This window comes from Kribbella yunnanensis (genome assembly GCF_039529655.1).
GTDB classification, from domain to species: domain Bacteria; phylum Actinomycetota; class Actinomycetes; order Propionibacteriales; family Kribbellaceae; genus Kribbella; species Kribbella yunnanensis.
Map to the genome: position 1 here is coordinate 169,864 of NZ_BAAANF010000022.1, position 226,057 is coordinate 395,920.

Consider the following 226,057-nt stretch of genomic DNA (forward strand, 5'->3'; position numbering starts at 1 on the left):
CCCCGTAGATACGGGCCTATAGCTCAGTTGGTTAGAGCGCTGCCCTGATAAGGCAGAGGTCACTGGTTCAAATCCAGTTAGGCCCACCAGATCGTGAAACCCCCGATCCGAGGAGTCCCGGTGCTGAGAAAGATCCTGCTGGTGCTGCTGGCCGGCATCGGTGGATACTTCGCTTACAAGAAGACCCAGCAGTCCCGCGCCGACAAGGACCTCTGGGCCGAGGCCGTCGACCCGGTCACCCCGGGCCGCTGACCACCCCACCACGGGGGCGTAGCTCAACTGGCAGAGCACTGCCTTTGCAAGGCAGGGGTTAGGGGTTCAAGTCCCCTCGTCTCCACGAAGTCGATAGGCGACCCGTGTCCGCGGAAAGCGCGGACCGGGTCGCCTTCGTCGTGTTGTGCGGCTGCGCTTCGCTTGCCGCAGGCGGGGGCTTCGCCACCCGCACCCCCTACGGGTCTCGCTTCGCTCGCCCTGCTGGGGCTGGGCGCCGCGGTTGGGATCTTCCCTAGCGGCAGCTACGCCCACTCCTTCGTCGCGTGCTACGCAGCCGCCCCACCCACCCCGAGTGCCTGCGCGCTATCGCGCGCGTTGCGGGCTGCCGCCCGCGGGTGACTGCGGGTGGTCGGCGGCTGATGCGGGCGGGACGTGACAGTCGGCGAGTCAGGCGAGCACGGGGGGTGGGGGAATCATCATGAAGCTCATGCTCATGCTCGTGGCGGGCGGCGAGCCGACTCTTGACGTGCGCCGCGCATTCGTCGTGGGCGGGGCGTGAGAGGCTTCTGGCCGTGGACGCAGATGCCTGGCGGCGAACACTGCAGGCTGCTGCCGACGGCTTGGAGCTGCGGCCGCCCGCCGATGCTGGCGAGATCGCGGCCGTCGAGCTTCGACTGGGTATCGGGCTTCCAGCCGAGCTGCGCGGACTGTATGAGGCGACGGACGGCATCTTGGACAAGCCGGGCGAGTGGTTCGTGATGTGGCGACTTGGCGATGTTGCGCGCTGGAACCTTGAGGCCTGGAACGGATGGGAGTCCGGGGATCGGCGGAGGCTTCTCGGCTTCGGTGACGACGGCACGGGAGCTCCCTTCTGTGTCGCACTGGACGGGGAACCCACCATCTTCATTTGGTCGCCGATCGAGCAGGAAGCCCGAGCACTCGCACCGAACCTTCGCGAGTTCTGGTTGGGTTGGCTATCTGGGCAGATCACGACCTGAGGTGCCGTCCCGCTTCGGTCCGCCTGGTCGAGCTCCGAGATCCGGCTGTGGCGCGCCGAAGGCCTTGTGGGGTGGCGCCCGCGGTGACTGTTCGTGGGTGCGGCTAGCCGGTTGCGCGTTGGATGGCGTTCTGGAGGTCTGACAGGCTCTCTGGGTGGGCCATCTTCAGGTTCGCGAGATCGCTGGGGCGGAACCAGCGAAGGTCGTCGTGCTCGTCGGGTGCGGCGTTGACAGGTTCTCCGTTCCAGCGCGTGATGAGGAACGCGTGCACGGCGAGGGTCGGATCGCTGACTGTCATCGGGATGGGTAGCGGGTCGTGGATGTGGATACCGAGTTCTTCGAGGCATTCGCGACTGACGGCTTGGTGAGGCAGTTCGCCCGACTCGACATGTCCGCCGGCGGAGAAGCTCCAGGAATCGGGATACCACCGACGCGATGGATGGCGATGCACGAGGAGTACGAGACCGTCGCGCACAAGGACAGCGACTGAGATCGGGATCCGGGCAACCATGGCGGCACTCTAAGCGCGAGCGCACTCTCGTGCTGACGGGAAGATGCGGGTGAGCGCTCGCGGCGTCGCCGTACGATGGCGCGATGGGTTTTGCTGCTGGGCGGTCGATTGCTCGTCGGGATGTGCACCTCAACGGGATGATTGCGGCGGTGCAGACTACGCGGGTCGTGCGGGATGACGCGGAGGCGTTGCTGACCTGGACTGCGGCCGGGTCGGACTGCATGCTGCGGGGCACTCGGGACGGCGCGTTGATTCGGAAGATGTCGCTGGCGGAGCGGGACCGTACGCCGTCCATGCTTTGGCCGCGGCTGTGGGAAGGTCGGCACGTGTTGATCCGCACCGAACCCGGGGCTGACCATTCGGTGTGGTGGTTCTTCGACCTGGAGATGCGGTTCGAAGGCTGGTACGTGAACCTGGAGTCGCCAGTACGTCGTTGGTCGGCCGGGATCGACGTCCTCGATCACGCGCTCGACATCCTGGTCGCGCCCGATCGCAACTGGTCGCTGAAGGACGAGGACGAACTGGCCGAGCGTGTCGACCATCCGGCGTACTGGACGGCAGCCGAGGCGGATCGCATTCGCGCCGCCGGCGAGCGCATTACCGGCGACATCGAGGCCGGCCGCTTCCCGTTCGACGGCCGGTACACGGACTTCCGTCCCGACCCGTCGTGGCGACCCGCCGACCTGCCGCCGTACTGGGACACCGAGGTGGCGTTCGGCTGACCTTCGCTTTCAGGTTGGCTGGTTCAGGGTGTGGCGGTGGAGGGTTAGTCCTGGTGGGGCTAGCTGGATTAGGTCTTGGACGGTTAGGACTTGGTGGGGGCTTAGCCATTCTTGGCTTGGTTTGTGGAGGGCCCAGCCGGCTCCGAGGGTTACGGCTGGTGGGTGTTGTTGCCTTGGGGGTTGCGCCAGACGAGGACGGTTCCTGGGAGGTCGTCGTGGCCTTCGGGGGGTGGCGAAGCAAGAGGTTGCGCTTCCGTTGGCTGAGGGGTTTCCTCTGCTGCCTTTGGCGAAGGTTCCGCTGAGGGGTTGGGCTTGGGGGAGGATGGCTGAGGCGGCGTGCCAGATCTCGTTGGGTACGGACAGGCGTTGGCAAGGGTGTTGCCATTCGCTGACGACTCGTTTGAGGACGGCTTCTCGGTGAGGCTCGACGAGGGTTGGCCACCAGACGAAATGGTGTCCGTCGGCCTGGTCGCGTAGTACCTGGGCGTCGAGGAGGTCCGCCCAATCGGTGATGGTGGGTACTGCTCCTCGGCCGTGTCTTGCCTGGGCTCGGATGAGCTCGGCGCGTACGTCGCGCGGCTGAGCGTGGAACGCGTCTTCGTCGAGCCAGACGACTTCTAGGTCATTGGCGAGGTTCCAGAGCTCGTAGGTGTCGCGGAGCTCGGGTGACAGGGCGGGGCTTTCGGGTATGAGCTTGAGTTCGGCCGCTTCGGTGGGGGTTAGGAAGAAGGGCTGACGGGGCGGCGCGAGCCAGCCGGCCCAGCGTTGAAGCAGTGACGGGTCGACCTCGATGCCTAGCACGTCCACCGCTCCCACAGTACAAGTCGGGGCGACAGGTGATCAGGAAAGCGTTGGTGGACCGAGTAGGTCGGTCAGTGGGGATCGGATGTCGGCGGGGTAGAGACCCAGGTCGTCGAACTTGTCGGGTCCGACCCACATCAGTTCGGAGATGTTGTTGGGGGTCTGGGCTTCGGCTTCGTCGCCGGACAGGGCTGGGGTGCCGGTGACTTCGGTCATCAGGAAGTACGACGCGGGTCTGCCGTTGTGTTGGCCGGTCCACAGGAGGCGGTCGACTCGGGCGATGAGGGTGGTTTCCTCGGTCAGCTCTCGTAGGGCTGCTGTCTCGGGGGTCTCGCCTGGTTCGACGTGGCCGCCGGGTAGTACGGCGTAGTGGTGGCCGGGGCAGTCGGGAGTGTTGTGGGCGCTGGCCTCGCACATGACGCAGGCGCCGGCTGACTGGTGTCGCAGGTAGCGCTTGATCACGAGGGCGCGGGGACCGTCGACGACAACGGCGGCTGCTCTTGGAATCGGCATGGAGTGGAGACTGCCAGGGCGGTCCGACAGAACGGACCGCCGTACGGCGTGGATTCGTTCTATGCCTGGGGTGGGCCGTGGGGGTGGAGTCGTTTGTCCAGCCAGCGGGGCCATTTGGGCCAACGGGTGTCCCATTCGAGTTGCCAGGCGCGGTTGGCGAAGTCGATGGGGTCGAGGTCGGTGTCTGGTTGGCCGGCTTCGGCGCTGTGTTGTCTCAGGAGTTGGCGCAGCTTGGTGGGGTTGGTTTCGTCGGTGAGTTCGAGGACGACCTCGTGGTTGGCTGTCGTCGTCATCCTGATGACCTGGCCGGTGTCTGTCAGGGCGGCGATGTATTCGCCGTCGACGACGTCGGCTGCTTCCATCCAGCCTTCGGCAGCGGCGAGGGACTGGAAGATGTGCACCTCGGAGTCGTCGAACAGGAACACGAGTCGCGGATCGTTGCTCACGACCACATCATCGCGGTGATGCGGAAGGTTGGCTATGTACGAAGAGTTGGTGGCGGAACTTGTTGCCGAGGCGCAGCGGGACGAGGAGGTGGTGGGCGTCCTGCTGACGGGGTCGGTGGCTCGGGGGGATGCGTTGGCGGGGACTGATGTCGATCTGCGGGTGATTCTTGGGGACGGGGTGAGTCGGCCGGCGTTGCATGAGGTGCGGGGTGGGGTGCCGGTTGAGTGGGGGTACGCCGATGAGCGGGGCGCTCGGGAGGCGTTGGAGAAGGCTCCGATGCACGTGTATGCGTACTTGGATGGGCGGATCCTCCACGACCCGGCTGGAGTTCTGTCGCGGTTGCGGCAGCAGGCTGTGCAGCGGTTCGAGGGGTACCGGGTCTCCGAGGTGGAGCGAGCCGAGCTGGAGAGGAATCTTCGGTATCCGGCGGAGAAGATCCGGGTCGCTGTCGCGGGCGGAGACTTGTTGAAGGCCGCGTTTGTTGCGTCGACTACGTCTTGGTTTCTGATCGAAGGCCTGTGGGCGGCGAACGACCGGCCGTTGCCGCCGAACAGCTCGGTGCGGCCGCATCTTCGGGATCTGGCGGGACCTCCGGACGTCGAGAGCCTGTACGGCGAACTGTTCCTGGCGGACGCGGAGCGGCGGGTCGAGGTGGCGCTGTTCTTATGTGACTGGGTTCTCGGCGAGCTCGGGGAGGGACGGCCAGCGGTGTGAGGCCCAGGCTGACCAGGTGGGGTGGTCCGGTGGGGCGGGCGCGAGGTGGGTGCCGTCTAGTTCGGCTTGGTCCGGGGGTTCGAAGACGGTTCGCCACTCGGCCAGTTCGGCATCGCTGATGGTGAAGGTCTGGTCGGGGGTCGTGGTGAACCGGTGCATGATGCGTTGGCGTTGTTCCTCGGCGTCGATGGGGAGGTAGACGACTTGGCATCGGGCGCCCACGGCGGCGGCGATCCAGCGCAGGGCTGTACGTTCGTCCTTGCTCCAGAAGCCGAAGTCGAGGATGACGTTGGTACCGAGCTGGGCGGTGCGCATGCCGATCTCGATCAACTTGCCTTCGACGAGGTCGCGCCGGTCCTCCGGATTCTCGTAGTCGAATAACAAGATCTGCCACTCGTCGGTGGTGAGGCGGAGGGCCGGGGCCTCGAGCTCCAATTGTTTGGCGTGCGTGGTTTTGCCCGCGCCGGGCAGGCCGACGATCAAGTAGACAGTGGCGCGCATACGAGCGTTCACTCCTCGTCGAGTGGGTGTAGGTCGGTGGGGGTCAACACCCAGTGGAAGCCGTACTTCGGGGTGGCGGACCGGTCGATGCGGTCCGGGGCGAAGTACTCGGCGATCAGGTCTTGGAGGCGTTGGTTGAACTCGACGGCGCGGGCGTATGGGACTCGGCCGCCGTGTTCGCCGGAGGCTTGGACGAAGGTGGGGCCGAACATGCCGGCTTGCGAGTCCGCGAACGCCTGTTGGTAGTCGTAGGTCGTGCGCCCCGGGAGCACGGTGACGTCGTCGGTGGCTGGTTGCGGCGTACCGAGGTAGTCGACGCCCAGCGGCGTTCGCACCCAGAGATGGTCCGTTTGCGCGACAAGACCGGCCGCCGCCAGCTTCTCGACGTACCAGAGCACTCGCGCATCCGTGACCTGCAGATCGTCGGCGAGCTGGCTCACTGAGCGGGGTGAATCGAGCTGACGGACGATGTCCCGCGGGAGCGCGGAGTCCAAAGAGTCCAAGGCAGGTGGCTGGAGTAGTTGTTTGCGGAGGAGGGTGATCGTGGTTTCGTAGCGGGCCAGCCCGTCGGGGGTGTCGATGTCCCACGCGCCGAGTTCGCTGCCGCTGACGGTGTAGCCGAGGCGTTCATACAGGGCTTGCGGGCGAGGGCTCGCGTCGTCGATGCCCAGTTCGGCGAAGGTGATGCCTCGGGCGCGGATGTTGTGTTCGAGCGCTCTGATGAGGATCGTGCCGATACCGCAGGACTGGAACGGGCCCAGGACTGTGAGTTGGTAGATCGTCGCTCCGCCGGCCGGCTTCGTGTAGTCAACGGCTCCGTAGCCCAGCGGTTGGCCGGACGGTCCGCAGACGGCCAGGTAGTCGACCTCGCCGACCTGGGCGCGGGCCAGTTCCTTGACCATCGCCGTGAGCTTTGATGGAGACTCCCCCAAGGTCGGCAGATCCTCGAGCGTCAGGTCGCGAACGGTCACTGGCACGACAACCTTGGACATGCATCGCACGCTATGGGTTGCCGCTCGTCCTCGCCACGCGTTTATCGGTCGGTCTGAATCCAGCGGTGGTGGTCGGGTGGGTTCACGTTGCTGCCGCAGATGATGGTGGCTACTCGGCGGCCGGCGAAGCGGGTGGGGTTTTCGAGGAGGGCGGCCAGGCCTAGGGCGGCGGAGGGTTCGGCGACGAGGCCGGCGTGGGTGTGGAGCAGTCGGACGCCGGCGATGATCGACGACTCTTCGACTAGTACGGCGTCATCGGCGACCTGCAGGAGGTCGGCCAGTACTTCGGGGATCGGGCGCCGGCCGGCGACGCCGTCCGCGATGGTGTTGGCGGACTCGGTGGTGACGACGCGCTGCTCGCGGAAGGACAACGTCATCGCCGGAGCGCCCGCCGGTTGGACGCAGACGACCTCGATGCCGGGGGCAAGGTCCTTCAGGACGTGACCGATGCCGGTCGCCATCGCGCCGCCGCCGAGGGCAATGAGGACGGTGTCGAAGGGTATGTCGACCAACTCCAGGCCGATTGTGGCTGCGCCTTCGCAGGTTTCGAGGTCGAGGCTGTCCTCGACGAGTCGGATGCCGGTCGAGCGAGCGATCTCGGCGGCGCGGTCCCGGGCCAGCTCGTGGTCGCCGTCGACCAATTCGAGGGTCGCGCCGAGGGCGCGGATGCGGTCGAGTTTGGCGGGGGTCGCGAACCGGGACGCGACGACGGTGATGTCGAGACCGCGTTTGCGGGCGGACCAGGCGAGGGCCTGGCCGAGGTTGCCGGCGCTGGCGCAGACCGCGGCGTCGCCGGTCAGTTGAGCGGCGACGAGTTCGGTACCGCGGCCCTTGAAGCTGCGGACCGGGTTCGCGGTCTCGAGCTTGATGCTGACCGAGCAGCCGAGTTCCGGTTCGAGCGCTTCGCATTCGTAGAGCGGCGTATCGAGGAAGACCGGGTCGATGACCTCGCGGGCAGCACGGATCCGGGCGGTGTCCAGGCGGGTCGGCACGGCCTCAGAATCTCACGCGAAAGTCGCAGTAATTGCGGAAGCAAGCCCGCCGCAATTGTTCCTACCGTTGGGGACATGACGACAAACACGGAGATCCAGCCCTTCACCATCGAGATCCCGCAGACCGAGGTCGACGACCTGCGGGCCCGGCTGCGGTCGGCGCGCTGGCCGGTCACGCCGGCGGTCGACGACTGGAGCCGCGGGGTTCCGGTCGGCTACCTGCGGGAGCTCGCGGCGTACTGGGCCGACGACTACGACTGGCGCGCCGCCGAGGCCGCGCTGAACTCGATCCCGCAGTTCACCACCGAGATCGCCGGGCAGCGGATCCACTTCTTCCACCAGAAGTCGGCCGAGCCGAACGCCCTGCCGCTGATCCTGACGCACGGCTGGCCGGGGTCGCCGGTCGAGTTCCAGGCGATGATCGGCCGGCTGACCGACCCGGTCGCGTACGGCGGCAATGCGGCCGACGCCTTCGATGTCGTCGTACCGTCGCTGCCCGGGTATGGGTTCTCGACCCCGCTCGGCCCGGCCGGGTTCAACCTGTTCGGGGTCGCGCAGATGTGGGCCGAGCTGATGAGCCGGCTTGGCTATGACCGGTACGCCGCGCATGGCACCGACGCCGGATCCGGCGTGACCGGGATGTTGACGATGATCGATGCCGCGCACGTGGTTGGGGCGCATCTGGCCGGTGTGATCGCGGCGGCGCCGTTCGGTGGGCCGGTGTCGACCGAGGGGTTGTCGGAGTCGGACAAGACTCGAGCTGAGGCCTTCAATCGGTATCTCGAGGATGGGCTCGGGTACCTGACTCTGCAGTCGACGCGGCCGCAGACGCTGGCGTATGGGCTGAATGATTCGCCGATCGGGCAGCTTGCCTGGATCGTGGAGAAGTTCGCCGAGTGGACCGACCCCGCGCACAAACTGCCGGAAGAGGCGGTCGACCGCGACCAGTTGCTGACCAACGTGAGCCTGTACTGGTTCACCGGCTCAGGTGCCTCGTCAGCCCATGCCGTGTACGACGGCATGCAGGCGTGGAAGGCGATGCTCGCCCAGCAGTCCGGCGGCGACTGGGGTTCCGATGAAGCCGGTGCTGCCTGGGGAACGGCGACCCCGCCACCTACCGGTGTCGCGGTGTTCGGTGCGGAGACGGCGATCAAGAGCCTGGTCGACCCGGCCGGCGCGATGACGCACTGGACCGAGTACGACCGCGGCGGCCACTTCGCCGCAATGGAGGTCCCCGACCTGCTCGCCGGCGACCTGCAGAACTTCTTCCGCCGGCTGCGGTAGAGGGGGCGGACCGCCCACACTCACCAAGCGCCTTCGGCGGCGGTTATCGGCCGCCAGTTGAGCGTGGCGGCGGGGGTGCCACCGGGGTTGATGAGTGGTGGCGGTCCGCGATCACCGGGCACCCGGGGCGCGGCCTCCTGGTTCGAGAGGGCGCGCGGCGGATTGACCCTGGGTGTGGCGTGGGCCGGGTGGTTCGGGAGGGTGCGGCGGAGTGGCCGGGTGTGGTGGGTGGGCCGGGAGGGTGCGGCGGAGTGGTTGGGCGTGGTGGTGGGTCGGGTGGTTCAAGGGGGTGTGGCTGAGTGGTCCGGTTGACTCGGGAGGGGCGGGGGTGGGCCGGTTGGGGTTTGAAGGTGGGGTGGATTGGATCTGGGCGGGACTGCCGGAGGCGGGCAGGGTGGGGTGTTGGTCGAGGGTGGGAGTTTGGATGTATGTGCCTGCGCATTTTGGTGCTGGGGATGACGAGGTTGAGGAGTTGTTGGGTCGGCGTGGGGCGGCTGATCTGGTGACGATGACGGATGGCGGGTTGTTGGCGACGATGTTGCCGTTTGTGTATGACGCTGAGCGGAAGGTGCTGCGGGGGCATCTTGCTCGGAACAACGAGCAGTGGCAGCGGCCGGTGATTGGTGAGGCGCTGGTGATCATGCGCGGGGTGGACTCGTACGTCTCCCCCAGTTGGTACGCCGCCAAGCGGGAGCACGGGCGCGTCGTCCCGACCTGGAACTACGTGACCGCGCACGTGTACGGCGTACTGACCGTGCACGACGATCCGGTCTGGGTCGTCGACCTCGTACGGCGGTTGACGGATCTGCATGAGGGGGCGCGCGCTGAGCCGTGGTCGGTGGATGATGCGCCGGAGAAGTTCGTGAACGGGCAGTTGCGAGCGATCGTCGGGGTCGAGGTCGCGATCACGCGGGTCGAGGCGAAGGTGAAGTTGTCGCAGAACCGGTCGGCCGCGGATGTGGACGGGGTGATCGCTGGATTGCGGGCGGACGGGAAAGAGCAAGCGGCGTCTGCGGTCGAGGAGCATCGGACGTAACGTCGGGCAGCGCTCGGGCCAAGTACTTCCGACTGCGACGGAAGGACGGACGTGACTCAGATTGCCGAGATCGGGCGGGACCCGGATGCGTTCGAGGCGTTCTACACCGAGCACATCGAGCGGATCCAGCGGTTCGTGGCGCGGCGGGTGGATGATCCGTACCTGGCTGCGGATCTGACCGCGGATGTGTTCCTGGCGGCGATCGACGCGGCGGCCGGGTACCGGGCGAACCTCGGGACGCCGGTCGGGTGGCTGTACGGGATCGCCCGGAACGTGGTGTCCGCGGAGAAGCGACGGCATGCTCGCGAGCTGCGCGCAAACCAGCGGATCTCGGGCCGGCGGCTGCTCACCGCGGACGACGTCACCCGGCTGGAGGAGCGGATCGACGCCGAGGCGTCGGCGCGGGCGCTGCTGCGGGCGATGGACGAGTTACCGGACGGTGAACGCGCGGCGCTGGAGTTGGTCGCGCTCGACGGCCTCTCCCCGGCCGACGCTGCCCAGGTGCTCGGCATCCGGCTCACCGCGTTCCGCGTCCGCTTGCACCGGGCGCGTGGCCGGCTCAGGTCGCAGTCACTCCATCTGGCACCGACTCCCACGGAGATGACCTCATGAACACCTTCGAAGACAAACTGCTGGCTGAGCTCCGCACGGTCGTCGCCGAGCGGCCGGTCGACATCCGCCGCAAGCGCCCGAAGCGGCTGCTGGCCGGGGTCGCCGCTTGCCTGACACTCGCGGCCGGTACGGCGGTCGCCGTACCGATGCTCGGTGGTGAGCAGACGACCTCACCGGCCTACGCCGTGACGACGGAGGCGGACGGCAAGGTCCGGGTACGGATCTACAACTTCACCGATGCCGCAGGGCTCGAGAAGCGGATCCGAGCCGCTGGTGTCCGGGCGGAGGTGACGATCCTGCCGCCGGGCAAGAAGTGTCGCAGGACTCCGGCACCCGTCATCCACGAGGTGCGAGGCGCGGTGCTGAACTCGGCTCAGGTAGCCACGTCCAAGCCCGGCGACGTCCGACTGAGCTTGATCCTCGATCCAGCGAAGTTTCGTGATCACACGCTGCTGCTCGAGCTGATCGACGACGGCAGGTTCAGCGGTACCACCGGGCCGAAACGTGCGCAGACCGGGAGTTTCGGCCCCTGCGTGCTGGTGGACCGCTAGACACACCAGCGCAAAAGATCGTTGCCCTCGGCACCTTCATGGCGTGACAGTTTGTGCTCGGATTGTCACGGGTTGTTTGCGGGTGCGTGCAGATGTCCGGACAAGGGTGGCGGGTGGTGCACGCGACGGCAGATCGTCGAGGGGAGGAAGAGATCGGGTCTGGCGGTCGACCACGGGAGGGTCCGGCGAGTGCTCGAGACATATCGCGGCATCCCGCATCTACTGGATACCTGGCTCGTGCTGACCGGCATGGCACTGCCGGTCGCACTCTCGTCGCTGCGGCGGCCGGGGGCGTTGCCCCCGCGCCTCGCAGCCTTCGGGATGCCGGCGGCGTTCGCGCTGGTGCTGGCGGCGACGCTCAGTCCGACGCCGCACCGGTTCAGCACGGTGGTCGGTCAGTGCGGTACCCATCTCGCCACGACCGGTGGACTGACCTCGGTCCAGGGTCTGCTCAATGTCCTGTTGTTCGTCCCGGCCGCCGGGGCGCTGGCGCTGGCGAGCGGTCGGCCGGGTGACGGGATCGCCGCTGGGATCGGGCTGTCGGCCTCGGTCGAGGCGGTCCAGGCGTTGATCCCGCAGCTCGGGCGCTCCTGCCAGCTGCACGATCTGATCGCGAACACGGCCGGTGCGTTCTGCGGGGTCGGGCTCGTCGCTGGAGTACAGTCCATCGTTCGACGCCGTCAGCTGGTCACCAGCACGTACGTCGTCGAGCACGCGGCCATGGTCGTCGTACGGCCTCGACCGCCGGCGCGACACCGGCGCCGGGACCACATCACGCTCCGGCCGGTACCGGTCCAGGTGGTCGCCAAACCGGCGAACGGACTCCGGCCGGTGGTGAGGACGCGCTGAGCGATCGCTGTTCGAGCAGAGAGTTATCCGGAAGGTTATCCACAAGTTGTGGGTAACCCGGGGGATGACGACTCAGCTACGTAAAGTTATCCACAGGCTAGGGCCGTACATCGAGCCCCAGAGCGGTCGCCACGACCATCGCCTGGGTTAAGTCGATCCGCGCGTCCCGCAGGCCGACGGTGAGTGGGTCGAGGGTCGACAGGTCCGAACCGCGCAGATCGGCCTTGGCGAAATCGGCTCGCTGGAGCGATGCACCGGAGAGGTCGACGTCCCGCAGTACGGCCTTCTCGGCCCGGATGCCGGTCAGGTCGGCCTCGCGGAGCTTCACTCCGTTGAACTCCGCGCCGCGCAGATCCGCGCCGGGGAGACCGGTGAACGACCAGTCGCCGCCGGAGACCTTGAGCAGGTTGTAGGTGCAGTCGTCGAAGAAGCTGCCGACCAGCTTGCACCCGGTGAAGGTGGTGTCGAACAGCGAGCACCGGACGAAGGTGCAGTTCACGAAGGCGGCGTCGGTGTGCGTCGACGCGTTGAACCGGACCCCGCGGAACGTGCACTCCTCGAACACCCCGCCGCGGTTGTCCACCTCGGTCAGATCGGTGTCGATGTACAACACCCGCCGATATGTCTCACCGGACGGCTCGGGATCCTCCCACTCACGCACCGTCGACTCCGTAGGTACCGCGCTGTGTCCACCCTGTCGGCTCGCCATCGCCCCACCATGTCACCCGCATCCGACAGGCAGTTGTAATCCTTACGAGTCAGGTTGTGATGGTGCCTTCAGCGGACCGACAACTACGGGCCGCACGATGGAGGAGTGAGCGGATCAGAGCGGGTGATGGTGTTCGGCGCGAGTGGATTCCTCGGCGGCCGGATCTGTGCGCTGCTCGCCGATCGGGGCGTCGAGTACCGCGGACTGAGCCGGAATCGGGGTGAGCCACACCTGCGCTGCGACCTGGCGGCGATGCATTCGTACGCGCTGGAGACCCAGATCGGCCTCTACAAACCAACAGTGGTGATCAATGCGGTCGGCGCGACCTCCGGTGACCCGGCCGACCTGGTCGCCGCGAATGTCACCGCGGTCGAGGCGCTGCTGGGCGCGACCCGCGACAGCGCCGGGCATGCGCGGTTCGTCCAGCTCGGTGCATCGGCCGAGTACGGCGGTGGTCCGCATGGCGCGAGTCAGTCCGAGGGGTCCGCGCTGCGGCCGGCCGGTCCGTATGGGCTGACCAAGTTGGCCGGCTCCGAGCTCGCCGTCCGCGCCCAGCGCAACGGCGCCGATGCCGTCGTACTGCGGATCTTCGACGTACTCGGGCCAGGGGCGCCGGTGACGACGGTGACCGGCCGAGTGATCGCGGATCTCCGGGAGCAGCAGCAGATCCATGTCGGATCGCTGGATGTCTGGCGCGACTTCGTGGATGTCCGGGATGTCGCCGAGGCGGTGGTCGCGGTCGCCTTGACCGACGCCAAGCTGCCCGCGGTGCTGAATGTCGGCAGCGGCCGGGCGACGCTGGCCCGTGACGTGGCCGGTCAGTTGTTCGAGCTGAGCGGTCAGCCGGCCCGGATCGTCGACGACCCGACGCAGGACGGCGCACTGGGTGATCCCTGGCAGCAGGCCGATATCGGACTGATCGGTGAGCGGATCGGATGGTCGCCCAAGATCGCCCTCGAGCAGTCACTCGCCGACAGCTGGGCCGCTCCGCGGGCAGACTGACCACGTGGAGATTCGCTCGAGCTGTCAGCCCGCACCGGATCGCCAACCGCCCGCAGTGAACGAAGACCTCGTTCTGACCGGCCCTGACTTCGCAGTGGTGTTCGACGGCGCCACTCCATTCCCGGGCATCGACTCCGGCTGCCGACACACGGTGGCCTGGCTGGTCGGTCGATTAGCCAGGTACGTCGCCCCGCCCCTGCTGACCGCGTCCACGGCGCCACTGGCCGACGTACTGGCGGAGTCGATCGCTGCGGTCGGCGCGGAGCACACGCACACCTGCGACCTCACCAACCGGGACAGTCCGTCGTCCACAGTCGCCATGGTGCGAGTCCGCCCGGACTGCGTCGAGCATCTGGTGCTGGCTGACTCACCAGTCGTCTACCGCGCACCTGAACACGCCGTGACTGTCCACAGTGACGATCGGCTCGAGCAGTTACCCGAGCGAACAGTGGAGAGCGTCCGCCGGCTCCGAAACGCCCCGGACGGCTTCTGGGTGGCGAGCACTGACCCGTCGGCGGCCTACGAGGCAGTCACCGGTGCGACGGATCGCGGCGAGGTCGCGGCGATCGGCGTACTGAGTGATGGCGCCTCCCGGTACGCCGAGCACTACGGCCGGAGCTGGGACGACCTGATGACCGTGCTCACGACCGAGGGACCCGCAGCGCTCATCCGGCGAGTCCGCGCGTACGACGAGGCCGCGGAAACGATCCGGTGGAAGCGGTACGACGATGCGACCGCCGTCGTGCTCTACGACAGCGGCCGGTACGACGGGAATCCCGGCGGCCGGTAGTCCTGAACCGGCGGCATCGGCGGCGGGGTGGCGCGCTGCTGCTGCCACTGGTTGACCTGGTACATGAGCAGCGTCATGGACACAGTCGCGACAATCAGCAGCAGTGCGGCGACCGAGAAGCCGATGTCGACCCAGAGAGCGATCTTGACCATGACGTCCTGGAAGCCGTAGAACTCGTCGGTCCGGTCGCGGTTGTCGGCGGACTCGACCACCTGGACGAAGAAGGCGAACGTGCCGATGGTCGCGGTGAGCAGTCCGGCGAGGATGATCACCCAGTAGCCGACCCAGGCCGCCCACCAGCTGTAGAGCAGTGCGCGGATCTGCTGGCTGTTGGATGCCCCCGGCTGCTCGAGCGGTTCGCTGGCTCGCACGATGTCCTGGACGAGCTGGAGCGGGTACCAGAACTGGACGCCCGGGCAGAACCACGCTCCGATCACCCAGCCCGCACTCCGCCGGTGCAGACCCTGGCCGGGTGGCAGGGGGTTGGCCGGCGGGCGTGGTGCCAGTGCGGAGTTCAGGAAGTCGCTGTTCTCGCGGGCGTACCAGAGCCAGAGCAGGTAAGCGATGGCCGTCCCGAGCAGCAGGTAGGCGAGGATGTTGACCAGCCAGCTGCTGCCGGCGATGGTGCGCGTCGCGCTCTCGAACTCCTCCTCGGTGAGGTTCAGGAAGATGAAGTTCTTGACCTCGTCGTACGAGCGCCACATCAGTACCGACTGCAGCACGGTGATCAGCGCGGTCAGCACCATCAGCGCGATGGCGACCAGCGCGAACGTGCGCAGCTGCCGGTAGCGCGGCGGCAGCACCTGGTACGGCCCGTGCCGCGGCACCGGATAGTACGGCTGAGTCATCGTCATCCTCCCCGGCAGCAACGGTATCCCGGGAAAGGATCGATCAGACGGCCGCAAACGCCTCCCGGACCGCAGGCAGCGCCAGCTCCCGGTCGGTGGCGGACAGTCCGATCCGGGTCCGCCGGTCTAGTACGTCGTTCTCGTCGAGCGCACCCTCGTGCCGCACCGCGAACAGCAGTTCCGCGTACGTCGTCCTGAGCCCCGGCGCGACCGGGTCGAGCGCTGCGCCGGGTGCGGAGATCACCTGGGGCGCCTCGACGCCGTACCGCTGGACGAACCGCGCCGGAGCGGCCACCGATGCCAGCCGGACCCGGTCGGCCGCACCGACCAGTGGAATCCGGTGCGTCACGCAGGGGCGGCGGGTGCTGAGTGTGGACTGCGCGAGCGCGGTGTCGAGTGCGTCCTGCGCCATCCGGCGGTAGGTGGTCAGCTTGCCACCGACGATGGTCACCAACCCGTCCGGTCCGGTGATCACGGCATGCCGGCGCGAGATGTCAGCGGTCTTGTTGCCGTGCCCGGTGTCGAGCAGTGGACGCAGTCCGGCGTACGTGCCGAGCAGGTCGGCGCGGGTGAGCGGCGTCTGCACCGCACGGTTGATGGTGTCGAGGAGGAAGTCGATCTCACCGTCGGTCGCCCGCGGTACGTCGCTCACCGGACCAGGCGCGTCCTCATCGGTCAGCCCGACGTACACGCGATCATCCGGCGCGGGAATCGCCATCACCACCCGGCGCAGCTCCCCCGGCACCGGCACGGTCAGCACCGCGGACAGTCCGCCGAAGGCAGCCTGCGGAAGAACCAGATGCGTACCGCGACTGGGCCTGAGCTTGATGCCGTCGGTGATCTGGCCGGCCCAGATGCCAGCTGCGTTGATCACCACCGTCGCGTCCACGTTGATCCGGTTGCCGGTCAGCTGGTCGACCAGTACGGCGCCTTGCCCGGTCACCTCGGTTGCGGCAACTCGGGTCAGCACGCGAGCGCCGTACTGCGCGGCCGTCCGGGCGATGGCGACCACCAGGCGAGCGTCGTCGTACAGCTGGCCGTCCCAGGTGACGAAGCCGCCGCGCAGTCCCTCCGGCCGCAGTGTCGGCGCGTAGCGCATGACCTCGGCCGAGCTGACGCGACGCGAGCGCGGCAGGTAGTCGTCGCTGGTCCGCGCGAACGTGCGCAGGATGTCGCCACCGAGGAACGCGCCGCGCAACAGCGCCGCCTGCGAAGTCTTTGCCTGCGGCAACCAAGGCGCGAGCTGTGGAACCGGATGGACGAGATGCGGCGCGGTCGTCTTCATCAGGATCCCGCGCTCGACCGCACTCTCGTACGCGATGCCCACATGGCCGGAGGCCAGATAGCGCAGGCCGCCGTGCACGAGCTTCGAGCTCCATCGGCTGGTCCCGAAGGCGAGGTCGTGCTTCTCCACCAGGGCAACGGTCAGACCGCGAGCAGCCGCGTCCAGCGCGACGCCGGCACCGGTCACGCCACCGCCGACGACCAGTACGTCGACCTTGCCGGTTGTCGCCAGCCAGTCGAGCTCACGGATCCGGCGAGCCGCATTCAGGCTCGCGTTGCCGATCGAGGCGATCATGGCGTCAGGTACTTGGTGAGCATGTCGCGGAGCTGCTCGTCGAGCTTCGGGTACTCCTCCTTCGACGCCATCACCGGACCGGACACGGCCGACGCGAGCGCGACCAGGATGATCTGACGAGCCAGCCAGACCGGGTCACTGCCCTGGATCGAACCGTCCGCCTGCCCGGCCTTGATGCCCTCTTCGACCAGCGCCAGGTGCGCGACCGTGCTGCTGCCACGGCGCTCGAGCAGGTATGGCGTGAGGAACTCGGGGTCCAGTTCGATGATCTTGCGCATCAGTGGGTGCGTGCGGGTGTGCGCGACGACCTCCACCACGCCCTCGACCAGGCGGGTGCGACCGTCGGCGGCATCCGGCTGGAAGGCCGACATCAGCGCGGTCGTCCACTCGCGGGTCATCAAGGCGGCGACCACGGCCTGCACATTCGGCCAGCGGCGATAGAGGGTGGCGCGGGAGACCTCCGCGTGCCGGGCAATATCGGCCATCGTCATCCGGCGCATCCCGATCGCGAGCAGCAGTTCGTACGCCGCGTCCAGGATCCGCTCCTCGCCGATCGCGTTCGCGGGCGTGGGACGGCTACTGGTCTCGGACCCTGATTCGCTGCTACGCTGAGACATCACGCGTCATAGTGTATCAGCGACTTTGACGCCGAGGAACCGTCGTGGGCAGGTGGGATCAGGGGTTTCATCTGCTCACGACGCTACCCCGCCGAACCACTCATGGGGAGCCTGCAATGACCGAATCAGACTTGCCGGTGGTGCAACTCACGCCAGGGCGCTGGGGTGATCCGGAGGTCTCGGTCGAGGTGCCGGCTCCGGCGCTCGCCGCGCTGCACCACCTCGGCGTACGGCGACCTGAGTCCGGGCCGGTGGATCCGGCGGACCGCCCGGGGCTGACGCCTCAGCAGGTGGCTGTCCTGACCGAGGTTGTCGGCGCAGAGCACGTCGCGACCGACCTGACCGCGCGCTGGGCGCACACCCGTGGGTACTCGACACCTGACCTGCTGCGGCATCGCGCCGGTGACACTTCAGACATGCCGGACGCAGTCATCTTCCCGGCTGACCATGACCAGGTCCTGGCGTTGCTGGCCGCTTGCGCCGAGCACGACCTCGCTGTCGTGCCCTACTCGGGCGGTACGTCGGTGGTCGGCGGGCTCGCGGCGTCCCGGCGGTTCGTGACCGTGGACCTGCGCCGGCTGGATCAACTGCTCGAGGTCGACGACATCTCGCGGACAGCGACGCTGCAGGCCGGCGTGCGTGGTCCGGCGGCCGAGGCGCTGCTCGCGAAGCACGGCTACACGCTCGGGCACTTCCCGCAGTCCTACGAAGGCGCGAGCATCGGTGGGTACGCCGCCGCTCGGTCGAGCGGGCAGTCGTCCGCGGGCTACGGCCGGTTCGACCAGATGGTGGTCGGGCTGACGCTGGCGACTCCGCGCGGCACGGTCGAGCTCGGCCGGGCGCCGATGTCGGCAGCCGGTCCGGATCTTCGCCAACTGGTGCTCGGATCCGAAGGAGCCTTCGGCATCATCACCTCGGTCGTCGTGCGGATCCGCCCGCGGCCGCAGGAGCGGCACTTCGAGGGCTGGCGATTCGACACCTTCGAGGCCGGACTGACCGCCGTACGGCGACTGGCGCAGGACGGGCCGTTGCCGACCGTGCTCCGGTTGTCGGACGAGGCCGAGACCGCGGTCAACCATCCGGATGGACCAGGCGGCGTACTGGCGATTGTCGGTTTCGACGGGCCGTACAAGCCGGCGACTGCTGACGTGCTGACCGCAGCAGGTGGTCAGAACCTTGGTGCGGAATCAGGCGAGGCCTGGCGGGTCGGGCGGTACAAGGCGCCGTACCTGCGGGATCCGTTGCTTGATGAAGGCGCACTGGTCGAAACACTCGAGACTGCTGGGTTCTGGTCGCGCATCCCCGCACTGAAGGCCGCTGTGACCGAGGCACTGGTCAAGTCGCTCAGTGCGCAAGGCACTCCGCCGCTGGTGCTCTGTCATGTGTCGCATGTGTACGAGACCGGTGCATCGCTCTACTTCACCGTCATCTGCGCGCAGACTCCTGAGCCGATCGACCAGTGGCGGCAGGCGAAACTCGCTGCGAACGCTGCGATCGCTGAAGCGGGCGGCACGATCAGCCACCACCATGGCGTCGGCACGGATCACCGCGAGGCGTATGCGGCCGAGATCGGCCCGTTGGCGGTCGAGCTGTTGCAGGCGGTCAAGGGCGTGCTGGATCCGGCGGGCGTCCTGAATCCGGGGATCCTCTTGACCTCAAGTTAACTTGAAGTTGGACAGTTGCGGGCATGACTCCTGAACCCGCCAACCGTCCTGTCGCTCTCATCACCGGTGCCTCGGCCGGCCTCGGACTCGCGCTGGCCCACGGGCTGGCCGATCGGGGCTGGGCGCTGGTGATCGACGCCCGCGGTGCCGACGCACTCAAGGACGCCGCCGACGCGCTGGCCGATCGCACCGACGTCGTACCGCTGGCCGGTGACGTGACCGATCCACAGCACCGCGCCGATCTGGCCGACGTCATCGGCGAGCTCGGCCGCCTCGACCTGCTGATCAACAACGCGAGCTACCTCGGGCCCAGTCCGCTGCAGGCGTTGGGCTCTGCGGACCTCGACGAGCTCCGTCGCGTCTACGAGGTCGATGTGATCGCACCTGTCGCTCTGACCCAGGCTCTGCTTCCCGCGCTCACTGCGGCGAGCGGTGTGGTCGTCAACATCAGTTCCGATGCCGCAGTCGAGCCCTACGAAACCTGGGGCGGCTATGGCTCGGCCAAGGCAGCACTCGACCACGCGTCCCGAGTACTCGGGGCAGAGCACCCGTCGCTGGCCGTGTACGCCGTTGACCCGGGTGACCTCCGTACGGCGATGCACCAGGCCGCATTCCCCGGTGAGGACATCTCGGACCGGCCAGAGCCCGCGACCGTCGTACCGGCGTTTCTGGCGTTGCTGGACCAGCGGCCGACGAGTGGTCGCTACCGGGCCGCGGAGTTCGCGCCGGCGGTGACACCGTGACGGTCCATCCACACACGAGATTCGTCCTGCCTGATTCACTCAACGCCAGCGAGCCACCAGAGGCCAGAGGGCTGTCGCGGGATCAGGTGAAGCTGCTGGTCGCGGAGGGGTCGACCGTCACGCACACCCGCTTCGATCGGATCGGTGATCACCTGCGACCCGGCGATCTGTTGCTGGTGAACACTTCCGCGACGCTGCCGGCCGCAGTGGACGGCAACTGGATCACAGGTGCCGGAGTCGCCCCGGTGGTCGTGCACTTCTCCACCGCGCTCGACGACGGCAACTGGGTGGTCGAGCTACGCAACGGGGGTACCCCGATGTTCGGCGGTTCGGCCGGTGACCAGGTGGAGCTGCCACGCGGCATCCTCACGCTGCTGGCTCCGCATCAGTCCGAGTCCAACCGCCTGTGGCGAGCCAAGCCGCCGGTGACGGACATGGTCGGTTACCTGCATCGGCATGGCCGCCCGATCACCTATAGCTACGTGAACAAGCGGTGGCCGATCGCGTCGTACCAGACTGTCTTCGCCCGCGACCCGGGCAGCGCCGAGATGCCCAGTGCGGCACGACCGTTCAGTTTCGAGCTGGTGAGCCGGCTGGCGGCTCAGGGCGTGTTGATCGCGCCGATCACGCTGCACTGTGGCGTCTCCTCGCTGGAGAGCCACGAACCGCCGTTGCCCGAGCGGTACGACGTACCCGAGCACACCGCACGATTGGTGAACTGGGTGAAGGGCAACGGCGGTCGCATCGTGGCAGTGGGAACCACTGCGGTCCGGGCGATCGAGTCAGCGGTCGCGGCCGACGGTTCAGTCGTCGCCGCGCATGGCTGGACCGACCTCGTCCTCGGACCCGACCACCCCGCGGTCGTCGTCGACGGCCTCATCACCGGGATGCACGCTCCCGAGGCCTCGCACCTTCTCCTCCTGGAGGCTGTTGCGGGAGGTGGCACCGTGCAGCAGGCCTACGACGCGGCTCTGCATGAGCGATACCTCTGGCACGAATTCGGGGACAGCTGCCTGATCCTCCGCTGATGATTCACCGGGCTCGTTGCCCGGCCTGGCGCGCTTGTCCACAGCACGTGGGCTCATCGAACAGTCCTAACCGCCTGGGTCCCCCGTCGGGACGTGCCTCCATTGGACGCACTCTCGGCGGAACGTGTCACGCTCTTTGACACAACCGAGCGCAAATTGTGGCCTAGCCCGTTTGTCGGTGCGGCTGGGGCAGTGCAGAGGCTCGGCTCAGTTCTCCAGCGGTGTCAGGGCGCGTGCCCCGTCTAGAGCAAGGTGAGTTGAGGAGAGCCGTTCGAGGGGAGATGGAGGAGATAAGCGTCAAGTTCCTGGCGACTCTTGATCGGTATGGCTCCTCGCGCTTGGAGCATCCGATTACCTGCCGGAGCTCCGAACAGTTCGAGAGTGAGGACGGGCTGGCCTCGGTCCAGAGCATGCATTCCGGCGGCGAGTGTCCCACCGGTTTCGCCTGCTTCGACGACGACCAGACCTTGGCTGAGTCCGGCGATGATGGCGTTCCGTCCCATGGCACCACCTGCGCTCCACGGCTTGCGTGGTGAAAATTGCGAGATCACAACTGTCCGTGCTGGATCCCACAGGGACTCAAGATCTCCACGCTTGATCCTGAAATTCAAGATGCCTTCAGGGAGGACTATCACTGTGGTGCCGCCGGCCGCCAGCGCGCCGACATGGCAGGTCATGTCGACACCGCGAGCATAGCCAGACACAACGGTGAAGTCGTGGATCGCGATCGACTCGCTGCAGGCGCGCGCAGCTCTGAGGCTCTCATCTGTAGCGTTGCGCGACCCACAAACCCCAAAGCCGCGATGCTCCAGCAGGTCCTGTTGGCCCTTCACGAACAAGGCGGGTGCAGCGACTCCGGCGTTGGCAAGCGTTGAGGGGTAACCAGCCTCGCCGAGGAGCAGCGCATCAACTCCAGCCGTCTGGAGGTCTTCCACCGACCGAAGCACCTCATCGAGTTGGGCTCCGGTCAGACCTGCATGGATAGATTCAAAGGCATCGAGGCCCTGACGCCGAATCAGGCGCACGGCGTTCGTCTGGCCGCCACCAAAGCGAGTGACAGCGCTGGCGTACTCCAGTCGTTGTTGCGCATCAAGCATCGGTGCTGTCACCTCCTGGTCTACGCAGGGGTAGAGAGACTCTTATGATCGAACACATGTTCGATCAAGTCAATCGATGTCATCTCGTAGTCACGGCGTGTCAGTGCCGGACCTCTCAGTGCTTGCGAGCGACGATATAAGACCCGGTTCAGTGACTGTAGGTCGCCCATGAGTGCCATTCCACCGCAACGCCTAATGAGCAATCGAGGCGGTGGTTGCGTCGAAGAGGTTCAGATCGTTTCGGCGCCACCCAACGAGCATGTGTTGCGGGTGCGTGCACCCGTAGGAGTGGCCGATCAGATCCTGCTGCTCGATCCGAGCTATGCAGGCACGATCCTGCAGACTGGCCGGCTTGTGCTTCGTGGCAAGGGACTATCGGTGGGGACTCCGATCAATGAGCTGCTCGGGACGCTCCAGGGAGTGCTGACGGTGCCTGCGGCCGGCGGTGTCGACTACGCGCTGGCCCTGGATTGGACGAAGCAGCCAGTGGATGGACAGGCTCCGCACTCGTGGCCGAATACGCGGATCGGAGATCTCGTTCACAGAGGCAAGTACTGGTACAAAGGCTCGGAATCGAGCAGTCAACTGCGCCAGGTTGGCCGCGCCTTGACGGATGAACTTGTGACACTGATCAACCAACATCCTCTGCTCAGGCACGCGAATGTCGTTGCTGCACCGCCTGGGCATGATGCCAAGGTCTTGAGTTTCGGTGCCCGCCTGGCGGCGTCGGTTGCAAGTCGGCGGGAAGTTCACTTCGAGGCAGTCCGAAGCCTGTCTGCGTTCCGAACGCAGGCCAAGGAGCTGGAGTTGGCCGACCGAGCCGGCGTCATCCACGGGCAGTTCGCTTGTGACGGCGATCTGCGAGGTGCGGACGTCGTCATCGTCGATGACCTGTACAGCAGCGGTACCACGGTGGGCGAGACGGCGCGCGTACTCAGGCTGGCAGGTGCGCGCCGCGTGGCCGTGTTGTGCGCAGTCAGAACGCTGAAGTCACGCTAGAACCGCCAGTCGCCGGAGCTGGGATCCGGCAGGCCAGGAACGCTGACCTGGTCCAACAGCTGTGCGACATCGGCGGCTACCGACTTCACGAGCGTGATCTCCTCATCAAGACCACGTGCGGTCAGGACATCGAGCCGCTCGGCCAATTGAGTGATCGAGTTGTCATGCCAACGGGTGCCGAGCTCATCAAAGCGCGCCGATGCGGAACCCAAGGTTGCAGCCCAGTCCTCGACCAGAATCTGGTCTCCGAGAAACGACTCCAGTACGTCCCGAACCTGCAGTGTGGGACCGAACAGTGCTGTGGCCTCTTGCATGATGACCTCGCTAAAATCAATCTGACTACACAGGCACTCTATATCACCTAAATACAAAGCTCGGATCAACGCGCTGAACAGAGGTGGTGTAAGCGGTGGCGGACCAACAGGGCATTCTGCTGGATGCGAACTCGGTTGCGTGCACGACTCCCACCAAGCCCGCGGCGATGGCATGGCCGTTTCCGGTGGATCGACGCCTCGATCAGCTCGTCGAACTTGCCAACGCGGCCGGTGCGAACACACGGCGGCACGAACTTGCCGCGGCTCTGATTGCTGCGACCCAGCCGAATGGTGACGCGTTGCTCGAGTTGGTTGTGGCTTGGCGGAGGATGCGTGTGCGCCAGGTCGTTCTTGGCATCGACCATGCTGCCCAGGTCGTGGATCTACCCCGCTATCCACCTGGCCGGAGGCGCCGCTCGAGTTGACTGTCCCACATTGGTTCGTGTTCGGTTGGTGCGCATCGCCAGGCCATCACATCTGGAGGTGTGCGCGACCGTCGATTCGGTCGGGGTCGAGCGCGTCCTCGGTGATGAAGTCCTGCGGGAAGCCGATCGCGAAGCCGGTGGCGGCCTCGAGCCGTCGTACGGCGTCGTCCGGCAGCGCGAGCTCGAGCGCGCCGAGGTTGTCGGTGAGCTGGTCGGGTGAGCTTGCGCCGACGAGCGGGTGGACAGCGCGCGAATGGGTCCGGGTCCAAGCGAGGGCGACCTGGGCGGGGGTGGCGGCGAGTTCAGCAGCGGTCTCATGGACAGCGGTGACCACGGCGTCGCCGGCCGCGGGCTCGGTGAGGCGGCCGTGGGCGAGTGGGGCCCAGGCGGCGACCGTCATGCCGAAGGCCTCCGCCATCGGCAGCAGTTCGCGCTCGATGTCGCGCTGCAGCAGGCTGTACGGCACCTGCAGACCGGCGAACGGCGACCAGTCCCGCCACTCGGCCAACGTGTTGCCGCGGGCCACGAGCCAGGCCGGCGCGTCCGAGATCCCGGCGTACAGGATCTTGCCGGCGCGGACGGCGTCGTCGAGGGCGCGCATCGTCTCCTCGATCGGGGTGTGCCGCTCCCAGTAGTGCACCCAGTAGATGTCGAGGTAGTCGGTGCCGAGCCGGCGCAGGCTGGACTCGAGCGCGAGCCGGAGATTCTTCCGATGGTTGCCGGTGGCATTGACGTCGTGTGGGTCGCGCGGCAGCGAGTACTTCGAGGCCAGCACGAACTGGTCCCGGCGTCCCGCGAGGACCTCGCCGACGATGTCCTCGCTCGCTCCGTACGCGTCGGCGGTGTCGATCACGTTGCCACCGGATTCGGCGTACAGGTCGATGATCGGGCGGGCCTGTTCGGCCGAGCCGAAACGCATGGCGCCGAGGAACAGTTCGGAGACGCGGAGTCCGGTGCGACCGAACAAGCGGTAGCGCATCAGCCGGCGTAGCCGTGGAGGAAGGCGTGGACGCCGGTGCGGACGGTGTCGGCGAGGTCGGGCGTGGGGCCTCCGCGGTAGGACGGGTTGGATCCGGAGATGAGTTGTGAGAAGTGCAGGGCCGCAACCATCGGGTCGTCGATTGTGAGCAGGCCGTCGGCGGCGAAGGCTGCGAAGCGGTCGGCGATCGCGCGCCGGACCGCGAGCGGACCGGCCTCTTGCCAGGCGTCGATGGCGTCCTGCGGGATGTGGCCGGCCTCGGCGTTGACCTGCCGGACCAGGGCCGAGTGCTCGGCGAAGTCGGGGATCGGCGTTCGCCAGGCGATGCCGAACGCGACCAGGTCGGACTCGAGGTCGGTGATCTCGGTCAGGTGAGTCTCGACGATGGCCAGTTGTGCGGCGGCGACACTGGTCGCGCTCGCTTGGATCACCGCCTGGAACAGGCCGGCCTTGTCCCCGAAGTGGTTGTACAGGGTGCGCGTCGAGACGCCGGCTGCGGCCGCGATCACGTCGATACTCGCCCGCGCATAGCCGTCCCGCGCGAACACACTCAACGCCCCGGTCAGCACATCCTGCCGCTTGCTGCTACGAACCACGGAATCCCTCTGGTCTAGGTACAACGCTCGTTGTATTTTAGCGGGTATGGCATTCACTGAGGAAGAGCTGAACTACCTGAAGACCCAGCCGCTCGCCCGGCTGGCCACCGTCGGAGCGGACGGGCAGCCGGACGTGGTGCCGGTGGGGTTCGAGTACGACGGGACGTACTTCTACATCGGCGGTGCGATGGAGCCGGGGCGGACGCGCAAGGTGCGCAATGTCGCGGCGGGGCAGCAGCAGGTGGCGTTCGTGATTGACGACCTGGTCTCGGTCGACCCGTGGTCGCCGCGGTTCCTGCGGGTGTACGGGACGGCCGAGGTGGTGACGCGCGCGGGGCGGTTCGGTGCGGGGCCGTACTTGCGGATCACGCCGACGACGAGTTGGAGTTGGCACCTTGACGGGCAGGCGCTCGACCACGACGACCTGTTCGGGCCGCGGCGGACGGAGCACGCTGTGAGTTAGAGGCGGGCTTTGCTGCGGCGGCGTTTGGTGTCCTGGAGGAAGAGCCAGGCGACTGCGGCGCCGGTGACGAAGCCGCCGAGGTGGCCTTCCCAGGAGATGTTCGGGATCAGGAAGGACAGGACGGCGGTGATGGCGACGTAGCCGAGGATCCAGGTGACGTCGAGGTTGCGGGCCCGGCTGACCACGAGCAGGGCGCCGACCAGGCCGAGTACGGCGCCGGACGCGCCGAGGGTCGCCGAACCGGGGGCGCTGATGAGCCAGACCGCGATACCGCCGCCGAGGGCGGACAGCAGGTACAGGATCGTGAAGCGCAGCCGGCCGAGCATCTGCTCCAGCGGCGGTCCGATCTGCCAGAGCATGAACAGGTTCGAGAAGATGTGGAAGATCTGCACGTGGGTGAACGCCGACGTGAGCAGCCGCCACGGCTCGGACTCGACCAGGATCGGGAACAGCACCAGATCGTTGAGGACCTGCGGGCTGCCGACGCGAACCGCGATGAATACGAGCACGTTGAGCGCGAGCACGGTCATCGTGATGACTTGGGGATTACCGCGCTGGATGCCGCCGAGCGACGTACGGGTCCTCGGGATCGACTTCACGCCCTCGTTGAAGCAGCTCGGGCACTGGAAGCCGACGGCCGCGCTGTTCATGCAGTCCGGGCAGATCGGGCGGTCACAGCGCTGGCAGCGGACACCGGCGGGCCGGTCCGGGTGCCGGTAGCAGACGGAAGCGGTCGTCACGGCGGGTCCTCCGGGGGAAGCCGACGGGACCGGTCCCTCGACCGGTCCCGCGGGGGTGGATCAGGCGTTCTTGCGCTCGATGACCACGTGGTTGATGACGACCGGGTCGATCGGCCGGTCGGCGGCGGCGGTCGGAACCACCGCGATCTCGTCGATCACCTTGCGCGACGCGTCGTCGGCGACCTCGCCGAAGATCGTGTGCTTGCGGTTCAGGTGCGGGGTCGGGGTCACGGTCACGAAGAACTGCGAGCCGTTGGTGCCCTTGCCGAACTGGATCCCGGCGTTCGCCATCGCGAGCAGGTAGGGACGGTCGAACTGGAGCTCCGGGTGGATCTCGTCGTCGAACGAGTAGCCCGGGGTTCCGGTGCCGGTGCCGAGCGGGCAGCCGCCCTGGATCATGAAGCCCTGGATGACGCGGTGGAAGCCCAGGCCGTCGTAGAACTTCTCGTGGCTCGGCTGCCCGGTCTGGGCGTCCGTCCACTCCTTGGTGCCCTCGGCCAGGCCGACGAAGTTCTCCACGGTCTTCGGTGCGTGGTTGGGGAACAACCGGATGACGACGTCACCCATCGTCGTCTGCAGGGTCGCGTACAGCTCTTCGGCCACGGGAGTCACTCCTCGGTAGTTACATCTGACGCCATCGATCCTGTCACGTCCGGGCAAGAATCCGTGGGACCGGGGGTTTGACAGGTGGGTACGCGTACGATGCAGATGAGACCGGATTTGTCCAGAGCGGTATCAGTTGCGTCCATGGAGGGAACTGTGGGTTTGAGGAAGTCCAAGGGCCGGATCGACATCGCGAAGGACCGCGTCCGGCCGTTCGCCGAAACGGCATCGGAGAAGCTCGGCCCGGCCGTGGGCACCGCACGGGAGAAGGTGTCGCCGTACGCCGAGAAGGCTGTCGAGCGTGGCGCGCACCTGGCCCACGTCGCGGTCGAGAAGGCCGGACCGCGGATCGACGATGCCCTGGCCAAGGTCGGACCGGCCACCGAGCACGCCGCCGAGAAGGCGCGCGAGCGGTTCAACGACGACGTGCTGCCGAAGGTTTCGGCCGCGCTGGCGTCACTGGCGGCCGCCGCCGAGCCGGTGGTCGAGGAGACCTCGCGTCGTGGCAAGGCCACCAAGGCCGCGCTGCGCGGTGAGATCGACGTACCGAAGAAGAGCCACAAGCTCCGTACGGCGGTGCTGCTGCTCGGCCTCGGTGCCCTCGCTGCCGCGGCTGTGAAGAAGCTGCTGACCCCGCCGGAGCCGGCCTGGCAGTCGACGCCGACCAGCGGCCGTGACTACAGCTCTGCCGCGGCTCCGCGTTCCCAGAGCTCGGAGACTCAGAGCGCAAACGGGCACACGGCGGCAGCGAAGACCGAGACCCCGAAGCCGGAGGCTCCCAAGGCGGAGACCCCCAAGGCCGACGAGACCAAGGTCGAGGACGCCAAGCCTGAGGTGAAGGCGTCGTCCAACGGCACCGCGAAGAAGACCACCACCACCAGGAAGTCGACGGACACCAAGCCCTCGGATTCCTGAACCGAAGTACCGCAACGGCGAAGGCCGCGATCCCCGGTGGGGGTCGCGGCCTTCGTGGTTGATGCCTGCAGTCAGATCGGCTGCGGCTCGGCGTCGGGCTCCCCGTGCGTCGCGGCCATCGTGTAGCGGCCGGCCGACAGGAGCTGGGTGGCATAGCGGTGGGTGATACACGGATAGGTGCCGCCGCAGTGGGTGCAGAGCGCGTGGTTGCGATGCATCCAGGGGACGATGCCGAAGCGTTTGGTGCGGGTGAGTGGCTCGCGGTCCGGCGCGTGCATCTGGAGGGCGGTGCGCGCGGCGTCCTGGATTTCGGGAGCTGACCACTCCTCGGCGCTCTTGTTCATGAGCTCGCCGAGATCGGGGTGCGGGTGGGGGGTGGAGCGAGTCTTCGTCATGTGGGCGTCTTCCGAGGCAGGTGGGAGGACGGCCGGTCGAGCACTGGCTGAATCGTTTGATTCTTCGGTGATCGATCGATCGCTGATAGCAACGGTAGTCCTGCCAAGTCCAACGAGGCGCGCCGCGCGGGGCTATGTCGGTGTCAGATCTTCGTCAGGTTTCGCTGCGTGCTCGGTCAGGACCACAGGGTCTCGAAACTGACCCGCGCCTCGAGCTCCAGCAGATGCCGTTTGGTCGGGATGCCGCCACCGAAGCCGACCATCTTCCCGCCGGCCCCGACGACCCGGTGACAGGGCACCACGATCGGCAGTGGATTGCGGTTGCACGCCGTCCCGACCGCGCGGGAGGCGCCCACGTCGTTCGACACGATCTTCGCGACATCGCCGTAGGTCTGCATCTCGCCGTACGGGATCGTGGACAGGTGCTGCCAGACCGCCCGCTCGAAGGACGTCCCGCTGGTGACGGACAAGGGTAGGTCGAAATCCTGCAGGTCGCCGGCGAAGTACGCCGTGAGTTGCTCGGCGGCGCGGCTCAGCAGCGGGTCGGACTGCTCGGGATGGTCCAGCCGCTGGAAGCTGACGCGGCACAGACCAGTGGTGTCCACGGCGAGCGAGAGCTCACCGATCGGTGAATCGATGACGGACCAGCGCATGTGTCCTATCTTCTCGGGCGGCACCGACACTTTGGGCGACTCCTGTCCTACATTTGGTCCATGCCGAGCCCCCGGCCGCAGCAACCGCCGCTGGATCGATGGTTCAGTTCTGAGCGGGCGATGGGGTTGGCTTCGTCGGTGCTGATCGGGGTGGTGACGATCACCACCTGGGCGACCACGTGGTCGGACTGGTACTCGTACCGGACGGTCGAGCGGTACGGCGATGATCCGGATCGGCTCGCCGAGGCGGACCTGTTCTCGGGGTCGCTGGGGATCATCTCGGCGCTCGCGCTGTTCGCGGCGGCCGCGGTGTTCATCGTCTGGCTGTGGCGGGTGCGCTGGAACGCGGAGATGTTCTGCCGGGGTGAGCACCGGTTCACCCGCGGGTGGGTGATGGGGAGCTGGATCTGCCCGGTGGTCAACCTCTGGTACCCCAAGCAGGTTGTCGACGACATCGTCGCGGCCAGCGATCCGCGGACGCCGCCGCAGACCGAGTCGCTGCGCGACCTGCCCGGTACCCGGCTGGTCTGGGCCTGGTGGCTGACCTGGGTGGTCGGTCTGGTCTCCGGCAACATCGTGCAGCGCGGCGTCCTCGGTGGCGCGAACACGGTCGGGGATCTGCGGACCAACGTGATCCTGTCGACGATCTCCGCGCTGGCCACGTCGGCGGCCGCCGTACTGGCTGTTCAGTTGATCGCCCGGATCGACGACCTGCAGGCGAACCGGCCCTGGGTGCCCTGGTGGGCGGTCGATCAGTACCAACCGCCTGCGCGGTAAACGAAACCGTTACACACTGTCGGATCTGTCGTTACAAGTGGTGATGGCCGTACGAAAAGAACACGTTAAGTCGATACCCTCCGTGCTGGGACCGGCTCCCTTGGCGTACCTACTTCGTGGTATCAATGTGGCTCGGTCATGCGGGGGCAGGTTCTGGCCGAACCGACTAACAGACGGAGTTCCGGCAACGCGAGGGACGCACGACGTGAGCCACCCGCAACCTGCAGTGCTGTCTGCTGTACAGCACACCGACGAAGAGTGGCAGTCGCACGCAACTGAGGAGTTCCAGCAGGTAGGTACGGTCGGCAAGATCGCGATCGGACTGCTGGGCGCGTCGACTGTCACCCACCTGCTGTCCACCTGGTCCGACTGGAACACGTATTCCGTGGTCCATCGCTACCTCGGTGGGATGCCGAACGTCGACGACGCGGATCTCAATCGTGCCGACGCGATCGCGAAGGTCACCGCGATCCCGAACGTGATCATCTCCGTCGCCGCGGCCGTGGTCTTCGTGATCTGGCTGTGGCGCGCGCGGGTCAACTCCGAGGTGTTCTGCCAGGCCGACCACCGCCGCAGCCACGGCTGGGTGCTGGCCAGCTGGTTCGTCCCCGGCCCCAACCTCTGGTACCCGAAGCAGATCGTCGACGACGTCTGGCTCGCCAGCGACCCGAAGACCCCGGTCTATACCGATGACCTCCGCCGGTTCCGGACGCCGACCCTCACCTCCATGTGGTGGGTCGCCTGGATCGGCGCTCTCACGTTCGACGTGGTCGTTCGCCGGTTCCTGATGTGGATGGAAGCGACCGTCGGCTCGCTGCGCGGCATCGCCTTCGCCGGTACGGCGTCGCTCGTGCTGACCGGAGTGTCCGCCGTCGCCGCCACCCTGGTGATCCGCAAGATCACCGCGATGCAGACCGAGCGCGAGTGGACCCCGTGGTGGGACCAGCGCGAGCCGAAGCTGACCGCGGTCCCGACGTACGCGAACGACGACACCGACGAGCAGCCCGCCATCGCCGAGCCGATCGCGAGCTCGGCGCAGGTCGGCCTCGCGTCATCGCCCACCCGCCGCCTCGAGCGCCAGCCGGAGCTGCAGTTGGCCGGCGGCGGCGCCGCACCGGCCGCGGGCAGCCCGTTCGCCGGTGGGAGCCCGTTCGGGGCGGAGGAGCCTGCGGAGGAGGCGCCCAAGTGGAGCCCGTTCGCGCCGGTGGCCGAGAACTGGCAGAGCGAGCAGTCGGTCGACGCCGGTCCCTCCACCGAGCAGTTCGACGCGGTGTCGACCTGGCAGGACGAGAGCAGCAGCACCAACGAGCAGACGGCGTACCAGCCGCTCAAGCCGTCCTGGAGTGAGTACCTGGGCTCATCGGCCGAGGAGGACCCGCTGGCCGCGGCCAAGAGCCGGTGGATGAGCGACGAGCCGTCCCGGACCAGCGTCCAGCCCGACCCGTACGCGTACCAGCCCGAGCAGGCTGACCCGGAGCCGTCGTGGGCCAGCAGCTACTCCGAGCCTTACACGTCGTACGAGAGCACTTCGGACTATCTGACTTCGACGGCATCCCCGTCGTACGAGCCCGCACCCGAGCCTGAGCCCGCGCCCGTTGCGCGCGCTGGTCGCAGGGCCGCTCGGGTCGCGGTGGACAGCCCGTCGGTGATCCAGGAGACGCACAGCGTCTACCCGCCGTCGCACGAGCCCGCCTCGACCGGGTACTACGAGCCCGCGCCGGTGCAGGCACCGCAGGACGACTTCCTGACGCCGTCGAAGCCGCTCCCGTCGGTCCCCGAGTACGGTCCGGAGCCGTCGTACGGCTCGGAGACCCCCTCGTACGGTTCGGACTACAGCAGCTCGTCGTACGAGCCCTCCAGCTACCAGTCCTACGAGACGCCGGCGACGGACTACACGTCGTCGTACACCTCGGAGTACACGAGCACCAGCAGCTACGACTCGACGCAGTACGGGTACAACTCGGACTACACGAGCAGCGCCTACGAGCCGTCGACCCCGTCGTACGACACGTACAGCCCGACCTCGTACAGCGGCTCGGAGTACACGAGCACCACCGAGTCGACGCCGTCGTACGACAACTACAGCTACGGCAACGAGTCGTCGTACGGGCAGCAGCCGGCCGAGGAGTACCCGTCGTACACGCCGGAGGAGCCGAGCCAGCCCGAGCAGCCGACCGGCCCGCGGACCCACCCGCGTCGTCGCTGGACCTGATCGTGTCGTTCGCGTTCTCCACCCTCGGGTGCCACGGTGCACCCCTGGACGAAGTGCTGAAGCTTGCCCTGAGCAACCAAATCACCGGACTCGAGCTGCGGACCGCGCCCGACGAGTTCACCCACATCGGCCTGTCGGCGGCCGAGCGCCGCGAGCTCCGCAGCCGGATCGAGGACGCTGGTCTGGAGATCCTCGCCGTCAGCAGCTACGTCAAGCTGTGCGCGGTCGAGGAGCAGCCGCTGGAGGCGCACCTCGAGCTCGCGGCCGATCTCGGTGCCCGTGGTGTCCGCGTGTTCCCGGGTGACGACCCCGCCGATGAGACCGGTGCCGGCGAGTTCCGGGCGTTGGACCGAGTGGCGACCGCGCCCAAGGAATCGCGGATCCTGCTGGAGACCCACGACTCGCACTCCGCCGGCCGCAAGATGGCAGCCCTGCTGAGCCTGATCGACTCGAACGTCGCGGGCCACAACGTGCAGGTGATCTGGGACAGCGCGCACACCTGGTCGCACGGCGAGACGCCGGCCGAGGCGTTCGCGCACCTGCGGCCGTGGCTGGAGTTCGTCCAGATCAAGCAGAGCGACTCGACCCAGAGCTACCGGCCGGTGGCGATCGAGGACGGCGACTTCCCGATCCAGGATCTGCTCAAGGCGCTCGAAGGCACCGACTACCCGCTCTCCCTCGAGTGGGAGACGAAGTGGCACCCGCATCTGCCGTCGCTCGAGGAGACGCTCCCCGCGGTTGCGCGCTGGCTCACTCCCCGCTGAGCGGCGGGAACAGCACTCCGGCAGCACGGACCTTGTCAACGCAATGCGAACGCATTACATTCGATAGGTGTTCCTGGAAGTCAAAGACAGCGAGTGGTCTACGGCGCACATCGCCCGACACGATGTAACGATCGCCGAAGTCCGCGAAGCCATCCTCGAACGTCCCTACTACCAAAGAGCAGGAAGAGACGGATCTCTGCTCTGTTACGGCCGGACATATGCGGGGCGATTTCTTCTCGTGGTCGCGGTCGCGGATTCACCAGGGACAGCTTTCATTATCACCGCCCGCGACATGACCAGAGCCGAGAAGAAGTCCTTCCAGAGGGAGGCACGTTGATATGAACAAGATGAACGAGGAGTTGCCGCGGCCCGAGGCCGAGCTTGAGTCGCTCGCCGACTACTACGACACGCATGACACCGGTTCGGAGATGGCCGACGGCGAGTGGGTCGAGCCGCCTATGGTCACCACGTCCCTGCGGCTGCCCAAACCTTTGGTGGATGCACTCAAGGTGGAAGCCGGCCAGCAGCACATCCGGCACACAGCCTTGATGCGGAAAGTGCTCGCAGCCTACGTCTCTGGAGACGCGATCCAGCCGGCTGAGATCATCGACCGGCTGGAACGGATCGAGCGCCTCCTCGACCGCAATGCCAGCTGAACCCTGTCGGTACGCCGGCTGGCTCACTCCGCGCTGAGCGGCGCCGTCAGGTAGCGCGTGACGGTCGGCGCGAGGAAGGCGACGACCTCGTCCTCCGTCAGCGCGGTCACCGGCGGGAATCGCAGGATGTAGCGGCATAGCGCGAAGCCCATGGCCTGCGTGGCGACCAACCCGGCACGCATGGCCGGCTGGTCGACAGCAAGCCGCCCCAGCACCGGGGCGAGCTGGGTGGCGAAGACCTGCCGCATTCGCTCGGCCGCGCCCTCGTTGGTGGCCGCGGTCCGCAGCAGCACCCGGAAGGTGTCTTCCTCCTCCCAGCGTCTGAACAGATGCCGGACCAGCACCGTGCCCACCTCAGCGGCCGGTACGTCGCTCAGATCGGGGAGCCGGACGTCGAACTCGGCCGCCTCCGCGAACAGCTTCTCCTTGCTGCCGAAGTACCGCATCACCATCGCCGGGTCGATCGCCGCGTCGGCCGCGATCGCCCGGATGGTCGCCCGCTCGTATCCGTCGGCACCGAACCGCTCCCGGGCCGCGGTGAGGATCGCCGCGCGCGTTCGGTCCGACTTCCGTTGCACCATCGGGCCAGCATATGCCAACAGCCGTTGACTTCTACTGGACTGCTACTTACAGTAAAAGTCAACAGGCGTTGACAAATGCTCGGGGAGGCAGCGATGAACGTCGAGGTCGTAGTGGTGGGTGCAGGACCGGTTGGTCTCGCGACGGCGGTGGCGCTCCGGCAGAACGGGCACGAGGTGGCGGTGGTGGACAAGCTCGCCGCAGGCGCGAACACCTCGCGGGCGGCGGTGATTCACGCCGGGACGATGGACGTGCTGGAGTCGATCGGCGTCACCAAGAGCCTGCTCGCCACCGGACTTCCGCTGCCGCAGTTCGCGATTCGCGACGGCGACAAACTGCTGGCGGGCTTCGGCTTCCGGAGCCTGCGAACCAATCACCCCTACACGCTGACCATCCCGCAGACGGTGACCGAGGCGGTCCTGCTGGAGCGGCTGGAGGAGCTGGGTGGCTCGGTGCTGCGACCGCGGTCGGCGGTCGGGCTGACCCAGGACGCCAATGGCGCTCAGGTGACCCTGGACACCGGTGACGTGATCAACGCGCAGTACGTCGTCGCTGCCGACGGCGTCCGCAGCACGATCCGGGAGCTGGTCGGGATCGCCATGCCGATCGGGACCCCGATGCTTTCGGCCAGCCTGATCGATGTCCGGATCGACGGTGGACTGCGGACGGACGAGGTGACTCTGTACTTCGCCCAGGCGGGCGTGCTCGTGGTCGCGCCCTTCGCGGACGGTTCGTTCCGGCTGGTCGCCGCGACACCTGATGCGCCCGAGCACCCGGATGTCGCGTACGCGCAGCAGTTGGTGGACGTGCGTGGGCCGAAGTCCGAGCGGCCGATCGTGACCGACATCGTGTGGGGTTCGCGGTTCCGCGTCTACGAGCGCGTCGCGGATCGCTACCGGGAGGGCCGCGTCCTGCTGGCCGGCGATGCTGCGCACACGCACAGCCCGGTCGGCGGACAAGGCATGAACCTCGGTCTGCGTGATGCCGTCCGACTGGGCGGCGCGCTGTCCACCGCGCTCACCAGTGGCGACGAGTCCGAGCTCGACGCGTACGTCGTACAGGGCCGGGCGGAGGCGGTTGAGGTCGTGGCGCTGGCGCACCGGTTGACGCGCGTGGCGAACGCACCCCGACTGCTGCGGCCGCTACGCAACCTGATCCTCGGTCGGGTCGGCCGGTCGGAGTCGGCGAAGCAGCGGGTGGCTCAGCGCATCGCGGGGCTCGCGGGGTCGCGCGACGAAGGTTAGCCCTCGCCGCGCGGAGAATCGCTTCCCCGGGACCGGTGCGACCTCTACCCTCCAGTTACCGCATGCAATGCCTCAACTACTGGAGGTCATCGTGTTCCGTCCCGCCCGATGGACTCGACTCGTTCCCCTCGCACTGGCGGCCGTCCTCGCCGTCGGTGCCGGGAGCCAACTGCCTGCCGCCGTGCAGGCCTCGGCGCCACCGGACCGCAAGGCCGTGGCAGAGCAGAACGACGAGCTGATCCAACTGCTCCGGGTGCACACCCCGACGCAGTCCGACCGTCAGCGGCTGACCAGCCTGGATCTCGACCTGGCCGAGTCAGCCGGACCGACGTACACCGATGTTGTTGCCTATGGCAAGAGTGATCTCCGGCTGCTGAAGCTGGCCGGATTCACCTGGTCGGTCCTGGAGGACGACCTCGAAGGCGCTGATCGGGAGCGCGAGAAGGCCGATGTCGAGTACGCGAAAGCCGTGCGGAACAAGGCGGTTCTGGCCACCTTGCCGAGCGGGCGGACGGCGTACCGGCAGCTTGCCGACTTCAACAACAACCTCGCGAGTCTGGCCCAGCAGTACCCGACCAAGGCCAAGCTGATCAGCCTCAAGGAGAAGTCGCTCGAGGGCCGGACGGTGCAAGGTCTGGAGATCTCGCACGATGTCGCGACCAGCAGCGGCAAGCCGGTGTTCCTGATGATGGGTCTGCACCACGCGCGGGAATGGCCGTCGGGTGAGCTGACCATCGAGTTCGCCTACGACCTGCTGCAGAACGACGGCACCGACACCCGGATCACGAACATCCTGGAGAAGTCCAAGGTGATCATCGTGCCGGTGGTGAACCCGGACGGCTTCAACCTGAGCCGGACCCTCGGCTACGAGATGAAGCGGAAGAACTGCCGGATCACCAACGGCCAGCTGCCGACCGCGGGCCAGTGCGCGCAGTCGTCGAACCAGTCCCGCGGTGTCGACCCGAACCGGAACTACTCGGGCTTCTGGGGTGGTCCGGGTGCGTCGACCAGCCTGACCTCGGAGACCTACCGCGGTCCGAGCGCCTTCAGTGAGCCGGAGACCCGCAACATCCAGTCGCTGGTGTCCGCGCACCAGGTGACCACGCTGATCACCAACCACACCTACTCCAACCTGGTACTGCGTGAGCCGGGCTACGCGAGTGCGCAGAACACTCCGGACGAGACGGTGTACAAGTCGCTCGGTGACCAGATGGCCGCGCAGAACGGCTACACCAGCCAGAAGGCGTACCAGCTGTACGACACCACCGGCACCACCGAGGACTGGTCGTACTACGCGACCGGTGGTCTCGGGTTCACCTTCGAGCACGGTGCGAGCAGCTTCCACCCGGCGTTCTCGAACGTCGTGAACTACTACTACGGATCCGGCAGTACGGCGGGCAAGGGGAACCGTGCGGCGTACCTGCTCGCGGCCGAGTCCACCATCAACCCGGCCCGGCACTCCGTCGTCACCGGGACCGGCCCGGCCGGCGCCGTACTGCGGTTGAAGAAGTCCTTCACCACCAAGACGTGGAACGGCACGCTGCTGCCCGACGTGCTCGAGACCACGATGACGGTGCCGGCGGGTGGCACGTACACGTACCACGCCAACCCGTCCACGCGGCCGATCACCATCCAGAACGGTGGCGGCACCGAGTCGTGGACGCTGACCTGTGAACGCCCGACCGGTCAGGTGCTCGAGACCCGCTCGATCACCGTCGCCCGCGGCGGCAGCGTCACCGCCAACCTGACGGCCTGCTCCGCAGCTTTCTAGCCGGCGGTCGACTCCCGGATCTCCAACGTGTACGGGACGGTGAGGTTGCGACGCGCAGCCTCACCGCTCCCCGCGATCCGCTCGAGCAGCAGTGCGACCGTTTGATCGGCCAGCCAGTCCTTGTCCGCGGAGATCGTGGTCAGTGATGGCGAGTGGTAGCGACCGTCCTCGATGTCGTCGAAGCCCACGACGGCCACATCGTCCGGCACCGACAGGCCCGCGTCGGCGAGCGTGCGGAGCGCGCCGAGGGCCAGCAGGTCGTTGAAGCAGAAGACCGCGTCCGGAGGCTCGGGCAGCTCCAGCAGCGCGCGCATCGAGGCCGCGCCGTCCAGCCGGTGATACCCCGTCCCGGCCAGCTCAAGCGCCGGATCGTGCGGCAGCCCGGCCGCCTTCAACGCCTTCCGATACCCACGACGCCGTACGGCGCCTGTCCCCGACGCGCCGCCGCCACCGACACCGATGGCCGCGATCCGCCGGCGTCCGAGTGATACGAGATGAGTGGTCGCGTCGTACGCCGCCTGGACGGAATCGACCGCGACATGGTCGAAGGTGCCACCCGTCGTCCGCTCGCCGAGCAGGACGATCGGCTTCCCACTGCCGACCGCCGCGCTGATCTTCGCCTGTGAACTGGTGATCGGGGAGAAGACGATGCCGTCGATCAGCTGACCGCGCATCCCGTCCAGCACCATCTGCTCGGCGGCCGGCTCGCCCTCGGTCTGCTCGATCAGCACGGTGATCCCGCGCCGCTTGGCAGCCCGCGAGAACGCGGCCCCGAGCTCGGCGAAGTACGCCGAGGCCATCTCCGGGATCGCCAGCGCGATGAAGTCGGAGCGGCCCTTGCGCAGCGAGCGGGCGCTCACGTTCGGCCGGTAGTCCAGGTCGGCGATCGCGGCCTCGACCTTGGCCCGGGTGTGCGCGGTGATGTGCGGATAGTCGTTGATCACGTTCGAGACCGTCTTCACGGACACCCCGGCGCGCGCCGCCACATCGCTCAGCCTGGTCGCCATCCGTACCTCCTGTTGCAGACCTGTCGACCGAGTGTGCCACGGTCGCGAGCGGTGAACCCTTTACCGCGGATGTCAATCGTTGTAAGAATCCGCGGTAAACGTTGTAATGCTCTGATTGGTGGAGGTTTCATGGCACGGCTCGTAGTGGATCCGGCGTTCGTCGTCGGAGCGGTGGACCGGCGGTTGTTCGGATCGTTCGTCGAACACATGGGGCGCTGTGTCTACACCGGCATCTACGAGCCCGGGCATCCGACGGCCGATGCGGACGGTTTCCGGACCGATGTCCTCGAGCTGGTCCGCGAACTCGGCGTGACCGCCGTCCGCTATCCCGGCGGCAACTTCGTCTCGAACTACGACTGGGAGGACGGGGTCGGGCCCAAGGACCAGCGGCCGCGTCGGCTCGACCTGGCCTGGCGGGCGATCGAGCCGAACCAGTTCGGCACCGACGAGTTCGTCGCCTGGGCCGGCAAGGCCGAGGTCGAGCCGGTCTGGGCGGTCAATCTCGGGACCCGCGGGATCAAGGAAGCGGTCGAGCTGCTCTCGTACACCAACCTGCCGGCCGGCACCGAGCTCCCCGATCGCCGCGTCGCGAACGGACATGAGGCGCCGTACGGGATCAAGGTCTGGTGCCTTGGCAACGAGATGGACGGGCCCTGGCAGATCGGTCACAAGACCGCCGAGGAGTACGCGCGGCTGGCAGAGGAGACCGCGAACGCGATGCGCCGCGTCGACCCCGAGCTCGAGTTCGTCGCCTGCGGATCGAGCAACGCCGGGATGCCGACGTTCGGCGAATGGGAGCGGGTCGTCCTCGAGCGCACCTACGAGCTGGTGGACCACGTCAGCCTGCATGCGTACTACGAACCTCGCGACGACCCGGCGAGTTTCCTGGCCTCGGCCGAGGACATGGACCGGATGATCTCGTCGGTGATCGCGACCGCCGACCACGTCAAGGCACTCAAGCGCAGCTCGAAAGAGATCACCCTCTCGTTCGACGAATGGAACGTCTGGCGCCAGTCCGACTTCCCCGGTGAGCTCGGCCTCGGCATCCGCGAGGTGAGCCCGCTGATCGAGGACACGTACACCGTCGACGACGCGGTCGTGGTCGGCAGCCTGCTGATCACGCTGCTGCGGCACGCCGATCGGGTGAAGATCGCTTGCCTCGCCCAACTGGTCAACGTGATCGGCCCGATCAAGACCGAGCCGGGCGGACGGGCGTGGCGGCAGTCGATCTTCCACCCGTTCGCCCTGACCGCTCGGTACGCCGGTCCGACTGTCCTGCAGACCGCGATCAGTGACGGGCCCGAGATCGACACGGCCGCGTTCGGCCGCGTCCCCGCGCTGTGGAGCACGGCGACGTACGACGAGAAGACCGGCGAGATCGCGATCTTCGTGGTCAACCGGAGCGAGACCGACAAGATCGATCTGGAAATTCCGGCCGGTGGGCTGCGCGCGGTTACGCGGCACCTGGCCCTGTACGACGACGACCGTGCGGCCGTGAACACGGCTGACGATCCGGACCGGGTGGTACCCCGGGTGATCGAGGGGACCGCGATCGTCGACGGCGTCTGCACGGCCACGCTGCCACCGGCTTCGTGGCATCTGATTCAGCTCACCGTGTAATCCGAGAGGGGACCCCTGCCCGTGCCTCCCAAACGATTCCTCGCCGCAGCGCTCGCTGTGGCCGCCGTCGCCGCCGGTACGTCGGCCGCTACCGCAGCGCCCGCGCCGACCACCACCAACGCGATCTCGTCGAGCTTCGCCGACACGTTCGCCGACCCGTCGATCATCCAGGGCCGGGACGGCTACTGGTACGCGTACGCCACGTCCGATCCCCTCGTTGCGAACGGTCCGTTCGGCCTGATGCACATGGCCCGGACCAAGGACTTCAGCTCCTGGGAGTACCTGGGCACGGTCTTCAACGAGCAGACCAAGCCGTCCTGGGCCGCGCCGGGATCGTTCTTCTGGGCGCCGGACATCCGGTACTTCGACGGCAAGTACGTCATGTACTTCACCGTCACCGACACGCTGGCCAACCCTGGCAGCGACTTCGCGATCGGCGCCGCGACCGCACCGACCCCGACCGGGCCGTGGACCGTCAGCGACGGGCCGGTCGTGACGCCGAAGTCCGATGGGAACGGTGGCTGGTACAACACCATCGACCCCGCGCTGCTGACTGCGGCCGACGGCAAGCGGTACATGTACTACGGCGGTTTCTACGGCGGCATCTCGGTCACCGAGCTGACCCCGGACGGCCTGCACGCGGTCGGCGAACCGACCCAGGTGACGATCGGCGACCGCTACGAAGGTTCGTACGTCGTCTATCGCGACGGCTACTACTACCTGACCGCGTCGTCGATGAACTGCTGCGCCGGCCCGACCACCGGCTACTCGGTCTTCGCCGGGCGTTCTCGCTCTCCCAAGGGCCCGTTCCTGGATGCCGACGGGGTCGCGATGACCGAGTCGCGCGTCGGCGGAACGACGGTCATCACGCAGAACGGCAACAAGTGGATCGGACCGGGACACCACGCGTTCATGACGGACGCGGCCGGTCAGGACCACATCGTCTACCACGCGATCGACCGCAACGCGGCCTGGCTGACCGACCCGTTCGGGATCAACCGCCGGCCGATGCTGATCGACCGCATCGACTGGATCGACGGCTGGCCGCGGACCCGCGCCGGTTCCGGTCCGTCCGAGGGTCCGGTGCCCGCGCCGGTCACCGGGTCCGGTCTGGGTATTGATGCATCCGATCCGGCTGGTGGTCTTGCCGGTGCATCCAGGCGCCCTGGTGATGCGCTGGGTGGGCCGACGGCCGCGATCTCGGGTGCCGCGCAGACCCGCAAGTCCGCTGCACCTGGTTCGCTTCGGGTCGAGGCCGACGTTCGGCTCGGGTCGTCGTTCACCACGGTGCTTGGCGGTCACCAGGTCTTCGCGAAGGTTGCGGATGGCAAGGTGACGGTCGCGGCAGGGCGTCGTACGGCGTCTGCTTCGTTGCCGGCCGATTTTGACCGGGCGCAATGGAACAAGTTGATCGTCGAGGTGTCGGGCTCCACGGTGAGTGCGCGGGTCAACGACGCCGGGCTTGGCGATGTGTACGCCGAGGCGAAGGTCGACGTACCGGGGTTGAAGCTGGCTGCGGCGCCGGTGCGGTGGGTCGGGTCGGCCGAGGTGGACAACCTGACCGTGCGGCCGGTGGCAACGCCGGTACGACGGTTGGCCGCCGTACCGAAGCCTGGGAAGCTGCTCGCGGGTGACGACTTCTCCGGTGAGCTTGGTGCGGACTGGTCCTGGGTGCGTCCCGATGCCAAGGCAGTAGTTGCTGATGGCAAGTTGTCGTGGCCGTTGCAGAACGCGGACCTCGTTGGTGGCGGGAACAACGCGGGGCTGCTGTTCCACAACACGCCCGCCGGGGACAGTTGGATCGCGGAGACCAAGCTGCACCTGGACACCGGGTCGGGCGATATCCGCAACTACCAGCAGGCCGGGATGATCGCGTACCTGAACGACAGCGACTTCGCGCGACTAGGCAACGTCGCGATCTGGAAGACGCGACAGATCGAGTACGGGCGGGAGTTGGTGGCGCGGCCGTCAGACGGCGCGACGAGCTATGGCGTGGCCGCGATCGGTCGCTCGGCACCGACGCAGTGGATGCGGCTGGCGTACCACAAGAACGCGGCCGGAGAGCATGTATACCGGGCCGCATCCAGCGTGGACGGCAAGAACTGGACCTGGGGTGCGTCGTGGGTCCTGTCGGCCCCGGCAAAGCTCGGTCTCTTCGCCCACGGCGAGTTCACCGGCGCGAACCCCGCACCGGTCGCCACCTTCGACTACCTGCGGTTCTACGAGAGCAAGTGACATGGAGGTCTACGCCGGCAACTTCGCCGACCCGTTCGTCCTGGCCGTGAACGACACGTTCTGCGCCTACGCGACGAACGGCCCCCTCGGCAACGTACAAACCCTCAGGTCCCGTGACCTGAGGACCTGGGAGCCCGTCGGCGACGCGCTCCCCACGTTGCCGGCGTGGACCACCCCAGGCCGCGTCTGGGCTCCCGAAGTAGTTGCCCACGGCCCCGATCGCTACCTCATGTACTACACCTCCGCCGACCCGACCACCGGCCACCAAGCGGTCGGCGTCGCGGTCGCCACGAACCCGCTAGGTCCATATGTCGACAAATCGCCTTCGCCACTTCTGAGCCAGGCCGACGAAGGCGGTTCCATCGACGCCTCGCCGTACCGAGACTGGCTCTACTGGAAAAACGACGGCAACGCGATCGGCGTCGACACCTGGATCTACGCCCAGCAGTTGTCCGACGACGGGCTCACCCTCGTGGGCCCGTCACACCGCCTCATCAAACAAACCCTCCCCTGGGAAGGCACTTTGGTAGAGGCCCCCTACGTCCTGGAACGCAACGGCCTCTTCCACCTCTTCTACTCAGCCAACGCCTTCGACAAACCGCAGTACGCCGTAGGCCACGCAGTCGGCCCAACCCCCACCGGTCCCTTCACCAAGTCCGGCGCCCCGATCCTCTCCGGCCCCGGCGGCCCCGGCCACAACATGGTCCTCTCAACCCCGGACCGCGACTACTTCGTCTACCACGCCTGGGACCCCACCCAAGTAGGCACCGACCCCCGAGGCCGCACCGTGCACATCACCGAACTCACCTGGAACGGCGACCACCCGATCGTCGGTGGATGACAGTTCCGCCCACTCATTCAGCCACCCATATGACTTGCGAGTCATATGGCACCGATGTCATAGTGCGGCGTGAGTCTCTACGACCGCGCAACCACCCGCACCCCACCACTTCGCGCCCAAAGGTAGGTCCGCTGCTCTTTGTGCACAGACACCCACTTTGAGAACCCACCAACCATTTCGGCGGGCTCTGCGTGGTTGGCAGCTACCCAAAGACGCGATCCGTGCACAAAGGTGGGGTGGCTGCTCTTTGGGGGCGGGGAGGGTGGGGCACGGTGGTCGTCGCGGTGACAAGGCCCGGATCGGCGACGTGTTCTACAACTCCGTCGGGGCGCGGGCTGACGGGCTCATCGACCAGTGGAAACGAGAGAAGATGAGGGGACAGGCATGACCGACAACGACACTGCCCCGGCCGGCTTCGAGCGTGGCAACGCGTATCTGGACAAGTTGCTCGCCGATCCGGAGCGGGCGGCACGCGTCGCTGAGCTCCGGGCCGAGATGGCTGAGATGGATCGGCTGTATGCCGAGAACCTCGCGATGATCCGGCGCGCCGGGGACCTGACGCAGGTTCAGCTGGCGCAGAAGCTTGGCGTCGGCCAGGCGGTGGTCTCCCGGGTCGAGCGTCACCACGACATGCTGTTGTCGACGCTGGCCGACTACCTGCATGCGACCGGGGCCAGGCAGCCCCGGATTGTGGCTGTCCTCAATGGGATGGAGGTCGAGCTCGACCTCGACCGGTTCCGGGGCGCTCGGTCGGCCTAGCGGTCAGCTGCAGTTCCAGCGGACGGGCTGGTTGGTGTAGCCGTCGGTGCCGTAGAGCTGGCGGGTGTTGGTGATGGCGGCGGGGGCGATGCCGGAGGCGCCGCCGGGGTCCTTCTGTTCGAGGGGGCGGAGGCCTTGGCCGGTGATGGCGGCGTTGGTGTCGATGAGGACGTCGCCGCGGTCGTTCAGGGCGGTGGCTTTGCCGGGGGCGATTGGGGTGGCGGGCGCGCCGGTGGTGAGGTCCCAGCGGACGGCTTGGCCGGCGTCGGTGCCTACCGCGATGCCGTTGCGGACGGCGGCTGCTTCTGGGTAGGAACCTGACTTGGGGAGGAGGGCGACTGTGCCGTCGGGTCGCCAGATGACGGCTTCCTGGGCGCGGACGCCGGCGTTCTCCCAGTCCCAGTCCTGGATGATGCCGACCACGGTGCCGTCGTCGTCGATGTCGTTGGCGATCGCATGGTTGAAGCCGGCCGGGACCGGGAGGACACGGGGCTGGTTGGTCGCGCTCCAGACCACACCGTGACCGTTCTGGCCGTTCGCGTCCGTCGCGTAGCCGACGGCCAAGCCGTGGGCGTTGTCGATCGCGCTCAGCCGGGCGTCGGCGTACCCGGCGGGTGTTGGGAGCTGCTCGGCCGATCCGTCGCGGTAGCGCAGGTTCGCCGCGTTGGTGGTGATGAGGATCTGTCCGTCGTCGCTGGCATCGATTGCGAGCGCCCAGTCGCCGGTCACGCCGAGCTGCGTTGGTACGCCGTCGTGCCAGCGGACCACACTGCGCTGGCCGTCAGTGCGCTCACCGGTTCCGACCACGAACCGTCCCGCCGGTGCGGCGCCGGATGCGCCCACGCTCGTCAGGCCGGGTACGGCGGTCAGCGGGTGCTGCAGGCACTTCTCTGCCGGTGCGGCGTGGGCGAGCTGCGGCGCCAGTAGCGGGAGGGCAAGGGCGAGGAGTGCCAGACCGGCTCGTTGATGCATGGGTCGAGCGTGGCAGGTGGCCGGTCCAGTGCGTCAGCCTTTCGAGTCAGCCTAAAACATCACTTCGGTCAGGATCGTGAGAGCTCGGTGCAGGTCGTCGGTGGTGGGGGTGGCGTAGCCGATGACGAGGCCGGGTGGGCCCGGGATGGAACGGCGGTAGTCCGAGAGCGGAGCTACCGCGACGCCGGCTTCGCGGGCTCGGGCGGAGACCTCGCGGTCGTCGAGGTGGTCGGGCAGGAGGAGCGTGATGTGGAGGCCCGCGTCCTGACCGATGATGCGGCCGTAGGGGGCGAGGACGGAACACGTGTGGGTACGGCGTTCGGCGTACCGGCGGCGGTGTTTGCGGATGACTTGGTCGAGGTAGCCGTCGCGGAGCATGGAGAGGAGGGCGGCCTGCATCGGCCAGCCGGGCCAGTCGCCGGAGTTGGCGCGGAAGGTGGCCAGGCGGTCGACAGTCGCGTCGGAGGCGACCAGCCACCCCAGGCGTAGCGCCGGGCTGAGGGTCTTGGACAACGTGCCCAGGTGGACGACCCGGTCCAGGTCGAGCTGGGCGAGCGCCGGCAGCGGCGCCACGTCGAAGCGGAACTCGCTGTCGTAGTCATCCTCGATCAACATCGCCCCGGTACGGCGTGCCCACCGGATCAGCTCGTTGCGCCGGGCAACCGGGAGCCGACCACCGAGCGGGTACTGATGCGAAGGCGTCACATAAACCGCAGGCAGGTCATCGGTGAGAGCCGACACCTGCAGCCCGTCCCGATCCACCGGTACGTCGACAATCGCGAGCCCGTGGTCATGCGCAGCAGCCACCGCGTTCAGGTAGCCAGGGTCCTCGATCGCGATCCGGTCCCCCGGCTTCCGCGTCACCGCGAGCAGCAACCGCAGTCCGTGCACGGTTCCATTGGTGACCAGGATGTTCTCCGGCCCACACGCGATCCCGCGCACCCGCCCGACGTGCTCGGCCAGCGCAACGCGAAGCGCCGGCAACCCCGCGGCATCGTCGTACCCCCGAGGCGGTGACTGCGCAGACACCTCCCGCCATGCCCGACGCCACCCAGGATCAGGCGTCGGATCAATGAACGGGATCCCAGGCCGCAGCGTCAGCAGATGTCTCTCCGGCGGCGGATGAAACGTCGTACGCCGCCGCTCAGCCGGCCGCAGCGGAGCCACATCAGTGACAAACGTCCCCGCCCCGGTCCGCCCCTCGATCCACCCCTCAGCCTGCAACTGGTCATACGCCGACTGAGCCACCGCCCGCGACACCCCGAGCTGCCGCGCCAAATCCCGTGTAGAAGGCAACCGATGCCCAGCCTGCAGCCGCCCATCCACCACCGCCGCCCGAAACTGCTCAGCCACCTGCAAATGCAGCGGCATGCCGACAGACCGGTTCACCACCAGCGGCAGTGAACTGTCCATCGGCATGCCGTCATCGTAGGTGGGTCAGCTGTTCCCGTCGTTCTTCGTCCAGGCGCAGTTGAAGCCGTGGCCGGAGATCTCGGCGCAGGCCTGGAGCTCGGTCGGGCTACCGCCCCAGAAGAAAGTGGTCAGGGCGGAGCCGAGAAATCCGCTGGTCCTGGCGCGAGCCAACTCGCCACCGCCGCGGTACCGAATGATCGCTACGTCAGTGGAGAAGGTGTCGTAGATGTACGCGCGGTAGGCGATCCGGCCGTTCGCGCCGGGCGCGTTGATGCACTGCCAGAGTTCGATCTTGGTCCCCGCGACGCCGCGGTAGTTGATGTCGGTGCAGGTCTCCTGCACCGAGGCGCTGGCCTGGCTGGGGGCGATGACGGCGGCCGCGGCGAGGGCGGCGAGGGTGGCGGCGGAAGCCAGTAGGCGGTTCATTGATCTCCTTGGGCGTGAGGTAAAGCGGTCTATGCCGCAATAACAGCAGTGGAGATCAGGCCCGACAACCGAACTGGTACGTAGGCGACTACGTAGCGTGCGGTAAGTGGACTACCTGATTCGACGGCAAGTGGACCGTGGCAGCAGGCCACTCGTCGCCGACGCTGGACACATGACGACGACGCCCATGCAACCGACCGCTCGGACTTCGCTTCGCCGGGAGAAGCAGCGCGCCGCTACTGAGCGGGCGGCGCTGTACGACGTACTGGCCGAGGGGATGTTCTGCCATCTGGGGGTGGTGATGGACGGGGTGCCGGTGGTTTTGCCGACGGCGTACGGGGTGGATCTGGATCGGGGGCCGGACGGGACGTTGTATCTGCATGGGTCGGTGGCGGCTCGGAGTGTGGTGGCGGCTCCGGAGCAGACGGTGTGTGTGACGGTGACGCATGCGGATGGGCTGGTGCTGGCGAGGTCGGCGTTTCATCACTCGGTCAACTACCGGTCGGCGGTGATCTTCGGCGTACCGCGGCTTGTCACGGATGCGGAGGAGAAGCTGCAGGGGCTGAACCGGATCGTCGACCATCTGGTTCCAGGCCGCTCGTCCGGCACGAGGGCGCCGAATCGCAAGGAGCTGGCCAAGACGTCGGTGCTCGCGCTCGCGCTCACCGAGGCGTCGGTGAAGACGCGTACCGGTGAGGCGAACGACGAACCCGACGACCTGGACCTTCCGCACTGGACCGGCGTGGTTCCGCTCCGGGTGGTTGCCGACGAGCCGATCACGAACTCGGACTGCGACCTGCTGGTGCCGGCTCACGTCCGGACCCGCGCCAGCCAGCTCGGAGCTCCTTCTTAAGCCGCAGTGCCCTTGTTGTAGCTCTTCTGGGCCCAGAAGTAGCCGACGATGGTGATCGCGACACACCAGGCGATGGCCAGCCAGCCGGAGCCGGACTCCATCGGCGAACCGAGGAGCAAGTGCCGGAGCGTGTCGATGATCGGGGTGAACGGCTGGTATTCGGCGAACCAGCGGATGCCGCTCGGCATTGCTTCCAGCGGCAGGAAGGTGTTGCTGAGGAAGGGCAGCACGAAGCTGATCGGCAGCACGATGTTGCTCGCGCCCTCGGCTGTCTTGCTGATCAGGCCGAGTGCAATCGCGAACCAGGTGAGCGCGATCGTGACCAGGATTAGCAGCCCGGCCGCGAATAGCCAGTCCACGATCGACGCGTTCGGGCGGAACCCGATCAGGACGGCGAAGCCGACCACGAGGGTCAGGCTGACGATGGTCAGGATCACGTTGCCGAGCACGTGCCCGGTCAGGACCGACGGCCGGTAGATCGCCATCGTCCGGAAGCGGGCGACGATGCCCTCGGTCATGTCCACGGCCGCGCCGATCGCGGGTGACATCGTGCCGGAGGCGATCGACATCAGCAGCAGTCCGGGCGTGAGGAAGTCCAGGTAGTCGAATCCGCCGCCGTTGATTCCGGCCGAGAAGGTGTCGCCGAAGACGAGACCGAACAGCAGCAGCATGATGATCGGCATACCGATGGCGCCCGCCGCGAGGGACGGATAGCGCAGGGAGTGCCGCAGGTTGCGGCGCAACATGGTGGCGGTGTCGGCCACGGCGTACGACGTGGTGCTCATCAGCTGGCAACTTTCTGGTCGGAGTGGTCGGTGACGGCGAAGAAGACGTCGTCGAGGTCGGGGGTGTGGACGGTGAGTTCGCTGACCTCGAGGGAGGCGTCCTCGATCCGGGCCAGCAGGTCGCGCAGGGCATGCACGCTGCCGTCGTTCGGCACCTGCAGCGTCAGCGCTTCGGTGTTGGGGAGAGCGGTCGGCAGCACCTGACCGGCGAGCGTGAACTCCTCCGGCGAGTTGAACCGCAGCTGCACATGACCGCCGGGCACGAGCCGCTTGAGCTCCTCCGGCGTCCCTTCCGCGACGAACCGGCCATGGTCCAGTACGGCGATCCTGTCGGCCAGTTGATCGGCCTCTTCCAGGTACTGCGTCGTGAGCAGCACCGTGACTCCGCCTGCGACGAGCTCCCGGATCATCGTCCACATGCTGTGCCGGCTGCGCGGGTCGAGACCCGTCGTCGGCTCGTCGAGGAAGATGATCTGCGGGCTGCCGACCAGCGTCATCGCCAGGTCGAGCCGGCGCTTCATACCGCCGGAGTACGTCATCGCGAGCTTGCTGCCCGCCTCGACCAGGTCGAACTGCGCCAGCAACTGGTCGGCCCGTTCCCGCCCGGCCCGGCGGCCGAGGTGGTACAGGTCGGCCATCATGATCAGGTTCTCGCGGCCGGTCAGTAGCCCGTCGACCGCCGAGAACTGCCCGGTGACGCCAATCGCGGCCCGGACCGCGTCAGGATCGGCGTACAGGTCGTGTCCGGCCACCCGGATCTGGCCGGCGTCCGCGGTGATCAGCGTGGACAGGATCTGTACGGCGGTGGTCTTGCCGGCGCCGTTCGGCCCGAGCAGGGCGAAGATGGTGCCTTGGGCAACAGTCAGGTCGATCCCGTCGAGGACGAGTTTGTCGCCGTAGGACTTGTGCAGTCCGAGGGCTTCGATCGCTGCAGACATGAGAGATTCCTGTTTCCGGGCAGGCTGCCGCCGCCCTGGGGTGTGGTGTGGGGTGAAAAAGGGTGTGCAGGACCAGCCGGCCGACCTGAAGGGGCGCCGGGAGGTTTGGTTGTGGGGACGAGCTAGATGTCTAGGTCCTCCACCGCGGGCTGGTCGGCGGCCATCTCGACCAGGTCGTAGAGGTCGTTCGGGATCAGGTCACGCAGTTCCTCGACGGTGTCGACCACGTCGAGGGTCGCTTCGCCCTGCGCCATGCTCCAGGACTGATCGGTGCTCCAGTTGCCGACCCAGGACCGCCAGCCGGACAGGTACTTCTCGTCGTCGGCGCCCTGGGTGAATTGCGCGCTCCGGTCGGCGTGCAACACGAACTTCCCGCTCCGGGTGCGGTACACCTTGAACGCCTCGTAGCCGGAACTGCTCGATCGGCCGCCCTCGGCGAGCAGGACCCCGGAGAACCGCTGTTTACGTCCGGATCCGCGCCCGACCCGGACGGTGATCTCGTCGTACCCTTCGAGCTTGCCTTCCTCCAGCTCGACGTACTTGCGCAGGGCGATCGAGATCGCCGAGGACAGGTTGCCGGCCAGCTCCTGGGCACGCTTGTACAGCGGCAGGTCGTCGTCCGACACGTAGATCGTCTTGTTCGGCATAAGTACAACTATACGCATAGCTGTACGTAGAGCGCCAGCCTGAGATGAACGGTGTGGAAACAGTCGTCGGCAAAACCTGATTTATCCACAGATTTGGCCCAGTTTGCGGTGGAAACGGTGGAAAAGCTGGGGTCAACCTGGGGATAAGTCGGCCGAAACGGTGTGCACAGCTGGGGATACGGGTGTGGATAACTCCGAACCCAGGCCGTGATCTAAGGTAAGGCTTGCCTTACTCGATCACCCGTGAAGGAGCTCCGCGATGCTGTCCCGGCGAAGTCTGTTGCTCGGAGCGGGAGCCGCCGTCGTGCTCTCCGCCTGCTCGAACTCCGAAGATCCGCAGGATCTGGGCGGTGCCGCGACCGGCCCGTGGGACTTCACCGACGATCGCGGGGTGAAGATCACCCGGCCGTCCCGGCCCACTACGCTGGTCGCGCAGATCCAGTCCGCCGCCGCACTGTGGGATCTCGGCCTGCGCCCGGTCGGCACCTTCGGCAAGGCCAAGAAGGCGGACGGTACGGCGGACATCCTGGCCGGCAGCGTGGATCTGAGCAAGGTCACCTCGTTCTCGGAGACCTGGGGCGAGTTCTCGGTGGAGAAGTTCGCCGCACTGAAGCCGGACCTGCTGATCGCGCCGATCCACATCCCGAACGAACTCTGGTACGTCCCGAAGGAGTCCGTCACCGCGATCGAGGCGATCTCACCGACGCTCGGCGTCGACTATCGGGAGCGCTCGGTGGATACGGTCATCGACCGGTACGCCGAGCTCGCGGCCGCGCTCGGCGCCGACCTCAAGGCCGAGCCGGTCCTCAAGGCCAAGGCGGATTTCGCGACCGCCTCGAAGGCGCTCAGCGACTTGGCCGGCCGACAGAAGGGACTCAAGGTCCTCTTCGTCTCAGGCGCCAAGGACGGTCTGTACTTCGGCAATCCGGCCGCGTTCTCCGACCTGTCCCTGCTGAAGAAGCTCGGGGTCGGTTTCGTCACGCCGGACTTCGACCCGAAGGAGCCGCACTGGGAGAACGTCTCCTGGGAGCTCGCCGACAAGTACCCGGCCGACGTCATCCTGTACGACGCGCGCAACGCCGAAGCGTTCACCGTGGACAGGGCGAAGTACCCGACGTTCGCCCGGCTGCCCGCCGTACGGGCGAATCAGGTGTTCGCCTGGAACCCGGAGACGCCGACCAGCTGGGCGCAGTTCGCGCCCGCACTGCGTCAGCTGACCGCAGACCTCGGCAAGGTGCGCCCGATCACCGGCTGAGGCCCGCGGGTCAGAAGTTGGGTCAGACCCACTGCGTGGAGACGACGAAGCCCAGCGCGATCAGGCCCATGCCGACCAGCAGGTTCCAGTTGCCGAGGTCCTTCATCACCGGGATGTCCTGGCCGGCGACGTAGAAGACGACCAGCCAGGCGAGCCCGAGCAGCCAGGACGCCAGCATCAGCGGGGCCACCCAAACCCGACTCTGGGTCCGCGGCTGCTTCGGCGTCTTCTCGGCCTTGACCTTCTCGGTCTTCTTCTTGTTACGACTGCTCGACTCGGGCACGGCTGAACTCCTTGTAAGGACGCATAAGCTGACCTCTTGAGGGCCAGGAGGCTCGGACCTGTCGGTCCGGTCCCGGGTTAGCGTAGTGCAGAGAGCGATCTGGAGGTGACTGGTGCGTAGGTTGAAGCGGATTTCACTGTGGCGCGCGGGCGTGCCGCTGGCGCTGCTGTGCGCCGGTCTGCTCTTCGCGACCAGCGCCACCAGTGCCCGCGGGACCGACCTGCGACCCAGCCGGAACACGACGCTGGCCGGGCTGGTGGAGGAGCAGAGCCGCCGCAGCGCCGCCCTGGTCCGCCAGCACGCGACGCTCACCCAGGAGATCGAGCAGCTGCAGGCGCAGCAGGGATCGATCGACCCGAAGCTGGCCAAGCGGCTGAAGAGCCTGTCCGATGCGGTCGGCATCACTCCGGTGACCGGTCCTGGACTCACCGTGACGCTCAAGGACGCCCCGAAGGAAGTGGTCCGGGACAACCCGGATGTGGACGCCGACTGGCTGGTGATCCACCAGCAGGACATCCAGGCCGTGGTGAACGCGCTCTGGGCCGGTGGCGCGGAGGCGCTCTCGATCCAGAACCACCGGGTCATCTCGACGACCGGGATCAAGTGCGTCGGCAACTCCGTCGTCCTGCACGGCGTTCCGTACCTGCCGCCGTACAAGATCACCGCGATCGGCGACCGGCGGAAGCTGCAGAAGGCGCTCGACGACTCGAAGTACATCGAGAACCTGCAGGACTACGTGGTGAAGTTCCAGCTGGGGTACGACGTGAAGACCGAGTCGTCGATCGCGATGCCCGCCTACGAGGGCACCCTGGACCTGCAGAGCGCGACCGTGCCCGGGTTCGACCGGACGCCGACGGTCAGCCCGACCGCAACCGGCGGGCGTTAACTCGGCCCGCCTGTCAGAATGGGCCGCATGCCGCGGATCCTCGTCGTCGACAACTACGACTCCTTCGTCTACAACCTGGTGCAGTACCTGCAGCAGTTGCAGGCCGAGACCACCGTGCTGCGCAACGACGAGGTCACCCCTGACCAGGTCACGGCGTACGACGGTGTCCTGCTCTCCCCCGGTCCCGGGACCCCGGAAGAGGCCGGTGCCTGCGTGGACATCGTCAAGGAGGCGGGTGGCCAGGTGCCGATCTTCGGCGTCTGCCTCGGTCTGCAGGCGATCGGCGTCGCGTACGGCGGCGTGGTCGGCCGGGCCGATGAGCTGCTGCACGGCAAGACCAGCCAGGTGTTCCACGAGGGCGCCGGCGTCCTGAGCGGCCTGCCGTCGCCGTTCACCGCGACCCGGTACCACTCGCTGGCCATCGCGCAGGACACCGTCCCGGACGAACTGCAGGTGACCGCCCGCACCGAGGCCGGTGTGATCATGGCGGCCCGGCACCGGGACCTGGCGGTCGAGGGCGTCCAGTTCCACCCCGAGTCCGTGCTCACCGAAGGCGGCCACCGGATGCTGGCCAACTGGCTGGAGATGTGCGGTGACGCCGGCGCCGTCGAGCGCTCCGCCGGGATGGCCCCGCTCGTCAGCTGACTCCGGCCAAACGAAAGCCCCCGCCGAGGCGGGGGCTTCGTCGTACCGGGCTGTGGTCAGCCGCCGATGATCGGCGTGGTCGTCGGGTTGCTGGGGTCGCCGGACGGGTCCCCCGACGGGTCGCCGCTCGGGTCACCGTCGGGCAGCCGGTTGATGGTGATCGTGATCGTGCTGCCCTTCTGGGCCTTCGTGCCGCCCTCGACGCTCTGCGCGATCACGGTGCCGTCGACCGCGTTCGGGTCCTCGCCGTACTTCTGGCCGACCAGGAAGCCCTTCGCCTTCAGCTGAGCGATGGCGTCGTCCGCCGGCACGGTGAGCAGCTGCGGCACCTCGACCATCACCTTGCCGCTGGAGACGGTCAGCGTGAAGGTCGTCCCGGAGCCGTACTTCTTACCCGGGTCCGGGCTGATGGCCAGCACGGTACCGGCGTCCTTGTCGGAGTCCTTCTCGATGTTCTTGTCTGCGACCTTGAAGCCACCCGGGGCGTTCTCGATCTTCGATCGGGCCTGGTCCTCGGGCAGCCCGATCAACCCCTCCGGTACCGAGAAGGACTGCTGGCCGGAGGAGAACGTCACGGTGACGGTTGAGCCCTCTTCGGCCTCGGTGCCGGCGGCCGGCGTCGACGAGATCGCCTTGCCCTTGTCGACGGTCTGGCTCGGCACCGAGTCGCCCTGGGCGAAGACCAGTTTCACCTCGGCCAGCTTCGCGGTCGCCTGCGAGGTGGTGAGCCCGCTGACATCCGGTACGGCGACCTTCTGCACGACCGGGGTCGTCGAGCCACCCCCGCCGCCGTTGTTGTTGTTCTTGCCCATGTTGTTGATCAGCGCGTAGCCACCGATCGCGACCGCGACGATGGCCAGGCCGAGCAGGAAGTAGGCCAGGCCGCGGTTCCGGCGGGCGCGGGTGTCCTCGAGGTCGTCGTCGCCACCGCCGGGCGGGAGCAGGTCGTCGCTGGTCCGCCGGAACGTCTGGGTGGCGGCCGGTGCGACGGCGGTCGGGGCCATCGCCCGGGTCTCGGCGACCGCGTGCATCGGTGCGGTCACCTGCTGACCGGCCAGCACCCGGTGCAGGTCCTGACGCATCTCGGTCGCGCTCTGGTAGCGCTCGTCGCGGTTCTTCACCAGGGCCTTGAGGACGACGGCGTCGACCTCCGGCGGGATGTCCGGGTCGAACGACGACGGCGGCAGCGGCTGCTCCCGGACGTGCTGGTAGGCGACCGACACCGGCGACTCACCGACGAACGGCGGCCGGCCGACGAGCAGTTCGTACAGCAGGCAGCCGGTCGAGTACAGGTCCGAGCGGGCGTCCACGGTCTCGCCGCGGGCCTGCTCGGGCGACAGGTACTGCGCGGTGCCGATCACGGCCGCGGTCTGGGTCATGTCCGAGGTGGTGTCGGCGACCGCACGGGCGATCCCGAAGTCCATCACCTTGACCTGACCCTGCGGGGTCAGCATCACGTTGCCGGGCTTGATGTCGCGGTGCACGATGCCGGCCCGGTGGCTGTAGTCCAGCGCCTCGAGCACGCCGGAGGTGATCTCCAGGGCGCGCTCGGGCATGATCTTGCGGCCCTCGCGGATCAGGTCCCGCAGGGTCTTCCCGGTGACAAGTTCCATCACGATGTACGGGATGGTGATGCCGGAACCGTTCGGGTCCGGCTCCTCGCCGGTGTCGTAGACCGACACGATGGTCGGGTGGTTCAGCGAGGCCGCCGACTGGGCCTCCCGCCGGAATCTCGCCTGGAAGGTCGAGTCACTGGCCAGGTCGACCCGCAGCCGCTTGATCGCGACCGCCCGGCCGAGCCGGTTGTCGATCCCCCGGCGCACTTCGGCCATGCCGCCGCGGCCGAGCGGTTCGCCTTCTTCGTACCGGCCGCCGACGAGACGTGCCTGCGATGTCATGACCTCAGCCTTCCAACCTGTCCGGAAACACACTCAATTTGCCCACGGTAGCGACTGCGCCTCGTGGATCCCCGTTGGAAAGACGCTCTGTGAACGCATCATTCCGTATGGTGCTCATCGTTGGAGCACCGCCTCCATCACCGCTTTGGAGATCGGCGCGGCCAGTGCGCCACCGGCGATGTCGTTGCGGGCGACGTCCGCCGATTCGATCATCACCGCGACCGCGATCTGCGGGTCGTTGGCCGGTGCGAACGCGGTGAACCAGGCGAACGGCGGGCGTTCCGGCGACGTCTGCGCCGTACCGGTCTTGCCGGCCACCTCGATACCGTCGATCTGGCCCTTCTTGCCGGTGCCGTTCTTGACGACGTCGACCATCATGCCGGTCAGCTGCGCGGCCACCTCGGGAGTGACGGCCTGGTGCAGCGACTCCGGCTTGGTCTCGGACACCGTCTTCAGGTTCGCGGTCTTCACGTTCTGGACCAGGTAGGGCTTCATCACCTCGCCCTTGTTCGCGATCCCGGCGGCCACCATCGCCATCTGCAGCGGGGTCGCGCGGACGTCGAACTGGCCGATCGCGGACTGCGCGGTCTGCGGCTGGTTCGGGTCGCCGGGGAACGCGCTGGCCACACCGGACAGCTCCGGGAGGTGGCGCTCGCCGAAGCCGAACTTGGCTGCCTGGTCGCGCAGCGCATCCGGTCCGATGTCCAGACCGACGCTGCCGAAGGCGGTGTTGCACGAGTAGCGCAGGGCGATCGTCAGAGTCGCGTTGTTGCTGCCACCGCAGTTTTTGCGGTCCTCGTTCACCAGCGGGGTGGTGGTCTGCGGGAGCGGCAGCTCGGCCGGCGAGTTGGTCTTGCTCTCCGGCGTGTACTTGCCGCTCGAGAGCGCGGCCGCGGCGGTGACGAGCTTGAAGGTCGAGCCGGGCGGGTAGGTCTCGCGCGCCGCGCGGTTCAGCGTCGGCTTGTCCGGGTCCGCGTCGAGCTTCTTCCACGCGGCCGACACCTTGCTCAGGTCGTGGCTCGCGAGCTGGTTCGGGTCGTACGACGGGGTGGTCGCGAGGGCCAGGATCTTGCCGGTCTTCGGTTCGATCGCGACCACTGCGCCCTTCTTGTCGCCCAGACCCTTGTACGCCGCCTGCTGGGCCGCCGCGTTCAGCGTCAGGGTGACACTCGCGCCCTGCTGCGGACGGTTGCTGATCACGTCGATGATCCGGCGGAACGCCAGCGACGGGTCGGAACCGTTCAGCTCCGAGTTCTGGTTCAGCTCGATCCCGGCCCGGCCGAACAGGTAGGAGTAGTAGCCGGTCACCGGTGCGTAGACCGGCCCGTTGGGGTAGCTGCGCTGGTACTTGAACCGGTCGTTGGACGCATCGCTCTTCGCGATCGGGGTGTTGGTGCCGATCAGGATCGCGCCGCGGTCGACCGAGAACTGCGAGTCCCGGACCCGCTTGTTGTCGTTGCGGCCGTTGAGCTCGTTGGACCGGAAGGCCTGCAGGTACGTCGAATTCGCCATCAGCGCGAGCATCAGCACCATCGCCGCCACGGCCAGTCGTCGGATCGCCGAGTTCATGCCTTCTGCACCGCCATCGCGATCGTTTCGTCGGACACCGGGGCGGCCGGCGTCTGTGGTCGGCGGGCCTGGTCGCTGATCCGCAGCAGCAGCCCGATGATCGCCCAGTTCGCGACCAGCGACGTACCGCCGAGCGCCATGAACGGGGTGGCCAGACCGGTCAGCGGGATCAGGCCGGTGACACCACCGACGATCACGAAGACCTGCAGCGAGAACGACATCGCCAGACCGGTCGCGATCAGCTTGCCGAAGATGTCCCGGCAGGCCAGCGCCGTCCGCAGACCGCGCTCGATGATCAGCGTGTAGACCAGCAGGATCGCGATCAGCCCGGTCAGGCCGAGCTCCTCGGCGAACGAGGAGATGATCATGTCGCTGTTCGCGTACAGGGTCAGGTGCGGCTGGCCCTGGCCGAGGCCACGACCGAGGATGCCGCCCCAGGCCTGGCCCATCAGGCCGACGGCGATCTGGCCGCCGTCGATCGAGAACGGGTCCAGCCAGTCGTTGATCCGCTTCGTGACGTGCCCGAAGGTCTGGTAGGCGAAGTACGCACCGGCGACGAACAGCAGGCCACCGATGATCAGCCAGCCGGCCCGCTCGGTGGCGACGTACAGCAGGAACAGGAACAGCCCGAAGAACAGCAGCGACGAGCCGAGATCGCTCTCGAAGACCAGGACGCCCAAGCTGACCAGCCAGGCGACCAGGATCGGGCCGAGGTCGCGGGCGCGCGGCAGATCGAGGCCGAGGAACCGGCGGCCGGCCAGTGTCAGCACGTCCCGCTTCACGACCAGGTAGCCGGCGAAGAAGATGACCAGGCAGACCTTGGCGAACTCACCGGGCTGGAAGGACATCCCGGCCACCCGGATCCAGATCGACGCGCCGTTGATGTTCACGCCGAGGCCTGGGACGAGCGGCAGCACCAGCAGCACGAGACCGACCAGGCCGAGCGTGTAGGTGAAGGCCTGCAGCCGCCGGTGGTCGCGGATCACGATCACCACGGCGAGGAACAGGACGACGCCGACCGCGGTCCAGGTGATCTGCTGCGGTGCGAACGGGACACCCTTGGTCCGGCCGATCGAGGTCAGCCCGAGGTCGATCCGGTGGATCATCGCGACGCCGAGACCGTTCAGCAGCACCGCACACGGGAGAATGACCGGATCCGCGTACGGCGCCCGGAAGCGCAGCGCGAGGTGGGCGATCAACGCCAGCAGGCCGATCCCCGCGGCGTACAGGCCGGTGCTGGCCGGGACGCCGCCCTGGGCGGTGATCCCGATGTTGACATAGGCGCCGACCGAGATACCGACGGCGATCAGGAGCAGGAACAACTCCACCCCGCGCCGGGTGCGCGGAATGATCTGGATGACTGACGTGGAAGCAATACTCATTTGACGCCGTCGCAGTCGTCCGGGTTGGCCGTGCCGCCCGGGGTGCTCGTCGGAGTCCCGGACGGGGTCCCCGACGGGGCCTTCGTCGGCGCGCTGGCCGGCGGCTTCGACGACGCCGGCGGCTTGGACGGTGTCGTGCTGGGCTTCGGCGTCGGCGGGGTGAGCTTCTTCGCGCACTCCTCGGCCGTCGCCTGCAGCTCGCTGACGATCGCACGGGCTCCGGGCAGGTCGTCGGCCTCGATATTGCTCTCCACTTGCTGGCGGTTGTACGTCGGAAGCTTGTCCACCTGCAACTGCTGCTTCTCGTAGACCTTGGTCAGGGTGATACCGGGAATGTCCGCGTCCACACCCTGGAAGATCGCCACGAAGTCACCGTCTGTGCCGACGTAGTACTGGTCCTGGGTCCAGCGGTAGCCGTACCAGCCGGCTCCGCCGATCAGGCCGAGGATGATCACCACCGCGAGGATCCGCCGTACCCACGGGAAGCGCTTCGGCGGGCGGGGCGCGTAGCGCAGCTCCTCGGGGTCGAGGGTTCCGCCGCGGCCACCGCTGCCACCACTGTTGCTGCCGCCGGGGACCAGCGTGGTCGCCTCACCGCGGCCGGTGCCGCCCTGGGCGAGCTCGGCCGCGGCCCCGACCAGTTGCGGGGTGGTCCCGCTGGCCGGCGGGGTCTCGACCACATCGGCCACCACACAGGTGATGTTGTCGTTGGAGCCTGCCTCGAGCGCGTGCGTGATCAGCTCGACGACGACCGAGTCCGGCGTACCGTCGGCCATCGAGGCGGCGATCACCTCGGCGGCGACGTAGTCGGGCAGGCCGTCGCTGCACAGCATCAGCCGGTCGCCGGCCTGGACGTCGAGGATCTGCAGGTCCGGATCGGAGTCGGGCCGGCCGTCCAGCACTCGCAGGATCAGGTTGCGGTGCGGGTGGGTGAAGGCCTCCTCCTGGGAGATCCGGCCCTCGTCGACCAACGACTGCACGAAGGTGTGGTCGTGACTGAGTTGATAGAGCAGGCCGTCCCGCATCCGGTAGGCGCGGGAGTCGCCGAGGTGTGCGAGGCCGAGTTGCTGGCCGTCGAACATCAGCGCGGTGACGGTGGAGCCCATGCCCTCGCGCTCGGGGTCCTCCTCGACCAGCTCGGACAGCCGCTCGTTGGCGCGGTGCACGGCACCGGCCAGCGCCTCGATCATGTCCTCGCCGCCGATGGTGGCGGTGTCGAGCCGCCGGATCACCTGGACCGCCGCCGCGCTGGCCACCTCACCGGCTGCCGCGCCACCCATTCCGTCGGCGAGCAGCAGCAGGTGCGGACCGGCGTACGCCGAGTCCTCGTTGTTGCGGCGCACCCGTCCGACATCGGACAGTGCGGCGTAGTCGAGCGACAGGGTCATCGAGGCAGGCCTACTTCGCGATGTTCAGCGTCGTCCGGCCGATCCGGATCGAGCCACCGATCTCGGCCGGCACCGGGCGGGTCACCCGCTGGCCGTCCAAATACGTCCCGTTGGTCGAGCCGAGGTCCTCGACCCACCACTGACCCTCGGACAGGAACAGTCGCGAGTGCCGGGTGGAGGAGTAGTCGTCGTCGAGCCGGATCTGGCAGTCCGAACCGCGGCCGATCACCACCGGCTCCTCGACCAGGGTCGCACCGACCCCGGCCTGCGGGCCGTCGGCGATCGTCACCGATCCGGGCAGACCCTTGCGCTTCTTCACCGGTTTGGCCGGCTTCGGCGTCCGGGCCGCGGCCGGTACGGCGGCTGCCGCGGCCCGGCTGTCCACCTTCGCCCCGAACAGGTCGGAGCGAATCACCGAGAGCACGGCCAGCACGAACATCCACAACAGGGCCAGGAACCCCAGTTTGATCAGGGTCAGCGTCAGTTCCGACATGGTCCCGCGGTCACCACCCGCTGCTCGGCGGCTGAGCCATCGGCTCGTCCGCCAGCCGCAATGTCATCGTGGTGTTGCCGATCCGCACCGTCGAGCCGTCCACCAGTTCCTGCTCGGTGGCGCGCCGGCCGTTGACCAGCGTGCCGTTGGTCGAGCCGAGGTCGACCAGCACCACCCGGATCCCGCCGTTGCCCTCGGGCATCAGCCGGATCTCCGCGTGCCGCCGGGAGACCCCGGGGTCGTTGATCTGGATGTCCGCGTCGGTACCGCGGCCGAGCACGACACCCGGCGGGTTGACCGGGCGGCGGCGCCCGTTGACCTCGAGCATCACCTGCGGGTGGCCGCTGCGACGTGGCTGCGGGGCGGGCGGTGGGGTGACCGGGGCGCTCTGCAGCACCGTCTGGCCGTCGTTCGGCGGCACGTAGGGCTCCTGCTGGTAGGGCTGCTCATAGGACGGGCTGCGTCGTTGGGGCGTCCCGACGGTCGCACTGACCACCCGGAACTTACCGGTCGGGAGGTCGTCCTGCTGGGTCAGCTCGATCTCGATCGGCCCGGAGAACGTGTACCGCTGGATGTCGGCATGGTCCCGCAGCTCGTTGGACAGCTCGTGGTTGAGGGTCCGGCCGTACGCGTTCAGGCGCTCGAAATCGCCCGGGCCCAGTTCGATGGTGAAGTGGTTCGGCACCAGCCGCCGGTCCCGGGACAGGATCCGGGCGGTGTTGTCGATCTCACGCTTGAGCGCCGCAGCCAGCTCGATCGGCTCGACATCGCCCTTGAATGCGCGCGCGAAGACACCGCTCACGATGCCCTCCAGACGTCGCTCGAAGCGCTGCAGCGGTCGCACGCCTCCTCCTCCAGGTCGGTCCACGGTCCGTGTCCACCGGTCATGGCGGACACACCGGGTACGACGATCGATCGTAACGGGAGGTTCGACCGAACCCGCAATGTGAAGCACCGGGGAATCCCGTGCTAATGTTCCTTCTCGTCGTCAGGACATCGTCCGAGCGGCAGCGCGCGGGTGGCGGAATAGGCAGACGCGCACGGTTCAGGTCCGTGTGCCCGAAAGGGCGTGGGGGTTCAACTCCCCCCTCGCGCACAGCGAATGCCAGCAGGAATCCCGGTCGAGAGACCGGGATTTTTTGTTTGTCGGGACGTGTGGTGGCTCACAGCGCCGTCCGGTTGGTGGAGCGTGGGTCGGTGACCGCGCGGGAGCGGTAGATCTCGCCCTTGTTGGCGATCGCTCGCCAGGGGCGGGCGGCGCGGAGCGGGAAGTTCACGGTGGGGTCGTCGCGGTCGATGGTGGCGATGGCGAGCTCGGACTGGCCGACCACCTGGGTGGTGTAGAGGCCGGCCGGGGTGATCAGGCCGGACGGGGTCGGGTCGTCGGGCAGTGCGGGCAGTGAGGTCGAGACCCAGTAGCAGTTGATCGCGGCATGAGCGGCGGCCTTGGTCTCGAAGGGCTCGTTGGCGCCGTACGACGAGAGCAGCAGGCACTCGACGCCGAGTCGCTCGTACTGCGCGAACAGGTGCGGGAAGTTGATCTCGATGCAGATCAGGGCGCCGAAGCGGTAGCCGTCGACGTCGAAGACGACGGGGTCGAAACCGGGTGTGTAGAAGTGCGTGATCTCGGTGTGCGAGCAGTACCGCTTGTCGTAGCGGTCGACCAAGGCGCCGGTGTCGGAGATCACGTACAGGCTGTTGTGCGGGCGGTGCGGCGGGGTCAGCGGATGCGCCGAACCGAGCACGACCCAGATCTCCAGCTCGGCGGCCAGGGCCATGATCTTCTCGAGCTCGGTGCGGACGGCCGCCCAGTCGACCTGGGACCAGTCGGCGATCTGCGCCTTCGCGTAACCGCTCAGCATGCCTTCGGGAAACTGCACGAGCCGAGCCCGCCCGGCCGCTGCCTTCCGCATCAGCGAACGAACCGTTTTCCCGTTCGCCGCCGCGTCCGCAGTGATGGTCGGCTGAGCGATGGCAATGCGAATCCCCGTCATCGCCCTACCGTCTCAGCCCGCGCCGACAGATGTGGGGACCGGCGCGGGGAATCCGTTCGCTGCAACGACTGGTCAGGAACCTTGGTAGGCGGAATCTCTGCGGGACATGTGCTCTCCTTCGTTCTTCCGTACCATCGCGCACGAGGTTTGACCGCAACCTTGTGTCAGCCTTGAATCCGCAGGTCAGCGCGCTGGAGGGACCATGGAGTACGGCGTACTCGGGGAGGTCGTGCCGACGGAACTGGGGCATTTGCGGCAGCGTTCGGTGCTGGCCGTGCTGCTCCTCGAAGCCGGTCGCCCGGTCACCGCGGACCAGCTCGTCGACCGGGTCTGGGGCGACAGTGCACCGCAGCGCGCACGCGAGACGCTATACGCCTACCTGTCCCGACTGCGCACTGTTCTCGACGCAGAGCTCGTCCGTCAGTCCGGTGGCTATGTTCTGCAGGTCGACCCGGACCAGGTCGACGTCCACCGCTTCCGTCGTCTGGTGGTGGCGGCCGGTGCCGAGCAGTCCGTAGCTCTCTTCGAGGAGGCACTGGGCCTCTGGCGCGGTGAGGCTCTCGCCGACCTCGACACGCCTTGGTTCGTCGAGCAACGCGAGCGCCTGCACGCGGAACGCTTCGCGGCCGAGCTCGACCTGACCGACCTGCAGCTGGCCCAAAACGAGTACGGCGATCTTCTGCCCGTGCTGCGGAGTCGCAGCCAGGCGCATCCGCTCGACGAGCGCGTGGCCGGTCAGCTCATGCTGGCCTTGCAGCGAGCCGATCGTGCTGCTGACGCACTGCTGGAGTACGACCGCATCCGGCGCGCACTGGTGGACGAGCTGGCGATCGAACCATCCGCCCGGCTCCAGCAACTACAGCAGCAGCTCCTCGGCACCACCCAGGTCGACCGCGTGGTGCCACAGCAACTACCCGCGGCACCGGCCACCCTCATCGGACGCGATCCGGCGCTCAAGCAACTCACTACTGCTCTGGCCGGGGACCACCAGCAGGCGACGGTTGCGGTGTCGGCTGTCGGTGGCGCTGGTGGAATCGGCAAGACCTCACTGGTTCTGCACTGGGCGCATCGCAACCTGGCGCGGTTCCCGGATGGCCAGCTCTTCATCGACCTGCGCGGTTTCGACCCGGTGGAACCACCGCTGCCGGTCGAGACAGCCATGAGCGGTCTACTCCAGGCACTCGGTGCCGGGCGGCTCCCACCTGATCCACAAGCCCGGGCAGGTCTGTACCGGACCATGCTGGCGGGCAAGCGGCTGCTACTCGTCCTGGACAACGCCAAGGAGAGCTCTCAGGTCGCACCACTGCTGCCCGGTACGGCGGGGTGCACGGTGATCGTGACCAGCCGCAATCGCCTCGGTGGACTGCTCACGCGACACGGCGCCGTACCGGTCGACCTTGATGTCCTCGATCCCGCCGACGCGAGGGATCTGCTGCAGCGACAGATCGGTGCGGACCGAGCGAGCGCGGAGCCGACAGCGTTCGACGAGCTACTGACGCACTGTGCCGGTCTGCCGTTGGCACTGGCGATCGTGGCCGCCCGGATCGCCGGCCGGCCCGACTTCCCGTTGTCAGCCTTTGCAGCTGAGCTTCGAGACACCGAGGCTCGGCTGGACGCGTTCGAGGCCGGTGAGCTCGACGCGGGGCTACGCAGTGTCTTCGACTGCTCGTACCGAGCACTCGACCCAGATGTCGCCGCCCTGCTCGCGTTGCTGGCTCGCGTCCCCGGACAAGACATCAGTACGGCGTCAGTGGCGGCGCTCGTGGACGGGAGTCCGCGGCGCAGTCTCGCCCGGCTGGAGAGCGCGCACCTGGTTCGCCAACATGCTCCCGGCCGCTACAGCCTGCACGATCTGATCCGCCTGTACGCCCGTGAGCAGAAGGTCGACGACAGTCAGGCTCTGTGGCGATTGGCCGACCACTACCGCCGGGGCGCAGTCGAGGCGGACCGGGTGATCGCTCCGGGGCGCTCGCCGGTGAACGGCGACCAGATCGGTCCGTTGGGTTTGAAGGACCGCGACGAGGCCAGTGCGTGGGTCGATGCCGAGGCCGACAACTTGCTGGCCACTCAGCGGCTGGCCATGGAACGCGGCTGGCACGACATCGTCTGGCACCTTGCCTACGGGTTGGTGGTGTTCCAGAGCTGGCGTGGGCAGGACACGTTGACTGCGGAGATGTGGGCGAACGCACTGACCGTCGTACCGGAGTTGGATGACGCGGCGGATCAGGCGATGGTTCACCGCTACTACGGTCGTAGCCGAGGACTGTTGGGTGAGCGCGACGAGGCGTTGTCGCATTTGGAGCAGGCACTTGTCTACGCAGCACGCAGCGGTCGGCCGACCGAGCATGCGGCCTGTCTGCAGATGCTCGCCGGCGCACTGTGCAACCAGGACGACTACGAGGCCGCTCTGCCCTATGGGCTTGCTCAGCTGGAGCTGTACAAGACGTTCGGCAAACAGCGCTGGCTTGCTGACTCCTACAACATCGTCGGCTGGATCCACGCCAAGCTCGGCCACTACGAAGAGGCGCGGGCAGCCTGCCTGGCGTCACTCGAGATCTTCGAGCAGACCGGTGACCACGACAGCCGGGGTGATGTGCTGGACTCGCTCGGCACGGCAGCGCTGGCGGCCGGGCGGTTCGACGAAGCGCTGGTCGCGTTCGCGGATGCGCTCACGTCGTACGAGCAGGTCGGCAACGTGCGTCAGATAGCCGAGACCCGGGACCACATCGGCGACGTGCACCACGCCCGCGGCGACCTGGCCGAGGCACGCAAAGCGTGGCAGGACGCCCTGACGGCGTACAGCGATCAGGGTCGTGACCAGCAGGCCGAGAGTGTGCGACTGAAGCTGACCACCCTCGACGCCGAGCGCTAGACGCGATTGCGGCGGTGCCGGCCGGTGGGTGCGTTCGGGCGCAGGTCGGGTGCACCGAGGAGCATCCACAGGGCTAGCAGGGCCGCGCTGATGAGACCGGCGATGCCGGCCAGGTCGGTCAGGCTCATGTGCTTCTCTTTCCAAGGGCGGGCGACTCGGGCGGCGGCGAGGTCCGCTGACAACTGACCGGAAGTGACGTGGGCTCACATCAGTCGTGATGGCATAGGAGTGCCGTGGCTGATCAGTGTCAGCAAAGATTTGATCAAAGCCGCGCGGAAAACGGTCGCCGTGGGCGCGGCCGGACTGGTTAGCTGGGAGCTGCGGAGGTGAATCGATGCAGGACGGCTTGTTGCTCGACGCCCGGGAGGAACGGGCTTACCGGCTGCTCGTCGGCTTGTCGGCCGCGCGTTCCACCGAGCTGGCGGAGGTGGCCGAGCTGTCGCCGCAGGAGGCCGTCGAGGTGCTGCAGCGGTTGCAGGCGAAGGGGCTGGTCGCGGTCAGCCAGTCCGCCGACGAACCGGTGTTTCGCGCGCTGCCGCCGGATGTCGCGCTCGGGACCACGCTGTTGCGTCGCCAGGAGTCCCTCGAAGCGGCCCGTAAGACAGTCGCCGTGCTGAGCGAGGAGTTCCGGGCCAGCGCCAGCCGTCGCGACGCACACCATCTGGTCGAGGTCGTCGTCGGTGCCGCGGCACTGCGCGAGCGGCTCCGGGACCTGCAGGAGTCGGCCCGCGAGGAGATCCTCTGGTTCTGCCGAGCGAACCCACTGGCCATGCAGGGCGCCGAGAACACCGAGGAGTACGGCGCTCTGTCCCGCGGCGTGCGCTATCGCGCCATCTACGAGCGTGCGCTGCTCGAGACACCCGGTGAGCTCGACACGATCGCCGAGGGCATCAGCTGGGGTGAGGAGGCCAGGACACTGCCCACTTTGCCGGTCCGGCTCGCGATTGTGGACCGCGCGACCGCAGTCTGTCCGCTGGTCCGAGACGACGAGCTAGGCATCGGCGAACCCACCGCGGCGGTGATCAGTCGCGGCCAGCTGCTCGACGCAGTCCTGGCGCTCTTCGAGAGTCACTGGGAGATGGCCACTCCGGTGACGATGCACACGGCCGAGCAGACTGGCGTTCTCGACGACCACGAGCGCTTCCTGCTCTCACTCCTCGTCGCCGGCGTCCCCGACAAGTCGATCGCCTCGCAGCTCGGGATCAGTCGCCGTACCGTCCAGCGCCGCCTGGATCGACTGATGTCGCTCGCCGGTGTGGACACCCGCACCGGCCTGGCCTACCAAGCCGCCAAACGCGACTGGCTGTGACCCAGGCCGGTGCGAGCCGGACCTACTTGACGCCGTACGCCTTGATGACGGTCTGAGTGATCTTGGTGCCGTTAGCACCAGTTGCTTGGACCTTCAGGGACACCGTGTTGCGGGCGCCGGTGACGACGGCGAGGTACTGGCCGAAGGCGCCCACCACGGGGAGCCGCTGCCAGGACTTGCCTTCGTCGTACGACGCCCACGCCTGCAGGCCCTTCGTCTTGGGCGCATCGAAGCCCAGGACATGTGTGCGCGATGCACGGCCGCTCAGGTCGGTCGGCGCCTTGTAGCCGACCTGCAGCAGCGATAGCGGGGTTGCCCTGTCCTCTGCCGTCTTGGCGGACCGGAACTCCCAGCTGGTCTGAGTACGCGTACCCCAGAGCCATTCACCCTCCGGATCGTCCCGCTCGGTGCTGAGGTCCAGCCGGTACGACGCGTCGCCGCTGGAGGTGATCACGTCCTGCCACGCATCAGGCAGGTCGGCGATCTTCGTACCGTTCCGCGACAGCGTTGCGGAGGCCGCAGTGGTCTCGCCGACCGTGTAGTGCCCGTCCGAGTCCACGAAGGACGGGATGCGCAGCGAGAGCCGGTCACCTGTCCTTGTGGAGACCACACCGGGTGCAGCGGCCGGCCGGACGACCGGACCGAACCACGTCTCGTTCGACGTACCGGTGCGGTAGCTCTTGGGCCGTTCGGTCATGCCGCCGCGGAGCGGGTTCATGTTGTCCCAGGTCCAGAGGTGGTGGACCCGGTGCTGCCAGAGCGAGTCACCGGAGGTCACCCACTCCTCACGGACCTTCGGCGTCTGGACGAACCGCTGGTAGTCGTTCCACGAGTAGTCCTGCCAGGGACGCCAGCCGAACCGCTGCTCCTTGGCCCAGCCGAAGCCGCCGTTGTCGTTGTAGCGCGTGGTGACGCGAGCGGAGTTCTGCGGGGTCACCTGGTAGGTGATCTTGCTGGGGATCGCTCCGGTCGACACCTGCTGTACGTCGTACAGATACGGGCTCGACGTGGTCAGCGTGACGTCGATGCTCGCGTGGCCGCGCCGGGCACGGTCGATCAGCTTCTGACCGTTGCCGGCCGTGGTCACCATCGCCGGGATCGGCTCCCGGTCACCCAGCGGTCGCCAGACCGTCCACGCGCCCTGTCCGGCCGGCCGGACCAGGATGATCGCAGCGGCTCCAGCCGCAGCCGCTGCTGCGATCTGGTCCTGCTCACTCACGTCGTCCCGAGTGGGCTCGACCACCAGCGCACCCTTGGCTGCCTTGAGCACGAGCGGGAACCGACGCTTGCCTTCGTACGACGGCGACTGGTGCAGCAGGTTGATGTCGACCCCGGGCAGCGAGGTCTGAACCATCGGCGCGACCAGTTGCCAGCGCGAGGAGAACTCGAACTTGCCGTCGGCGACCGGCTTGGTCGGCGTCACGTTCACCTGCTGCACCGTGCTGAAGTGCATCACCCCGTGGCTGATCGAGCGGCCGTTCGGGTACTCGCGGTGCACGTAGTAGCTCAGGATCGACTGCTGCTCGGACGGCTTCGGCGTCTCGATGGTGATCGGTACCGCCTTGCGCGCGTCGATGACGATCTCCCGGTCCTTGTCGACCAGCACGTTCGGATCGGTGAACAGGCTGACCTGCTCGCGCTCCGGGTCGTAGTTCTCGACCAGCGAGTGCAGCAGGTACGTGCCCTCTTCGATCTCAGCCTGGTAGGTCTGGCCGTCGCCGATCCACGCCAGTACGTCGGAACGCGAGTTGCTGCCGTAGAGCGAGATGACGGGGACTCCGGTCGGCTTGCCGTCCAGTCCGACCGCCCGCAGGGTCACTGTGTGCTTCGGTCCCTGCTTGAACGCGCCAACCGCAGTGTGGGTGAGCACTCCGCCCGGTCCGGTCGCTGTGACCCAGCCGCTGTGCAGACCGCGCTCGAGCTTCGCGGTGTCCAGGTTCAGCGAGACGTCGGTGCTTCCGTGCGCCGGAACGGTCACAGTGGCGGGGAGGCCGAACGCATCGGTCTCGGCCTTGCCGTTGTCGAGGTTGGTGACGGTTGTGGACAACGCCAGCGTGATCGGTGCTGCGCTGTCGTTCCGGTAGGTGATCTGCTTGCTGGTTCCGGTCAGGCCGAAGTCGGCCACACCGGTGGCGAACACCTGCTGGACAACCGCACGCGTCAGGTCGACCCGCCCAGCACCTTGCTGGTAGGCGGTCTGGTTCGACTGCGTCTTCGCGGTGCTGACCAGCGCGTTCTTGAGCTGGTCCGCCTTCCAGTCCGGGTGCTGCTGCGCGAGGAGCGCCGCAGCGCCGGCCACGTGCGGCGTGGCCATCGACGTACCGGAGGCGGCTGTGTAGAGGTTGTCGACCGGGTTGCCCATGGCAGTGCCGGCCGCGCGGGCCGCGACGATCTCCACACCCGGTGCGGTGATCTCCGGCTTCAGTCCGCCGTCAACGATCCGCGGTCCGCGGCTGGAGAAGTCGGCCAGCTTGTCGGTGCGGTCGACGGCTCCGACAGTGAGGGCCGAGGCAGCTGAGCCCGGCGTACCGACTGTCTCCTCACTCGGGCCGTCGTTGCCGGCCGCTACGACGAACAGCGTGCCGGTGCGGGCTGAGATGTCGTTGACGGCCTGGCTCATCGGGTCGGTCCCGTCGGTGGGTCCGCCGCCGAGGCTCATGTTGACCACCTTGGCGCCCTTCGCGGCTGCCCACTCCATGCCGGCGATGATCCACGAGTCGTACCCGATGCCGTCGTCGTTGAGCACCTTGCCGATCAGCAGGTCAGCCTGCGGTGCGACGCCCTTCCGGGTACCGCCTGCGCCCGCACCGGTGCCGGCGATCGTCGCAGCGACGTGCGTGCCGTGACCGAAGTGGTCGACCGGTCCGGTCGCGCTGTTGGAGAAGTCCTCGGACTCCTTCACCTTCCCGGCCAGATCGGGGTGCTGCGCATCCACACCAGTGTCCAGTACGGCGACCTGTACGCCGGAGCCCTGGTAACCCGCCTTCCACGCATCCGGCGCACCGATCTGCGGAACGCTCTTGTCGAGCGTCGGACGCACCTTGCCGTCCAACCACACCTTGCTCACCCCGCTGCTGAGCGACCGTGCACCAGCAAGTGACTTCCACAGCTGCGGGAGCTCACCCTTGGCCGCAGACACCGCAGCGCCGCCGATCGAGTCGAGCTGCCGAGTGGTCGTCGTACCGGCGAGTGCGGAGGAGGCGCGGGCTCCCCCGGCGTACTTGACGATCAACGGGAGCTGCGGTGCGGCCGAGTCGCCGTACCCGTCCCGGATCAGCTCGTCGACGTCGAACAGGTCGACGTCGAGAACGCCGGTGGAGATGTACGGGACGGCGTCACTCGGCAGCACGCGCAGTCCGCCGTCCGCCTCGACGGTGTGGAAGGCCACGCGTTCGCGGCCCGGTCCGGGCTGGACACTGGCCGCCTTCTTGCCGTTACCGGCGTCGGTGACCGAGACGACGTCCCCGGTGATCAGGGTGACGGAGCTGGTGGTGGGCTGGACACTCTCGCGCTGGGGTGGTGACCCCGCGCTGGCAGGCGCCACCGTGACCGCGCCGAGGGTCAGCACCGCGGCGAGGGTGACCGCAGGGATCCGTGGTGAGGGCATGGGCAGGTCTCCTCGTTCGGAGTTCAGTAGTTCACAGGCGTGGGGACGGCCTGTTCCGTTTGAGTTTGCAATCTCGTCACGGTGATCCGCTCTGTCCATCACTGCCGCCTGTGCGACATGGCGCAAGGACGCCAGCAACCGGCACCATCAGCACATGAGTGCGATTGCGGTCCGCAAGTGGGCATGGTTGGGGACTCTGCTGGTCGGGGCGGCGCTGTACTTCGCCGTCCTCGCAGTGCTTGCCGACACCAACAACCCGAACCTGTTCCCGACGATGATCCTGCTCGGGGCACTGGTGGTCCCGCTGACGTTCGTGACGTTCGCGGCGGGCCGGTCCGGGCGGTGGCTGATCGACGGGCCGACGCTGGGCGGGTGTCTGCTGTTCGGCGGGGTGGTGGGCGTAGTGGTCGCCGGACTGCTCGAGTACGACGCCATGCGCCGCCTGGGCACGTTGCCGATGCTCGGGGTCGGGCTGATCGAGGAGGCGGCCAAGCTGGTCGTCCCGGCGATCCTGGTGGTGTTCTTCGGGCACCGCTACCGCAACTCGATCGGGCGCGGCATCGTCATCGGAGTCGCGGTCGGCACCGGGTTCGCCGTACTGGAGACGATGGGCTACGCCTTCGTCGCTCTGCTGCAGTCCGGTGGGAACGTCGGCGCTGCCGAGCAGACCCTGTTCGTCCGCGGCCTCCTGTCGCCGGCCGGCCACGCCGCCTGGACCGGTCTGAGCTGCTGGGGCCTCTGGCGCTTCGTGAGCGCCCCGAGCGGCAAACACCTCGCCGGATTCGCCGGCATGTACGCCCTGGCGGTCGCCCTGCACACCGCCTGGGACGGCATCGGCGGCGTCGTCACCTACGCCGTGGTCGGCGTCATCTCCATCGGCCTCCTCCTCTTCGGCCTCCGCCGAGCCCAGCGAGCAGACGTCATCGCCTAGACAGTTTGTCCGTGATGGACATATCGTCCAGGTGTGACGCCTGAGCAGATTGCGCCTGTTGGTGAGGTGCTGGCGCGGTTGTTGTCGCCGCATGCCGAGGTGGTGCTGCACGACTCGGTGACGGATCGGATCGCGATGATCTGGAATCCGCTGTCGGGGCGGGAGCCTGGGGATCCGTCGTTGCTCGGCGAGCTCGATGAGCTGGCCGAGAGCGGGCGTGATGCGTATGGGCCGTATCCGAAGGTGCTGCCGGATGGGCGTCGGCTGTCGAGTGTGAGCGCCGTACTGCGGGACGAGGACGGTACGGCGGCGTACGTGCTGTGTGTGAACGTGGATCGGACCGCGTTCGAGACTGCGAGTCGGTTGCTGGCCGCGTTTGCCGCACCGGCGTCCGGACAGCCGCGGGTGTTCTTTGAGCATGACTGGACCGAGAAGCTGAACGAACTCGTGGCCGGCTACGTGCAGGAGCGCGGTGTGCCGGTGGAGCGGCTGAGTCGGGCAGATCGGGTGGAGCTGCTCGGTCGGCTGGATGTGGCTGGTGTGCTCAGTCAGCGGCGGTCGGTGCCGACGGTGGCGCGGGCGCTGCAGGTGTCGCGGTCTGCGCTCTACCAACTACTTGCTGAGGCCCGGAAGGAGCCGCATGCCGACCCTGCCTGATTTCCGGCTGGAGACCCATTTCGCGCGCTGGGAGTTCACCGCGCGGTACCACCTGACCGCATCGGATGCGCAGACGCTTCCGATGTCCGAGCTGCTTGCACTGGCCGATGACGACGGTCGCGAGCGGTGGGAATCGCTGGCGCTCGGGTACACCGAGGTGCGCGGAATGCCTGCGCTGCGGGAGGCGATCGCGTCGATGTACGACGTAGCGCAACCTGAGGACATCCTGTGCTTCGCGGGTGCGGAGGAAGGGATCTACCTCGCCATGCGCACGCTGCTCGAGCCGGATGACCACCTGGTTGTGCTGACGCCGAACTACCAGGCGGCCGAGACTGTGCCGTCGTCGGTCGCGGAGGTGACCGGTGTCGCGCTGCGGCCTGAGGATGGGTGGGCGCTGGATGTTGATGCGATCGAGCGTGCGCTGCGGCCGAATACGCGGATGGTCTCGGTCAACTTCCCGAACAACCCGACTGGCGCGGTTGCTTCGCCTGAGGCCTGGCAGCGGCTCGTGGAGCTGTGTGCGGAGCGCGGCATCCTGTTGTTCTCCGACGAGGTCTACCGCGGGCTCGAGCTCTCGCGTGATCCGTTGCCTCAGGCAACAGACTTGTCGGGTACGGCGATCTCGCTGAATGTGATGTCGAAGGCGTACGGGTTGCCCGGGTTGCGGATCGGGTGGATCGCGTGCCGGGATCACGCCGTACTGGACCGGCTCGAACGTGCCAAGCACTACACGACGATCTGCAACTCGGCACCCAGTGAGGTGCTCGCGCTGATCGCTTTGCGGGCTCGCGATCAGTTACTCACGCGGAACCGCGGGATTGTTGCTGCGAACCTTCCGGTCTTCACGGAGTTCTTTGACCGCTACCCCGACCTGTTCGAGTTCACCGCGCCGGACGGTGGGTGCGTGACCTATCCGCGCTACCTCGGGGCGGATGGCGTAGAGGCGATGTGCGAGGCGCTGGTGGAACAGGCCGGCGTACTGCTGCTGCCCGCGAGCATCTACAGCTCCACGCTGACCGAGACACCTCCTGACCGGTTCCGGGTCGGTGTGGGTCGACAGAATCCCGAACCGGCATTGGCTGTCTGGGCGGACTGGTTGGAAAGCCGGTGACGCTGCCGGTGTTTGGGCTCGACGCGATCAGCCAGGTCGCGAAGCCGGCGGTGGTGTTCGACGCAGTGCGGTCGGCGCTGATCGCGCATGCGGAGGGACGGACGTCGGTACCGGCGCCGATGGTGCTCGAGTTCCCGCAGTACGCCGGGGACACGCACGTGAAGGCCGGTCACGTGGCCGGTACGCCGTACTTCGTGGTGAAGGTGGCGAGCACGTTCGGCTCGGTCAACAACGGGCTGGTGCTCGCGGTCGACGCAACCAACGGTCAGCCGGCCGCTGTGCTCGCCGACGAAGGCAAGCTCACCGCATGGCGTACGGCGGCCGCCGGTGCGCTGATCACTCACGCGATGACGCCAGTCGGAGTCGACGAGGTCGCCGTACTAGGCACAGGTGAGCAGGCGCTCCTCCAGATCCTGTGGCTACACGAGCTACGCCCGCTCCGTCGAGTGAAGGTCTGGGGCCGCCGCCCAGAAGCCGTCGACCGCCTCTGCACCCAACTGCAGTCAGCCGGCCTGCACGCCACACCCGACGGCCTAACCGGCGCGCCCTGTGTAATCACCACAACAGCCGCCCGCGAGCCGCTACCGCTGGACGCCTTCCGAGAAGCCATCCACATCACCGGCATCGGAACCGACATGCCAGGCAAAGGCGAACTCCCACCCGCCCTGTTCGCCAACGCCTTCGTGGCCACCGACGACCACGCCCAATGCCTCCACCACGGCGACCTCGCCAACGCAGTCCAAGCCGGCGTGATCGGCGCAGAGGACGACGTCGCCGCAGGAGTAATCCTCCGCGACGGAATGCCCAGCCGGGCCGCGCCGCCAGCCCCGGCCCCGACGCCTGGTGCGCGTCCCCTCTCCACCACCTTCCCCCGCAACCACCGTTCGATTGCGGATCTCACCGGGGTGGGAGCAACTGATGCCGCCGTTGCGGGAGCGATCCTCGGTCAACTGGTTCGTTAATTGGCATCAGCAGGTTCGTAAGTGGACTGGTTGCATCATGTGCAACCAATGCTGCGTGATTTGACCGGTTTAGGCCTCCAAGTCCGCACATTCCACCGCGTACACGCTCTCACGGAATAGTAACGGACGCTTCTGAACTATTGACCCGTCAGTCACGCCTGGGGAATTCTCGGGGCCTCTGCAGGAACAGGTTCATACCAGGGGTGATCCATGAAGTTCCGTTCGCTTGCCGTGGCCGCAGTCGCGGCCCTGTCGCTCACCGCTCTCGCGGCGTGTGGGTCCGGCGACAAGAACGCAGCAAGTTCCGGGCCGAAGACCATCGACGTGTGGCTGATGAAGGGGAGCGTCTCGGACGACTTCCTGAAGCGGTTCACCGATGATTTCGCCGCCAAGCACACCGACGTCAAGCTGAACGTTCAGATCCAGGAGTGGAACGGGATCGGCCCGAAGATCATCGGTGCGCTGGCCAGCAAGGACGCGCCGGACGTGATCGAGGTCGGGAACACGCAGGTCGCGCAGTACTCGGCCTCCGGTGGCGTCCGCGACCTGACCGACAAGAAGGCCGACCTGCAGGGCGACGACTGGATCGAAGGTCTGGCCGGCCCGGGCAACTACGAGGGCAAGCAGTTCGGCATTCCGTACTACGCGGCGAACCGCGTCGTCGTCTACCGCAAGGACCTGTTCGCGGCGGCCGGGATCAAGACCCCGCCGAAGACCCGCGAGGAGTGGCTGGCGGCGACCGCCAAGCTGAACACCGGCGGCAACCAGGGCATCTACCTGCCCGGCCAGAACTTCTACGTGCTGTCCGGCTTCATCTGGGACGAGGGCGGCGACCTCGCGGTCCAGGAGGGCGACAAGTGGAAGGGCGCGCTCGGCTCTCCCGAAGCGCTCAAGGGCATGGAGTTCTACAAGCAGATCCAGGCGCTCGGCAAGGGCCCGAAGGATTCCGACGAGGCCAAGCCGACCCAGACCGACGTGTTCGCGCAAGGCAAGGTCGCGCAGATGATCGCCGTACCGGGTGCGGCCGAGCTGATCGCGCAGGCGAACCCGGCGCTCAAGGACAAGCTGGGCTTCTTCCCGATCCCGGGCAAGACCGCCGACAAGCCGGGTGCGGTCTTCACCGGCGGCTCGGACCTGATCGTGCCGGAGGCGTCGGACGCCCCGGACGCGGCCTTCACCTTCATCAAGGAGCTGGCCGGCGAGAAGTGGCAGGTCGACCTGGCCAAGTCGATGAAGTACGTGCCGAACCGCAAGGCGCTCGCGTCCCAGGTCACCGGTGACGAGGGCACCAGCGCGATGGCGGCCGGTGCGGCCAACGGGAAGGCGACGCCGAACTCGCCGAACTGGGCCGCGGTCGAGGCCAAGAACCCGATCAAGGAGTACCAGACCAAGGTGCTCACCGGCGGTGACCCGGCCGCGGCGGCCCAGGCGGCCGACGCGATCATCACCGAGGCCCTGAACAGCGGAAAGTAGACCGTGGCTGTCGCTCTCGCCGAGCGGACCGCCCCCGCCCCCGAGCCGGAACCCCCGGCCCGGGCCCGGCGGGGGCGCCCGCGGGTTCTCCCCTATCTGCTCATCGCGCCGACCGTGCTCGGGATGGCGTACCTGCTGATCTACCCGCTGATCCGCAACCTGGTCATCTCGTTCCAGAAGTTCGGGATCGCGCAGCTGATCCGCGGCGGCGCCGAGTTCGTCGGCATCGACAACTACCGGGAGATCTTCACCGACGACAAGTTCTGGTCAGTGGTCGGCCGGACCTTCGCGTTCACCGCGATCAACGTCGTACTGATCATGGTGCTGGCCACCCTGGTCGCGCTGCTGATCGATGCCCTGGGCAAGTGGATGCGCTTCCTCGTGATGGGCGGCCTGGTGCTGGCCTGGGCGATTCCGGTGCTGGCGGCAACGACTGTGTTCCAGTGGTTGTTCCAGTCCCAGCTCGGGGTGGTCAACTGGGTGCTCGTCCAGCTCGGGTTCACCCAGTACGACGGCTATGCGTGGTTCGCGGACGGTACGTCGACGTTCGCGATCATCGTGATCATGATCGTCTGGCAGTCGGTGCCGTTCGCGGCGCTGACCCTGTATGCCGCGATCACCACAGTGCCGAAGGAGATCTACGAGTCGGCGTCGATGGACGGCGCGGGCCCGATCCGGATGTTCGGGCTGATCACGTTCCCGATCCTGCGGCCGATGTTCGGGCTGATCCTGTGCCTGGAGGTGATCTGGGTCTTCAAGAGTTTCGTGCAGATCTGGGTGATCAGCCAGGGCGGACCGGGTGACGCGACCCTGACACTGCCGGTGTTCGCCTACCAGATCGCGCAGTCGCTGAACCGGTACGACCTCGGTGCCGCGATCTCGATGGTCACCGTGCTGCTGCTGACCGTCGTACTGCTCGCCTACTTCCGGCAGCTGTTCAAGGAAGAGGGCGAACTGTGAAGCCGAAGCGGATCGTCCTCAACGTGATCGCGCTGGGAGTCTTCGCGTTCGCGGTCTTCCCGGTCTACTGGATGGTGCTGACGGCGTTCAAGCCGACCAAGGACATCCAGGCCGAGACACCGTCGTTCTTCCCGACGAACGTCACCTTCAGCCACTTCAGTACGGCGGTCAACGCCGACGGCTTCTGGTTGTTCTGGCGGAACTCGGCGTTCGTCGCGATCACCGGCGTACTGCTCGCTCTGGTGGTCGCGTGCCTGGCCGCGTTCGCGGTCGCGCGGCTGAAGTGGAAGGGCCGGCAGGCGTTCATCGTGATGGTGTTCGTCGCGCAGATGACGCCGTGGGAGGCGTTGCTGATCCCGATGTACGTGATCGCGCGCGACACCGACATGCTGGACAAGCTGCCGATGCTGACGCTGATCTACTTCATGATGACGTTGCCGTTCACGATCGTGACACTGCGCGGATTCCTGAACGCGATCCCGGCCGATCTCGAGGAGGCCGCGCAGGTCGACGGGTGCAACCAGTTCCAGGCGTTCCGGCGGATCGTGTTCCCGCTGCTCGCGCCGGGACTGCTGTCCACGTCGCTGTTCGGTTTCATCACCGCGTGGAACGAGTTCGCGTTCGCGAACCTGCTGATCATCAAGGAGCAGGACCAGCGCACGCTGCCGGTCTGGCTCTCGTCGTTCAGCAACACCTTCGGCACCGACTGGGGCGCGACGATGGCCGCGGCCACGTTGTTCATGCTCCCGGTCCTGCTGATCTTCCTGGTCCTCCAGGGCCGCGTCACCTCTGGTGTGGCGGCCGGAGCAGTGAAGGGCTAGTCAAACGTCAGCCGCGTCGTGATCCGGTACCGGTCTCCGCGATAGATGGAGCGCGTGTACTCGATCACGGCGTGGTCTGCGTTCCGCGTCGTGCGCTCGAAGAGCAGAGCCGGGGAGTGCACCGGTACGCCGAGCAGTTCGGCTTCGTCAGCGTCCGTCACGGTCGGCTCCGCAGTCTGTACGGCATCCTTCGGCGCAACGTGGTACCGCGAGCGCAGCAGCCCGTAGAACGAACCGAGCTCGAAATCGCGACCGGTGATCCCGGGAACGAACACGGCCGGGATGCGGATCCGCTCGATGCACATCGGCGTACCTTCGACGAGCCGCAGCCGCAGCGCGGTGACCAGGTCGTCGACCGGTGACATCTCCAGCTTGTGGCCGAGCCGTGCACCGGCCGGACCGACCTCGAAGCTGAGCAGTCGACTTGGCCACGGCGACCCCTCCGCCAACGGTGCCTGGTAGTCGCCGGACGCGGTCGGCTCGAGCGCCTGCTGGATCTTGCGGGCGCTGGTGAAGGTGCCGCGACCGTGCTCGCGGATGACCAGACCGTCGCGCGCCAGGTCGTCGAGAGCCGCCCGCAACGTCGGCCGGGAGACGCCGAGCACCTCGCTCAGTGACCGCTCCGACGGCAGCGGCTCACCGGGGTTGCGCTCCTCGATCAGCCGCAGCAGCTGGTCCCGCGCCTCGGTCCGTCTCATGACGAAACCTTACCAGTGGTTAACCGCGTCCCGGCATTTCCGAACCTGCTTTACGCATTGACTTTACCAATTGGATAGACCAACCTACGGAAAGATCACCCCGCCCCGAGAAGGAGGTCCACTCCGATGACTCGATCACGTACGAAGCGAACGACCGCCGCCCTCGTCGTACTGGCTGCTCTGGCCGCTGGAACCACCGCCACCACCGCAAGCGCCGGTACGACGGCCTGTGGTGCGCTCTTCGACGACTTCAACTATTCGTCGCGGACCGACCCGAACTTCACCGGTCACGACTGGAGTGTCCGGACCGGCGCCGGCGGCCCCGGCATCCCGGACACCTGGACCGCCGCGAACGTCAGCTTCCCGACCGTCGACGGCCAGAAGTCGCTGCAGCTCAAGGCCACCACCAATGGCACGACGGGCGGCACCACGCAGGCGCAGGTCCAGCAGAACCGGTTGCGATTCTTCGAGGGCACGTACGCGACCCGGTTCAAGTTCAGCGACACTCCGGTCAGCGGTAACGACGGCGACCACGTCAACCAGACCTTCTACACGATCTCCCCGCTCGACTACGACTGGGAGCCGACGTACTCGGAGCTCGACATCTCGGAGTACCTGCCGAACGGTGGTTGGGGAGAGACCGGACCGGTCAACTTCATCACCAGCTGGAACACGTACCAGGCGGATCCGTTCGACGGCTGGCGCAAGACCACCGTGCGCAACTGGAGCCACGCAGGCTGGCACACGCTGGTCACCGTGGTCGCTGGCGGGCACGTGAAGTACTACATCGACGGTGCGCTGGCTGCGGACCACACCACGGACGACGCCGGTCGCAACGTCTACCCGCGGCGGCCGATGACGCTGAACTACAACCAGTGGTTCATCGACCTGGACGGCCACACCGGAAGCACCAGCTCGTATGTGCAGTCGGCCGACTGGGTCTACTACGCGAAGAACGAAACTTTGACGCCTGCCCAGATCACCACTCGCGTCAACAACTTCCGCTCTGCAGGCACAACGCACCAGGACAACATCAGCTGCTGAGTCAGCAACCGGGTCATTGTGTGAGATGGCTGCTTTGGGCATGGACAACCTGTGCCGGACTGAGTACGGTCCGTAAACGGCGTCCGCACCACGCCACGACGGAGGACGCCTCCGTACTTGATCGGTGAGGTACCGCCCGCCAGTGGCACCTCACTGGTGGATGGGCAAGCAGCCCGCGGTGAGAGCCGTGGCCTGATGGGGGCCCACCCACCTAGGTGGGGCGGCGAACGACACTCACTCGTTCACCGCCCCACCGACTCAAACGCGGGCCCAGACCGGGCCTTCCGGCGTGTCGGTGACCTGAACGCCGAGCCTCTTCAGCTCATCCCGTACGGCGTCCGCCCGGGCGAAGTCCTTCGCCGCCCGAGCGAGCTCCCGCTCCGCCACCAGTTTGTCCACCGCGGCCGTGTCGACGTCCGCCGTACTGGTGAAGTCGAGGTCGCCGGATGGCAGGCCCAGGACCGCGTGGCTCGCAGCGACGATCAGGGCCTGACTCGCCGTCGATAGAGCCGAGTCCCGCAAGGCGTCCTGCAGTACGGCGAGCACCCGCGGCGTGTTCAGGTCCGTGCTGATCGCTTCGTCGATCTGGGCGAGTACGGCGCGAGTCGCGTCGTCGCCCGCTGCGGCGTACGCCTGCTCGGCGGTCTCGACCTCCGGCAGCGGTCCAAGGGCTTTGACTCGGCGAACCAACTTCCGCAGGGTGGCTTGGGCGCTGTCGAGCGCAGGCAGCGTGAAGTCGAGCTGGGTGCGGTAGTGGCCGCCGAGCAGGAGCAACCGGAAAGCCTGAGGGTGATAGCCCTGATCCCGCAGCTCACTGATCGTCAGCGCCTTGCCGGCCGACTTGGCCATCTTGGCCTCACCGAGCCGCAGGAACTCGTTGTGCATCCACAGCGGTACCCACGGCTTGCCGTCGCCGAGGTAGGCCTCGCTCTGCGCGATCTCGTTGACGTGATGCAGCTGCCGGTGGTCGACACCGCCGGTGTGGATGTCGAAGTGCTCACCGAGCAGCTCCATGCTCATCACCGAGCACTCGAGGTGCCACCCTGGTGCGCCCCAGCCCCACGGCGAATTCCACCGCATCGCACGGATCTGACCCGGCGCCTCGGCCCGCCACAGCGCGAAGTCGGTCTTCGCTCGCCGGCCCGGAACCTGTTCGACCCGGGCCCCTTCGAGTTGACCACTCGCGTCGACGAGACCCAACGCGCCGTACCCGGGGTCCTTGGACGTGTCGAAGTACAGACCGGAAGGGATCTCGTAGGTGAAGCCGCGGTCGACGAGCCGCTCGGCGAAGGCGATCATCTCGCTCACGTAGTGCGTGGCCCGCGGGTAGTGCTGGGCGGGCAGGATGTTCAACGCGGCCAGATCGGCGAAGAACGCCTGGGTGTACGTCTCGGCGAGCTCCTCGACCGTACGGCGTTCCCGTTCCGCGGCTACCTCGAGCTTGTCCTCGCCCAGCTCCGCCTCGGCCACTGCATGACCGACGTCGGTGATGTTGATGACGTGCTCGACCTGCCAGCCCTTCCACAGCAGGGCTCGGCGCAGTGTGTCGGCGAAGGTGTAGGCGCGCAGGTTGCCGATATGCGCGTAGCTGTACACGGTCGGCCCACAGCTGTAGAGGCGAACCAGGCCCTGATCAGCTGGTGTGAAGGTCTCGGTCCGGCGCCCTAGGGAGTTGTACAGCTTCATCCGCGGATTTTAGTGCCCCCAACGGTCAGGCACTCTGGATCGTCTTGGTCTTCGAAAGCTGAACCGAGAGAACGGGTGCGGATGGCTGACTGGGAACGAGCCTTCGAAGAACTGCTGGCCGGTCGGGGCGGCGCTCTGCGCGCGTACGCCTACCTGCTCACCGGTGAGTCGGCCGCCGCCGCGGATCTGGTCCAGGACGCCTTGCTGAAGGTCTTCGGCCGGCTGCGCGTCGGGAGCGACGTCGTCCAACTCGAGGGCTATGTACGGCGGGCGATGCTGAACCAGTTCGTCGATGGCCGCCGGCGGGCCGGACTGTGGAGAGCCAAGCAGCACCTGCTGGTCCACCCGGCTGAGCACCATGACGAGGACCGGCTGCTGACCGACGTCGTACGGCAGGCCCTGGCCACGCTGTCGCCCAAGCAGCGGGCGTGTGTGGTGCTGCGGTACTACGAGGACCTGACCGTCCCCGACATCGCGGAACAGCTCGGCTGCGCACAAGGCACGGTCAAGCGACACCTGGCCGATGCCCACGCCAAGCTCGCCACCCGGCTCGCCGTACCCGAGGAGACGATGAAATGACCGACCTGCCTGCGTTGAATGATCTGAAGGGGCTACTCCGTACTGCGGCCGCCGAGGCTGAGAACGTGAGTGTCGACGGTAGTGCACTGCTCCCCCACATCCGTCGCCGTCGGCGCGTCCGCTCGGCCGCTGTCGGCGTGGGCGGCGTCGCGGTGGCGACCACGCTCGCTATCGGTGCGTACGCCGTACTGCCTGGACCTGCGGTTGTGGAGCAGCCGCCGGTGAGCGGGGGACCCACCAAGCCGGCGGGCGGCCCGACGTCCGCGAAGAGTGGTGACGGGCTGCGGTGTGGCAGCAGTGTCGTGGTGACGGGTCGGTCCGGTACGTCCGAGCTGTTGGTCTCGCAGAGCATGATGCAGGAGACGATGAAGCGGGAGGGTGACGGCTGGCGCGGAACCCTGTCGGTCAAGGTGACCAACACGGCCAAGGTGACGCTCTACGGAGGGAACCCGCCGCAGGACTACCTGGTCGCGCAGGAGAAGGGCAAGGCCGGCACTGTGCTCGGGCGGGCGAAGGTGACGCTCGCTCGGGATAGCACCGTGTTGCAGCCCGGTCAGTCCAAGTGGAAGGACGACGTACCGTTCCTGGTCACGAGCTGTGACGGGAAACGGATGCCGGGCGGGTGGTACCTCGTCTACCTCGAGGGGAAGTCGACGGTGGCGGTCGGGCGCGTGCACCTGAGCTGACCCCGGCGGTTTGCCGGATCGTCCGGCAATCTTCAGGCGCTGAGACGTTTCGCGGCAGTAGCCGGGCGGGCAGGATGACAGGCGACCGATCCCATCCGCCCTGGGAGTCGCTGTGCAACGCTCGCTCCGCCCGGTCCTGATCCTCACCGCCGTCCTCGCGCTCCTCGGCTTCGGTATCACGCCGTCGACCGCCGCGACCCCGATCACCGTTGCGACGGCGATCGGCAGACAGGACGGCTCCACCGCCTCCGTCACCGGGTACGTGGTCGGCCAGCCGACCGCCACCAGCACGGTGGTCCGCAGCAACTTCCCGAACGACTACGCCCTCGCCCTCGCGGACTCCGCGAGTCAGACGAGCACCGGGTCGATGCTGTACGTGCAGATCCCGGCCACGTTCCGCGCGTCGTACGGACTGCAGAGCAACCCCGGGCTGATGGGGAAGCAGATCACCGTCACCGGCACCCTGGCGGCGTACTTCTCGCACGCCGGCCTGAAGGACGCGACCGCCTTCACCGGCGGCGGCGGGTCGACGGATCCCGGTGACCCGTCGGACTACTACGCCCCCGCCGCAGGCAAGACCGGCGCCGCCCTGAAGGCCGCCCTGCACACGATCATCTCCGACCAGACCAAGCTGTCCTACGACCAGGTCTGGAACGCCCTCAAGGACACCGACCAGGACCCGGCGAACGCCAACAACGTCATCCTGCTCTACTCCGGCCGCTCCCAGAGCAAGTCCACCAACGGCGGCGGCGTCAACGACTGGAACCGCGAACACGTCTGGGCCAAGTCCCACGGCGACTTCGGTACGGCGACCGGCCCCGGCACCGACATCCACCACCTCCGCCCCGAGGACGTCTCGGTCAACTCAGCCCGCGGCAACCTCGACTTCGACAACGGCGGAACCACCGTCACCGAATGCCCCGGCTGCACCGCCGACGGCGACTCCTTCGCCCCGCGAGCGGCAGTCCGCGGCGACGTAGCCCGAATGATCCTCTACATGGCCGTCCGCTACGAAGGCGGCGACGGCTGGCCGAACCTCGAGCCCAACAACTCCGTCAACAACGGCAGCGCCCCCTACATAGGCAAACTCACAGTCCTCAAAGCCTGGTCCGCCGCCGACCCACCCGACGCCTTCGAAAAGCGCCGCAACGAAGTCATCTACACCACCTACCAACACAACCGAAACCCCTTCATCGACCACCCCGAATGGATCACCTCCATCTGGCCGTAGGCCCATCTGCCCCTGGATGCCCCGGATTTCGTCGAAATCGGCCCGGATCGAGCCCCGATCCGGGCCGATCGCTGCATCATCTGCCCCGAGATGCCCCGCCATCTGCCCTCCCCAGCCATCGCTCAGAGCCGTCACAGTGGGTTCAGACACAAATTGTGGCTAGTATCAAAGGAGGAAAAGTGGCCACGCCAGCAGTAGAAATGGATGATCTGATGGACATCGGCATCAAGGAGCTCCGCGACGGACTCAGTCGCCACCTCGCCTACGTGCGCGAGGGACACACCATCACCGTCACCGACCACGGCAAGCCGATCGCTCAGATCAGCCCCGTCGGCGGACCGAGCAGGTTGCAGCAGTTGATCGCTGAAGGCTTGGTTCGCCCGCCGCTCAGGCCCAAGCGTCGGGCGCGCATCCCGAGCGAGGCCGGCGGGATCGTGAGCGACCTGGTATCGGAGCAGCGCGGATGATCTGCTACTTCGACACCGCCGCGCTCGTTCCGTTACTGATTCCCGAGCCGAGCTCCCCTGTTTGCCGTCAGTTGTGGGACGACGCTGACGACGTGCTGACCACGGAGGTGACCTTCGTCGAGGCCGCGGGCGCGCTGGCACAGGCGGTTCGATCTGGACGGATCACCGAGTCCAGAGCGACCGAGGCGCTCGGTGAGCTCGACGCCTACTGGCGGGAACTCAACACCATTGAAATCACCGGCAGTCTGGTGCGCAGGGCCGCAGGGCTGACCTCGCTGCAGGCTTTGCGGCCGTATGACGCGTTGCAGTGCGCGTCGGCAGAGAGTGCCCGTCAGCCGGACCTGATCTTCGTGTCGGGCGATCGGCGGCTGCTCAAGGCCGGAGCGAATCTCGGGATGCACCTTGCGGACGTGAATGCCCCGATGCCAACCCATTAGTCGGATCAGCGATTGAGCTTTAGTGAGCGGTCGCCTCGCTCGGGGATTCTCGGGGTGGGGCGACCGTTTGCTGTTGTTAGCTGGTTGGTGGGTTGTGGGGCGGCGTGGGTGAGGCGGGTTTGGAGGTAGGTGCGGAGGCCGGGGTCGGCGAGGGTCAGGTGGGTGGGGGTGGCTCGGAGGAGGCCTTGGGTCAGGGGGCGGGTGGCGGCGGATTCGACCGGCCAGCGGGAGGTTGTTGCTGGGGGCAAGGGGATGCCGGTGGTGGTTTGGGCGGCTTGGGCCAGGAGGGATTTTTCGGCGGGGGTGCAGTTGTGCCAGGCCGCTTCGTAGAGGGGGCGGGAGGACTCGTTGTGGCGGGTGGTGGCCTGGTGGGCTCCTGGGGTGGTGAGGCCGGTGGTGGGGTCGGCTAGGTCCAGGGCGGTGGTGGCGAGGGCGCGGAGGCGGGCGGGGTTGCCGTTGGCGGCTTGGACCAGGTGGTCTACGGCTTCGGGAGTGTGCGGTACGGCGGCCTGGCGGAGAGGCTCGGCGAGGGCGGGGCGGAGTTCGGCGTCGGTGAAGGGTTCCAGCTTGCGGATGTCGAAGCGGGTGACGACGTCGGTTTCGATGCCGGCTTGTCCACCGGAGGCTTCGAGGAGGCGGCTGGTGGTTTGGTTGCTGCCGGCGGCGATCAGGAAGACGGGCTGACGGTTCTGTTCCAGGCGGGCGGACAGTTCGGTCAGGGCGACCAGGTCGCGGTCGGAGGCGTTGTCGAGGTTGTCGACCATGAGCAGGAGCGGTTCGCCTTTGGCGGCTGAGATGGCGCCGAGGCGGTCGGCGAGTTCGTTCAGATTGCTGCCGACCTCGTCTGGTTCCTCGGACTCGTGCTGTTCTTTCGCGACAACCTGGAACGCGCCGGGCACACCCACCCGCACCTCGTTCCCCGCCTGCGGCCGTCTCGTCCGGCCGGCCAACTGGTCGAGATCCTTCTTCAGCGTGCGCGCTGCGCTGGCACCGAAGTGTTCCCGCACCGTGTCGAGGTCCTGACTGATCGCCCGAATCAACCGGTTCTCCAGCGGCTCCCGCGACGACGCCTCCACCCGCACGGCAATCCACCCTTCGCGAGCCGCCAGCCCCTGCGCCCGATCCAGCTCGCGACTCTTCCCCATCCCCGGTTCTCCCGTGAACAGCACGGTCGTCCCGCCCGGCACCCGCTGATCCAGCGAGATCGGCCGGCCCTCCCCGTCCTTGCGATCCACCGTGTACGACGGCGCCCGCGTCGTACCGAGGACTCGTCCCGCCGTCCAACCGGGTCCGGCTGCGCCGGCCTTCAGGGAGGAGGTGCTCGCGAGGGAGGCGGTCCTCGCGGGAGAAGGAGGGGCTGCGGGGGAAACGGTGCTCACGGGGGAAGCGGAGCTTGTGAGGGCTGGGGTGCTCGCGGCGGAAGTGATGCTGGCGGCTGGAGCCAGCGAGGGGTGGTGGGGGAGGTGGGGTGCTGGTTGGGTGAGGGTTTTTTTGAGCCAGGAGTGCATTCCGGGGTCGGTGATGGTTGGTTGGTCTGTGGTTTCGCGGATTAGGCCTCGGGCGACCAGTTCTTGGCGGGCTTCGTCTAGTTGTTGCCATTGGCCCGGAATGTCGGCGAGCGGCGAACCAGCGGCGACCGCCGCCAGCACCGCCTTCTGGGGGTTGGTGCTTTTGTCCCAGCGGGCTTGGTAGAGAACGGCGGAACGACTGTGCACCCGCTCGATCGCCGCCGCGGCACCTCCAGCCGTGATGCCATCCGCCGAGAGGGCCGTATCGGCGAGCGTGCGCAGTCGGCCAGGATCACCGTTGGCTGAGCGCACCAACGAAGACACACCGGCTTGCTCATAAGGAATACCGGCTCGATCCAACGGCACAGTGAGAAGAGACGTCAGCTCGGGGTCGGACAGGGGAGCGAGCTCGCGGAGTTCGAAGGGCATTCGTTGGGAGGCGGCCAACAACCTGCTGGTGGTCATCGTGCCGCCGGCTGCGACCAGCCAGACCGGGCGTCCGCTGTTCTCTAAATGCTCGGCGAGCTCGCTCAACCCGGCCAGGTCGTACGGCGACGCCGCGTCGACGTTGTCGACCATGAGCAGCACCGGCCGATCCGGCGAGAGTTCACCGAGTCGGTCGGCGACGTCGTGCAGTGTCGTTCCGAGGTTGTCCAACGGCGTCGCGTCCCACTGCTTCTTGGTGACGAACTGCACCGGCCCGCCACCGATCCGCACCTCGGCCCCGTGCTGGACCTTCCGCTGCCGCTGAGTCAGGTCCCGGACCGCGCGACGCAGCTTCCGGACCCGGAACCCACCGAACTCCCGCCGCAGCTTCCCAAGATCCGCACCGATCGCCCGAGTAAACCGGTGCTCCAGCGGTTCCCGCGCCGACGCCTCGACGCGGATCGCCGTCCAGCCGTGCCGCTCAGCCAACTCGGCCGCGTGGTCGAGTTCGCGGGTCTTCCCCGCCCCAGGCGGTCCCGTGAACAGGATCGCCCGCCGTTCGGGCAGCACCGGCGCGAGCGTGACCGCCCGCCCGAGCCGGTCGGTCCGCGCGACCGCGTGCGCCGGAAGCCGCGGCGTACCGAAGACCTGGCTCATGCCGCCCAGCCTGCGGACCGGACCCGGTCGCCGCATGACCACCGGGTGAACACCGACCCCGGATCGCCCGAACAGCACCTGTCGACAGCCCACGGAGCACGAGTACTGGTCTACTCGCCGACACCATCGCGCAGACCTGGCCTAATTCTCTTGGTATGTCGCCAGTGAGACCCGCACTGTCGATGTCATGGCAACCAAACGAGTAATGGCGGCGCTCCTCGCAGCGCCCCTGGGGGCGCTGTTGCTCGGCGCACTTCCCGCAAACGCGAGCCCGGACCCGAAGCTGAGCGTCAGCGACGTTCAGCTCAGCAAGACGGCAGTGTCCGTCTCCGGCTTGGCCGTGACGAAGGTCGATGTGACCGTCAAGGCCGGCTACAACTCCGACGACCCACAGGACGAGAACACCGTCCTGACCGTCTACCTCGACCGCATCGCCGGTTCGGGGATCATCGACGACATCGGCACGGTCGCGCTGAAGCGCACCGCCGGCACGCTGAAGAACGGCACCTGGACCGGCGTCCTGAACGTCGGCTCCGCCGCGAACGGCACCTTCAAGGTGACCGGCGTCGGTGACGGCGTGTACGGCGACATGGGCGGCGGCATGCCCGATGACCCGACCGCGTTCGATGGGCCGAGTATCGCGGTGACCGGTACGCACATCCCGAAGGTCAGCCACGTGCAGACGCCGGCCGTCGTACCGGCCGGCAAGCCGTACTCGATCAAGTGGATGGTGACCGACTCCGCGACCGGAAAGCCGTATGGCACCCCGGTTCCGCTGGAGCTGGGCAACGGCTTCTCCTGCCAGGAGACTGCCACCCACGGCGTCACGGTGAAGACCGATGCGGCCGGCAACTACATCGAGAAGTTCACGGCGGCCGAGCAGGGCGACGACATCTGCGGCTCGATCCGGGTCGACCCCTACCCGACTACCACCGACCGGTTCTACGCGAAGCGGTCCGGAGTGCTGTCGGCGGTGCCGTCGAAGACGAGCGCCAAGGTCGGCACGAACGTTCCGGTCAACGGCACGCTCACCGGCTATGCCACCGGTTGCCGCGTGTACCTGCAGAAGCTGAGGGGTGCGAGCCAGTGGCGCGATGTCGGCAGCGCCTTGGTGCGCAGCAGCGGCCGCTTCACGTTGACGGCGACTCCGGCGGTCAAGGGCAAGATCTACTACCGGGCGCATCTCCCCGAGGGCTGCGGCGGCTACATCGAACTCATCAGCAAGACCTTCACCATCACGGGCCTCTGACCCGTTGTCCGAACGGCCGCCCCGGGTGCTCCCCACCCGGGGCGGCTGCATTCTGGTCTAGTGGGTGTTCCGGGATGGCCGCACGCTGTACCCATGACCAACCGAAGACTCCTCGCCGCCCTGGCCGCGGTTCCGCTCGCTACCGCGGTGATCGGGACAGCACCGGCGTACGCCGATCCTGATCCGGACCTGACCGTGAAGAGCGTCGAGATCGACGCGAAGAACGTGTCGGTGCACGGGGTCGCGATCGCCCACGTCCCGGTGACGGTGCGGGCCGGTTTCGCGAACCATCCGGAGAGCTCGCAGGTGCGGCTGAACGTCTTCCTCGAGCGGACCAGTGGGCCCGGCCCGCTGACCACCATCGTGTCGACCAGCTTGAAGCGGACGGCCGGCACGATCAAGGACGGCACCTGGACCGGAACTCTCAACATCGTCTCGACCGCGAATGGCACCTTCAAGGTCAGCAAGGTCTACACGGACTGGTGGGTCGAGCCGGGCGCGGCCTGGGAGCCGACGCCGGTCGTCAACGGCCCGAGCGTGGACGTCGAGGGCGGGCACTACCCCAAGGTCACCGCCACGGTGACCCCGAAGGTGGTGCCGGTCGGCAAGCCGTACTCGATCAAGTGGGCAGTGACCGACAACTTCACCGGCAAGCCGTTCAACGGCATCTCGATCACGGCCGATGTCGACAGCGAGTGCGGTCCGGACAAGACCACGCTGGTCAAGACGAACACGGCCGGTATCTACACCAAGTCGTACAAGGCAACTGACGCGAGCAGGGCCAACTGCTTCGACGTGTACGCCGACCCGTACGCGACCAGCGGCCTGCACTTCAAGGTTCCGCGGCTGTCCGGTATCTCGGCGATTCCTTCGCGGACCAGCGCCAAGGTCGGGTCTATCGTGCCGGTCAACGGCTCGGTCACCGGTCCGCCGGTCGGCTGCAAGGCGAACCTGCAGCGGCTGTACGGCGCCAGCCAGTGGCGCACCGTCGGTACGGCGACCGTCCGGGCCAGCGGCCGATTCACGCTGAACGCCCAGCCGGCGTACCGGGGGAAGATCCCCTACCGCGTCCTGATGCCGTCCTGCCTCAACTACGTCACAGCCTCCAGCAAGTCGTTCACCATCACAGGAGTCTGAATGAAGAGACAGTTGGTAGCCACACTGCTCGCGGTCCCGTTGGCCGGAGCGGTTCTGACAGCTGCACCGGCGAACGCGGAGCCGCCGGACATCACGGTCGACTCGGTCCTGATCAATCGCCCGAGCGTCGCGGTCGCCGGTCTGAACACGGTGCCGGTGACGATCACGGTCAAGGGGTCGATCACCGATGGTGACCCGGCCCGCACGGACACTCCCCTGTACGCCGACCTGAAGCGGAGCGGCAGTGTCCCGGCGAATATCGACTACCTGTGGTCGGACTCGCTGAAGATGGTGTCGGGGAACGAGACGAACGCCGTCTGGGAGGGCAAGGTGAACGTGCCGTCGACCGCGAACGGCTCGTTGAAGATCACCGGCCTCAACATCGGCACCTTCGACCCGGCGTCGGGCAGCAACATCCCGCCGACGCCGGTGAACGGGCCGGCGATCCAGGTCACCGGGGTGCACCAGCCGAAGTTCACCGCGGCCCCGACACCGTCGATCGCGAAGCCGGGGACGGCGGTCACGATCCGCTGGCAGGTCACCGACTCGGACACGAAGAAGCCGTACGGCACCAGGCTCCGCGTCATCGTTGCCGATGACAACGGGTGTGTCGAGCGGGTCGGCGGGGCGGGCAGCGTGCTGACCGACACCAACGGCGTCATCCTGAACAAGACGGTCTCCGACGACGCCATCCACTGCCTGCTGATCCCGGGCAGCCAGGCGCCGATCGGCGGTACGTCGATCCTGCTCCGGCACCCCGGTGTGGTCACCGCGGTCCCGTCGCGGACCAGCGCGCCGGTCGGCACGATCGTGCCGGTGAACGGCGTCGTGAAGGTCGCTCCGCTGTACTGCCCGGTCAACCTGCAACGACTGTACGGCGCGACTGCGTGGCGGACCGTAGGCACCGTGAAGACCGATTCGCGCAAGCGCTACACCCTGAAGGCGCAACCGGCGTACAAGGGCAGGATTCCCTACCGTGTGCAGTTCCCCACATGTTCGAACTATGTGACCGCGGTGAGCCCGACATTTTGGATCATTGGTACATGAAGACTCGTAACATTTTGACGACTCTGGGCGCTGTGACCCTCGCGGGCACGGCGCTCAGCGCCGTACCGGCTCAGGCCGAGCCGCTCGACCTGCAGGTCGAGTCCGTGAAGTTCGACCGTGCGTCGGTCGCCGTCTCCAGCCTGAACACGGTCCCGGTGACGATCACCGTGAAGGCCACCTACAAGCTCGGCGTGGCGAACCAGTCGATGTACGTCGAGCTGAACAGCCACGACTCCAAGCGCACCGACGGCACCCAGGTGTTCTCGGAGCCGCTGAAGCTGATCTCGGGAACGGGCAAGGACGGCACCTGGGAAGGCAAGGTGAACGTCCCGTCCACGGCTGACGGCCGCCTCGACGTCGACGGCGTGTACGCCGGTGTCCTGAACCGGTCGCTGAAGGCCAAGACCCCGGACAACGACCCGGTGACCGGAGTGTCGCTCGCCGTCAACGGTCTGAACATCCCGAAGATCACCCGGAAGCTCAGTGTCAGCCCGGTGCCGTTCGGCAAGTCGTACTCGATCACCTGGCAGGTGCTGAACTCGACGACCGGCAAGCCGTACGGGTCCCGCCTCAAGGTGCTGCACCCCAAGGGTGACGCGTGCCTGGAGGCCAAGGGTTCCGCAGGTGCGCTGCTCACCAACGCCGCCGGCGTGATCGTCACGCAGCACGCGCCGGCCGAGGCCGACAAGCTGAACTGCCTGCTGATCCCGGGCACACAGGCCCCGATCGACCACCACATCCAGCTCGTGCCGCGGCCGGGTGTCGTGGCCGCGACGCCGGACAAAACCAGCGCCAAGGTCGGTACGACGGTCTCGGTCAAGGGCAATGTCGCCGGCATCACCTACGGCTGCACGGTCAACCTGCAGAAGCTGTCGGGTGCCACCGCCTGGCGCACGCTGCGTAGCGCCAAGCTCTCGGTGAGCAGCCGCTACACGCTGCCGGCCGCGATCACGGCCAAGGGCAAGGGCACCTACCGGGTGCAGTTCCCCAAGTGTGACAACACGCTGGCCGGTGTCAGCCGGAGCTTCACCATCACCGGAGTCTGAGTTCTGGTCCACCCGCTCCGCCCGATAGCGCACTTGTTGGGCGCGCATGTAGGCGGAGTGGGTGGTCCGGCAGCACTCTGAGGTATGCGGATAAGACGAGTGGTTGCGGCGCTCCTCACGGCGCCGTTGGTGGGCCTGGTGCTGGGCGCCCCCACCGCGCAGGCAGATCCGGACCCGAACCTGACAGTGACGGCGGCCCGGATCATCAGGACGACACCGGTCGCGGTGTCGTCGCTCAACACCGTGCCGGTGACCGTCGAGGTCGACGCGAAGTACACCTGGCCCGACGCCGACCCGAACACGACACTGTTCGGGATCCTCGAGCGCTCCGCCGGTTCGGGCCAGCTGAGCTACCTCTTCACGACCCCGCTCAAGCGGTACGCGGGAACCACAGCGAACGGCAAGTGGCGTGGCATCGTCAACGTGCCCTCGACGGCGAACGGCAAGTTCGAGCTCACCGGCGTGATGGTCGGGCAGTACTGGCCGGGCAGCGGTGACATGACCGACCCGACGCCGGTCCCGGGTGTGCCTCCGACGCTGACGGTGGTCGGCACCAACCAGCCGAAGATCACCGCACGGGTGATTCCCGACCCGGTGCCGTTCGGCAAGGGTTACTCGATCCGGTGGTCGGTTATCAACGGCCAGACCGGAAAGCCCTACGGCACCCGGCTGAAGGTAGCGCTGGAGAACGACAACAATTGTGTGGAGGCCTTCGGCGGTCCGAACGCACTGACCGACACCAACGGCTACGTCACCAAGTCCTACCCCGCCAGCTTGGCCGATTACCTGAACTGCCTGCAGCTCCCGAGCAACCCGTCCCCGCTGGGCTGGCTGTCGATCGGCATCAACCGCCCCGGCATCGTCACGGCGACCCCGTCGAAGACGAGTGCTCCGGTCGGCTCGATCGTGCCCGTGAACGGTGTCGTGATGGGCGCGCCGACCAACTGCCCGGTCTACCTGCAACGCCTGTACGGCGCGACCGCCTGGCGCAACGTCGGTACGGCGAAGGTCCGGCAGGGCAGCGGCAAGTTCGTGCTGAACGCACAACCGGCGTACAAGGGTCTGATCTATTACCGGGTGTCGTTCCCGGCCTGCTACAACTACCGGGCCGGCGTGAGCAAGACCTTCACGATTCGCGGGACCTGAGTACTGGTCTAGTGGGGCGCGCCCCAGCCCCCATCCTGGACCCATGAAGAACCGACGCTTGCTGGCGGCGCTGGTCGCGACGCCGTTGACGTTTATGACACTGGGGACCGCGCCGGTTGCGCAGGCCTCGGAGGTCAAGGTGGTTGCGGCGAAGGTGACCTTGAGTCGTACGACGGTCGCCGTGGCCTCGCTCAACACCGTGCCGGTCACCGTCACGGTCGAGGGCTCCGGCCATGGTGAGTCCGTCTACGTGCGGTTCAAGCGCGTGAGCGGTAGCGGTCCGGAGGACGAGTTCTTCTCGATGCCGCTGAAGCTTGTCGACGGCAACGGAAATCCCGGTCTCTGGCGGGGGACACTCAACGTGCCGTCCACCGCCAACGGCACCATCGAGCCGGACGGCGTCTACTCGGGCGAGTACATCTACGGCGCCGAACCAGGCGAGCCGGACCCGGTCACCAGCCCGCCAGTCCTGACGGTGAACGGCACCCATGTGCCGAAGCTGACCGCGCTGATCACGCCGAAGGTGGTGCCGTACAACCAGCCGTGGACGATCCGGTACACGGTCACCGACTCGCAGACCGGCAAGCCCTACGGCACCAAGCTGAAGCTCTGGGTCCGCGAGGACAACCGCTGCGTCGAGAGCCTTGGCAACGAGACCAGCCTGACCGATGCCAACGGCAACATCACCCTCAAGTACGGCGCCTCCCCGAACGGCGACTGGCTGCACTGCATGATGCTCCCGGGCAAGCCCGCCCCGGTCGGCGGAATCGCCGCCCTGGTCAAGCGCCCGGCCGCCATCTCGGCCACCCCGTCGAGGACGAGCGCCCCGGTCGGAACCATCGTGCCCGTCAACGGCACCGTCACCCACGGCGGCGGCTGCCCGGTCAACCTCCAACGCCTGTACGGCGCCAGCGCGTGGCGCACGGTCGGCACCGCCAAGGTCCGTGCCAGCGGCCGGTTCACGCTCAACGCGCAGCCGGCGTACAAGGGCAACATCCCGTACCGGGCTCAGCTCCCCGCCTGCTACAACAAGGTCGCCGGAGTCAGCAAGACGTTCACGATCAGAGGAGTCTGACGATGAAGAAGTTGCTCACGGCAATGGCTGTGTTGCCGCTCGCCGGGGCGGTGCTGGCGCCGACGACGGCATCCGCCTCGCCGGATCCGGATCTGACGATCACCAGCATGACGATGAACAAGACGAGTGTCGCGGTCAACGGCCTCGCTACCGTTCCGGTCACCATCACGCTGACCGGTAGCTTCAAGGAGGATCCGAATCAGGTCCTCACCGCGGTTCTCAAGCCGCAGGGCAAGCCGGGTGGCAATCTCTACGCGGAGCTGCAGCGGGTCTCCGGCACCGATGAGCACACCACCTGGCGTGGTGTGGTGAACGTGCCGTCGATGGCGAACGGGACGCTGAAGCTGATCGGAGCGGTCCCGCAGAGCTACTCCGGCTGGCGCTTCGTCCCGTGGGTGACCGAGACGCCGTACGACGGTGCGGAGCTGGCCGTGCAGGGGACGCACATCCCGAAGGTCACCGGCGCTCAGGTGCCGGACCCGGCGCCGTACGGCAAGCCATTCAAGATCAAGTGGACGGTGACCGACACCGCCACCGGCAAGCCGTACGGGACCAGGGTCCGGATGGCCTTCGGTGGCGGCGAGGCCGGCTGCTACCTGGGCGACCCGATCCTGACCGGCACCGACGGCGTGCTCTACACGGGCGGCGACGGCGAGTACACCTGCCTGCACTTCCCGGTCGCCCCGGCGCAGTACTACGGCATGGTCGTCCAGACGAGTTACGCCCGGTCGGTCTCGGCGACACCGTCGAAGACGAGCGCGCGGGTCGGAACCATCGTCCCGGTCAACGGCACCTCAGCCCCGCAGGGCAACTGCACGGTCAACCTGCAGCGTTTGTACGGCGCCAGCCAGTGGCGGACCGTCAGTTCCGCGAAGATCCGGACCAGCGGGCGATTCACGCTCAACGCGCAACCGTCGTACCGGGGGAAGATTCCGTATCGCGTCCTGGTCCCGTCCTGCTGGGTCTTCGTGGCCGCCTCGACCAAACCGTTCTACATCCAAGGAGTGTGATGAAGGCAGTCCGTGCAGTACTCACTGTGTCGCTCGCAGGTGCGGCCCTCGGCGCCGCCCCGGCCGCGCATGCCGAACCGGGTGACGTGGTCACCGACGTCCGGCTGAGCAGGACCAGCGTGGCGGTCTCGTCGCTGAACACGGTGCCGGTCACCGTCGAGGTCGACGCCAAGTTCCCGGGGGAGAGCCCCAGTCAGACCCTGCACGCGATCCTCGACCGGGTAGGTGGCACCGGGCATCTCGACGACCTGTACTCCGCCGAGCTGACCCGGTACGAGGGCACGACCGACAACGGCAAGTGGCGCGGTGTGCTGAAGGTACCGTCGACCGCCAACGGCACCTTCCAGGTCCGCTATGTCATGACCACCGGCGATCTCTACTTCGAGACGGGCGATGAGCCGGCGGATGTGGTGAACGGTCCCAAGCTCACCGTGACCGGCACCAACCAGCCGCGGATCACGGTCAAGCAGCTCAACGCACCGAGCCCGGTCAGCAAGCCGTACACCTTCCGCTGGTCGGTGATCAACGACCAGACCGGCAAGCCGTACGGCACCCGGATCAAGGTCACCCTCGATCAGGACACCGGGTGCAAGTTCGGCGGCCCGACGACGGTCCTCACCGACACCGCGGGCTACGTGACCAGGACGTACGCGGCCGAGCGGACCAGCGTCCCACTGACCTGCTTGACCATCCCGGGCAGTGACCCGTTCCCGATCGCCAAGGGCTGGGCCAACTCCCCACGGCGGATTCCGACCGTTGCGGCGAGCCCGGCTCGGACCAGCGCTCCGGTCGGCACTAAGGTCGCGGTCAACGGCAATGTCGCCGGCAGTTCGAACCGGTGCCCGGTGCATCTGCAGCGGCTGTACGGCGCGAGCCAGTGGCGAACGGTCAACTCCGGGCAGGTTCGCGACGTCAGCTACCGCTACACGCTCACCGCCCAGCCGGCGTACAAGGGCAACATCCCGTACCGGGTGCTGTTCCCGGCGTGCCACAGCTTGACGGCCGCCACCAGCAAGAGTTTCACCATCCGCGGAACCTGAGTTTGTCTGCGGTTGGGGTGCGTGGGCTAGCCTGAGTTAGGTAGACCTAACTTTTCGCTGCGAGAGGATCACAGTGGCCAGCCCCGCACCCCGCCGTAACCGCACGTGTAAGCGGGCCGTGGTCCGTCGTACCGAGCGGATCACTCCCCACATGATCAGGGTCGTGTTCACCGCCGACGACTTCGTCGACAACGGCACCAGCGACCACTACGTGAAGCTGTTGTTCGGCAAGCCCGGCGTCGAGTACGCCGAGCCGCTCGACATGGGCGTTGTCCGGGAGACGCTCCCGTCCGACCAGTGGCCGACGATGCGGACCTACACGGTGCGCACCTTCGACGAGGCCACCAAGGAGCTCACGATCGACTTCGTCCACCACGGTGACGAGGGCATCGCCGGTCCGTGGGCCGCGGCCGCCCAGCCGGGTGACGTCGTTTGGTACAACGGCCCGGGCGGTGCCTACGCACCGGACGCGGCGGCCGACTGGCACCTGCTGGTTGGCGACGAGAGCGCGCTGCCGGCCATCGGCGCGGCCATCGAGCAGCTGCCGACGGGCGCCAAGGCGGTCGTGTTCGTCGAGGTGGAGGACGAGACCGAAGAGCAGAAGTTCAGCGATGTCGACGTGACCTGGTTCCACCGCGCTGGGGGTGCCGCCCGCGGTGACGCCCTGGTCGCCGCGGTCGAGGGGCTCACGTTCCTCGAGGGTGACGTGCAGGCGTTCGTGCACGGCGAGGCCGGGTTCGTCTTCCGGATCCGCAAGCACCTGTTCACCGACCGCGGCCTGAAGCGTGACCGCGTCTCGGTGTCCGGCTACTGGCGTGTCGGCAAGAACGAAGACGGCTGGCAGGCCGAGAAGGCCGAGACCGCCGCCAAGGAACGCGCGGCGGCCGGCAACTAGGCCGTCGTACGGCGGCGGTCCAGCAGCTCGATCAGGATCGCCGCCTGGTTCGTCGGCAACACCCAGTCGTCCCCGGACGCCTGCAGGATCACGGCCGGCCCGGGCGTACCCACGACCGTCAACGCGATCGGGAACTTCAGCCGCTCCGCACCACTCAGCGTCGCGTCGAACGTCCCGGTGATCGCACTCAGCGGATACCGCCGAATCTGCTCCTCACCCCGCGCAGTCGGCGAACTCCGGATCTCGACACTGTCCGCGCCGAGCAGGACGGTCGCGAGCGGCGTGCCGCGCAACTGAAAGACCAGCTCGTACGGCGATTCCGCCAGCTCAGGCACCACCGGAACCAGCAGCGCCAGGTTCGCCCGCCTCGCGAGCAGCAGCCCGATGAGCAGCCCCACGATCGCGGCCGGAAGCGCGAGAATCGCCGGCCACCACACCCCGATCACCAGCGGGTACAGCGACGCGACCAACCCGGTCAGCGCACCGAACATCCCGCCGACCCCGGCCCACCACCGCGGCAGATACCGATGCTTCGGCAGCAGAAACAGTCCCAGCCCAAGCATCGCCACCGGCACAACACACCCGATCCACGCCGCGGCCGGCCCGCGCGAACTCACCCACGCCACGATCGCCAGCAGCACCACCGGGATCCCGACGTACACGATCCCCACAACCCGCTGCACCCGCCGATGCCTCAGCTCCACCTCAGTCACGTGAAGAGCCAAGCACATCCGGACCGCCAACACTCACCAACTCCCGCAGCACCCGCCCCGCCACGCTCAATCGCCGGCCGAATAGGTCCCTCCGAGGCACTTAGTGAGTGGGGGCGGTCCGTAAACCCCGAGCACCTGAACGCCTCACCGCCTACTGTGCCGAGGGTGATCGTGATTCCTCCGCAGCTGATCGAGTCTCACCACGACGAGTCCCCTGAGTGGCTGGCTGCGCTGCCGGCGCAGCTTGACGAGTACCTGGATCGCTGGAAGCTCACTCGCACCGGCGATTTCCTGAACGGCGCCGCCTCACTCATCGTCCCGGTGGTTCGAGTGGACGGAACACCGGCAATGCTCAAGTTGCAGCCGCAGAACGAGGAGAGCGAAGCCGAGGCGCTCGCGCTGCGCACCTGGTCGCCCGATGACGTGGTCACCGTCCTCGAGGACGATCCGGCGACCGCCACCCTGCTGCTCGAACGCCTGCACGACCGCACACTGAACGCCGTACCGGATCACGTCGAGGCCACCCGCATCCTCGCCGAGCTGATGGCCCGCCTGAACCTGATCCCGGCGCCACCCGAGGTCCGCACGCTCGCCGACATCGCGGCCGAGATGATCGAGGACGCGGCCGACCTCAAGCTCTCCGACCCGGAGGAGCAGCGACTCCTCCACCGGTACGCCGATCAGGTCCGCGAAGTGATGAGTGAGCCCGGCGACCGCCTGCTGCACTGGGATCTGCACTACGGCAATGTGATGGCGTCGGATCGGCAGCCGTGGCTCGTGATCGACCCGAAGCCGCTGGCCGGCGATCCGGCGTTCGAGCTGTTTCAGGCGTTGCACAACCGCTGGGACGACCTGGTGGCGACCGGCAACCTCGACCAGGCGATCCGCGACCGCTTCGACCTGATGATCGAGATCACCGGTATCGACCGAGATCGGGCCCTCGCCTGGACCGCCGGGCGCGTCCTGCAGAACACGATCTGGGACGAAGAGTTCGACCCGACCCAACTCGTCATCGCCACGGCCCTCAAGCTGTGATTACATAATTACATGACGACTCCGACGCTCTACGAATGGGCCGGCGGCCACGAAGCGCTGCGCCGCCTGACCGAGGTGTTCTACGACCGCGTCCTCGACGATCCGATCCTCGCCCCGGTCTTCGCGCACATGAGCGACCAGCACCGTGAGCACGTGGCGCTCTGGCTCGGTGAGGTGTTCCGCGGCCACAACCGCTACACCGAGGAGCTCGGCGGCTACCCCGCGATGCTGTCGCACCACATCGGCCTCCAGCTCACCGAAGAGCAGCGCTCCCGCTGGGCCGCACTGATCGCCGCGAGCGCGGATCCGGCCGGGCTTCCCGACGATCCCGAGTTCCGCTCAGCCTTCGTCGCGTACGTCGAGTGGGGCACCCGGATCGCACTGGCCAACTCACAGCCCGGCGCCACCCCACCGCCGAAGGCGCCCGTCCCCCACTGGGGTTGGGGCGAAGCGCCGCCGTACCAGCCTTAAGTAACGCCGTAGCTGACGAGACAAACACCCCAGGAGGACACCTCGGGACTGGTCGTTGGATACAGTCGCGGTTCACGACAAATCTCGGGAGGGACCCGTGACCGCTCAGCTCGAGTATCCCGAGATCGACGATGACAACGCGCTGCTGTCGATCCAAGGCCTCTGGAAGGTGTTCGGCCCCAAGGCCCAGCGCGTACCCCGGCGGCCGGAGCTCGCCTCGCTGGACCGCGCCGCACTGGCCGCGAAGACCGGCTGTACGGCGGCGGTCCGCGACTTGAGTTTCAACGTGGCACCCGGCGAGGTGTTCGTGGTGATGGGCTTGTCCGGCTCGGGCAAGTCCACGCTGGTCCGCTGCCTGACCCGGTTGATCGAGCCGACCGCGGGCAGCCTGATCTTCGAGGGCGAGGATCTGCGTGCGGCCGACGAGAAGCGGTTGCGGGCGCTGCGCCGGAGCAAGTTCTCAATGGTCTTCCAGCACTTCGGGCTGCTGCCGCACCGCAAGGTGATCGACAACGTCTCGTACGGGCTCGAGGTTCGCGGTGAGAGCAAACCCGACCGCCGCCGCCGCGCCCAGGAGGTCATCGACCTGGTCGGCCTGGCCGGCAACGAGCACAAGTACCCCGAGCAGCTTTCCGGCGGCATGCAGCAGCGCGTCGGCCTGGCCCGCGCGCTCGCCAACGACCCCGACGTACTGCTCTTCGACGAACCCTTCTCCGCGCTCGACCCGCTGATCCGCCGCGAGATGCAGAACGAGGTCGTCCGCCTGCACCGCGAAGTCGGCAAGACGATGGTCTTCGTCACCCACGACCTGTCCGAGGCCCTCAAGCTAGGCGACCGCATCCTCCTGATGCGAGACGGCGCCGCGATCCAGCTCGGCACCGGCGACGAACTGGTCGGCGCCCCCGCCGACGACTACGTCCGCGACTTCGTCCGCGACGTACCGAGAGCCGACGTACTGACCCTCCGCTGGATCGCCCGCGCCCCCCGCGACGGCGAACCCCTCGACGGCCCCGAACTAGGCCCGGACACCCTCGTCCGCGAAGCAACCCGCCTGGTCCTGGAATCCGACCGCCCCGTGAAGGTGGTTTCGGAAGGGCAGCTGCTCGGTGTCATCAGCGACGAGGAAATCCTCGCTGTAGTCGCCGACCCAGCCGACAAGCACTGGTCCGCGCGCCCAGCGGACTCCCGCCGGGGTGACTCGCGCTCGGCCGACCGCCCGGGCGGCTCCTCTCCCACCAGCTCCGCTTCCTGATGGCGGCGATTACCAGCGACGTGCAGGTGGAGGTACGTCGCCCTCGGCGCAGCGTGGTCATCGGCGTCCTCCTCGTCATCTGGGTGGCGGCGTACTTCCTGCTCAGTGGGATCGACACGCTGCCCCTCGGCGGTCAGGAGACGACCGGGTTCCACCGCTGGCTGACCGAGAACCGCGACTTCGTCGGCCAAGGCAACGTCTTCTTCGACGCGATCCGGACCGCCGTCGGCCAACTCGTCGTACTGCTCCAAGACCTCGTCTCGCAACCGTCGTTCGGCCGACCGGTACCGGTCGTCGGCTGGCTCGGGGTCGTGGCGATCTCGGCGTACCTGGCCTGGGCCTTCGGGAACTGGAAGGTCGCACTGCTGACCGCCGCCGGGCTCGCGTTCGTCGGGCTGCAGGGGCTGTGGCAGGAGAGCATGGACACGCTCGCCCTGACCATCGCCGCCGTCCTCCTCTCCCTCCTCGTCGCGATTCCGCTCGGCATCTGGGCCGGTCTCTCCAACCGAGCGTTCAAAGTCGCGACCCTCATCCTCGACCTGATGCAGACGCTGCCGACGTTCGTCTACCTCGCGCCGCTGACCCTGTTCTTCGCGATCGGCCCAGCCGCGGCCACAATCGCGACCCTGATCTACGCCGCACCGCCAGCCGTCCGGCTCACCGCGCACGCGATCCGCTCGGTACCACCCGAGAGCGTCGAGGCTTCCCGCTCACTCGGCTCGACCCGCGGTCAGACGCTCACCAAGGTGCTGCTGCCGATGTCCCGCAGTACGGTCGTCGTCGGCATCAACCAGACCATCATGGCCGCGCTGTCGATGGTCACGGTCGCCGCGCTGATCGACGCGCCCGGCCTCGGCCAGACCGTCCTCAAAGCACTGCAGACGCTGGACGTCGGTGTCGCCTTCAACGCCGGCCTCGCGATCGTCGTGATCGCCATCGTCCTCGACCGGGTCACAACCGCAGCCGGCGACCGCCCCTGGCGGACCGCGAGCGTACGCCGCAAGATCCTGCTCGGCGCGGGTGGAGTCGGCGTACTGGTCGCGATCTGGTTCTCCCGCACCTACGTCTGGGCCGCAGAATTCCCGTCCGAGGTCGGCATCGGTTCGCGGATCGCGGTCGTCACCGCCGACGTGACCACCTGGGTGCAGGACGTCTTCGGCGGTTTCACGTACGGCGTTCGCGACGCGGTCACCAAGGGTGTGCTGAATCCGCTCGAGGCGCTGCTCACCGGATCCCCGTGGTGGTTGGTCGGTGCGGTCGTCGTCACACTGGCCGCGGTTCTCGGTCGCTGGAAGGCCGCCGTACCGGCTGTCGTCTGCATCGGTCTCCTGGTCGCGACCGGGGTCTGGCAGGACAGCATGATCACGCTGGCCTCGACCCTGCTCGCCACGGTCGTCGTGGTCGCCGTCGGTCTTGCGCTCGGCGTCTGGGCCGGCCGCAACCGCCGGGTCGACCTGGTCATCCGGCCGATCCTCGACGCCGGTCAGACGATGCCGCCGTTCGTGTACCTGGTTCCGTTCCTGGCGCTGTTCGGCACCAGCCGGTTCACCGCGATCGCGGCCGCCGTCGTGTACGCCGTACCGGTCACCACCAAGATCGTTGCTGACGGCATCAAAGCGGTCCCGGTCGCGACCGTCGAGGCGGCCAACTCGGTAGGCTCCAGCAACTGGCAGGTGATCAGCAAGGTGCAACTCCCGGTCGCCCGCCGGGCGATCACCCTGGCCGTCAACCAGGGCCTCATCTACGTGCTCGCGATGGTCGTCGTCGGCGGCCTGGTCGGCGCAGGCGCCCTCGGGTACGACGTCGCGGCCGGCTTCGCGCAGAGCGAGTTGTACGGCAAGGGCCTCGCGGCCGGTCTCGCGATCGTCCTGCTCGGCGTACTGCTCGACCGCATCACGCAAGCGGCAGCTCCCAAGTCGCACGGAAAAGGAGACAAGCAGTGAAGAAACTCCGGTACGCCGGTGTATTGACTGCCGCGGCACTGGCCCTGGCCGGCTGCGGCGGCGCGAAGGTCGGTGAGGATCCGAAGCCGTCCGCCGGTGCCAAGGAGTGCGGCAGCTTCAACCTGACCGTCAGCCCCTGGGTCGGCTACGAAGCGAACGCCGCCGTGGTCGCCTACGTCGCTACCAAGGACCTCGGCTGCAAGGTGGTGAAGAAGAACCTCAAGGAAGAAATCGCCTGGCAGGGCTTCGGCACCGGCGAGGTCGACGTGAACCTGGAAAACTGGGGCCACGAGGACCTGAAGAAGAAGTACATCACCGACGACAAGGTCGCCGTCGAGGCCGGCTCCACCGGCGTCAAAGGCATCATCGGCTGGTACGTCCCGCCGTGGATGGCCGCGCAGTACCCGGACATCACCGACTCGAAGAACCTGAACAAGTACGCCGACCTGTTCAAGACCTCGGAGTCCGGCGGCAAGGGTCAGTTGCTGGATGGGGACCCGTCGTACGTGACGAACGACGAGGCCTTGGTGAAGAACCTTTCGCTGAACTACAAGGTCGTGCAGAGCGGTAGTGAGACGGCGCTGATCCAGGCTTTCCGTGATGCGGAGAAGACGAAGAAGCCGCTGCTCGCGTACTTCTACGAGCCGCAGTGGTTCTTCAACGAACTGAAGCTGGTGAAGGTCAACCTCCCGGCGTACAAGCCCGGCTGCGACGCGGTCCCCGCGAAGATCGCCTGCGACTACCCGCCGTACGACCTCGACAAGATCGTCTCCAAGAAGTTCGCCGACTCCGGCAGCCCGGCGTACGACCTGGTCAAGAACTTCAAGTGGACCAACGAAGACCAGAACGCGGTCGCCCGCATGATCGCCGTCGACAAACTGTCCCCGGACGCAGCCGCCGAGAGGTGGGTCAACGCCAACCGAGCCAAAGTAGACACCTGGCTAGGCAAGTAGCAGCCACCCCCGGAGCGAGGCGGTCATCCCCTCGCTCCGGTCCACACCCGCCCGTCGTCCACTCCCGCCCCTCGTCCACACCCGCCCCTCGTCCACACCCGCCCCTCGTCCACCCCTGCCCCTCGTCCCCCGTCGTCCATCCCGCCCAAAGGTGGGTCGCCTTCTCTTTGTGCACGAGATCCAGCTTTGGGCACCCACCAGTCATTTTCGGGCGCCCAGAATGGTTGGTGGGTTCCCAAAGATGAGCATCGTGCACAAAGAGCAGCGGGGGTGTTGGGGAGCCGGCCGCTGGTCTTTGGCGGCGAGGTGAGGGGTGGCGGGCGAGGGTTAGAAGCTGCCTGGGCCTGGGGTTAGAAGATGCCTGGGCCTGGGGTCAGGATGGTGGCCGGGTCGTGTTTGCGTTTGAGGGTGCGTAGGTGCGGCCAGCGGTCGCCGTAGTGCTGTTGCCAGTCGGCCTTCGTAAACGGAGTCGACTCGATCGGGTACCGCGTGCCACCAAGCGCCCGCGCTCGCTCGAACAACCGCTGGTTCCGCTTGAGCATCTCAGCCGCAAACTCCGGCCCCGCACCCTTCGCCCCCGCCGTCATCAGCGTGAACAAATAGACCCAGTCACTCCTATCAGCAACCGGCAGACGCAGCGACGGCCGAGTGAGCTTGCTCCGACGGTGTGCGTACAGCAGCACGAATCCGCCAGCCCCGACATCCTTCGGCGTCAGGTTGCCGACCACCTCGGTGACGTACTGCTCGACCGACCGCTCAGGCAACCAAAGAGTCATCCACGGCTTCCCGAGGTTGTCCCAATCCAGCGCCTCGCGGAGCTGCTCGACGGCGTCGTCGATCCGAGTCACATGCGGGAGGAAATCGTTCGTGCTGACGACGGCGTCGGACGGGGGCCTGGTCAGGCCGCGCAGGAGGTGAGCGTCAAGAGGCGGCTTGGCCGTGGGGTGGAAGGTGAAGGCGTTCAGGTGGCTGGTTTCGCCGTGCTCTCCTGGGCGCCACCAGTCGCCGTAGATCTCGCTGATCTCCGCGCGTTTGATCAGAGTCTTGAAGTCTTTGAAGAAGTCCTTCGAGCTGGTGTACGCGAGTTCATGACCGCGCACCTTCTCCGGCGCCGGACCGAGCCGAACAGTGGCCTTGGTGATGATCGCGAACTGACCGAGCCCACCCAGGACCGCCTCGAACAACTCCCGCTCCGCAGTCTTGGAGCAGCGCTTCAGCTCACCCGTACCAGTGACCACCTCGAGTTCGAGCACGCTGTCGATCTGCCCACCAGACTGGATCGCCGGCGGGATCCCACCGAGCGACAGCGTCCCGCCGAAGGTCAGCCCGAGGAACCCGGTCAGCGCCGGCGGTGTCAGCCCGCGCGCATGTGCGGCGTTCGTCAGCGCGAGCCAGTCGGCCCCGGCATCCACGACCGCCCGATCAGCATCGATCCGGTGGATCTTTCGCAGCGCACGCATGTCGACCAGCAGCCCACCGACCAACCCTTGGCCGTCCGTCGTGTTCGCCAGCCCGCGCGGAGCCACCCGAACCCGGTGCTGCACGCAGTACTTCACCATCGCCTGGATGTCCCGCACCGACCCTGGCACGAGCACCGCCTGCGGCACCTTCTGCACGTACCGCCCGGCGTCCTGCGACACGCCCTCCCGACTCGCGGCGTCCAGGAGTACTTCGCCGTCCAGCGGTGGCAACGGTTCCACGTTTCCACCCTCAGTGGCCCAAGACCGCCGTACCGGATCGAATCCAGTCACCAGTATTCCGAGTCCAATCGCTCCGAGCAGTGCCCGCCGAGTCCCCATCCACGCCTCCTGCCGGTCCACCTCGCCACGCTAACCCGGTGATCAGCTCAGCACACCCGGTGACCGCGTGGCTAGCCGATCATCTGATCGGCGACGAACTGACTCCACGCCACCGGATCCGGATTCCCAGGTTCGGCGAACCACCCGTCGACCACCTGGCGTGCGGTATTCGGCGGCAGGTGCAGCTGGCTGTGCACGACCTCTTGCCAGGTTGCGCCGGACAAGCCGTAGGTCTCGTTGAGCTTCGGTGTCATCCGTTCCAGAGACTCGGCGGTGGCCTGGTCGAGCTCACCGATCAGCGACAGCACGTAGCTGTCGACGAGCTTCAGGAAGGGACGTCCGGCGTACCGATCGGGCACGACTGGCTCCTCGGTGACAGGTTGAAGTTGGGTTGAGCTTGTTCAAGGGGGCCGTCGGCAATTATCACGGGTCTGTGGGGCAACGCCGACGACACGCCGGATTTTCGGCGAATCACGGTAGCGTCGGGTCCATGATCATCGTGACAGCTGCACTGAAGGGCGGGGTCGGGAAGACAACCACGTCGGTGTACTTGGCCGCGCTGGCATCTTCCAACCGTCGCACAGCCACTCTCGTCGACGCGGATCCACAAGGCAGTGCTGCCGACTGGATCGATGCCTCGGACGACGGACACCTGGACCGGATCGAGATCGCCGAGGCGCCGACGGAGCGGTTGCTGAGCAAGGCGCTGGACAAGGTGCCACCGGAGGGGATCGGCATTGTCGACATGCCGCCGTCCCACGAGCGGCTGCTGAACAAGGCCCTCGAGCGAGCGCGGATCGTGGTGATCCCGACTCGGGTCGGTGGCGTCGAGACACCTCGGGTGAAGGCGGTGCTCGAGCTGGTGCCGGATGGCGTGCCGTCCGGTGTGGTGATCTGCTCGGCGCGGACCTACACCCGGGCCTACCAGGACCTGATGGAGCAGTACGCGAAGGAGGGCATCCCGGTCTGGGGTTCCATCCCGGAGCGCGTCTCCATCACCGCCGGCCCCGACGGCCCACTGGCCGCCGACGGCCTAGAGGCCTACAAAAAGGTCTGGCGCAAAATCCTCGCCGCCGCCCGCACCTAGGGGGCTTGAACTGGAAACGGTGGGCTGGGACAGGTGATTACTTGTCCCAGCCCTCTTCGCGGTGTCTCCACCCACGAGTTCTGGCTGGGCGGATCAACGTTCGAGGGGTGGTTCGCCGCGGACGTAGGCGCGGATGACGGTGGCCGCGGCGCCGCGGGCCCAGTCGTCGAAGGTGTGTGAGCGCAGCATCAGGCGGCAGTCGCCGGCCGCACCGAAGGCGTGCTCGCCGAAGGCTTGGCGCATCCGGTCCTCGTACAGGTCGTACTCCGCCACGCCCTCGCCCGCGATCACCACGAGCTCGGGGCCGACCAGGTTGACCATTGCGGCCAGGGCCGAACCGATGACCTCACCGGCCCGGTCGAACGCGGCACGCGCGTGCTCGTCACCTTCGTGCGCCAGCTTGATCGCCCCGGCCAGATCCAGCTTCGGCTGTTTGGTCGTCGCCCGGATCCGGGTCAGGATCGCGTCCGACGACGCCACGGTCTCGACACAACCCCGTCGGCCGCAGGTGCAGACGAGATCACCCGGGGCGAGCGGCAAATGCCCCAGCTCGCCCGAGACGCCGTACGCGCCGGAGACGACCTCGCCGTTGATGTAGAGCCCACACCCGATCCCGGAACCGATCGTCACCACCGCGAACGAGTCGGCATCCACCCCGACCCCGAACCAATGCTCGGCCACGGTCAGCGCGCGGACGTCGTTCGTCACGACGATCGGGAGCTTGAGTTTCCGCCCGAGGAGCTCGGCCACCGGTACGTCGCGCCAGCCCATGAACGGCGAATCGCGGACCACGCCGTGCCGCTCGTCGACATCACCTGACACGGCGACCCCGATGCCGATCACCGGACCGACGACGTCGACACCGGTCTTCAGGGTGCCGATCAGCTCCTTGGCGAGGTCGGCCAGTTGCGCGATCACGGTCTTCGCGTCGGTGCTGTCGAGCGGCCGGTGGCAGACCTTCCGGATCCCGGCGGTGAAGTCCGTGGTCACGCCGATCAGGTCGGTCGGCGTCACCTTCAGCCCGATCACCGACACACTGCGCGGTACGACGGTCAGCGGGCTCACCGGCCGTCCGATGCCGATCTGCCCGCCGACGCTGTCCAGCTCGACCGGCGACGCCGCCTGGTCGGTGACGAACCCGGCCTCGATCAGCGGCGCGACCGCCTTGGTGACCGCAGCCTGCGAGAGTCCGGTACGGCGCGCGATCTCGACTCGCGGGATCGGCCCCTGCGTCAGGATTCTGGTCAGCACCTCAATTCCCGCGGGCGTGGCCAGCGGGAGAGGGCGATAAGGACGCAGCGGCACGAGAACAACCTACCGGCGATTAGGGCAGGGATGACGATTCCTCGCCTACTGCGCGGCGCTCGGCACGGCACCTCGCCGCACTGGTGCAAAGCCCACGATGAACACCGCATCGAGGACTTCGCCCCAGCACACCGAGCTACCGCACCGAGCACCCGCTCGCTACGGCGATGAATCATCATCCCTGCCCTACACCTTTACGTCGGTTTCTCCCAGCGTCGGAGACGTCAAAGCCCAACGGATTGTCCGGGTCAGGCCATCACCGGCCGCCCGGACCAGAGTTTGTTCTGTCAAAGGCAAGTACGGCAGACGCAGCGGCCAGCGCGCCCACCACGGGAGCATGCCGACCGCGGCGGCGGTGAGGACGCCGTACGCCGGTCGTGCGGCCCAGGGCACGGGCGGGTGGACGAGGATGAACCGGGCTGCCTGTCGCGCCTCGGTCGTTCCGCGCAGTTCGGGCTGGTAGTCGGCGAGTGTTCGGCGCAGTTCGGCCACTGTGGTCGGCGGGTCGATCACTCCGAGCTTGCCGGCGACGAACGCGGTCTCTGCGACGTACTGGTCCTGGTCCGCCGCGTTGAGCGGGTTGGCGCCGTACATCTGGTGTGCGGTGAGGAAGCTGTCCACCTCCGCCACGTGCACCCACTTGAGCAGATGTGGGTCGGACGCTCGGTAGTTCGCGCCCCGGACGCGCTCATGCACCGACTGCACCCGTGCGATCGCCGCCTCCGCGTCCGGGACAGCGCCGTACGTCGTGATGGCGAGGAAGTAGCTGGTTCGCTGCAACCGTCCCCACGGGTCGCCGCGGTACCCGGAGTGCGCCGACACGGCCGCCATCGCGAGCGGATGCAGCGACTGCAGGAGTAGTGCGCGCAGACCGCCCGCGAACATCGACGCATCTCCGTGGACCCGCTGGATCGGGCTGTCGGGTGTGAACCAGCGCGGACCGGGTGTCTTGTGCACCCGGTCGCGCTCAGCCTGTGGGTCCGGCCCAGCCACCTTCGTCAGGATCATCCGAGCCAGCTGGTCTCTCATACGACCAGTCTGCCCACCACTCCAAGCTATACAACGTCAACGAAGATCGGGTTCGTGTAGAGCCAGGTGTCCAGCCACGGGTCGCCGTCGTTCGTCGGGTGCTGGATGGGGCCGGCCGGGTCGATGCTGGTGCCCAGGTAGCCGACTCCGTGCCGGTTGCCGTCGCTGCCGCGCACCCGGACGTAGTGCGAGCGCTCGGCCCGTCCCAGCGGGATGCACAGGTCGTAGGTACCAGTCCGGCGCTGTACGTCGACCTGCTCGACCACTCTGGTGTCGGGCGCCTTCCAGGTGTCCCGGTCGGCGACTTGGCCGGTCACCGCGCCGCGGATCACGTCCACGTGCGCGAGCCGCGGCAGTACGCCGTGGAAGTTCGGCCGGGTCGCACTGGTCACGGTAATCCGCAGTTCGAGCCGCTCGTGTCGCCGTACCCGGAGACGTCCGCCCAGCGTGACCCCGCGCTGGCGGGAGCCGGCAGGAGCGAGCCGTACGTCGATGCCGTCGACCAACTGGCCGTGGTCGACCCACACGCGGCCGGCGCGCAGTGCGGCCATCACCTCGAGGTAGCCGTACCGGGAGACACCCACGTGGGTCCTGCTGAACTGGCCGGGCCAGAAGTCGCTGCCGGCCTGTGGGGTGTCGGTGTTGGTCGGTGAGGGCTTCCAGCCGAGACTGTCGAAGTTCTGACCCGGCGGGAAGACACCGTCGGTCCAGGTGTCCCAGATCGTCCGGTGGTTGTCGCTGTTCGACGTGATCGAGAACAGCCGGCCCTCGGCGAGCAGGCTGTCCCACAGTCCGCCGACAGTCGCGGTCGCCCAATCGAAACCGCCGTACGTGCGGTATGCGTCGAGTGGGTAGCCGGGGAAGCTCGCAGCGCTCGGGGAGTTCACGTACTCACCGCGCTGCGCGTTGGTGGCACCGCGGAACTTCACCCAGGCCGGTTCCGCGTCGCCCTGCGAGCCCGGCGCACCCTCCATGCCGATGCAGACGCCGGTGTCGCGCCAGCCGCGGATCTCGTGCGGTGCGTCGATCCCGAGGCGCAGTGGGTGGTTCGCGAGCACCAGTACGTCGTCGACGTACCCACTGGCCTTCTGAGCGGCCAGCCACTGCAGTCCCTTGAGCGCGTGCTGCTCGTTCTCCGGGGTGCTGCCCGAGCGGTTGGTGAGCTTGCCGTCGTACTCACGCTCGAACTGCTGCAGCAGGGAGACGTTGTTCGGCCCGGGAGCGACCAGCAGCGTGCCGTGCTCGGCCGCCGGGATGTACCACTCCAGCCCCTGGAAGATCAGCATCCGCGGGTTCTCGGCCCGCGCCTTCACGACTTCGGCGTTCTCGGCCGCAGCGCCCTTGTCGGCGTGCCCGAAGTTGCTGTGCTCGGTGAACGCCATCCAGTCCAGCCCGAACTGCGCCCCGCGCTGTGCGAGCTGCGTGAAGTCGTACTTCGCGTCGTGGCTGTAGCGGCTGTGCACATGGTGGTCGCCGACCAGGTAGACCAGCTCAGGATCGCTATGCGATGACGGCGTGGCGGTGGCGGCCGCTTCGGTCACCCCGGTCGCGCTCACGGCAACTGTGCTCACGGTGAAGGCGGCACCGAGCAGTCCGGCGCCCCGGATCAGATTCCGTCGCGACACCCCCTGCGGATCCAGGGTCGCTTCCGGTACGTCGGTGTCCGCCCACTCGGGGAGTTGCTGCTGCATGGGCGACACCCTGCAGGTCCGGACAAAATCCCGTCAAGGCTCCAGATGACCCTGCGGTGAACGATCGGCGTACTCGTTCTCCAGGATCGAGTACAGCAAGGAATCCCGCCAGGCACCGTTCGTGAACACGTGGTCACGCAGATGGCCTTCGTAGCTGAAGCCGACCCGCTTCACGACCGCGATCGAGGCTGCGTTCTCCGGGCCGATGGCGGCGGTCACCCGGTGCACGCCGAGGGTGCCGAACGCGAATCCGACCATCACCCTCGCGGCGTCGGTCGCGTAGCCATTACCCCAGTGGTCGGCATGAACGGCGTACCCGAGTTTGGCCGACCAGGGACCGCTCGCCGGCGTACCCGGAGCGATCCGCGCGAAACCGACCACACGGTCGTCGTCCTGGCGGGCGATGGCGAGCATGTAGTCGGGGCGGTCGGTGCGGGCCGAGCGCTCGAGAATGCCTTCCAGCATCTCGGTCGCCTTCGCCCGGTCGTAACTGTTGAACGCCATCCAGTCGGTGACACGGTCGTCACCGGAGATGGCCAGGTAGTCGTCGAGATCGTTCGCGCGGAACTCCCGCAGGAGGATCCGCGCGCCGCTGAGAGGCTCCATGGGGCGATTGTGGGAGCGGCCGGGGTCAGCGGTTGAGCGTCTGCATGGGCGTCCGGGTGAAAGTTTCGATCTCCTCCTGCAGTTCCCGCGCGTCGTCGGCGCGACCGGACTGGCGCAGTGCCTGGTGAACCCGGCGGGCCGAGTGCACGACACCGTTGATCCGACGCTCGGTCGGCAGATCCAGCACCGGTGCGATCGCATCCGCGGCGCCGTCCAGCTCACCGGTGGCGATCCGGCTGATCGCCATCGCCGCGTGGCTGCCGGCGGCGTCGCCGAAGGCCCACTCCGGGTGGTTCTGGTCGGAATAGGCGTCGACGGCCTGCCGCGAGTACCGCTCGGCCTGCTCGCCTTCACCGGGAAGCCACGCCAGCGCGTCGGCCGCGTAGTACAGCTGGCGGTTGCGCCCGAAGGTGCACAGGCCGCCCATGTCGTCGAGGTCGTCGTTCTGGACGTTGTCCCAGGCGTCCTCGGCGCGCTCGAGCGCGGCCCGGGTGGCCTCCGGGTTGCCGAGGGCGGCCCAGGCGCGGGCCTCGCTGACCGGGAGCCAGACGCTGGTGGTGCTGTTCGCCTGCTCGGCATAGCCGGCGCCCAGCTGGGCGTAGCGGACGGAGTCGTGCGGGTTGCCGGCCCAGTACGAGACGAGGGACTGCAGGCCGCGCACCCAGGCGCGCAGGCCGTGGTGGTCGGCGTTGTCGGCGCACAGGAACGCGGTCCGCGCCTGCGTCAACGCCGCATGCGGGTTCCCGAGGTCGTGCGAAGCCTTGGCGAGCAGACCACCGGTCACTCCGCCGAGGAAGTACAGCTGCCGCAGGTGCTCCGGGCGTTGCCGGCTCTCCAGCAGGGCGAAGACCAGGTCCTGCGTCTCCACCAGCTGACCGAGGATCTCCGGCAGAGGGCGCTGCGGGTAGGCCTTCGCGACGTGGCGAACGTCGTCGTACACCTGTTCCATGGCCTCGCTTCCGAGACCGGACTGGGCCGCAAGGGCAAATGCCCTCGCTCGGCTGGCAGCCATGTCGAGAACCTCCATCTCGTTACCTGTCGTGATCCGTCCACCCGGGGCAGCCACCGGCACCATCTGCCCGCCCGCGTGCTGCGGAGCCGCCTGCTCGGGGACGTACGGCGCGAGGAGCTCCTCGACCGGCTTTCCGAACATGCGTTGCAGGGTGCGCCGGGTCTGTGGAGTGGTCCCTGCCCGCTCGCCCGATGCGAGACGCCGCAGGTGCCGCTCGGTGATGGTTCCACCCAGCTCGACGAACTCGGCGACGATCTCGGAGTAGGTCTGGTTCCGGCGCTGGATCAAATGCGCCAGGACCGTCTTAGGCGCCAACCTCGCCGCCATCGTTCCTCCCGTTCACGTCAGAACAGACGTTGTCTCGACTCATGCCCCACGACAAGGTGCTGTCCTCCAGATGTCCGCCAGAGGACCGGAAGAGGTCCGGCAAAGGTCCTCTTCAGGTCCTAGAGCGGTCACGTTGGGCTCGTGCACCATTACTGCCATGACAACCAGTAAGTCCAACTGGTTGCAAGGGCTCAGAGTTACGGGGTGAGAGGTAGTGAGCATCGCGGAAATGACCGCGCGACAGCATCGTCGCCGGGTTCGGGTGTGGTTCGGCGAGCATGTGATCGCCCAGTACGTCGCGGAAGCGCCGCTGGCGGCCCGCTACGAGCAGGCGATGCGGCGCCGTTTCGCCGGCCTGAAGGTCACCAACGACCTGCTCGGTCCGCTCGACAGCACGGACTGATTCAAACAACTGTTTACGCTTCCGGGTCCTCCTCAGACCCGGTCTGCTGCACCCTGGAGTCTCCTCACGTTCAGGGTTCAGCTTTTCTGGAAGGTTCGGGACCCTCCTCAGTTCCGAACGAAACCCAGGTGCGGTCCGGGGCACTCCTCAGCCCCGGACCGCACCGCCCAAAGCCCGGCTGGGCTTGGCGGCTGAGTCCCTGTATCGCCGCCGCCCAGCCGTTCCAACCACCACCTCACCTCCTGGCCGACACCTCGGGCCAGGCCGGGGCTGGGTGTCCTGGGCGGTAGGACACCACCGGTGGTTCCTGACACCTCACCAGGAACCACCCCCCGAGGTGGCCGGCTCCGCTGTGTGACCGCCGCGCCTGGGCGGTCACACAGCGGAGCCTTTGTCATGTCCGATGACATACACGGCGAACGGCGCGTCCGGCTGCACCTCCGGTACGCCGTCCACCCACCCCTCCGCGGTGATCTCTCCCGCATACGTCATCCCGAGCCGCTCCATCACCGCGCGCGAGGCCGTGTTGTGACGCTCGGTGAACGAAATCACCGAGCGTGCCCGCAACGTCCCGAACGCGAACTCCAACCCGGCCCGCCCGATCTCGGTAGCCAACCCCCGCCCCCGCGCCGACTCCACCAAAGCCCACCCCAACTCCAACCGATCAACCGCCCACTCCGCCCCGGCCGCCCCTTCAACCGCCCCGGCTACCCCGTCGGCCGCCCCGAGCAGCTTCTCGATCGCCACGGCCACCGGCGATCCCGCGCTCATCCGCGACAACCCACCCCGCCCGGCGAGCTCCCCACTCGCCCGCTCGTACGCGATCCACTTGCCCACCGAGTCGCGCTCCCAGGCGGCCTGCATCTCCGCCGCCCGCTCCGCAGCCACCTCCGGCGACCACTCCTCGTCGTACCAGTGCGCCACCCACGGATCCGCGAACAGCCGCACGAGGTCCGCTACATGTCCGTCCAGGACCGGACCCGGTCCACTGACCGGCTCGAGCCGCAACCGCTCGGTCAACCGCGCCCGCACGACATGCGCCACGATGTCCCGCAACCGCCGGTCCCCATCGGTCCGCCCGACCATCAGTAACTCCAGGTCGTCCACCCCGACCCACGCCGACGCGTCGTGCTTCCCCACCTCCAACCGCGGTCGCGCCAGGTCCCCGTCAACCACGACCAGGTAGTCGAGCTCTCGCCGTACCCGCCCCTCCCACTCCCATTCCCAGTCCGCGACCACCCCCAGAACCTCGCGAACCACCCACCCCGTCTCCTCCTCAACCTCCCGAGCCAACGCCTCCTCCGGCGTCTCCCCCACCTCGACATGCCCACCGACGATGTCCCAGATCCCCGGCAACAACCGCCGGTCCGCCGACCGCCGATGCACATAGACCCGCCCACGCCCGTCCCGAATCAGCGCACCCACACAGTCCACACTCCGCATCCTCAAAACCTAGACCGCTCATCTGACAGAGTTCCCCCGTGCGGAACAGACCCCTGGTGGCAGGACTCGTGGCGATCAGCCGCTGGAGCAAAGTCGGCACCATCGCGGTGCTCGTCGTGCTGTTGACCTCCGGCGTACTCGGGCACCAGTACGTGAAGCCGTTCGTCCGCTGGCTCGGCGTGGCGGTCGGCCACGACGAGCTAGTACTGCGCGCACTCGGCTGGGCGTGGCTCGGCGTACCACTCGTGGTCATCGCCCTGCTGGTCAGCCTGCGGGTGCGCGTGGCCCCCCGACTGCGGTTGGTCCTCGCGTTCACGGCCCTCGCCCTAGCGGCGTCCTCAGCGATGTTGGTAGGCAGCCGCCGCGGTCAGTCGCAGCAGAAGGTGTTCGGCGACGTCTACCCCGACGCCCAACCACTCGGCTACGGCTGGGGCGCCGCCGGACTCTCCATCTTCGCGATGTTCGTCGTCGCCGCCCTCACCTACATCATCGCCGGCAAGCTAGCCGGCACCCCGCTACCCCATCCAACCCACCAGCGAATCGGCCGAGCGGTCATCGCAATGTGCGTCGTAGTTCTCCTCGGCGGCCTATGGCTAGCCCTGACCGGCCCACTCCCTAACTAGCGGCGAGTGGCTGTTCGGGGATGCGGTTGGGGATGAAGGCTACGGCGACGATGAGGAGTACGGCGGCGGCTGCGGCGCCGTAGAAGACGTCGTGGATGGCTGGGGCCAGTACGGCGGGCGGGAGGTTCTCGAGGTCGGCGTGGGCGCCGCCGAGGCGGGCGGCGATCTCGCCGTTGGCCACCGCGCCGAAGGTGGCGACGCCGACGGCGCTGCCGACCGAGCGGGAGAACATGTTGGCGCCGGTGACCACGCCTCGATGCTGCCAGTCGACCGAGGATTGGGCTGCTACGACGGCCGGTGCCGAGGAGAAGCCGAGGCCGACGCCGATCACGAAGCAGGCGGCGGCGAGTTGCCAGACGCTGCTGGTTGCGCCGACCGTCAGCAGGATGCCGGCGCCGAGTACGACGAACGCCGAACCGAGCAGCATCGTCCAGCGGAACCCGAGCCGCAGGTAGATCCGCCCGGACAGTGACGCGGAGATCGGCCAGCCGATCGTCATCGCGGCCAGCGCGAAGCCGGCGATCAAGGCGGAGGTCCCGAGCACGCCCTGCGCGAAGACCGGCACGTACGTCGACAGTCCCATCATCAGCAGGCCGATGAGGAACGCGGTCGCGTTGGCCGAGTTGAGCACCCGGCGGTTGAGCACCCACGGCGGCAGGATCGGTTCGGCCGCCCGGCGTTCGACCAGGGCGAAGGCGACGATCAGGATGACCGCGACCGTCAGGATCGCGATGCTGACCGGCGAGTCCCAGGCCCACATCACGCCACCCTCGAGCAGACCGAGCAGCAGCAACGAACCACCGACGGCCAGCAGTACGGCGCCCGCGTAGTCGATTTGGTGTTTCGTCTTCTCGGCGGTCTTCTCCTGGAACCGTTTGCGCAGCACGATCGCCGCCGCGACTCCGAGTGGCACGTTCACGAAGAAGATCCAGCGCCAGGAGATGTAGTCGGAGAAGACGCCACCGAGCGTCGGCCCGACGAACGACGAGATCCCCCACACGCTGGCCAAATAGCCCTGGACCTTCGCCCGCTCGGCCACCGTGTAGATATCGCCGATGATCGTCATACCGATCGGCTGGATCGCGCCTGCACCCAGTCCCTGGATCAGCCGGAACGCGATCAGCGCGGGCATGCTCCAGGCGAACCCGCAGAGCACCGACCCGACCACGAACAGCGTGACCCCGAGCAGGATCATCGGCTTCCGCCCGCGCAGATCGGCGAGCTTGCCGTAGATCGGTACCGAGACCGCCTGGGCCAGCAGGTAGATCGAGAACAGCCAAGGGAACTGCGTGAACCCGCCCAGGTCGTCGACCACCGAGGGAACGGCTGTGGCGAGGATGGTCGCGTCGAGGGCGACCAGCCCGGTACTCAGCATCACCGCGAGCAGAATCGGGCCGCGTTCCGACCTCAGCCCGACACTCGCGCGGTCGACCCGCTCAGTAGTCATGACAAAAGCCAACTTACGTGATCGTTGAACAATTCCTGCAGTGCCCATCCACAAGCCGATACAGGCACGGACCGATACGCTCCGGGGCGTGAGGATCCGTGACACCGTGCTGCGTGCCGCCGTGATCGTGCTGACCGCCTCGCTCAGCCTGGTCCTGCTCCCGATCGCCATCAACGTCGGCACCGGCGGTACGGCGCCCGCCTTCCTCACCCCGTACGTCGCCTGGACGTGGCCGGCGATCGGCGTCCTCTGGCTGATTCTCGTGCTCACGGCCTTGGCCGAGGTCCGCAGCCGCCAGCGCCCGGTCATCTCCAGCCGCTCGGCCGACGTACCGCGCAACCGGCAGCTGTTGCTCCGCAGCGTCGACACCTACCTGAACCAGCGGGTCGCCGTCTCCCTCGCGGCCCGCACCCGAGTCGCGCTCGCCCTCGAGGAGCGTCCGTCCGCAGTCGTCCGCCCATACGACCTGTTCGTCCAGCCGATCGACAGCGAACCGCGGCAGCTCCCCGAGAACGCAGCCATCGCCGAGGTCTTCGACGAGCTCCAGGACTCGATGCTGATCCTGGGCGCACCCGGTGCCGGCAAGACGACCCTGCTGCTCAGCCTCGCCCGCACCCTCGCCGAACAGGCCGCGGCCGACGAGCGCGCCCCCATCCCGGTCCTGGTCGACTTGGCGAGCTGGACGGCCGCACCGTCGCACCAGAAGGACGACCACCCGCGTGACACCCCGCTGCTGGCCGGGTTCGTCCGCTGGCTACTGAACGAGCTACGCCTCCGCTACGGCATCCCACCGGCCGTCGGCCGAAGCTGGTTGCTGCGCGGCCATCTGGCGTTGCTCTTCGACGGTCTGGACGAGATCGACCGCGCACACCGCGACAAGCTGGCAGGTGTCCTGCTGGACCTCCAGAAGCACTACACGATCCCCAAGCTCGCCGTCACCTGCCGCACCCACGACTACGAGCAGCTGACCCACCAGCTGATCCTCAACGGCGCAGTACACATCAGACCGCTCACCAGACAACAGGTCCTCGAGTACTTCGAAGCGGTGGGCCCCGAACTCGACGGAGCCCGCGCCGCCATCGAGTACGACGACGAACTGTGGGACCTGGTCACCTCACCCCTGATGCTCAACGTCCTCCTGCTGGCGTACCAAGACCGTGGCCCCGAAGACGTCGCGGCCGACGACCTGGCCGACGTACGGCGGGATCTGTTCGACACGTTCATCGTCGAGGTACTGGCACGGCACCGGTCCACAGAGCGCGAGTACGGCGCCGCTGCCGCCGTCCGCGCGTTGCGAACCCTCGCCTGGCGAACCAGCAAGCGCCGAGGCGCCCAGACCGTGGTGCCGCGCTGGCCCGGTGCCTGGGGCCAGGACGGTCTCATCCATCCAGACGTCGTGTACCTGCTGCACGTGGTCGGACTGCCCGCACTGCTCAGCGGCCTCGTCGCAGGGGCGACTCTGGCAACCACAGCCCAGTACGGCGTCCTCGCCGGCCTGACTGTCGCCGTACCGGCCGTGCTGCTGTCCGCCCGCTGGCCAACGGCCCGAGACGTCCTCTCGTTCCGCACCGGCGATCAACGGCAGCTCGTGGTGCTGCTCCTCGGTCTGCTCCTCGGGGCGTCCGCGAGCGTTGTTCTGCTCGTCGCCGCGATGGGACTGATCGAGCTGCTCCCGGCGGGCATCATCCTGCAAGGTGGCTTCCCGCCTGGCTTCGTGGTCGGGCTGTTCGTCGCGTTGGGGATCCGCACGCTGAGCTTTCCGCCCTCCTGGCCGTACGAGGAGCGGCCGGTGGCGCACTGGCGGCTCGTGCCCTGGGCGCTAGGGGGCGGCCTGGCCGGTCTCGCTCTGGCAGCCGCCCTCGGAGCCGACTTCACCGGACACGACATCGCGGTCCTGCCCGGCCTGCTCTTCGGGCTGGTTGCTGCGGGCCTGTGGCCTGGCCAGACGTCGCGTGCGGGGTGGCTCTACCGGGTGCTCTTCGATGTCCTGCTCTGCTGGAGTGGCGACCTGCCCTGGCGTCGGCGCGCGTTCCTCCAGTACGCCGCCGACCGCTTCGTGCTCGCTCGCACCGCGCCCGGCGAGTACTCGTTCATCCACCTCCTCATCCGCGACCACCTGGCCGAGTGCAACCCGGACGACCTGGCGGCCAAGGTCATCCGGCGGCAGAACCGCTGACGGGCTCGCGGAGCAGGTAGCCCAGCAGGGCGCACGCCAGCGGTAGTGCGATCAGCGTGGTCAGTGCGGTCTGCAATGAGGTGTGTTCGGCCAGGGTGGCGAGGATGGGGGTGCCGATGCCGCCGATGCTGACGGCCAGGCCGAGTGTCATACCGCCAGCGGTACCTACGCGGGTCGGGAGGAAGTCCTGGCCAAGGGTGACGTGCAGCGAGAACGCTATCGCCATGGCGATAGCGGTCAAGGCCAGGAAGCCGAAGAACGCTGGTCCGGGGACGAAGACCAGGGCAGCAATCGCTGGTACGGCGATCGCGTACGACGCCCGCAGGGTCCGGATCCGCCCGAATCGGGTGGCGAACCGGCCACCGAGCAGGGTCCCGAAGGCGCTTGCCGCGAACAGGATGAACAGCGCGATCCCGCCGGTCGTGGCACCGCCGCCGACCCGTTGAGCGGCGTACAGGGCGATGAAGGTGCCGAGCCCGACGAACACGATCGAGCGGCAGACCATGATCACCGACAACCGCAGAAAGGACGGCCAGTCGTCGCGGCCGCTGTGACTGTTGCTAGTAGCAACAAACTCGGCAGAACGGACCGCCAGTCTGGTGATCACCGCACCAGCCAACGCCGGGACGATCAGCACGGGCGTCCACCGCAGTCCACCGGCCGCGACGATCGGTGTCACGAGAGCCGGCGCCAGTGCGAACCCGACGTTCCCGCCGACCGAGAACCAGCTCATCCCGACGTGGCTGCCACCGCTGACCGCCCGCGCCATCCGCGCCGCCTCGGGGTGGTACGCCGCAACCCCGAGCCCCGACAGCGCAGCCGCGAGCCACGCTAGCCAGTAGGCATCGCCGACCCCGATCAACGCGATCCCGAGCCCGGCCGTCGTCATGCTCACCGGGATCAGCCAGGTCAACGGCCGCCGGTCCGTCAACACCCCGAACACCGGCTGCACCACGGACGACAGCAGCGTCGCGGCCAGCGTGATCCCGGAAACAGCGACGTACCCGAGCCCGCGTTCGGCGACCAGGAACGGCACCAGAGCCGGTACGGCGCCTTGGTACACATCGACACACGCATGCCCGGCAGCCATCAGCCCGATCGGTCGAATTCTCCTCACACCAACGATCGTCGACTCTGAGGTGGTTGTCCGGCTTCCGATAAAATGCCAACCTATGCCGGAAATCCGCCACTCTGACGCCTCGACCGGAATCCTGCCGATCCCCGCCGGTGGCGAGGTCGACGCGCACTGGCACGACCAGCACCAGATCGTGTACGCCGGTCAAGGCGTCCTGTCGGTGACCACGGACGCCGGAAGCTGGATCGCCCCAGCCAACCGAGCCATCTGGATCCCAGCCCGCACAGTCCACGAACACCGCGCCTACGGCGACACCGCCCTACACACCATCGGCCTAACCGAGAACCCGCTAGCCCTAGAGGAACCGTCCGCCCTGCTAGTCAGTCCGCTCCTCCGAGAGCTGATCCTCACCTACACCTCCGGAGCGGACGAGGAGGAAGGCGCCGCCCCCGCCGTCCCCGCCGAGCGGGCGCGGTTGCGTGGGGTGCTGCTCGACCAACTCCGCCGCTCATCCCAGCTGCCCACCTACCTGCCCACTCCGCGCGACCCTCGCCTGGCCGCACTCTGCGAACTCCTGCACAACGACCCAGCCGACAACCGCACCCTCACCGAGCTCGGCGCTCACGTTGGCGCGAGTGAGCGCACGCTGAGCCGACTCTGCCGCTCAGACCTCGGCATGACCTTCCCGCAGTGGCGCACGCAGCTCCGGCTGCACACCGCCCTCAGACTGCTCGCAGCCGGCGACTCAGTGACCCGCGTAGCCCACCAAACCGGCTGGGCGTCAACCAGTGCGTTCATCGACACCTTCAAGCGGTCCTTCGGTCACACCCCAGGCGCCAGCAGAGCCTGATCGAGGATGCGGCTCCACTGCCGCACAATCCCGCGCCGCCGCGCACTGTCATCCGACAACAGATCAGCCAGCCCCAGCCCGCGCGCCATGTCCAGCACCCCCTGCACGGTCTCCCGTACGCCGGGAGTCCGCTCCGAAACGTCCAGTACGTCGAGCAGCGCCCGGTGTGCTCGCCGCCCAACCCGCTCTTCCAGCCGAACGATCTGCGCCCGCAGCGCCTCCTCGGTCGACGCCGCAACCCACAAATGCAGCGCAGCCCGGAACAGCGGACCGGTGTACACATCCACGAGCATGCTCACGATCGCCTCAGTCCGCCCCGGCCCACTAGGCAACACAGCAGCCCGTATCTCCGCCAGCCGCACCTCGGTCATGTACTCGACCGCGGCCGCGAACAGATCCGCCCGCGTCGGGAAGTGGTGCTGGGCAGCACCACGCGACACCCCGGCCCGCGCCGCGACCACGGCCACCGTGGTCGCGGCGTACCCGACCTCGGCGAGCGAATCGACCGCGGCCTCCAGCAACCGCTGCCGGGTGGCCCGGCTGCGGTCCTGTTGGGGTGCTCGGAGCGCATCACTCACGGGCGGCCTCGCGCGCTCTGAGCTCACGCCGCAGGATCTTCCCGGAGGCAGCCTTCGGTACCGCCTCGATGAACTCCACCTGCCGCACCTTCTTGTACGGCGCCACCCGTGCGGCGACGTACTCGAGCACGTCGGCCTCGGTCAGCCCCGACCCCGGCATCGGTACGACGAACGCCTTCGGCACCTCGTTGCCTTCCAAAGCGACCCCGATCACCGCCGCATCCGCGATCCGCTCGTCGGTCAGCAGCACAGCCTCCAGCTCGGCCGGCGCCACCTGGTAGCCGTGGTACTTGATCAGCTCCTTGACCCGATCGACGATGTGCAGGTAGCCGCGCGCGTCCATCCGCCCGAGATCGCCGGTGTGCAACCAGCCCTCGCGGTCGATGGTCGCGTCGGTCTCGCCCGGCCGGCCCAGGTACCCCTTCATCACCTGCGGCCCGCGGATCCAGATCTCACCGACCTCGCCGTCCGCAACATCGTTGCCATCAGCACCGACCACGCGCTGCTCGGTGGACGGGAACAGCTTGCCGACCGCACCAGGCGGCGGCTCCGGATCGTCCTGCGGTACGGCGTGCGTCCCCGGCGAGAGCTCGGTCATCCCGTAGCACTGCAGCACCCCGTGCAGTCCGAGCCGCTTCGCACACGCCTCGGCCAACTCCGCGTCCAGCGGAGCCGCGGCGGACGTCAGGTACTTGAGCGCCGACAGGTCCACCCCGTCCACCGCCGGATGCTTCGCCAGTGCCAGCACGATCGGCGGTGCGACGAACGCGCGAGTGATCTTCTGCTCATCGAGCGTGGTCAGGAACTGCTGCAGCTCGAACTTCGGCAGTACGACGACCGTCACGCCGAAGCGGAACGGCAGATTCATCAGCACGGACTGGCCGTAGATGTGGAAGAACGGCAGGATCGCGATGATCCGCTCACCGTCTTCCATCGCGAACGTCGCCTCGGCCTGGACGAGGTTGGTCGCGATGTTCCGATGGGTGAGCATCACACCCTTGGCCGAACCGGTCGTCCCGCTCGAATACGGCAGCACCGCAACATCCTCGGCCGGATTGATCGTGACCGAAGGCTCCGGCGCGGTCGATGCGACCAGCTCCATCACCGAGCGATAGCCCTCGGCCTGGTCGCAGACGAAGATCTCCGTGACGTCCGTGCCCTCGATCGCTGCCGTCGCGGCCGGCAGGAACAGCGAAATTGTCACCAGCAACTTCGCCTTCGAGTCGACGAGTTGCTTGTGCAGTTCATCGGCCGTGTAGAGCGCGTTGACCGTGGTCACGGTCGCGCCCGCGCGGGTGGTGCCGTAGAAGACGACCGGGTAGAGGATCGTGTTCGGGCTGTAGAGCGCGACCACGTCACCCTGGCGGATCCCGAGCTCGGCCAGACCGGCCGCAACTCGGCGCGTCATGTGGTCGAGCTGGGTGTAGCTGATCTCGCGGCCGCTGACCGCGTCCACAAGCGCCGCGCGGTCGCCGTACTCCTGAGCGCGACCGAGCACGGCATCGTGCAGCGGGACATCGACAACCTCGACGGGCGGAAACTCGCTGGTGATGATCATCGGGGCGGCCTCTCTCAGTAGGACTTGGGCAGGCCCAGGCTGTGCTGGGCAACGAAGTTGAGGATCATCTCCCGGCTCACCGGCGCGATCCGGGCCGCGCGCGCCGCCGTCGAGAGCGCAGCGACGCCGTACTCCTTGGTCATACCGTTGCCGCCGAGCGACTGGACCGCCTGGTCGGTGGCGCGGACCGCGACCTCACCCGCGGCGTACTTCGCCATGTTCGCGGCCTCACCCGCGCCCAGGTCGTCGCCGGCGTCGTACAGCGCGGCCGCCTTCTGCATCATCAGGCGGGCCAGTTCGAGCTCGATCTTGACCTGCGCGAGCGGGTGCGCAATCGCCTGGTGAGCGCCGATCGGGGTGTTCCAGACCTGGCGTTCCTTGACGTAGGCGAGCGCCTTGCCGAGTGCGTGCCGGGCGATCCCGATCGCGAACGCCGACGCCATGATCCGCTCCGGGTTCAGCCCCGCGAACAGCTGCATCAGCGCCGCGTCCTCCGACCCGACCAGCGCCTCGCGCGGCAGCTGGACATCATCCAGGAACAGCGTGAACTGCTTGTCCGGGCTGATCAGATCCATCTCGATCTGCTGGAACTCGACCCCGGCCGCGTCGGTCGGCACAACGAACAACGCCGGCTTCAGCTTGCCGGTCCGGGCGTCCTCGGTCCGCCCGACCACCAGCATCGCCTGCGCGACATCCAGTCCGGAGATGAAGACCTTCCGCCCCGACAACGCCCAGCCATCGTCGGTACGGCGGGCAGTCGTGGTGATCTGATGCGAATTCGACCCCGCGTCCGGCTCGGTGATCGCGAACGCCATCGTCGTCGACCCGTCGGCCAGTCCCGGCAACCACTGCTGTTTCTGCTCAGCCGTGCCGAACCGCGTGATCACGGTACCGACGATCGACGACGACACGACCATCATCAGCAGCGGACAACCCGCCGTACCGAGCTCCTCCAGCACGATCGACAGATCGCCCATCCCGCCGCCACCGCCGCCGTACTCCTCCGGGAGATTCACGCCGAGGTAGCCGAGCTTCCCCGCCTCGGCCCACAGCTCGCTGGTGTTCCCGCCGCTGCGCGCCTGCTTGTCGAACCACTCGTAGCCGTACTTCTTCCCCAGCTCGCCGACCGCCTTACGCAGCGCCTGGCGTTCCTCGGACTCTGTATAGAAGCTCATGCTTCCTCCCCAACGACAGCCAGTACGGCGCCGACCTCGACCTGTTGACCCGCTTCGACATTGAGCTCACCGACAACACCGTCAGCCGGCGCGGCGATCGTGTGCTCCATCTTCATCGCCTCCAGCCACAACAGCGGCTGCCCCTGCTTCACCACCTCACCAACCTGCGCCCCGACCCGGATGACCGTCCCCGGCATCGGCGCCACCAACGACCCCGCCGCCACCTGCCGCGAGGGATCCACAAACCGCGGCACCGGAATCAGATTGACCGGCCCCACACAAACCAGCCCGTCGTACGCCGCCACCTCGAACACCCGCCGTACGCCGTCCACCACCAGCACCACCCGATCCGGCGAACTCTCCACCAGCTGAATGTTGCCCGCAACAACCAACCCGTCCCGAGTCAGCCGATACTCAACGTCATAGGTGGTTTCGCCAACCCGATAACTCTTCCGCTGCGGCTGCGAAGCCACATTCCGCCACCCACGAGGCACCCCCACCGGCCCACCCCGCCCAGCCGCATCCGCCAACGCCGCCGCCAACGCGGACAACTCCTCCGAACCACTCGACCCACCGATCCCGTGGGTCCCGAAAAACGCGGTATCGGTATCACCAGCCAGAAACGCCGGATGCCGCAGAATCCAAGCCAGCAACGCCCGGTTGGTCCCCACCCCATGAATCGTCGCCCGCTCCAACACCCCAGCCAGCCGCCGAGCAACGGCGGTCCGATCGGGGCCATAGGCAATCACCTTGGCCAGCATCGAGTCGTAGTAGGGCGAGACGACCGACCCGCTTTCCACACCCGAGTCCACCCGCACACTCGAATCCACTTGGAACTTGTGCAGTACGCCGGTCTGCGGTTGCCAGTCGTGCTGCGGATCCTCGGCGTACAGCCGCACCTCGATCGCGTGTCCCACCGTGGGCGGCGGGTCAGCCGGCAACCGCGCACCGTCCGCGACCGCGATCTGTAGTTCGACCAGATCGAGTCCCGTGGTCTCCTCGGTGACCGGGTGTTCGACCTGAAGCCGCGTGTTCATCTCCAGGAAGTAGAAGTTCCCGTCCTCGTCCGCCAGGAACTCGACCGTCCCCGCACCCACATAGCTGATCGCCGCCGCAGCCTTCCGCGCCGCGTCGAACAGCAACGGCCGCATCGACGGAATCCGCTCCACCAACGGCGACGGCGCCTCTTCAACCACCTTCTGATGCCGCCGCTGGATCGAGCACTCCCGCTCCCCGACCGCCCAGATCGTCCCGTGCTGATCAGCCAGAATCTGCACCTCGATATGCCGCCCACTCGGCAGATACCGCTCGCAGAACACCGTCCCGTCCCCGAACGCCGACAACGCCTCCGCCGACGCCGCCTCGATCTCACCCGGCAGATCCGCGAGCCGCGACACCACCCGCATCCCGCGCCCACCACCACCGGCCGACGCCTTCACCAGCACCGGCAGGTCAGCCTCCGACACCTCCGCCGGCGTCAGCTCGGCCAGCACCGGAACCCCGGCCGCCGCCATCAGCTTCTTCGACTCGATCTTCGACCCCATCGACGAGATCGCGTCCACCGGCGGCCCGATCCACGTCAGCCCCGCCTCGATCACCGCCGCCGCGAACCCCGCGTTCTCCGACAGGAAGCCGTACCCCGGATGCACGGTATCCGCGCCCGCCCGCAGCGCCGCCTCGATCACCAGCTCCCCGCGCAGATACGTCTCACCCGGCGCGTTCCCCGGCAAATGCACCGCCGCATCAGCCTCATCCACGTACGGCGACGCCGCGTCCGCCGTCGAGTAGACGGCAACGGTGGAGAGCCCAAGCGACCGGGCGGTTCGGAACACGCGGCGAGCGATCTCCCCGCGGTTGGCAACAAGCACGGACGTGATCACGCGCGACTCCTGGGCTGGGGTGGACATCGGGCTCACAACCGGAAGACGCCGAAGGACGATGTGCCTTCGACTGGAGCCGAGTGGATGGCGGACAAGCAGATCCCGAGCACAGTCCGCGTATCCCGCGGGTCGATCACACCGTCGTCGTACAGGCGTCCGGAGAGAAACATCGGCAGCGACTCCGCCTCGATCTGACCCTCGACGTACGCGCGCATCTTCGCGTCACCGTCCTCGTCGTACGGCATCCCCTTCGCCTCCGCGGCGGCCCGGGCGACGATCGACAGCACGCCGGCCAGCTGCTGCGGCCCCATCACCGCCGATTTCGCCGACGGCCACGCGAACAGGAACCGTGGATCGAACGCACGACCACACATCCCGTAGTGCCCGGCGCCGTACGAGGCGCCCATCAGGATCGACACATGCGGCACCTTGGAGTTGGCGACCGCGTTGATCATCTGGGCGCCGTGCTTGATGATCCCGCCCTGTTCGTACTCTTGCCCGACCATGTACCCGGTCGTGTTGTGCAAGAAAATCAGCGGAGTATCCGACCGGTTCGCCAGCTGAATGAACTGCGCCGCCTTCTGCGACTCCTCACTGAACAACACCCCGCGCGCATTCGCCAGAATCCCCACCGGATACCCATGCACCGACGCCCACCCGGTCGCCAGCGACGACCCGTACAGCGGCTTGAACTCGTCGAACACCGACCCGTCCACCACCCGAGCGATGACATCCCGAGGATCAAACGGGACCTTCAGATCCCCCGGCACAATGTCGAGCAGCCCATCCGCGTCGTACAAAGGCTCCCGGTACGACGGCGCTGCCGCCGGACCGCGCTTCTTCCAGTTCAACCGCGACACGATCTGTCGCCCGAGCCGGATCGCGTCCTGCTCGTCAACCGCGAAGTAGTCCGCCAGCCCCGACTTCCGGGCGTGCATCGACGCACCACCGAGTGATTCGTCGTCGGCGTCCTCGCCGGTCGCCATCTTGACCAGCGGCGGTCCCGCCAGGAACACCTTCGCGCCACCATCGACCATCACCACGTAGTCGCTCATCCCCGGGATGTACGCACCACCCGCGGTCGAGTTCCCGAACACCAGCGCGATCGTCGGAATCCCCTCGGCCGACAGCCGAGTCAGGTTCCGGAACATCGCGCCACCCGGAATGAAGATCTCCTTCTGCGTCGGCAGATCCGCACCCCCGGACTCGACCAAACTGATCACCGGCAACCGGTTGGCCCGCGCGATCTCGTCCGACCGCAACGCCTTCCGCAACGTCCACGGGTTGCTGGCGCCACCCTTCACGGTCGGATCGTTAGCGGTGATCAAACACTCGACCCCGCAGACCACCCCGATCCCGGTCACCAGACTCGCCCCGACCGTGAAGTCCGACCCCCACCCAGCCAACGGCGACAACTCCAGAAACGCCGAATCCGGATCGATCAGCAACTCGATCCGCTCCCGAGCCAGCAACTTCCCGCGCTTGTGGTGCCGAGCGACGTACTTCTCCCCACCCCCCGCCAACGCCTTACCGTGCTCAATCTCCAGCGCCGCCAACTTCGCAAGCATCGCCGAGCGATTGACGTCCGAAGGATCGGAGGGCGTGGTCGGCGTGTTTTCGGACGTTGTGGTCATGCGGTGAACCCCAGTCGTTTGGCGGCCAGGCCGGTGAGGATCTCGGTGGCGCCGCCGCCGATGCCGAGGATGCGTTGGTCGCGGTACTGGCGCTCGATCTCGGACTCGCGCATGTACCCGAGCCCGCCGTGCAGTTGGAGCGCTTGGTCGCACACCCACTGGCCGGTCTCGACCGCGGTGTTCTTCGCGAAACACGTCTCCGCGATCACGTCGTCGCCACGCTCGGCCCGCTCCGCGACATGGTGCACGTACACGCGCGCGACGTCGATCCGGCGAGCCATCTCGGTCAGCGTGTGCTGAACTGTCTGCCGCGAGATCAACGGCCGCCCGAACGTCTCCCGATCCCGGCACCACTGCACGGTGAGGTCGAGCGCGCGCTGCGCGCCGGCGTACGCCTGGACGGCGAGCGTGAGTCGCTCGGCCACGAAGTTCACCGCCAGCTGGACGAATCCTGAACCCGGCGCGCCGACGAGGTTCTGCACCGGTACCCGGGCGTCGGTGAAGCTCAGTTCAGCAGTGTCCGAGCAGAGCCAGCCCATCTTCTCCAGCTTGCGCGACACCTCGAACATCCCGCGTTCCAGCACCAACAGGCTGACCCCGTGCGCACCCGCACCCTCCGTGCGGACGGCCGTGGTGACGAAGTCCGCGCGGACCCCTGAGGTGATGTACGTCTTGGCGCCGTTCACCACGAACACATCACCCTCGCGGCGCGCGGTCGTCCGGATCGAGGCGACATCGGACCCACCACCAGGCTCGGTGATCGCGAGCGCCCCGATCAGCTCCCCTTCGAGCGTCGGTCGCACCCACCGGTCGATCTGCTCTTGATTGCCCGCAGCAACGATATGCGGTACGGCGATCCCACACGTCAGCAGCGATGCGACCAGTCCACCGGATCCACCGGCGTAATGCATCTCCTCGACCACCGCGAGCATGTCGTGCAGCGACCCGCCGCCACCACCGACCGCCTCCGGAAACGCCACCCCGAGCAACCCGGGCTGACCGGCCTTCTTGTGCAGCTCTCGCGGCAGTTCGCCGTCCCGCTCCCACTGATCCAGCTGCGGCAACACCTCCGCCGCCATGAACCGCCGCACGCTCTCCCTCAGTGCCAATTGTTCGGCGTTCACAGCAACATCTCCGGGATGTCGACATATCGAGAACGCAGCCATTCGCCGACCGCCTTGGCCTGCGGATCGAACCGCGCCTGCGCGGCGACCCCCTCACCCAGCAACCCCTCGACGACGAAGTTCATCGCGAGCAGATTGGGCAGCAAGTACCGCGTCACACTCAGCGACGCAGTCTCCGGTAGCAGCTCCTGGAACAGCTCGACAGTCAGCGTGTGCGCCAACCACCGCCACGCCTTCTCGTCGCGCACCCACACCCCGACGTTCGCGTCGCCGCCCTTGTCGCCGGACCGCGCACCCACGAGCCGCCCGAGCGGGACCTCCCGCGTCCGCGGCCGGCCGGTCGACGCCAGCGACGGCAGCGGGATCGGCAGTCCCGCATCCTCAGCCGGTGTCAGCGGCTGCGTCTCCGCCGCGGGTTCGATGACCACCCGCACCCCGTCGGGCAGTACGACGACGTGCTCGACCTCGTGAATGTCGACGTACCCGGCCTGGAAGACGCCGTACGGCGATCCATCGCCCGGCGGAGCGACTGCGTGGAACCCGGGGTAACTCGACAACGCCAGCTCGACCGCCGCACTGGAGAACGCGCGCCCGACCACCTTCGGATCCGGGTCCTTCACCGCGCAACGGAGGAAGACGCTGGCCTCCTCCTCGGAGTCCGCGTTCGGCTTCTCGGTCCAGGCCAGCGTCCACTGCATCTCCGCCGGCTGCTTCGCGAGCCCACGCTCAAGCTGCGCCTTGACCAGCTCGGCCTTCTCCTCGAGCTGCAGTCCGGTCAGCACGAAGTTCACCTCGTTGCGGAACCCGCCCACGCTGTTCAACGACACCTTGTACGTCGGCGGCGGAGCCTCACCACGAACCCCACTGATCCTGACCCGGTCGGCGCCGTCGTCGCTGAGCTCGATCGTGTCGAGCCGCGTGGTCACGTCCGGACCGGCGTACCGAGCACCGGTGATCTCGTACAGCAACTGCGCCTTGATCGTGTCGATCGTGACCGCGCCACCGGTCTTGTCGTGTTTGGTGATCACGCTGCTGCCGTCCGCATGAATCTCCGCGATCGGGAAGCCCGGCCGACCGAGATCGCGGATCTCACTGAAGAACGAGTAGTTGCCGCCGGTCGCCTGACAACCGCACTCGATCACATGCCCGGCGACGACCGCGCCCGCCAGCTCGTCGTACTGGTTCCGCTTCCACCCGTGGTGCGCGGCCGCGGGCCCGACGATCACCGACGCATCGGTGACACGACCAGTCACGACGACATCGGCCCCGGCCTGCAGTGCCTCGGCAATTCCCCAGGCCCCGAGATAGGCGTTCGCCGTCAACGGCGTGCCCAGGTCGAGCTCCGCGGCACGGGCGAGCAGATCGTCACCTTCGACGTACGCGATCTTCGGGTGCAGACCGAGCCGGTCCGCGAGTTCTTGGATCGCTTGCGCGAGGCCGGCCGGGTTCAGTCCACCGGCATTGCTGACGATCTTCACGCCCCGATCGAGCGCTTCGCCGAGTCCTGTCTCGAGCTGCTTGAGGAACGTCCGCGCATACCCGAGCGACGGATCCTTCAGCCGATCCCGCCCAAGGATCAACATCGTCAACTCAGCCAGGTAGTCCCCGGTCAACACATCCAGCGGCCCACCAGTCAACATCTCCTGCACAGCACTAAACCGGTCCCCGTAGAACCCAGAAGCATTCCCAATCCGAATGGGCGCGCTCACGTGAACTGCCCCGGCTGTCGACCCTTACCTGGCAACCCCGCGAACGCCTGCACGATCCCCAGCCACTCGTCGGCATCCGCACCTTCGGCGACCACGGCCAGGTCGTCGCGATGCCGACGCTGCGTCGCCAGCAAGCAGAAGTCCAGGGCCGGTCCGCTCACCCGCTGCGCCGCATCCTCCGGACCCCAGCTCCACACATCCCCATCCGGCCCGACCAGCTCGACCCGAATCTCGACGTCCGGCGCCCTCCGCCCATGCAGCAAGTACGCGAACCCACGCGTCCGCACCGCCAAGTGCGCAACATGCCGCAGTCGATTACTCGGCGGCCGCCGCACCCCCAGCGCATCAGCCACATCCTGCCCATGCGCCCACGTCTCCATCAGCCGCGCAGTCGCCATCGAGGTAGCACTCATCGGCGGCCCAAACCACGGAATCTTCTCCCCAGCCGGCACCCCCTTCAGCGCCTCCGCCAGGTCCGCCCGCGACTCCCGCCAAAGGACCAGCAACTGATCCGGCGGCAACGCAGCACCCTCAGCCGCCGCATCATCGACGTACCCAGTCGGATTGGTCGCCCCGACCTTCACCAACTCCGCGAACCCATCCGGCTCCGCCGCAGCCAACCGCGCCGCCTCATCCGTCCACGCCAGATGCGCAATCTGATGCGCGATCGTCCATCCGTCGGCCGGCGTCGCCTGAGACCACTCGTCGGCGGCCAAACCACCGACCAGCCGATCCAGCTCAGCACTCTCGGCCCACAGATCCGCCAGCACTTCGTCCACATGCACGCCGCACTCCCAGGGGGTGGAGATCGTGCCACCGAGACTGACACGGTCAGCAAAAAGAATCAAGCGTGCTTGTTTTCCGGGGTGAGAGACTTTGGGGATGGCAACCGTGCTCAACCGTGAGGCTGCGTACGCGGTGGCTGAAGCGGTAGCCGTGAGGCTCGGTGCCGAGACGGCGGGCCTGAAACTACTCGGACCGATTGCCGACAACGCGGTCTTCCGGCTGCCAGGTGGGGTAGTGGCGCGGATCTCGAGTCCGGCGTCCTACGAACGCGCCGCTCATGAGGTCCGGATCGGGGGGTGGCTGGCGGCTCACGGCGTACCTGCGGTGCGACCGCTCGAGGTAGCCGACCTGCCATGGTCGGTGGCCGGCCAGGTGGTCACGCTGTGGCATGAAGTCCCCGACGCCTCGATGGCAAGTACGGCGGAACTCGCCGAGCTGCTCCGAAGACTGCACGCGCTGCCGGTGCCGTCGGACTTCGGCCTCCCGACCCTCGATCCATTCGTCCGGGTGGAGGAGCATCTTGCGGCCGCTGCCGGGGCTCTCGAGGTGACAGACCGACAGTTCCTTGTGGACCAATTGGATGTGCTCCGGCCGGCCTATGCGGATGCTGCGGCAGGGCTCCCGGTCTGCGTCATCCACGGCGACGCCAACCGGAAGAACGCGATCCGCGGTCGCGAGGGCATCGCCGTACTGCTGGATCTCGAGCGATCCAGTCTGGGGCCCCGCGAATGGGACCTGGTCGTACCGGCCGTCTACCAGCGGCTCGGCTGGTACTCCGACCCCGAGTACGACGCTTTCGTCGACGCCTACGGATGGGACATCCGGGCCTGGGACGGGTTCGCCGTCTTCGCCGCCATCCGCGAGTTCCGGATGACTGCGTGGCTCGTCAGCAGGCTGGCCCGCGAGCCGCGACTGGCTGCAGAAGCAGGCCGGCGCATCGCCTCCCTGCGCAATCCCGACTCCCCGAGAGCTTGGACCCCAGGCGTCTGAGAGCTCACGATGCGTCGCGCAATAGATCTCTCGCGCGCTGACGGAACTCCACGATCGACCGTTGCTGTCCGAAGCCCTCCAGTCCACGGTCGAAGGTCCGCACATATCGCCGGACCCGCGCGGACTTGATCCGGCCCGCGGCAGCCAGCGCTTCTCCGGCTGTCGTGCATGCCTGCGGTACGTCGCCCGCGTCGAGGTAGGCGGTTGCGAGAGTGATCCGGCAGAACGTGCGACTGCGCGGATGGGGATCGCCTGCTTGCCCGAGCGCAGCGTGCGCATGGTGCTCGGCCTCGCGAGGGGAACGAAGGGCAGTGAAGCAGTGTGCCAGTTCGTCGTGGAGCTCCGCCTGATCGAAATAGGCGATCCAGTCCGGCTCGTCGTCAGCACTCTTCGCGAAGTTCTGTTCAGCCTCGCGCATCATCCGAAGGCAGGCGCGCTTGTCTCCCATGCTCGCCAGGCCGCGTGCTTCCATGGCGGCGTACATCGAACGAGCCTTGGGAGTGGCAGCCGTTCCCGCTCCGAGAGTCGCGGCCCGCGCGAGATCGACTGCCTCCCGGTACTCACCGAGGTAATTGGCTTGATGGCTCATCAACGCGAGAACCTTTCCGCCCAGCGGTCGGTCGCCGGCGGTGTGGGCAAGGTTCAAAGCCTGGACGAAGTAGCGACGAGCTAGTCCGTGCAGGCCGACGTCGTACGCCATCGCGCCAGTCTTGTAGGTGAACTGCGCCGCCACCGCGAACAGGTCGCGGCCGATCGCGTCGCTGTAGGTCGCATGCAGCAACGGGGTGACCGCGTCGTTGAGGTACTGAACGGCGGCCGTGCGAGCATGCCCGCCGCCGAACTGATGATCGAGCTGCTCGAACATCCGCACGGTCGCGCGCACGGCGGAGACATCGTCCGAACCGACCCGACGGGTCCCTTGCTTGCGAAATGGTGGATCGGTCGGCGGAGAAACCAGCCACCGGGCCATCGGTGTGGTCAGAGCACCCGCCGTCACTGCCATCCGAAGGAAGTCCGCGCGTCGTAGGTCTTCGGTCCAGAGCGTGCGAGCAGTACGGATCGTTGCGTCGCGGGACTCCGCAAACGAGAGGCCGAGTGTCAGCGGTTGCCCGGACGTGAATCCCAGATCACTCAACGACAATGCGCGTCCGAGTCGCCGCCCGAGCGCCTCGGCGATCAGCACCGGCTTGGCGCCGCGGGGCACCATTCCCCGCAACCAGCGGCCGACGTCGACGTGATCGCACCGGACGTCCTGAAGCCCCCGAGCCGCTGCAAGCTCCCGGATGTCGCGTGCCAAAGCACTGCGTGAGCACTGCGCCTCCGCCAGCAGTTCGGCGAACAACTCGTTGGGCGAATTCATCCTGCCTCTTCAGAACCCTCGAACCGGTCTACCCACAGTAATCGGCGGACTGCAGATCGGACAGGCGTGCCCGGTGGCGGGTCACCGAGAAGTGCACAGCTTCTGCACGGGTCGCTGCGGAGTGCACGGGCTATGCATCTGCCCACCGACTGTGCTTGCGGCTGAGATGAGGACATCCCCCGATCGACGGGGCCGGCGCTGTGAATTCCCTGCGACCGGCGTCGGCTCCGTCCACCACGAGAGGCAGGCCTGCCATGACACCCGCCGTACTGCGTTGGTGGGAACTGCGGCGGGGTGACCGGGTCACGCATTTCGACTACGGCACCGGAACGGTCGACGGTGCCGGACCCCTGCTGATCTACATCACGTGGGACAACCCTGATGAGGAACTGCGTCACCATACATCGGAGATCGTCAGGTACCTCCACTTGTTGGCTCGTCCGGAGGGCTCGAGTTCTTCGGTGGTCTAGTGGGACTGTCTTCGACAGTCGTGGAAAGGCTTTCGGTGGGGGATGCTGGAGTGTTACCCAAGAGGCATGCATGGTTCGCTGCCGGGGAAGGCCGCCGAGATCCGGGCGTTGTTGCTGAGTTTGATCGACACGCTGCCGGAGGGCGCTGCGCTGCCGCCCGAACGGGAGCTGGCCGTGCGCTGGAACGTGGCACGGATGACGTTGCGTCGCGCCGTCGACGAGCTCGTGATCGAAGAGCTGCTGGTACGGCGGCATGGCAGCGGCACGTACACGACTCGTCCGAAGGTGGCGCGCTGGCTGGGCATGATCGGGTTCTCGGAGGACATCCGCCGGCGCGGTATGCGCCCGGGTACCACCATGCTCGAGTTCCGCCATCAGAAGGCCGAGCGAGCGGCTGCGCGGCGGCTGCGGATTCCGGTTGGTGATCCGATCATCGCGTTCACCCGGCTGCGGCTCGCGGACGACTTCCCGATGGTTGTCGAGCGGACCACTTTGCCCGCGGCGTACGTGCCGGGGGTGGAGGCCGAGGACCTCAACGGTTCGCTGTACGACCTCCTCACCAACCGCTACGGCATCGACGTGGTCAGCGGGACCTCGCGCCTCGAACCCGTGATGCCCGACGCCAAGACCGCCGGCTGGCTCGACATCCCGGTCACCCAGCCCTGCCTCGCCACCCATGGCATCAGCTTCGACAGCCGCGACCGCGTCTTCGAGTACACGTCGGCCCTCTACCGTGGCGATCGCTACGCGTTCACCACCGAGCTCCGGATGACGCAAACACCAAGGTCGCGCGCCACCAGTTTCTAAATGTCGAGGACGTCCGACCCGCTCCGACGTCGCCGACATGATCGAGAAAAACCTGCAACTCGCCGACGGCCGGACACTGCATGTGTACGACGCTGGGTCGGACGGCATACCAGTGATCTGGAACCACGGCACCCCGAACGTCGGTGCCCCACCCGAACCGCTCTTCGCCGCGGCCGAACGCCGAGGCCTCCGCTGGATCTCGTTCGACCGCCCCGGGTACGGCGGTTCGACCCCGGACCGCGGACGCACGGTGGCTTCGGTCGCCCATGACACCGAGCGGGTGGCGGACGCACTCGGGCTCGACCGGTTCGCGGTCGTCGGCTACTCCGGTGGCGGAACGTTTGCGCTCGGAACCGCCGCCGTGCTCGGTGATCGGGTCCGCGCGGTCGTCACGCTGGCCGCGATCGCGCCGTACGGGGCTGAGGGTTTGGACTGGTACGCCGGCATGGTCCCGTCGGGAATCGCGGCCCTCGGTAGCGCAGCGGCCGGTGCCGAGGTGCGAGCCGCCTTGCACGACTCGGGTTTCGAGTACGACGCCGGCTTCGCCGCTGCCGACCACCGCCTTTTCGACGGCCCATGGGGTTGGCTGGGCAAGGTCGCCGGCCCCGGACTCGACTCCGGCCCATACGGCCAGATCGACGACGACGCGTCGTACACGCGTCCCTGGGGCTGCGACCTCAAGACGATCACAGCGCCAATCCTCCTGTTGCACGGAACCGCGGACCGCATCATCCCGCCCTCACACGGCAGCTGGCTCGCCACGCACCTCCCGACGGCAACCCTGCAGATTCACGATGGCGCGAGCCACTTCACGATTGTCGAGCACGCGGAGGAGGGGCTCGAATGGCTGGCAGCGCAGAACTGACGCCGTACGTGATCGAGGTCCCGGAGGAGCAACTCACCGACCTCCGCCGACGACTGGCCGGCATCCGGTCGAGGCTCGAGCCGGACCTCCAGAAGCTGGTCGACTACTGGCGTGACGAGTACGACTGGCGTGCGTGGGAGCGACGGCTGAACCAGTATCCGCAGTACACGACAACGATCGACGGAACGAACGTCCACTTCCTGCACATCCGCTCACCCCGGCCGACCGCGTTCCCGCTGATCCTCTCGCACGGCTGGCCGGGTTCGATCGTCGAGTACGTCGACGTGATCGGCCCGCTGACCGACCTCGGCTACGACCTCGTCATCCCGTCCCTACCCGGCTACACGTGGTCAGGTCCGACGCCAGACCGCGGCTGGGGACCACGCCGGATCGCTCGCGCCTGGGCGGCGCTGATGGAACGCCTGGGCTACCACCGGTACGGCGCGGCCGGCAACGACTGGGGTTCGCACATCGCCCCGGAGCTAGGCCGAGTCGCGCCGGACGCAGTCACCGGCGTACACGTCACCCAGCTCTTCTGCTTCCCCGAAGGTGAGTGGCTGGCCTACCCGCCAAGTGTGGAGCCCGACCGTACGGCGTTGAGCGCCGCCGACCGAGAAGCCCTCGACGGCCTGCGCGATCTCCAGCGCTCATCCAGTTGCTACGCCCACGTCCACGCCCAACGCCCGCACGTCCTCGCAACCGCCCTGAACGACTCGCCAGTCGGTCTCCTCGACTGGAACCGCCAGGTCATGGGCGATCTCGACCCAGACACCCTCCTCACCCACATCACGGCGTACTGGCTCACCGGAACCGCGGCCTCCGCCATGCAGCTCTACGCCGAATACGCCCGCCAGCCAGCCCCCGGCGCCCCAACCACAGTCCCCTTGGCCGTCTCCTCATTCCGCGACGACCTCACCCCAATCCGCGCCTACGCCACCCGAGACCACGCCAACATCACCACCTGGACCCAACACAACACCGGCGGCCACTACGCCGCCCACCAAGCCCCCGATCTCCTCATCGAAGACCTCCACACCTTCTTCACCAGCTACCGCTGACCCCTCGCCGCCGTTGCCTCCCGCACCGAGGCACCCGGTCAGCCAAGCGCTCTCATCACGACCCGGTACGACGTTGTGCACGGCTCAACCATCTGCGCGCTCGAAAGGTGGTCAAGGGGTGCTCAAGGTGACTCGCGCCCGCGATCTCGGGGTCCCGGGGCCATCCGGCTCAGCCATCTGCCTGGCCCGCGGGGCCCGGTGACCGCGGCTCCACGTCGCGTGGGGTTGACTAACCGAGCTCGTGGGTTCACCCATGAGGTTGTGGGTTCTGAACCCGCATGCGAGTGCAGAACCCACAAGCGGATGGGGGAACCCATCAGATTGCGGAGGTGGAGGGGCGCGACCATCCGCCGATCAGAGGGCGGAGGTGGTGGGGGTGGCGGCGGTGCGGCTCAGCAGCTCGGTCTGGGCGTGGTCGGTGGCGGTGGCTATGGCGCCTACCAGGGAGGCTCGGTCGCCGAGGGTGGAGCGGATGACGGCTACGGGGACGGGGAGGGTGGCGGCTAGTTCGGCTACTCGGGCGGCGAGGAGTTCGTTGTCGCCGATGCCGCCGGTGAGGATGACGGTTTCGGGGTCGACGATGGCGGACAGCGCTGCGACGATCTCGTGGATGCGGCGGCACTCGTCCTCGACCAGGGAGAGCGCGTAGTCGTCACCGGCGCGCGCTCGATCGAAGAGGTCTTGCACGTCACGCAGGGCTGGGTCGAGGGCACGCGCCTCGCGCAGGAGGGCGAGACCACCCGCCTCATCCGGTTCGGTCGGCGTACCGCGTCGGGCGTGTGTTGTCGGCAGGAAGCCAACCTCACCAGCAGCGCCATGAGCACCGCGCAGCAGCGAACCGTTGTGCATGATCCCGGCACCGACACCCGCGCCGATCGCGATCACCGCAAACGTCGACAGCGAACTCCCCGCCCCGTGCCGGTGTTCACCGATCGCGGCCAGGTTGACGTTGTTCTCCAGCAGCACCGGCCCGTCGATCCCCGCGGCCAACTGCGAGTACAGGTCGTACGGCGTCTCCTGCCCAAGGTTCCATGCGTACCGAACCATCGGATCGTTGGTCAGATTCACCGCACCCGGCGTGGACACCCCAGCAGCCAACAACGGTACGGCGGATCGCCCGGCCTCAGCTCGTGCTTCCGCCAAGAGCTCAACCGCCTGCCGTACGACGCTCTCCGCGCCCTTCGCCTGAGTAGCGCGCTTCAGCTCAACCAGCGGCGTCCCGCTGACATCACACACGGCGACCCGGAGATTCGTGCCGCCGATGTCGATCGCCGCAACACATCCCGCGGCGGACGGAACGCCGTACAAGGTGGCGGTCCGCCCAGGCAGGCCGCTGCGTTGGCCGAGTGACTCGACCAACCCCAGCGCCTCGAGCCGCTCGACAGCGGCGAAGACCGTCGGACGAGAGAGCGCACACGCGACGGCGAGCTCGGAGCGCGTCTGCGGTCCGGACTGCGCGAGCAGGCGTGCGAGGACCACGCTCGCGCTCGGCGTACCGCCGACAACACGGTTCACACATCACCTCTGCAGAGTTCTTGACTCCCTCGTCAGCCCTGATGATACTGCCCGTATGTTAGGAAAGTTGCCTAACAAATAAAAGACCTGGAGTGGGGCGACGATGGTGGCGATCGACAGGCGGACCGTGTTGAAGACGGCCGGTGGGGCCGGACTGGCGGCCTTGCTGGCCGCGTGCAGCGGGGGCAAGGGCGCGACCACGGGGGACCAGGGCAGTGGCAGCAGCGGTGAGATCCGCGCGCTGTTCATGAAACAGGCGGCGTACACCGAGGAGGACGTCACCAAGATGACGGCCTCGTTCACGGCCGCGAACCCCGGCATCAAGGTGACGCCGGAGTTCGTCGCCTACGAGGCGCTGCACGACAAGATCGTCGCCGCCGGCCCGGCCGGGACGTACGACGTGGTGCTGATCGACGTGATCTGGCCGGCCGAGTTCGGCAGCAAGAAGATGATCACCGATGTCACCGCGCAGTGGGACGGCGCGTGGAAGACCGACATGCTCGCCGGTGCGATCGCCACCGCCGAGTACGACCAGAAGCTGTACGGCGTCCCGTGGATCATGGACACCAAGTACTTCTTCTACAACGAGGCCCATCTCGCGACCGCCGGTGTGAACCCGCACTGGCTCGACACCTGGGACGGTGTCCTGCAGGGCGCGCAGAAGCTGAAGGCGGCCGGGGTCGTGAAGTACCCGTTCATCTGGTCCTGGCAGCAGGCCGAGGCGCTGGTCTGCGACTACGCCCAACTGCTCGGAGCGATGGGTGGCAAGTTCCTCGACGATTCGGGCAAGGCTGCCTTCAACGCCGGCGGAGGGGTCCAGGCGTTGGAGTTCATGCGGAAGACGATCGTCGACGGACTCAGCAACCCGGCCTCGACGCAGTCGCTGGAGGCCGACGTACAGCGGGTGTTCCAGGCCGGTCAGGCCAGCATGGTGCTGAACTGGACCTACATGTACGGCGCGGCCAACGACGCCAAGCAGAGCAAGATCGCCGGCAAGGTCAAGGTCGTCCAGACGCCGAAGGGCAGCGCGGGCCGGCCGGGCGTCAACGGCGGGATGGCGCTATGCGTGACCGCGGGCAGCAAGAACCAGGCGGCCGCGTTCAAGTACATCTCGCACCTCACCAGCCAGCCCGAGCAGAACAAGTACGCGCTCGACTCGCTGCCGGTTTGGAAGGACTCGTACGACGATCCCGCGGTCGTCAAGACGAACCCGGCCGTCGTACCGCAGGCGAAGAAGCAGCTCGACGATCTGATCCTGCGACCGCAGGCGAAGAACTACAACGCGATGTCGCAGGCGGTCCAGGCCGAGCTGCAGCAGGCTCTGCTCGGCCGCAAGCCGGCCCAGAAGGCGCTCGATGACGCGGCCGACAAGGCGAACAGCTTGCTGCAGTCGTGAAGCCGGTGCGGGTCCGCGGCGAGGGACGGTTCGCGCTGTTCCTGTTGTTGCCTGCGGCAATAGTCGTCTTCGGTGTGGTGCTCTACCCGGTACTCCGGACGCTGCTGATGTCGTTCTACAAGGTCGACAGCGCGATGCCCGGCAGCTATCCGTTCGCCGGGTTGAGCAACTACACGAAGGTCTTCAGCGACCCGTCGTTCTACCCGGTGCTCGGGCACACGGCGTACTTCACGATCGTCTCGACCGCGGCCGAGCTCGTGCTAGGGATGGGTGTGGCACTGCTGCTCAACGCGCCGCTGCGCTTCAAATGGTTGTGGCGCAGCCTGGTCGTACTGCCGTGGGCGCTGCCGACGATCGTCAACGGCGCGCTGTGGCGCTGGATCGACAACGGCCAGTACGGCGTCCTCAACCAGCTGCTCGGCACCGAGATCCAGTGGCTGGGCTCGCCGTTCCTCGCGCTCAACATGGTGATCGTCGCCGACGTCTGGAAGAACACCTCGATCGTCGCGTTCTTCCTGCTCGCCGGGTTGCAGACGATCCCGGCCGAACTGCGCGAGGCAGCGGTCGTGGACGGTGCCTCGACCTGGCGGACCTTCTGGCAGGTCGTCGTACCGCTGCTGAAGCCGAGTATCGCGGTGGTGCTGGTACTGCGCACGATCGAGGCGTTCAAGGTGTTCGACATCGTCTACGTGATGACCGGCGGCGGTCCCGCCTCCGGCACTCAGACCGTTGCCTTCTACACCTATCTGCAGGCGTTCTCGAACCAGCTCTTCGGGTACGGCGCCGCTCTCGCCTACCTGATCGTGATCGCGGTCGGCGCGCTGGCGATGTTCTACCTGCGACTGCTCCGGCAGAACCAGATGGCGGGGATCTGATGCGCAAGTTCCAATACGCGATGTGCGGTCTGCTGGCGGTCGTCGTACTGGCGCCGTTCAGCTGGCTGGTGATCTCGAGCCTCTCGCCGGCCGACGAACTGACGAGTGGCTCGCTGTGGCCGGCGCATCCGACATTCTCGCGGTACGCCGACATCTTCACGTCGGGTGCCGACGGGATCGCCGGCACGTTCCGCGTCTCGATGGTGAACAGCCTGGTCGTCGCGTCGGCGACCACGCTGATCTCGCTGGTGGTCGGCTGCCTGGGCGGCTACGCGTTTGCCCGGTTGCGATTCCGCTTCCGCCGTACGACGTTGTTCGCGTTCCTGGCGATCTACATGCTGCCGCCGATCGCGTTGGTGATCCCGTTGTATTTGGCGCTGGCGAATCTGCAGCTACTGGACACGCAGCTCGGGCTGATCGTCACGTACTGCTCGATCGTCACGCCGTTCTGCTTGTGGACGATGAGCAACTTCTACCTCAGCCTGCCGCCGGAGCTTGAGGACGCGGCCCGTGTGGACGGGTGCTCGCGGCTGGGCGCGCTGGTCCGGATCGTGCTTCCGCTGGCTCGGCCGGGGATCGTGGCGACCGCGATGTTCGGGTTCCTGCTCGCGTGGGACGAATTCCTGTACTCGCTGATCTTCACCTCGACCACGAACTCCAAGACGATCCCGGTCGCGATCGCCGAATTCACCGGAAAGTTCTCGTCGGACTTCGGGCTGGTCGCGGCCGGCGGCGTACTGGCTGCTCTCCCGCCAGTTCTGCTCGCTCTTCTCTTCCAGCGCTACATCGTCAACGGCCTCACCGGAGCCGTCAAAGGCTGAGCCGTCAGCATGATTACTGTGCGGAGCTGATCGGTTACTACTGTCTCGTCATGGACCTGAAGACGCCGATCAGCACCGTCATCCCCTCCCTCGACGGCCCCGTCCTCCAGGTCCTGGCCCGCGCCGACGAGGGCCTGTCCGGCCGCGAGGTTCACAAACTCGCAGGTCAGGGCAGTGTCGCCGGAGTCCGCCTGGTCCTCCAACGCCTAGCCGCCACGGGCCTCGTCCACGTAGACGACGCCGGCAACTCCTTGTCCTACCGCCTGAACCGCAAGCACCTAACCGCCCCTGTCGTCGAGTTCCTGGCCGACCTCCGCACCGCCCTCGTCAACCGCATCGCCGACGAGTTGGCCGCCTGGCGCCTCCCCCCGGTCCACGCCTCCGCGTACGGCGCCCTGGCCCGAGCCGACGGCGATCTCGAATCCGACGTGGAACTCCTCCTCATCCGCCCCGATGACCTGGCCGCGACCGACCCCCTCTGGAACGAACAAGCCGCCCACCTCATGCAAACCGTCGTAGACCTGACCGGCAACCCAGCCCACGTCTTCGAACTAAGCCGAACCGAACTAGCCAACCACCTAGCCACCGAAGCCCCCATCCTCAACGACTGGACCCACCCCACCCTCCACCTCGCCGGCCTCCCCCTGGCCACACTGCAGGCCGAACCCGCCCAGGTGGGTTAGCGGCTGGGAACAGGGGTGGCATGGCCAACTACGAGGTCAACGACGCCGCAGTCGAGCACGCGCGCAAACTGATCGACTCCCGGCAGTACGTCCTCGACAGCGACTGGGGCGCCGTCCAACCACACGCAGACGCCCAGAACGCCTTCCTCGAAAAGCACACCTGGCCCGAGTACGCGGCCTGGCACCTAGGCCTCACCAAAGGCGCAAACGACGAAACCAAAGCCCGCTACGCCTTCGTGTACGGCGACCTCCGCCGCATCCACCGCTCAGGCCTGATCGCCTGCGTCTACCGAGCCTCCGAATGGCGCCACAAGAAGGTAGAGCTAGCCGCCCACGCCCTACTCCAACACCTAGACACCAAAGCCGGCCTCACCTAGCGACCGACCCCCTAGTGCCCAAAGGTGGGTCGCCTTCTCTTTGTGCACGAGATCCAACTTTGTGCACCCACCAACCATTTTCGCGGCCTCCGCGTGGTTGGTGGGTTCTCAAAGATGAACTTGGTGCACAAAGAGCAGCGGGCGTGTTGGGGAGCGGAGGGCTGCTCTTTGGGCGCGAGGTGAGGGGGTGGCGGGTCAATGGCCGAGTAGGGGGGACATCAGGCGGGCTAGTTGGCTGGTTCGGCCGGTGAGGCGTTCTTCGGTGTCGGCGAGGGTCATGGCGTGGAGGCCGGCGTTGATGCCTAGCCAGCGGAGGGGTTCGGGTTCCCAGCGGCGGGAGTGGTGGCCGACCCAGGGGAGGCGGGTTAGCGGGGTGTCGCGGCGGAGGATGAGGTCGGTGAGCGTTCGCCCGGCCAGGTTGGTCGTACTGACGCCGTCCCCGACATACCCGCCCGCCCACGCGAACCCGCCTTCGAGCCCGACCGACGCGCACCAGTCGCGCGGCACCCCGAGCGCCCCGCCCCACGCGTGCGTGAACTGCACGTCCTCCAACGCGAACAACGAACGCAGAGTCGACTGCAGCTTGGCGAAAACCCGAGGCTCCTCGTCGTACGACGGACGCACCCGCGACCGGAAGTGGTACGGCGCCCCACGTCCACCGAACACCAGTCGCCCATCGGCAGTCCGCTGCCCATAGATGATCAGATGCCGGTGATCACTGAACGAAGGCCGATCCGCCAACCCAATCCGGTCCCACGTCGCATCATCGAGCGGCTCAGTCGCCACCACCAACGAATACACCGGCGCCACCGCTCGCCCCGAGCCAGCGAGCCCAGGCGTGAACCCTTCGGTCGCGCGAACCACCACCTCCCCCCGCACAACCCCGTACGGCGTGACAGCCCGCCCACGCTCAATCGTGCTCACCGGCGTGTGTTCGTGGATCGTCACCCCGAGCGCCTCGACCACATCCGCCAGTCCCCGAACGAGCTTCCCCGGATGGATCACCGCACAGTGCGGAGTGAATGTTGCCCCCAGCACCTTTGTCGCGCGGACGTGCGACTCGACCTCGTCCCGTTCCAGGAACCGCAGATCGCCCGGACCCCACTCGCCAGCGGAAGCAACCTCGGCTCGCGCCCGCGCCAGCTGCGCCTGGGAGCGAGCCAGCACGATCGTCCCGCCCTTGTAGTAGTCGCAGTCGATCCCCTCGGCCGCGCTCACCAGGCCGACCTCGTTCACCGAATCCTGCATCGCCCGGTGCATGTCGATCGCCGCCGACCGGCTCGACCCCGGCAAGGCAGCCAGCTTCCGTGCGGACGCCGGGAACAACGCCGAGCACCAACCACCGTTCCGCCCAGAAGCCCCGAACCCGACCGTCTCCTGCTCCAGTACGACGATCCGCAGCGAAGGATCCGCCTTAGCCAGGTAATACGCCGTCCACAACCCGGTGTACCCCGCACCGACGATCACGACATCCGCGTCCCGATCCCCAGCGAGCGCGGGGCGCGCCGAGCGCACCCCGGTCGCGGAGTCGGCCCAGAGGTTCAGCGGACACCCCACGAGTACGTCTGCTTCACCAGCTTCAGATAGACGAAGCTTTCGGTGCTCTTCACGCCCTCGATCTGCCGAACGCGCTCGGACAGCACCTGCAGCAGGTGCTCATCGCTCTCGCACAACACCTCGATCAGCAGGTCGAAGGAGCCGGCCGTGATCACGACGTACTCGACCTCGTCCATCGCGGCCAGCTGTTCGGCGATCGGTTCCAACGCACCCTCGGCCTTGATCCCGATCATCGCCTGCCGGTCGAACCCGAGCTCGAGCGGATCGGTGACCGCGACCACCTGCATCACGCCGGCGTCGGTCAGCCGCTGGACGCGTTGCCGTACGGCGGCCTCGGACAGCCCGACCGCTTTCCCGATCGCGGCGTACGAACGCCGTCCGTCGACCTGGAGTTGTTCGATGATCGCCTTGGAGGTCTCGTCGAGCAGACCTTGGTTCTTGTCGGGGTGTCCTGTTCGTACTGGCACCCGCCTGATCTTACCGGTTGAAGCGGATTCCGTTGTGAAAATCCAGGTTTGCTACGGAATCCCTTGTCTCGATCTCAATGTTTTGACATTATCCACCGCGAAAGCCCCTGCAAAGGAGGTTGCGTGTGAGGCCTCGTCAGCCCTCGGTCGTCGGCCGCCGGACGGTTCTGCGCGGCCTCGGCCTGGGTGCGCTCGGCGCGGGTGCGCTGGCCGCCTGCGGGATCCCGCCCGCCCGGCAGAGTGCGGACAAGTGCATCAGCACCGACCAGTCGGGTAGTCAGAAGCAGCTGAACTTCTCGAACTGGCCGAGCTACATGGACGAGTCCGACGAGAAGGTCAACGGCAAGACCGTGCTGCCGACGCTGGAGGCGTTCCAGAAGCAGAGCGGGATCCAGGTCACCTACACCGCCGACGTCAACGACAACTCCGAGTTCTACGCGAAGGTCCGCGACCAGCTCGGTACCTGTCAGCCCAGCGGCCGCGACATCTTCGTGCTGACCGACTGGATGGCCGCCCGGATGGTCAGCCTCGGCTGGATCCAGAAGCTCGACCACGCCAAGGTGCCGAACGTCGACAAGTACCTCCTCCAGCAGCTCAAGTCCCCGCTGTGGGACCCGAACCGCGACTACAGCGTGCCGTGGCAGAGCGGTCTGACCGGGATCGCCTACAACGCCAAGGTCACCGGCGAGATCGGCAGCTGGACCGACCTGATCGGCAAGTCTGAGCTCAAGGGCCGGATCACGCTGCTGTCGGAGATGCCGGACACGATGGCGGTCATGCTGCGCCTGGTCGGCGCCGATCCCGCCAAGTTCAACGACGCCGAGTGGACGAAGGCGCTGGAGAAGCTGGAGAACTCCGTCGGCGCCGGCCAGATCCGCCGCTTCACCGGGAACGACTACGTGCAGGACCTGAACGACGGCAACATCGCCGCCTGTATGGCGTGGTCCGGCGACGTACTCGCGCTCCAGGCCGACAACGCCGATATCAAGTTCGTCGTACCGGAAGAGGGTCTCAACCTCTGGTCGGACAACATGCTGGTACCGAACAAGGCGACCCACAAGGCGAATGCGGAAGCCTTGATGAACTACTACTACGACCCGGAGGTCGCGGCCGAGCTGGCCGCGTGGGTCAACTACATCTGTCCGGTCGAAGGCGCCCGGCAGGCGATGGAGAAGATCGACCCCGAGCTGGTCGACAACCCGCTGGTCTTCCCCGACCAGGCCATGCTTTCGAAGACCTCGTCGTTCATGCCGCTCGACACGGCCAAGGCGAAGCTCTACGAAACCGACTTCAACCTCGCGATCGGGGGCTGATAGATGACCAGTGATTTAGTCCTCGAAGGCATCAGCAAGCAATTTGCTGGTCATCGAGCCGTCGACAACCTCGACCTGACCGTCCCCGCGGGCACCTTCTTCGCGCTGCTCGGCCCATCGGGCTGCGGGAAGACGACGACTCTGCGGATGATCGCCGGTTTGGAGGAACCGACCACCGGAACCATCCGCCTCGGCGACGACGAGATCACCGGACTGCGCCCGTACAAGCGCCCGGTGAACACCGTCTTCCAGAACTACGCGCTGTTCCCGCATCTCGACATCTTCGAGAACGTCGCGTTCGGGCTGAAGCGCCGCAAGGTCAAGGACTTCAAGCCAAAGGTCGAGGAGATGCTCGATCTGGTCGAGCTGAACGACTACGGCAAACGTCGCCCTGGGCAACTGTCTGGTGGCCAGCAGCAACGAGTTGCGTTGGCCCGCGCGCTGATCAACCGCCCGCAGGTCCTGCTGCTCGACGAACCGCTCGGTGCTCTCGACCTGAAGCTGCGCCGGCAGATGCAGCTAGAGCTGAAGCGGATCCAGACCGAGGTCGGCATCACCTTCGTGCACGTCACGCACGATCAGGAAGAGGCCATGACCATGGCCGACACGATCGCGGTGATGAACGGCGGGCTGATCGAGCAGCTGGGTAGCCCGGCCGAGCTGTACGACCTGCCGGCCACCACGTTCGTCGCGAACTTCCTCGGGCAGTCGAACCTGATCCGGGGCGCGATCATCGGCCAGGCCGACCAGAACCTGATCGTCGACGTCCAAGGCCGCAAGGTGCTCGTGCCGGCGGTCCGCTGCCGGGTCACCGAAGGCGAGGTCTGGCTGGGGATCCGGCCGGAGAAGGTGTTCCTCGCCCCGGCCGGCTCCGAGGACGGGGACGGTTCGAACCAGCTCCGCGGCGCGGTCGTCACGGACGTGAGTTACGTCGGCGTCAGCACGCAGTACCTGGCGAAGCTGCCGTGGGGTCAGGAGCTCACGGTCTTCGAGCAGAACACCGGCGCGCGCGACGCGTTCACGGCCGGCGACGCGGTCGACCTGCACTGGCGGCCGGCGCACAGCTTCCTGCTCGACGCGGCGCAGGACGCGCTGGCCGGGGTCGAGGACGTGGAATGAGCGCCGTCGGCCAGCTCGGCGCAGCCGCCCAGCCGACGTCGGCTCCGCCGCCACCGCGGTCCGGGCGGCGACTGACGGCGTACCTGCTGTTGCTCCCGGGCGGGCTCTGGCTGCTGCTGTTCTTCGTCGTCCCGCTGGTTTCGTTGCTAGCAGCAAGTTTGTACGATCCGAACGGGTCGATCGAGAACGGCTTCTCGATGACCTGGCACTGGCAGAACTTCGGTACGACGATGGCCGACTATGCGCGGCCGTTCCTGCGATCGCTGTGGTACGCGTTGTTGACCACGGCCTTCTGTCTGCTGCTCGGCTATCCGCTCGCCTATGCGATCGCGATGAAAGCCGGGCGCTGGAAGAACCTGATGCTGGCGCTGGTGATCGCGCCGTTCTTCACCAGCTTCCTGATCCGCACGCTCTCGTGGAAGTTGCTGCTCAGCGACAACGGTTTCGTCGTGGATGCGCTGAAATGGCTGCACATCCTCGGTCCTGATGGAAGGTTGCTCGCGACAACGGCCGCGGTCGTCACGGGTCTGACGTACAACTTCCTGCCGTTCATGGTGCTGCCGCTGTACGCGAGTCTGGAGAAGATCGACCGCCGCCTGATCGAGGCCGGCGGTGACTTGTTCGCGGGTCCGATGACGACGTTCCGGACAGTCACGTTGCCGTTGTCGATGCCGGGCGTGGTTGCGGGAACGCTGCTCACGTTCATCCCGGCGGCCGGTGACTACATCAACGCCCAACTCCTCGGTACGCCGAAGCAGCGGATGATCGGCAACGACATCCAGCGACTGTTCGCGGCCGGCGCCTATCCGACCGCGGCCGCGTTGTCGGTGACGCTGATGGCGGCGATCGTCGTACTGGTCCTGATCTACGTCCGCCGAGCCGGAACGGATGATCTCGTATGACGCGCCTCGGGCGGTTCGTCGGACGGCACCTGGTGATGGTGCTGGGTCTCATCGTGCTGCTGTATCTGTTCGCGCCGATCGTCGTCGTGATGCTGATGTCGTTCAACCAGCCGAAGGGGCGGTTGTCCTACACGTTCGACGGCTTCACCTGGGACAACTGGGCGAACCCGTGCCAGCCCTTCGGCCTGTGCGACGCGGTCAGTACCTCACTGCGGATCGGCCTGCTCGCGACCGTCGTCGCGACTGCACTCGGGACGCTGATGGCGTTCGCCATGGTGCGCCACCGCTTCCGCGGCCGGTCGGCGACAAACCTGTTCATCTTCTTGCCGATGGCGTCCCCGGAGATCGTCCTCGGGTCGTCGCTGCTGGCGCTGTTCGTGTCGAGCGGGTTCGGCGGCAAGCTCGGGTTCTGGACGATCCTGATCGCCCACGTGATGTTCTGCCTGTCATTCGTCGTGGTGACCGTGAAGGCACGACTGGCCGGTATGGACTCGCGGCTGGAACAGGCGGCGATGGACCTCTACGCGAACGAGTGGCAGACGTTCTGGCGGATCACCTTCCCTCTCGTCTTCCCCGGCATCATGGCCGCCGCCCTCCTGAGTTTCTCCCTGTCCTTCGACGACTTCATCATTACCAACCTGAACGCCGGCACCACCGTGACGTTCCCGATGTACGTCTGGGGATCCGCCCAACGCGACATCCCACCCCAGATCAACGTCGTCGGTACGGCGATGTTCCTCCTCGCCCTGTTCTTCGTCCTCCTCGGCGAAGTCGCCCGCCGACGCCGGGCGCGGAGCTGAGTGATGAGAATCGGCAGCGCGCTCCCGTTCCACACCAGGGGAGTTGAGTGGTGAGCGCGGCGGCGGCGCTGGCGGATGCGGCGCCCCAGGTCTTCTGGCTCGACGATCCCGCCGCGCCAGAACCGTTGCCTCCGCTGACCGGTCCGATTGCTGCCGACCTCGCAATCGTCGGCGGCGGGTACACCGGCTTGTGGACCGCGCTCCGCGCCAAGGAACGCTTCCCGCGCCTCGACGTCGTACTGCTCGAGGCGAACACCTGCGGTTCCGCCGCCAGCGGGCGCAACGGGGGTTTCTGCGACGCGAGCCTGACGCACGGGTACGCGAACGGCCTCGCCCGCTGGCCCGACGAACTCGCCACGATCGAACGAATCGGCACCGAGAACCTCGACGCGATCGGAGCCACGATCGCGCGACTCGGCATCGACTGCGACTGGCGCCGTACCGGCGAGCTCACGGTCGCGACCGCACCCCATCACGTCACCGAGCTGGCCGAAGAGGCGGCCGGACGCGACGACCTGGTGCTGCTGGACCAGGACGCCGTACGGGCGGAACTCAACTCGCCCACGTATCTCGGCGGGCTGTACGACCCGCACTCCACCGCGCTCGTCGAACCAGCCCGGCTGGCCTGGGGTCTCCGCCAAGCCTGCCTGGACCTCGGGGTGCGCATCCACGAGTACACCCGCGTGACCGCGCTCCACGACGGTCGGCTGAACACGACCAGCGGCTCAGTGCGGGCCGCGCGGATTGCCCTTGCTACCAACGCTTTCCCGTCACTCCTGCGTCGACTGCGACTCTTCACCGTCCCGGTCTACGACCTCGTGCTCGCGAGCGAGCCGCTGTCCCCGGCTCAACTCGACAGCATCGGCTGGCAGAACCGACAGGGCGTCGGCGATGCCTCGAACCTCTTCCACTACTACCGCCTGACCCGCGACAACCGGATCATCTGGGGCGGCTACACCCCGCTGTACCACTTCGGCAGCCGGATCAACCCGGCGTACGAGCAACGCACCGCCGTACACGCGATGCTCGCCGAACACTTCTTCACCACCTTCCCGCAACTGGAAGGACTCCGCTTCACCCACCGCTGGGGCGGCGTCATCGACACCAGCACCCGCTTCTGCGCCTTCTTCGGTACGGCGCACGCCGGCCGCACCGCCTACGCCCTCGGCTACACCGGCCTCGGCGTGGCCGCGACCCGCTTCGGCGCCGACGTCATCCTCGACCACCTGTACCGCGAATCCACCGAACGCACCGCACTCCGCATGGTCCGCACGCGCCCGATCCCCTTCCCACCCGAGCCCATCCGCTCTGCCGGCATCCACCTCACCCGCCACGCCATGTCCCAAGCCGACGCCAACGCCGGCCACCGAAACCTCTGGCTCCGAACCCTCGACCGACTAGGCCTCGGCTTCGACTTCTAAACCGCGTGAATCCGGTGCAGGTCGGCAAGGACATGTAGTAGGTGGCTACGCATACCGCCGCCAGCGCTCAGCGGGTAGCCCGCAGGCCGTCGTGGCGGGACTACTACGTGTTCTTAGCGTGGCGTCAGGCCTTGATGGTGGTGGGGGTTGCGGTGTTGTAGTGCTTGGCGTAGCCGTTTTCGACGCCGACGAGGATCTCGACGATGTCGAAGTAGTGGTCCCAGAAGCGGGTTTCGCGGAGGGCCTCGACGACCAGCTGGAACGACTCGTGGTCGGCGGCTTCCCAGACCCAGATGTCGGTGACTCGGGCTGAGTAGAACTCTGTGTCGTAGAAGCGGGAGCTGACGTTGCTGACGCGGTCGCGGACGGTGGGGAGTACCTCGGTCTCGAAGGCGGTGATGCGCTCGGCGACGGTCAGGTTGAGCCATTCGCGGCGCGTCTTGACCAGGATGAAAGCGGTGAGTTCGGACATCGTGTCTCCTCAGTTGGTGTAGGCGCCGGAGGTGATGTCTTCGATCAGGTCCGGTCCGGTGGGCTTCCAGTCGAGGAGGTCGCGGGTGATTGCGGACTTCGCGGTCATCGTGGTGGCGAAGAAGTGGCCGACGACTCCGAAGTGCGCGGCGGCGTCGGTCGGGTCGATCGACGTGACTGGTACGGCGAGCGCCGTACCGAGGGCTTCCGCGATCGCCTTGGTGGCAAGGCTTTCCTCGGCCACTGCGTGCAGACGCGAACCGGCGGGGGCGTGCTCGACGGCGAGGCGGATGAGACGCGCTGCGTCGGTGCGATGGACGGCCGACCAGGTGGTCGAGCCGTCGCCGATGTAGCCGGAGACCCCGTGCTTCCGCGCGGCCTCGGCGAGCCAGGTGACGAAACCCCAGTCTCCGCGTCCATGCACCGAGGGTGCGAAGCGGACCGCGGCCGAACGCACCCCTCGTACGGCGGCCTCCAGTGCGAGGTTCTCGCTGCCACCTCGGTCGGAGTCGGGGCCGACGGCCGGCGACGGGTCGGTCTCGACGACCGGGCGACCCTCGACGATGCCGGACAGGGCGTTGGCGATCACGAAGGGGCGGTCGGTACCGGCCAGGGTGTCGAGCATGGTCTCGACGGCAGCCCGCTCGGCGCGGTCGGACTCGGCCGGGTTGCCCCAGTCGTGCTTGTTGGCCAGGTGTACGACGGCGTCCGAATCCGCGGCGCCGAGCCGCAACGAGTCGAGGTCGTCGAGATCACCACGGTGCGCGATCGCGCCCTTCGCGGTGACGGCCGCGGCCGAGCTGTCCGAGCGGACGAGGCCGAGGACCTCGTGGCCGGCGGCGAGCAGTTCGTCGACGGTGGCGGAGCCGATCCAGCCCGAGGCTCCAGTGACAAAGACACGCATGACTTCTCCAGATCTATTTCGGTACACGGTGTCCATTAAATTAGCAATATCGAGTCACGCTGTCCAGCTATAGTTCTGCCATGGAGAGCAAGGTCGGCCGCCCCCGCAGCGAACGCGCCCGAGAAGCTGTGCTGCACGCAGTCGACGACCTACTGGTCGAAGTCGGGTACGCCGCAGTGACGATGAAGGGCATCGCCGAGCGCGCGGGCGTCTCCCGGCAGACCGTCTACCGCTGGTGGTCGACCAAGGCGGAAATCCTCTTCGAGGCCAGCGCCGCCGACGCCGAAGAAGAACTCGCCGTACCCCCCACCGGCGACACCCTCGGCGACCTGACCACCTACCTCCAGGCGCTCATCAACTTCCTGGCCAACACCCACGCCGGCGCCGCATACCGAGCCCTCATCGGCGAGGCCCAGCATGATCCCGAGGTAGCGCAACTCCTAGCAGGCAAAGACATCCTCGGCGACAGCGCCCGCACAGTCCTCGCCCGAGCAACCCCCGACCACGACCTGGACGACGCCTCAGCCCGCCTGATCGGCCCCGTCTTCTTCGCCATCATGAGCGGCCGCGGCCCGAGCAGACTCGACCCACAAGAGTTGGCGCGCCGGTTCCTCGCCTAGCGCGTGTGTGCGGGCTGCCTGGGCTAGGAGAAGGCCGGCCGGCAAGGAACCTCTCGCGGGGCTTCCCGCTCTACTCCGAGGTGCGACGTCCCGGGTCGGATCCGAGTGGACGGGGTCAAGGCGGTTGGCCCGGAGGCGGGCTAATGGCGGCCAATGCGCGGCTGCGGCGAGTACCCCACGCGGCCTCCGGCGGTAGCCGTCACGTGCGCGGCAGCGCATCACCCCGGCGTAGCCGGAGAAGGAACTAAGGGCGGGTGGGGGAGCGAGCGCAGCGAAGCGGGGGACGCGGGCGATGAGCCCGCCACCGTGCGCGGAAGCGCACAGGTCCGGCGGTAGCCGGAGGTGGCGGGCGGGTGTGGAACTACAGCTTGGATTCGGCTTCGACTAGTACTGCGCGGATCGTTTGTTCCATTTCGTCGAAGTGGGACTGGTCGCAGATCAGGGGTGGGGAGAGTTGGATGACGGGGTCGCCGCGGTCGTCGGCTCGGCAGTAGAGGCCGGCGTCGAACAAGGCTTTGGAGAGGAAGCCGCGGAGGAGACGTTCGGACTCGTCGGCGTTGAAGGTTTCCTTGGTGGCTTTGTCCTTCACGAGTTCGATGCCGTAGAAGAAGCCTGCACCGCGGACGTCGCCGACCAAGGGCAGATCGAGCAGCTTGTCGAGTGTGGCCCGGAAGTCCCCCTCGTGGTCCCGGACGTGCTCGTTGATGCCTTCGCGCTCGAAGATGTCCAGATTGGCCAGCGCGACCGCGGCGGATACGGGGTGGCCGCCGAAGGTGTAGCCGTGGGCGAAGCTGGTGTCGCCCTTGGCGAACGGCTCGAAGAGGCGGTCGGTGGCGATGGCGGCGCCTAGGGGTGAGTAGCCGGAGGTGATGCCTTTGGCGCAGGTGATGATGTCGGGCTGGTAGCCGTAGCGTTCGGCGCCGAACATGGTGCCGAGGCGGCCGAAGGCGCAGATGACTTCGTCGCTGACCAGCAGTACGTCGTACTCGTCGCAGATCTCGCGGACCCGCTGGAAGTACCCGGGTGGTGGCGGGAAGCAGCCGCCCGCGTTCTGCACGGGCTCGAGGAAGACCGCGGCGACGGTGTCGGCGCCCTCGTTCTCGATCGCCACCGCGATCTGGTCGGCAGCCCACCGCCCGAAGGCCTCTTCATCATCACCAAAAACAGGTGCCCGGTAGAAGTTCGTGTTCGGCACCCGGAAGGTCGACGGCACGAGCGGCTCGTACGGCGCCTTCAGGTCGGGCAGCCCAGTGATCGACAACGCGCCATGTGTGGTGCCGTGGTAAGCGATCGCCCGGCTGATCACCTTATGCTTTCCAGGCTTACCGGTGAGCTTGAAGTACTGCTTCGCGAGCTTCCACGCGGTCTCGACGGCCTCGCCGCCACCGCTGGTGAAGAACACCCGGTTCAGGTCGCCCGGCGCATATCCAGCCACCCGCTCGGCGAGCTCGATCGACTTCGGATGCGCGTAGGACCACAGCGGGAAGAAGGCGAGCTCGGAGGCTTGCTTCGCGGCGGCTTCGGCGAGTTCGGTCCGCCCGTGGCCCAGTTGGCTGACGAAGAGGCCGGCCAGTGCGTCGAGGTAGCGCTTGCCCTGAGCGTCGTAGATGTAGGCGCCGTCACCGCGGACGATCACCGGTACGTCGGCCTTGTCGTAGCTCGACATCCGGGTGAAGTGCATCCAGAGGTGGTCGCGCGCTGACTGCTGCAGCTTGGCGAATTCGGCATCGCCGATCGTGTCGGACGACATGTCGGATCCCTCGTCTCAAAGCGTGGTGGTCGTTCGCCATCCTGCCTGGCAAAATCTTCTCTGGCAAGTGATTTCGTGCCCAGAAAGCCGATAGAGTGTCGATGTCAGCACTTGAGAAGGTCAATTGATTCGGATTCCGCACAAGGGAAGGCCACCTCTTGGACACCCTGTTCGTGAACGGCGCCGTCTTCGACGGGACGGCGTACCGGCCGGGTCTCGCGGTCGCGGTGAAGGGCGGCCGGATCGCGGCGATCGGCCCGGACCTGGGCCGGCGCAACGGTGCCCAGATCGTCGATCTGGAGGGCGGTCTGTTGCTCCCCGGGTTCGTCGACGCGCACATCCACCCGGTCCAGGGCGGTGTCGAACACGCCCACTGCGATCTCTCCCCGCTCCACGGACTCCCGGCGTACCAGGAAAAGATCAGCCAGTACGCCGCGATGCACCCAACCGCACCGTGGATTCTCGGCGGCGGCTGGCACCAGCCCGATTTCCCCGGCGGCGCCCCGAAGGCGGCCGACCTCGACCCGGTCACCGGCAATCGTCCCGCCTTCCTCGTCAACGCGGATCACCACAGCGCCTGGGCAAACTCGACGGCACTCCAAATGGCCGGCATCGACGCGCAAACCCCCGACCCCGCTGACGGCCGGATCGAGCGCAAAGCAGACGGCACCCCGACCGGCACCCTCCATGAAGGCGCGATGAACCTGGTCGGCCGCCTGGTTCCCCCGACCACGCACCAGGAGATGGTCGACGCACTCCTCGATGCGCAGGCCTACCTGCACTCCCTCGGCATCACCGGCTGGCAGGACGCGATCCTCGGCGCCTACGCCAACCTCGGCGACTCCACCCCCGCGTACGTCGAGCTCGCCCAAACGGGCCGATTGACCGCCCGCGTCAACGGCGCCCTCTGGTGGCAGCGCGACCGGGGCCCCGAGCAAATCCCGGAGCTCATCGCCCGCCGCGAATCCCTGCACTACAACAGATTCCACGCCGGCAGCGTGAAGATCATGCAGGACGGCGTCGCCGAGAACTTCACCGCCGCAATGCTCGACCCCTACTTCGACGGTTGCGGTTGCCGCACCGCCAACAGCGGCCTCTCCTTCGTCGATCCCCAAGCACTACAAGAGAATGTGACCCAACTAGACGCGGCCGGCTTCCAGGTCCACGTGCACGCCATCGGCGACCGGGCCGCCCGTGAAGCCCTGGACGCGTTCGCCAAAGCCCAAGCCAGTAACGGAATCAACGACAACCGGCACCACATCGCCCACCTGCAAGTCATCCACCCCGACGACATTCCGCGGTTCCAGGAACTCAACGTCGCGGCAAATATGCAGGCCTTGTGGGCCGTCTACGAGCCCCAGATGACCGAGCTGACCATCCCGTTCCTCGGCCCCGAGCGCACCGGCTGGCAATACCCCTTCAAGTCGCTGCACACCGCCGGAGCACGACTCGTCGCCGGTTCCGATTGGCCCGTCTCCAGCCCCGATCCGCTCGAAGCCATCCACGTCGCGGTCAACCGTCGTACCGACAAAGCCGACGACCCGTTCCTCCCCGAGCAGGCGCTCGACCTGGCGACCGCACTCGCGGCGTACACCCAAGGCAGTGCCTGGGTGAACCACGCCGACGACGCCGGCCTGATCGCGGTCGGCGCCCTCGCGGACCTGGCGATCCTCGACCGGGATCCCTTCACCGCACCCACCGACGAGATCAACACCGCCCGAGTCCGGGCCACCTATGTCGAAGGCGAACCCGTCTTCGGCCCGACCAGTTAGGACCCTCATGCACAACCTCATCGACGGCAAACCGACCGCCGCCCTGAGTGGAGCGACGTACGACGTGATCGCGCCCGCGACCGGCGAGTCGTACGCCCAGGCGCCGTTGTCCGGGCCGGAGGACGTGGACCAGGCGTACACCGCGGCCGCGCGCGCGTTCGAGAGCTGGCGGGACAGTACGCCGGCCGAGCGGCAGCGCGCGATCCTCAAGATCGCCGACGCGATCGAGCAGCGGGCGGACGAGTTCACCGCGGTCGAGAGCCGCAACACCGGCAAGCCGCTGGCGCTGACCGCGAGTGAGGAAGTCCCGCCGTGTGTGGACCAACTGCGGTTCTTCGCCGGCGCGGCCCGAGTCCTGGAAGGTCGGTCGGCCGGCGAGTACCTGCCCGGTCACACCTCCTGGATCCGCCGCGAGCCGATCGGCGTCGTCGGCCAGGTCACCCCGTGGAACTACCCCCTGATGATGGCGATCTGGAAGATCGCGCCCGCGCTCGCGGCCGGTAACACCATCGTCCTCAAGCCGAGTGACACCACCCCGGCCTCGACAGTCCTCCTAGCCGAGGTGTGCAACGAGTTCCTGCCGCCGGGCGTGCTCAACGTGGTCTGCGGCGACCGCAACACCGGCCGTGCGCTGGTCGAGCACGACATCCCGCAGCTGGTCGCGATCACTGGATCGGTCCGCGCCGGGCGCGAGGTCGCGTCGTCGGCCGCGCGCAAGCTGAAGCGCACCCACCTCGAGCTCGGCGGCAAGGCGCCGGTGGTCGTCTTCGACGACGCCGACCTCGAGGCGGCCGCCGAGGCGATCGCGGGCGCGGGTTACTTCAACGCCGGCCAGGACTGTACGGCGGCCACTCGCGTCCTCGCCGGTCCGCGGATTCACGACGACTTCGTCGCCGCCCTGACCGAGCAGGCCAAGCAGACCAAGACCGGACAGCCCGAGGACGACGTCGCGTACGGCGCCCTGAACAACGCCGACCAGCTCAGCCGGGTCCGCGGTTTCGTCGACCGCCTCCCCGACCACGCCGCCGTACAGACCGGTGGGCACGCGATCGGCGACCGCGGCTACTTCTTCGAGCCCACGGTCGTGTCCGGGCTGCATCAGGACGACGAGGCGATCCAGGACGAGATCTTCGGCCCGGTCATCACCGTCCAGCGCTTCTCCGACGAGGACGAAGCGCTCCGATGGGCGAACGGCGTCGAATACGGCCTCGCCTCATCGGTCTTCACCAAGGACCACGGCCGCGCGATGCGGATGTCGCGCCGGCTCGACTTCGGGTGCGTATGGATCAACACGCACATCCCGATCGTGGCCGAGATGCCGCACGGCGGTTTCAAGAACTCGGGCCACGGCAAGGACCTGTCGATGTACGGCCTTGAGGACTACACCCGCATCAAGCACGTGATGTCCGCCTTCTAGATCACCTCGAGATAGTCCTTGCCAGGAAGGACGGGGAACGGCGCGTGCGGCTCGGTCTGGTACCAGAACGACGTGGAGGCAAGGTCGTCCTGGAGCTGGAGGAACCGGCCGTCGCGCCGCCACCCGAGGGCCTGCACGGTGACTCGCAGGTCCTCGCTGAAGCGGATGGTGTCGGTGAGGTGCCAGCGGTACAACCCGAACCGCTGCTGGTTCTTCATGAACCCGTCCGGCTGGATCGCCTGCGGCATCCCCAGGTACGGCGTCGTGAACGTCGCGTACACGCCTTCGGGATGGATGAATCCCCACGCGCCGCCGAAGTAGTCCTCGGTCCCGGTCGTGCAGATCGTCGGGAACTCGTCGTCGCCGTCCAGGTAGAACTTGACCTCGCCCTCACCCCACCAGCCGGTGTTGTTACAGCCCCACGCGAGATACGTGCCGACGTACTGTCCCTGGCCCCGGACACCGTCCAGCAGCGTGTGCACCTCGCCGTACGGGACCGGGTTCGACCGCCGGAACTGCGCATGGAAGTACGCCGCATCATCCGGAACCTCGGTGCGCACGAAGTCGATCTGGTAGAAGAGCTCCGGTACGTCGACCTCCTGCAGATTCTCAACGGTGATCCGGGCGCCGGCGCGGAACGGCATCTGCCAGTAACTGTTGAAACCGCCCGACGGGTTCACCGCGACCGGCACCGAACTGATCTGCGCGTGCTCGCCCCAACCGCTGCAGAAGAAGTCGCCGAGCGGGACCTCGATCGACGGCGTCTCCTCGCCGTCCCAGTACGCCCGCAGCACCAGCGATCGCCAGACCTTCTTGTCGACGGTCATCCAGATATGCGTGATCGCACCCGAGCCCTCGATCTCAGCCAGCGTTGTGGTCGAGCCGGCCGGCAGCGGGATGCACGGGGACATCTTCCAGCCGACTCCGAGGTCGCGGGCCTGCCGCGACATCGTCCCCTCGGTCGCTCGCGCGCCGCCGCCTTTCGCGCCGTCCCGATTCTCGGCACTGATGGAGAATGTGCGGGCTGATGACAGCCGCGCGACATTGCCGAGATGGACGTCGAGACCGTTGAAGTCACCCATGGGCCTCAACCCTAGGCGGCTAGCGGAAGCTGTCCAGCCTGTTCGCGACCTTGTCGAAGACCACTCGTTCGTGCTCCTTCGGCGCGTAGAGCACCAGTTCGTCGAAGCCGATCCCGGCGTACCGCTCGACCAGCCGAGCGAATCCGTCCTCGGATCCCCACGGGTCCAGCTCGCCGTACCCGAGCAGCAGCCGCCGGACCTTCCGCCCGTCCAGCGCCGCATCGAGAGCCTGCGATCGCTCGATCGACTTCGCGTAGAACTCCTCCTCGGACGCCGCTCCCGGGAAGGTCACCCACCCGTCTCCATGCGCCGCGACCACGGCCAGCGCCTTGGGCGCGTTCGCCGCGATGATCAGCGGCAGCCGCTCCTGGACAGTCCCCGGCGTCATCGCCGCCAGCGAGTACGGGTAGTGCGGTCCCTCGTGGTCGGTCACGTCACCCGACAGCAGCCGCTCCACGATCGCCACGAACTCGGCCAGCCGCTCAGCACGCTCGCGCGCCGTCCAGACCGCCGTACCGGCCATGCCGTGGTCGGTCGGCCAGACGCCGGAGCCGATTCCGAGATCGAACCGGCCGGCGGAGACGTGATCCAGCGAGGTCGCGGTCTTGGCCAGCACGGTCGGGTGCCGGAACACCAGGTTCGCGATCAGGATGCCGACCCGGATCCGCTGCGTGGTCGCCGCCCAGCCCGCGATGATCGTCGGCCCGTCGTGCACCGGTATCGCCGCGTCCCGCGGGTTCCGCAGGTTGTCGCCTGTCCACAGTCCGTCGAAACCGGCGTCCTCGGCCACCTTCGCCCAGTACGACGCGTCGTCCCACCCGGCCGGATTGACCTTCAGCCCAAAGCGCATGTCGACCAGCCTGCCACGGACCCGGGCCTGCTGCCGGATTTCCTGCCCGAGTGGTCTACCCGGGGTGCTTTACCGGCTGCCCTCGGTCGGCCAGAGTGATGCGGTGACCGTATCTGCGCCTGTCGCCGTGATCGGCCCGCCGGACCCGGCCGCCGCGTTCACCGCCGCACTCGACCAGGCCGGCCTCGCCTCCATCCGGTACGACGAATTTCCCGTGGACCTCTCGGGGTATTCAGCGGTCATCGTCGTCGCCGGCCGGTACCCCGAACCCGAGCGCCTCGACGTCGCCGGGCTGGCGGAATACGTGCGCGCCGGCGGATCGGCGTACGTGGAGTTCGCGCTCGACGACACCGGCTTCCTGCCGCAAGGCGAGATCCGGACCGCGCATATCGAGCGGATCTTCACTACCGTGGCACTGGCCGGGATCGAGCCGCTACAGATCCTCGACGAGCACTCGTCGCAGGCTCAGCAGGTGGTTGTCCGAGGCAAGGCCGTCGAGCTGTGCAGCTACGGCACCGTCGCCGGGACCCACGAGGCCATCTTCGGTCCGCCGGACGTCACCTTCCCGGCGCTGCTCGACATCCCGGTCGGCGACGGACGGCTGCTCTACGCCACGACCGCGCTCAGCCACCACGTCAAGGGCCGCTACAAGCCGGTACGCCGGTGGCGTCGCCTCCTGCAGGTGATTGTCGGCCAACTGACCGGGGTGCAGCTTGCAGAGGACATCGAGGTGTTCACCGAACCTCGGGTCTGGGTCGCGACCGGTGAGCCCGTCAAGCTCGTAGTCCGTTCCAGCACCAAGCCGGTTGCGGAGCTCGATTTGGTCGAGACGAAACCCGGCCGGTTCGAATCCGACCTGCAGTACCTCGACGACGGCGAGCACACCTTCGCGGTCGGCGATCAGCACGTCACCGTCGCGGTCGGGCCGCGTGCGGAACGGTACCGGCGGATGGTCGACCGGGCGATCGCCTGGTACGACCGGGCCGGCATGTTCTACGACGCGCCGGACGGCTCGAAGGGTGTCGCCGAAGGGCTCTCCAACGAGATCGATGCCGAGGGCAAGCTTCCGTTCCGGCCGGTACCGCGTGGCGACTGCTTCACCCAGACCGCGCATGCGTTCCGGATGTACGCCGACCTCGCCGACTTCCCACGCGGCCGGACGATCGCCGACAACCTGATGCGGCTGGTCGTCGAGGAGGAGCAGCTCACCGACCGCAACCAGCTCTACGGTTCCTTCGAACCACGTGGCGCGCGGACCGATCTCACCGGCACGAACAACTTGTTTGCCGATGACAACGGCTGGATCTCGTTGTTCGCGCTGATGTCCGGTCACGTCGAGTCCGGTCTGCGCGGGGTCGAGGCGCTGATCCGCACGTCGAGCGCGGACCTCGGTCTGCAGGTCGATCCGTGGCGGACGCCGTCCACGCTGCTGGTGAAGGGCTGGGATGAGCTCTCTCGGTCGCCGATCGAGGACGGCCTTGACCTCACGTCGCACTGGCAGAGCTCGGCGCAATGCGCGTACCTCTACGCGTACGGCCTGACCGGTGACCAGGGCTATCTCGACATCGCCACTCGCGGCCTCGATCACATGGCTGGGCAGCATCCTCGGGCTCGTCTGGAGACGAGCCGGACCTGCGAGGCCGGCCGCTTCCTGCTGCCGCTCGTCGGCGCGTACCACTACACCCGCAAACCCCAGTACCTCGAGACGATGCGCTCGCTGGCCGGGTACCTGAAGAGTCGGCAAGGGCCGGACGGCGGCTTCGCCGAATGGGACGGGAAGTGTCCGCCGAGCAATGAGGCGTACGGCGTCGACGAGGCCGCGATCTTCGCGGCCAACGGTGATCCCGTCACCGATCAGCTGTACGGAACGCCGTTCGCCGCCTGGGCGCTGCCACTGGCCTACCGGATCACCGGTGAGCCGGTGTTCGAGGAGCTCGCGCACGGCGTGCTCGATTACCTGAGCCGGATCCAGATCGACGATCCCGACGATGAGCAGCTCGACGGCACCTGGCAGCGCGCCTTCGACTTCGACTCCTGGGAGTACTTCGGCTCGAACGCCGACCTCGGCTGGGGACCGTACTGCGTCGAGACCGGCTGGTCGGTCGCCCCCTCGATCATCGGTGCGATGCTCTACCTGACCGGCGACAACTTCTTCCCGCCGGCCCCCTCAAGTCTGTCCGAACTGCCCGCGTCGATTCGGGCGGAATTCGACGCGATCGCGGCCGGTCAGCCGGCACCGGCCACCTTCACCCGCCGCGACGACGGCCGCGTGATCCGAATCCAGAACGGCGTACAGGCTGTCCTCGGTGACCTGACCGCGGCCGGCGAACCGGTCTGGGCGCGCAACGAACCGGTCGGCGCCGACGAGATCTACGTCCGCGGCACCGACGGCCACCTGCACCACACCTACCTCGACGACCGCGTCGGCCAGGGCCGCTGGCAACAACTCGGCGACCTCGAACTGGCCGACGAACCCGTGGTCGCCTTCAACCCCGGCGCCAACGCGATCGAGGTCTATGTCCTGGGCGCCGACGGTCACATCCACCACTGCTCGATGATCGACGTGCGCGGCGGCCACACCCCGTGGGAACCTGTCGGCACCTTGCACTTCACCGGCTCCCCAGCCGTCCTGTACGACGAGGAACTCGGTTCCGTCCGCCTCGTCGCGAACGACACCGCCGGCCAGGACCGCCGAACCCGCAAGGTCAACCGCTGGCACCTGCCCTGGCAGGACTACTCCCACTGGATCACCGCATGAAGGTCAACGTCGCCATCGACGGAGGCCAGTCGGCCCTCCGCCTCCGCGTCCTCCCCACCGGCGCAACCGGCGTCGGCTCCGGCTACATCCACGGCCCGCACGCCACCGACCACATGCTTGAGGCGATTCGCGGGGCAGCCACCGAGGCCGGGCTGGCAGTCCCGGGCGGCGGCGCGCGTCCTACGGTCGGCGTCGTCGCGCTCGGGTTGACCGGCTACCCGCCAGCGCCTGGAGCGGCCGAGGCCTTCGCGGCTCAAGTCCTCCAACTGCTGGGTGCGGATGAGGTTCGGCTGACTCAGGACATGGTGACTGCTCACGCGGGCGCACTGCCTGACGGGTACGGCGTGGTGGTTGCCGCAGGCACCGGTCTGGTGTGTCTGGCGGTGGATCGGGACGGTAGTTGGCACAAGCTCGACGGGCATGGGTACCTGTTCGGCGATGCCGGGAGTGCGTTCGCGATCGGCCGGGCCGGGCTGCGCGCCGTACAACGCGCGAGGGACGGGCGTGGTCCCGTAACCAAACTCGCCGAGACGACGCTGGATCCGATCGCCTACTACCGTTCGCAGACTCTCGTCGACGACGTGGCCAGGTTCGCGCCCGACGTACTGCGGTGTGCCGCTGAAGGCGATGTTGTTGCCCTCGACATCTTGGCCGGCGCGGCCGCGGACATCGCCGAGACGATCGAGGCCGCAGTCAAGAAGCTGGTCGGTACAGACCCAGTGCCGGTCGCGTGTGTCGGCGGACTGTTCGCCGGTGCGGGTGAACAGCTGCTCGACCCGGTCCGCGCAGTGCTGTCCGCCCGCGCCCACCTGGTCCCCGCCGCCGGCTCATCGCTGGATGGTGCCGAGCGACTGGCGACTGCCGAGCCCGGCCCCTACACCGCCCTGACAGTGATCCAGAGGAAACAATGACAGTTCTAGCTCAAGGCACCCTCGTGGTGTCCTGCCAGTCTGCCCCCGGCAATCCGCTGCACGCTCCGGAGTCGATGGCTCTGATGGCCCGCGCCGCCGAGGCCGGTGGAGCGGGCGCGATCCGCGCCAACGGAGCCGCCGACGTTGCCGCGATCCGCGCAGTCACCGCACTCCCGATCATCGGGATCAACAAACTCGGCGACCCATCCGGCGTCTTCATCACGCCGACCTTCGAGTCCGCGATCGACATCGTCCGAGCCGGTGCCGATCTGATCGCGCTCGACGGCACCCTGCGACCACGCCCGGACGGACAGCGGCTGGACCAGCAAATCGCCCGGATCCACGCAGAACTCGGCGTACCGGTCCTCGCCGACGTGGACACCCTGGAGGCGGGGATCGCGGCCCGTGAAGCCGGTGCCGACCTGGTCGCGTCGACCCTGTCCGGCTATACCAATGGCCACACTCCGAGCGGACCAGACGTCGAGCTGGTCCGGCAGTTGGTGGCGAAGCTGGACTGCCCGGTCGTTGCCGAGGGCAGGGTTCGGACGCCGGACGACGTCCGTGCAGTCTGCGATGCGGGCGCGTACGCCGTCGTGGTCGGTTACGCGATCACGAATCCGATGGACATCACCGCCCGCCTGGTGAGCGCGATCAGCACGTCATAGCCCATCGGAGTGGTCTACTCCACCTTGTCGATCCAGGTCGAATCCCCTTCCGCAGGGCGGTCGCGCGGGCGTATCCATGTCCCAACCCAATCCCTGGAGAGGACGCGTCTCATGAGCACAGACGGCAAGGTCGATCGCCGTACCCTTCTCCGCGTCGCCCTCGCGGCGCCGGCCGTGGGTGCGCTGGCGTCCTGTGCGAAGCCTGTCGTGGAGAAGTCCGGCCCGGCGTCGACCCTCGGTGCGAAGGTCGACGGCAGCAAACCGCTGGAGTTCTTCAACTTCGACGGCGGGTACGGGAAGAAGTGGACCGAGATGCCACTGGACCTGTACCGCAAGGAGTTTCCGCAGGCAGCGGTGAAGCTGACGAGCGGCCAGCAATTGCAGCAGCAGCTGCAGCCGCGGTTCATCCAGGGCAACCCGCCCGACCTGATCGAGAACGTCGGTCTCGACGGCGCCGCGCTGGCCGCGAAGAAGCAGGTCATGGACATCGGCGCGCTGCTCGACATGGAGGCTTACGACCAGCCCGGCGTGAAGGTTCGGGACACGCTGCTGCCCGGCGTCGCGGAACACGGTGTCTACGACGGGGTCAAGTACGAGATGCCCTACGTGATCGGCACCGGTGGCATCTGGTTCAGCCAGAAGCTCATGGACGAGCACGGCTGGACGTATCCGAAGACCTGGCCGGAGATGCTCGCCCTCTGCGCCGAGATCAAGAAGTCGACGAAGATCGCGCCGTGGACCTACCAGGGTAAGTACCCGGGCTATCTGACCAGCCCGATGTTGATGACGGCGTACAAGGCGGCCGGGCCGGAGCTGAAGAAGAAGGTCGACAACCTCGAACCGAACGCGTGGCGGGACCCGGCGCTGGTCCAGGCCGCCGAGGGCTACCAGGAGCTGGCCGCGAAGGGCTACCTGCTGGAGGGCTCGCAGGCTATCGATCACAAGCAGTCGCAGGCGTTCTGGGCGAAGGGGCAAGCGGTCTTCATCCCCTGCGGTGGCTGGCTGGAGAACGAGTCCGGCCAGGATGCGCCCAAGGACTTCGCGATGACGATGATGCCGATCCCAGGCTGGTCCGCCAGCGACAAGGCGCCGTTCGAGACGCTGACCGGCGGCCCTGGTGGCGCGCTGATCGTGCCCGCGCAGGCCAAGAACCCGCAGGGTGGGCTGGAGTTGCTGCGGATCATGATCTCGAAGAAGTGCATGCAGAACTTCGCCGGCCTCACCAACTCGCCGGTGGTGGTCAAGGGCGGTACCGACGGCGTCAAGCTGACCCACGCGGCCGAGTCGATGCAGAAGGCAATCGCGGCGGCCGGCTCGAACATGTTCAACGACTGGCAGTTCCGCATCTGGTACAAGAAGTTGCTCGACAACTCGGACAAGGCGATGGCCGCGCTGATGAACCGCGAGGTGACGCCGGACGAGTGGAGCAAGCAGATGCAGAAGTACGCCGACGAGACGGCGAAGGACCCGTCGATCAAGAAGTTCCACGCCTGACATGCATCACGGCAAGTACCGCTTCGTCGTCGGCCTGCTGCTGATCCCGCTGGGGCTGTACGCCGTCTTCGTGGTCTCGCCGTACCTGCAGGCCTTCCCGATCGCTTTCACCGACTGGGAAGGCCTGTCGGCGACGTACCGCTACATCGGGTTCGACAACTTCGTCACGCTGTTCCACGACTCGGTGTTCTGGACCGCGTTGCGGCACAACCTGTTCCTGCTGGTCAGCCTGCCGACGATCATCATCACGATGTCGCTGTTCTTCTCCGCGGTGCTGAACCACCGGGGCGGCATCCGCGGCGCGAAGTTCTACAAGATCGTGTACTTCTTCCCAGCAGTGCTGTCGATCGCTGTGGTCGGCGTGTTGTGGCAGTTCATCTTCGAGCCGCGCGGTGGTCTGCTGAACGGTTTCCTGCGCGCGATCGGTCTGGACGTGCTCGCCCAACCCTGGCTGGGCGACGGTGACACCGCCCTCGGTTCGATCATGGCGGTCGTGGTCTGGGGCGGTGTCGGCTTCTACGTCGTGCTGTTCACCGCGGCGATGGCGGCGATCCCGAAGGAGCTGTACGAGGCGGCACTCCTAGACGGTGCCGGATCGCTTCAGGCGTTCTTCCGGATCACGCTGCCGCTGATCTGGAACACCGTGCAGGTCGCGATCGCGTTCCTGGTGATCGGTGCACTCGACCAGTTCGCACTGATCAAGGTGCTGTCGGTCGGGCCGGGCGGTCCGAACGACGCCACCCAGGTGATCTCGCTGTACATGTACACGAACGCGTTCACGTACGGGAAGTTCGGCTACGCGTCGGCGATCGGCGTGACGCTGTTCGCGCTGAACATGATCCTGACCGTGCTCGTGTTCCGGCTCACTCGCCGCGAGCGGGTCGTCTACTGATGGGAGAGCGTTCGATGACCCGGACGGCGACCGGTCGGCTGTTCGGCGGGCTGACGCAGGGCTTCGCGCTGGTGTGGGGCGCGATGGTGCTGTTCCCGCTGCTCTGGTCGGTGATGAGCTCCTTCAAGACCGACTCCGAGATCTTCCAGAGCCCGTGGAAGCTGCCGGCGGTATGGCACTGGGACAACTTCAGCCGGGCCTGGAGCGAGTCGCACATCGGCCGCTACTTCTTCAACAGCCTGGTCGTGGTGACCTGCGGTGTCGTGGTCTGCCTGCTGCTCTCGGCCGCGGTCGCGTACGTGCTGGCGCAGTTCGAGTTCCCGGGCAGCAAGGTCCTGTACTACGTCTTCGTCGGCGGCATGGTGTTTCCCGGCTTCATGGCCCTGGTACCGCTGTTCTTCGTCGTCCAGAACCTCGGACTGATGAACACCTACCTCGGACTGATCCTGGTCTACGCGACCGGCGGCATGTCGTTCTCGGTCTTCTTCCTGACCGCCTTCTTCAAGACCCAGTCCAAGGAGCTCGCCGAGGCCGCGCTCGTCGACGGCTGCTCGCACTGGGGTGTGCTGTTCCGCATCATGCTGCCGCTGGCCCGGCCGGGTCTGGTCAGTATCGGCATCTTCCAGTTCCTCGGGATGTGGAACGAGTACCTGCTGCCACTGGTGCTGATGACCGACGAGAACCGCTACCTGGTCACCCAGGGGCTGGCGAACCTCGCGGTGACCCAGGGGTACCACTCCGATTACTCCGGGCTGTTCGCCGGTCTCACCATTTCGATCCTCCCGGTCCTCGCGGTCTACCTTGTCTTCCATCGGCAGATCAGTGCCGGTATGACCGCAGGAGCCCTGAAGTGAAGGATCTGTTCCTTGCAGCTACGTCCCTGGACGTAACACCTCCCTCCGGCCACCCCTTGGACGGGTACGCCGCCCGCACCGGCCCAGCGACCGGTGTGGCCGACCCACTCCGCGCCACCATCATCTGGCTCAGTACGGCGGATGCCCCGGGCGTGCTGTGGTTGACCCTGGACGCGATCGCGGTCGGCGCGGAGTTGACCGCCGAACTGTCCGCAGCGGCCGGACGCGCCGCTGGTATCCCGTCAGAGCATGTGGTCGTGTCGGCCTCGCACACGCACTCCGGTCCGAGCGGTTGGACCGGCCAGATCCACCCGGTGATTCCGGCCGAGCGTGAGGCCGCACTGTACGAACCACTCGTCTCGGCGGTAGCGAACGCCGTACTGACTCGGCAGCCGGTGGTGGCGTCGTGGCGGTCGGTGGAAGTGACCGGGGTCGGTACCAACCGGCATCGGGAGGACGGTCCGCACGACAACACGGCTGGTGTGCTCGCGCTGCACTCGTTGAGTGGTTCGCTGCAGGCCGTTCTGCTGGACTTCGCGTGTCATCCGACGACGTACGGGCCGGAGAACCTGCTGTGGTCGGCTGACTGGCCCGGTGCGGCCAGGGCTGCGCTTGCGCCGGCTGTGGTCGGCTATCTGCAGGGTGCGGCCGGTGATGTCAGTCCGCGGTTCACTCGGCAGGGACGTGGTGCGGTAGAGATCACCAGGCTGGGGGAGCTGCTGGCAACACGGGTCCGCGAGGCACTGGCCGAGCCAGGGCTCGCACTACCTTCGGTGGCGCCGAGCATCCGGCGTACGGCGATCCGGCTGCCGGTGCGGGCGCTACCGCCGGCCGAAGACGCGGCCGCGATCGTGAGAGCGGCTGAGAGTGCGGTGCGTCGTGGTGTGGACGACCCGTCGGCCAGGATCGCGCAGACCCGGCTGGACGGGGCTCGGGGCCAGGCACTGATGGCTGCGGCCGACCTGCCGGCAGAACTCGAGCTACCGGTCAGCGTGGTCACCTTGGGCGACGTGTGCTGGGTGAACCTGCCGGTGGAGCTGTTCGCCCTGCACGGCGCCGCTGTGCAGGAGAAGAGCAGCCATCCGATCACACGAGTGATCGGCTACACCGACGGCTACTTCGGGTACGTCGTCGACTCGGCCGCGGCCGAAGCAGGCGCGTACGAAGCACTCATCACCTACTTCGACCAGCCGACGACGAACCAGCTGGTGACCGAGACAGCGGCCTTCGTGAACGCTTAGAAGGTGGCGATCGGGTTGATCGGACTGCCCGACGTACCGGCGAAGCGGACTGGTGCGACGGCGAGCTGGAAGTCCCACTGACCGAGCTCGGCCGCCGTCGTCGCGCACTCCTCGAGGTCGCAGTTGTCGAGCATCCACAGGCCCATCGCGACCAGGCTCACGGCGTGCACCGGCATCAGGACGTCGTCGTACCCGGAAGGCTGCACGTCCTGCGGGGTATCAGCGCCGATCAGTGCGACCTCCCGCTCCTGCAGCCACGGCAGACAGGCCGCGTGCCAGCCGGCCTGCGTCATACCGCTCTGTGGACCGTCCTCGTGCCGAACGCGGCCGTAGCCGGTGCGGATGAGCAGCGCGTCGCCAGACTGCACCCGCACACCCTGGCGGCGCTCGGCCGCCTCGAGGTCCTCGGGAAACACGCCCTCACCTGGTTCCAGCCACGGGACATCGCGGACCGCCGCAATGTCCAGCAGGACGCCACGCGTGACGATGCCGTTCGCCGCCGCCGTGACCGCGGCCCACGACGAGCCCGTCTCGGCATCGATCATCGAGTGCGGCCGTCCGTTGTACAGCTTGCCGTCCCAGAGGAGGTGGCACGGCGAATCCAGGTGGGTGATCGTGTTGCCGTGGAACATGATGCCGAGCTGCTCGTTCGAGAAACCCCAGCGCCGGTCATTCTGGAAGAACGACGGCATGTGCTCAGCGCCCGGCATCTCAGCGGCGCACGGACACACGTTGGTCGACCGCTGCATCTCACCCGGTACGGCGACCTCCCAGGCGCACGACACGCTCCGGCCGTGGCGCACGGCTCGCGCCGCCGCCAGCCGGACGTCATCGGTGATGTGGTTCAGCGTGCCGAGCTGGTCGTCGTCACCCCATCGTCCCCAGTTCGACAGTGTCTCGAAGTACCCGAGTACGTCGTCCTGTGTGGGTGTCGTCATCCCAGCACCGCCTCCTGGTTTACAACGCGAGCTCTGGCTGCAGTTTCTTCGCGGGCCAGACGCGCTGCTTGCGTGCGGCCAGCGTAGACGCGGCCAGTGCCACTGCGAACCAGGCGCCGAGTGCCAGCAGGTCCTTGCCGAGCGAGGCGGTGGAGCCGCCGTACATGAGGTGGCGGACACCGTCGATCGCATAGCTCATCGGCAACGCGTGGTGGAAGAAGTACAGCGGTGCCGGGATGGTCTGCCACGGGAACGTGCCGCCCGCGCTGACCAGCTGGACCACCATCATCACCAGGCCGAGGAACTTGCCGATGGCACCGAACCACGAGGCCAGTGCGTGCAGGATCGCCACGAAGGTGATCGAGGTCAGCATCAGGAAGCCGACGGTCAGCCACGGGTGCGCCGTGTTGATGCCGAGGCCGAGTGTCACCGCGGTGAAGACCAGCGCCGCCTGGATCGCACCGAACAGTGCCGGCGGCAGCCAGCCACCGAGCGCGACGCGGAACGGCGACTGCAGTCCTGCGAGTGCACGCGGGGACAGCGGCCGCACCAGCAGGAAGAGCACGTAGGCACCGATCCAGCAGGCCAGGCAGAGGAAGAACGGGGCCAGACCGGCGCCATAGCTCTCGGCACTCGCCTGCGAGACGTTCTGCAGCGTGACAGGTGCACCCAGGGTCTCGGCCACGGCCTTGCGCTGCTCAGCGGTCGGGTTGGGGATCTGCTTGACGCCCTTCTCCAGACCGGTGTTCAGCTGGGTAGCGCCGTTCTTGAGCTGGGTAACGCCATTGGCCAGGCTGTTCACACCGCCCAGGAGCTGCCCCTGCCCGGTCACCGCCTGCTTCTCACCGGCCGCTAGCTGCTGCGCACCGGACTGCAGTGTGGTGAGACCAGTCGCCAGCTGGCCGGCCCCGGTGTCGAGCTGCTTGGCGCCATTGGCCGCCGTACTGATGCCGTTCGTGAGGGCCGGTGTGGCCTTGGCCAGCGCGGCAGCGCCGTTGGACACCTTGCGAGCGCCGCCGGCCAGCTGGTTGAGCTGGGTGGAGGTCGACTGGATCTTCGTGTTCGCCCGGACGACCGGACCGCGCAGCTTGGCGGTCTCGGAGAGGATCTGGTTGATCTGGTGGTTGCTCAGCCCCTGTGCCTTCAGGCGGGCTGCGAGCGTTTTGTCGAACGCCTTGAGGTCCTTGACCAGCGTGCTCGACGCAGTAGCGACCTGACGACCCACACCGGCGATCTTCTCGTTGCCGTCGGCCACCTGGTCGGCGCCGTTCGCCAACGCCTTGGTCTGCTTCGGCAGACTCGCAGTCTTGCTCTTCAGCGTGCCCAAGCCGTCGCTGAGCTGGTCAGCGCCGGTGGCCAGCTTCGCCGCGCCCTGCTGTGCCTGTCCTGCTCCTGTCGCCAGCTTGTTCGCACCGGCCGACAGCTGCTGCTGTGCAGTGTTGAGCTGGCCAGCACCGGACTGCAGCTTGCCGACGCCAGTGGACGCGCTCGTCAGCCCGTTCTGCAGCTGGGCTGCACCTGAGGCGGCCTGGCTGATCTGACCGTGGATCGTGTTGTAACCGGCCAGCAGCTTGCTGGCCGCCGTCTCGCTCACCTGGGACGCGACGGTCTTGGTGACCTGAGCGACGACCTGGTTGGCGATGGTGTGCGCGACGTAGTTGTTGGCGTCGTTGGTGATCAGCTCCAGGTTCGCCTGTCGCGGCGTGAAGTCCGCACTGGAGGCCAGGTCCCCGGAGAACGACTTGGGCAGCACCAAGGCGAACTCGTACTTGCCGTCTGACACACCCTTGGTCGCCTCGGCGCGGGTGACCTTGTGCCAGCCGAAGCTCTTCGACTTGACCAGCTCGTCGGCCACCTCCGGCCCGACGTTCAGCTTCTCGCCGGTGGCCAGCGTGGTGCCCTCGTCCTCCACCACGACTGCGGTGGGAATCTGGTTGAGCCGGCTGTACGGATCGTGGTTCGCGTAGAGATACAGGCCGCCGTACAGGACGGGGACCAGCAGCAGGGCGACCACGGCCAGCTTGGGCAGTCGGCCGGCGGTCAGCCGCCGCAGCTCACTCAGGGCCATCCGGAGCGCGGTCACGCCTTCATCTCCTCAACTTGTTCTGCGGGTACGTCGAGCAACCGGGCGGAGGTATCTGCGCACGTGATCAGGACTGCGTAGCCCCGATCGGCCAGGTCCCGGCCCAGTGCGTACCACTCGTGCGGATCGCCGCCATGGCGGTCCGGCATGGTCAGAATGACGACCTTCACGTCCGGCCGAGCGACAGTCAGCTCGGCGAGCAGTCTGGTGCGCGCAGCGACCGGGAGGTGCTCGAACCGGGTGTTGGCGTGCTCACCGGCACCGTGCTCTTCCAACCACGCCAGCACAGCCTTCCGGCCAGCCTTGTGACCAGCCATGGCCAGCTCCTCGCCGACCACCGTCTGAACGGGCAGTGCGTCATCCGGCTCGGTGATCCCCGGCGCGTCGACCACAGCGACCTTGCGGCGCAGTACGGCGGGGTCCGAGGAGCCCTGCAGTGTCACCTCGCCGGTGTCCGGCACGAGACGACCGGAGAGGGCCAGCGCGGCTGCCACGTGCCCGGGGCCCGGATAGCCGGTCAGCAGGATGACCTGCTTTTCGTCGACCTGCACCGACATGCCGGTCAGCATCGGCGCGTGCGGACCGAACACGCTGACCTTGGTGGCCTCGAGCTGCATCTCGCGCTCCGCTTTCTTCTCCGGCAGTTCAATACGGTTGTGTATTCAATACAGAACTGTATCCTACTCTTATGGAAGCACCCAAGCGCAGTCGTACCGCCACTCGGGCCCGCCTGCTCGCAGGCGCGCTGGAAGTCTTCGCCGAGCGCGGGTTCGCCGGTGCCTCGGTCGAGGACATCTGCGACCAGGCCGGGTTCACGCGGGGTGCGTTCTACTCGAACTTCGGCTCCAAGGACGAGCTGGTGCTGGCGTTGTTCCAGGCAACGACCGACCGGCTGCTCGAACAGATCGAGGCGCTGCTGCCCGAACTGGCCAACCAGCCCGGCACGCTGCTGGACGCCGTACTGGGCCTGCTCGACGAGGCTATCGGGGATCAGCGGCAGTGGCACCTGATCTCCACAGAGTTCACTTTGCACGCGTTGCGCAACCCCGAGGCGGCGCGGGCGCTGGCCGAGCAGCGCGCGATGTTCCGGGCCAGCCTGACCCGGCTGGTCGAGGAGATTTCAGCGGCGAGTCATGTGCAGTTCAGCGTGCCCGCCGAGCAGTTCGTCCGGCTGGTGATCGCGCTCCACGAGGGCGCGCGCTCACAGAGCCTGCTCGAGCCTTCTGTCGTTCCCGCGGGATCGCTTGAGCACGCCTTCCTGCCGATCGTGCTGGATGCGGTCAGTCGACCTTCACGCTGATCGTGTGCAGGCCGGTCGACCCGTCGGGCGCCGGTGGTGCGGAGGCTTCGATCTGCGGAGTGCCTTTGGCGTCGACCGCCCGGACCTGCAGGATGTGCGTCCCGCGCGGCGCGTCCCAGGTCCAGTGCCATTGCCGCCAGGTGTCGATCGAACCGTCCGCGGCCAGGGTGGTTTGTTGCCAAGGGCCACCATCGACACGGACCTCGACCTTCGACACCCCGACATGCTGGTCCCATGCCACGCCTGCCACGGTCACCGGCCCGGCAGTCACCTTCTTGCCCAGCGGTACGTCGATCCGCGACGACAGCTTGATCGGCCCGAGCTCCGACCAGCCCCGAGGTGTCCAGTACGCCTCGAACTGATCGAACCGCGTCACCTCGATATCGGTCAGCCATTTCGTCGCCGACACGTACCCGTACAGACCCGGTACGACGATCCGCACCGGGAACCCGTGTGCCACCGGCAGCGGCTCACCGTTCATCGCGAACGCGAGCATCGCCTGGCGATCGTCGAGCAGCGTACTGAGCGGCGTACCGGCGGTGAATCCGTCCTTCGACGTCGACTGGATCGCGTCGGCGTCCTTCGACGGGCCGGCCTCTTCGAGGAGGTCCTTCAGGAGCACGCCCGACCACAACGCATTGCCGATCAGGTCGCCGCCGACCTCGTTGCTGACACAGGTCAGCGTGACCCACTTGTGCATGACGTTGCGCTTCAGCAGGTCGTCGAAGGTGAGGTTGAGTTCCTTGTCGACCATGCCGTGGATCCGCAGCTTCCAGTCCGACGGCATGATCTGCGGGACGGCGAGCGCGGTGTCGATGCGGTAGAAGTCCTCGTTCGGCGTTGCCCATGGCGTTGCGCCCTCAGCCTGTACGCCGGCCGGTGGCTCGAGTGACGGCGGTAGCGGCAGCTTCAGGTTTCTGCGGGCGTCCGCTACCGCGGTCCGGCTCCCGCTGATCACGCGCCCGAGCAGGCCGAGCGCGGCCGAACCGATTGCGACACCGCCCGACAACTGCAGAAAGCCCCGGCGGCTGACGCCGTCATCGGGGAAGTCGATCAGTGGTTCTAGCCGCTTGGTGTTCAGACGTAGTACGCCGAGCGCGGTCAGTCCGGCGACGGCCGACGGGACGAATCCGGTTTGGCCCGAGTCCGCGCGGGTCAACGCGGCTGCCACGGCTACCCCGCCGAGTGCGACGACGATCAGTGCGCCGGCCCAATACCGCCGTACGGCGAGGATGCCGCCGATCGCGGCCAGCGCGAGCAGGACGATCAGGATGCCGATCCGCAGCGCGGTCTTGTCGTTCGTGCCGAACCAGGAGATCGCCAGATCCTTCAGCCACGGCGGCACTCGATCGATGAACGCCGAGCCGATCGCGACCACGGGAGTCTGCGACGTGCCGAGAAGTCCGGCCGCCACACTGCCGGCTGCGAGACCTGCCAGTGCGGCGAGAATGCCGCCGATTGCTGCGCGCCAGCGCGTTGCGCGCCCGCCGTCCGCTCGGCGTACGGTCTGCTGCTCGCGCTCGGCCGGCATTTGATTCACATCTCAACCTTGACGCGGAGGGGCGCCCGACACCAGTCGAGCGCCCCATCCGTTAGTTCCGGGTAATGCGTTGAAGTTGTACTTACTTGATCTACTGCTCGCTGTTGGTGCTAGAGCGCGGGCCGGCCGTTCGGCCAGCGGCGTGCGTTGTCCCGGACCCGGCGCAGCTTGCCGAGCACAACCTCGCGCTCGTCGGACAGCTGCGACATCCACAGGCTGTCGATCTCCAGGAGGTGATCCGGCAGTGCTTCACGCAGCCGCCGCTTCCCCTCCTCGGTGATCACCGCGTACGAACCGCGGGCGTCGTCAGGGCACGGCTCGCGACGAACCAGGCCGAGGTTCTCGGCGCGGTCGACGAGCCGGGTGATGCCGCCGGTGGTGACGGTCAACTCCCGGGCCAGGGAGGTCAAACGCTGCTTCTCCCCGTGACTGCGGGCCAGCCGCAGCAACAGTTCGAACATTGCCATTTGCAGACCACTGCGCTTGAGAGAGTGCCGCATCAACTGATCCAGCTCGGCTGCGGCTTCCCGCAGCAGACCGTAGGCCGTGATGACGTCGCTTTCCCAGGGTTCCGCGGCGCGGGTGGGTTCTGCATCGGCGAGCGCTAGGGGCGAGCAAAGCGAAGGCGCGATGGTCATGCGCGGACTCTAGTAGCTGACTAGTTCACTTCGCTACACGGGGTGACCTTTTGGCTACAGATCGACCGGCACTCGCAAACTTCCTGAGCGTAACCGGGCACCTGTCCAGACCAGTACCGAGGGTGCCTGTGGATAACTTCCGCGGCACTTCCCCGATTTTTGCAAGCCTTGTCCCAGCACGTTTTCGACCACTGAAACGGGGACCAGGATGAGCGACCACGAGAGCACCACCCCCTTCGGCCCCGGCTTCGTCGCGGCCTCCATAGTCATCGCCGCCATCGTCATCTGCGGCCTGATCGTCCTGGTCGCCGGCGGCTCCAACACCCCTGCTGGCACCCACCTCTCCAACCCCGCCGCACCCGCGGCCGGGGGAGGAAGCGAACCAGTAGGCGCTCCCGCCGCAACCCCCGACACCACCTGCCCGGCCGCCCCCGGCTCCGCCTCGGGCGACAACCGCGGCTCCGCCTCGGATGACCGAGCCGGCTCCGGGGCGGCGAGCTCCGGGGGCGGCGGCTCTGCAGGTTGCGTGCCCTCCTCCCGCTCAGCTCGTTCTGGGTGCTCGTTGTCGGGTGGGGATCAAGGTGTTCCGGTGGTGGCACCTGCGGTTGACGGGTGGGAGGTGAGTCGGCGGGTGGTTGTTCCTCGGTCGACCGCCTTCGGGCCGGGGGTTGTCGACTCCGACGGGTTCCGGCGGTGTTTTGCTCATTCGCCGACGGGTGCGGTGTTCGCGGCGTACAACGTGCTTGCTGCGTTGGGCGATCAGACCAAGGCGACCGCGACCGCCCGCAAGCTCATGCTGCCCGGCCCCGAAACGGACGAGCTCCTGCGCGCAACCGCCAAAGAAACCTCGTCCACCAACACAGCGCAGACGCAACTCGCCGGGTACCGCGTGCTCGCCGCCAACCGCGACCAGGTGACGGTGACACTCGCCGTACCGGTGGAGACGCAGTACATGAGTCTCACCGTGACGATGGTCTGGCATGACCACGACTGGCGGCTGCAACCACCGCCGTCCGGTGCTGCCATCGGGGCGCCGTTCGCTCAGGTTCGCAACCTCGCCGACTTCGTGAAGTGGAGTGGTCTCTGATGTGCGGGAAGCTCGAGATCGGCTGTCAGATCAAGGAAGGCTTCATCTCCGTCGCGACGTCCAGCCTGGATTCCCTGCTCCAGCAGGCCAGTCAGGCCGCGCTCGACTCCATGCACTCGATGGCGACACTGTGGCTGAAGGTGCCGGACGCAACAATCGCGACCGAATCCGGCGGCGGCTGGAAGAACACCAGCCCGGTCGAATACCTGCAGCAGAGCACATTCACTGTCGTCACTGCGATCTTCACCGTCGCGATCCTGATCGCCGGCGTGCGAACCGCCTGGGAGCAACGAGCGAAACCGCTTCAAGAGTTGCTCAAGGCAATGATGATCTTCGTCCTGGTCTGCGGTGCCGGAGCGGCGGTGCTGCAGTTGCTGTCCGAGTGGTCCGACGGTTTGGCCCACGACATCGTCACCAAGGCCGCAGGCGGCAACGTCGACGCCGGCTTCCAGAGCATCGTCGCGAACGGCGGCTTCACCGAGATCGGCATCGCCTCCGGCCAGGTCATCCTTGCCATCTGCGTCACCATCTCGGTCATGTGCGCCTCGGTGATCCAGATCGTTCTGCTGCTGATCCGCTCCGCGATGCTCGTCATCCTGGCCGGCACCTTCCCGCTAGCAGCCGCCGCCACGAACACCGAGGTCGGACGGACGTGGTTCCGCAAATTCTGCGGGTGGTCGCTCGCGTTCATCGCCTATAAGCCAGCGGCCGCGCTCATCTACGCGGCCGCGATGAAGCTCAACCAGTCCGCCATGCTGCCGAGCGACAACCAGCTGGTGCAGGCGATGACCGGAATCATGATGCTGATGCTCGCGGTCTTCGCCCTACCCGCGCTACTGCGATTCGCCGTACCCCTGACGGCAGCCGTAGCCGGCGGCAGCGCCGCAATGGGCAGCTCAGTAGCCGACCCCGGCGGCCTAGCCACCGGTGCCATCAACGTCGGCCGCGCCCGCCTAGGTTCCGGAGGCGGCGCTGGCGGTGGTGCTGGCGCTGCAGCGGGCGGCGGGGCGACCGGCGCCCGCACAGTCGGAGCCACCGCAAGCGCCGGGCTAGGCGCAGCCGGAGCCGCCGTCACAGCCGCCCGCAAAGCCGGAGGCGCCGTAGCCGGAGCCGCCGCACACTCCGCCGGCGACGGAGGCGGCGGCGCCAACACCCCCAGCTCCTTCGGCCCCACCGGCTCAGGCGGCAGTTCCGGCGGCGGCGGGTCGCGCGGCGGCTCGGGTGGTTCGCGTAGCGGTTCGTCCGGCGGCGGACGTGGCGCGTCCTCCGGTGGAGGCGGCGGCTCGCACGCCGGCTCGTCGGGCGGGCCGTCCGGAGCATCCGGTGGTTCCCCGCGGTCCTCGCGAACCTATGCGACCAGCAGCCCCGGTTCATCCGAGTACGACGGTCCCTCGGGCGGCTGGTGAGTGAGATGTGCGCGGTTTGCGGCGTCGGGTCTCCCGAGTGCGACGGTCGTCGGGCGGCTGGTGAGAGACGTGCGCGACCAGCAGCGCCGGTTTGTCCGAGTACACGGGTCCTTGGGTGGTTGGTGAGCGAGGCGCACGCGACCAGCAGCGCCGGTTCGTCCGGGCACGAGGGTCCGTCGGGTGGCTGGTGAGTGAGATGTATGCGACCTGCGGCGTCGGGTCCCTCTGAGTGCGAGGCTCGTTGAGTGGCGGGTGAGAGGCGTGCCTGACCAGCAGCGCCGGTTCGTCCGAGCGCGACGGTCCGTCGGGTGGCTGGTGAGAAAGTCGTACGCGACCACCAGCGCCGACGACAGTTCTTCGGGCGGTTGGTGAGAAACGGGTTGCCGCACACCTCGGCGGGCTTGAACTATGGCGGATATGCAGCTTGAGCGGATCGCCCTCATCTCGGACGTCCACGGCAACCTCACCGCACTTGAAGCAGTCCTCGCGGACATCGAGGCTCGCGGTATCACCCGGATCTTCAACCTCGGCGACTACGTCGGCAAAGGTCCGCGCGGCCAGGCGGTGGTCGACCGCTGCCGTGAGGTCTGCGAGGTCAACATCCTCGGCAACTGGGACGACTTCCTCCCCGACCCGGACCGCGACTACCCCGCCGGCGGCAGCATGCTGTGGTGGCGACAGGAGCTCCGCGACGACCAGCACGCCTGGCTGCGCAACCTCCCGTTCTGCCATGACTTCCAGCTGAGCGGCCAACAGATCCGCCTGTTCCATGCGTCCGCGACCACGGTGCATCACCGCGTCTACTTCGACCACGACGAAGCGGCGTACCGCAGCATGTTCGAAAACACCCCCGCCACCGGCAACGGCCCCCTGCCAACAGTCGTCGCCTACGGCGACACGCACGACGCCTACTACGAATGCGACCTAGGCCGCACCCTCATCAACGTCGGCTCGGTCGGCAACAGCCTCCACGACCCGACCCCCGTCTACACAATCCTCGAAGGTGTCGAGAACTCCACCGCCCCCGCACCCTTCTCCATCCAGTTCGTCCGCGTCCCGTACGACGCCCACGCCGAACTCGCCATCGCCCACGAACTAGGCGCCCCCGAACTCGACGGCTACGAGTCCGAGATCATCCACGGCATCTACCGAGGCACCTTCTACGCGGGCGAATCCCCCACCTACCACCGCGACTGACGCCTGGATTCCCTTGTCTACAAGGCGGATTTGCCTCGTTACCGTTCTGTGACTATATTAGAACACATGTTCGAGGAGGAGCTGTCCACGCTTTCGACGGCCGACTTGCTGGAGTCGGCCGCCGAGGAGCGCGCGGCCGAGTACCGGTCGGCCGCGCGGTCCCTCGTTCATGCTGTCGTGTACGCCGATCGTTTCCATCCGGATGTATGCGCGGGGCGTCCGGGCCGCCGGGTGAGCGATGGTAGGGAGCGTGCGGTGGTGCTGGGTGGTGAGGGCTGTCCGCCGGTGATGGAGTTCTGCATCGCTGAGTACGGCGCGGTGCTGGGGGTGTCTCCGGGAGTGGCACGGGACTATCTCGCGAACGCGCTGGCCTTGCGCCACCGTTTCCCGTTCGTGTGGGCCCGGGTGCTGGGTGAGGAGGTCGCGGCCTGGAAGGCACGCAACCTCGCCCGCGACTGCGAGAAGCTGTCCCTGGCAGCCGCGCTGTACGTCGACAAGCGCGTCGCCCACCTGCTGGACACGATCTCGCCGACCCGGCTGGCCAAGATCATCAAGGCGGCCAAGATGCACGCCGACCCCGCCCAGGCGAAAGCCGAAGCCGACGAGAAGACCCGCGAGCGCGGTGTCTGGGTCGGCCAGTCCGACGAGCACGGCACCAAGACCTGCGTGATCAAGGCCGCCTCAGCGGCGGTCCGGCGGCACAAGGCAAAGATCGACGAGATCGCCGACGCCCTCCTGGCCCAAGGCGACAAGCGCAGCATCCAAGCCCGCCGCGCAGAAGCAGTAGGCATCATGCCCGACACCGCCTACACCAACGAACTCATCGCCCAAGCCCAACAACACCAGCACAACACCCCCACCCCGAACCCCACACCCGCGCCTGACTCCGGTCCCGCGCCGGACCCCACTCCCGCGTCGGACCCCGCCCCTGCATCTGCTGTCGGCCCCGCGCCCGCATCCAATCCAGCGTTTGCTGCCGGGCCATCACCCACACGCGCGTCTGCACCCACACCCGCGTCTGCACCCACCACGGCGTCTGCGTCCACGCCCGCTCCTGCGTCCACGCCCGCTCCCACGTCCACGCCCGCTCCCACGTCCACGCCCGCTCCCACGTCCACGCCCGCGTCTACACCCGCCCGCGCATCTGCGATCGACCCCACTCCCGCGCCTGATTCCGAGCCCGCGTCTGCCGCCACGTCTGACCCGGCAGTGTCGCCCCACAACGTTGCTGCAGGCAACGGGATACCGGCTGACCGGGCAAGCGGTGTGAGCCCGGATCCCGGTCGCCACGTCACCTCCGGCCCGGACATCGAGCGCGGCCCGGACATCGGGCCCGGTCCCGACATCGAGCCCGGCCCCGATGACGAGGCCGATCGTGAAGCGCCCCATCCAGGCGAGAGCGATCTCCCTGATCCTCTCGATCACTGTGACGACCGGACAGCGGAGCCGTTCGACAGAGCCAGCGGCGGCGTGTCCGACGCGGGCGAGTCAATGACCCCAGACGAGTTGCATGCTCTCGCAGCCCGGCTGGCCCAGATCAAGCGCGACGCCCACGCCCGCCCGCCAGGCGACCGGCCCACCCCGGCACGCCCAGGCAAGACCGAGATCTACGTACACCTCACCGACCACACCCTCGCCACCGGCACCGGAGTCCTGCGCGCAGAAGACATCGGGCCACTACTGGCCACCCAGCTCACCGAACTCGTCGGCCACGGCCCCTACCTCGTCAAACCAGTCATCGACCTCAACAAAGCAATCAGCTCCGACGCCTACGAAACCACCAACCAGATCCGCGAACACGTCAAACTCACCCACCCGACCGAACTGTTCCCCTACGGCACCCGCGAAACCACCAACAACATCGACCTCGACCACATCCAGCCCTACAACCCCCTCGGCCCACCAGGCCAAACCAACACCCAGAACCTCATACCGCTGAGCCGCTACGGACACCGGGTAAAGACCCACGCCCCCGGATGGAAGGTACGCCGAATCGACCCCAAGACGATCGAGTGGACAACACCCCACGGCTTCGTACTCCACGTCAACCCCACCGGCACCCACCGAATCTCGAAAGACCCACGGACCAGTGATCGGACGATCTCAGAGAAGCGGTAGGCCGAGCCATTCACTGAGCGCCGCAGCGATCTCGGCCGGGCGATCCTCAGGGAGAAAATGCGTGCCTGGTCCGATGTCGACGATGGTCAGCGCCCGCCCGTGCTCACGGCACCAGGCGACCTCGGCGGGCCCGATCACCGCGCCGGGTGTCGCATGGAGCAGGAGCTTCGGTAGCTCCGGGTCGGCGAGCACTGCCTGGTTGGCGGTGACGATCGCTGCCACGTCGGCGGGTACCCCCTCAATCGGGATCTCCTGCGGCCAGCGCCAGACCGGTAGCCGAGCGGCAGGATCGCGGTACGGCGCGCGGTAGGCATCCAGCTCCTCCTGGCTCAGTGTGCGGAGGATCCCCGCAGGCAGAACTTCCTCGACGAAGAAGTTCTCCTGGATGATCAACTGCTCGCCGACACCGGGTGTCCGCAATCTCTGGAACAGTTCCCGGCTGCCTTCGTCCAGGTCGCTCCACCGGTCGATGGCATGAAGGTGGCCCTCCATGAAGGCGACCCGTCGAACCCGAGAGCGGAAGCGTCGCGCGTGGTCCAAGGCGATCACAGCGCCCCAGTCGTGCCCGACCACAGTGAGGTCGGACAGCCCCAATGCGTCGATGAAGGCCTCGACGTAACCCAGATGGTCGACGAGCCGGTAGTCGAGGATGGGTTTGCCTGAACCGCCCATGCCGATCAGATCGAGAGCAATGCACCGCCAGCCCGCTCGCGCCACCTCATCGATGACGTTTCGCCACAGGTACGACGAAGTGGGGTTGCCATGCAGGAACAGCACTGGATCACCGGCGCCCACCTCGACGTAGTGCAGCCAGCTTCCCCGCACCTCCACCGTCGCCGACCTCACCGTCGAATCCTATTCGGCCGGGGTCTCACGTTCCCCGGATGCGAGCCGACGCAGGTGATCGATCGTGCCGGGCAGGTCTCGCAGCCTCGTGCGGATACTGGCTTCGATCGTCGTGCGATCGCCCATCCAGCGTGCACCGGGGGACTCCCCGAGCGAGACCCGGATCTGCTCACCCAGCACCTGGACGCGATGTCTGGCAACCCCGAGAAACACGTCGGCGCCGGCCCATCCGAGCTCGCCACCAGCAGCGACGTACGCAGCAAGGATCCTTCCAACGCGGGAGGCTTCGCCGTCCCCGAACATGTACGCCGTCCTCCCCGCCTCGAGCGCTGCACTGTCGGTCCGAACGCTGTCCCAATCCACGAGCACAGGCCCAGAAACAGACCTGACGATGTTGTGATCCTTGAAGTCGCCATGAGTCGTCACAACATCCGGAGCGATCTCGCCGAGCTCCGCAATGCGTTCGCCGACCGCGAGGATGTCCGGCAGGCAGTCCCCCAACAGCCCCGCCCACGAGACCTCACGCGCCCGAGCCGAAGCGAGCCACCCCTCCCAAACCGCCGGCGGTGGAACCGCCACCCGCCACCACCCAGGGAGGCCAATCCGGGCCGACTCCAACTGATGAACGCGAAGCATTGTCTGGCCAAGCCAGGACGAGACATCGACAGCAGCACGAGACGGGTCGTGCTCGATCCATCGGTACATCCGAAACCATCGCCCATCAACGCGAGTCGCCCACCCGAGGACCGGATCGACAGGCGCGATCGGGACCGGCATGTCCACACCTGCCTCGAAGGCCCGGCGCTCGAACGCCATCGCTGCCGTCAAGTCCGGCGTACCGGCAGGCAAGTACCCCTTGACGAAATAGCTCCCACCTGAGGTCGTGAGCCGCCAGGCATCGGAGTCACCACGCCTGATATGAATGAGCTCCCCGTCGGCCGCGTCCAGACCGAACGCGCGGGCTACCTCCGCCGGCGTAGGTGTGTTCAAGCTTCCCTCCCAGCCGGAAGCGCTTCGACTGATAGTGGTCTTGACCATTCGATGAGCGTCAACGCCTTCGAGACCACTTGAGCGTAAGGACTTTGCGTCCCTTCGACCGGGGTTTCACTGATGGCTCGCGTGCGGTGCGCGTGCTCGACTTTCGCCGGACAGGAGAGCTCACACCGGACGAGGAGTTGCGATGAACGACCTTCCCAAGGTACCTGGCGGGCCGGCGCTCGACCGCCGCGGAGTGCTGAAGCTCGCGGCCGCGGCCGGCGTCCTGCCCTTCCTGCCGGGCACGACCGCGACCGCCCAGGCAGCAACCCAGGCCACCCAGGCCACTCAGGCAGCCGGCACCGCCGCGGCCACCTGCTCCACCCTGCCGATCATCTCCGGGCCGGAGTTCCCGATCGGCGCCTTCTGGCCGCCGTCGATGCAAGACCGCTTCAACCTGCTGAGTCGCTTCCAGGAGATGAAGGACGCCGGATTCAACTGGACCTTCGTCGGAGCGAGCGACGCCGAGGCGGAGGTGGCGAAGAACCACACCACGCTGGGCTTCACCGACCAGGTCGGGTTGAAAGCGGTGGTCGTCAACTGGCACCAGAGGGCGTTGCAGTTGCGCACCGAGTACACCCGGCACCCGTCGTTCGTCGGCTTCCGGCTGGACGACGAGCCGGACCCGGGGGAGATCGCGGATCTGGCCGTCGGTGCTGCTGCACTGCGGGCGGCGGCTCCGAACCTGCTGCAGAACGTCAACCTCTTCCCCGACCCCGTGCCAGGGGGCTGGCGGAACTACATCCACGAGTTCGCCAGCTCCGTTCGTCCGCAGATGCTGTCGTACGATCGCTATCCGCTCCTGGCCGACGGCACCAATCACGCCAACTACTGTGCCGAATGGCAGGAGTTTCGCGCGGCCGGCCTGGGCGCCGGCGTTCCGACCTGGATCTACATTCTGTCGACCAAGCACATCCACTACCGGACGCCGACGGCAGCGGACCTTGCGTGGCAGGTCAACGTCAGCCTGGCGTACGGCTGCAAGGGCATCCAGTACTTCTGCTACTGGTCGCCGGAGCCGCCGGGGACGCCGGCGAACTTCGGCCCGGGGCTGATCGACTACGAGGGCAATCGGTCTCCGATCTACGATGCTGCCAAGGCGTTGCACGCCAACTGGCTTACTCCGGCCGGTGCCGAACTGAAGCCGCTCGTTTCCGAGCGGGTGGTGCACGCGAACGGATCGCGTCCGCCCGCCACACAGCCGTTCACCCCGGACACGTGGTTGTCCGGCACCTCCGGTAGTCCGGTCGTCCTCGGCACGTTCCGCAGTAAGGACCGCAAGTCGCGGACGAGGTGGGTGCTGGTAACGAACTGGTCCCATACGGCAGCGTCGCAGGCCGTACTGAACGTGAACACCGCGACGGTGAGCACCGTCTCGAAGTTTGACCCGGCGACCAAGACCTACAAGGCTCAGTCGAGCTCCGGCTCGATCTCGGTTTCACTCGCCCCCGGTGCGGCTGCGCTCTACCGGCTGGATGCTCCCGGCACCTTCCTCGATCCGAAGGTGCAGCTCGTCCTCGCCTCGGACAGCGAGGTGCACCACGGGATCCAGCAAGCCGACGACACGTGGGTTGGTCCGGAAGCGTTGAACGGCCCGGCCCGCCTGGTCGCAGCGTCCGAGTTCAACGGCATGTTGAACGTGATGGAGATGACCGGTGACCTCATCTATCACCGGGTGCGGGGCGTGGACGGCAGCTGGAGCTCGCGGAACCTGTTCGGCGAGCTCAAGGGCGTGTCGTCGATGACGGCCGCGGTGACGCTCGGCTGCCTGCAGGTGGCCTTCGCGGCGGGCGGGATCGTCTACCACCTGATGCAGTTCCCGGACGGCCGCTGGGACGGCCCGAACCGGCTCGGCGATGAGGCGAAGCTGGTGGCCGCGACCGAGTTCCACGGCACCTTCCACATGATGCAGGTCGATGGCGCGGGGCGGATCTATCACCGGGTACGGCGCGGCGACGGCACCTGGAGCTCGCGGAATCACTTCACCACCATGGCCAACATCACCTCGGTGGCCGTCACGGTGGTCGGCGAGGAGATGATGGTGGTGATCGCGGCGGGAGGCCAGCTGTACTACGCGATTCAGCACACCGACGGTAGTTGGCAGTTGCCGACCCAGACCGGTGACCCGGCTGATCATGTCGCGGCCTCCTCGGTGGGTGGCGAGCTCCAGATCACCGCGATCTCCGGTGGTCAGGCCTACACCCGGCGCCGGCGCGCGGACGGCACGTTGCCTCCCCGCGTCGCCCTGCCGACGGAGCTGACCAACATCACTGCCGTGGCCTCGGCTGGTCGCTCCGTGGAGCACTGCCCCTAGAAGAGCAGGGTTTCCGAACCGACGATGCGGTATCCCGCCGCGAGGAATGCGCGGAAGGATGCCGCATTGCCCGGGCTCACCTGGGCCCAGATGTGCGCATCAGTGGGGATGAGGGCCCGAGCCGCCTGGACGAGCCGGCGGCCGTGCCCTTGGCCCCGGGCCGACTCGGGGACCTCGACCGAACACTCGGTACGACGGCCAACGCCGTACCCGATCGTCATCACACTCCCGGACGGGTCGCCGTACACGCGGACGTCGTCGCGGAACTCCAGTGCCCGGAGCACCCGTGGATGATCGTGGTCGGTGAACTCTTCGAGACCAATCACGGCGTCGGCGCGTTCAACCGGGTCGGTGATGGCCGGGGCGAGGAGCATCGCGTCGAGGCCGTGCACCTGGCGTCCGGATAGTTCGGTGAGTGCGGTCAGGAACGGCGGCGCTGTCGGCGCGAGCATGTCGCCGGCCGGGAGCCGTTCGGCGACCCAGGCCTCGTCGACGTCCGCGGCGATCACGATGTGCCCGGTGAACGCCATCACGCACCACTCGCGGGTGGACGGCGCTGAGACGACCGTCACGCCCAGATCCGAGATCGGGAAGGCTCCGGCTTCGACGCCGCGGAGAATTTCGGCCAGAGTTGTCATCACGAGCCATTGTGGTGGAGAACCCACCTACTTGGAGGTGAGATGCGGACACCGCAGGTCGTACAGACCGAGGGATTGCCCGATCAGGTCACGATCTACGAGGTCGGACCGCGCGACGGACTGCAGAACGAGTCCGCGATCGTCGACGTCAAGGTGAAGGCGGAGTTCATCCGCCGGCTGGTCGACGCCGGTCTGTGGACCGTGGAGACGACCAGTTTCGTGCACCCCAAGTGGGTTCCTCAGCTCGCCGACGCGACCGAGCTGCTCGAGCAGCTCGACCTGCCCGATGATGTCCGCGCCCCGGTCCTGGTCCCGAACGAGCGCGGCCTCGACCGCGCGCTCGCGGCCGGTGTCCGTGAGATCGCGATCTTCGCCAGCGCCACCGAGACGTTCGCGGCGAAGAACCTGAACTCGACGGTCGACGAGCAGTTCGCGATGTTCACGCCGACTGTCGAGCGGGCGTTGGCCGCGGGTTTGACCGTCCGCGGCTACGTGTCGATGTGTTACGGGGACCCGTGGGAGGGCGACGTACCGATCGAGCAGGTGGTGACGGTCGGCGCCCGGCTGGTCGACCTCGGCTGTCACGAGCTGTCCCTCGGCGACACGATCGGCGTCGCGACCCCGGGCCACGTGACCGCTCTGATCTCGGCCTTCGCCAAGGCTGGTGTCGGTACCGACAAACTCGCGGTCCACTTCCACGACACCTACGGCCAGGCGCTCGCCAACACCCTGACCGCCCTCCGCGAAGGCGTCACGACCGTCGACAGCTCGGCCGGCGGCCTCGGCGGTTGCCCGTACGCCGAATCCGCCACCGGCAACCTCGCCACGGAGGATCTGCTCTGGCAGCTCAACGGTCTCGGGATCAGTACCGGCGTCGACTTGCCCAAGCTTGTCGAGACCAGCGTGTGGATGGCCGAACAGCTCGGCAAGCCTTCGCCGAGCCGCGTCGTACAGGCCCTCGCCAGCTGACCTGTCACTCCGGGTAGCATTCCGGTTGCCCGATCGGGCAACGGATTCGGGGGCGGGATGGATTCCTCGTTCGGCGAGTTGTTGCGCAGGTTCCGCGGCGCGGCCCAGCTGACACAGACTAGCCTGGCCGAGCGGTCCGGCGTCGGGTTTGAAACGATTCGCAGCCTGGAGTCCGGCCGGCGGAAGTCGCCGCGGGGCGACACTGTCCAGTTGCTGACTGATGCACTCGGTCTGGCCGGAGCGGAGCGGGCCGAATTCGCCGCGGCCGCGGTGGGAGTGCAATCCGTGCCCCACGAGCTCCCGGCGGACGTCCAGGACTTCACTGGCCGGGCCACTGAGGTACGTCGACTGGTCGCGCTGCTGGCCTCGCCCGGAGCGATCGTGATCACCGGTCCGGCGGGTGTGGGCAAGACGGCGTTGGCGGTGCATGCCGCGCGGCAGGTCGCGTTTCCGGCCGGCGAGATCTTCGTGCATCACCGCAGTACGCCGGGTCCGATCCGCGCACCCGAAGGTGGACTCGTCGTACTCGACGACGCCGAGCCGGAAAAGGTGCCTAAGGCAACCAAGGGGTCAGTTGTCGTGACGAGTCGGCAGCCGGTTCCGGTCGCGGAGAACGTCATCGAGCTGGCCGGTCTCCCGGCTCCGGATGCGGTGCAATTGCTGCACAGGATCACAGGCCCCGATCGTTGGCAGCAGGACCCTGCGGCCACACAAGCGGTCGTCGAGTTGTGCGGTGGCATGCCGACGGCGTTGCGGCGAGCGGCTGCGCGGATGGTCGGCAGACCGTCGTGGTCGCCCGCGGACCTCCGCGGCTGGCTCCTGGCCGGACGAGCGGCGAGTACGACGTGAGCGGCGTACCGGAGCTGCTACGTCGTCACCGAGCTGATGCCGGGCTCACGCAGGAGCAGCTCGCCGAACTCGCGGGACTCAGTGTCGAGGCGATCCGCACGCTCGAGCTCGGGCGGCGCCGCTACCCCCGCGCGCTCACCGTGAGCAGTCTGGCCAACGCCTTGCAGCTTCCCGACGATGAACGGGACCTGCTCGAACAGGCCGCTCGCCGCCCGGCCGAGACTCCTGACCGGCTGCCCGCGGCTGTCACCGACTTCGTCGGCCGGACCGAGCCTGTGCGGACGCTGACCGAGCTCCTGCGACGGACCGGTGAGCCTGCGCACGCGACGAGTGTGGTGATCTCCGCGGTGACCGGGATGAGCGGCGTCGGCAAGACCACGCTCGCGGTACACGTCGGTCACCTCGTCGAGGACGAGTTCCCCGACGGCCGCATCTACTTGAACCTGCGCGGTGAGACCGAGCCGATCCCGCCGCTGCAGGCCACCGCCTCCCTCTTGCGAGCCCTCGGCGTACCGGCGCAGGAGATCCCGGACGACCTCGCTGCGGCGACAGCTCGCTATCGGACCGCGATCGCGGGTCGCCGCGTCCTCGTCGTACTCGACGACGCGGCCACTGTGGACCAGGTTGCCCCACTGATCCCCGGTACGTCGGGATCTGCGGCAGTGATCACCAGTCGTCGGCTGCTCGACCAGCTGGCCGGTGCGCTGCATTTGCGGCTCGACGTGCTGTCCGATGACGAGGCGCTGCACCTGCTCGGTGAGGTCGTCGGTGCGGCGCTCGTCGCGGCCGAACCCGAGGCGGCGCTGACCGTCGTCCATGCCTGCGGCAACCTTCCGCTCGCACTCCGCATCGCGGGTACCCGCCTGTCGGCCGATCGGCCGATTCAGGAGCTCGCGGACCGGCTGGCCGATGCGAGTACCCGGCTGGGCGTGCTCGCCGAGGGGGAGACCGGTGTTCGTGCGTCGATCGACGACTTGCGGTCGGTACCGGCTGATCGGGGTGCGGCGGATGCGTTCGCCGTACTGGCTCTGCTCGATCCCGGTGAGTTCCCGCTGCGGGTCGCGGCCGCGGCGCTGGGGCGGACGCTCGACGACACGGAAGAGCTGCTCGACCGACTGGTCGACGTACATCTGCTGGAGGCGCCGACGCTGCACCGCTACCGGCTGCACGACCTGGTGCGGGTTGTCGGCCGGGAAGGTGCGAGCACTCAGGACCAGCGGGTGGTTGGGGAGCGGGTGCTCAGGTGCTACCTCGCGATGCTGTGGCGGGCCGACGAGCTGGCGGGCGAGGCGCCGATGAGTGCGGCCTGGCGGGATGCTGCCTGGGCTGAGCAGGCCCGCGATCTGACCGAGCTCGAGGAGGTTCTCGACTGGCTGGACGCCGACCGGAGCACGCTCGTCGAGCTGGTACGGCGGGCTGTGCGGGGTACTGCGGAGGATCGGCAGCTCGCCGTCGGGATCGCGGCCGGGATGAACGTCTTTGGACCGGCGCGGCAGCGGTGGCTGGAGTGGCGCGATGTGAACCGGGCAGCCGCCGAGGTGGTCGAGCTGCGGTCGGATCCGGTCGGCGCGGCACTCGTGCACTTCGATCTGGGCCTGGCGCTCGGTGAGCTCGACGACTTCTCTGCCGCCGCGGACCAGTTGGCGCTGGCGACGGAGGCGGCCCGGCTGATCGGGAAGCCGCGGTTCCTGACCAGCTCACTGGTGAATCTCGCGCACATGCTCGAGCAGGCCGATCGCGCGGTGGAGGGCTTCCGGTCTGTGCAGGAGGCGCTTGAGCTGATCGCCCGGGAGCCCGAGGCCGCTGAGCTCGGGGCGTGGGCGCAGTTGACGCTCGGCATGCTGTACGGCCGCAACGGCGAGCCAGAGCGACAGTTGGAGCCGTTCGAGCGGGCGATCGCGCTCGTGCAGGACGACGTGAATGTGCTGTGCCGGATGCGCATCAGCGCGGGCTCGTCGTTGCGGGAGTGCGGTCAAGCGGCCGTGGCGGTTCCGGTGCTACTGGCGGCGGTCGACGGTATCCGCGGGCAGGACAGGTGGGGCGTGCTGGCCGAGGCCTTGTGTGAACTGGGTGCCGCCTATGGCGAGCTCGGGAAGCATCCGGAGGCCTTGGAGGTCTACTCGGAGAGCCTGGAGATCGCTGTGGAGCATGAGCTTTGGCATCGGGAGGCACGCGCTCGGACCTTGCTGGGGCGCACCTACCTCGCTATGGGCCGGAGTGCCGAGGGGCAGGAACAGCTGGGCCTCGCCGAAGAGGTCTACGCGGCGCATGGGACGACGCCACCACCCTGACGGCAGCGGTGTACCACTTTGTCCCTGTTCGGTCGCGGGAGCCCACGCCAGTCTGTTGCACGGCGCTCACAGTGGGTGCCGGACACGGACGAAGAGGTGGCTCATGAAGGTTCGTAGGGGGATCCGGATCGCAACGGTCCTGGCCTTGGCAGCACCGGCCCTGATCGCCGTCGCACCGGGTACGGCGTCGGCCTACCCGCAGGTCTGCAAGGCCGGTGAGAAGTGGGCGACGGTCAGCGGGACCAAGGTCACCAACGCACCGACCCACATGCAAGGCGTCTCGATCGCGCCGGGCAGCAACTTGACCCGGACGGTCACGATCAAGGTGGACCGGACGTTCTCCGCCGGGATCGACGTCACCACGGAGGCGTCGGCGAAGGCCGGCGTAGTCCTCGCCAAGGCGAGCGTCACCGTCGGCGCGAAGCTGGCGGTCGCCGGATCGCGCACCACCTCGAAGTCGATCACCGACACCTGGACGTTCCCGACGCCGCCGCGGCAGCGCCGGTACGTCGTGTGGTCCGGGACCAGGGTGTACGGCGGCCGGTACTCGTACCACGTCTGCAAGCCCGGCGGACGCTCGTACACGACCGAGAGCGGCCCGTGGCGGTCGTACCGGACGCAGTGGGTGGGTTCCTCGCTGTGCGGCGCGAGATACCCGAAGGGCTCGATGGAGTACAACGCCGCCGTGCTGGGCGGCTGCTGAGCTCGTGGTGAGCCCGGCCTGGGACTGGTGAGGTCAGCGTGATTCGGACGGACCACTCGGCGTCCGCCAGGTGGTCAGGCAGAACGGATGACCGGCCGGATCGAGGAACACGCGGAATGTCGTCGGCTCTGGCTGTACGGCGGTTGGGACCGCGCCGGCTTTCACGATGCGGGCCTGCTCCGCGTCCAGGTCCGCGGCCATGAAGTCGAGGTGACACTGCTGTGGCACCCGCGGGTCCGGCCAGGTCGGGGCTCGGTAGTTCAGGTCACGCTGGAAGCCGAGGCTGAACGCGTCGAACCGCAGTTCGACGAACGCTTCGGTGACCACCGTGAGTTCGCCGCCGGCGACCTGTTGGTAGAACTCGGCCAGCCGGAGCGGCTCCGGGCAGTCGAGCGTCGGTCCCCAGAACGGCGCGACCACGGAGGCTAGGGCTCGATCGGGCGGCGGATGCGGCGGATGAGGCTCTTGTCGGCGTACTGACCGATCCGGTACGTCGACCAGCCGTCGACCCCTGCTCCGACGGCGCCACCGAGGAGTGGGACGCGGCGGGTGACGGTGATGGCCATCCGTTTGCCGCTGACTCGGGCGATCAGTTCGGCGACGACCTCGGTGGCGACCTGGCGGTCGAGTTCGGGGTCGAAGACGGGCGCGGTGGCGATCGCGAGTGGTGATGTGACCAGGCTGGACTTCTTCAGGCGGTCGGTGACGCCGTCCTCGCCGAGCAGGCAGGTGATGACCGCCGTACGGACCCGGGGGTCGTCGAGGTCGTAGCCACGGATGTGGGCGATCGCGGCGACCATCCGGGCCTGCACGATGGCCAGGCCGGTCATGTTCGCGGGCAGGGCGACCGGGAGCGTGACCAGGCCACCGATGCTGGTGACGAAGCCTTGTACGCCGGCCAGTCGGATGTGCTGGTCGACCACGGCGTCGATGGCGAGCTGGGTGTCGCCGCCGACCTTCGCGAGTTTGTTCTCCGCGACCCGCTCGGCACTCGGGAAACGCTGGTACCCGTCGATGGCGAACTCGAGGATCTGGCGCAGTACGCCCGCCGCGGCTTGGGGCGCGAACCGCTGGGCGGCTGGCGCGAGACTACTGGCGACGAACCTGGCTACTCCGGCCACGGGTGCTCCTTCCCGCCCATGCGTCGGAGACCCCGGGCGTACCTCAACTCTACGTGGCTGGTGTCCGATCACCACTCGGGAGAAACCCTCGGTGTCCCCTGGGATCCGTACGTGGTCCAGGATGTGAGAGTGCCTGTCGAGCCTGCTGCGTCTGTTTGGGACTTCCCGCCGGTGTCGGTCGCCGGTGACAGCGACGTCGTGGCCGGTGGGGCGGATCTGCATCCAGGGACGGTACTGGCGGCGTACCGGCAGGGGTTGTTCCCGATGCCGGACCATCGCGCGTCCGTGCTGTGGTGGTCGCCGGTCGACCGCGGCGTGATCGAGGTGGCCGGCTATCGGCCGACGCGGACGGTACGGCGGGCTCGGAGCAAGTTCGAGATCCGGGTGAACACGGCGTTCGACCAGGTGATCCGGGCGTGCGCGGATCCGCGTCGTACCGGGGCATGGATCGATCGGGACATCATCGCGTCGTACACGGAACTGCATCGGCTCGGCTGGGTGCACTCGGTCGAGGCGTGGGACGGCGACGAGCTCGCGGGCGGTCTGTACGGCGTCGCGATCGGCGGACTGTTCGCCGGGGAGTCGATGTTCCACCACAAGACCGACGGGTCGAAGGCCGCCGTGGCCGGACTGATCGAGTTGCTGGACGACGAGTACGCGGCCGAGCGGGTGTTCGACATCCAGTGGGTGACCGACCATCTCGCGACGATGGGCGCGATCTCGATCCCGCGCGAGGACTACGTGCAGCGAGTACGGCGGGCGCTGCCGCTACCCCTGCCGAAGGCGTTCAGCTGATCCCGACGTACTTGGCCATCTGCCGGCTGGTCTCGGTGAAGAAGTCGTCGGCGGGATCCATCGATCCGACCAGCTGACCGAAGAGCTCGAAGCTGAGCATCCCGAAGAGCTGCGTCCACGCGATCACCAGCCGCAGCAGCATCGGCCGCGGTACGCCGGGTGCCAGCGGAGCGATCACGTCGACCTGCTCGGCGAGTCGGCCGGTGGGCTCCGGGGCATCCAGCTCCGGCAGCCAACCCTCCGCACGGGCTTGGGAGATGATGCCCAACAACACCAGCGGCACCCGGATCGCGGGCTGCACGGTCGTCTGCGGGGCCTGGTAGCCGGTGATGGGGGAGCCGTAGATCAGCGCGTACTCGTGCGGGTTCGCGCGGGCCCAGTCGCGGACGGCGGCGTACACCGCGACCCAGGCTTTGCGGGGATGCGGGTACTCCTTCCGGGCTGCGGCTTCGGCCGCCTCGCCGAGGGCGTCGTACGCGTCGATGATGAGCGCGGTGAGCAACTCGTCCCGACTCGGGAAGTATCGGTAGAGCGCCGACGACACCATCCCGAGCTCGCGGGAGATCGCCCGCAACGACAGACTCTCGGCCCCGCTCGCCTCCAACTGCCGTCGCGCGGCCGCCTTGATCTCGTCCGTCAACTCGGCCCGGGCCCGCTCACGGGCAGTTCGTGGAGCGCTCATGAGCTCAGTCTGCCACAAAACCGAGAGCACTGCTCTTGACAATGATCACTGCTCACGCGTTCACTGATCACAACAGAGAGCACTGCTCTCGCAAACCGCTCAGAAGGAGTGCACGACGATGCCGGACTACAAGCAGACCTACGACAGCAAGCGCGTCATCACCGCCGGCGAAGGCAGCATGCGCGTCTTCAACCGGATCGTCGCCCGGCTCACCAAAGTCGGTCTCAGCCTGATGGGCAGCCGCGTCCTCTCGGTCCGCGGCCGCAAGTCCGGCGAGTGGCGCAGCACCCCCGTCAACCTCCTGGTCATCGACGGCCAGCGCTACCTCGTAGCCCCCCGCGGCCACACCCAGTGGGTCCGCAACCTCCGTGCCACCCCCGAAGCCCGCCTCCAGCTGGGCCGATCCACCGAAACCTTCCACGCCGAAGAACTGGCCGACGCCGACAAGCTCGACATCCTCCGCCTCTACCTCAAGAAGTGGTCCTGGGAAGTAGGCGCCTTCTTCGAAGGCGACGTCACCAAGAACTCCCCCGACGAGGTCCTCCGCCACATCGCCCCCGGCGTCCCCGCCTTCCGCATCAACCCGGCCTGACATCCGGTGGCAAGATGGGTGGATGATCACGCCTGAGCAGTTGAGTGGGGCGCCGAAGGTGCTTCTTCATGACCATCTTGATGGTGGGTTGCGGCCGGGGACCGTGGTGGAGCTGGCGCGCGAGATCGGGCATCGGGTGCCGCGGGAGGATCCGGCGGAGTTGGGGGCCTGGTTCGTCGAGTCGGCGGACTCGGGGTCGTTGGAGCGGTACCTGGAGACGTTTGATCACACGGTGGCGGTGATGCAGACGGCTGAGGCGATCACGCGGGTGGCCAGTGAGTGTGTGCAGGATCTGGCGGCTGACGGGGTGGTGTATGCGGAGGTGCGGTATGCGCCGGAGCAGCATCTGACCAAGGGGTTGTCGCTGGAGCAGGTGGTCGATGCCGTGCGGGCGGGGTTCGAGCATGGGATGGCGGTGGCGGAGCGGCCGATCGTGGCTCGGCAGTTGCTGACGGCTATGCGGCATCAGGCGCGGTCGATGGAGATTGCGGAGTTGTCGGTCGCGTACCGGGATGCGGGTGTGGTGGGGTTCGACATCGCCGGGGCGGAGGCGGGGTATCCGCCCACCCGGCATCTGGATGCGTTCGAGTACCTGCAGCGGGAGAACGCGCACTTCACCATCCACGCGGGTGAGGCGTTCGGGTTGCCGTCGATCTGGCAGGCGATTCAGTGGTGTGGCGCGGACCGGTTGGGGCACGGGGTGCGGATCATCGACGACATCAGCCACGACCCGGCCGGCGACAAGGTCGAGCTCGGGCGACTGGCGGCGTACGTGCGGGATCGGCGGATCCCGCTGGAGATGGCCCCGAGTTCGAACCTGCAGACCGGCGCGGCCGCGTCGATCGCCGAGCACCCGATCGGGTTGCTCACCAAGTTGCGCTTCCGCGTGACGGTCAACACCGACAACCGGTTGATGTCCGGTACGTCGATGAGTCGCGAGCTGGCGTTGCTCGCGGAGGCTTTCGATTACGGGCTGGCGGACTTCCGGTGGTTCGCGATCAACGCGATGAAGTCCGCCTTCATCCCGTTCGACGAGCGGCTCGCGATCATCGACGGGATCATCAAACCCTGGTACGCCGAAGCCCTGTCAGCCCAAGCGTAGTAAGACCTTTCCAGCCGTGGACGCGGCCGCTGAGATCGCGGCCGCGGCGTCGGCGAGGTCGAATTCGGCCGCGATCAGCGCTGTCACGTCGAGCCCGCTGGCCAGCAACGCGACCGCCTCGGCGATCTCGTCGACGAACCGGTACGAACCGGTCCACATGATCTCCCGGCTGACCAGATCCGCGAGCACCGAAGGCGTGGGCGCCATCGGCAGATTCCCCACCTGTACGACGGTTCCGCCGCGAGCCGTCGCGCGCAGCACACCCCCGAGCGCCGCCGAAACGCCAGAAGCCTCAACCACCAACGCAATGTCGGTCGGCAACGCCTCACGGGCATCGAACAACTCGTCCGCACCCACCGCGGATGCCATCGCCAACGCATCAGCGTTCACGTCCGCACACAACACCCGCGCGGCCCCACGCGCCTTCAGTGCCGCGACAACCAGCGACCCGATCGACCCAGCGCCGTTCACGAACACCGTCTGACCGCGCACGGCGCCCAACCGGCCAACCGCATGCAATGCGACGGCGAGCGGTTCGGCCAACGCAGCAACCCGCGTCGACAAGCCCGCCGGCAACGCCCGCAGCTGATCCGCCCGCACCACCCGGTACGACGAGAAGCCGCCATCCTCATGGGGCGAGAAAGCCGCCGACCCGAAGTATCGAACCTCCCGATGCAGATTCGTCCGGCCGGCGATCAATCCAGGCAAGGGCTCCGACGAAGGCGAGGCCGGATGCACAGTCACCGCATCACCCACGCCATACGCGGAAACCCCAGCACCCAGTACGGCGATCCGCCCGGCGACCTCATGGCCGAGAACCAGCGGGTGCCGGAGTATCGCCGTACCGGATGAGCCGTGCTGGGCATACGAGATGTCACTCCCGCAGATCCCGCCCCACTCCATCGCGACCAGCACCTCGTCACGACCCGGCGAAGGATCCGGCCGTTCCTCGACGCGAACGTCACCCGGCCCATGCACGACAACAGCCTTCATCAGGCGAGTCCACCGCCGACCGGGATCGTCGCGCCAGTCAGATAACCGAACTCGTCCCCAGCCAGTCCGAGCACAGCGGCCGCAGCCGCGGCGGCCGGAACGGAACCCGGGAGGAGCATGTTCACGCGCACCCCTTGTACGGCGTACTCGGCCGCTGCAGTGCGAACCAAGTCCTGCGCAGCCGGCGAGTTGCTGATGATGTGCCCACCCCCACTGGCGATTAGATGCGGCAGTTCGTACTTCATCGAGAGGAACTGCCCGCGCGCGTTCGTGGCCAGCCCGTCCTCCCATTCCGCGACCGACCCCACCGGCACCCCGGCGTTGTTGAACGCGATGTCGAGCCGCCCGTACTGACGCACAGCGCTGTCGACGAAGTTCTGCACCGAGCTCGGTTCGCGAACATCCAGCTCCAGGTACGTCGCCTCGCCGCGACCAGCTCGGATTGTCCGCTCGACCTCGCGCCCCAAGGCGGTTCGCCGGCCCCCGAAGGCGACCCGCGCACCGGCGGCGGCGAAGGCCCGGGCGGCGGCCTCGCCGATCCCGGAGGTCCCGCCGGTGATCAGCACGACCTTCCCGGTGAACTTGCCCGCTGGGCGGCGGGCGGCGGTGGATGTTCCACTGGCGGCGATACCGGCGGCGGTGGCGACAGCACCGCCGAGGACGGCCCGGCGACTCGCTCTGCTCATGCGCATTCTCCTCACAGCAACGGTCAGTTGCTTCAAGCGTGCCGGAAAGACGCGTTCCGCGCGCCGGCTAGCGCAGTGAAATTCCCGCGACCACGACTTCAAGCGAAGTGTCGAACGCTTGCTGGAGCGGACCGTCGAGCTCACCGAGTCCCCAGCGATAGAGGATGCCGGTGTAGCTGTCGAAGATCACGTTGCCGATCGCGTAGGGATCCAGGTCGGTACGGATCTCGCCGCGCTCCTGGCCGAGGGCGATCGCCTTGCCGAAGAGCAGGCCGGTCGCGTGCGAGCCGGACGTGGCCATCACGCCGGACTGCAGCATCGCGCGCATCATCGCCTGGTTGGTGTGCCGGTTGGCCTCGTAGGAGTCGACGGCCGCCTTGGCCACGGTCCGGATGACGTCGAGCACTGGCCGGTCGCCGGCCTCGAGGAGCTGCTCGAGCCCTTCGCGCACGCTCTGCCGCCGCCTCAGGATGAGCGCGAGCAGGAAATCTTCCTTGCGCGGGAAGTGGTTGAACGCCGTGGCCCGGGCGACGTCGGCGCGTTCAGCGATCTCGTCGATGGTGGCGGACCGGTAGTCCTTCTCGGCGAAGGCAGCCAGTGCCGCCTCCAGCAGTCGCTGCCGCAGCGCCGCCTTGCTCCGCTCCCGGCGGCCCAGCGGGGCAGCATCGACTATTGCCGAGTCAGAGTCCATTTGCAGACTATGTCATCAACTTGGACTAGAGTCTGACTTAGGGTGGGCTATGGAGACCGAGGGGAAGCACGGATGGCGAAGGTCTGGCTGGTGACCGGGGCGGACGGCGCGCTGGGTCGCTCGATCGTGGCCGCAGCTGCCGCGTCCGGCGCGGTCGTCGTCGCTGCCGCCCGGGAGCCGGAGTCCGTGTACGACCTGGTCGGCGCCTTCCCCCGGCAGGTCGAGGCGCTCGGGTTCGCTCCGGAGCGCGCCGACCACGCCGTGGCGGGCATTCTCGGCTACCATCACCGCCTCGATGTTCTCGTTAACACCACCAGCGATCGTGCGATCGAGGACGCCGTACTCACGCACTTCAGCGCCCAGCGGTCCGGGGCGATCGTCCGCCCGGACGCCGCGGCCGAACCCTGGGAAGCGGCGGACGCGATCGTCGCCGCCCACACCGAAGCTGGTTCTCGACCCAAGGGGTTGCAGCCCCTTGGGTCGAGGACCGTACTTAGACCGACCGCTGGTAAGTGCGGAAAGCGCGAGTCGACAACCACGCGACGATCAGCGTGAATGCCACCAGATAACCGCCGTGGCGCAGCACCGACGACCAGTCCGGGTCGGCGGCCAGCGCCTGCCGGGCGGCGACCGCGGCCCAGTCGACCGGGTTGAACCGGGCGGCGACCGACACCCAGTGCGGTGCCACCTTCGGGTCGATCATGATCGACGACATGAACGTCAGCGGCAGCGACACGAACTGCGAGATGCCGATCAACGCCTCCTGCTGCCGGGTCAGCAGCGCAACCGCGTTCGACAGCGAACCGAACGCGATCCCGATCAGCATCGACGCGACAGCCGTGACCGCGTAGCCGGCTGCGCCGCCGTCGTACCGGGCTCCGGCAGCGATCCCGATCGCGAACACGAGCACGGTCTGGATCAATGTGTTGGTCGCGTTGCTGATCAGCTGCCCGGCCATCAGTCCGCCCCGACTCACCGGGGACGCCAGCAGCCGGTCCATCACACCGCGTTCCATATCCGCGATGAACGTCGTACCGCTCCAGCCGCTCGACATCAGCGCGGTCATCATCACGATGCCCGGGGTCAGGAAGGCGATATACGACGAGTCGCCGAACCCGGGGATCTGCACGACCCCCTGGAACACCTGCCCGAACAGCAGCAGCCAGATTGCCGGTTGAACCAGGGTGAAGATGATCAGCGCCGGTTGCCGGTACGACGCGCGCAGCCAGCGACCGGTGATGAATCGGGTGTGTGCAACTGCAGTGGTCATCACGCCGCCTCCTCAGCTGCCTGGAACGAACGACCCGTGTAGTTCAGGTACACGTCATCCAGCGACGGCCGCGAGACCGTCACCGCGGACACCGGAATCGCCTTGTCCTCAAGGATTCCCAGTACGGCGGGGACTGCCGTCGCGCCGTGGTCGACGCGCGCCCGCAATACCTTGCCCTCGACAACTATTTCCGCAATGCCGGGGAGTTGGCCCAGTAATGTTCGGACCGTCCCGTCGGTATCGGCGTCGACGAGTTCCACATGCACCGAGTCGCCGCGCAGCTCGGACTTGAGGCCTTCCGGGGTGCCTTCGGCAACGATCTTGCCGTGGTCGACGATCGCGAGCTGGTCGGCCAGCCGATCGGCCTCCTCGAGGTAATGCGTGGTGAGCAAGACAGTCAGGCCCTCGGAACCGGCCAGTCGTCCGACCTCAGTCCACAGGTCCGCACGGGCTTCCGGATCGAGCCCGGTCGTCGGCTCGTCGAGGAACAACACCTGAGGCCGATGCACCAGACCGAGCGCGACATCCAGCTTGCGCTGCATTCCGCCGGAGTACGTCTTGACCTGACGATCACCGAACTCGGTCAGGCCGAACCGCTTGAGCAGTTCGGTGGCCCGCCGTACGGCGTCCGTCCGGGACAGACCGAAGATCCGGCCGCCCAGCACCAGGTTCTCGATCCCGGTGGCCATCGGGTCCGAACTGGATTTCTGCGGCACGTAGCCGATCGCGTGCCGGACCTTGCCCTGCTCGCGAATCACGTCGTACCCGGCGACCCGGGCGGTCCCGGAGTCGGCCCGGGACAACGTGGTGAGGATCTTGACGGTGGTCGACTTGCCGGCGCCGTTCGGACCGAGCAGGCCGAGTACGACGCCTTCGCCGACGCTGAAGGTCAGTCCGTCGAGCGCTCGGAGCGGTGGTTTCCGGCGACCGGCCGGATACGTCTTGACCAGTTCAGCTGCTTCCAGGGCATGCGTAGCCATGGGTGATGACTCCCTCTGTGTGATGGGGAGCCGGTCCGGGTCTGGCTATCCTGATGGTGTGCCCTTGGATATCCGGTCTTCGGACCGACTCTGAGGAAACTGCGGCCCTGACCCTTGGCGTTGCCGCGCCGTGGGGTCGGGGCCGTTCTTACTCCTGCTTCATCCAGGCGAACTCCTGGCCGAAGTACTTGACCGGATCCTTGAGCTGATCCGCCGGACTGATGCCTTGCTCGATCGAGGTCTTCCACGCCTGTCGCCAGAAGCCCGAGCCGCTCAGTGCATCGGTCCGGATCTCGTCGGCGAGCTGATGGACGTACGCCGACTCGGCCCTCAGCAGGGCCAGCCGGAACTCCGACTCGACCCAGAAGACGCGCGGGAAATCCATCGCCACCATCTGCTCATGCGCCGCGACGATCTGCTCGATCTCCGCGTCGACCGCCTTGAGGCGCTGCTCGAGCAACTCGACCACCCGGTCAGGCTGCAGGCCCGGCATGTACGCCAGGCCGGCCTCCAGTGGGTGGAACTCGCGCGCCGGTGATCCAATCAGCTCGGTCAGCCAGTCCGCGAACTCGGCCTCACCGGCCTTCGTGAGCCGGTAGACCGTCCGCTCCGGGCGATTGCCGTCCCGGAGGGTCTCCTGCGCCTCGATGAAGCCGTGCTTCTCCAGAGCGCCGACGACGGAGTACAGCGAGCCGTAGTTCAGCTTGATGCTGGAGTCCTTGCCGCGGCTCCGGAGGGTCGTCGAGATCTCGTACGGGTGCATCGGGCGCTCGGACAGGCTGCCGAGCACGGCGAAGGCGAGTGGGTTCGCCACCTTGCGTTTCGCCATGACTCACTCCTCGATCTCGACTATTCGAGATCGAGTATTAGCTCACGGGTATCCGATGTCAAGTAGTCAGCCAGGCCGCCGCGCGCACTCCGAGTCGCCGTACCGGCTTCAGGGTGGTCAACAGCCTGTACGCCGGTTGTTCGACGTATCGGGTGAGCAGCCAGGCCAGCAGGATTGCCGCAGCGACCGCGCCGGCGATCTGGCCGACCCGGCCGACGCCCAGTTCCATCAGGTGCCAAGCGACCAGATAGCCGAGCTCTTGGTTGAGCAGGTAGATCCCGAACGAGATCTTCGCCAGGAACTCGATCGGTCGGCGTACTGGCTCGAAGATAGTCCAGTCCGGCCCGCGGGCCGCCCCGGCGACGACCACCAGCAGGACGCCCATGCCGAGCGAGGACGGTAGGTCGTCAGTCTGCGCGTGGTGCGCGAACACGGTCGCGACGAGCAGCGCACCCAGATGCACGAAACCGATCCGATGCTTCGACCAGAGCCAGATGGCGATGCCGATGGCGAACAACTGCAGCCGGTGGATGCCCAGGCCGTTCCAGATCTGGATCACCCAGAGCGGGCTGTTCGCGATCCGGTCGTTCCACTGCAGGATCACCGGCGCCAGGATCATCACCCAGAGCAGCGCGGTGATTCGGTGACCGGTCGCGGCGCCCCGCGGCCAGAGAACAGCGGCGGCGGTGAAGGCCATCAACTGCAGCGGCAGCGTCCAGTACGAACCGTCGATCATCCGCACGGTCGGGTCGAACGAGCTGGTCAGCGTGAGATTGCCCCACAGGTCATGGGGCGTGGGCAGCGTCCACTTGCTCGGCCCGAACAGCACCAGCGCGGTGTAGGTGATGACGACGGCCGCCAGGTACGGCGGGACCACCCGCGCGTAGCGCCGCCACAGCCAGCGGAGGGTGGATCCGTCCTTCCGGACCGTGACGCAGACGAAGTACGCGCTGATCACCAGCAGGATGCTGGCGCCGACCTGGAAGGGATGTGGAGTGAGGGGTGCACCGAGCTCCGGATGGAGGAAGGGACCCATGTAGGTGGTGTGGGTGAAAACGACGGCCAGAACGGCGAGGACGCGGACAACGTCCCAGCTCAAACGGCGCGCCGACGGGACCCGGGGCGGGGACGGCGTGGACACAGAAGCTCCAGCTTGGCTCGACTCGCCGAATCAATTTCGGCCGTGTCCCCCCGAGTACCCGTTATCCCCCCGTGATACTTCAGTGATCCTAGTGGGACGCCCCGGGGTGGTTGCAAATCGTGTGCATCAGATCACGTCCGGTCACGCTGTGGTGCGGAACGTGCGCCGATAGTCCTGAGGCGGTACGCCGACGACTCGGCGGAAGTGGTGTCGCAGTAGCGCGGCCGTGCCGAATCCGGACTCGGCGGCGATCTGCTCGATCCCCATCCGGGTCTGCTCGAGCAGTGTCCGGGCCCGCAGTACTCGCTGGGTGGTGACCCACTTGAGCGGCGTGGTCCCGGTCTCGGCGACGAAGCGCCGGGCGAAGGTGCGTTCCGACATCTGAGCCTGGCGGGCCAAGGCCGGCACGGTGTGATCGACGGTCAGGTTGTCGACCATCCAGTCCAGCACCGGCTGCAGGCTCTCGCCCGACGACTCGGGAACCGGAACCTCGACGTACTGGCGCTGGCCGCCGTCGCGCTGCGGCGGGACGACCATCCGGCGGGCGATGCGAGTCGCCACGGCACTGCCGAGCTCGCGCCGTACCAGGTGCAGGCAGGCGTCGATCCCGGCCGCGGTGCCGGCGCTGGTGATGATGTTGCCGTCGTCGACGAAGAGGACATCCGCATCCAGCTTGGCCAGCGGGAACTGCCCCTCGAACTTCTTCACGTAGCGCCAGTGCGTTGTGCACCGCCGGCCGTCGAGCAGCCCGGCCGCGCCGAGCACGAAGGCACCCGAGCAGACCGTCAGCAGGATCGCGCCGCGGGCCTCGGCTCGCCGCAGCGCGTCGAGGATGCGTTCGTCGTACGCATGCCGCCAGGTCGTCGCCGGCAACGCGATCAGGTCGGCGTCCTCCATCTCCTCCAGCCCGTACGGCGCGATGACCGCGGAGTGGCTGCTGGTGGACATCGGCACGCCCGGCTGAGCCGAGCAGACCTTGAAGTCGAACGGCGGCACCCCGTCGTCGGTGCGGTCGATCCCGAACACCTCGGAGACCACACCGAACTCGAACAGGGCCACGTCTTCCATCAGTACGACGGCGATCTTGCGCAGCATTCAGCCAGTATGGCAGGAATTTGATGGAGTATGTCAATAGTGCCAGTGGTGGCGGAATCTGGTTGGTAGCATGATTACTGCCATGAACGGAATCGTGGTGATCGTAGTACTCGTACTGGCCCTGATCGCGGCGCTCGAGGTGAGCCACCGGCGGCACTCCGCCGAGCTGGCCGGCTCGGCCGACGACCGTGACGTGGCCCGGACCAAGCTCGACCTGCTCGCCCTCGGCGCGTCGGCCAAGCCCTTCACCCACAAGCCGGCGGCCACCGAGGCCGCCGTACACCGGATCCATGTGGCCCGTCTCACCCATCACGGACGTCACGCCGCGTGACTTTGGTCTACTCGTGAACCAACTGTCGGGTTGGCTGATCTAAGAACCTCAAGATCACGCTCTCGACGACGAGGAGACAGGTTGATGCAGCGCAGGACGTTCCTGCAAGGGCTGGCGGCGGCAGCGGTAGCCGCGCCGGCGGCGACACTACTGGGGCAGCAGGAGGCGGTGGCGGCCGCGAACTACTACGTGGCCACCACCGAGCAGACCAAGAACAAGGTGCTCGTCTTCCCGAAGAACAAGGCGTTCACCGACGCGAACGTGCACTGGAGTTTCACTCCGGGCGGCGGCGCGTGGGCGAACCTGAGCGACGTGAAGATCCGCGCCACCGAGGCGCAGGGCTGGATCGCCTTGGTGGCCGCGTCCGGCGGCAAGGCGGGCATCGTCGACATCGGCAGCGAGAAGCACACCGAGGGCAACGACCTGAAGTGGAGCGCGACGCCGGGTGGCAACCCCCACGCGATCGAGCGGGTACCGGGGAACGGCTCGGTCATCGTGGCGAGTTCCGACGGCAAGCTCACGCTGTACGCGCCGACCAGCGTCGGCAACCTGGGCAGTCTGAAGCAGGTGCAGACGGTCGACTACGCCGGTGCACACGGGGTGCTGTGGGACCCGACGTTCCAGCTGCTGTGGGTGATCGGCAAGAACCGGTTCAGCCACTACGCGGTGATGGGCAGCGGCCGGAATACCCGGCTCAAGTACGCCGCCCACTTCAGCCTCGGCAGTGGGAACCTCGGCCACGACCTGCAGCCCGACTACACCAACAAGCACAAGATGCTGATGACGGCGACCAAGGGTGTCTACGAGTTGCTCACCGACGGCGGTACTTTCCGCAGCCGGAAGATCTCCTCGGAGACCAAGGTGAAGTCGTACGTGAAGCACTCGTCGGGTGAGGTCGTGTCGATCCGCGGCGACGGCACCCAGCCGCGCGACTGGGCGAACAAGACGGTCCGCTTCTCGCAGTCGCCGGATCGTGCGCGATCGGGTGCGCAGTTCTACAAGGCCCGCATCTGGACCACTGCCTTCGAGTAGACCATTCGGGCAAATTCGATCGAGAACCACCGCCCGGCTGTGTCACAGTCGGGCGGTGACCGACTACCGCGAGATCAACCGAGCCAGCTGGGACGAGCGAGTCCCCGCCCACGTGGCCTCTCCCGGCTATCACGTGGCCGACTTCGAGACGGATCCGTCGTACCTGAGTGAGGTTGTCCGTTTCGACCAGCCGCGGCTCGGCGACATCTCCGGGCTGCGCGGCGTGCACCTGCAGTGCCACATCGGCACCGACACGCTGTCACTCGCGCGGCTCGGGGCGCGGATGAGCGGTCTGGACTTCTCGCCGCCCGCGATCGAAGCAGCACAAGGCCTTGCGGATCGGCTGGGGCTCGAGGCCGACTTCCATGTGGCCGACGTGTACGACGCGGTCGAGGTGCTCGGGGCGTCGACGTACGACCTGGTGTACACCGGGATCGGGGCGCTGTGCTGGATCCCCGACATCAACCGGTGGGCTCAGACCGTGGCCGGCCTGCTCAAGCCGGGCGGTCGGCTCTTCGTCCGTGAGGGACACCCGATGTTGTGGGCGCTGGAGTCGATCAATCGCGAGGTCGCGTTGAAGTACCCGTACTTCGAGATGGCGGAAGCGACGGTCTTCGATGAGGGCGGCACCTACGTCGAGACCGACGTCGAGTTCACCACGAACACCACGCACGACTGGAACCACGGGCTCGGCGAGACGATCACCGCCGTACAGAGCGCGGGGCTGGTGTTCGACTCACTGGCCGAGCACGACAGTGCGCCCTGGTGTGGTCTGGACGGTCTGATGACCGTGGATGGTGCCGGTGAGTGGCGTCTCACCGACAACCCCGAGCGTCTGGCTGCCACCTACACGTTGCAGGCGCACAAGCCGCTGAACTAGTGCGAGCGGCGCTGCTGGATCTTCTGGAACGCCTGCTTGATCTTCTGCTGGTTCTGCGGCTTGCTCAGCTCACGCTGCGCAACCTGAACCACCTTGGCGACCACAGCGCCCTTCAGCAAGTTCTTCACCAAGCCTCCCATCGGGGGCCTCCTTCGTTGATATTGCTCTCGACACTAGCGGCCTGCACAACCCGTTCCCATGGGTGAAGACCCGAAACTGTCCCTGGTATCGGGCACACTGGGATCGTGCCTGAGTTGCCGGAGGTCGAGTCGCTGGCGGTGTTCCTGCGGGAGCGCGCCGTCGGGCGGGCGTTCGTGCGCGCCGACATCACCGCGATCAGCGCCCTGAAGACGTACGATCCGCCGGTCTCGGCGCTGGTCGGGTTGCTGATCGACGACGTCCAGCGGCACGGGAAGTTTCTGGACTTCTCGGCGCAGGGTGTCCACCTGGTCATCCACCTGGCCCGGGCGGGCTGGCTGCGCTGGCGTGACGAGCAGTCCACCGCGTTGATCCGGCCCGGCAAAGGGCCGATCGCGTTGCGGACGGCGTTCGATGATGGGTCGGGGTTCGACCTGACCGAGGCCGGTACTCAGAAGAAGTTGGCGGTGTACGTCGTTCGTGATCCGGCCGAGGTGCCGGGGATCGCGCGACTCGGGCCGGAGCCGTTCTCGTTGTCCATCGAGGAGTTCGGCGCGATCCTCAAGAAGGCCGGCCGTGTGCAACTGAAGGGCGTGCTGCGCAATCAGTCAGTGATTGCCGGGATCGGGAATGCCTACTCCGACGAGATCCTGCACGTTGCGAAGATGAGCCCGTTCAAGCCCGCGTCGAATCTGACCGACGACGAGCTGCAGACCTTGTACGACGCGATGCGCGAAACCCTGCAGGACGCGGTCAACCGGTCCGCCGGCCTCGCCGTACAGGACCTGAAGTCGGAGAAGAAGTCCGGCCTGCGGGTGCACGGGCGGACCGGCCAGAAGTGCCCGGTCTGCGGTGATGTGGTGCGCGAGGTGAGCTTCGCCGACTCGTCGTTGCAGTACTGCGCGACCTGCCAGACCGGCGGCAAACCGCTGGCCGACCGGCGGTTGTCGAAACTCCTCAAGTAGTTCCGGAACCCACGAAGTATTGACAGTGGGAAACCGTCTTCCGACAGTTAGGAAAGTTTCTTAACTATCGGAGGTGTGCACGATGCGTTTCCGCCCCATCGCATTTGCCCTCGCCCTGGTTGGCAGCGCGCTGCTGATCCCCACGATCGCGTCTGTTGTTCAGGCCGCGACCACGTCGTACGAGGCTGAGAACGCGGCCCGATCCCAAGGCGTGGTGGAGTCGAACCACGCCGGGTTCACCGGATCCGGGTTCGTCAACTACGACAACGTGACCGGCTCGTCGGTCACCTTCACCGTCAATGTCGGCGCTAGTGGCAATGCCTCACTGGCGTTCCGATTCGCCAACGGGACAACGGTAAATCGGCCGATGACCATCGCGGTCGACGGCACGACAGTCGCCACTCCGCAGTTCGCCGGAACCGGCGCCTGGACCACCTGGAACACCAGCACGGTCAACACCAACCTGTCCGCCGGTTCGCACACGATCAAGGCCACCGCCACCACCGCGAACGGCGGCCCGAACCTGGACTCGCTCACCGTCACGGACTCGGGCGGAGGTGGTGGCGCGCCGACCGCCGCCGAACTGCTGGCCAAGGTGACCAGCTGCAGTCAAATCTCCAACGGCACCTACAAAACCGACACCGAACTAGCCCGCACCATCCCGGTCTGCGGCAAGAACGGCGCCGTCTTCTGGAAAGCCGACATGGACATCGACTGCGACGGCCTCCGCACCACCCAGTGCAACGAACAGACCGACCCCTGGTTCCAGCCCGACACGGCCTTCCACACGTCAACGGACCAGCCGCTGAACGCAGCCCAACTCCCGTACGTAGTTGTCCCCAGCCCCAGCAGCACCTGGGACTACCGCAACTTCCAGATCGCCGGCGGCGGTGTAGTAGCCGTCATCTACAACAACCAGGTCAAATACGCCGTCGTAGGTGACACCGGCCCCACCGACATCATCGGCGAAGCCTCCTACGCCTCAGCCGTAGCCCTAGGCATCAACCCCAACCCAGCCAACGGCGGCACCGACGGCCCAGTCACCTACATAGTCTTCAAAAACTCCACCATCAACCCCATAGAAAACCAATCCCTAGCCACCACCCGAGGCCAAGAACTAGCCCGAACCTTCATCAACACCAACTAACCCCCACCCGCAACCGCCCGTCGCCAACGACACGTAGTAGTCCCCAGCAGGCCACCCCGACCGCCCTTCCGCAGGCGCGGCCCATGTCCCGCGAGGCGACTACTACGTGTCCTACCCGACGAATCACCCGAAGAACAGGACGTATACCCCTGCTCGAACGCCCGGCCGGTGACCCTTGAGCGCGCCGACGGCGTTCGGTGCGGGTATACGTCCTGTCGGTCGGAGGATCATCGGCGCTTGGCGAGGCCGTCGAACATGCCGCCCGGGCAACCGACATGCTCGCCGCCGGCGCCCACCCGATCGACGTCCACCAACCCCTCGCCGCCGTCACCGACCAAGTAACCCACCTAGCCACCAACTCCGGCATCCACCTGGCTTGTCGGTAACAACATGTAGTAGTACCCAGTCACCCGCCCGACAGTTCTTCCCCAGGCGTCAGGCATGTCCCACGAGGTGACTACTACGTGTCCTTCCCGACGCATCTTCCGAAGAACAGGACGTATACCCCTGCTCGAACGCCTGGCCGGTGACCCTTGAGCGCGGCGACGGCGTTCGGTGCGGGTATACGTCCTGTCGGTCGGAGGATCCTTGGCGCTTGGCGAGGGTGTCGAACATGCCGCCCGGGCAGCTAAGCCCTGGAAACCGCGTTGCGGAGGGCGAGGCTGCAGGTGACGCTGGGGGGATGGGATCGGTGCTGGTGGTTGGGGGGGCCGGGTGCTGGTAAGTCGTCGGTTGCGGAGGAGTTGCGGCGGCGGGGGATGCGTTCGGTTGATGCGGACTTTGTCCTGGCCCGGTGGGAGGACCCGGATGGGACGCCGGTGGCGTTTCCCGCGGACATGCCGTCGATGGAGTGGATCCAGCGACACCGCTGGCACTGGGGAGCCGAGCAAGTCGACCAGGTGCTGGCGGAGTCACGCCAGCACCCGGTGGCAGTCTGTGGCACGGCCGCGAACATGGGCGACCACCTCGCCCGGTTCGATCTGCTGATCCTGCTCCAGGTCGACGAACCAACCATGACCCAGCGACTGACCGACCCGAACCGCAACAACGACTTCGGCAAGACCCCGGCGACCCTGCAGTGGTCCCTCGACTGGCGCCCTCGACTGGAAGCCGAAATGCTCGCCGTCGGCGCTCATCCGATCGACGCTCAGCAGTCCCTCGCCGTCGTCGCCGACCAAGTCATCCGCCTGGCCACCGACTGTGGCATCTACCTGCGCGGGTTGGGCTAGGTGGTCATTTGGTCGAACATGGTTTTTACGTCGCCGGAGTTGGGGGTGGCTAGGAGGGTGGGGGTGCCGCTGGTGGTTCGGCGGGAGGTTTCGGCGAAGACGTAGCCAAGGTTGGCGTTGATGCGGTCTTTGAGCCAGGGGCCGCCGCTGGCGCCGCCGTTCATGCTGCAGGTGAGGGCTGCGTCGGTGGAGCCCCAGGCGTAGGTGTTGCCGTCGCAGTAGTAGGGGACCTGGCCGTTGTACGGCGGTTCGGCGGGCCAGCCCCAGATTCGGGTGTTGGCTTGGGCTCGGCCGTTGCCCCAGACGAGGCCGTTGCCGCCTACTGCGTCGACGACGTTGACGTTGTTGCGCTTCTGGAGGGTGATGAACGCCTGGTCGTGGCTGAAGTCGCTGTTGTTGATCCACGAGTTGAAGGTGCGGGCGTTGCTCCAGTTGTAGGAGCCGTAGCCGGAGTTGCCGTTGTAGTAGGCGGGGGCGAAGACGAAGTTGCCGTGCCAGCCGCCACCGGCGCCGCTGTGGACACAGTGGCCGGCGGTGATGATCAGGTTCTTGTAGTTGTTGTTGATCGTCGATGCCGAGCAGACGTAGTTGGCGCTGCCGATGGTGAAGAACAGCTTGCCCGCGGTGCTCGGGACCGGGTCGGCCATCGTGCTGTTGCCCTTGGGCGCGACCGGGTGCGACGCGACGCCGCTGGTGTTGTTGACGGCCTTGCCCTGGATGCCCTTGGCGTTGGGCGGCAGGTCGTACGGAATGGCGTTGGCCATCTTCTCGGCGGTCCAGTAGTTGGTCTTGGCCTGCGGCGGCGCCTGGATCGAGGTGGTCCCGGCCGCGGGGGCGGCGGCCGGGGTGCTGGGTGGCGCGGCGACCGCGGTGGCCACCGCGGAGGAGCTGATCAGCACCCCGGCGACGAACAGCCGCGCGAATCTGGGCATGGCGTTGCGCATGAAGTGACTCCTCTATCGGGGCGGAAACAGAGTCCGATCGGTCACGGTCCTCACCGGTCCGATCACGCCCAGTACAAGGGAAGCGCTCTCATAATTCAACGGCTGAAGCGTGAACCATTGTGAGATCTGACATCATCGGGGGCATGTTCCAGAATCAGCAGATCCCGTCGGTCGTGGTGGCCGAGCTCGATGACGCGCTGCTCGCGGAGGCGTTCGTCCTGGACGTGCGCGAGCCGGACGAGTGGGCGCGTGGACATATCGAGGGCGCCACGCACATCCCGCTCGGTGACCTGCAGCAGCGGGTCGGTGAGGTGCCGAACGACCAGAAGGTCCTCTGTGTCTGCGCGGTCGGCGGCCGGTCCGGGATGGCCACCCAGTTCCTGAACTCGGTCGGCCGCGAGGCGATCAACCTCGACGGCGGCATGCACGCCTGGCAGACCCAGGGCAAACCGGTCAGCACCGACTGATCATCTGCTGTTAGGGAAGAAAAGCTTCCACTTGTTCACCGATGACGTTACTTTGTCACCGCTGAACAAATTAGCGCGGTCTAACCGTGGAGGCTGCTGTGCCGATCGTCCGTCCCGCCTGTACTGCGCTCGCTGTCGCCGGATTGTTCGCCGGTGTCGCACTAACCCCGGCGCACGCCGATTCGGCTCCCGAGCCCGGAGCCGGACTAGCCGGCGACGGCGTGGTCGCGAGCCGCGACGACAGCCCGGTCGCGCCCGGTGTCACCTACACCTCGTTCGAGCGGCTCGATCCGCGCGGCTGGTTGCGCGGCGACCTGCTCACGACCGACCTCGACAAGCACGGTGTGACGGTCGACTACGTCAACACCGGCAAGGTCTCCGGCGGCGCCCCGCTGAGTCAGCAACTCGCCCGCAAGGGTGCGATCGCCGGGGTCAACGGCGACTTCTTCGACATCAACGACACGACCGCGCCCCTCGGTGTCGGCGTCGAGCAGGGCGGCCGGCTGATCAACGCGCCCGCCGCCGGGCACAACGACAGCGCGGTGATCGGCAAGGACGGCCTCGGCCAGATCGCCCAGCTCTTCCTGCAAGGGACCGCGACCGACGACGACGCGGTGAAGCTCGCGGTGACGAACCTGAACTCACCGTCGGTCAACTCCGGCGGCATCGGCCTCTACACCCCCGAATGGGGTGACGTGGCCCGGACCCGAACCGTCGACGGGCTGCCGACCGTGCGCGAGGTCATCCTCCGCGACAAGGTGGTCGTCTCATCGACGACAACGCCGGGGACAACTCCGCTGGCCGCCAACGAGCAGGCGCTGATCGGTCGCGAAGCCGGCGCCGACGCGCTCACCGCGTTCGAGGTCGGCGACAAGGTCGACGTGGAGTACGGACTGCGGCCGGATGCGTCGAAGGTCGCCGTGGCGGTCAGCGGGAACGTGCAGCTGGCGAAGGACGGTTCGGTACCGGCCGACGTACCGGATTCGGACCTGGCGCCGCGGACCGCGATCGGGTTCGACGCCGACGGAAGCCGGATGATCCTGCTCACCGTCGACGGCCGGGCGACCGGATCACGCGGGCTGTCGCTGAAGGAGATGGGCCAGCTGATGATCGGCCTCGGGGCCGACGACGCGCTGAACCTCGACGGCGGCGGGTCCTCGACCATGCTCGCACGCACCCCGGGCAAAGCCTCACCATCAGTCGTGAACGATCCGTCCGACGGCGGCGAGCGACTGGTTCCGAACGGCCTCGGCCTGGTCCCGGTGAAGGGCTCCGGCCGACTCCAGGGCTTCCGCATCGAAGCAGCCGGTACGGCGGCCGCCGACGTGGACGCCGATCTGTCCCGGAGCTCCCGCGTCCTCAGCGGCCTGAGCCGAGTGCTCACCGCAACCGGCCATGACGAAACCTACGCGCCCGCGACCGGTACGCCGTACTGGTTCGGCGGGAACGCGGTGCGCGTCGATCAGCGTGGTGTCGTGACTGGCCGGCGAGCTGGGGATGCCGTGGTCAGCGCGGTCCGCGGGACGGCGAATGGGAGGTTCCCGATGACAGTGCTGGGTGTGCCGGTCCGGTTGGCGCCGTCGAGCCGGCAGGTGTCGCTCGCCGACTCCGCGGCCAAGGGCTTCTTCGAGATCGACGGGTACGACGCCGACGGGTTCTCGACCTGGATCGAACCGCGGGACGTGAAACTGACCTACGACCCGGCCGTCCTGAATGTGGTTGCCAAGGGCAATGGATTCGAAGTGAATGCCCTGAGCAACGAAGCGACGTCGGCCGTGGTCACCGCGACAGTCGGCAAACTGAGCACGCAGCTGAGCGTCACGGCCGGGCTCGCGAGCACAGTCGTGGACGAGCTCGACGACGTGACCAAGTGGGCGGCCAACGCCGTACCGGCTGGTGCTGCAACGGCATCGCGGTCGGCCGCGGAAGGCCACGACGGCGGGCAGGCGATCGCCCTCGACTACTCGCTCACCGGCAGTACGGCGACCCGAGCGGCGTACCTGGCGCAGACCCCGCAGCAGACGCTGCCCGGCCAGCCGCAGAAGCTCGGAGCTTGGGTGTACGGCGACGGCAAGGGCGCGTGGTTGCGAGCCAACGCGTACGACGGGGCCGGTGGTTCCGCGCAGACGGTGAACCTCGCGGCGTCGGTGGACTGGGTCGGCTGGAAGTACGTCGAGGCGAGTATCCCGGCCGGGTTGACGATGCCGCTGCGGTTCTGGCGGATCTACGTGGTGGAGACCGTGCCGACGCGGCAGTACGCCGGACGAATCGTCATCGACGACCTGACTGTCCGCAGCGCGCCCTCGGTGACGCTGACGCCACCGGCCAAGGTGATCGACCCGATGGTGGTCACCGACGGGACCGCCACAGGCGGCGGGCGCTGGCGGTTCGCGGTGATGTCGGATGCGCAGTTCACCGCCGACGACCCGAACTCCGATTACGTGAAGCAGGCCCGCCGCACGATCCGCGAGGCGCTCGCGCAGCACCCGGACTTCCTGGTGATCAACGGCGACTTCGTCGACCGGGCGTTCGGGCCCGACATCGCGCTGGCCAAGCAGATCCTCGACGAAGAGGTCGGCGGGAAGGTGCCGGTGCACTACGTGCCGGGCAACCACGAGAGCTACGGGCCTGGCGACCTGTCCGAGTGGACGAAGGTCTTCGGAGCGCCGACCAGCACATTCGACCACAAGGGCACCCGCTTCGTACTGCGTGATTCGTCGCTCGGATCACTGCGTGCCGGTGGATTCGCGCAGATCCTGGACCTGCGCGCGCAGTTGGATGATGCGGCGCGCAACAAGACGATCCGGAACGTTGTCGTGATGGCGCACCACCCGATCAACGACCCCTCGCCGACGCAGAACTCGCAGCTCGGCGACCGCAAGGAAGCCGCCCTGATCGTCAAGTGGCTGGCCGACTTCCGCGCCAGCACCGGCAAGGGCGCCGCCTACATGGCCGCCCACGCAGGTACCTTCGCCGCCACCCGCACCGACGGCGTTCTGCTCCCCCTCACCGGCAACTCCGGTAAGAGCCCGGCCGCCGCGCCGGATGCCGGCGGATTCACCGGCTGGGCCTTGGTTGGCGTCGGCGGCAAGCGGGACTGGCTCAAGCTGGAATTCCGCCCGCACGTCGACACCGTCGAACTCGCTGCCCCGACAACGCTGCGCCGCGGCGAGACCGCCCCGGCCGCCGCGACCGTCGTACAGGATGGCCGTCGGGTGCCGGTCAGCTTCCCGGTCTCGGCCGACTGGCAGGGCTCAACTCACCTGTACGTCGGCCCCGCCGCGACCGCCCCCTTCTGGGCAGTCGCGTCGTACGACCCGGCCAGCGGTCAGCTGACCGCGCTCCGCCCCGGCGAGGCCCAACTGACTGTCACTGTCAATGGTGTCAGCACCTCAGCAACAGTGAAGGTCACCTGGTAGCCGCGCGTGCGCCGGGTCCCGAGGCTTGGAGGTATGACGGAGACTCGGTGGACGCCGCGGTTGCAGGTGCTCGTGGGGGTGTGCTCGATCGTGTTCACGATCGGTACCGCGCTGCAGAACTTCTGGATCGTCAACCACGAGACGCTGGTCCGGATGATGGTGCTGGCCGGTCGCAGTGAAGCTGATGCGGAGGCTGGTGCACCCGGTTTCCTCATCGGGTTCCGGGTCGTCGGCTGCCTCTACATCCTCGGGAACGCGGCCGGCATCCTTGCCCTGCGCAAACAGAAGCAGGCCTGGCTGTTCTGGCTGATGATCGCGGTCAACCTGACCCAGGCAGTTGGTGTCTTCGCGGTACCGCCGGAGATGTTCGAGGCCTCGACCGACCGGCTCGGCCCGGTGGGAGCCCTGCCGTCCCTCGTCACGGATGGCGGTGCTGCGGTGCTGACTCTGGTGCTGCTGGGCTTCCTGATCAGGTCCCGGCGGCCGTGGGCTCAGCGTCGAGTAGCGTCTGCCGCGTGACTCATGTGACTGTTCCGCGGCCCCTGCAGGTTGGTGACCGGATTGCGGTGGTGGCGCCGTCCGGGGCGATTCGGGCGGAGCGGCTCGAGATCGGGACCGAGTACCTCAAGGAGTGGGGGCTCGAGGTCGAGGTGATGCCGTCGGTGCTGGCGGGACATGAGCGCTTCGCGTATCTGGCGGCGGAGGACAAGGCGCGAGCTACGGACTTCCGGGACGCCTGGCTCGACGACCGGTTCGCTGCGGTCTTCTGCGGTCGCGGCGGGTACGGCGTGCAGCGGATGCTCGACGCGGTTGACTTCGACGAGCTGGCCGCCGTACCGAAGTGGTTCGTCGGTTTCAGCGACATCACTGCACTGCACGAGCCACTCAACGCCCGCGGTCTCGTCACCATCCACGGCCCGATGGCAGCCGCGGTCGAGCAGCTGGGCGTGGCAGAGGGACGTTCCCGCCTGCACGACCTGCTGTTCGAGCCCCACCGCGTCACCGACCTGCTGGCACCACGCGGTGCGCGCACTCTGGTCGGAGGTGTCGCAGAAGGTGTGCTGCGCGGCGGCAACCTCGCACTGCTCGCCACCAGCGTCGGTACGCCGACCTACGCGGCACCGTCCGGTGTCGTCGTACTGGAGGACGTCAGTGAGCAGGGTTATCGCATCGACCGGATGCTCACGCAGCTCCTGCGGGCCGGGTGGTTCGATCAGGTGACCGGCATCGTGGTCGGCGATTTCAGCGAGTCCGACGACCAGGGGCTCGCGGCGGACGTCGTACGGGAGCGTCTTGAGCCACTCGGGCTGCCGATGGTGGAGGGTGCTGGTGTCGGACACGAGGACCTGAACCTCGCCGTACCGCTTGGGCTGCCGGTCCGGCTGGACGCGACAGCCGCGACGCTCACTCCACTGTGGCCAGGTGCTGGCGCAGGAAGCTGAAGGCCCGCGGGTAGGCGTCCAGCTTGTTGTTCAGCTTGGCCAGCCCGTGCCCCTCGTCCGGGTACACGGCCAGCTCGCACGGTACCCCACGCTGCTCCAGCGCCGCAGTGATCTGCTCGGCCTCGGACAGCGGTACCCGCGGGTCGTTGGCCCCGTGGATGACGAACAGCGGCGCCCGGATGTCGTCGACCCGGCTGAGCGGGCTGGCGGTCTCCAGGAACTCCCGGTCCGTCGCGAGGTAGCCGTACTCCCGCTCGCGCGTTGCGCGGCGGTAGCTGGACGTGTTCTCCAGGAAGGTCACCAGCGAGGCGATTCCGACGATGTCCACGCCGGCCGCCCACAGCTCTGGCTGGAACGCCAGACCGGCCAGCACCATGTAGCCGCCGTACGAGCCGCCCCACAGCACCGCTTGGCTCTGGTCGGCCCCGATCGTCGGCAGCCAGGCGTGGATCGCGGCCAGGTCCTTCACTGAGTCCAGGCGCAGCCGGCGGTCGTCCAGCGAGTACCAGCGCTTGCCGTACGTCGCTGAGCCGCGAACGTTCGGCACGATCACCGTGTGACCCTCGGCGGCCAGGGAGGCGATCACCGGGTGCCAGATGCGCATCGCTGCGCCCTCGGGCCCACCGTGGATGTGCAGCACGGTCGAGCCCAGATCCGGTCCGGTGGGCCGGAAGATGAAGACCGGCACCTGCTCACCGTCGAACGACGGCACCCGCAGGCTCTCCGGCATAGTCAGCTTCGGCACCTCAGGCATGTCCGGAGCCGGTACGGCGATCGTTTCGCCACTGGCCGGGACATACCGGTACACCGTCGGCGGTGTGGTCGGAGAGCTGTAGGTGAACGCGGCGAACGACCCGTCCGGCGACCAGACCGGGTCAGGCGTCGCCATGGCGAGCGCTGCGCAGCCACCGGACGGCAGATCCAGCCGGGCGAGCTCAGAACCGTCGGACAGCCGGTGGGTCGCGAGTCGCACCTCACCGTCGTCGACCACGGCGACCAGCAGTTGCTCGCCGTCCGGCGACAGCCACGAGGCCAGGTCGTGTGCATCGTCGACCAGTACGTCGCTCCAGGTCGCAGTGCTCAGGTCGTATCGGCGCAGTGCCTTCCGATCGCGGTCGGCATCGCTGGAGACCACGATGGCCGAGGAGTCCGGCAGCCAGGACACCTGGCCCTGGTCGTTCAGTGCGTCGGCCGGAGTGAGCTCGGTGACCGCCTGAGTCGCGGTCTCGACCAGGAGGAGTTGCATGGAGTTCGCTGGGGCGCTCGCGACGCACAGCACGACCCACTGGTCGTCGGGCGAGGCGCTGACACCCATGACCCAGCCGCCGCCGTCGTACAGCGCTGTGTCGGCACTGGTGGCCAGGTCGCGGGCGATGAGGTCAAAGTCGACCCCGTTCCGCCGGTTGGTGGTGTAGAGCACCCGGCCGGGCTTCGCCGCGACCAGGTGGTGCAGGTAGTCGAGGTCGTGCACGAGCGGGGTCATCGTGGGCAACCCGGGCTCGTCGAGGTCGAGGATCGAGAGCTGACCGCGCTCGTTACCCCCGCTGTCGTGCTCGACGATCACGGAGCGGCTGCCCGGGACGAACTGCGCGTGCCGGCAGGTGTCACCGAGATCGGTGAGTGCGCGCCAGCTGCCGTCCGGAGTGATCTCACTGACCTGGCGGACGCCGGTCCCGTCGTACAGGACGAGCATCCCACCCTCGTCGTTCACATCGAGAGCCATCGACGACGGGATCGAGAACAGCGTAGTCAGCACAACTTCATCCTCACACGCGATGTGCAACAAGTGGCAGACGTCGCGCCTGCCACTTGCTGCAATCAATTAACGCTCGCCGTGCCAGGAGTGCCACAGCGCGGCATAGGGGCCCTGGGCATCGACCAGTTCGTCGTGACCGCCCAGCTCCACAATTTTGCCGTCTTCCACCACCGCAATCACGTCCGCATCGTGCGCGGTGTGCAAGCGGTGCGCGATCGCCACCACGGTCCTGCCCTCGAGGACACCGGCCAGCGACCTCTCCAGGTGCCGAGCGGCCCGCGGGTCCATCAACGAGGTCGCCTCGTCCAGGACCAGCGTGTGCGGGTCAGCCAGCACCAGCCGGGCCAGTGCGACCTGCTGAGCCTGTGCCGGCGTCAGCGTGACGCCGCCGGAGCCCACCTCGGTGTCCAGCCCGTCGTCGAAGCCGGCCACCCAGCCGTCGGCGTCCACCGAGCGCAGTGCAGCCCACAGCTCCGCATCCGGCGCGGCCGGCCGGGCCAGCCGCAGGTTGTCGCGGACACTGCCCACGAACACGTGGTGCTCCTGGTTGACCAGTGCGACGTGACTACGGACCTGCTCGGCAGACATCCTGTCGAGGGCAGCACCACCCAGGGTGATGTCACCGACCCGCGGTGAGTAGATACCGGCCAGCAGTCGGCCCAGTGTCGACTTCCCAGCGCCGGACGGGCCCACCAGCGCGACCCGTGCTCCGGGCTGCACGGTCAGCGTGACGCCGTGCAGTACGTCGCGGCCTTCCAGGTAGCCGAACCTGACCTCGTCGGCCAGCACGGTCCGGCCCTCCGGCTCGCGCTCCTCACCGGACTGCTCGGTCTCGACCTCGCGCACCCCGACCAGCCGGGCGAGCGAAACCTGCGCCACCTGGAGCTCGTCGTACCAGCGGATCATCATGTTGACCGGCTCGACCAGCATCTGGATGTACAGCGCGCTCGTGGTGAGCGCACCGACGGTGATCCAGCCCTGCAGTGCGAATCCGCCACCGATCACCAGCACCGCGGCCAGTGCGACCGTGTGCGTCATGTTGATCACCGGGAACAGAATCATCCGCAGATACAGCGTGTACTTCTCCCAGGCGACCCACTGACCGATCCGGGTGTCGCCCAGAGCGATCCGGCGAGCGCCGAGCCGGTGCGACTCGACCGTCCGGCCGGCGTCCACGGTCTCGGCCAAGGCCGAGGCGACCGCTGCATACCCGGCCGCCTCCGAGCGGTAGCTCTGGGGCGCGCGGCGGAAGTACCACCTGCCGCCGATGATCAGGATCGGTGCCGCGATCACCACTGCCACCGCGAGCGGTGGTGCAGTGACGATCAGTGCGCCGATCAGCAGGCCGGCCCACAGCACGGCGATGGTCAGCTGCGGTACGGCGTCCCGCATGGCATGCGAGAGCCGGTCGATGTCGGTGGTGATCCGGGACAGCAGGTCACCGGTACCGGCACGCTCCAGCACACCCGGCGGCAGGCCGACAGCGCGGACCAGGAAGTCCTCGCGCAGATCCGCGAGCATCTCCTCACCGAGCACCGCACCACGCAGTCTGGTCAACCGGACGAACACCGTCTGGACCAGCAGCGCGATGGTGAAGCCCAGCACCACGTAGGGCAGGTCGACGTCCTTCTGCCCCTGGGACAGCTTCTCCACTACGTTGCCGAGCAGCCAGGGCCCGACCATGCCGCTCAGCGCAGCCACCGCGTTCACCAGGGTCAACCACCCGAACGCCCGGCGGTGCCTGCGGAACAGCGTCTTCACATAAGCGCGCACAGTTGCGCTACTTGCCACCGGCAGCCGGACCACTTCCTGTGGGGCTGCCGGGTCGTACAGAGGGGGCTTCACACCGACTCCTCGAGAGTTGGCTCTTCTTCACGGGTGACGACCGCGCGGTACCGCGGATTGGTGCGCACCAGCTCGTGGTGCGTGCCGACGGCGTCGACGTGCCCGTCCGGCACGAACACCACCCGCTCCGCGCGGTCCAGCATCAGCGGGCTGGACGTGAACACCACAGTGGTCCGTCCGGCGCGCAACAGTCGCAGTCCATCGGCGATCCGGGCCTCGGTGTGCGCGTCGACCGCACTGGTCGGCTCGTCGAGCACCAGCACCTGCGGATCGACGTACAGCGAGCGGGCGAGTGCGACGCGCTGTCGCTGCCCACCGGACAGTGAACGGCCGCGCTCGGTCAGCATCGCCTGCATCGCGTCCGTCTCGCCAGCAGGCAGGGTCTGCCGCAGTACGTCGAGGATGTCGGCGCACTGTGCAGCCTCCAGCGCTGTCTCCGGAGAGACCGCACCACTGGCCGGTACGTCGAACAGCTCGCGCACCGTGCCTGACAGCAGCACCGGGTCCTTGTCCTGCACCAGTGCGACCGTGCGCGCCGAATCCAGCGGCAGGTCGTCCAGGCCGACACCACCCAGTTGCACCGAAGCGTCGTCCGGCTCGGCTGTCGGGCTGTGCCCACCGAGCCGGTCGGCCAGCAGACCGCCAGCATCCGGATCGCCCGACACCACTGCGGTGAACGAGCCGGCCGGGACCAGCAGCCCCGACACCGGGTCGTGCAGGTCGCCCTCGGGCAGCTGGGCATCCGCCGTACCCATGGTGTCGTCGGTGCGGCGCAGCGACAGCACGCGGGCAGCCCGCTTGGCCGACACCTTCGAGAAGATGAAGGCGCTCGCGGTCTCCTCGAACGTGTGCAGCGGCACCAGCAGGAAGGTGATGAACCCGTACGTCGTGACGAGCTCACCGACCGTGATCCGGCCGGCCGCGACCATCCGCACGCCCATCCAGACGATCAGCACCAGGAACAGGCCGAACATCAGCACCTGCAGAGCGGCGATCAGCGACCACATCCGCGCGCTGCGGACTGCGCTGGCTCGGTACTCCTGCGAGGCCGAGCGGTAGCGGTCCAGGAACAGCTGCTCACCGCCGATACCGCGCAGCACGCGCAGACCGGCCACGGTGTCCGCGGCCAGCTCGGTGGCGCGACCACCCTTGGCGCGCTGCGCATCGGCACGCCGCTCGGCCGGGCCCATCAGCGGCACGATCGAGAACGCCAGCACCGGAACGGCGATGGCCACCACCAGACCGAGCTGCGGCTCGTAGAACAGTAGACCGATGACCACGGCGAACGAGGTCAGCAGCGCAGCGGTGAATCGGCCGAGCACCTCGACGAACCAGCCGATCTTCTCGACATCGCCGCTGCTCACCGCCACCACCTCGCCGGCCGCGATCCGCCGGGTGAGCAGCGAGCCCAGCTCCGACGCCTTGCGGAACAGCAGTTGCTGCAGGCGCGACGCCGTACAGATCCAGTTGGAGACCACGGCACGGTGGAAGAACGAGTCCGCTCCGGCTTTGGCCGCGCCGAAGGCGAGCAGCAGCACCCCGGACAGGATCAGCTTCGGCCAGGAGCGGTCGATCACCGCCTGCACGGCCAGGCCGACCGCGATCGGAGCGGCGGCGATCCCGCCGAAGTAGACCAAGCCCCAGAAGACGGCGATCGCTTGACCGCGGAGCTGCTGGTGCTCGAGCCAGAGAATGAGTCGGAGACCGGACCGGGTGTCTGGCACACCTGGGTCGGCAAACGGAATGAGGCGCAAAGACATGACGTCCCACAGACGAAGGCATAGAGGGGTAAGGAAGGCACCTGACCAGGCGAATAGAACAAGCGTAGGTGGGGCCTCCGACAGTCCGTCAAACTCTTTTCCCACGCCTTGTCGGGGCCGGAGTACATTCAGGAGCAATGGATGAGGTGCTGAGTCGCAGACGCCGGCTGCTGGTGCTCGGGATCTGTTGTTCCAGCCTGTTCATCGTGGGTCTCGACTCGACCATCGTGAACCTGGCACTGCCGGCGATCCGGTCCGAGCTGGGCGCGTCGGTGACCGAGCTGCAGTGGACGATCGACGCCTACACGCTGGTGCTGGCCAGCCTGTTGATGGTCTCCGGGTCCACTGCGGACCGGGTCGGGCGGCGGCGCACATTCCAGGCCGGTCTGGTGCTGTTCGGCATCGGGTCGTTGCTGTGTGGAGTCGCGCCGACGGTCGAGCTGCTGATCGTGTTCCGGATGCTGCAGGCGATCGGTGGGTCGATGCTGAACCCGGTGGCGATGTCGATCATCACCAACACCTTCACCGACCCGCGTGAGCGTGCGCAGGCGATCGGCGTCTGGGGCGGTGTCGTCGGCCTCAGCATGGCGGTCGGTCCGGTGGTGGGCGGTGCACTGGTCGACACCGTGGGCTGGCGGTTCATTTTCTGGATGAACGTGCCGGTGACGCTACTGGCCGTCGTACTGGCTGCACTGTTCGTGCCGGAGTCGCGGTCGCTGGTACCGCGGCGGATCGATCCGGTGGGGCAGGTCCTGGTCGTCCTGCTGCTCGGTGGGCTGATCTACGCGATCATCGAGGGCCGTGCGGCCGGGTGGACCTCGCCGCTGATCCTGGGGTGTTTCGGGCTCGCGGTGGTGGCTTTGGTGACGCTGGTGCTCTACGAGCAGCGCAGGGAGCAACCGCTGCTGGAACCACGGTTCTTCCGCAGTGCGCCGTTCTCTGGAGCCACTCTGATCGCAGTAGCGGGTTTTGCTGCGCTCTCGGGGTTTCTGTTCCTCAACTCGCTGTATCTGCAGTCGGTGCGTGGGTACTCCGCCTTGCACGCTGGGTTGCTGACTCTGCCGATGGCTGCGATGACTGTGGTCTTCGCACCGATCTCTGGCTGGCTGGTCGGGCACCGTGGGCCGCGGCTGCCACTGGTGGTGGCCGGGACGATGCTGGCTGCGTCCGGTCTCATCCTGTCCCGGCTGACCGGGTCGACAACCGTTGTGGTGCTAGCGATTGGGTATCTGGTCTTCGGGATCGGTTTCGGGATGCTGAACGCGCCGATCACGAATGCGGCCGTCTCGGGCATGCCGCGAGCGCAGGCGGGTGTTGCGGCGGCCGTTGCGTCTACGAGCCGTCAGGTGGGTGCGTCACTTGGTGTTGCAATCGCGGGCACTGTTCTGTCGGCGCGACTCGTCGGACCGCTCGAGAGCGGGTTCGTACCGGCCGCGCGGCTGTACTGGTACCTGATCGTCGGTTGCGGCCTGCTGGTGCTCACACTCGGTCTGATCACCACAGGGGCCTGGGCTCGCCGTACTGCGGCCGCCCTCAAGCTTCCGTGATGCCGGCCCGGCCGAGTGCCTTCAGCCGACCGCGCAGGATCTTCTGCCGCCGCTCCTCATCCGGGAACAGATCGATGTACGCCGTCCCGCGCGCAGCGAGCAGGTCGTCGTCCAACCGCCGTACGGTGCCGGCCGGGAAGCGGTGCGTCATCGCAGCCTGTACGGCGAAGCTGTCGATGCCGGTGAGCAGCTCGGTGAGCTCCTCCTCGGTCGTGACGCCCATTCGGGCCAGGATGCCCAGGATCCACGCGTAGTGGTTCGTCTTGGCATGCGGCGCGTCCGGGTAGCGACGGGTCAGGTACGTCGTCAGGATCGGCGTGTTGAGGTCACGCGGCGACTTGCCCGGCGCAGCGGCCGCCAGCTCCCGGTAGAGCCGGTCGATCTCGGTGAACTCGTTGTCGGCCAGCTCCATCAACGCAGCCGCCAGCAGGAACCGCCGGTCGAACTCCGGCTTCCGGTCCGGCGGGATGTCCAGCTTGTACCGGATGTCGTGCTCGAACTCGGCCCACGCGTGCTGAACCGCCGTCCGGACCTGGATCTCCATCGTCAGGTTCTTCAGTACGGCGTACTCCGGCAGCTCGCGCCGATGCGCGTTCAGCCGCACCAGATAGTGCTTGCTGGCATACCCGAACACCCCCTGCGCGCGGGTGTGCGCCCCCATGTCGGTGTGCTCGACGATCTCGAACTCCTCCTCGATCACCTCACACACCCGTTCCACCGCCTCCACCAGGAACGTGATCACCCGAGCCGCCACCAGGTCGGTGATCTGCTCCAGCGGCTCCTCGTACTTCGGCCGGTTCGGATCATCCGGATGCGGCTTCGCCGCCTTCGCCAGGAACGACTCCGGGTCCTTGGCCCGCGCGGTCGCAGTCAGGTAGTTGATGCCCTCTTCCTCACCGATCAACTCGTTGATCAGTGACTCGAGCTTCCGCGCACCCCCGACGTACTGCTGGTGCACCCGCTCATACAACGCCGCGGCCTGCTCAGCCCACTCCACCCGCCCAACCATGCGGGAACGATAGTGCTCTTCGGGTCGCTGCGGGTGTCTATCGCTTTCTACTGTTTTCCCTAGAGAGCTGTAGAGAGTGTGATCGCGACACGCTCTGGTTGTTGATTGGTCAATCTACGGAAAACGCTAGACGGCCTCATACAGTGACAGCATGGATCCGATCCGGAATCCCTATGCGCCCGGCGCCGGTCAGCGGCCGCCTGAGCTGGCCGGACGCGACATCGAGGTGCGGCAGTTCGAGGTGGTGCTCGAGCGGGTCGCGGCAGGCAGGCCGGAGCGGAGTCTCGTCCTGAGTGGACTTCGTGGGGTCGGCAAGACGGTGCTGCTCAACACGCTGCGCAGTCAGGCGATCAAACGGGCCTGGGGTACGGGGAAGATCGAGGCTCGTCCTGATCAGAGCATCCGGCTGCCGATCGCGCAGGCGCTGCACACCGCCATGCGTGAGCTGGGCCACCGGCACCGGGACGACGATCGGGTCGACCAGTTCAGCGCCGTACTGAAGGCGTTCGCGCTGCGGACCGATGTGCACGACCGCAAGGGCATCCGGTGGCACCCGCCGGTGGATGTGGCGGCGGCGAAGGGCCGGGCGGACTCCGGTGACCTGGAGATGGACCTGATCGAGCTGTTCACCGATGCGGCCGATCTGGCCGGTGATCTGTCGGTCGGGGTCGGACTGTTCATCGACGAGATGCAGGACATCAGTGCCGACGACCTGTCCGCGCTGTGCGCCGCCTGCCACGAGATCTCGCAGCAGAGCGCACCCATGGTCGTGGTCGGCGCCGGTCTGCCGCACCTGCCCGCCGTACTGTCCGCCAGCAAGTCCTACTCCGAGCGCCTCTTCCGCTACGTCCGCGTCGACCGCCTAGCTCGCGAAGCCTGCGACCGCGCTCTGATGATCCCCGCCGAGAGCGAAGGCGTGCAGTACGACGCCGAAGCCCTGGACGAGCTCTACGCCCAGACCGACGGCTACCCGTACTTCGTCCAAGCCTTCGCCCACGCCACCTGGGACCACGCCCCCACCTCTCCCATCACCATCAAAGACGTAGCCGTAGCCGGCCCCGAAGCCTCCGCCGAACTAACCGTCGGCTTCTTCGGCTCCCGCTACGAACGCGCCACACCCGCCGAACGCGAGTACATGCGAGCCATGGCCGAACTAGGCATAGCCGCCGACGACGGCTCCGTCCCCACCGCCGAAGTAGCCACCACCCTCAACCGCAAACCCCAGTCCCTCTCCCCAGCCCGAGACGGCCTCATCAAGAAAGGCCTCGTCTTCTCCGCCGAACGCGGCACCGTAGCCTTCACCGTCCCCCACTTCGGCAAGTTCCTCCGCACCCGCACCGCCTGAATCCCTGACCTGCCCTTTTGTGCAGAGGGTGGGAGTCTGTAGGGTCAATCGGCATGACCACCCGGCGGACTGGCCAGCGTGCTGGGTTGTCTGCGCGTGGACGGCACAGCCGGAAGAAGTCTCATCGGGTGCAGTGGTTCTCGGTGACGGCGTTGGCGGTGCTGGGGACTGTGATGGTGGTGCATCCGGATGCGACCGGGCGGCGGAGTTTGGCTGCTGAGGTTGTTGCCGGGGCATCTACTCCGGTTGCGCAGCCGGAGGTGGTGGTGCCTACTCCGGTGGTGGTGACGACTCCTACGCCTTCGGTGCATCTGACGACGCCGTTGCGGCCGGCACCTACGTTGACTCGGCAGCCCAAGGGCGCGAAGCCCAACGTCACCGTGTCGAGTGGGAAGCTGAGTGTCGTGCCGGGGTCTGACAAGGCGACCGGGGTGCGGGACAAGCTGACTTACCGGGTGGAGATCGAGCAGGGGTTGTCGGTGAACCCGGCGGCGGTGGCGTCGAGTATTCACAAGACGCTGACTGATCCGCGTGGGTGGCAGGCGGTACATCCGGTCAGTTTCGAGCGGACCGACTCGGAGAACGTGGATCTGCGGATCATCGTGGCCACGCCGACGCTGACCGACAAGTTGTGTCTGCCGCTCGACACCGGTGGTGAGGTGTCGTGCCGGGTCGAGGACCGGGTCGTGCTGAACGCCAAGCGGTGGATGTACGCAGTGCCGGCGTACGGCGGGGATGTCGTGCTGTACCGCAACTATCTGGTCAACCACGAGGTCGGGCACGCGCTTGGGCACGGGCACTCGACCTGTGGGCAGCCGAAGACTCCGGCGCCGGTGATGATGCAGCAGACCAAGGGGCTCGGTGGCTGTCGGCCGAACGCGTGGCCGACGATCAAGGCCACCTGACCCGTCCCGTGAGAAGCTGAGTCCCCAGGGAGGGAGCAGCGATGTCGTCACAGGACTTCCCGACGTACGGACGTGAGCCGGAGCGTCCGGACCAGGAGCAGCCCGCCGAGGAGCAGCACATCGCTCCGCCCACACCGTACGGCGGTGGCACGTACGCCGGCGGTGGTCAGCCACTGCCGCCCGTCCCGTATGCACCTGCGCAGCCCTACGGCTCCCAACCAGGTCAGTACGGCGGTCCGCCCACCGACCCGACTCAGCCGCCGAGCTACCGGCCCGGACACCCGTACGGCGCTCCCGTGGATCCGCATCCCGACGCATTCCCGACGTACGGGCGTAAGGAGCCGTTCGCCGGCCGTGATCCGCGCGCGGCCAAGGTGGTGCTGTTCGCCACTGTGATCGCGGCTGTCTACGGACTGATGGTGGCCACGGTCCAGCGGGTCTCGATCCGGGAGATCACCCAGGCACCGGGCTCACCGCTCAACCACCCGCTGCGCACCGATGTGATCGACGCGCTCGGCCAGCTCCTCATCGTCCTGGTCGGCGCTGCAGCTCTCGTCCTGTGGGCGAGAGACGTGCTGGCTCGCCGCAAGGCCGCCCGCCAGCCCGAGGCCGTCGAGATCGTGGGAGGCGTGCTGGTCGGCGTCTCGCTGATCCCCCTGTTCATCTGGGCCGGCATGGTGCTCTCGACCGGCCTGGGGGCTGTCGACGAGACGCTGGAGCGGCTACCGACGGCGTACGCGTGGGGTGGTTTCGGTCTGCTGATTCTGGCGGCCGGACTGTTTCTCGGCTATCGCGAGCTCAAGCCGGACCTCGACACTGTGGTTCGGGCCGCACCCGGCCGACCACCCTGGGAGTGAGCGCTCCCGTAGTCCTCGTCCCGGGCCTCGGCCTCGGGCCGGAGTCGTACGCACCAACCGTCGAGCACCTCTCAATGCCGTACCGGGTGGTCACACTGCCCGGGTACGGCGAACCGGCCGACAACCGCGATGACCTGCACCCCGAGGCCCTCGCTGCCCGTCTGGAGCAGCAGGTGCGGGAGCGCTCGGTCCTCGTCGGGCACTCCGCCGGTGCGCAGATCGTGGTCGAGCTGGCGGTCGCCCACCCGGAGCTGGTGCACGCACTGGTCCTGATCGCTCCGAGCGGTGACACGAAGTCCGCGGGCTGGCTCGACCTGGGCATGCGCTGGCTGGAGTCGGCCGCACCGGAGTCACCGCGGCTGATCCCGGTCCTAGCGCCGCAATACGCCCGTACGACGTTCTCTACGATCGCCCGGGCAGCTGCGGCCTGCCGACGGCACGATCTGGCCGGTGTGATCACCAGAGTCCAGTCGCCGGTCGTGATCATCCGGTGCCGCCACGACCACCTGTCACCGGCAGACTGGGCCGACCGCCTGGCCGCTCTGAGCCACGGTGAGTCGCGGACGCTGTCCACCGGGTCACACATGCCGGTGCTGACCAACGGCCCGGAGGTGGCCGCGCTCATCCACCGAGCAGCCGCCGCGCGGCCGGCGGACTGAGGCGTTATCGTTGACGCGGTAGCAAAACCTTTGCGGGAGCTCGCACCGAATGCGGGCTGAGAGGGCGACTAGGGTCGCCGACCGCCTGAACCTGACCGGGTAATGCCGGCGTAGGGATCGCAATGACTGATACAGCAATTCGTCCTGCCAATGCAGAAGCACCGCTCGTCCTCACCACGGATGCGCCGAGGACGCTGGGGTTCCTCGACCAGTTCACGCTCTGGGGCAACCTCGGCATCTCGCTGTTCGGCCCGGTCACCGGTGCGCTCGTCGCGGCGTACACAGGCTCGTTGTGGCAGGGCCTGCTCGCGGTGGTCGTCGGGTGCGGCATCGGCGCGCTCGTGCTCGGTGGCTCGGCCGTCTTCGGTTCGCACACCGGCGCACCGGCCATGGCCAGTCTGCGCGGCCTTTTCGGCCGTCGCGGGTCTATGGCCCCGACGGTACTGAACATCGCGCAGAACATCGGTTGGGCGACGATGGAGATCATCGTCATCTCGCAGGCCGCGGTCGCGGTGACGAGTGAGCGCTGGCGCTGGCTGTTCGTCGTACTGGCGGGCATCATCGCGACCACGATGGCGGTCCGGCCGTTGGGCAGCGTGAAGATCCTGCGCAAGTTCATGGTCTGGCTGGTGTTGATTGCCTCGGTCTACCTATTCATCCAGGTGCTGAGCAAGCCGGTGCAGTCATTGCCGCAGGACAGTGTGTTCGGGTTCTGGCCGGCCGTCGACCTGGCCGCCGCCGGTGTCGTCTCGTTCGCGCCGCTCGCCGCCGACTACACCCGGCACTCCCGCACCAACAAGGCGGCCTTCGGTGGTTCGGCTCTCGGCTACGGCCTGGCCGCGATCCTGTACTACGCCTTGGGTGTCTTCGCGGTCGCGACTCTGCAGACCGACAGCGAAGGCGTCATCACCGCGCTCGTCACCTTGCCGGCCGGTGCGATCGCGTTGTTCGTGCTGCTGGTGGACGAGGTCGACGAGGCGTACGCGAACGTCTACTCGACCACGATGGCCGCGCACAACCTGATCGGTCACGTCGATCGCCGCTGGATCTCGATCGCGATCGGCGTCCTCGCCACCGGTCTCGCGCTATTGGTTGACCTGGGCAACTACACGCAGTTTCTCTACCTGATCGGCTCGGTCTTCATCCCGCTGTTCGCGGTCGCGATCGCCGACTTCTTCCTGGTGAGCAAGATGAACTGGGACGTCTCCGGTACGGCGAAGTTCCGCTGGCAACCCACGGTCGCGTGGCTGATCGGGTTCGTCGCCTACCAGCTCGTGAATCCGGGCACGGTCGCCGGGTGGTCGCCGTTCTGGGAAGGTGTCCAAGGCAAGCTCTTCGGTGGGCAGGCCGTGCCGGGCTGGTTGGGTGCGACCTACACCAGCATCATCGTCTCGATACTCGCAGCAGTTCTCCTCGGCAAAATCGGTCGCGGCCGGATCGTGACCCGCGAACCGGTGGACAACTGACCTGCGGCACGCGGGATACTTGCGCCCATGCTCAACTCCGCACTGCGCAGCCGGGCCGAGTACGCCGAGCTCGGCGTCGACGGTCTGGCTGCGCGGACCTCGCCCGAGCGGGACGCAGACATCGTCAAGGCCGTCGAGGAACTGCTCGACGGCCGGGAATCGGTTCTTGATCTGTGCTGTGGCTACGGCCGGATCTCGCTCCCGCTGGCGCGCGCCGGGAAGACCGTGCGCGGCCTCGACATCTCGCCGAACCTGGTCGAGGCCGGCCGGATCCAGGCGAACGAGGAGGAGCTGGCGATCGACTGGGCGATCGGGTCGATGACCGATCTGCCGTACGCGTGGGACTCGTTCGACGCGGTGATCTGCCTGTGGACCGCGTTCCACGAGCTGTTCGCCGAGGACGAGCAGATCTCGACGATCTGCGAGATCTCCCGGGTGCTGAAGCCGGGCGGGATCGCGATCATCGAGGGCCCGTCCTGGGGACCCGCGACCGCCGGTGAGATCGCGCTGGGGATGCGGCAGGGCCCGGAACACCGGATCGTCACCACCGAGCACGCCGACGGCCTGAGCAGCGTGCACTACATCCACGACGACATCAGCTACGGCCGCCTCTGCGCCGCCGCGGGCATCGACAACTACAAGGTCTACAAGCGCGAGTGGGGCGGCCGCCGTCGGCTGATCCTCGAGATCCACGCCTGACCCCGAAAGAACTGAACCCCGAAAGAATAGGAGCAGATCCCCACTCCACATTGGGGACCTGCTCCTGATTGGTTCAACTGTAGGAACATTCTCGTGGCTACGGGGAAATGATTCTTTTCTTTTCAAGATTCAACAGGTAGCGCTTGGCTTCGAGGCCGCCCGCGTACCCGGTGAGCGCGCCGCTCGCCCCGATCACCCGGTGGCACGGCAGCAGGACACACACGGGATTCGCGCCCAGCGCCGTACCGACGGCTCGAGCCGCCTTAGGCCGATCGATCTCGCCGGCGAGCTCGCCGTAGCTCTTCGTCCGCCCGTAGCTGGTGTGCGTGCGCAGATCGCTCAGCACCAATTGCTGGAATGGCGTCGCGAGCGCCAGATCGACCTGCACGGTGAATTCCCGCCGGTCACCGATGAGGTATTCGTCCAGCTCTCGTCGTACGGCGTCCAGTGCGCGTGGCTGTCGGAGAACTCGCGGCGACACGGCGTGGGCGAGCCGGCCGGTCATGGTCTCCTCGTCGCCGAATGAGCTCGCCACCACGCGGCCGTGCGCGACTGCCAGCAGCATCGTGCCGATCGGGGTGTCGTGCAGGGTGTAGGCGACGTCGGCGTCCGGGAGGACGGGTGGTTTCAACTCAGGTGTGCTGAACCGGGTGAGCCGGTCTTCGAGTCCGTTCATGTCTCAACTCCGAGGGTACGGCGCAGTGTCGCGAGAGCGTCGCTGACAAGGCGGCGCGAGGCTGCGGGGGTGGTGTCCAGGGCGGCGGCCACACCGTGGTGGTCCAGGTCGCCGACGTACTTGAGCGTGATCGCGTACCGCTGCCGCTCGGGCAGCCCGTTGACCGCCTGCCACAGCTCGGGATCCGGCCAGTCGGCGGCGTCGGGGCCGTCGACCGCGATCGTCGGTGCGTCGTCGAGCGGCCGTTGCGGCCGGCGGGCCCGGTGGACGTCGGTCGCGCACCGGGCGGTGATGGTGAGCAGCCAGCTGCGCAGGTTCTTCGCCGAGGTCAGTCCCGGATAGGCGGCGAACGCCTTCTCCCACGCGCGTTGCGCCACGTCGTCGCCGTCCACAGGCCCGGCCAAGGCGCGCGCCAGGCGGGCCACGTCCCGCCAGTGCGCGTCCACGAGCGCCTGGAACGGCGGCAGTGCGACAGTCACCATGCCCATTAAACGC

217 protein-coding genes, 3 tRNA genes and 1 riboswitch are annotated in these 226,057 nt (G+C 67.4%); of the genes, 126 read left to right on the top strand and 94 right to left on the bottom strand.

The annotated features are described in order from the left end of the window. The first annotated feature begins 12 nt into the window (after nt 1-12). The 4 genes from ABD231_RS32580 to ABD231_RS32595 all read left to right on the top strand — a co-directional run bounded on the left by ABD231_RS32580 (nt 13) and on the right by ABD231_RS32595 (nt 1,211). Nucleotides 13-89, top strand: a tRNA-Ile gene (locus ABD231_RS32580). Nucleotides 90-120: 31 nt separating this feature from the next. After that, entirely contained in the window at nt 121-252 is a 132-nt protein-coding gene (locus ABD231_RS32585) for a DLW-39 family protein (RefSeq protein ID WP_238176512.1), read from the top strand. Between the two features lie 12 nt (nt 253-264). Continuing rightward, nucleotides 265-337, top strand: a tRNA-Ala gene (locus tag ABD231_RS32590). 448 nt (nt 338-785) lie between these two features. Then, nucleotides 786-1,211, top strand: coding sequence for an SMI1/KNR4 family protein (locus tag ABD231_RS32595; protein ID WP_344160659.1), 426 nt, complete (start codon nt 786-788; stop codon nt 1,209-1,211). A 103-nt stretch (nt 1,212-1,314) separates the two neighbouring features. Here the strand turns inward: ABD231_RS32595 and ABD231_RS32600 are convergent, their stop codons facing one another. Then, nucleotides 1,315-1,722 (bottom strand): NUDIX domain-containing protein, encoded by a 408-nt coding sequence (locus ABD231_RS32600; protein WP_344160662.1) that lies wholly within the window; start codon nt 1,720-1,722, stop codon nt 1,315-1,317. A gap of 83 nt (nt 1,723-1,805) precedes the next feature. Between ABD231_RS32600 and ABD231_RS32605 the strand changes: the two genes are divergently transcribed. Beyond that, a complete protein-coding gene (locus ABD231_RS32605; protein ID WP_344160665.1) occupies nt 1,806-2,444 on the top strand; it encodes a ribonuclease FAU-1 family protein in 639 nt (212 codons plus the stop codon). A gap of 840 nt (nt 2,445-3,284) precedes the next feature. On the opposite strand, the gene ABD231_RS32610 is transcribed toward ABD231_RS32605, so the two are convergent. Together ABD231_RS32610 and ABD231_RS32615 are read right to left on the bottom strand one after the other, a co-directional pair. After that, nucleotides 3,285-3,758 (bottom strand): NUDIX hydrolase, encoded by a 474-nt coding sequence (locus tag ABD231_RS32610; RefSeq protein WP_344160668.1) that lies wholly within the window; start codon nt 3,756-3,758, stop codon nt 3,285-3,287. Nucleotides 3,759-3,817: 59 nt separating this feature from the next. Next, nucleotides 3,818-4,204: a hypothetical protein gene (locus ABD231_RS32615; protein ID WP_344160671.1), complete on the bottom strand. Its 387-nt coding sequence runs from the start codon at nt 4,202-4,204 to the stop codon at nt 3,818-3,820. Nucleotides 4,205-4,238: 34 nt separating this feature from the next. Here ABD231_RS32615 and ABD231_RS32620 point away from each other — a divergent pair, with 34 nt between their 5' ends. Continuing rightward, complete coding sequence (locus tag ABD231_RS32620) at nt 4,239-4,919, top strand: nucleotidyltransferase domain-containing protein (protein ID WP_344160674.1); 681 nt, start codon at nt 4,239-4,241, stop codon at nt 4,917-4,919. On the opposite strand, the gene ABD231_RS32625 is transcribed toward ABD231_RS32620, so the two are convergent. Genes ABD231_RS32625 through ABD231_RS32635 form a run of 3 tightly spaced genes read right to left on the bottom strand, consistent with a single transcriptional unit; the run spans nt 4,869 to nt 7,404 of the window. After that, nucleotides 4,869-5,420 carry a P-loop nucleotide/nucleoside kinase family protein gene (locus ABD231_RS32625; protein ID WP_344160677.1) on the bottom strand — a complete coding sequence of 184 codons (552 nt, stop codon included), beginning with the start codon at nt 5,418-5,420 and terminating at the stop codon, nt 4,869-4,871. The two genes, ABD231_RS32620 and ABD231_RS32625, sit on opposite strands and share 51 nt — an antisense overlap. An 8-nt stretch (nt 5,421-5,428) precedes the next feature. Beyond that, nucleotides 5,429-6,412: a GNAT family N-acetyltransferase gene (locus ABD231_RS32630; protein ID WP_344160680.1), complete on the bottom strand. Its 984-nt coding sequence runs from the start codon at nt 6,410-6,412 to the stop codon at nt 5,429-5,431. 41 nt (nt 6,413-6,453) lie between these two features. Then, nucleotides 6,454-7,404, bottom strand: coding sequence for a threonine ammonia-lyase (locus ABD231_RS32635; protein ID WP_344160683.1), 951 nt, complete (start codon nt 7,402-7,404; stop codon nt 6,454-6,456). Nucleotides 7,405-7,479: 75 nt separating this feature from the next. Here ABD231_RS32635 and ABD231_RS32640 point away from each other — a divergent pair, with 75 nt between their 5' ends. The 5 genes from ABD231_RS32640 (at nt 7,480) to ABD231_RS32660 (ending at nt 11,736) form a co-directional block, all read left to right on the top strand. Further along, the gene (locus tag ABD231_RS32640; protein WP_344160686.1) at nt 7,480-8,688 is read left to right on the top strand and encodes an epoxide hydrolase family protein; all 1,209 of its coding nucleotides are present in this window, start codon (nt 7,480-7,482) and stop codon (nt 8,686-8,688) included. 424 nt (nt 8,689-9,112) lie between these two features. Next, nucleotides 9,113-9,724 (top strand): FMN-binding negative transcriptional regulator, encoded by a 612-nt coding sequence (locus ABD231_RS32645; RefSeq protein WP_344160689.1) that lies wholly within the window; start codon nt 9,113-9,115, stop codon nt 9,722-9,724. 51 nt (nt 9,725-9,775) lie between these two features. Continuing rightward, nucleotides 9,776-10,336, top strand: coding sequence for an RNA polymerase sigma factor (locus tag ABD231_RS32650; RefSeq protein WP_344160692.1), 561 nt, complete (start codon nt 9,776-9,778; stop codon nt 10,334-10,336). After that, nucleotides 10,333-10,887, top strand: a complete 555-nt coding sequence (locus ABD231_RS32655) for a hypothetical protein (RefSeq protein WP_344160695.1) — start codon at nt 10,333-10,335, stop codon at nt 10,885-10,887. Before ABD231_RS32650 ends, ABD231_RS32655 begins: the two co-directional genes overlap by 4 nt. Before the next feature lie 189 nt (nt 10,888-11,076). Next, on the top strand, nt 11,077-11,736 hold the full coding sequence (locus tag ABD231_RS32660; protein WP_344160698.1) for a VanZ family protein: 660 nt from the start codon (nt 11,077-11,079) through the stop codon (nt 11,734-11,736). A 97-nt stretch (nt 11,737-11,833) separates the two neighbouring features. Here the strand turns inward: ABD231_RS32660 and ABD231_RS32665 are convergent, their stop codons facing one another. Further along, nucleotides 11,834-12,397, bottom strand: a complete 564-nt coding sequence (locus ABD231_RS32665) for a pentapeptide repeat-containing protein (RefSeq protein WP_344160701.1) — start codon at nt 12,395-12,397, stop codon at nt 11,834-11,836. 153 nt (nt 12,398-12,550) lie between these two features. Here ABD231_RS32665 and ABD231_RS32670 point away from each other — a divergent pair, with 153 nt between their 5' ends. Further along, nucleotides 12,551-13,447, top strand: a complete 897-nt coding sequence (locus ABD231_RS32670) for an NAD-dependent epimerase/dehydratase family protein (protein WP_344160704.1) — start codon at nt 12,551-12,553, stop codon at nt 13,445-13,447. Nucleotides 13,448-13,451: 4 nt separating this feature from the next. Beyond that, nucleotides 13,452-14,237, top strand: coding sequence for a protein phosphatase 2C domain-containing protein (locus ABD231_RS32675; protein WP_344160707.1), 786 nt, complete (start codon nt 13,452-13,454; stop codon nt 14,235-14,237). Here the strand turns inward: ABD231_RS32675 and ABD231_RS32680 are convergent. The 3 genes from ABD231_RS32680 to ABD231_RS32690 are packed head-to-tail and all read right to left on the bottom strand — an operon-like array spanning nt 14,195 to nt 17,281. Beyond that, entirely contained in the window at nt 14,195-15,085 is an 891-nt protein-coding gene (locus ABD231_RS32680; protein ID WP_344160710.1) for a DUF4328 domain-containing protein, read from the bottom strand. The genes ABD231_RS32675 and ABD231_RS32680 overlap by 43 nt on opposite strands. A 43-nt stretch (nt 15,086-15,128) precedes the next feature. After that, entirely contained in the window at nt 15,129-16,664 is a 1,536-nt protein-coding gene (locus tag ABD231_RS32685; protein ID WP_344160713.1) for a glycerol-3-phosphate dehydrogenase/oxidase, read from the bottom strand. After that, nucleotides 16,661-17,281, bottom strand: coding sequence for a TetR/AcrR family transcriptional regulator (locus tag ABD231_RS32690; protein WP_344161691.1), 621 nt, complete (start codon nt 17,279-17,281; stop codon nt 16,661-16,663). Before ABD231_RS32690 ends, ABD231_RS32685 begins: the two co-directional genes overlap by 4 nt. A 116-nt stretch (nt 17,282-17,397) precedes the next feature. Here ABD231_RS32690 and ABD231_RS32695 point away from each other — a divergent pair, with 116 nt between their 5' ends. From ABD231_RS32695 to ABD231_RS32705, 3 genes are read left to right on the top strand one after another with little or no spacing between them, the layout of a single operon-like run. After that, the gene (locus ABD231_RS32695; protein ID WP_344160716.1) at nt 17,398-18,945 is read left to right on the top strand and encodes an FAD-binding oxidoreductase; all 1,548 of its coding nucleotides are present in this window, start codon (nt 17,398-17,400) and stop codon (nt 18,943-18,945) included. A gap of 23 nt (nt 18,946-18,968) precedes the next feature. Then, nucleotides 18,969-19,688, top strand: coding sequence for an SDR family NAD(P)-dependent oxidoreductase (locus ABD231_RS32700; protein ID WP_344160719.1), 720 nt, complete (start codon nt 18,969-18,971; stop codon nt 19,686-19,688). Next, complete coding sequence (locus ABD231_RS32705; RefSeq protein ID WP_344160726.1) at nt 19,685-20,716, top strand: S-adenosylmethionine:tRNA ribosyltransferase-isomerase; 1,032 nt, start codon at nt 19,685-19,687, stop codon at nt 20,714-20,716. The genes ABD231_RS32700 and ABD231_RS32705 overlap by 4 nt, the downstream gene beginning before the upstream one ends. Before the next feature lie 242 nt (nt 20,717-20,958). Here the strand turns inward: ABD231_RS32705 and ABD231_RS32710 are convergent, their stop codons facing one another. Beyond that, the gene (locus ABD231_RS32710) at nt 20,959-21,813 is read right to left on the bottom strand and encodes a DNA-processing protein DprA (RefSeq protein WP_344160729.1); all 855 of its coding nucleotides are present in this window, start codon (nt 21,811-21,813) and stop codon (nt 20,959-20,961) included. Between the two features lie 168 nt (nt 21,814-21,981). On the opposite strand from ABD231_RS32710, the gene ABD231_RS32715 reads away from it, so the two are divergent. Next, nucleotides 21,982-22,812, top strand: coding sequence for a ComF family protein (locus tag ABD231_RS32715; protein WP_344160732.1), 831 nt, complete (start codon nt 21,982-21,984; stop codon nt 22,810-22,812). Here ABD231_RS32715 and ABD231_RS32720 read toward each other — a convergent pair. After that, entirely contained in the window at nt 22,809-23,126 is a 318-nt protein-coding gene (locus ABD231_RS32720) for a hypothetical protein (RefSeq protein ID WP_344160736.1), read from the bottom strand. The genes ABD231_RS32715 and ABD231_RS32720 overlap by 4 nt on opposite strands. Before the next feature lie 95 nt (nt 23,127-23,221). On the opposite strand from ABD231_RS32720, the gene ABD231_RS32725 reads away from it, so the two are divergent. Continuing rightward, nucleotides 23,222-23,551 carry a hypothetical protein gene (locus tag ABD231_RS32725; RefSeq protein WP_344160739.1) on the top strand — a complete coding sequence of 110 codons (330 nt, stop codon included), beginning with the start codon at nt 23,222-23,224 and terminating at the stop codon, nt 23,549-23,551. A 46-nt stretch (nt 23,552-23,597) separates the two neighbouring features. On the opposite strand, the gene ABD231_RS32730 is transcribed toward ABD231_RS32725, so the two are convergent. Both ABD231_RS32730 and ABD231_RS32735 read right to left on the bottom strand, forming a co-directional pair. Further along, the gene (locus tag ABD231_RS32730; protein ID WP_344160742.1) at nt 23,598-24,530 is read right to left on the bottom strand and encodes an aldo/keto reductase; all 933 of its coding nucleotides are present in this window, start codon (nt 24,528-24,530) and stop codon (nt 23,598-23,600) included. Continuing rightward, on the bottom strand, nt 24,530-25,126 hold the full coding sequence (locus tag ABD231_RS32735; protein WP_344160745.1) for a TetR/AcrR family transcriptional regulator: 597 nt from the start codon (nt 25,124-25,126) through the stop codon (nt 24,530-24,532). The genes ABD231_RS32730 and ABD231_RS32735 overlap by 1 nt, the downstream gene beginning before the upstream one ends. A 46-nt stretch (nt 25,127-25,172) precedes the next feature. Between ABD231_RS32735 and ABD231_RS32740 the strand changes: the two genes are divergently transcribed. After that, nucleotides 25,173-25,589, top strand: a complete 417-nt coding sequence (locus ABD231_RS32740) for a PPOX class F420-dependent oxidoreductase (RefSeq protein ID WP_344160747.1) — start codon at nt 25,173-25,175, stop codon at nt 25,587-25,589. Here ABD231_RS32740 and ABD231_RS32745 read toward each other — a convergent pair. Then, a complete protein-coding gene (locus tag ABD231_RS32745) occupies nt 25,586-26,329 on the bottom strand; it encodes a rhomboid family intramembrane serine protease (RefSeq protein WP_344160750.1) in 744 nt (247 codons plus the stop codon). The genes ABD231_RS32740 and ABD231_RS32745 overlap by 4 nt on opposite strands. A gap of 60 nt (nt 26,330-26,389) precedes the next feature. Beyond that, nucleotides 26,390-26,932, bottom strand: coding sequence for a peptidylprolyl isomerase (locus ABD231_RS32750; protein WP_380151765.1), 543 nt, complete (start codon nt 26,930-26,932; stop codon nt 26,390-26,392). 156 nt (nt 26,933-27,088) lie between these two features. Between ABD231_RS32750 and ABD231_RS32755 the strand changes: the two genes are divergently transcribed. After that, nucleotides 27,089-27,847, top strand: a complete 759-nt coding sequence (locus ABD231_RS32755; RefSeq protein WP_344160753.1) for a DUF5324 family protein — start codon at nt 27,089-27,091, stop codon at nt 27,845-27,847. 71 nt (nt 27,848-27,918) lie between these two features. Here ABD231_RS32755 and ABD231_RS32760 read toward each other — a convergent pair whose 3' ends face one another. Further along, the gene (locus ABD231_RS32760) at nt 27,919-28,242 is read right to left on the bottom strand and encodes a hypothetical protein (RefSeq protein ID WP_344160756.1); all 324 of its coding nucleotides are present in this window, start codon (nt 28,240-28,242) and stop codon (nt 27,919-27,921) included. 176 nt (nt 28,243-28,418) lie between these two features. Continuing rightward, the gene (locus ABD231_RS32765; RefSeq protein WP_344160759.1) at nt 28,419-28,895 is read right to left on the bottom strand and encodes a methylated-DNA--[protein]-cysteine S-methyltransferase; all 477 of its coding nucleotides are present in this window, start codon (nt 28,893-28,895) and stop codon (nt 28,419-28,421) included. Nucleotides 28,896-28,955: 60 nt separating this feature from the next. On the opposite strand from ABD231_RS32765, the gene ABD231_RS32770 reads away from it, so the two are divergent. The 5 genes from ABD231_RS32770 to ABD231_RS32790 all read left to right on the top strand — a co-directional run bounded on the left by ABD231_RS32770 (nt 28,956) and on the right by ABD231_RS32790 (nt 33,304). After that, nucleotides 28,956-29,672, top strand: a complete 717-nt coding sequence (locus ABD231_RS32770; RefSeq protein WP_344160762.1) for a DUF4328 domain-containing protein — start codon at nt 28,956-28,958, stop codon at nt 29,670-29,672. 205 nt (nt 29,673-29,877) lie between these two features. Then, nucleotides 29,878-31,884, top strand: a complete 2,007-nt coding sequence (locus tag ABD231_RS32775; RefSeq protein WP_344160765.1) for a DUF4328 domain-containing protein — start codon at nt 29,878-29,880, stop codon at nt 31,882-31,884. 2 nt (nt 31,885-31,886) lie between these two features. After that, a complete protein-coding gene (locus tag ABD231_RS32780; protein WP_344160768.1) occupies nt 31,887-32,648 on the top strand; it encodes a sugar phosphate isomerase/epimerase family protein in 762 nt (253 codons plus the stop codon). A 67-nt stretch (nt 32,649-32,715) separates the two neighbouring features. Next, nucleotides 32,716-32,985: a BrnT family toxin gene (locus ABD231_RS32785; protein ID WP_344160770.1), complete on the top strand. Its 270-nt coding sequence runs from the start codon at nt 32,716-32,718 to the stop codon at nt 32,983-32,985. Nucleotide 32,986: 1 nt separating this feature from the next. Continuing rightward, a complete protein-coding gene (locus ABD231_RS32790) occupies nt 32,987-33,304 on the top strand; it encodes a hypothetical protein (RefSeq protein ID WP_344160772.1) in 318 nt (105 codons plus the stop codon). A gap of 23 nt (nt 33,305-33,327) precedes the next feature. On the opposite strand, the gene ABD231_RS32795 is transcribed toward ABD231_RS32790, so the two are convergent. After that, nucleotides 33,328-33,885, bottom strand: coding sequence for a TetR/AcrR family transcriptional regulator (locus ABD231_RS32795; RefSeq protein WP_344160775.1), 558 nt, complete (start codon nt 33,883-33,885; stop codon nt 33,328-33,330). A 93-nt stretch (nt 33,886-33,978) separates the two neighbouring features. Here ABD231_RS32795 and ABD231_RS32800 point away from each other — a divergent pair, with 93 nt between their 5' ends. Together ABD231_RS32800 and ABD231_RS32805 are read left to right on the top strand one after the other, a co-directional pair. Next, nucleotides 33,979-35,127: an FAD-dependent oxidoreductase gene (locus ABD231_RS32800; protein WP_344160778.1), complete on the top strand. Its 1,149-nt coding sequence runs from the start codon at nt 33,979-33,981 to the stop codon at nt 35,125-35,127. Between the two features lie 67 nt (nt 35,128-35,194). After that, nucleotides 35,195-36,898, top strand: coding sequence for a M14 family metallopeptidase (locus ABD231_RS32805; protein WP_344160781.1), 1,704 nt, complete (start codon nt 35,195-35,197; stop codon nt 36,896-36,898). On the opposite strand, the gene ABD231_RS32810 is transcribed toward ABD231_RS32805, so the two are convergent. Further along, nucleotides 36,895-37,905: a LacI family DNA-binding transcriptional regulator gene (locus ABD231_RS32810; protein WP_344160784.1), complete on the bottom strand. Its 1,011-nt coding sequence runs from the start codon at nt 37,903-37,905 to the stop codon at nt 36,895-36,897. The two genes, ABD231_RS32805 and ABD231_RS32810, sit on opposite strands and share 4 nt — an antisense overlap. 129 nt (nt 37,906-38,034) lie before the next feature. Between ABD231_RS32810 and arfA the strand changes: the two genes are divergently transcribed. From arfA to ABD231_RS32830, 4 genes are all read left to right on the top strand, one after another. After that, nucleotides 38,035-39,525 carry an arabinosylfuranosidase ArfA gene (gene arfA / locus ABD231_RS32815; RefSeq protein WP_344160787.1) on the top strand — a complete coding sequence of 497 codons (1,491 nt, stop codon included), beginning with the start codon at nt 38,035-38,037 and terminating at the stop codon, nt 39,523-39,525. A 21-nt stretch (nt 39,526-39,546) separates the two neighbouring features. Further along, nucleotides 39,547-41,760, top strand: a complete 2,214-nt coding sequence (locus ABD231_RS32820; protein ID WP_344160790.1) for a family 43 glycosylhydrolase — start codon at nt 39,547-39,549, stop codon at nt 41,758-41,760. A gap of 1 nt (nt 41,761) precedes the next feature. Beyond that, nucleotides 41,762-42,601 (top strand): glycoside hydrolase family 43 protein, encoded by an 840-nt coding sequence (locus ABD231_RS32825; RefSeq protein WP_344160792.1) that lies wholly within the window; start codon nt 41,762-41,764, stop codon nt 42,599-42,601. 384 nt (nt 42,602-42,985) lie between these two features. Next, nucleotides 42,986-43,360: a helix-turn-helix domain-containing protein gene (locus ABD231_RS32830; RefSeq protein ID WP_344160794.1), complete on the top strand. Its 375-nt coding sequence runs from the start codon at nt 42,986-42,988 to the stop codon at nt 43,358-43,360. Between the two features lie 3 nt (nt 43,361-43,363). Here the strand turns inward: ABD231_RS32830 and ABD231_RS32835 are convergent, their stop codons facing one another. Genes ABD231_RS32835 through ABD231_RS32845 form a run of 3 tightly spaced genes read right to left on the bottom strand, consistent with a single transcriptional unit; the run spans nt 43,364 to nt 46,171 of the window. Further along, nucleotides 43,364-44,332: a hypothetical protein gene (locus tag ABD231_RS32835; RefSeq protein WP_344160796.1), complete on the bottom strand. Its 969-nt coding sequence runs from the start codon at nt 44,330-44,332 to the stop codon at nt 43,364-43,366. Nucleotides 44,333-44,383: 51 nt separating this feature from the next. Continuing rightward, on the bottom strand, nt 44,384-45,751 hold the full coding sequence (gene pdxR / locus ABD231_RS32840) for a MocR-like pyridoxine biosynthesis transcription factor PdxR (RefSeq protein ID WP_344160799.1): 1,368 nt from the start codon (nt 45,749-45,751) through the stop codon (nt 44,384-44,386). Nucleotides 45,752-45,769: 18 nt separating this feature from the next. Then, nucleotides 45,770-46,171 carry a hypothetical protein gene (locus ABD231_RS32845; RefSeq protein ID WP_344160802.1) on the bottom strand — a complete coding sequence of 134 codons (402 nt, stop codon included), beginning with the start codon at nt 46,169-46,171 and terminating at the stop codon, nt 45,770-45,772. Between the two features lie 172 nt (nt 46,172-46,343). Here ABD231_RS32845 and ABD231_RS32850 point away from each other — a divergent pair, with 172 nt between their 5' ends. Continuing rightward, nucleotides 46,344-47,024 (top strand): pyridoxamine 5'-phosphate oxidase family protein, encoded by a 681-nt coding sequence (locus ABD231_RS32850; RefSeq protein ID WP_344160805.1) that lies wholly within the window; start codon nt 46,344-46,346, stop codon nt 47,022-47,024. On the opposite strand, the gene ABD231_RS32855 is transcribed toward ABD231_RS32850, so the two are convergent. From ABD231_RS32855 to ABD231_RS32865, 3 genes are all read right to left on the bottom strand, one after another. Further along, nucleotides 47,021-47,809 (bottom strand): ABC transporter permease, encoded by a 789-nt coding sequence (locus ABD231_RS32855; RefSeq protein WP_344160808.1) that lies wholly within the window; start codon nt 47,807-47,809, stop codon nt 47,021-47,023. The genes ABD231_RS32850 and ABD231_RS32855 overlap by 4 nt on opposite strands. Further along, complete coding sequence (locus tag ABD231_RS32860) at nt 47,809-48,747, bottom strand: ATP-binding cassette domain-containing protein (RefSeq protein ID WP_344160811.1); 939 nt, start codon at nt 48,745-48,747, stop codon at nt 47,809-47,811. Before ABD231_RS32860 ends, ABD231_RS32855 begins: the two co-directional genes overlap by 1 nt. Before the next feature lie 122 nt (nt 48,748-48,869). Then, complete coding sequence (locus tag ABD231_RS32865; RefSeq protein ID WP_344160814.1) at nt 48,870-49,394, bottom strand: EXLDI protein; 525 nt, start codon at nt 49,392-49,394, stop codon at nt 48,870-48,872. Between the two features lie 259 nt (nt 49,395-49,653). Between ABD231_RS32865 and ABD231_RS32870 the strand changes: the two genes are divergently transcribed. After that, on the top strand, nt 49,654-50,649 hold the full coding sequence (locus tag ABD231_RS32870; RefSeq protein WP_344160817.1) for an ABC transporter substrate-binding protein: 996 nt from the start codon (nt 49,654-49,656) through the stop codon (nt 50,647-50,649). Nucleotides 50,650-50,671: 22 nt separating this feature from the next. On the opposite strand, the gene ABD231_RS32875 is transcribed toward ABD231_RS32870, so the two are convergent. Continuing rightward, complete coding sequence (locus ABD231_RS32875) at nt 50,672-50,932, bottom strand: cell division protein CrgA (RefSeq protein WP_344160820.1); 261 nt, start codon at nt 50,930-50,932, stop codon at nt 50,672-50,674. A 112-nt stretch (nt 50,933-51,044) separates the two neighbouring features. Here ABD231_RS32875 and ABD231_RS32880 point away from each other — a divergent pair, with 112 nt between their 5' ends. Then, on the top strand, nt 51,045-51,818 hold the full coding sequence (locus ABD231_RS32880; protein ID WP_344160823.1) for a DUF881 domain-containing protein: 774 nt from the start codon (nt 51,045-51,047) through the stop codon (nt 51,816-51,818). Nucleotides 51,819-51,845: 27 nt separating this feature from the next. Beyond that, a complete protein-coding gene (locus tag ABD231_RS32885) occupies nt 51,846-52,463 on the top strand; it encodes an aminodeoxychorismate/anthranilate synthase component II (protein ID WP_344160825.1) in 618 nt (205 codons plus the stop codon). Nucleotides 52,464-52,519: 56 nt separating this feature from the next. Here ABD231_RS32885 and pknB read toward each other — a convergent pair whose 3' ends face one another. From pknB to ABD231_RS32915, 6 genes are all read right to left on the bottom strand, one after another. Further along, nucleotides 52,520-54,361: a Stk1 family PASTA domain-containing Ser/Thr kinase gene (gene pknB, locus ABD231_RS32890; protein ID WP_344160827.1), complete on the bottom strand. Its 1,842-nt coding sequence runs from the start codon at nt 54,359-54,361 to the stop codon at nt 52,520-52,522. A gap of 114 nt (nt 54,362-54,475) precedes the next feature. Then, on the bottom strand, nt 54,476-55,930 hold the full coding sequence (locus ABD231_RS32895; RefSeq protein ID WP_344160830.1) for a peptidoglycan D,D-transpeptidase FtsI family protein: 1,455 nt from the start codon (nt 55,928-55,930) through the stop codon (nt 54,476-54,478). Beyond that, nucleotides 55,927-57,312, bottom strand: coding sequence for an FtsW/RodA/SpoVE family cell cycle protein (locus ABD231_RS32900; protein ID WP_344160833.1), 1,386 nt, complete (start codon nt 57,310-57,312; stop codon nt 55,927-55,929). The genes ABD231_RS32895 and ABD231_RS32900 overlap by 4 nt, the downstream gene beginning before the upstream one ends. Beyond that, nucleotides 57,309-58,700, bottom strand: a complete 1,392-nt coding sequence (locus tag ABD231_RS32905) for a PP2C family protein-serine/threonine phosphatase (protein WP_344160836.1) — start codon at nt 58,698-58,700, stop codon at nt 57,309-57,311. The genes ABD231_RS32900 and ABD231_RS32905 overlap by 4 nt, the downstream gene beginning before the upstream one ends. Nucleotides 58,701-58,710: 10 nt before the next feature. Further along, nucleotides 58,711-59,193: an FHA domain-containing protein FhaB/FipA gene (locus tag ABD231_RS32910; protein ID WP_132406816.1), complete on the bottom strand. Its 483-nt coding sequence runs from the start codon at nt 59,191-59,193 to the stop codon at nt 58,711-58,713. Nucleotides 59,194-59,203: 10 nt separating this feature from the next. After that, complete coding sequence (locus ABD231_RS32915) at nt 59,204-60,037, bottom strand: FHA domain-containing protein (RefSeq protein ID WP_344160845.1); 834 nt, start codon at nt 60,035-60,037, stop codon at nt 59,204-59,206. Nucleotides 60,038-60,205: 168 nt separating this feature from the next. Between ABD231_RS32915 and ABD231_RS32920 the strand changes: the two genes are divergently transcribed. Beyond that, nucleotides 60,206-60,289 (top strand) — tRNA-Leu (locus tag ABD231_RS32920). Nucleotides 60,290-60,356: 67 nt separating this feature from the next. Here ABD231_RS32920 and ABD231_RS32925 read toward each other — a convergent pair. Continuing rightward, on the bottom strand, nt 60,357-61,187 hold the full coding sequence (locus tag ABD231_RS32925) for a carbon-nitrogen hydrolase family protein (protein ID WP_344160848.1): 831 nt from the start codon (nt 61,185-61,187) through the stop codon (nt 60,357-60,359). Between the two features lie 202 nt (nt 61,188-61,389). Here ABD231_RS32925 and ABD231_RS32930 point away from each other — a divergent pair, with 202 nt between their 5' ends. Then, entirely contained in the window at nt 61,390-64,059 is a 2,670-nt protein-coding gene (locus tag ABD231_RS32930) for an AfsR/SARP family transcriptional regulator (RefSeq protein WP_344160851.1), read from the top strand. On the opposite strand, the gene ABD231_RS32935 is transcribed toward ABD231_RS32930, so the two are convergent. Then, a complete protein-coding gene (locus tag ABD231_RS32935; RefSeq protein ID WP_344160854.1) occupies nt 64,056-64,187 on the bottom strand; it encodes a hypothetical protein in 132 nt (43 codons plus the stop codon). The genes ABD231_RS32930 and ABD231_RS32935 overlap by 4 nt on opposite strands. A 206-nt stretch (nt 64,188-64,393) precedes the next feature. Between ABD231_RS32935 and ABD231_RS32940 the strand changes: the two genes are divergently transcribed. Next, nucleotides 64,394-65,368 carry a helix-turn-helix domain-containing protein gene (locus ABD231_RS32940; RefSeq protein WP_344160858.1) on the top strand — a complete coding sequence of 325 codons (975 nt, stop codon included), beginning with the start codon at nt 64,394-64,396 and terminating at the stop codon, nt 65,366-65,368. Between the two features lie 22 nt (nt 65,369-65,390). On the opposite strand, the gene ABD231_RS32945 is transcribed toward ABD231_RS32940, so the two are convergent. Continuing rightward, on the bottom strand, nt 65,391-68,975 hold the full coding sequence (locus ABD231_RS32945; RefSeq protein WP_344160861.1) for a S8 family serine peptidase: 3,585 nt from the start codon (nt 68,973-68,975) through the stop codon (nt 65,391-65,393). Between the two features lie 154 nt (nt 68,976-69,129). Between ABD231_RS32945 and ABD231_RS32950 the strand changes: the two genes are divergently transcribed. From ABD231_RS32950 to ABD231_RS32980, 7 genes are all read left to right on the top strand, one after another. Continuing rightward, on the top strand, nt 69,130-69,906 hold the full coding sequence (locus ABD231_RS32950; protein ID WP_344160864.1) for a PrsW family intramembrane metalloprotease: 777 nt from the start codon (nt 69,130-69,132) through the stop codon (nt 69,904-69,906). A gap of 33 nt (nt 69,907-69,939) precedes the next feature. After that, nucleotides 69,940-70,563, top strand: coding sequence for a helix-turn-helix transcriptional regulator (locus ABD231_RS32955; protein WP_344160867.1), 624 nt, complete (start codon nt 69,940-69,942; stop codon nt 70,561-70,563). After that, nucleotides 70,547-71,674, top strand: coding sequence for an aminotransferase class I/II-fold pyridoxal phosphate-dependent enzyme (locus tag ABD231_RS32960; protein WP_344160870.1), 1,128 nt, complete (start codon nt 70,547-70,549; stop codon nt 71,672-71,674). Before ABD231_RS32955 ends, ABD231_RS32960 begins: the two co-directional genes overlap by 17 nt. Continuing rightward, complete coding sequence (locus tag ABD231_RS32965) at nt 71,671-72,636, top strand: ornithine cyclodeaminase family protein (RefSeq protein WP_344160873.1); 966 nt, start codon at nt 71,671-71,673, stop codon at nt 72,634-72,636. Before ABD231_RS32960 ends, ABD231_RS32965 begins: the two co-directional genes overlap by 4 nt. A gap of 210 nt (nt 72,637-72,846) precedes the next feature. Then, nucleotides 72,847-74,109: an extracellular solute-binding protein gene (locus tag ABD231_RS32970; RefSeq protein WP_344160876.1), complete on the top strand. Its 1,263-nt coding sequence runs from the start codon at nt 72,847-72,849 to the stop codon at nt 74,107-74,109. A gap of 3 nt (nt 74,110-74,112) precedes the next feature. Continuing rightward, on the top strand, nt 74,113-75,069 hold the full coding sequence (locus tag ABD231_RS32975) for a carbohydrate ABC transporter permease (RefSeq protein ID WP_344160879.1): 957 nt from the start codon (nt 74,113-74,115) through the stop codon (nt 75,067-75,069). After that, complete coding sequence (locus ABD231_RS32980) at nt 75,066-75,890, top strand: carbohydrate ABC transporter permease (protein WP_344160882.1); 825 nt, start codon at nt 75,066-75,068, stop codon at nt 75,888-75,890. The genes ABD231_RS32975 and ABD231_RS32980 overlap by 4 nt, the downstream gene beginning before the upstream one ends. On the opposite strand, the gene ABD231_RS32985 is transcribed toward ABD231_RS32980, so the two are convergent. Further along, nucleotides 75,887-76,588: a GntR family transcriptional regulator gene (locus tag ABD231_RS32985; RefSeq protein ID WP_344160885.1), complete on the bottom strand. Its 702-nt coding sequence runs from the start codon at nt 76,586-76,588 to the stop codon at nt 75,887-75,889. The genes ABD231_RS32980 and ABD231_RS32985 overlap by 4 nt on opposite strands. Nucleotides 76,589-76,714: 126 nt before the next feature. Between ABD231_RS32985 and ABD231_RS32990 the strand changes: the two genes are divergently transcribed. Then, entirely contained in the window at nt 76,715-77,632 is a 918-nt protein-coding gene (locus ABD231_RS32990) for a glycoside hydrolase family 16 protein (protein WP_344160888.1), read from the top strand. A gap of 258 nt (nt 77,633-77,890) precedes the next feature. On the opposite strand, the gene cysS is transcribed toward ABD231_RS32990, so the two are convergent. Then, a complete protein-coding gene (gene cysS, locus ABD231_RS32995; protein WP_344160891.1) occupies nt 77,891-79,318 on the bottom strand; it encodes a cysteine--tRNA ligase in 1,428 nt (475 codons plus the stop codon). A gap of 81 nt (nt 79,319-79,399) precedes the next feature. Between cysS and ABD231_RS33000 the strand changes: the two genes are divergently transcribed. From ABD231_RS33000 to ABD231_RS33020, 5 genes are all read left to right on the top strand, one after another. Then, entirely contained in the window at nt 79,400-79,897 is a 498-nt protein-coding gene (locus tag ABD231_RS33000; RefSeq protein ID WP_344160893.1) for a SigE family RNA polymerase sigma factor, read from the top strand. Next, nucleotides 79,894-80,583, top strand: coding sequence for a hypothetical protein (locus ABD231_RS33005; RefSeq protein WP_344160896.1), 690 nt, complete (start codon nt 79,894-79,896; stop codon nt 80,581-80,583). The genes ABD231_RS33000 and ABD231_RS33005 overlap by 4 nt, the downstream gene beginning before the upstream one ends. A gap of 112 nt (nt 80,584-80,695) precedes the next feature. Beyond that, entirely contained in the window at nt 80,696-81,814 is a 1,119-nt protein-coding gene (locus ABD231_RS33010) for an endonuclease (protein ID WP_344160899.1), read from the top strand. Between the two features lie 200 nt (nt 81,815-82,014). Then, the gene (locus tag ABD231_RS33015) at nt 82,015-82,281 is read left to right on the top strand and encodes a type II toxin-antitoxin system Phd/YefM family antitoxin (protein ID WP_344160901.1); all 267 of its coding nucleotides are present in this window, start codon (nt 82,015-82,017) and stop codon (nt 82,279-82,281) included. Continuing rightward, nucleotides 82,278-82,718, top strand: coding sequence for a type II toxin-antitoxin system VapC family toxin (locus ABD231_RS33020; RefSeq protein WP_344160904.1), 441 nt, complete (start codon nt 82,278-82,280; stop codon nt 82,716-82,718). Before ABD231_RS33015 ends, ABD231_RS33020 begins: the two co-directional genes overlap by 4 nt. 5 nt (nt 82,719-82,723) lie before the next feature. Here the strand turns inward: ABD231_RS33020 and ABD231_RS33025 are convergent, their stop codons facing one another. Continuing rightward, nucleotides 82,724-85,309 carry an AAA family ATPase gene (locus ABD231_RS33025; RefSeq protein WP_344160906.1) on the bottom strand — a complete coding sequence of 862 codons (2,586 nt, stop codon included), beginning with the start codon at nt 85,307-85,309 and terminating at the stop codon, nt 82,724-82,726. A 187-nt stretch (nt 85,310-85,496) separates the two neighbouring features. Between ABD231_RS33025 and ABD231_RS33030 the strand changes: the two genes are divergently transcribed. The 9 genes from ABD231_RS33030 (at nt 85,497) to ABD231_RS33070 (ending at nt 94,954) form a co-directional block, all read left to right on the top strand. Beyond that, nucleotides 85,497-86,558, top strand: coding sequence for a hypothetical protein (locus ABD231_RS33030; RefSeq protein ID WP_344160908.1), 1,062 nt, complete (start codon nt 85,497-85,499; stop codon nt 86,556-86,558). Between the two features lie 93 nt (nt 86,559-86,651). Next, nucleotides 86,652-87,695: a hypothetical protein gene (locus ABD231_RS33035; protein WP_344160910.1), complete on the top strand. Its 1,044-nt coding sequence runs from the start codon at nt 86,652-86,654 to the stop codon at nt 87,693-87,695. Continuing rightward, nucleotides 87,696-88,742: a hypothetical protein gene (locus ABD231_RS33040; protein WP_344160913.1), complete on the top strand. Its 1,047-nt coding sequence runs from the start codon at nt 87,696-87,698 to the stop codon at nt 88,740-88,742. Then, on the top strand, nt 88,739-89,788 hold the full coding sequence (locus ABD231_RS33045; protein ID WP_344160916.1) for a hypothetical protein: 1,050 nt from the start codon (nt 88,739-88,741) through the stop codon (nt 89,786-89,788). Before ABD231_RS33040 ends, ABD231_RS33045 begins: the two co-directional genes overlap by 4 nt. Before the next feature lie 99 nt (nt 89,789-89,887). Then, on the top strand, nt 89,888-90,934 hold the full coding sequence (locus ABD231_RS33050; RefSeq protein ID WP_344160918.1) for a hypothetical protein: 1,047 nt from the start codon (nt 89,888-89,890) through the stop codon (nt 90,932-90,934). Nucleotides 90,935-90,977: 43 nt separating this feature from the next. Beyond that, nucleotides 90,978-92,009 carry a hypothetical protein gene (locus ABD231_RS33055; protein WP_344160921.1) on the top strand — a complete coding sequence of 344 codons (1,032 nt, stop codon included), beginning with the start codon at nt 90,978-90,980 and terminating at the stop codon, nt 92,007-92,009. Nucleotides 92,010-92,011: 2 nt separating this feature from the next. Further along, nucleotides 92,012-93,019 carry a hypothetical protein gene (locus ABD231_RS33060; protein ID WP_344160924.1) on the top strand — a complete coding sequence of 336 codons (1,008 nt, stop codon included), beginning with the start codon at nt 92,012-92,014 and terminating at the stop codon, nt 93,017-93,019. Further along, on the top strand, nt 93,019-94,059 hold the full coding sequence (locus ABD231_RS33065) for a hypothetical protein (RefSeq protein ID WP_344160927.1): 1,041 nt from the start codon (nt 93,019-93,021) through the stop codon (nt 94,057-94,059). The genes ABD231_RS33060 and ABD231_RS33065 overlap by 1 nt, the downstream gene beginning before the upstream one ends. Nucleotides 94,060-94,177: 118 nt before the next feature. Beyond that, on the top strand, nt 94,178-94,954 hold the full coding sequence (locus ABD231_RS33070) for a siderophore-interacting protein (RefSeq protein ID WP_344160930.1): 777 nt from the start codon (nt 94,178-94,180) through the stop codon (nt 94,952-94,954). On the opposite strand, the gene ABD231_RS33075 is transcribed toward ABD231_RS33070, so the two are convergent. Further along, nucleotides 94,951-95,667, bottom strand: a complete 717-nt coding sequence (locus ABD231_RS33075; RefSeq protein ID WP_344160933.1) for a hypothetical protein — start codon at nt 95,665-95,667, stop codon at nt 94,951-94,953. The two genes, ABD231_RS33070 and ABD231_RS33075, sit on opposite strands and share 4 nt — an antisense overlap. A gap of 156 nt (nt 95,668-95,823) precedes the next feature. On the opposite strand from ABD231_RS33075, the gene ABD231_RS33080 reads away from it, so the two are divergent. From ABD231_RS33080 to ABD231_RS33100, 5 genes are all read left to right on the top strand, one after another. Further along, nucleotides 95,824-96,702, top strand: a complete 879-nt coding sequence (locus ABD231_RS33080; RefSeq protein WP_425554233.1) for an aminoglycoside phosphotransferase family protein — start codon at nt 95,824-95,826, stop codon at nt 96,700-96,702. Nucleotides 96,703-96,714: 12 nt separating this feature from the next. Then, entirely contained in the window at nt 96,715-97,173 is a 459-nt protein-coding gene (locus ABD231_RS33085; RefSeq protein ID WP_344160939.1) for a group II truncated hemoglobin, read from the top strand. Between the two features lie 97 nt (nt 97,174-97,270). Beyond that, nucleotides 97,271-98,425: a quaternary amine ABC transporter ATP-binding protein gene (locus ABD231_RS33090; RefSeq protein ID WP_344160942.1), complete on the top strand. Its 1,155-nt coding sequence runs from the start codon at nt 97,271-97,273 to the stop codon at nt 98,423-98,425. Beyond that, entirely contained in the window at nt 98,425-100,368 is a 1,944-nt protein-coding gene (locus ABD231_RS33095; RefSeq protein ID WP_344160945.1) for an ABC transporter permease subunit, read from the top strand. The genes ABD231_RS33090 and ABD231_RS33095 overlap by 1 nt, the downstream gene beginning before the upstream one ends. Next, on the top strand, nt 100,365-101,321 hold the full coding sequence (locus ABD231_RS33100) for an ABC transporter substrate-binding protein (RefSeq protein ID WP_344160948.1): 957 nt from the start codon (nt 100,365-100,367) through the stop codon (nt 101,319-101,321). Before ABD231_RS33095 ends, ABD231_RS33100 begins: the two co-directional genes overlap by 4 nt. Nucleotides 101,322-101,671: 350 nt before the next feature. On the opposite strand, the gene ABD231_RS33105 is transcribed toward ABD231_RS33100, so the two are convergent. After that, nucleotides 101,672-103,021 (bottom strand): FAD-binding protein, encoded by a 1,350-nt coding sequence (locus tag ABD231_RS33105; RefSeq protein WP_344160951.1) that lies wholly within the window; start codon nt 103,019-103,021, stop codon nt 101,672-101,674. 170 nt (nt 103,022-103,191) lie between these two features. Further along, entirely contained in the window at nt 103,192-103,479 is a 288-nt protein-coding gene (locus ABD231_RS33110; protein ID WP_344160954.1) for a hypothetical protein, read from the bottom strand. Nucleotides 103,480-103,610: 131 nt separating this feature from the next. Here ABD231_RS33110 and ABD231_RS33115 point away from each other — a divergent pair, with 131 nt between their 5' ends. Next, nucleotides 103,611-104,207 carry a ParA family protein gene (locus ABD231_RS33115; RefSeq protein ID WP_344160957.1) on the top strand — a complete coding sequence of 199 codons (597 nt, stop codon included), beginning with the start codon at nt 103,611-103,613 and terminating at the stop codon, nt 104,205-104,207. Between the two features lie 93 nt (nt 104,208-104,300). Here the strand turns inward: ABD231_RS33115 and ABD231_RS33120 are convergent, their stop codons facing one another. From ABD231_RS33120 to ABD231_RS33140, 5 genes are all read right to left on the bottom strand, one after another. Beyond that, nucleotides 104,301-105,512, bottom strand: coding sequence for an ROK family transcriptional regulator (locus tag ABD231_RS33120; protein ID WP_344160960.1), 1,212 nt, complete (start codon nt 105,510-105,512; stop codon nt 104,301-104,303). A 186-nt stretch (nt 105,513-105,698) separates the two neighbouring features. Then, nucleotides 105,699-106,541, bottom strand: coding sequence for an oxygenase MpaB family protein (locus tag ABD231_RS33125; protein WP_344160963.1), 843 nt, complete (start codon nt 106,539-106,541; stop codon nt 105,699-105,701). A 26-nt stretch (nt 106,542-106,567) separates the two neighbouring features. After that, nucleotides 106,568-108,232 carry a PHP domain-containing protein gene (locus ABD231_RS33130; RefSeq protein WP_344160965.1) on the bottom strand — a complete coding sequence of 555 codons (1,665 nt, stop codon included), beginning with the start codon at nt 108,230-108,232 and terminating at the stop codon, nt 106,568-106,570. Between the two features lie 33 nt (nt 108,233-108,265). After that, nucleotides 108,266-108,838 (bottom strand): GNAT family N-acetyltransferase, encoded by a 573-nt coding sequence (locus tag ABD231_RS33135; protein ID WP_344160968.1) that lies wholly within the window; start codon nt 108,836-108,838, stop codon nt 108,266-108,268. 25 nt (nt 108,839-108,863) lie between these two features. Next, nucleotides 108,864-110,177: an NsdA family TPR-like regulatory protein gene (locus ABD231_RS33140; protein WP_344160971.1), complete on the bottom strand. Its 1,314-nt coding sequence runs from the start codon at nt 110,175-110,177 to the stop codon at nt 108,864-108,866. 214 nt (nt 110,178-110,391) lie between these two features. On the opposite strand from ABD231_RS33140, the gene ABD231_RS33145 reads away from it, so the two are divergent. Then, entirely contained in the window at nt 110,392-110,580 is a 189-nt protein-coding gene (locus ABD231_RS33145) for a hypothetical protein (protein WP_344161724.1), read from the top strand. A gap of 375 nt (nt 110,581-110,955) precedes the next feature. Here ABD231_RS33145 and ABD231_RS33150 read toward each other — a convergent pair whose 3' ends face one another. Continuing rightward, nucleotides 110,956-112,023 carry a GNAT family N-acetyltransferase gene (locus ABD231_RS33150; RefSeq protein WP_344160974.1) on the bottom strand — a complete coding sequence of 356 codons (1,068 nt, stop codon included), beginning with the start codon at nt 112,021-112,023 and terminating at the stop codon, nt 110,956-110,958. Nucleotides 112,024-112,061: 38 nt separating this feature from the next. Here ABD231_RS33150 and ABD231_RS33155 point away from each other — a divergent pair, with 38 nt between their 5' ends. Further along, nucleotides 112,062-112,646: a hypothetical protein gene (locus ABD231_RS33155; RefSeq protein ID WP_344160977.1), complete on the top strand. Its 585-nt coding sequence runs from the start codon at nt 112,062-112,064 to the stop codon at nt 112,644-112,646. On the opposite strand, the gene ABD231_RS33160 is transcribed toward ABD231_RS33155, so the two are convergent. Then, on the bottom strand, nt 112,639-114,093 hold the full coding sequence (locus tag ABD231_RS33160) for an MDR family MFS transporter (protein WP_344160980.1): 1,455 nt from the start codon (nt 114,091-114,093) through the stop codon (nt 112,639-112,641). The two genes, ABD231_RS33155 and ABD231_RS33160, sit on opposite strands and share 8 nt — an antisense overlap. Before the next feature lie 88 nt (nt 114,094-114,181). Between ABD231_RS33160 and ABD231_RS33165 the strand changes: the two genes are divergently transcribed. Beyond that, the gene (locus tag ABD231_RS33165) at nt 114,182-116,269 is read left to right on the top strand and encodes an NACHT domain-containing protein (RefSeq protein WP_344160983.1); all 2,088 of its coding nucleotides are present in this window, start codon (nt 114,182-114,184) and stop codon (nt 116,267-116,269) included. On the opposite strand, the gene ABD231_RS33170 is transcribed toward ABD231_RS33165, so the two are convergent. Beyond that, the gene (locus ABD231_RS33170; RefSeq protein ID WP_344160986.1) at nt 116,247-117,386 is read right to left on the bottom strand and encodes an MFS transporter; all 1,140 of its coding nucleotides are present in this window, start codon (nt 117,384-117,386) and stop codon (nt 116,247-116,249) included. The two genes, ABD231_RS33165 and ABD231_RS33170, sit on opposite strands and share 23 nt — an antisense overlap. A gap of 55 nt (nt 117,387-117,441) precedes the next feature. Here ABD231_RS33170 and ABD231_RS33175 point away from each other — a divergent pair, with 55 nt between their 5' ends. Further along, nucleotides 117,442-118,194: an AraC family transcriptional regulator gene (locus tag ABD231_RS33175; RefSeq protein WP_344160989.1), complete on the top strand. Its 753-nt coding sequence runs from the start codon at nt 117,442-117,444 to the stop codon at nt 118,192-118,194. Here ABD231_RS33175 and ABD231_RS33180 read toward each other — a convergent pair. From ABD231_RS33180 to ABD231_RS33215, 8 genes are all read right to left on the bottom strand, one after another. After that, nucleotides 118,167-118,772 (bottom strand): TetR family transcriptional regulator, encoded by a 606-nt coding sequence (locus ABD231_RS33180; protein ID WP_344160992.1) that lies wholly within the window; start codon nt 118,770-118,772, stop codon nt 118,167-118,169. The two genes, ABD231_RS33175 and ABD231_RS33180, sit on opposite strands and share 28 nt — an antisense overlap. Then, nucleotides 118,765-120,330 (bottom strand): AMP-binding protein, encoded by a 1,566-nt coding sequence (locus tag ABD231_RS33185; RefSeq protein ID WP_344160995.1) that lies wholly within the window; start codon nt 120,328-120,330, stop codon nt 118,765-118,767. The genes ABD231_RS33180 and ABD231_RS33185 overlap by 8 nt, the downstream gene beginning before the upstream one ends. Before the next feature lie 14 nt (nt 120,331-120,344). Next, nucleotides 120,345-121,505, bottom strand: a complete 1,161-nt coding sequence (locus ABD231_RS33190; protein WP_344160998.1) for an acyl-CoA dehydrogenase family protein — start codon at nt 121,503-121,505, stop codon at nt 120,345-120,347. Next, entirely contained in the window at nt 121,502-123,385 is a 1,884-nt protein-coding gene (locus ABD231_RS33195; protein WP_344161001.1) for an ATP-binding protein, read from the bottom strand. Before ABD231_RS33195 ends, ABD231_RS33190 begins: the two co-directional genes overlap by 4 nt. A 32-nt stretch (nt 123,386-123,417) precedes the next feature. Continuing rightward, nucleotides 123,418-124,953, bottom strand: a complete 1,536-nt coding sequence (locus ABD231_RS33200; protein WP_344161697.1) for an acyl-CoA carboxylase subunit beta — start codon at nt 124,951-124,953, stop codon at nt 123,418-123,420. 62 nt (nt 124,954-125,015) lie between these two features. Then, nucleotides 125,016-126,185: an acyl-CoA dehydrogenase family protein gene (locus tag ABD231_RS33205; RefSeq protein WP_344161004.1), complete on the bottom strand. Its 1,170-nt coding sequence runs from the start codon at nt 126,183-126,185 to the stop codon at nt 125,016-125,018. Further along, entirely contained in the window at nt 126,140-127,852 is a 1,713-nt protein-coding gene (locus tag ABD231_RS33210; RefSeq protein WP_344161008.1) for an acyclic terpene utilization AtuA family protein, read from the bottom strand. The genes ABD231_RS33205 and ABD231_RS33210 overlap by 46 nt, the downstream gene beginning before the upstream one ends. Then, the gene (locus ABD231_RS33215; RefSeq protein WP_344161011.1) at nt 127,849-128,637 is read right to left on the bottom strand and encodes a TIGR03084 family metal-binding protein; all 789 of its coding nucleotides are present in this window, start codon (nt 128,635-128,637) and stop codon (nt 127,849-127,851) included. Before ABD231_RS33215 ends, ABD231_RS33210 begins: the two co-directional genes overlap by 4 nt. A gap of 97 nt (nt 128,638-128,734) precedes the next feature. On the opposite strand from ABD231_RS33215, the gene ABD231_RS33220 reads away from it, so the two are divergent. Next, the gene (locus tag ABD231_RS33220; protein WP_344161014.1) at nt 128,735-129,628 is read left to right on the top strand and encodes a phosphotransferase family protein; all 894 of its coding nucleotides are present in this window, start codon (nt 128,735-128,737) and stop codon (nt 129,626-129,628) included. A gap of 4 nt (nt 129,629-129,632) precedes the next feature. Here ABD231_RS33220 and ABD231_RS33225 read toward each other — a convergent pair whose 3' ends face one another. Next, a complete protein-coding gene (locus tag ABD231_RS33225; protein WP_344161017.1) occupies nt 129,633-130,988 on the bottom strand; it encodes an NsdA family TPR-like regulatory protein in 1,356 nt (451 codons plus the stop codon). Between the two features lie 254 nt (nt 130,989-131,242). On the opposite strand from ABD231_RS33225, the gene ABD231_RS33230 reads away from it, so the two are divergent. From ABD231_RS33230 to ABD231_RS33245, 4 genes are all read left to right on the top strand, one after another. Further along, nucleotides 131,243-131,458 carry a hypothetical protein gene (locus ABD231_RS33230; RefSeq protein ID WP_344161020.1) on the top strand — a complete coding sequence of 72 codons (216 nt, stop codon included), beginning with the start codon at nt 131,243-131,245 and terminating at the stop codon, nt 131,456-131,458. Between the two features lie 66 nt (nt 131,459-131,524). Then, the gene (locus ABD231_RS33235; RefSeq protein ID WP_344161023.1) at nt 131,525-132,265 is read left to right on the top strand and encodes a GntR family transcriptional regulator; all 741 of its coding nucleotides are present in this window, start codon (nt 131,525-131,527) and stop codon (nt 132,263-132,265) included. 37 nt (nt 132,266-132,302) lie between these two features. Beyond that, complete coding sequence (locus ABD231_RS33240; protein WP_344161026.1) at nt 132,303-133,130, top strand: alpha/beta fold hydrolase; 828 nt, start codon at nt 132,303-132,305, stop codon at nt 133,128-133,130. Next, nucleotides 133,109-134,188 (top strand): alpha/beta fold hydrolase, encoded by a 1,080-nt coding sequence (locus ABD231_RS33245; RefSeq protein ID WP_344161029.1) that lies wholly within the window; start codon nt 133,109-133,111, stop codon nt 134,186-134,188. The genes ABD231_RS33240 and ABD231_RS33245 overlap by 22 nt, the downstream gene beginning before the upstream one ends. Before the next feature lie 354 nt (nt 134,189-134,542). Here the strand turns inward: ABD231_RS33245 and ABD231_RS33250 are convergent, their stop codons facing one another. Continuing rightward, nucleotides 134,543-135,703 carry an ROK family transcriptional regulator gene (locus ABD231_RS33250; RefSeq protein ID WP_344161032.1) on the bottom strand — a complete coding sequence of 387 codons (1,161 nt, stop codon included), beginning with the start codon at nt 135,701-135,703 and terminating at the stop codon, nt 134,543-134,545. A gap of 103 nt (nt 135,704-135,806) precedes the next feature. Between ABD231_RS33250 and ABD231_RS33255 the strand changes: the two genes are divergently transcribed. Genes ABD231_RS33255 through ABD231_RS33275 form a run of 5 tightly spaced genes read left to right on the top strand, consistent with a single transcriptional unit; the run spans nt 135,807 to nt 139,855 of the window. After that, nucleotides 135,807-137,099 (top strand): extracellular solute-binding protein, encoded by a 1,293-nt coding sequence (locus tag ABD231_RS33255; RefSeq protein ID WP_344161035.1) that lies wholly within the window; start codon nt 135,807-135,809, stop codon nt 137,097-137,099. Beyond that, complete coding sequence (locus ABD231_RS33260; RefSeq protein WP_344161037.1) at nt 137,096-137,974, top strand: carbohydrate ABC transporter permease; 879 nt, start codon at nt 137,096-137,098, stop codon at nt 137,972-137,974. The genes ABD231_RS33255 and ABD231_RS33260 overlap by 4 nt, the downstream gene beginning before the upstream one ends. Continuing rightward, nucleotides 137,974-138,795, top strand: coding sequence for a carbohydrate ABC transporter permease (locus tag ABD231_RS33265; protein ID WP_344161040.1), 822 nt, complete (start codon nt 137,974-137,976; stop codon nt 138,793-138,795). Before ABD231_RS33260 ends, ABD231_RS33265 begins: the two co-directional genes overlap by 1 nt. A 50-nt stretch (nt 138,796-138,845) precedes the next feature. Next, nucleotides 138,846-139,478: a hypothetical protein gene (locus tag ABD231_RS33270; RefSeq protein ID WP_344161043.1), complete on the top strand. Its 633-nt coding sequence runs from the start codon at nt 138,846-138,848 to the stop codon at nt 139,476-139,478. Nucleotides 139,479-139,498: 20 nt separating this feature from the next. Then, entirely contained in the window at nt 139,499-139,855 is a 357-nt protein-coding gene (locus tag ABD231_RS33275; protein ID WP_344161046.1) for a hypothetical protein, read from the top strand. Nucleotides 139,856-140,050: 195 nt separating this feature from the next. Here the strand turns inward: ABD231_RS33275 and ABD231_RS33280 are convergent, their stop codons facing one another. Both ABD231_RS33280 and ABD231_RS33285 read right to left on the bottom strand, forming a co-directional pair. Next, nucleotides 140,051-141,412 carry an NAD(P)/FAD-dependent oxidoreductase gene (locus tag ABD231_RS33280; RefSeq protein WP_344161049.1) on the bottom strand — a complete coding sequence of 454 codons (1,362 nt, stop codon included), beginning with the start codon at nt 141,410-141,412 and terminating at the stop codon, nt 140,051-140,053. Continuing rightward, entirely contained in the window at nt 141,397-141,879 is a 483-nt protein-coding gene (locus ABD231_RS33285; protein WP_344161052.1) for an Lrp/AsnC family transcriptional regulator, read from the bottom strand. Before ABD231_RS33285 ends, ABD231_RS33280 begins: the two co-directional genes overlap by 16 nt. A gap of 125 nt (nt 141,880-142,004) precedes the next feature. Between ABD231_RS33285 and ABD231_RS33290 the strand changes: the two genes are divergently transcribed. Genes ABD231_RS33290 through ABD231_RS33310 form a run of 5 tightly spaced genes read left to right on the top strand, consistent with a single transcriptional unit; the run spans nt 142,005 to nt 147,434 of the window. After that, nucleotides 142,005-143,192 (top strand): polyamine ABC transporter substrate-binding protein, encoded by a 1,188-nt coding sequence (locus ABD231_RS33290; protein ID WP_344161055.1) that lies wholly within the window; start codon nt 142,005-142,007, stop codon nt 143,190-143,192. A gap of 3 nt (nt 143,193-143,195) precedes the next feature. Then, the gene (locus ABD231_RS33295; RefSeq protein ID WP_344161058.1) at nt 143,196-144,311 is read left to right on the top strand and encodes an ABC transporter ATP-binding protein; all 1,116 of its coding nucleotides are present in this window, start codon (nt 143,196-143,198) and stop codon (nt 144,309-144,311) included. Then, a complete protein-coding gene (locus ABD231_RS33300) occupies nt 144,308-145,213 on the top strand; it encodes an ABC transporter permease (RefSeq protein WP_344161061.1) in 906 nt (301 codons plus the stop codon). The genes ABD231_RS33295 and ABD231_RS33300 overlap by 4 nt, the downstream gene beginning before the upstream one ends. After that, a complete protein-coding gene (locus ABD231_RS33305; protein WP_344161064.1) occupies nt 145,210-146,013 on the top strand; it encodes an ABC transporter permease in 804 nt (267 codons plus the stop codon). The genes ABD231_RS33300 and ABD231_RS33305 overlap by 4 nt, the downstream gene beginning before the upstream one ends. A 50-nt stretch (nt 146,014-146,063) precedes the next feature. Beyond that, on the top strand, nt 146,064-147,434 hold the full coding sequence (locus tag ABD231_RS33310; protein ID WP_344161067.1) for an NAD(P)/FAD-dependent oxidoreductase: 1,371 nt from the start codon (nt 146,064-146,066) through the stop codon (nt 147,432-147,434). A gap of 124 nt (nt 147,435-147,558) precedes the next feature. On the opposite strand, the gene ABD231_RS33315 is transcribed toward ABD231_RS33310, so the two are convergent. Both ABD231_RS33315 and ABD231_RS33320 read right to left on the bottom strand, forming a co-directional pair. Then, nucleotides 147,559-147,906 (bottom strand): darcynin family protein, encoded by a 348-nt coding sequence (locus ABD231_RS33315; protein WP_344161070.1) that lies wholly within the window; start codon nt 147,904-147,906, stop codon nt 147,559-147,561. Between the two features lie 9 nt (nt 147,907-147,915). Then, nucleotides 147,916-148,809, bottom strand: a complete 894-nt coding sequence (locus tag ABD231_RS33320) for an SDR family oxidoreductase (protein WP_344161073.1) — start codon at nt 148,807-148,809, stop codon at nt 147,916-147,918. An 80-nt stretch (nt 148,810-148,889) separates the two neighbouring features. On the opposite strand from ABD231_RS33320, the gene ABD231_RS33325 reads away from it, so the two are divergent. Further along, nucleotides 148,890-149,429, top strand: coding sequence for a TetR/AcrR family transcriptional regulator (locus tag ABD231_RS33325; RefSeq protein WP_344161076.1), 540 nt, complete (start codon nt 148,890-148,892; stop codon nt 149,427-149,429). 361 nt (nt 149,430-149,790) lie between these two features. Here ABD231_RS33325 and ABD231_RS33330 read toward each other — a convergent pair whose 3' ends face one another. Beyond that, entirely contained in the window at nt 149,791-151,179 is a 1,389-nt protein-coding gene (locus ABD231_RS33330) for an aspartate aminotransferase family protein (protein WP_344161079.1), read from the bottom strand. A gap of 158 nt (nt 151,180-151,337) precedes the next feature. Between ABD231_RS33330 and ABD231_RS33335 the strand changes: the two genes are divergently transcribed. Together ABD231_RS33335 and ABD231_RS33340 are read left to right on the top strand one after the other, a co-directional pair. Continuing rightward, the gene (locus tag ABD231_RS33335) at nt 151,338-152,951 is read left to right on the top strand and encodes an amidohydrolase (RefSeq protein WP_344161082.1); all 1,614 of its coding nucleotides are present in this window, start codon (nt 151,338-151,340) and stop codon (nt 152,949-152,951) included. Between the two features lie 7 nt (nt 152,952-152,958). Further along, a complete protein-coding gene (locus ABD231_RS33340) occupies nt 152,959-154,368 on the top strand; it encodes a gamma-aminobutyraldehyde dehydrogenase (protein ID WP_344161085.1) in 1,410 nt (469 codons plus the stop codon). On the opposite strand, the gene ABD231_RS33345 is transcribed toward ABD231_RS33340, so the two are convergent. Further along, entirely contained in the window at nt 154,365-155,450 is a 1,086-nt protein-coding gene (locus ABD231_RS33345) for a glycoside hydrolase family 172 protein (protein WP_344161088.1), read from the bottom strand. The genes ABD231_RS33340 and ABD231_RS33345 overlap by 4 nt on opposite strands. Before the next feature lie 19 nt (nt 155,451-155,469). After that, nucleotides 155,470-156,300 carry an LLM class flavin-dependent oxidoreductase gene (locus ABD231_RS33350; protein ID WP_344161091.1) on the bottom strand — a complete coding sequence of 277 codons (831 nt, stop codon included), beginning with the start codon at nt 156,298-156,300 and terminating at the stop codon, nt 155,470-155,472. Nucleotides 156,301-156,403: 103 nt separating this feature from the next. On the opposite strand from ABD231_RS33350, the gene ABD231_RS33355 reads away from it, so the two are divergent. From ABD231_RS33355 to ABD231_RS33385, 7 genes are all read left to right on the top strand, one after another. Further along, nucleotides 156,404-159,058, top strand: a complete 2,655-nt coding sequence (locus ABD231_RS33355) for a hypothetical protein (RefSeq protein WP_344161094.1) — start codon at nt 156,404-156,406, stop codon at nt 159,056-159,058. Then, nucleotides 159,055-159,969, top strand: coding sequence for an N-acetylglucosamine kinase (locus ABD231_RS33360; protein WP_344161097.1), 915 nt, complete (start codon nt 159,055-159,057; stop codon nt 159,967-159,969). Before ABD231_RS33355 ends, ABD231_RS33360 begins: the two co-directional genes overlap by 4 nt. Continuing rightward, a complete protein-coding gene (locus ABD231_RS33365; protein WP_344161100.1) occupies nt 159,966-160,634 on the top strand; it encodes an N-acetylmannosamine-6-phosphate 2-epimerase in 669 nt (222 codons plus the stop codon). The genes ABD231_RS33360 and ABD231_RS33365 overlap by 4 nt, the downstream gene beginning before the upstream one ends. A gap of 111 nt (nt 160,635-160,745) precedes the next feature. After that, entirely contained in the window at nt 160,746-162,128 is a 1,383-nt protein-coding gene (ngcE, locus tag ABD231_RS33370; RefSeq protein WP_344161103.1) for an N-acetylglucosamine/diacetylchitobiose ABC transporter substrate-binding protein, read from the top strand. Between the two features lies 1 nt (nt 162,129). Further along, complete coding sequence (locus tag ABD231_RS33375; RefSeq protein ID WP_344161106.1) at nt 162,130-163,020, top strand: carbohydrate ABC transporter permease; 891 nt, start codon at nt 162,130-162,132, stop codon at nt 163,018-163,020. Between the two features lie 14 nt (nt 163,021-163,034). Next, on the top strand, nt 163,035-163,874 hold the full coding sequence (locus ABD231_RS33380) for a carbohydrate ABC transporter permease (protein WP_344161109.1): 840 nt from the start codon (nt 163,035-163,037) through the stop codon (nt 163,872-163,874). Continuing rightward, on the top strand, nt 163,871-165,115 hold the full coding sequence (locus tag ABD231_RS33385) for a hypothetical protein (RefSeq protein WP_344161112.1): 1,245 nt from the start codon (nt 163,871-163,873) through the stop codon (nt 165,113-165,115). Before ABD231_RS33380 ends, ABD231_RS33385 begins: the two co-directional genes overlap by 4 nt. Here the strand turns inward: ABD231_RS33385 and ABD231_RS33390 are convergent. The 3 genes from ABD231_RS33390 to ABD231_RS33400 are packed head-to-tail and all read right to left on the bottom strand — an operon-like array spanning nt 165,112 to nt 168,753. After that, a complete protein-coding gene (locus ABD231_RS33390; protein ID WP_344161115.1) occupies nt 165,112-166,053 on the bottom strand; it encodes a cyclase family protein in 942 nt (313 codons plus the stop codon). The genes ABD231_RS33385 and ABD231_RS33390 overlap by 4 nt on opposite strands. A 19-nt stretch (nt 166,054-166,072) precedes the next feature. Beyond that, nucleotides 166,073-168,136: a YhgE/Pip family protein gene (locus ABD231_RS33395; RefSeq protein WP_344161118.1), complete on the bottom strand. Its 2,064-nt coding sequence runs from the start codon at nt 168,134-168,136 to the stop codon at nt 166,073-166,075. Further along, entirely contained in the window at nt 168,133-168,753 is a 621-nt protein-coding gene (locus ABD231_RS33400) for a hypothetical protein (RefSeq protein WP_344161121.1), read from the bottom strand. The genes ABD231_RS33395 and ABD231_RS33400 overlap by 4 nt, the downstream gene beginning before the upstream one ends. Nucleotides 168,754-168,824: 71 nt before the next feature. Here ABD231_RS33400 and ABD231_RS33405 point away from each other — a divergent pair, with 71 nt between their 5' ends. Next, on the top strand, nt 168,825-169,436 hold the full coding sequence (locus ABD231_RS33405) for a TetR/AcrR family transcriptional regulator (RefSeq protein WP_344161124.1): 612 nt from the start codon (nt 168,825-168,827) through the stop codon (nt 169,434-169,436). Here ABD231_RS33405 and ABD231_RS33410 read toward each other — a convergent pair. Then, on the bottom strand, nt 169,417-170,967 hold the full coding sequence (locus ABD231_RS33410; RefSeq protein WP_344161700.1) for a molybdopterin-dependent oxidoreductase: 1,551 nt from the start codon (nt 170,965-170,967) through the stop codon (nt 169,417-169,419). The genes ABD231_RS33405 and ABD231_RS33410 overlap by 20 nt on opposite strands. A gap of 119 nt (nt 170,968-171,086) precedes the next feature. Then, nucleotides 171,087-171,614: a MarR family winged helix-turn-helix transcriptional regulator gene (locus ABD231_RS33415; protein WP_344161127.1), complete on the bottom strand. Its 528-nt coding sequence runs from the start codon at nt 171,612-171,614 to the stop codon at nt 171,087-171,089. 208 nt (nt 171,615-171,822) lie between these two features. On the opposite strand from ABD231_RS33415, the gene ABD231_RS33420 reads away from it, so the two are divergent. The 4 genes from ABD231_RS33420 (at nt 171,823) to ABD231_RS33435 (ending at nt 177,422) form a co-directional block, all read left to right on the top strand. Continuing rightward, entirely contained in the window at nt 171,823-172,701 is an 879-nt protein-coding gene (locus ABD231_RS33420) for a DUF8175 domain-containg protein (protein WP_344161130.1), read from the top strand. Continuing rightward, entirely contained in the window at nt 172,686-174,107 is a 1,422-nt protein-coding gene (locus ABD231_RS33425) for a TrbL/VirB6 family protein (protein ID WP_344161132.1), read from the top strand. Before ABD231_RS33420 ends, ABD231_RS33425 begins: the two co-directional genes overlap by 16 nt. Nucleotides 174,108-174,524: 417 nt before the next feature. Continuing rightward, entirely contained in the window at nt 174,525-175,304 is a 780-nt protein-coding gene (locus tag ABD231_RS33430; RefSeq protein WP_344161135.1) for a metallophosphoesterase family protein, read from the top strand. Between the two features lie 66 nt (nt 175,305-175,370). Further along, nucleotides 175,371-177,422 (top strand): hypothetical protein, encoded by a 2,052-nt coding sequence (locus ABD231_RS33435; protein WP_344161138.1) that lies wholly within the window; start codon nt 175,371-175,373, stop codon nt 177,420-177,422. Here ABD231_RS33435 and ABD231_RS33440 read toward each other — a convergent pair. Beyond that, complete coding sequence (locus ABD231_RS33440; protein WP_344161140.1) at nt 177,408-178,268, bottom strand: haloalkane dehalogenase; 861 nt, start codon at nt 178,266-178,268, stop codon at nt 177,408-177,410. The two genes, ABD231_RS33435 and ABD231_RS33440, sit on opposite strands and share 15 nt — an antisense overlap. Nucleotides 178,269-178,277: 9 nt before the next feature. Beyond that, nucleotides 178,278-179,258, bottom strand: coding sequence for an aminoglycoside phosphotransferase family protein (locus ABD231_RS33445; protein ID WP_344161143.1), 981 nt, complete (start codon nt 179,256-179,258; stop codon nt 178,278-178,280). A 190-nt stretch (nt 179,259-179,448) separates the two neighbouring features. Between ABD231_RS33445 and ABD231_RS33450 the strand changes: the two genes are divergently transcribed. Next, nucleotides 179,449-181,617 carry a hypothetical protein gene (locus tag ABD231_RS33450; RefSeq protein WP_344161147.1) on the top strand — a complete coding sequence of 723 codons (2,169 nt, stop codon included), beginning with the start codon at nt 179,449-179,451 and terminating at the stop codon, nt 181,615-181,617. Here the strand turns inward: ABD231_RS33450 and ABD231_RS33455 are convergent. Beyond that, nucleotides 181,614-182,255 (bottom strand): GNAT family N-acetyltransferase, encoded by a 642-nt coding sequence (locus ABD231_RS33455; RefSeq protein WP_344161150.1) that lies wholly within the window; start codon nt 182,253-182,255, stop codon nt 181,614-181,616. The two genes, ABD231_RS33450 and ABD231_RS33455, sit on opposite strands and share 4 nt — an antisense overlap. Before the next feature lie 42 nt (nt 182,256-182,297). Here ABD231_RS33455 and ABD231_RS33460 point away from each other — a divergent pair, with 42 nt between their 5' ends. The 4 genes from ABD231_RS33460 to ABD231_RS33475 all read left to right on the top strand — a co-directional run bounded on the left by ABD231_RS33460 (nt 182,298) and on the right by ABD231_RS33475 (nt 187,067). Then, a complete protein-coding gene (locus ABD231_RS33460) occupies nt 182,298-183,224 on the top strand; it encodes a hydroxymethylglutaryl-CoA lyase (protein ID WP_344161153.1) in 927 nt (308 codons plus the stop codon). Between the two features lie 57 nt (nt 183,225-183,281). Beyond that, nucleotides 183,282-184,073, top strand: a complete 792-nt coding sequence (locus tag ABD231_RS33465) for a helix-turn-helix domain-containing protein (RefSeq protein ID WP_344161156.1) — start codon at nt 183,282-183,284, stop codon at nt 184,071-184,073. Further along, nucleotides 184,070-186,364 (top strand): ATP-binding protein, encoded by a 2,295-nt coding sequence (locus ABD231_RS33470; RefSeq protein WP_344161703.1) that lies wholly within the window; start codon nt 184,070-184,072, stop codon nt 186,362-186,364. Before ABD231_RS33465 ends, ABD231_RS33470 begins: the two co-directional genes overlap by 4 nt. A gap of 103 nt (nt 186,365-186,467) precedes the next feature. Further along, complete coding sequence (locus tag ABD231_RS33475; protein WP_344161159.1) at nt 186,468-187,067, top strand: hypothetical protein; 600 nt, start codon at nt 186,468-186,470, stop codon at nt 187,065-187,067. Nucleotides 187,068-187,100: 33 nt separating this feature from the next. Here ABD231_RS33475 and ABD231_RS33480 read toward each other — a convergent pair whose 3' ends face one another. Then, the gene (locus tag ABD231_RS33480; RefSeq protein WP_344161162.1) at nt 187,101-187,487 is read right to left on the bottom strand and encodes a VOC family protein; all 387 of its coding nucleotides are present in this window, start codon (nt 187,485-187,487) and stop codon (nt 187,101-187,103) included. A 5-nt stretch (nt 187,488-187,492) separates the two neighbouring features. Further along, the gene (locus ABD231_RS33485; RefSeq protein WP_344161165.1) at nt 187,493-188,188 is read right to left on the bottom strand and encodes an EcsC family protein; all 696 of its coding nucleotides are present in this window, start codon (nt 188,186-188,188) and stop codon (nt 187,493-187,495) included. A 129-nt stretch (nt 188,189-188,317) separates the two neighbouring features. Between ABD231_RS33485 and aat the strand changes: the two genes are divergently transcribed. Next, on the top strand, nt 188,318-188,983 hold the full coding sequence (gene aat, locus ABD231_RS33490; RefSeq protein WP_344161168.1) for a leucyl/phenylalanyl-tRNA--protein transferase: 666 nt from the start codon (nt 188,318-188,320) through the stop codon (nt 188,981-188,983). Here aat and ABD231_RS33495 read toward each other — a convergent pair. After that, nucleotides 188,976-189,665, bottom strand: a complete 690-nt coding sequence (locus ABD231_RS33495) for a TetR/AcrR family transcriptional regulator (protein WP_344161171.1) — start codon at nt 189,663-189,665, stop codon at nt 188,976-188,978. The genes aat and ABD231_RS33495 overlap by 8 nt on opposite strands. A 118-nt stretch (nt 189,666-189,783) precedes the next feature. On the opposite strand from ABD231_RS33495, the gene ABD231_RS33500 reads away from it, so the two are divergent. Both ABD231_RS33500 and ABD231_RS33505 read left to right on the top strand, forming a co-directional pair. Continuing rightward, entirely contained in the window at nt 189,784-190,257 is a 474-nt protein-coding gene (locus ABD231_RS33500; RefSeq protein WP_344161174.1) for a nitroreductase family deazaflavin-dependent oxidoreductase, read from the top strand. A 22-nt stretch (nt 190,258-190,279) separates the two neighbouring features. Then, nucleotides 190,280-191,359 carry an adenosine deaminase gene (locus ABD231_RS33505; protein WP_344161177.1) on the top strand — a complete coding sequence of 360 codons (1,080 nt, stop codon included), beginning with the start codon at nt 190,280-190,282 and terminating at the stop codon, nt 191,357-191,359. Here the strand turns inward: ABD231_RS33505 and ABD231_RS33510 are convergent. The 3 genes from ABD231_RS33510 to ABD231_RS33520 form a co-directional block, all read right to left on the bottom strand. Continuing rightward, the gene (locus tag ABD231_RS33510) at nt 191,345-192,352 is read right to left on the bottom strand and encodes an L-idonate 5-dehydrogenase (RefSeq protein ID WP_344161180.1); all 1,008 of its coding nucleotides are present in this window, start codon (nt 192,350-192,352) and stop codon (nt 191,345-191,347) included. The two genes, ABD231_RS33505 and ABD231_RS33510, sit on opposite strands and share 15 nt — an antisense overlap. Further along, the gene (locus tag ABD231_RS33515; RefSeq protein WP_344161183.1) at nt 192,352-193,038 is read right to left on the bottom strand and encodes an SDR family NAD(P)-dependent oxidoreductase; all 687 of its coding nucleotides are present in this window, start codon (nt 193,036-193,038) and stop codon (nt 192,352-192,354) included. Before ABD231_RS33515 ends, ABD231_RS33510 begins: the two co-directional genes overlap by 1 nt. Before the next feature lie 67 nt (nt 193,039-193,105). Continuing rightward, nucleotides 193,106-193,729 carry a TetR/AcrR family transcriptional regulator gene (locus ABD231_RS33520; RefSeq protein WP_344161186.1) on the bottom strand — a complete coding sequence of 208 codons (624 nt, stop codon included), beginning with the start codon at nt 193,727-193,729 and terminating at the stop codon, nt 193,106-193,108. A gap of 72 nt (nt 193,730-193,801) precedes the next feature. On the opposite strand from ABD231_RS33520, the gene ABD231_RS33525 reads away from it, so the two are divergent. After that, nucleotides 193,802-194,284, top strand: coding sequence for an SDR family NAD(P)-dependent oxidoreductase (locus ABD231_RS33525; RefSeq protein WP_344161189.1), 483 nt, complete (start codon nt 193,802-193,804; stop codon nt 194,282-194,284). Here the strand turns inward: ABD231_RS33525 and ABD231_RS33530 are convergent. The 5 genes from ABD231_RS33530 to ABD231_RS33550 form a co-directional block, all read right to left on the bottom strand. After that, complete coding sequence (locus tag ABD231_RS33530; protein ID WP_344161192.1) at nt 194,223-194,999, bottom strand: ABC transporter permease; 777 nt, start codon at nt 194,997-194,999, stop codon at nt 194,223-194,225. The two genes, ABD231_RS33525 and ABD231_RS33530, sit on opposite strands and share 62 nt — an antisense overlap. Then, entirely contained in the window at nt 194,999-195,979 is a 981-nt protein-coding gene (locus ABD231_RS33535; protein WP_344161195.1) for an ATP-binding cassette domain-containing protein, read from the bottom strand. Before ABD231_RS33535 ends, ABD231_RS33530 begins: the two co-directional genes overlap by 1 nt. A gap of 148 nt (nt 195,980-196,127) precedes the next feature. Further along, complete coding sequence (locus tag ABD231_RS33540; protein ID WP_344161198.1) at nt 196,128-196,808, bottom strand: PadR family transcriptional regulator; 681 nt, start codon at nt 196,806-196,808, stop codon at nt 196,128-196,130. Between the two features lie 58 nt (nt 196,809-196,866). Then, nucleotides 196,867-197,949, bottom strand: a complete 1,083-nt coding sequence (locus tag ABD231_RS33545) for an acyltransferase family protein (RefSeq protein ID WP_344161201.1) — start codon at nt 197,947-197,949, stop codon at nt 196,867-196,869. Nucleotides 197,950-198,090: 141 nt separating this feature from the next. Continuing rightward, nucleotides 198,091-199,044 carry a GlxA family transcriptional regulator gene (locus ABD231_RS33550; RefSeq protein WP_344161204.1) on the bottom strand — a complete coding sequence of 318 codons (954 nt, stop codon included), beginning with the start codon at nt 199,042-199,044 and terminating at the stop codon, nt 198,091-198,093. Between the two features lie 82 nt (nt 199,045-199,126). Between ABD231_RS33550 and ABD231_RS33555 the strand changes: the two genes are divergently transcribed. The 3 genes from ABD231_RS33555 (at nt 199,127) to ABD231_RS33565 (ending at nt 201,287) form a co-directional block, all read left to right on the top strand. After that, a complete protein-coding gene (locus ABD231_RS33555; RefSeq protein ID WP_344161207.1) occupies nt 199,127-199,375 on the top strand; it encodes a hypothetical protein in 249 nt (82 codons plus the stop codon). Nucleotides 199,376-199,459: 84 nt separating this feature from the next. Next, complete coding sequence (locus ABD231_RS33560; RefSeq protein WP_344161210.1) at nt 199,460-200,407, top strand: DUF6528 family protein; 948 nt, start codon at nt 199,460-199,462, stop codon at nt 200,405-200,407. Between the two features lie 55 nt (nt 200,408-200,462). Continuing rightward, nucleotides 200,463-201,287 (top strand): class I SAM-dependent methyltransferase, encoded by an 825-nt coding sequence (locus ABD231_RS33565; RefSeq protein WP_344161213.1) that lies wholly within the window; start codon nt 200,463-200,465, stop codon nt 201,285-201,287. On the opposite strand, the gene ABD231_RS33570 is transcribed toward ABD231_RS33565, so the two are convergent. Continuing rightward, on the bottom strand, nt 201,284-201,427 hold the full coding sequence (locus ABD231_RS33570; protein ID WP_165952523.1) for a hypothetical protein: 144 nt from the start codon (nt 201,425-201,427) through the stop codon (nt 201,284-201,286). The genes ABD231_RS33565 and ABD231_RS33570 overlap by 4 nt on opposite strands. A gap of 105 nt (nt 201,428-201,532) precedes the next feature. Between ABD231_RS33570 and ABD231_RS33575 the strand changes: the two genes are divergently transcribed. From ABD231_RS33575 to ABD231_RS33585, 3 genes are all read left to right on the top strand, one after another. After that, nucleotides 201,533-202,390, top strand: coding sequence for an Fpg/Nei family DNA glycosylase (locus ABD231_RS33575; RefSeq protein ID WP_344161217.1), 858 nt, complete (start codon nt 201,533-201,535; stop codon nt 202,388-202,390). Between the two features lie 82 nt (nt 202,391-202,472). Continuing rightward, nucleotides 202,473-203,537, top strand: a complete 1,065-nt coding sequence (locus ABD231_RS33580) for a glycoside hydrolase family 75 protein (RefSeq protein WP_344161220.1) — start codon at nt 202,473-202,475, stop codon at nt 203,535-203,537. A gap of 758 nt (nt 203,538-204,295) precedes the next feature. Further along, on the top strand, nt 204,296-204,766 hold the full coding sequence (locus ABD231_RS33585) for a hypothetical protein (RefSeq protein ID WP_344161223.1): 471 nt from the start codon (nt 204,296-204,298) through the stop codon (nt 204,764-204,766). On the opposite strand, the gene ABD231_RS33590 is transcribed toward ABD231_RS33585, so the two are convergent. Further along, nucleotides 204,763-205,710, bottom strand: a complete 948-nt coding sequence (locus ABD231_RS33590; RefSeq protein WP_344161225.1) for a trypsin-like serine peptidase — start codon at nt 205,708-205,710, stop codon at nt 204,763-204,765. The genes ABD231_RS33585 and ABD231_RS33590 overlap by 4 nt on opposite strands. 143 nt (nt 205,711-205,853) lie before the next feature. Between ABD231_RS33590 and ABD231_RS33595 the strand changes: the two genes are divergently transcribed. The 4 genes from ABD231_RS33595 to ABD231_RS33610 all read left to right on the top strand — a co-directional run bounded on the left by ABD231_RS33595 (nt 205,854) and on the right by ABD231_RS33610 (nt 211,038). Next, nucleotides 205,854-206,177 (top strand): rhodanese-like domain-containing protein, encoded by a 324-nt coding sequence (locus tag ABD231_RS33595; protein WP_344161228.1) that lies wholly within the window; start codon nt 205,854-205,856, stop codon nt 206,175-206,177. Nucleotides 206,178-206,275: 98 nt separating this feature from the next. Beyond that, nucleotides 206,276-209,596 (top strand): phosphodiester glycosidase family protein, encoded by a 3,321-nt coding sequence (locus ABD231_RS33600; protein ID WP_344161231.1) that lies wholly within the window; start codon nt 206,276-206,278, stop codon nt 209,594-209,596. A gap of 33 nt (nt 209,597-209,629) precedes the next feature. Continuing rightward, nucleotides 209,630-210,115, top strand: a complete 486-nt coding sequence (locus ABD231_RS33605; RefSeq protein WP_344161234.1) for a hypothetical protein — start codon at nt 209,630-209,632, stop codon at nt 210,113-210,115. Continuing rightward, on the top strand, nt 210,112-211,038 hold the full coding sequence (locus tag ABD231_RS33610) for a S66 peptidase family protein (RefSeq protein ID WP_344161237.1): 927 nt from the start codon (nt 210,112-210,114) through the stop codon (nt 211,036-211,038). Before ABD231_RS33605 ends, ABD231_RS33610 begins: the two co-directional genes overlap by 4 nt. Here the strand turns inward: ABD231_RS33610 and ABD231_RS33615 are convergent. From ABD231_RS33615 to ABD231_RS33625, 3 genes are all read right to left on the bottom strand, one after another. Next, nucleotides 211,001-212,794: a S9 family peptidase gene (locus ABD231_RS33615; RefSeq protein ID WP_344161240.1), complete on the bottom strand. Its 1,794-nt coding sequence runs from the start codon at nt 212,792-212,794 to the stop codon at nt 211,001-211,003. The two genes, ABD231_RS33610 and ABD231_RS33615, sit on opposite strands and share 38 nt — an antisense overlap. Nucleotides 212,795-212,860: 66 nt before the next feature. Beyond that, nucleotides 212,861-214,639: an ABC transporter ATP-binding protein gene (locus ABD231_RS33620; protein WP_344161243.1), complete on the bottom strand. Its 1,779-nt coding sequence runs from the start codon at nt 214,637-214,639 to the stop codon at nt 212,861-212,863. After that, complete coding sequence (locus ABD231_RS33625; protein ID WP_344161245.1) at nt 214,636-216,399, bottom strand: ABC transporter ATP-binding protein; 1,764 nt, start codon at nt 216,397-216,399, stop codon at nt 214,636-214,638. Before ABD231_RS33625 ends, ABD231_RS33620 begins: the two co-directional genes overlap by 4 nt. A gap of 137 nt (nt 216,400-216,536) precedes the next feature. Here ABD231_RS33625 and ABD231_RS33630 point away from each other — a divergent pair, with 137 nt between their 5' ends. Continuing rightward, nucleotides 216,537-217,946 (top strand): MFS transporter, encoded by a 1,410-nt coding sequence (locus tag ABD231_RS33630; protein WP_344161247.1) that lies wholly within the window; start codon nt 216,537-216,539, stop codon nt 217,944-217,946. Here the strand turns inward: ABD231_RS33630 and ABD231_RS33635 are convergent. Further along, a complete protein-coding gene (locus ABD231_RS33635) occupies nt 217,933-218,955 on the bottom strand; it encodes a GTP pyrophosphokinase (protein ID WP_344161250.1) in 1,023 nt (340 codons plus the stop codon). The two genes, ABD231_RS33630 and ABD231_RS33635, sit on opposite strands and share 14 nt — an antisense overlap. 151 nt (nt 218,956-219,106) lie before the next feature. Between ABD231_RS33635 and ABD231_RS33640 the strand changes: the two genes are divergently transcribed. From ABD231_RS33640 to ABD231_RS33665, 6 genes are all read left to right on the top strand, one after another. Beyond that, on the top strand, nt 219,107-220,300 hold the full coding sequence (locus ABD231_RS33640; RefSeq protein WP_344161253.1) for an ATP-binding protein: 1,194 nt from the start codon (nt 219,107-219,109) through the stop codon (nt 220,298-220,300). A gap of 53 nt (nt 220,301-220,353) precedes the next feature. Next, nucleotides 220,354-221,205, top strand: coding sequence for a DUF3152 domain-containing protein (locus ABD231_RS33645; protein ID WP_344161256.1), 852 nt, complete (start codon nt 220,354-220,356; stop codon nt 221,203-221,205). A gap of 41 nt (nt 221,206-221,246) precedes the next feature. Next, nucleotides 221,247-222,062 (top strand): hypothetical protein, encoded by an 816-nt coding sequence (locus ABD231_RS33650; protein ID WP_344161259.1) that lies wholly within the window; start codon nt 221,247-221,249, stop codon nt 222,060-222,062. After that, nucleotides 222,059-222,721: an alpha/beta fold hydrolase gene (locus ABD231_RS33655; protein ID WP_344161261.1), complete on the top strand. Its 663-nt coding sequence runs from the start codon at nt 222,059-222,061 to the stop codon at nt 222,719-222,721. The genes ABD231_RS33650 and ABD231_RS33655 overlap by 4 nt, the downstream gene beginning before the upstream one ends. A 22-nt stretch (nt 222,722-222,743) precedes the next feature. Continuing rightward, a riboswitch (TPP riboswitch) is annotated at nt 222,744-222,853 on the top strand. Further along, nucleotides 222,844-224,187, top strand: a complete 1,344-nt coding sequence (locus ABD231_RS33660; RefSeq protein WP_344161264.1) for a purine-cytosine permease family protein — start codon at nt 222,844-222,846, stop codon at nt 224,185-224,187. (Overlaps the previous riboswitch by 10 nt.) Nucleotides 224,188-224,214: 27 nt before the next feature. Continuing rightward, nucleotides 224,215-224,886 (top strand): class I SAM-dependent methyltransferase, encoded by a 672-nt coding sequence (locus tag ABD231_RS33665; RefSeq protein ID WP_344161266.1) that lies wholly within the window; start codon nt 224,215-224,217, stop codon nt 224,884-224,886. 97 nt (nt 224,887-224,983) lie between these two features. On the opposite strand, the gene ABD231_RS33670 is transcribed toward ABD231_RS33665, so the two are convergent. Together ABD231_RS33670 and ABD231_RS33675 are read right to left on the bottom strand one after the other, a co-directional pair. Continuing rightward, nucleotides 224,984-225,562 carry a methylated-DNA--[protein]-cysteine S-methyltransferase gene (locus ABD231_RS33670; protein WP_344161268.1) on the bottom strand — a complete coding sequence of 193 codons (579 nt, stop codon included), beginning with the start codon at nt 225,560-225,562 and terminating at the stop codon, nt 224,984-224,986. Next, nucleotides 225,559-226,041: an RNA polymerase sigma factor gene (locus ABD231_RS33675; protein WP_344161271.1), complete on the bottom strand. Its 483-nt coding sequence runs from the start codon at nt 226,039-226,041 to the stop codon at nt 225,559-225,561. The genes ABD231_RS33670 and ABD231_RS33675 overlap by 4 nt, the downstream gene beginning before the upstream one ends. Nucleotides 226,042-226,057: the final 16 nt, after the last annotated feature.

What these genes read in the sequence shown, in the direction of transcription:
- ABD231_RS32600 (WP_344160662.1), bottom strand. Translation starts at nt 1,722, where the DNA reads ATGGTTGCCCGGATCCCGATCTCAGTCGCTGTCCTTGTGCGCGACGGT.
- ABD231_RS32605 (WP_344160665.1), top strand. Translation starts at nt 1,806, where the DNA reads ATGGGTTTTGCTGCTGGGCGGTCGATTGCTCGTCGGGATGTGCACCTC.
- ABD231_RS32610 (WP_344160668.1), bottom strand. Translation starts at nt 3,758, where the DNA reads ATGCCGATTCCAAGAGCAGCCGCCGTTGTCGTCGACGGTCCCCGCGCC.
- ABD231_RS32620 (WP_344160674.1), top strand. Translation starts at nt 4,239, where the DNA reads ATGTACGAAGAGTTGGTGGCGGAACTTGTTGCCGAGGCGCAGCGGGAC.
- ABD231_RS32625 (WP_344160677.1), bottom strand. Translation starts at nt 5,420, where the DNA reads ATGCGCGCCACTGTCTACTTGATCGTCGGCCTGCCCGGCGCGGGCAAA.
- ABD231_RS32630 (WP_344160680.1), bottom strand. Translation starts at nt 6,412, where the DNA reads ATGTCCAAGGTTGTCGTGCCAGTGACCGTTCGCGACCTGACGCTCGAG.
- ABD231_RS32640 (WP_344160686.1), top strand. Translation starts at nt 7,480, where the DNA reads ATGACGACAAACACGGAGATCCAGCCCTTCACCATCGAGATCCCGCAG.
- ABD231_RS32645 (WP_344160689.1), top strand. Translation starts at nt 9,113, where the DNA reads ATGTATGTGCCTGCGCATTTTGGTGCTGGGGATGACGAGGTTGAGGAG.
- ABD231_RS32655 (WP_344160695.1), top strand. Translation starts at nt 10,333, where the DNA reads ATGAACACCTTCGAAGACAAACTGCTGGCTGAGCTCCGCACGGTCGTC.
- ABD231_RS32680 (WP_344160710.1), bottom strand. Translation starts at nt 15,085, where the DNA reads ATGACTCAGCCGTACTATCCGGTGCCGCGGCACGGGCCGTACCAGGTG.
- ABD231_RS32685 (WP_344160713.1), bottom strand. Translation starts at nt 16,664, where the DNA reads ATGATCGCCTCGATCGGCAACGCGAGCCTGAATGCGGCTCGCCGGATC.
- ABD231_RS32690 (WP_344161691.1), bottom strand. Translation starts at nt 17,281, where the DNA reads ATGTCTCAGCGTAGCAGCGAATCAGGGTCCGAGACCAGTAGCCGTCCC.
- ABD231_RS32695 (WP_344160716.1), top strand. Translation starts at nt 17,398, where the DNA reads ATGACCGAATCAGACTTGCCGGTGGTGCAACTCACGCCAGGGCGCTGG.
- ABD231_RS32700 (WP_344160719.1), top strand. Translation starts at nt 18,969, where the DNA reads ATGACTCCTGAACCCGCCAACCGTCCTGTCGCTCTCATCACCGGTGCC.
- ABD231_RS32710 (WP_344160729.1), bottom strand. Translation starts at nt 21,813, where the DNA reads ATGCTTGATGCGCAACAACGACTGGAGTACGCCAGCGCTGTCACTCGC.
- ABD231_RS32715 (WP_344160732.1), top strand. Translation starts at nt 21,982, where the DNA reads ATGAGTGCCATTCCACCGCAACGCCTAATGAGCAATCGAGGCGGTGGT.
- ABD231_RS32720 (WP_344160736.1), bottom strand. Translation starts at nt 23,126, where the DNA reads ATGCAAGAGGCCACAGCACTGTTCGGTCCCACACTGCAGGTTCGGGAC.
- ABD231_RS32730 (WP_344160742.1), bottom strand. Translation starts at nt 24,530, where the DNA reads ATGCGCTACCGCTTGTTCGGTCGCACCGGACTCCGCGTCTCCGAACTG.
- ABD231_RS32740 (WP_344160747.1), top strand. Translation starts at nt 25,173, where the DNA reads ATGGCATTCACTGAGGAAGAGCTGAACTACCTGAAGACCCAGCCGCTC.
- ABD231_RS32760 (WP_344160756.1), bottom strand. Translation starts at nt 28,242, where the DNA reads ATGACGAAGACTCGCTCCACCCCCCACCCGCACCCCGATCTCGGCGAG.
- ABD231_RS32765 (WP_344160759.1), bottom strand. Translation starts at nt 28,895, where the DNA reads ATGCGCTGGTCCGTCATCGATTCACCGATCGGTGAGCTCTCGCTCGCC.
- ABD231_RS32770 (WP_344160762.1), top strand. Translation starts at nt 28,956, where the DNA reads ATGCCGAGCCCCCGGCCGCAGCAACCGCCGCTGGATCGATGGTTCAGT.
- ABD231_RS32790 (WP_344160772.1), top strand. Translation starts at nt 32,987, where the DNA reads ATGAACAAGATGAACGAGGAGTTGCCGCGGCCCGAGGCCGAGCTTGAG.
- ABD231_RS32795 (WP_344160775.1), bottom strand. Translation starts at nt 33,885, where the DNA reads ATGGTGCAACGGAAGTCGGACCGAACGCGCGCGGCGATCCTCACCGCG.
- ABD231_RS32800 (WP_344160778.1), top strand. Translation starts at nt 33,979, where the DNA reads ATGAACGTCGAGGTCGTAGTGGTGGGTGCAGGACCGGTTGGTCTCGCG.
- ABD231_RS32805 (WP_344160781.1), top strand. Translation starts at nt 35,195, where the DNA reads ATGCCTCAACTACTGGAGGTCATCGTGTTCCGTCCCGCCCGATGGACT.
- ABD231_RS32810 (WP_344160784.1), bottom strand. Translation starts at nt 37,905, where the DNA reads ATGGCGACCAGGCTGAGCGATGTGGCGGCGCGCGCCGGGGTGTCCGTG.
- arfA (WP_344160787.1), top strand. Translation starts at nt 38,035, where the DNA reads ATGGCACGGCTCGTAGTGGATCCGGCGTTCGTCGTCGGAGCGGTGGAC.
- ABD231_RS32825 (WP_344160792.1), top strand. Translation starts at nt 41,762, where the DNA reads ATGGAGGTCTACGCCGGCAACTTCGCCGACCCGTTCGTCCTGGCCGTG.
- ABD231_RS32830 (WP_344160794.1), top strand. Translation starts at nt 42,986, where the DNA reads ATGACCGACAACGACACTGCCCCGGCCGGCTTCGAGCGTGGCAACGCG.
- ABD231_RS32835 (WP_344160796.1), bottom strand. Translation starts at nt 44,332, where the DNA reads ATGCATCAACGAGCCGGTCTGGCACTCCTCGCCCTTGCCCTCCCGCTA.
- pdxR (WP_344160799.1), bottom strand. Translation starts at nt 45,751, where the DNA reads ATGCCGATGGACAGTTCACTGCCGCTGGTGGTGAACCGGTCTGTCGGC.
- ABD231_RS32845 (WP_344160802.1), bottom strand. Translation starts at nt 46,171, where the DNA reads ATGAACCGCCTACTGGCTTCCGCCGCCACCCTCGCCGCCCTCGCCGCG.
- ABD231_RS32850 (WP_344160805.1), top strand. Translation starts at nt 46,344, where the DNA reads ATGACGACGACGCCCATGCAACCGACCGCTCGGACTTCGCTTCGCCGG.
- ABD231_RS32855 (WP_344160808.1), bottom strand. Translation starts at nt 47,809, where the DNA reads ATGAGCACCACGTCGTACGCCGTGGCCGACACCGCCACCATGTTGCGC.
- ABD231_RS32860 (WP_344160811.1), bottom strand. Translation starts at nt 48,747, where the DNA reads ATGTCTGCAGCGATCGAAGCCCTCGGACTGCACAAGTCCTACGGCGAC.
- ABD231_RS32865 (WP_344160814.1), bottom strand. Translation starts at nt 49,394, where the DNA reads ATGCCGAACAAGACGATCTACGTGTCGGACGACGACCTGCCGCTGTAC.
- ABD231_RS32870 (WP_344160817.1), top strand. Translation starts at nt 49,654, where the DNA reads ATGCTGTCCCGGCGAAGTCTGTTGCTCGGAGCGGGAGCCGCCGTCGTG.
- ABD231_RS32885 (WP_344160825.1), top strand. Translation starts at nt 51,846, where the DNA reads ATGCCGCGGATCCTCGTCGTCGACAACTACGACTCCTTCGTCTACAAC.
- pknB (WP_344160827.1), bottom strand. Translation starts at nt 54,361, where the DNA reads ATGACATCGCAGGCACGTCTCGTCGGCGGCCGGTACGAAGAAGGCGAA.
- ABD231_RS32895 (WP_344160830.1), bottom strand. Translation starts at nt 55,930, where the DNA reads ATGAACTCGGCGATCCGACGACTGGCCGTGGCGGCGATGGTGCTGATG.
- ABD231_RS32900 (WP_344160833.1), bottom strand. Translation starts at nt 57,312, where the DNA reads ATGAGTATTGCTTCCACGTCAGTCATCCAGATCATTCCGCGCACCCGG.
- ABD231_RS32905 (WP_344160836.1), bottom strand. Translation starts at nt 58,700, where the DNA reads ATGACCCTGTCGCTCGACTACGCCGCACTGTCCGATGTCGGACGGGTG.
- ABD231_RS32910 (WP_132406816.1), bottom strand. Translation starts at nt 59,193, where the DNA reads ATGTCGGAACTGACGCTGACCCTGATCAAACTGGGGTTCCTGGCCCTG.
- ABD231_RS32925 (WP_344160848.1), bottom strand. Translation starts at nt 61,187, where the DNA reads ATGACGGGGATTCGCATTGCCATCGCTCAGCCGACCATCACTGCGGAC.
- ABD231_RS32930 (WP_344160851.1), top strand. Translation starts at nt 61,390, where the DNA reads ATGGAGTACGGCGTACTCGGGGAGGTCGTGCCGACGGAACTGGGGCAT.
- ABD231_RS32935 (WP_344160854.1), bottom strand. Translation starts at nt 64,187, where the DNA reads ATGAGCCTGACCGACCTGGCCGGCATCGCCGGTCTCATCAGCGCGGCC.
- ABD231_RS32940 (WP_344160858.1), top strand. Translation starts at nt 64,394, where the DNA reads ATGCAGGACGGCTTGTTGCTCGACGCCCGGGAGGAACGGGCTTACCGG.
- ABD231_RS32945 (WP_344160861.1), bottom strand. Translation starts at nt 68,975, where the DNA reads ATGCCCTCACCACGGATCCCTGCGGTCACCCTCGCCGCGGTGCTGACC.
- ABD231_RS32950 (WP_344160864.1), top strand. Translation starts at nt 69,130, where the DNA reads ATGAGTGCGATTGCGGTCCGCAAGTGGGCATGGTTGGGGACTCTGCTG.
- ABD231_RS32960 (WP_344160870.1), top strand. Translation starts at nt 70,547, where the DNA reads ATGCCGACCCTGCCTGATTTCCGGCTGGAGACCCATTTCGCGCGCTGG.
- ABD231_RS32970 (WP_344160876.1), top strand. Translation starts at nt 72,847, where the DNA reads ATGAAGTTCCGTTCGCTTGCCGTGGCCGCAGTCGCGGCCCTGTCGCTC.
- ABD231_RS32985 (WP_344160885.1), bottom strand. Translation starts at nt 76,588, where the DNA reads ATGAGACGGACCGAGGCGCGGGACCAGCTGCTGCGGCTGATCGAGGAG.
- ABD231_RS32990 (WP_344160888.1), top strand. Translation starts at nt 76,715, where the DNA reads ATGACTCGATCACGTACGAAGCGAACGACCGCCGCCCTCGTCGTACTG.
- cysS (WP_344160891.1), bottom strand. Translation starts at nt 79,318, where the DNA reads ATGAAGCTGTACAACTCCCTAGGGCGCCGGACCGAGACCTTCACACCA.
- ABD231_RS33000 (WP_344160893.1), top strand. Translation starts at nt 79,400, where the DNA reads ATGGCTGACTGGGAACGAGCCTTCGAAGAACTGCTGGCCGGTCGGGGC.
- ABD231_RS33005 (WP_344160896.1), top strand. Translation starts at nt 79,894, where the DNA reads ATGACCGACCTGCCTGCGTTGAATGATCTGAAGGGGCTACTCCGTACT.
- ABD231_RS33015 (WP_344160901.1), top strand. Translation starts at nt 82,015, where the DNA reads ATGGATGATCTGATGGACATCGGCATCAAGGAGCTCCGCGACGGACTC.
- ABD231_RS33020 (WP_344160904.1), top strand. Translation starts at nt 82,278, where the DNA reads ATGATCTGCTACTTCGACACCGCCGCGCTCGTTCCGTTACTGATTCCC.
- ABD231_RS33025 (WP_344160906.1), bottom strand. Translation starts at nt 85,309, where the DNA reads ATGAGCCAGGTCTTCGGTACGCCGCGGCTTCCGGCGCACGCGGTCGCG.
- ABD231_RS33030 (WP_344160908.1), top strand. Translation starts at nt 85,497, where the DNA reads ATGGCAACCAAACGAGTAATGGCGGCGCTCCTCGCAGCGCCCCTGGGG.
- ABD231_RS33035 (WP_344160910.1), top strand. Translation starts at nt 86,652, where the DNA reads ATGACCAACCGAAGACTCCTCGCCGCCCTGGCCGCGGTTCCGCTCGCT.
- ABD231_RS33040 (WP_344160913.1), top strand. Translation starts at nt 87,696, where the DNA reads ATGAAGAGACAGTTGGTAGCCACACTGCTCGCGGTCCCGTTGGCCGGA.
- ABD231_RS33045 (WP_344160916.1), top strand. Translation starts at nt 88,739, where the DNA reads ATGAAGACTCGTAACATTTTGACGACTCTGGGCGCTGTGACCCTCGCG.
- ABD231_RS33055 (WP_344160921.1), top strand. Translation starts at nt 90,978, where the DNA reads ATGAAGAACCGACGCTTGCTGGCGGCGCTGGTCGCGACGCCGTTGACG.
- ABD231_RS33060 (WP_344160924.1), top strand. Translation starts at nt 92,012, where the DNA reads ATGAAGAAGTTGCTCACGGCAATGGCTGTGTTGCCGCTCGCCGGGGCG.
- ABD231_RS33065 (WP_344160927.1), top strand. Translation starts at nt 93,019, where the DNA reads ATGAAGGCAGTCCGTGCAGTACTCACTGTGTCGCTCGCAGGTGCGGCC.
- ABD231_RS33085 (WP_344160939.1), top strand. Translation starts at nt 96,715, where the DNA reads ATGACGACTCCGACGCTCTACGAATGGGCCGGCGGCCACGAAGCGCTG.
- ABD231_RS33095 (WP_344160945.1), top strand. Translation starts at nt 98,425, where the DNA reads ATGGCGGCGATTACCAGCGACGTGCAGGTGGAGGTACGTCGCCCTCGG.
- ABD231_RS33115 (WP_344160957.1), top strand. Translation starts at nt 103,611, where the DNA reads ATGATCATCGTGACAGCTGCACTGAAGGGCGGGGTCGGGAAGACAACC.
- ABD231_RS33125 (WP_344160963.1), bottom strand. Translation starts at nt 106,541, where the DNA reads ATGAGAGACCAGCTGGCTCGGATGATCCTGACGAAGGTGGCTGGGCCG.
- ABD231_RS33130 (WP_344160965.1), bottom strand. Translation starts at nt 108,232, where the DNA reads ATGCAGCAGCAACTCCCCGAGTGGGCGGACACCGACGTACCGGAAGCG.
- ABD231_RS33135 (WP_344160968.1), bottom strand. Translation starts at nt 108,838, where the DNA reads ATGGAGCCTCTCAGCGGCGCGCGGATCCTCCTGCGGGAGTTCCGCGCG.
- ABD231_RS33140 (WP_344160971.1), bottom strand. Translation starts at nt 110,177, where the DNA reads ATGGCGGCGAGGTTGGCGCCTAAGACGGTCCTGGCGCATTTGATCCAG.
- ABD231_RS33150 (WP_344160974.1), bottom strand. Translation starts at nt 112,023, where the DNA reads ATGCGGAGTGTGGACTGTGTGGGTGCGCTGATTCGGGACGGGCGTGGG.
- ABD231_RS33160 (WP_344160980.1), bottom strand. Translation starts at nt 114,093, where the DNA reads ATGACTACTGAGCGGGTCGACCGCGCGAGTGTCGGGCTGAGGTCGGAA.
- ABD231_RS33175 (WP_344160989.1), top strand. Translation starts at nt 117,442, where the DNA reads ATGCCGGAAATCCGCCACTCTGACGCCTCGACCGGAATCCTGCCGATC.
- ABD231_RS33185 (WP_344160995.1), bottom strand. Translation starts at nt 120,330, where the DNA reads ATGATCATCACCAGCGAGTTTCCGCCCGTCGAGGTTGTCGATGTCCCG.
- ABD231_RS33190 (WP_344160998.1), bottom strand. Translation starts at nt 121,505, where the DNA reads ATGAGCTTCTATACAGAGTCCGAGGAACGCCAGGCGCTGCGTAAGGCG.
- ABD231_RS33200 (WP_344161697.1), bottom strand. Translation starts at nt 124,953, where the DNA reads ATGCTTGCGAAGTTGGCGGCGCTGGAGATTGAGCACGGTAAGGCGTTG.
- ABD231_RS33205 (WP_344161004.1), bottom strand. Translation starts at nt 126,185, where the DNA reads ATGGCTGCGTTCTCGATATGTCGACATCCCGGAGATGTTGCTGTGAAC.
- ABD231_RS33220 (WP_344161014.1), top strand. Translation starts at nt 128,735, where the DNA reads ATGGCAACCGTGCTCAACCGTGAGGCTGCGTACGCGGTGGCTGAAGCG.
- ABD231_RS33225 (WP_344161017.1), bottom strand. Translation starts at nt 130,988, where the DNA reads ATGAATTCGCCCAACGAGTTGTTCGCCGAACTGCTGGCGGAGGCGCAG.
- ABD231_RS33230 (WP_344161020.1), top strand. Translation starts at nt 131,243, where the DNA reads ATGACACCCGCCGTACTGCGTTGGTGGGAACTGCGGCGGGGTGACCGG.
- ABD231_RS33235 (WP_344161023.1), top strand. Translation starts at nt 131,525, where the DNA reads ATGCATGGTTCGCTGCCGGGGAAGGCCGCCGAGATCCGGGCGTTGTTG.
- ABD231_RS33240 (WP_344161026.1), top strand. Translation starts at nt 132,303, where the DNA reads ATGATCGAGAAAAACCTGCAACTCGCCGACGGCCGGACACTGCATGTG.
- ABD231_RS33245 (WP_344161029.1), top strand. Translation starts at nt 133,109, where the DNA reads ATGGCTGGCAGCGCAGAACTGACGCCGTACGTGATCGAGGTCCCGGAG.
- ABD231_RS33255 (WP_344161035.1), top strand. Translation starts at nt 135,807, where the DNA reads ATGGTGGCGATCGACAGGCGGACCGTGTTGAAGACGGCCGGTGGGGCC.
- ABD231_RS33265 (WP_344161040.1), top strand. Translation starts at nt 137,974, where the DNA reads ATGCGCAAGTTCCAATACGCGATGTGCGGTCTGCTGGCGGTCGTCGTA.
- ABD231_RS33270 (WP_344161043.1), top strand. Translation starts at nt 138,846, where the DNA reads ATGGACCTGAAGACGCCGATCAGCACCGTCATCCCCTCCCTCGACGGC.
- ABD231_RS33275 (WP_344161046.1), top strand. Translation starts at nt 139,499, where the DNA reads ATGGCCAACTACGAGGTCAACGACGCCGCAGTCGAGCACGCGCGCAAA.
- ABD231_RS33295 (WP_344161058.1), top strand. Translation starts at nt 143,196, where the DNA reads ATGACCAGTGATTTAGTCCTCGAAGGCATCAGCAAGCAATTTGCTGGT.
- ABD231_RS33300 (WP_344161061.1), top strand. Translation starts at nt 144,308, where the DNA reads ATGAGCGCCGTCGGCCAGCTCGGCGCAGCCGCCCAGCCGACGTCGGCT.
- ABD231_RS33305 (WP_344161064.1), top strand. Translation starts at nt 145,210, where the DNA reads ATGACGCGCCTCGGGCGGTTCGTCGGACGGCACCTGGTGATGGTGCTG.
- ABD231_RS33315 (WP_344161070.1), bottom strand. Translation starts at nt 147,906, where the DNA reads ATGTCCGAACTCACCGCTTTCATCCTGGTCAAGACGCGCCGCGAATGG.
- ABD231_RS33320 (WP_344161073.1), bottom strand. Translation starts at nt 148,809, where the DNA reads ATGCGTGTCTTTGTCACTGGAGCCTCGGGCTGGATCGGCTCCGCCACC.
- ABD231_RS33325 (WP_344161076.1), top strand. Translation starts at nt 148,890, where the DNA reads ATGGAGAGCAAGGTCGGCCGCCCCCGCAGCGAACGCGCCCGAGAAGCT.
- ABD231_RS33330 (WP_344161079.1), bottom strand. Translation starts at nt 151,179, where the DNA reads ATGTCGTCCGACACGATCGGCGATGCCGAATTCGCCAAGCTGCAGCAG.
- ABD231_RS33340 (WP_344161085.1), top strand. Translation starts at nt 152,959, where the DNA reads ATGCACAACCTCATCGACGGCAAACCGACCGCCGCCCTGAGTGGAGCG.
- ABD231_RS33345 (WP_344161088.1), bottom strand. Translation starts at nt 155,450, where the DNA reads ATGGGTGACTTCAACGGTCTCGACGTCCATCTCGGCAATGTCGCGCGG.
- ABD231_RS33350 (WP_344161091.1), bottom strand. Translation starts at nt 156,300, where the DNA reads ATGCGCTTTGGGCTGAAGGTCAATCCGGCCGGGTGGGACGACGCGTCG.
- ABD231_RS33360 (WP_344161097.1), top strand. Translation starts at nt 159,055, where the DNA reads ATGAAGGTCAACGTCGCCATCGACGGAGGCCAGTCGGCCCTCCGCCTC.
- ABD231_RS33365 (WP_344161100.1), top strand. Translation starts at nt 159,966, where the DNA reads ATGACAGTTCTAGCTCAAGGCACCCTCGTGGTGTCCTGCCAGTCTGCC.
- ngcE (WP_344161103.1), top strand. Translation starts at nt 160,746, where the DNA reads ATGAGCACAGACGGCAAGGTCGATCGCCGTACCCTTCTCCGCGTCGCC.
- ABD231_RS33375 (WP_344161106.1), top strand. Translation starts at nt 162,130, where the DNA reads ATGCATCACGGCAAGTACCGCTTCGTCGTCGGCCTGCTGCTGATCCCG.
- ABD231_RS33380 (WP_344161109.1), top strand. Translation starts at nt 163,035, where the DNA reads ATGACCCGGACGGCGACCGGTCGGCTGTTCGGCGGGCTGACGCAGGGC.
- ABD231_RS33390 (WP_344161115.1), bottom strand. Translation starts at nt 166,053, where the DNA reads ATGACGACACCCACACAGGACGACGTACTCGGGTACTTCGAGACACTG.
- ABD231_RS33400 (WP_344161121.1), bottom strand. Translation starts at nt 168,753, where the DNA reads ATGCAGCTCGAGGCCACCAAGGTCAGCGTGTTCGGTCCGCACGCGCCG.
- ABD231_RS33405 (WP_344161124.1), top strand. Translation starts at nt 168,825, where the DNA reads ATGGAAGCACCCAAGCGCAGTCGTACCGCCACTCGGGCCCGCCTGCTC.
- ABD231_RS33410 (WP_344161700.1), bottom strand. Translation starts at nt 170,967, where the DNA reads ATGCCGGCCGAGCGCGAGCAGCAGACCGTACGCCGAGCGGACGGCGGG.
- ABD231_RS33415 (WP_344161127.1), bottom strand. Translation starts at nt 171,614, where the DNA reads ATGACCATCGCGCCTTCGCTTTGCTCGCCCCTAGCGCTCGCCGATGCA.
- ABD231_RS33420 (WP_344161130.1), top strand. Translation starts at nt 171,823, where the DNA reads ATGAGCGACCACGAGAGCACCACCCCCTTCGGCCCCGGCTTCGTCGCG.
- ABD231_RS33430 (WP_344161135.1), top strand. Translation starts at nt 174,525, where the DNA reads ATGCAGCTTGAGCGGATCGCCCTCATCTCGGACGTCCACGGCAACCTC.
- ABD231_RS33435 (WP_344161138.1), top strand. Translation starts at nt 175,371, where the DNA reads ATGTTCGAGGAGGAGCTGTCCACGCTTTCGACGGCCGACTTGCTGGAG.
- ABD231_RS33450 (WP_344161147.1), top strand. Translation starts at nt 179,449, where the DNA reads ATGAACGACCTTCCCAAGGTACCTGGCGGGCCGGCGCTCGACCGCCGC.
- ABD231_RS33455 (WP_344161150.1), bottom strand. Translation starts at nt 182,255, where the DNA reads ATGACAACTCTGGCCGAAATTCTCCGCGGCGTCGAAGCCGGAGCCTTC.
- ABD231_RS33460 (WP_344161153.1), top strand. Translation starts at nt 182,298, where the DNA reads ATGCGGACACCGCAGGTCGTACAGACCGAGGGATTGCCCGATCAGGTC.
- ABD231_RS33465 (WP_344161156.1), top strand. Translation starts at nt 183,282, where the DNA reads ATGGATTCCTCGTTCGGCGAGTTGTTGCGCAGGTTCCGCGGCGCGGCC.
- ABD231_RS33475 (WP_344161159.1), top strand. Translation starts at nt 186,468, where the DNA reads ATGAAGGTTCGTAGGGGGATCCGGATCGCAACGGTCCTGGCCTTGGCA.
- ABD231_RS33495 (WP_344161171.1), bottom strand. Translation starts at nt 189,665, where the DNA reads ATGAGCGCTCCACGAACTGCCCGTGAGCGGGCCCGGGCCGAGTTGACG.
- ABD231_RS33500 (WP_344161174.1), top strand. Translation starts at nt 189,784, where the DNA reads ATGCCGGACTACAAGCAGACCTACGACAGCAAGCGCGTCATCACCGCC.
- ABD231_RS33505 (WP_344161177.1), top strand. Translation starts at nt 190,280, where the DNA reads ATGATCACGCCTGAGCAGTTGAGTGGGGCGCCGAAGGTGCTTCTTCAT.
- ABD231_RS33510 (WP_344161180.1), bottom strand. Translation starts at nt 192,352, where the DNA reads ATGAAGGCTGTTGTCGTGCATGGGCCGGGTGACGTTCGCGTCGAGGAA.
- ABD231_RS33515 (WP_344161183.1), bottom strand. Translation starts at nt 193,038, where the DNA reads ATGAGCAGAGCGAGTCGCCGGGCCGTCCTCGGCGGTGCTGTCGCCACC.
- ABD231_RS33520 (WP_344161186.1), bottom strand. Translation starts at nt 193,729, where the DNA reads ATGGACTCTGACTCGGCAATAGTCGATGCTGCCCCGCTGGGCCGCCGG.
- ABD231_RS33525 (WP_344161189.1), top strand. Translation starts at nt 193,802, where the DNA reads ATGGCGAAGGTCTGGCTGGTGACCGGGGCGGACGGCGCGCTGGGTCGC.
- ABD231_RS33530 (WP_344161192.1), bottom strand. Translation starts at nt 194,999, where the DNA reads ATGACCACTGCAGTTGCACACACCCGATTCATCACCGGTCGCTGGCTG.
- ABD231_RS33535 (WP_344161195.1), bottom strand. Translation starts at nt 195,979, where the DNA reads ATGGCTACGCATGCCCTGGAAGCAGCTGAACTGGTCAAGACGTATCCG.
- ABD231_RS33540 (WP_344161198.1), bottom strand. Translation starts at nt 196,808, where the DNA reads ATGGCGAAACGCAAGGTGGCGAACCCACTCGCCTTCGCCGTGCTCGGC.
- ABD231_RS33550 (WP_344161204.1), bottom strand. Translation starts at nt 199,044, where the DNA reads ATGCTGCGCAAGATCGCCGTCGTACTGATGGAAGACGTGGCCCTGTTC.
- ABD231_RS33555 (WP_344161207.1), top strand. Translation starts at nt 199,127, where the DNA reads ATGAACGGAATCGTGGTGATCGTAGTACTCGTACTGGCCCTGATCGCG.
- ABD231_RS33560 (WP_344161210.1), top strand. Translation starts at nt 199,460, where the DNA reads ATGCAGCGCAGGACGTTCCTGCAAGGGCTGGCGGCGGCAGCGGTAGCC.
- ABD231_RS33570 (WP_165952523.1), bottom strand. Translation starts at nt 201,427, where the DNA reads ATGGGAGGCTTGGTGAAGAACTTGCTGAAGGGCGCTGTGGTCGCCAAG.
- ABD231_RS33580 (WP_344161220.1), top strand. Translation starts at nt 202,473, where the DNA reads ATGCGTTTCCGCCCCATCGCATTTGCCCTCGCCCTGGTTGGCAGCGCG.
- ABD231_RS33585 (WP_344161223.1), top strand. Translation starts at nt 204,296, where the DNA reads ATGCGTTCGGTTGATGCGGACTTTGTCCTGGCCCGGTGGGAGGACCCG.
- ABD231_RS33590 (WP_344161225.1), bottom strand. Translation starts at nt 205,710, where the DNA reads ATGCGCAACGCCATGCCCAGATTCGCGCGGCTGTTCGTCGCCGGGGTG.
- ABD231_RS33595 (WP_344161228.1), top strand. Translation starts at nt 205,854, where the DNA reads ATGTTCCAGAATCAGCAGATCCCGTCGGTCGTGGTGGCCGAGCTCGAT.
- ABD231_RS33605 (WP_344161234.1), top strand. Translation starts at nt 209,630, where the DNA reads ATGACGGAGACTCGGTGGACGCCGCGGTTGCAGGTGCTCGTGGGGGTG.
- ABD231_RS33625 (WP_344161245.1), bottom strand. Translation starts at nt 216,399, where the DNA reads ATGTCTTTGCGCCTCATTCCGTTTGCCGACCCAGGTGTGCCAGACACC.
- ABD231_RS33630 (WP_344161247.1), top strand. Translation starts at nt 216,537, where the DNA reads ATGGATGAGGTGCTGAGTCGCAGACGCCGGCTGCTGGTGCTCGGGATC.
- ABD231_RS33635 (WP_344161250.1), bottom strand. Translation starts at nt 218,955, where the DNA reads ATGGTTGGGCGGGTGGAGTGGGCTGAGCAGGCCGCGGCGTTGTATGAG.
- ABD231_RS33640 (WP_344161253.1), top strand. Translation starts at nt 219,107, where the DNA reads ATGGATCCGATCCGGAATCCCTATGCGCCCGGCGCCGGTCAGCGGCCG.
- ABD231_RS33645 (WP_344161256.1), top strand. Translation starts at nt 220,354, where the DNA reads ATGACCACCCGGCGGACTGGCCAGCGTGCTGGGTTGTCTGCGCGTGGA.
- ABD231_RS33650 (WP_344161259.1), top strand. Translation starts at nt 221,247, where the DNA reads ATGTCGTCACAGGACTTCCCGACGTACGGACGTGAGCCGGAGCGTCCG.
- ABD231_RS33660 (WP_344161264.1), top strand. Translation starts at nt 222,844, where the DNA reads ATGACTGATACAGCAATTCGTCCTGCCAATGCAGAAGCACCGCTCGTC.
- ABD231_RS33665 (WP_344161266.1), top strand. Translation starts at nt 224,215, where the DNA reads ATGCTCAACTCCGCACTGCGCAGCCGGGCCGAGTACGCCGAGCTCGGC.
- ABD231_RS33670 (WP_344161268.1), bottom strand. Translation starts at nt 225,562, where the DNA reads ATGAACGGACTCGAAGACCGGCTCACCCGGTTCAGCACACCTGAGTTG.